This is a genomic window from Asinibacterium sp. OR53, assembly GCF_000515315.1.
Classification (GTDB): domain Bacteria; phylum Bacteroidota; class Bacteroidia; order Chitinophagales; family Chitinophagaceae; genus Sediminibacterium.
On the sequence record NZ_KI911562.1, the window covers coordinates 1,268,032 to 1,498,717 of the forward strand.

Sequence of the window (230,686 nt, forward strand, 5' to 3'; positions counted from 1 at the left end):
TCTCAGCATCGGTGGCAACCATACCATTCACTTGCTGCGCAGGAATTTCGATGTGAATGTACTGATGTTCAATAACCAGATCTATGGGTTAACCAAGGGGCAGTATTCACCTACTTCCGAGCAACAAAAGATTACCAAGAGTACGCCTTTCGGAAGCATCGATCATCCGTTCAATCCGGCTGCACTGGCTATGGGAGCCGATGCCAGCTTTGTGGGCCGCAGTATGGACCGTGATCCCAAGCACCTGCAATACATGCTCACACGTTCGCATCAGCACAAAGGCGCTTCTTTCCTGGAAATATACCAGAACTGTAACATCTTCAATGATGGCGCTTTTGAAGTATTCACTGAAAAATCATCAAAAGCCGATGAGGCGTTGTTCCTCGAACAGGGAAAACCACTGGTATTTGGTGCTACCCAAAACAAGGGTATCAAACTGGATGGTTTAAAACCTGTGGTGGTGGAATTAGGCAACGGTGTCAGCGCTGATGACCTGTGGATACACGATGAGCGTGATTTCTTCAAAGCACAGTTACTGGTTCGTTTGTTCGATGACCCCAATAAAGAAGGCGGCCATTATCCCCGGCCTTTCGGTGTGTTCTTTGAAACAGACCGTGCCTGCTATGAAGATGTGATGAGCATGCAGATAGAAGAGACCATCGCTACCAAAGGAAAAGGCGATCTGGATAAATTGTTGCGCGGCAAAGAGGTTTGGGAAATTGTATAATGCCGGTTGGGTATTAATAAACGCTGTCGCCAATATTATTGCGCATGGCTATCAGCGCTAGTCCTACTCTTGACGATACCTGCAATTTCTGGTACAACAGGTCGCGGAAATTATCGATGACACGTAACGGAACACCCATAACTTCTGCGATCTCGCGGTGTGTTTTTTCTGTACAATAGAGCGCTAGAAATTCTTTCTCTTTTTCATCCAGTTCATTTACCATTTTTTGCTCCTCGTCGTCGGCGCTATTGGTAGACTGGAAATTATGGATGATACTGTCACAGGTAATCCTGTTGAGGTATACGCCTTTATGCATCAGCCCGTCGAGCGCCGCTTTCAGTTCCTGTGGCCGGCAATCTTTCAACAGGAATCCCTTGGCGCCGTTCTTGAACATCCGTATGATGGAACGTTCATCGCTGAGCATGGTCAGCGCCAGTATTTTGATTTGCGGGTAATGGTTGGTGAGCCATAATGCCGTCTCGTACCCATTCATCTCGGGCATGGTGATATCCAGGATAACAATCTCAGGCAGGTTTTCAGGATCCAGTTGTTTGACGAATTGCTTTCCGTTATTAGCTTCAAAAAGAACGGTATAATCGGGAAAAGAATTAATCAATGAAACAAGTCCATTCCTCAGCAGTACATGGTCATCGACCAAGACGATCTTTGTCATAGCAGCGCATTATATATAGATAAACGATCATTTCCAGTTTGGTTTTGAAAAGACAAAACCCATGCCGGAATGATGCGACTACAAATTTGCGGGTTTACAACAGAATAAAATGAGGTGTTTATACGGAATTCGTATGTAGAAAACACTGTTTTTAAAACAGTGTTTTTCACGCGTGACTGTAGAAATCACCTATTGAGTTCCTTATTAGCGAGCTCGAATATTTTTTTCTTTTTCCAATCGTACCAGGGATGCGGAAATGTTTTCTTCATCATTGTGTCAATCGTACGCATTCCAAACAGGTTCCATACACCGCTTAGTTTTCCGGTGAAGGAAGACTGCATAGCACGAAGGCTCATGGCAAATCCGCTGTCGAGGTATTCCATGTGGTGCCAGTATCCGGCAGGCATGAAAAGCGTATCGCCATGTTCCAGTACAGCATCGTATCCCCTGGCCAGTCTGAGTGCAGGGAAGGTTTCGTAATCGGGTGTGCCGTTGCGCTGGTAATAATGGCTGAAATCGGCCAGGCTTAATACTTCAAAAGGTTTGCGGTAGAGTTTGTATTGTTCTTCTTTGGGAAACAACAACACACGCTTTCTACCCACAAACTGTGTATGCAGAATATGACTCAGGTCGATATCAAAATGCATGTGGGTAATGCTGGTAGCGCCGCCTACGAATAACATGGGATAACGTTTTACAAAACCCGTGATCAGTTCATCGGGCCAGGTAAAATCATTGGTGAGTTGTGGTGCGTGTTCGAAAATATTGAAAAGAAAAATGCGCCATCCGGCGGGACCTTTGCGGATCATATCAATGTATTCACCAAAGGTCTTGTAATCGTCGGCCTTGTTGATGGGGGTATATGCATCACTCTTGGTATTATTATAGAGGCCTACTTTTTTATCGCCCACCAGTTGCTTGAAATAATCCCAGTTCCATTTCTCATAAGCCGGCCAGCTTTTAGCCAGGTCTTTTATAATGAGGGGGCGATTGGCTTCGTAATAATTTTTTTTAAAATCTGTCGCACTGATCGAACTTACCACGTCAATAGCCTGTAACTGCATAATGGAAATTTTACATGCAAAAATAAGATGAATGCGCTATTTTTAGGGATGCTTTTGCATATCCATCCGGACAATCCACAACCCCGGCATTTGAAAACTGTTGCAGAATGTCTTTTATCGGGCGGCATCATCATTTATCCTACTGATACAATATATGGACTCGGATGCGATATTTTCCAGCACAAATCGGTGGAACGCATCGCGCGTATCAAACAAATAGAAACCCACAAAGCGCAATTGAGTTTTGTTTGTTATGATTTGAGCGACCTGAGCCAGTATACCAAGAGTACTTCCACGCCCCTGTACCGTTTATTGAAAAGTCATTTGCCCGGTCCTTATACTTTTATCCTGCCGGCCAGTAAGGAAGTCCCTAAAATTTTACAGAGCAAAAAGAGTACCATAGGGCTCAGGGTGCCCGATAACCGCATTGCCCGAGGCATTGTACAAGAACTGCGCCACCCTATATTATCTGCTTCTTTGCCAGGGGAAATGGTGGAAGAATACACGGATCCCGAACTGATCTATGAGAAATTCGGCAGCCAGGTAGACATCGTGATCAATGGCGGTATCGGCGGTATGATACCTTCTACGGTGATCGACTGCACGCACGATACTTATGAAGTGATCAGGGAAGGAGCAGGTGTGGTGGATTTTTGATGATGTTGAAACTGTGCCGGTGGTATTTACACAAACCATGTTTTTCAATGGCAGTCCTGTGATCGGCTGTTCCGTACCCTTTGTTGCAATCCCATTTGTATTGCGGAAATTCCAGGTGCAGCTCCTGCATAAAAGCATCGCGGTATGTTTTGGCGAGAATGCTTGCGGCGGCGATGCTGGCATAAATACCATCGCCTTTGACAATGCAACGATGCGGCGTTTGCCGGTAAGGGATGAAGCGGTTGCCATCGATGAGCAACAACTGTGGTGAAGTTGTTAACCGATCAATGGATAAATGCATGGCCTTGTAAGAAGCTTTGAGGATGTTGATGCGGTCGATCTCGTGATTGTCTACCTGCGCCACTGCCCAGGCGATGGCGGCAGATTCTATCACAGGTCTCAATGATTCACGTTGCGTTGCAGAAAGTTGTTTACTGTCGTTCAACAATGGATGATGAAAATCGACCGGCAGGATCACTGCCGCTGCAAATACCGGCCCTGCATAACAACCCCTGCCTGCTTCATCACAGCCCGCTTCTATCAGCTCCGTTTGAAAATGCGATTGTAACACGCGGTAAAATTCAACATTCCGATTCATATCTCCCAATACAGTTTCAGTACCTTTGTGCCATTCTGAAAAAGGAGTTATGGATACAACGGCACGTTCTTCGAAATTAGTAGCCACCTGGTTATTGGTGGGAGTGGGTATGACAGTGATACAGATTGCACTGGGAGGCATTACCCGTTTAACGGGAAGCGGGTTGTCTATTACCGAATGGGATGTGATCACAGGCGCGCTGCCTCCTTTGAATGAGCAGCAATGGATGGCGGAATTCGATAAATACAGGCAAACGCCGCAATCTCATTTGTTGAATTTCGATTTTACCCTCTCCGATTTTAAATTCATTTTTTTCTGGGAATGGTTTCATCGCTTATGGGCCAGGCTCATTGGTGTAGTGTTTGCCATGGGGTTTGGCTGGTTCCTGCTGAAAGGATATTTCAAAAAAGAAATGATCAGACCGCTCCTCATCTTGTTTTTACTGGGCGCTTTACAGGGAGCCGTAGGCTGGATCATGGTAGCCAGTGGTTTAACGGGCGATGCCGTATATGTGAAACCTACCCGGCTGGCCCTGCATTTCATATTTGCACTGGGACTACTCTGCTACACTTTCTGGTTTGCTCTGCAGCTATTGGTGAAAAAAGAACAGTTAACCTATAACACCGGTGCGAGAAAATGGAATTGGTTATTGCTTTGCCTGCTGGTAATACAATTATTATATGGTGCATTGATGGCCGGACATAAAGCGGCTACAGCGGCGCCCAGCTGGCCTACCATCAATGGACAGTGGATACCGGAGAAAATGTTTGCCAATGAACATTTCCTGCTCAACTTCATCGACAACAAAACGTTAATCCATTTTATACATCGGGGGCTGGCGTATTTGTTGCTGGTATTGATTGTTATCTGGACGTTGCGATTGTTTAAAACAAAAGGAACAGGGTTATTCGATCGCACCAAATGGATGCCGCTGGCTGTAGTAAGCTTGCAGGTATTGCTGGGCATTGCAGCAGTACTCACCAGCACCGGTATCGTACCGGGTAAATGGGGTATATTTGAATGGATGGCGCAATTGCACCAACTAATAGGCATGTTGTTGTTGCTGTCACTGGTGTGGATGCTGTATATTGTGCGAAGGGAAAGAGCGGTAGTGGAATAAAGCAGCAACTGCTATAAAAAAATGGTCTTGGTTGTATGAAAAAATACCTGGTTGGTTTCTGGTTCTCACTGCCTGTTCAGCTTTTACTCTTGCACCTCCGCAGGTACCAGGTATTCCTGTTGTTCTGGTATATTTTATTTGCCACGGTAGCCGGCGATTTCATGCATACATTCGGTGCAGATTCTCTTTTCCTGGCGCCTGAATATTTTGGCGAGGTGAGTCCGATCAGTACCGGCATTGTGGGTTTTTCACTTGGTGTGTTCATCATGAGCTGGAACATCACCACTTTCATCCTGCACAGCAAGCATTTGAAATTCCTTGCTACCACAGCGCAGCCATTTTTAAAATATTGTATCAACAATGCGGTGATACCGCTCGTTTTCCTGGTGTTTTATTTCATCAAAGCCGTGAGTTATGCACGCGAGCAGGAATTGTTTCCTTTATCGGAAGTATTGCTCATGGTAGGAGGATTTGGAGTGGGCATTATTTTGTCCATACTCATCGCATTCATTTATTTTTTCGGTGCCGATAAAACCATTTACAGGAGTATGGCCAATGTGATTACCACGGCTAATACCCGTTATGCAGAGATATCGAAGAACAATCCACTACCCAAAGAAAAGACCGACCTGAAAGTAGATTGGTTCCTGAGTGCCAGCCTGCACCTGCGCAAACCCAGGGATGTGCGGCACTACAGCCAGGACTTCCTCGATACCATTTTCAAACGGCACCATTTTGCGGCCGTTATTGCCATACTGGTTGCGTTCATTTTCCTGGTGGCATTGGGATATATTTCAGATACCCGCTTGTTCCAGTTACCGGCCGCTGCCAGTATCACCGTATTCTTTGCCATACTGATCGCGGGAGCAGGTGCTATCTCCTTGTTTTTACATAGCTGGAGTCTGTTGTTGCTGGTATCGATCTATGTGGGAATGAATTTTTTGTACCAGCACAATATCATCGATCCGCGCAACAAAGCGTACGGACTGAAATACGAGGGCAAAGAAGAAAGACCTGTTTACAGTCGCGAGTCGGTAATGAAGATGGCTACCCGTGAAAACATGGAGGCAGACAAAAAACAGTACCTCGAAATACTGAACCGGTGGAAAGCCAAACAGGGAAGCGATAAGCCCATCGTATACATCATAAACACCAGCGGAGGCGGTACGCGAAGCGCTACCTTCACCATGAATGCATTGCAAAGGCTCGACAGCATGATGGGTGGTGAATTGATGAAAAGGACATTGCTCATCACAGGTGCTTCGGGTGGTACACTGGGCGCTGCTTATTTCAGGGAACTGTACCTGGAGAAACTGAAAGGGAATTCGATCAACCTCCACGACGGGCAATACGTTGATAATATTTCAAAAGACCTGCTGAGTCCTTTGTTCTCTTCTTTTGTAACGCGCGATATCATGGGCCCCGTACAGAAATTCAACAAGTTCGGCTACCAGTATTCCAAAGACCGTGGTTATGCTTTTGAACAGAAGCTCAGTGAGAATACCCATGGGGTGCTTGATAAACGGTTGAAGGATTATGCAATACCGGAGCAAACGGCACAGATACCTTTCATGTTCTTCAATTCCGTTATTAACCGCGATGGAAGAAAAATGATCATCGGAACCCACCCGGCGAGATTCCTGATGCGTCCCATGACCGATGTTGCACGCATCACTCCTTTCGATGCCGATGCGGTAGACTTCCATACATTCTTTGCCAAACAGGATGCGATGAACCTGAGTATCTTATCGGCATTGCGCATGAATGCCACTTTCCCTTATGTATTGCCCAATGTATGGCTGCCTTCAGACCCGGTGATCGATGTGATGGATGCGGGGTTACGCGATAACTTCGGACAGGAAACGGCACTCCGTTTTATTGACGCATTCAAAGACTGGTTCCAGCAGAATACCAGCAAAGTGGTGTTATTGCAGTTGCGCGACAGGGGGCTGGGCGATTGGGAGCGGCCTTTCGAATCGAGTAACCTGATGGACTGGCTCACCAAGCCTTTTTTACTCTTGCAGAATAACTGGTACAAATTGCAGGACTATTATCAGCACGATCAACTGGAATATTTCTTTGAAGGGTATGGGTTGCAATTTCACCGGCTTTGTTTTCAATACGTACCCTCCCGCAACGATGCGCCGGCCAGCCTGAGCTTTCACCTTACCGCAGCAGAAAAAAGAGACATTGCACTGGCATTGGATAACCCGCTCAACAAACGCGAATTTATGAAGCTGGAACGTATCATGAAATAAGCATCAGGGCTGTATCAACTGAAAATAGTCTTTCAGCAATTTTATATTGAATTCTCCCGCGGTTTCCCTGGGTTCGCCATCGATATGCAGCGGCGCCAGTTTGAGGTTGCGGATGGTGAGTGCAGGCGTTTGAAAATACAGGATGTCTTTCTTACCCATGTCATCTACCAACTGTTGCAGTTTATTGTTGCCGCGTATTTGCCGGAGGATGGCAAAGGGCAGTTTGGCTTTGTTCATTTTCTGCGCGATCACTATGTCGAGCAAACCGTCGTGCAGACTGGCCTGCGGCGCAATGGTGAAATGATTGCCGAACTGGTTGCTGTTGGCGATGCTGATGAAAAAAGCTTCTGCGAAAAAAGAAAAATTATCGAGTACGATCTCGAACTGGTAAGGATGTGCTTTGAAATAATGCAGGATGCTTTGTTGTGCGTAGGTGAACAATCCGCGGGTGGCTTTAGTAGAAAAATCATAGGCGACCTGTGCATCGAAGCCAATGCCACTGAGCATGCAGGAGTATTCATTGTTCACCATGAATGCATCAACGGGGGCGGCTTTGCCTGCGAAAATGAGCGACAATGCCTGCTGTGGTTTAGATGGTATGCCTGCGGCCAGCGCCAACCCGTTACCTGAACCCACCGGTATGATGCCAAATTGAACAGAAACGTTACGCAGCGACCGGGTTACCTGGTTCACGGTACCGTCGCCACCAATGATCACGATATCGGTAATTTTTTCGGCCAGCACTTTATCGCGCAGCCAATCGTAATTACCGGTAGCATTGGTGTTGGTCATTTCATACGAAATGCCCTGTGCGCTTGTTTCCCGCTCTACCAATTTTTTGATGCCCTCTTTTTTGGCAGTTCCCGAAATAGGATTGACGAGATACACTATTTTTCTTTCCATCATCAAAAGTTAATGTTCATGCCCGGCTTAGTGTGTTGTATTCTGGTGCAATGCTAAACATTATTCAGTGTTAATGCCCTAAAATGGTGTTAATGATGTAGAGTGGTTACCGGTTTCAGCATCAGCACATCCTGCATGAAGTTGGTCGTGGCTGCTTCCACAGCCGGAATATCTTTGGAAACAATAATTGAGCCTAACACATGCGCGCCGGCGTTGGGAATGGCTTCCATTTTTTTCTGTGCCGGTAAAGTGCCCAGCTGTTCAAACATATCCTTCATGGCCGCCACTTTCACCACGGGATCCTGGTGCTGTTCGTCTTTATAATAATAGAGCATCAGCACCGGCTGCTTTACGCTGGAGAAAGCTTCGGTATTCATGGTAGTCTCCAGCAGTTCTTCCAGTTGTGTGAGGGCTTCGAGCCGGTATTGGGTATACCAGTATTGTTTGTAGGCACTGTCTTTACCGGTAATGACGTTGTAATCGGACTTTTTCACCAGCCGCGCTATCTGCAATCCCCAATGATCGTTGAGCAGCCAGGCATTGGGGTCGTTGATGGCAATATTGGGTGAAAGGAGGATGAGTCCGGCTATATCCGGATAAGCGGCTGCCAGCTGCAAGGCCAGGGTGCCGCCTGTGGAAGTGCCCATCAATATTACTTTGTCACCCAATTGTTTGCCAATGCTATAGGCCTGTTTGGCGGTTTCCCAGAGATCATCGGCTGTCATGTGCACCAGTGCGTCACTGGTATCGATACCATGGCCTGCGAGCCTGGAGAGATATAAGTTGCAACCAAATTGCCTGGCGATATCGCGGTGAACGGGATTGCCCTCTTCCTGGCTGGCGCTGAAACCATGCAGGTACACGATGGCATAAGGTGTTTTTTGTTTGAGGGAATCGTTGGCCCATACAATACGTGCTTCATTATCGGGTTTGATCTTGTGTGCGGCTTCTATATGGGTTACATATTGTTCCAATCCTGCTGCGATGGCCGGAACAGCCGGCAGATCTTTATTATAAACAGGCTTCGAAGGACGCGGACCTAACAAAAAGATAATAAATAGTATGGCGATTATCAGCAATATTCGCGAGAAGGAACGCATAAACAGGGGATTTACTTAAAACTAAGGAAGATAGCTGATATTTTGCCCTGCGCGCGTAAAATCGTACCTTTGCAGCTTCAAATTTTTACATGGAAATAAGAAACATTGCCATCATCGCACACGTAGACCATGGCAAAACAACATTGGTGGATCGGATCTTGCATGCCACCAAGGTATTCCGCGACAACCAGGAGACTGGTGAACTGATCATGGATAACAACGACCTCGAAAGAGAAAGGGGTATCACCATCTTCAGTAAGAACGCCGCGGTTACTTATAACGGTATCAAGATCAATGTGATAGATACCCCGGGCCACAGTGATTTCGGTGGAGAGGTAGAAAGGGTACTCAAAATGGCCGACGGTGTGATACTGCTGGTAGATGCTTTTGAAGGCCCTATGCCCCAGACCCGTTTCGTACTGCAGAAAGCCCTGCAGCTGAACCTGCACCCGATTGTAGTGATCAATAAAGTGGATAAGGCCAATTGCCGTCCCGATGAAGTGCACGACGCCGTGTTCGAATTGTTCTTCAACCTCGACGCTACTGAAGAGCAGCTCAACTTCCCCACATATTATGGAAGTGGGAAAAACGGCTGGTTCAACGACAGTTTAACACCTACAGATAATATCCTTCCGTTGATGGATGGTATTCTCAAATATGTACCTGCTCCCAAAGTATCGGAAGGTACTTTGCAGTTACAGATCACTTCACTCGATTATTCTTCTTTCTTAGGTCGTATTGCAGTGGGTAAAGTAACCCGCGGCAGCATCAAGGAAAACCAACTGATCGCACTGGTACAGGCCGATGGTTCTGTTAAGAAAAGCCGGGTGAAAGAATTGTATGTGTTTGAAGGAATGGGTAAACGTAAGGTGACGGAAGTGTTGTCGGGCGATCTTTGTGCGGTAGTGGGACTGGAAGATTTCAACATCGGTGATACCATTGCCGATGCAGAGAATCCTGAAGCGTTGCCCATTATCAGCGTGGATGAGCCTACCATGAGTATGACTTTCAGCATCAACAACTCGCCTTTCTTTGGTAAGGATGGTAAGTTCGTTACCTCGCGTCACCTGCGCGACCGTTTGATGAAAGAAACTGAAAAGAACCTGGCACTGCGTGTAGAAGATACGGATAGCGCCGATAGTTTCCTGGTGTACGGAAGGGGTATCCTTCACCTGGGTGTACTGGTAGAAACCATGCGCCGCGAAGGATATGAACTGACTGTGGGCAACCCGCAGGTGCTGGTGAAAACCATCGATGGCAAAAAGAACGAACCTTATGAGAACCTGGTGGTAGACGTGCCTGCTGAATTCAGCGGCAAAGTGATTGACCTGGTAACACAACGCAAAGGTGAAATGCAGGTGATGGAAAGTAAGGGAGAGATGCAGCACCTGGAATTCGAGATTCCTTCAAGGGGCTTGATCGGACTGCGTTCGCAAATGTTGACCAATACAGCAGGTGAAGCCGTGATGGCGCATCGCTTTATTGAATACAAACCCTGGAAAGGGCCCATCCCCGGGCGTAACAATGGTGTATTGATCTCTAAATTCCAGGGGACTACTACAGCTTATTCTATCGACAAACTCCAGGATCGTGGTAGTTTCTTCATCGATCCGGGAGAAGAAGTTTATGCTGGACAGATCATCGCTGAGCATATCAAACCCGGTGACCTGAATGTGAACGCTGTGGAAGCCAAGAAGCTCACCAACCACCGTGCAAGCGGTAGTGATGACAGTGTACGCATTACGCCAAAATTACAGTTTACGCTGGAAGAGTGCATGGAATACATACAGCAGGATGAGTGTATTGAGGTAACCCCCAAATCCATCCGTATGCGTAAAACCATATTGAACGAAGAAGACAGGAAGAAAGCATCGAGGAGTATGCAGTCAGAAGCAGTTGGATAAAGCCTTTCTTCAACAGATAAAAAAGAAAAAGCCATCAGCAATATGCGATGGCTTTTTTCTTGATTCTCTCACAAATATATTGTGGTATGCAGGGATTAGTTTTTGCGAACCACTACATCGGTGATCTCACGTGTGTTCACGTCGATGTTGAATACTTCACGGAAGCTTTCTTTAGCATCCTGGATCAGGAAAGTGAGGTGGTTCACGCTGAAAGCAGGCAGTTTAAATGACTTCACGAAGTTTTTGTCATTGTAAGTTGCGCTATAGAGGTTGTCTCCGTTTTCGTCCAGTACGGTGAGGTTGAATTTGCGACCAGCCTGGTTGTCATATTTAACAGTGAATGACAGGAGTTGGTCGTTGTCAACGCCGATGTATTTGATTTCAGGCTTAACGATGGTGTTAGCTACTGAATCTACATGTTTAGGACTGGCAGTTCCGTTGGTTGCATGCGCTGTAGTAGAGAAAAGTACAGCTACAGATAAAATACTACCCAGAACGATTGTTTTTGCAATGTTTGTTTGCGTTTTCATAAATTTTTCTTTTTTAAAGGTTTAAAATGAATTTCGCAGGCAAAAGATCTCCAGGCAAGCAATAAACATACTCGTTATTCGTGCACGTAAGGCAAAGACAGATGATTCGTAGGCTTAAGAGAAATCGAAGAGGTACAAGCGGGAAATTAGAACCATTTCGATCGAAGTATCAGCGTGTAGCTACACTGATTAATACTAGAATGGGACAAAGGTAACCCCTGATTTGAAAAAAAATGCAAAAAGAAGGTTAGGGAATTGTAAAAACTAGGCCGCAGGCTTGTTCAAGGTCTCCCAAAGCAGGTCTTTCAGCTCATTCAGTCCTGTATTGGTAACAGATGAAATAAAAAGACTGGGTATACCGGCAGGCAGTTCTTTTTTAATGGCGTCTTTCAGTTCATCATCGAGCATATCGCTTTTGCTTACGGCAATGACGAAATCTTTCTGCAGCATATCGGGATTATATTCTTCCAGTTCATTGCGTAAAATGTTGAACTCTTTCCGGTGATCGGTACTATCGGCCGGTATGAGGAACAATAGGATGGAGTTGCGTTCTATATGACGCAGGAAACGATGCCCAAGTCCTTTTCCTTCCGCAGCTCCTTCGATAATACCGGGAAGATCGGCTACGCAGAATGATTTGGAGTCGCGGTATTCCACCATGCCCAGTTGAGGAATGAGGGTGGTGAAGGCGTAATTAGCTATTTTGGGTTTGGCTGCTGTAATCACCGAGAGCAGGGTAGATTTGCCCGCATTGGGAAACCCTACCAGCCCCACATCGGCCAACACTTTGAGTTCCAGGTTTTTCCATCCCTCCACGCCCGGTTCGCCGGGCTGTGCATGATCGGGTGCCTGGTTGGTGGGTGTGGCGAAATTGCTGTTGCCCAGTCCGCCGCGGCCACCCTTCATCCATATAATTTCCTGTCCGTCTTCCAATATTTCGGCTTCTATTGCATCGGTTTCTTCATTTCTCGCTACCGTGCCAAGGGGTACTTCTATAATGATATCTTTTCCATCGCGACCGGTGCAATTGTTTTTGCTGCCGTTTTCGCCGTTCTCGGCCAGTACATTCTTAAAATAACGGAGGTGCAGTAAAGTCCATAACTGGGCATTGCCTTTGAGGATGATATGACCGCCGCGGCCGCCGTCGCCGCCATCCGGACCGCCCTTGGCAGTTAATTTATTGCGCATGAAATGTTTTGCTCCGGCGCCACCGTGGCCGCTGCGGGCAAAAATGCGGATATAGTCTATGAAATTGTTCTTGTCGGACACTGCTTAGCGGTTGAAACCATGCTGAATAATGGCGCGAAGGTACAATAATGTTATGGGTTCCGTGTCTGGTTCCAGGTTTTATAACCGGCGGTGGCCTGCTCTTCGCTTGTTTCGTTGGGCATACTCCTGAGTGGTTCCACTGGGTGCCAGTGCTGGCGCATAGTTTCAGGAAGCGATTGATAAAGCTGCGTGCCTTCCGTTTTCCATCGCATCATTTCATCGCTCACGGCTTTGATCCGTTTGGCGGGATTGCCTACGATGAGACTCCTGTTCTCAAACTGCTCATCGGCTTTGATAAAACTCAGTGCACCTACAATGCATTCATCACCCAATATTACATTGTCCATGAGCACGCTGTTCATACCGATTAGGCAGTTGCGGCCGATGGTGGCCCCGTGTATCACTGCACCATGACCAATATGCGCGTTTTCTTTCAGCAACACGGTAGTGCCGGGAAACATGTGAATAGTGCAGTTCTCCTGCACATTGCATCCATCTTCAATGATGATCTTTCCCCAATCGCCGCGGATGGCGGCGCCGGGACCAATGTAAACATCCCTGCCGATGATTACATGGCCGGTTACAGCAGCCTGCGGATGTAGGAAAGCTGATTCGTGTATAATAGGTATATGTTGTTGAAAAGCGTAGACCATCCATAAAATTACCCAAAATAAATCTTCAAAATATTAGTCTACTAATTTGGTAGATTAATATGAACACACTAATATTGCCTCATGAAATCGAACAGCATTACTATTTACCATGTCCGGTCCGGACGATGTTGTTGTACCAGCAACATTTGATTTTTATATCTACTATTTATTGCACAAATCGTTTTTGGTCATGTGGCCGAGTGGTAAGGCACAGGTCTGCAAAACCTTATACGGTGGTTCAAATCCACCCATGGCCTCGATAATGACAGGTTATCGTACAAGCAATCGAGAAGAGCGGGACTGCATTTTTATGCGGTCCCTTTTGTTGCATGCCTGCACTTGGAATGATCGGCCCGTTTCTGATGTCTGTGAAAAGAAATTTTCAATTTATGGAAGCATTGAACCGGGCTTTTATGAAAATCTCTTAATTTCAGCGTCATTAAGCCAATACGATTGCACGAAGAAGCCAAATTACTGTCATTACTTGCTGGAGGAAGCGAATATGCTTTTCAGGTATTGTATGACCGCTATCGTGCCCGTATTTACCAAACGGCTATTCGTTATCTTAAATCGCCACTGCTTGCGCAGGAAGTGGTACAGGATGTTTTCCTGAAGCTATGGTTTAAAAGGGCCACTATCAATGAAGAAAAGGGCATAGAAGCCTGGCTGTACACTATTGCCAAAAACAACATCATCAACAGGCTGAAAAAAATCGCCAGAGAATGGAAAGCACTGGATGGTTATAAATTGGTGTCTGCCGCTGTAACAGACAATACCGCTGATAAGATGCAGGATGCATTTTACAATGAACTGCTGCAACAAGCCATCCGCGAATTACCTGAACAACAACAAAAAGTCTTCCAACTGGCTCGTTTTGAGCAACTTACCTATATACAAATTGGAGAGCAGATGGGGCTTTCCCCTTTAACTGTAAAAACGCATATGTCGAGAGCACTTGCTCATATCAGGCGTTTCTTTGAAGAACACGGTGAAATTTTTTTTTCAATCCTTGTACTCCTGTCTTTTCGTTGAGTTGTATTATGTAGTAACCGGGGTGCCAAATCTCCGTTTGCTTGTCTATGAATAAAGCGGAACGCTTTCAATACCTTCTTCAACGGTATGTTGCCGGCGACATTACCAGTGCAGAGCATGAGGAGTTGTTTGAATATCTGTCTGCGCACGAGTTCGATGAGCAATTAGGAGAGAACATTCTTCAAGACCTGGCAAGCCAGCAGGAATACGGACAGACCGATCTTCCTCCCCATATTTCCCAGGAGATCATACACAACATTTTTGCTGCGGAAAAAAACACCCAAACCATATTACCTGTGACCAAAAAGGTGATGCCCCTTTGGAAATGGGTAGCCGCCGCTTCGGCTATTTTGATGGTCGTCTCCTCTTATTGGTTCTATACCCATAAGTATTCAATGCATGACAGGAATTTTGCTTCGATCATTCCCGGAACAGACCTCATTCAGAAAAATAATACGGATACACAACAAGTAATTCTGCTCAATGATGGGAGCAAGGTTTTCCTCAGACCGAAAAGTACCCTGCATTACCCGGTCAGCTTCAATACAACTACAAGAGAAGTCTATCTGCAAGGGGAGGCATTTTTTGAAGTAGCCAAAAATCCGAAAAAACCATTCCTGGTCTTCTATAATAATATTGTTACCCGTGTATTGGGTACCAGCTTTACTGTTAATACCAATACAGAAACGGGTAATGTTGAAGTGTCGGTGAGAACAGGTAGGGTGCAGGTATATGAGAATGACCGGTTATTACAATCAGCTTCATCCCCCAAAGGGGTTATAGTTACGCCTAATCAGCGTGCGGTGTATAAACATACGAACCGGGCTTTTGAAGTGACGTTGGTTGAAGCGCCGCAGCCAATAGCAGCGAACGAGCAAGAGCCGTTAAATAGCAACAACCTCCAGCCATGGGCTTTTATATATGAGCAGGAAAAGCTGAAAAACATTTTTAGTCAGTTGGAGAAAGCGTATGGTATTGAGATCGTGGTTGAAAATACCAACCTGTATAATTGTGTTTTTACGGGCGATATCTCTGTGTCCGATTTATTTACCAAGCTTAAGATCATTTGCCTTACTACCAACGCTTCCTTTGAGGTCAACGGAACAAAGATCCTGATCAAAGGAAAGGGATGTAATTAATTATCAAAACCCCCAAACAAACTGTATGAATAAGAAGAAAATGTACCTGCCCCCTTGATATATACGATGCGGCAACTATGCTGCAACAGCTAAAAAAGCAGAGCCGGTTGTGGTGGTGCACAACCAGCTCCTATAGCTTTTTCAAGCTCTCGTTTTCGTCCCAAAACATTGTTGAACAAAAACATAACAAATTTATGAAAAATAAGCAACGGATAGTTGCTTCTATGCTGATTGCCATGAGATTTACTGCCATACAGATAGTGATGTCTATTGTATTTGCCGGGACTCTTTTTGCCAGCGAAGCAAACAGCCAGACTGTTTTACAAAAATCGTTCAATATCACCGCTGAACACGTACAACTCAAAAAGCTGATTGTAGCTATTGAGCAACAGACCAAAGTGAAGTTCAGCTTCAGCGCCAATATGATCAATGCAGAAAAGGTCATTACGTATACAGCCAGGAATAAACGGATCGCAGATTTCCTGGATGAAGTGCTGAAACCCTCCAATATCGGGTACCAGGTGATCAACGATCGCATCATCCTCTTTCCCCTCATCAACAACCCGCCTAAAGAATCAACCAATAAAACAGAAGAAAAGGCGACTTCAAAAGAGGAACGAACCGTTTCAGGAACGGTGGCCAATGAAAAAGGCGAACCCTTGCCGGGCGTGACTGTTACGGAGAAAGGATATGCCAATACCGCCATCACCGATGAAAAAGGTGTTTTCTCCATAAAAGTATCGGGTAGAAATTCCATTCTTGTCTTCAGCAGTATTGGATATGAAAGCACGCAACAGCCTGTTGCCATGGCTTCTGCAGTTGACATTGTATTGAAAGCCACTACCCAATCACTGAACGATATAGTGGTGGTAGGATACGGCTCGCAAAAAAAGAAAGACCTTACCGGTGCGGTATCTTCTGTTAATACCAATGAGCTGAAATCATTACCGGTAGCCAATATCGGCGAAGCGCTCCAGGGAAGATCATCCGGTGTACAGGTTGTATCATCGGGTGCTCCGGGCAGCAATGTAACGTTTCGCATCAGGGGAACCGGTACCATCAATAACAGTGATCCTTTACTGGTGATCGATGGTGTGCCTACCGATATACCGTTGAATACGTTAAGTCCGGATGATATTGCCAGCATTGAAATATTGAAAGACGCTTCGGCATCGGCCATCTACGGCTCCCGCGGAGCCAATGGTGTGGTCATCATTACAACCAAGAGGGGCATATCTGGCAAAAGCTCGCTTGAATTTAAAATGTTTGCCGGTCAGCAAAAGGCCGACCATGTAGTGCAAATGCTCAATGCATCGCAATTTGCCAGCCTGCACAACGAAATGATGGCCAACAACGGGCAACCGCAGAATCCCGCTTATGCCAACCCGGGAAGTTTGGGTAAAGGAACCGACTGGTTAGGCGCTTTGTTTCAGACCGCTCCTATTCAGAGTTATTCACTGGCCTATTCAGGAGGCGGGCCTAAGTCTACTTACTATGTATCGGGCACCATGCTGGACCAGAAAGGCATTGTGTACAATACCGGCTATAAAAGATATACGGTACAGTTCAACAGCGAGTCTAAAGTGTTCGACTGGCTTAAGTTTGGAAATAACCTGACACTGAACCATGATGCCAAATACAACGGTAATTACGACATACGCAATACAATGGCGGCATTGCCCGTTCAGCCCATCTATAATGCAGATGGAACGTACAGCGGTCCTGTTGGACAAGCTTCCTGGTACGGCGATATCATTAACCCGATAGGTAAGGCCACCATTGTTGACAATACTACGAATGGTTATAATGTACTGGGTAATATTTATACTGAAGTAACACTGTTCAAAGACCTGAAGTTTAAATCTACCGGTGGCGTGCAGGCCGTGTTCTGGGATAACCGTACATGGTCGCCTAAATACAACTGGCAGCCGATTCCGCAACCAAACAGTTATCTTTTTCAGCAATCGAATAAAAGCTTAACCTGGTTATGGGATAACTACCTCACATACGATAAATACTTCGCCTCCAGGCATCATCTTACTTTATTGGCCGGTAGCAGTGCGCAGAATAACCGCTATGATTACATGAATGGTTCTGTACAAAATTTTGCAAGCGATAATACACAGCAATTGAATAATGGTACATCGCAACAAACCATCAGCGGTAACGCGAGTGAATGGGCTTTGCTTTCTTTCATCGGTCGTGCCAATTATACATACGATAATAAATACCTGGTTACAGCTACCCTTCGCAGGGATGGAAGCAGCCGCTTTGGTGAAAATCATCGGTGGGGTTGGTTCCCATCGGGGTCTTTGGCCTGGCGTATTTCAGAAGAAAAATTCATGAAGCCGCTGAAATGGGTCAATGATCTTAAAGTGCGTATTGGTTATGGTATCACGGGAAATCAGAATATTGGCAATTACTCATTTGCTTCCGTTCTGCAAACCATTCAATACAACTTTAATGGCCAGACTGTAAATGCAGTAGTGCCCCAGGCAATTCCCAACCCGGGTGTTCGTTGGGAAGAGGTACAACAAAGCAATATAGGTATAGATGCATTGTTGCTGGATGGAAGGATCAGCGTAACAGCCGATGCTTATATCAAGAATACCAACAACATGCTGGTACCGATGAGTGTTCCCATTTCAACGGGATATTCCGATATCATTGTACCCAGCATCAATGCCGGGAAGGTACAGAACAAAGGCATAGAGCTGAATATCACTACCCGCAACACGAAAGGTGCGATTGAATGGAACACCAGTTTCAATATCTCATATAACAGCAATAAAGTGGTTAGTCTTAACGACAGCACCCCTCTTTATACCGGGAGCATTGGCCTTAACCAGAATCTTTCCATCCAGAAAAATGGCCTGCCGGTGAATTCCTTTTATGGTTTTGTAACCAATGGAATTTTTCAAACCCAGAAAGAAGTGGGTGACTATGCCGTGCAGGTTCCGGGAAGCGATCCGTTCAACCGTACATCGCCTGGCGATATCAGGTTCCGCGATCTGAATAACGATGGTAAAATCGATGACAATGACCGTACCTATATCGGCAACCCCAACCCCCGTTTCATTTTTGCCATGAACAACAGTTTTACATGGAAGCATTTCGACCTGGGCATTTTTATGCAAGGTGTGCAGGGCAATGCTATTTTCAATGCCAACAGGATTTACCAGGAGGGCATGGCTGTGGCGCAGAATCAAACAATGGCTGTACTCAACCGCTGGACGGGTGCCGGCAGCAGCAATACGATGCCTCGTGCCATTTTCAATGATCCCAATAAAAACACAAGGGTGTCTGACCGTTTTGTGGAAGATGGAAGCTATATCAAAATAAAGAATGTAACGATTGGATATACTTTGCCCAAACGCCTCATACAAAAGGCAAAGATGCAAACAGCAAGGATTTATCTGTCGGCACAAAACCTGGTAACATTCACAAAATACAAAGGCTTTGATCCGGAAGTGCCTGTTAACGGGATAGACCTGAATGTGTATCCCGTAACGAGGACCCTTAGTGCAGGGATTAACCTGATCTTTTAATTGATTAAAATGATTACCATGCGAACCTTACAATATATAGCTGCTGTTATACTGGTTACCGGTATCAGCAGTTGCCAAAAATACCTGGACAAAGCTCCTCTGGACAGTATCAATACTGCCAACTTTTTCAAAACAGAATCGGATGCCGTTGCCGCGATCAATGGTGCTTATCAGCCATTACAATGGCCCAAACTGTATAACCTCCGGATATGGACCAGCGATATCTGGGCCGGTAACAGCATTGTGGGTGCAGGCGGCGGAACCGATGGAATAGAAACACAGGATATTTCCAATTTTGTAACCTCTACCGATAACGCAGCTGCACTGGACATCTGGCGCGGGCCTGCTCCCGGTATCTTACGATGCAACCTGGTGCTCAAAAACGTACCGGGGATGAATATCAACCAGAACCTTAAGAATCGTATCCTGGGTGAAGCCTATTTTCTCCGGTCGCATTATTACTTTATACTGGTACGGTTGTTTGGTGATGTACCGTTGATAACAGAACCTCAAACACCGGAAGATAACCTGCGTCCTTCGAGGGCACCCAAAGCACAGGTGTATGATCTCATCATCAAAGACCTGCAGCAGGCAATTAACCTGTTACCGGACCGGTCTGCTTATAATGGTGCAGATATCGGACGAGCCAGTAAAGGCGCTGCTATGGGAATGCTGGCCAAAGTAAACCTCACCCTGGGAAAATATACCGAAGCAGTGAACCTGTGCAGGCAAGTGACCGGGCTTGGGTATGCACTCAACACCAACTATTCCGATAATTTCAACCCGGCTACCAAGAATTCAAGTGAGAGTATTTTTGAAGTGCAATACTTTGGTAAAACCAGTTACAGTTTCTGGAGTAATGAAAACCAGGCCAGCTGGGTGAGTACCTTCACCGGGCCGCGTAACGCCGATTTCGTTGCCGGGGGGTACGGTTGGGATCAACCCACCACCGAATTCGTGAACCAATATGAAGCCAACGATAACCGTAAGGATAAAACATTGCTGTATGTTGGCGGCCCCTCTTTTGACAACAAACAATATCAGTCGTCTTATTCTGTAACAGGGTATAACCTGCGCAAATTCCTGGTTCCAAAATCGGTGTCACCCGATTATGATACCAATCCAGCCAATTGGCCGGTATTGCGTTACAGTGATGTTCTGCTGATGGAAGCGGAAGCATCCTGTGAACTCAATAATCTTTCCGATGCGCTGGTGCCCTTGAACAAAGTGAGACAGCGGGCCGGATTGCCGGCTTTGAGTGGATTGAACCAGGCTGACCTGAGAGAAAGAATCCGAAAGGAAAGAAGGATGGAGCTGGCATTTGAAGGACAGCGCTGGTTTGATCTCATTCGTTACGACAATGGGCAATATGCGGCTTCATTCCTGAAAAGCATTGGTAAAACCAATTTTGCTCCCAAACATTTATTGTTACCGATTCCGCAAAAAGAGATCGACGCCAATCCTAATCTCACACAGAATGCGGGATACTGATAACCAACCTTAAAAGTAAAATCATGAAATACGCTCAATATATAATGACCGTTTTGGTCATGGTAATGGTCATGTGCGGTTGCAAGAAAGAAAACTATGCCGAATTGAATAAAGGTAATATTGCATTGACCTTATCGGCTTCAACCAATACAGTTGTATTGCAGGAAAAGAACAGGGATAATGATGCGTTGATATTGAACTGGACATCGGGCAGCAACAAAGGCACCAATGCATCTATCCGGTACACGCTTCAGCTGGCGAAACAAGGCACGAATTTTGCAAACCCCATCAGCTTGGATATGGGCCTGGCCGTTTATTCCAACAAATTCTCGGTTAGTACATTGAATGATTCACTCAGGAACCATTTCAATGCTACACCCGGCACGGTATTTATGCTGGAAACGAGAATAATAGCGCAGACACAGGCAGCCGGTATCAGTGCAGATACATCTCCTGTTGCTGTGATCAGTGTTACCACTTATCAACCGGTTACCAAAACATTGTACCTGATAGGCGATGCGGCGCCCAATGGCTGGGATAATACGAAAGCCGTTGCTTTAACAGCTATTGCAACGGAGCCGGGAGGATTTACATGGACGGGACAGCTGAACATAGGTGATTTCAAATTCCTGACTACACTTGGTCAGTGGATACCCACTTATAATAAAAGTGCTGCAGCAGCAGATTCACTGTTCTATAGAACCGATTTTGGGCAGGCCGATGATAAATTCCATATTTCTGCTAACGGTATCTATACACTTAAGCTCAACCTGTTGAGTATGAAAATTGCGATCAGTCAGCCTGTACAACCCACGGCCCCACCTTATAGCCGCTTATGGATCGTTGGAGATGCAACACCCAATGGCTGGAACATCAGTGCACCCAATGAAATGCGTGTTGACAGTGGTAATATGTTTGTGTTCAATTACAATGAACTGTTGAATGCGGGAGAATTCAAGATACCTACTGCAACAGGAAACTGGGGTACCGATTATTATATGCCTTTGGCAAACCATCCGGCTTTATCGGCAACAGATGTGCAACTGGTACGAGGTGGTAGTCCGGATAACAAATGGCAGATCACAACAGCTGGGCCTTATAAGATCAAACTGGACCTGCTGAACATGAAGATCAACATCCAACCATTTACGCCGTATAAACAATTGTGGCTGGTAGGTGATGCCACGCCGGTTGGCTGGAATATCAACAGCCCGGCGCCCATGACTGCCGACCCCACAAATCCCTACCTCTTTACCTGGCAGGGCGCTATGACGGCAGGAGAGTTTAAAATACCTACTACAACGGGAAACTGGGGCTGCGATTATTTTATGCCCATGGTGAATCACCAACCGATCAGCAGTACACTTGCCAAATTCATTCCTTCAGGTAACCCGGATAATAAATGGCAGATCACTGTTCCCGGAAACTACAAGATCACATTGGACCAGTTGCATGAAACGATCCTGATACAGAAGCTATAGCAATGATGATCGTTAGTATTTAATTCGAATAAACAAAAAACAATGAATCGATTATTCATTCTCCCTATCATATTTGTGATACTCACTTCCTGTAAGAAGGATGATGAAGTGTATGCCAACCCTGTTACGCCGGGAATGACCACTTATGCACTTACAAGCGATAAAGCGGGTTACCATCCAGGAGATAAAGTGATGCTTGCCATCAATACGGTTCCGGCCGGCAGCTTTGTGCGTTACCGGCATTTGAACACTGTGCTCTCAGAAGAGCCGCTGACCGGCACTTCCTGGAGTTGGCAGGCGCCACCTGCAGATTTTTCGGGATACCTGGTAGAAGTGTTTGACAAGGAGAACGGAGTGGATAAAACCATTGCCAGCATTGCTGTTGATGTGAGTAGTGACTGGACAAGGTTTCCCCGGTATGGATTTCTTTCATCATACGGTAAGCTGAGCGACGATAGTATGTTGTCTGTTATGGGTAACCTCAACAGGCACCATATCAATGGCATCCAGTTTTATGATTGGCATTACGAGCATCATTTACCGCTGGCGGGTACGGTATCCAATCCTGCCGACCAATGGAAAGACATTGCTAACAGGGATACGTATAAAAGCACTGTTCAAAAGTATATTTCACTGGCGCATGGTTATAGCATGAAAGCGATGTTCTACAATCTTTGTTATGGTGCATTGAGCGATGCCTCGGCGGCAGGCGTATCGGATCAGTGGTACCTGTATGCCGATGCTGCTCATGCTTCGAAGACCGTTCTCAATTTGCCTGCGCCCATGTTTAAAAGCAATATATGGTTGCTGGATCCGTCTAACAGCAGTTGGCAAAATTACCTTGCGGCGAAGAACAATGATGTGTATTCCGTGTATGACTTCGACGGGTTCCATGTAGACCAGTTGGGCGATTGGGGTAAAAATTATACATACAACGGAACTGTTGCAGATCTTGCAACAGGCTACGGTTCGTTTTTAACTGCCATGAAATCGGCGGTGCCCACTAAAAGATTGGTGATGAATGCTGTTAATCAATTCGGACAACAGCAAGGTATTGCACCATCGCCTGTCGACTTCCTCTATACGGAAGTATGGAATCCCAATGAAAACTATGCCGATCTCGCACGGATCATCCAGGACAACGATAGCTGGGCGAATAATGCGAAAAGAACGGTGCTGACGGCATACATGGATTATAAGCTGGCAGATAAAGGAGGTTATTTTAATACGCCGGGCGTGTTGCTTACCAATGCAGTCATCTTTTCGTTTGGAGGATCTCATCTTGAATTGGGAGAACACATGCTTTGTAAAGAATATTTCCCGAATAATAATTTGAAGATGAGCGCCGAATTGAGCAATGCCATGACAGCGTATTATGATTTCCTGGTAGCGTATGAAAACCTGCTTCGCGATGGCGGTAGTTTCAATGCGATCCCTGTAACATGCACCAATGCTAAAATGAACATTAGTGCATGGCCGCTGCAAACCGGTAAAGTGGCTGTTCAGGGAAAGAAGATAGGAGCTGCGCAGGTATTGCATTTCATCAATTTTGCCAATGCTGCGCATTTCAGCTGGCGCGATACGGATGGTAATCAAACAACCCCCGTAAGTATTACCGCCGCAGATATTGAAGTAAGCTATGATGGCCCGGTACATAAAGTATGGGTTGCCAGTCCGGATGATAACCATGGAGTTCCTCAGCAGCTTTCGTTTACACAGAATGGCAATACCATTAAGTTTACGTTAACACAGTTGAAATACTGGGATATGGTAGTAATTGAATAGGATATGCAAATAATAGTTTTCGTAGTGCTGCAGATTATTGATGTAGTGCTACGAAAACTATTTCAATACTAACCGGTCTTTGATGCTTGATCGCATGTCAGGGCTTGATCAGATCTTTCTCTGTTTTATAGCAAGTGCCTTTGAACAACGCTACTAATTCATTTCGCTGGTTGGCTACTTCTATCAGGTACAAGCCGGTGCGATTGGTTTGGTTGATCTTTTTGGCTTCTGCGGTTAATATATCGCCTTCGAGTCCGGGCTTGGGGAAAGAGATGGAAACATCTAGTGCTACGGTAACTTTGGCATCACTGTTACAGGCGAAGGCAAAGGCACTATCGGCCAATGCGAATGTAACGCCGCCATGCGCGATGCCGAATCCATTCATCATTTCTTTACGCAGTGTCATTTGTATTTTGCTGTAACCTTCTTTCACTGCTAAAACGGTAACACCCATCCACTGGCTGAAATAATCTTTCTGCATCATGTAGTCTACAGCCTGGCGGGCTAATACATCCTTTTCATTCATATCAATATCCTTTAAAAGCGGGAACTCTTTTTTCGAGGAAAGATTTCACTCCTTCTTTGAAATCGTTGGTAGCAGCAGCTTTTTGCTGGTATTCATCTTCGAGCTGCAGCTGCGCTTCGAGGTGGTTGGTGGCCGATAAATTGAGGGCATGTTTGATATAAGCCAAAGCCCTGGTGGGCAACTTGGCCAGTGTGGCTGCAATGTTTTTGCTTTCTTCTGCAAAACCTGCATCGTCCATCACCTTATACAACATGCCAATTCTTTCTGCTTCGTCTGCAGACAGTTTTTCTCCTAACATCATCAATGCACTCGCTTTCTGCCAGCCAACCAAACGAGGCAGGAGATAAGTGCCGCCGCTATCGGGTATCAATCCTATTTTAGAGAAAGCTTGTACAAAAGAAGCAGAGCGTGCGGCAACTACCACATCGCAGGCCAGTGCGATATTAGCGCCGGCGCCTGCCGCTACGCCATTCACCGCAGCTACCACTGGTTTGGGCATGTGGCGTATACGGGTGATGATGGGGTTGTAGTGTTCACTTAAGATCTTTTGCATGCCGGGACCTTCGGGGTCTGCCACTTCGGCGAGGTCCTGTCCCGCGCAGAATCCTTTGCCGGCTCCTGTGAGATACACACAACGCACTTCATGCAGCGATGCGGCTTCATCGAGACGGGCCTGTAAAAGCAACGCCATATCACGGTTGAAAGCGTTGAGTTTATCGGGCCTGTTCAACGTGATATAAGCGATACCGTTCTCAATATGAAAAAGAATGGGACACATAGCCGATGAATCTGTTATTAAAGATACGCATTCATTTTTGCGTTAATGACATTTGAAATAATCGAAAGGCTCCTGGCAGTCGTTGCACTGGTAAAGGGCTTTGCAGGCCGTAGAGCCAAAACGGGAAACCAACCGTGTATGATAAGAGCCGCAATGCGGACATTGCACAGCTTCTTCTTCCTGGAAAGCGTCGGGCGTGCATACCAGTTGTTTGTGATTGGGGGGCGCTATGCCATAGGCTTTCAGCTTTTGTTTGCCGCTTTCACTCATCCAATCGGTGGTCCAGGCAGGCGACAATACCTGCTTTACCTGTACCTGTGCAAACCCTTGCTGCAACAACGCTATCCGTATGTTCATGCCAATGACGTCCATGGCGGGGCAACCAGAATAGGTAGGCGTGATCACAACTTCCACTTCCTGTTCACTCTTTACATGCACTTCCCGCACAATGCCCAGGTCGAGTATGCTCAATACAGGCACTTCAGGGTCGAATATGTTTTCAAACAGTTTCCATATGGTAGCTTCATTTACCATGTTGCACCGGGATAGGTTCTTTGCAGGCTTTGCATTTCGGCCAGTATATAACCCAGGTGTTCGGTATGGATGCCTTCTTTGCCGCCTTTTTGCATCCAGCCTTGCTGAGGCAATGTCAATGTTGCTTCTTCCATGACTTCTGCAACTTTCTGTTGCCACTGCATTTGAACAAGGTTCAGGTCAACACCAAAGCCTGGTGTTTCGTATGCAGCAGGTACAAAAAGTTCTCCTGTATAAACCCATAAGTTGTCAACTGCATCTTCCATTTTTTGTTTGCTTTCTTCTGTGCCATCGCCCAGGCGGATCACCCATTCGCTGCTCCAGCGAAGATGGTAAGTAACTTCTTTCAGCGATTTTTCTGCAATAGCGGCTAGTTGTACATCGGTACTATTGATCAGTTGCTGGAACAAATAGTATTGATACGTGCTGAAAAAGAATTGACGTAACACGGTTTGTCCCCAATGGCCATTGGGCAATTCCACCAACAGGCAATTCTTGTATGCTCTTTCATCGCGCAGGTAAGCCAGCGTATCTTCTGTTGCATCACCCCCTTGTATCGATGCGGCATATTGGTACAAGTTGCGTGCCTGCCCAATCAGGTCGAGCGCAATATTGGTCAATGCAATATCCTGTTCCAGCACCGGTCCGTGACCACACCATTCGCTGTTGCGGTGTCCTAATATCAATGCACTATCGGCCAGGAATAAGCAATAATGGAGAAGAGGATCATGCATGATCTAAATATGTTTCAGTTCCTGTGGAAGATCGTAAAAAGTAGGATGCCGGTAAGCTTTATCATTCGCGGGATCGTACAAAGAGGCTGCTTCATCGGGATTGCTTGCATGGATGTATTTGCTTTCCACTACCCATATGCTCACGCCTTCCATCCTGCGGGTATACACATCCCTTGCATTCTCAATAGCCATCGCGGCATCGGCTGCGTGCAGACTACCCACATGTTTGTGATCGAGGCCCTGTTTGCTGCGGATGAATATTTCCCATAAAGGCCATTCATGCTTGTTGTGTTTTCCCGTGGAAACATCGGCAGGTCCCTGTTTCGATTCACCGTAATCGCCGTAATAATATTTCCGGATATATGCTTTCATGTAAATGATTAAGCTGCTTGTTGTTTCTTTTTCGATGCATGTGCGGCAGCGGCTTCACGCACCCAGGCGCCCTCTTCCCAGGCTTTCCTGCGGGCACTGAGCCTTTCTTTGTTGCAGGGGCCATTGCCCTGTATCACCTGCCAGAACTCATCCCAATTGATAGCACCAAAATCATAATGCCCTTTTGCTTCATTCCAGCGCAGATCGGGATCGGGCAAACTGAGGTTCAATGTCTTTACCTGTTCTGCGCAGATATCGATGAATTTCTGGCGCAGTTCGTCGTTGCTGAAACGTTTGATCTTCCATTTCATACTCAACTGTGAATTGGGACTCTCATCGTCTTTTGGACCAAACATCATGACACTGGGCCACCACCAGCGGTTGACGGCATCCTGTGCCATCGCGCGTTGCGCTTCGGTACCGCGGCTCAGCGTGAGCAGTATTTCAAAACCCTGTCGTTGGTGAAAACTTTCTTCTTTGCACACACGCACCATGGCGCGGGCATAAGGCCCGTAACTGCTTCTGCACAAAAGCACCTGGTTCATGATGGCTGCACCGTCTACCAGCCAGCCGATGGCGCCCATATCGGCCCAGGTGAGGGTAGGGTAATTGAAGATGGAAGAATATTTTGCTTTGCCGCTGTGCAGTTGCTCGTACATTTCATCGCGACTGATACCCAATGTTTCGGCAGCCGAATACAAATAAAGACCATGACCTGCTTCATCCTGTACTTTGGCCAATAAAATGGCTTTGCGGCGCAGGTTGGGTGCACGCGTGATCCAGTTGCCTTCGGGCAGCATGCCTACGATTTCACTGTGTGCATGCTGACTGATCTGCCGGATCAATGTTTGCCGGTATTTTTCCGGCATCCAGTCGCGCGGCTCGATCCTGATCTCTTTATCGATCTTATCCTGGAATATCTTTTCAAAATCCTGGTCCATCCTGAATCTGGTTAGGTAACAAAGGTAAGAAAAGAAAACGAGATGCTAACGAACGTTAGCATGATAAAAGGAAGTAAGACCATCCCCCTTTCCTTATCTTTCTGCAATGAAAAAATCATTTCTTTTTTTACTGACTTTTTTTTCCGGACTGTTGTTGACAGCACAAGTTCCTTTCCAGGGAGAGATTAATGCGTTTAAAAAAGCAGACAGTATCAAGGCGCCTTTGCCAGGCAGTATTTTATTTGTAGGTAGTTCCTCCTTCCGCAAATGGCAGGATGTGCAAGCGTATTTTCCCGGCTATCGTATTATCAACCGGGGCTTTGGAGGTTCTGCATTGCCCGACCTTATTCATTTTGCACCAGATGTTATCTATGCTTACAAGCCTTCACAAATTGTTATCTATTGTGGCGATAACGACCTGGCCGCATCGGATACGGTAACAGCGCAGATGGTATTAAAAAGGTTTAAGCAATTGTTTGGTATGATCAGGCATACATTGGGTGAAGTACCCGTAGCGTATGTATCTATCAAACCCAGTCCCAGCCGCTGGCACCTGGAGCCTGCGATCAGCGCAGCCAATCGTTTGATCGCGCAGTTCATGGCCAAACAACGCAAAGCAACATTTATTGATATTCATCGTCCCATGCTGCGCGAAGATGGAATTGTTAACGGCGCATTATTTACCAGCGACAGTTTGCACATGAATGAAAAGGGATACAAGTTATGGCAGGGCATCATCCGGCCTCATTTGAAAAAAGGATGATCACTTGGCATCGAAATCCACTACCAGCCTGGCCGATCTTGGGTGCGACTGGCAGGTAAGAATAAAGCCGCGCGCCAGTTCTTCCGGTTCCAGTCCGTAGTTAACATCCATGGCTACTTCTCCTTCCACCAGTTTGGCACGGCAGGTGCAACATACACCGCCTTTGCAGGAGTATGGGAGGTCGGCGCCTTGCTTCAAAGCGGCGTCCAGTATGGCTTCTTCGTCGTAGCCGAGATCGAAATCAAAACTTACGCCATCGAGCCTTACAGTGATCTTACTCTTTGCCTGGCTTTCTTTCGTGCTTGCTTCCCTGACGGCAACAGTTGTTGACTGACCCGGTGAAGAGAACAATTCAAAATGAATTTTCTTTTTGGCAACACCGGCTTTTTCCAGTTGTTCTTTCACGGTAAAGATCATGGCTTCCGGACCACAGATAAAAAATTCATCGGTGCTGTATACATCGATTATTTTATCAAAGAGCAGCTTGCATTTTGCTTCATCGATATGTCCTGCATTGATGGGCGCGTCTGTTTTTTCGCGGGAGAGTATATAAACGATCTGCAAACGATCAATGTATTTGTTTTTTAGTCCTTCCAGCTCTTCCCTGAAAATAATGGAATGCCTGTTTCGGTTGCCATATATCAATGTGAAGCTGCTGTTGGGCTCAGTGCGCAATACGGTTTTAATGGTGGAGAACAGGGGCGTAATACCGCTGCCTGCTGCAAAAGCAACGTATTGTTTATGATGCGTAGGATGCAGTTCGGTAAAGAAATTACCCATGGGAGGCATCAATTCCAGCACATCGCCCACTTTTAATTGTTCATTGGCGAAAGCGGAAAACAGGCCCTGGTCTATCTTCTTCACTGCAATGCGAAACTCATCACAGTCAAGCGGAGAGCTGCAAAGCGAATAAGAACGACGGAGTTCCTGTCCGTTCACGAATGCACGCAACGTGATATGCTGCCCTTGCTTGTATTGAAAAATAGGTTTTAAAGGATCGGGAATATCAAAACGGATGGAAACACAATCATTCGTTTCTTTCCTGATTTCCTTTACTGCTAACGGGTGAAAATGGGATGACATTTATTTATTCGTTAATCCACCTACCAGTATGGTGATCATGTTCTCTTCCAGCTCTTCTGCACTGATCCTTTGTTTGGAGCGGTGCCAGCTTTCAATGCCGCTCACTGCGTGCAACATGATGAGTACGGCGGTAGGTGCGTCTATTTTTTTGATCTCTTTATTGCGAATGCCTGCTTCGATGATGGAGGCAAATCGTTTGCGGTAGATACGGCGCTGGTTCTGGTAATTCGAGAGATAGGGATCGGCCAGGTGCTTCCACTCACGATCGCTTACATAAACTTCTTCGTAATGATGCACCATTTCATCGATGTGAAAGCGCATCAGCTTTTCAATTTTCTCTATGGCGGTGATCTTTTCTGCTTCCACTTCGTCTATGTGATGCATAAAACGGTTGGCGACACTAAAGCATAATTCGTGCAGTAATTCGGTTTTGGATTTGATGTGGTTGTACAGGCTGGCTGCTTCCACACCTACTGCTTCGGCAAGATCGCGCATGCTGGCAGCTTTGAAACCTTTCTCCCTGAAAAGAGCAGCAGCTTTGGTAACGATCACCTCTTTACGGGATACATTTTTTTCTGTTTTTATCCTGGCCATAACGCGAATATAACATACTAACGTGTGTTAGCGAAATAATCGCAGCTTAAAATCTTATTATGTTAGTTTTTTTATACTCCTTTGAAAGACCTAGTTTCGCTCCCCGGTAACCAACCTTATAATCTATTATGTCATTAGTTGTTGTCGGATCCATGGCTTTCGATGCCATTGAAACCCCTTTCGGGAAAAGTGATAAGATCATTGGCGGAGCGGGCACATATATCGCCTGGTGCGCTTCCAACTTCACCCCGGTTAAACAGGTATCTGTAGTAGGCGGCGATTTCCCGCAGTCGGAACTGGATGCGCTTACTGCCAGGGGCGTTACCCTGGAAGGGGTGCAGGTGAAAAAGGACGAAAAGACCTTTTTTTGGAGCGGCCGCTACCACATGGATATGAACACCCGCGACACACTGGATACTCAGTTGAACGTGCTGGCCAATTTTGAGCCGGTGGTGCCTGAAAGCTACCAGGACTGCGAGTTCCTGATGCTGGGCAACCTGCTTCCGTCGGTACAACGCAGTGTGATAGAGCAATTGAAGACCCGCCCGAAACTCATCGTTATGGATACCATGAATTTCTGGATGGAAGTAGCGATGGATGAATTGAAGAAGACCCTGGCCATGGTGGATGTATTGATGGTGAATGACAGTGAAGCCCGTCAGTTGAGCGGTGAATTTTCATTGGTGAAAGCTGCAGCGGTTATTGAAAAAATGGGTCCCCGCTTTGTGATCATCAAAAAGGGAGAACACGGCGCGCTGCTGTTCCATGAGAACAAAGTATTCTTTGCTCCCGCCCTGCCCCTGGAAGACGTGTTCGACCCCACCGGAGCCGGCGATACTTTTGCCGGAGGCTTTATCGGCCACCTGGCCAAAACCCGCGATATTTCTTTTGAGAACATGAAAACAGCCATCATCCTGGGTAGCGCTATGGCTTCATTCTGCGTAGAGAAATTCGGTACGCAACGCCTGCGCGAGATCGGCAAAAGCGATATCGATGCACGCCTGGAACAGTTTGTGCAACTGGTGAATTTTGACATTGATTTGGTTTAATAACAGATTTACCCCTATCTTCGCCGGGCAATGATGAACATGAAACATACAAAACGTATTAAGAAACCTCTCTGACGGGAAGGTGCCTGATCGTTTGTGTATGACAAAATATACTCAGAGGCCTTCCCAAACAGGAAGGCCTCTTTCTTTTTAATCAACCTCAAAAAAAGGGATACGTAACCCTTAAAAAAGCGTAGACAAAATGAAAGTAGCTGTTGTAGGTGCAACCGGACTGGTAGGCACCAAAATGTTGCAGGTGCTGGCCGAACGCAACTTCCCCGTAACAGAATTGGTTCCTGTAGCATCTGAAAGATCAGTAGGTAAGGAAGTAGAATTCAAAGGGAAAAAATACAAAGTGGTGAGCATGGCCGATGGTATCGCCGCCAAGCCCGCTGTAGCTATTTTCTCTGCCGGTGGAAGCACATCCCTGGAATGGGCGCCCAAATTTGCCGAAGCAGGTATCCGCGTGATCGATAACTCTTCTGCATGGCGTATGGACCCCACCAAAAAACTGGTGGTGCCTGAAGTAAATGCATCGGTGCTCACCGGCAACGATTACATCATTGCCAATCCCAACTGCTCTACCATACAAATGGTGGTGGCCTTGCAGCCGCTGCATGCCCGTTATAAAATTAAAAGGGTAGTGGTAAGTACTTACCAGAGTGTTACCGGTACCGGCAAAAAAGCGGTTGATCAGTTGTTCAATGAAAGAAAAGGTGTGAAAGGCGATATGGCTTATAAATACCAGATCGACCTCAATGTGATTCCGCAGATTGATGTGTTTCTCGACAACGGTTATACCAAAGAAGAAATGAAAATGGTGAACGAGACCAAGAAGATCATGCAGGACGATTCGATACGTGTAACGGCTACAACCGTACGTATTCCGGTTGTGGGCGGGCACAGCGAAAGCGTGAATGTGGAGTTTGAAAATGATTTTGACCTGAATGAAGTACAGCAATTGCTGAGCGCCGCACCGGGTGTGATCGTAGAGAACAACGATGCAGAACTCCTGTATCCCATGCCTTTGAATGCACACGAGCGCGATGAAGTGTTTGTAGGAAGACTGCGCAGGGATGAAACACAACCCAAAACCCTGAACATGTGGATCGTGAGCGATAACCTGCGCAAAGGCGCTGCTACCAATGCCGTGCAGATCGCAGAATATCTCCTGAGTAAATCGATCTTATCATAATTGCAAGAATGTGAGTGAGTACCGGGGCTTCAGGAATGGAGCCCCTTTTTAATGCTATGTTGTGTACCTTTAAATCAATAAACCGGACGATGAAATTATTGAGCGCACAACAATGCCAGCAATGGGATGCATATACCATGCAACACGAGCCCATCGCTTCTATTGACCTGATGGAAAGAGCCGGGCTCAAATGCACAGAATGGCTGATCGAACACAAATACAATGAAATGCCCTTGCTGATCTTTTGCGGCAAAGGCAATAATGGCGGCGATGGCCTGGTCATTGCAAGGCTGATGATAGAAGCAGGTGCAGCAGTAACGGTTTACATATTGGAATACGGATCCAAAGGCACCGATGATTTCCAGCGTAACCTCGAAAAGTTACACCGGCTCAGTAAAGACATCCACTTCATACAATCACCTGCCGTATTTCCTGTTATTGAACAGGACAACCTCGTCATAGATGCCTTGTTCGGCACGGGTTTGAACAGACCACTCCACGATCTTGCTGCTGCACTCGCAGAACACATCAACCAATCTAATGCAAAAGTGATAGCTATTGATGTGCCCAGCGGTATGCCGGTAGACAATTTCTTTGCTGATGCGCCAGTACTTCGCGCCCACCATACACTTACTTTTCAATCGATTAAATATGCTTTTCTTCTGCCTGAGTATGGCAGCTACACAGGAGATATAACGGTACTTGACATAGGACTCATGTCTTCGTTTTTATCTACCATTAATGCCACGGCTGAATTGATAGAACAACAAGATGCCGCCAGCATATTGAAACAGAGAGACCGTTTTTCTCATAAAGGAACTTATGGCCATGCTTTGTTGATGGCCGGGCATGAGGGACAGATGGGAGCGGCCATACTCGCTTCCAAAGCCTGCCTGCGATCAGGTGTTGGCAAACTCACCGTGCTTGTGCCTCAGGAACAACTGCCGGTGATCCAGACCGCAGTGCCAGAAGCGATGGCATTGCCGAGAGAAAGAGGATTACCCGTATTTAATGGGTTGGCGGCTGTTGGTATGGGGCCGGGAATGTCGTTTATGAAAGGCACTACTGAATGTATTGAGACCTTGCTGGAATTGTATAAAAGACCGATAGTATTTGACGCGGATGCATTCACTTATTTTGAGATGCAAAAAGAGGCACTTCCCCAAATACCTGTCGGGTCGTTGCTTACGCCGCATCCCAAAGAGTTCGACCAGCTTTTCGGTACAAGTGAAAATAGTTTTCAAAGACACCAGAAAGCGATTGCACTTTCTGCTGAATATCCTTTTATCATCATCCTGAAGGGGCATTATACTTTGATAGCTGCAAACGGTAAAGGATGGTTCAATACCACAGGGAATGCCGGTATGGCAAAGGGTGGATCGGGCGATGTGTTAACAGGCATATTGACTGCTTTGCTGGCGCAGGGTTATGAACCGCTGAAGGCGGCTAAGCTGGGTGTGTATCTGCACGGACTCGCCGGCGATCTTGCTTTAGAACAACAAACTATGGAAACACTCTTACCAACAGATCTGATTGAATCGATGGGGAGTGCATTCCGCAATCTTAAAGATTAGCACAACATCATCCCGAGCTTAATGTATGATTGCGGTGTTTAAGAATCGGATCAGCGGTTGCAGGGTTTCGAAAGAATGCACGATCTTTTTCACCAGGTCTTTGCTGGTGAGGTCCGCATCTGTTAACGGAACTGTGGCTATCCAGCTTGTTAGTTTGATATATTCAATAGCAGGATTGCTTTTATCATATCCTTTCGGCTCACGAACCAAAGAGAGTCCTTCCCCTTTTTCCAGGTCGCCATACAATGCCGCAAATTTTTTACTCCTGATAATACTCCTGAACTCCTTCCAGCTGTAATCGATTTCCTGGCGTATCTTTTTCAATTGATCAGCTTCTACCATGTACCGGCCACCGCCCGAAAAACTATTGCCTCCCGGTTCGATATGGAAATAATAACCGGCGAGCATGGATTTCTTACCGCCTTCAATGATGCTGGATGCAAAGTTGGTTTTATAAGGGTCTTTGTTCTTGCTGAAGCGGATGTCGCGGTTGATGCGAAACAGGCAGTCCTTACCTGCAAGACCTGCAATAGCCGGCTCCTTTTTGCCAAAGCCCTTGATCACCTGGTTGGTAAGCTCAGTGAAATCTGCTTTCGCAGCATCATAAGCTTTCCGGTTTTTATCGAACCATTCTTTGTTGTTATTCTTTTTCAGGTTCTTCAGGAATTGAAGGGTTGCAGGTTGTAACATGATTTAGCCGGTTTGAATAAGGTTCAGGAATTCATCTTCAGATATGATCTTAACGGTATTGATCTTTTTGGCTTTCTCCAGTTTGCTGCCGGCGTCTTCACCTACTACCAGGTAGTTCAGCTTGCTGCTTACGCCACTTACAATTTTGCCTCCGTTGGCTTCTACCATGGCTTCGGCATCGTTGCGTTTCAATTTAGACAAAGTGCCCGTGAACAAAAAAGTCTGTCCCTGCAAATTATCGTTGCCATTGTTTTCTTTCTTTTCATTCTTCAGTTGCAGTCCGTATTGTTCCAATGCCTGCAGCATGTGCAGGTTTTGTTCATTACGGAAGAACTGGTAGATGCTGCGTGCTACTTTAACGCCGATATCTTCTAATTGTTGAAGTTCTTCTTCGCTCTTGTCTTTCAGATCCAACAAATGTGTTACTGCATTGGCCAATGTTTTGGCTGTAGTTTCTCCTACAAAACGGATGCCCAGTCCGTATACCAACCTGTTGAGTGGTTGTTGCTTCGATGCATCAATAGCAGTGCGCAGGTTGTCGAGGCTTTTCTTTCCAAACCCTTCCAGCGTACCGATCTTTTCAAAGTCAAGCGTGTAGATACCTGGAATATCTTTGAGCAACCCCAGCTCATAGAACTTGCGCACATTGGCTTCACCAAAACTCTTGATGTCCATGGCATCCTTGCTAACAAAATGGATCATCTTTTCTACTACCTGTGCTTCGCATTCGATATTGATGCAGCGCCATACGGCTTCACCTTCTTCTTTGAATAATTCGCTTTTACAAACGGGGCAATGTTTGGGAAAATGAATGTTTTTTTCTTTTCCGTTGCGCAGTTCGGGCAATGATTTCACGATCTGGGGAATAACATCACCTGCCCTTTCAATCAATACCGTGTCACCAATTTTGAGGTCTTTTTCTTTGATGTAGTCTTCATTGTGTATAGAGATGCTCGATACGGTTACGCCTGCCAGGTATACGGGTTCCAGCTTGGCTACCGGGGTTACAGCGCCTGTTCTTCCTACCTGGAACTCCACTGCTTTCAATTGCGTAGTGGCCTGTCGCGCTTTGAATTTAAAAGCAATGGCCCATCGGGGGTGGTGAGAAGTCATGCCCAGTTGTTCCTGCAAATGAATGTCGTTTACTTTTACCACCATACCGTCGATCTCATAAGGGAGATCATCACGTTTGGCTTCAAAAGCAAGGCAATAATCGATGACGGCCTTTATGCCCTTTACCACTTTCTTTTCTTTTTCGGGCGACCGGAAACCCAGCTCCCACAACAATTGCAGTGATCCGCTGTGTGTGGACAGCATTTTATCGGATGCATCGTTTTCCTTGGTGTAATAACTGATATGATAGAGAAAGGCATCGAGTTTACGATCGGCTACATCTTTCGGGTCTTTCATGCGCAGGCTGCCCGAAGCGGCATTACGCGGATTGGCAAGCGGCGCCAATCCTTCTGCGGACAACATTTCATTATACTGCTCAAATGCTTTTTTGAACATGATGATCTCGCCACGGATCTCTATCTGTTGTATGCCATAATGTGAAAAAGGAGCAGATAAAGGAACTGAGCGGATCTGCCGGATATTGGTAGTGATCTCTTCTCCCTCCACGCCATCGCCCCGGGTGGTACCACGCACCAGTATATCATTTTCATAGATCAAAGAAATACTGGCGCCGTCGAACTTGGGTTCAATACAGTATTCTATAAGGTCGGTTCCTGCACCCTCCCGCACTTTCCTGTCAAAGTCTAAAAGATCATCAGCGTTGTAACTGTTATCGAGGCTCAGCATCGGAACCAGGTGTTGTACGGTATTGAATTGCTGGTTGAGACTGCTGCCTACCCGCCGGGTGGGAGAATCGGCACTGACCAGTTCCGGGTGTTTCGCCTCGAAGGCTTCCAACAGTTTGAACAGGGCATCGTATTCGAAATCGGCAACCAACGGATCGTTGAGTACATAATAACGGTATTCATGAAAACGCAATACCTCCTTAAGGTGATTAAGGTCTTTTATACCCAGCTGTATGCCGGTTTTCGCCAATCCTAATAAATAGGTTCCCTGCTGTTGCATTTCCCTGGTTTGCTCGGCACTGTACATAGGTAAAAATTCAGTGCTAAAGTTACAGGCTTCCACCCTCACATGAAAAACCACTGGTCATTTTGCATTTTTTTTCGTGAACTTTGCGTTTTCTATGTAAGACCACTGAGCTTCCGGAAGCCTTATACAAGGTGTTCCATACGAGTCAAACGACAGCCGCCCGAGGCGGTGCTTTAAAAAAAATATGGATGAAAAAGAAGATTGCTCCTATTGTACATGAACCACACCTGGTAAAAGATGCCGTTAAGCTGGTGAAGTCTTACCCCACAGTACCCCTTACGATCGACTGTGTGATATTCGGATTTGAAGAGAACGAATTGAAGGTACTGTTGATCAAGAGTGACCTGGAAGTATACAAGGATAAATATTCCCTGCTGGGCGATATTGTAAAGGACAACGAAGAACTCGACGATGCGGCCTACCGGGTATTGAAAGAGCGTACCGGCATGAACGATGTATTCCTTGACCAGGTAAAAGCTTTCGGGCATCCCCACCGCCATCCGGGCGGCAGGGTTATTACAGTGGCCTATTGTTCGCTACTCAATATCAATCACCACGAACTTAAGATACACGACAACGAACTGAATTGGCACAGCATTTCTGCGCTGGAAAGCATGGCGTTCGACCACAAGGAAATTGTAGATGCGTGCTACCAGTGGCTGCAAAAGAGGATACAGGAACACCCGCTCGGCTTCAACTTATTGCCCGAAAAATTTTCACTCCGCGAACTGCAAAATTTGTACGAAGCCATACTGGGCGTGCGTCTCGACCGGCGTAACTTCCGCAAAAAATTCGCTTCGATGGACCTGCTCATCGATATCGACGAAATGGAACAGGACGTTCCGCATCGCCCGGGAAAACTCTACAAATTCAATTTCGAAAAGTACGAGAAACGCAAGCGTACCTGGATAGGTATTGATTTCTAATCCCCGTCACTTAAATCGGTATTAAAAATTATTCCCGGCCAAAAAAAATATTTGGTTGTTTGGAAAAATTCCTACTTTGTGCACTCAATTAAATGTGTAAAATTTACACATTAATTAAAACCACGTTTGCCGGCACATATGAGATTCGTTTGCTTCATAGGACTACTGCTTATCATTGGACTACCCTCCAAAGCGCAACTATTACGAAGCAATCCTATTTTCATTACCGATACCAGTTCCTCCATCGACATCACCTGTGATGCTACCCGCGGCAAACAGGGTTTACTTAATTATACTCCTGTTTCAGACGTATATGTACACATTGGCTGCATCACTACAGCCAGCAGCAGTTCATCTGATTGGAAGTACAGCAAATTCACCTGGGGTACTACCACTCCCGCAGCACAGTGTGTATCACTGGGCAATAACCAGTGGAAGTATTCCATCACCGGCGGCCTCCGTTCTTTTTTTGGCATCACCAACAGCGGCGAAAAGATCCTCCGCATAGCCATCCTCTTCCGCAATGGTAGTGGCAGCCAGGTTTTGCGCAATGCCGATGGAAGTGATATGTACCTGCCCGTAACCGATACTTCTTTGCAAGTGAGGATCATGCAGCCTTTCTCTCAGCCTACTTACACGCGCCAGCCGGAACCGCTCACAAAGAATGTGGGAGATACACTGTCCATCACCGCCAATGCTAACCAGGCTGCTAGTCTGAAACTGTATTGGAATGGGTCTGTAATTGCCACTCAAAACAATGCGGTTACTATTGCTGCCAATACCCCTATCATTTCTTCCGGTATGCAAACGATTGTGTCGGAAGTAACCAACAGCAATACTACCAGCAGGGATACTTTCAGTTTTTATGTGGCAACACCTGTAACAGTAGCGGCTTTACCTGCGGGCGTGAAGGATGGCATCAACTATGAGCCTGGTGATACCTCTCTTACATTGGTTTTGTTTGCACCACTCAAGAACAGTGTCAGCGTAGTAGGTGATTTCAACAATTGGACACAGGGTGGTAATTACCAAATGAATCGCACACCCGATGGAAACCGTTTCTGGCTGCGCATCACAGGCCTCACACCGAAAGTAGAATATGCTTACCAATACATCATCGATGGTACGCTCAAAGTAGCGGATTATAATACGGAAAAAATACTCGACCCTGTCAACGATCCTGGCATTCCTGCTGCAACTTATCCATCGCTCAAATCGTATCCTACAGGAAAAACAACTGGTATCGTAAGTATTATGCAGACTGGTAAACCCCAGTATAACTGGCAAATACCTGCGTTTACCAAACCCAATAAACAGAACCTGGTCATTTATGAATTGCTGGTTCGTGACTTCATTGCTGCGCAGAACTGGCAAACATTGAAAGATACCCTCAGCTACATCAAAAGGCTGGGTGTGAATGCCATTGAGCTGATGCCTTTCTCTGAATTTGAAGGCAACAGCAGTTGGGGTTATAATCCTATTTTTTATTTCGCACCCGATAAAGCTTACGGCACCGAAACAGCATTGAAACAATTCATCGACGAATGCCACAAGCAGGGTATGGCCGTGATCATGGACCTGGTGATGAATCATTCCTTCGGTCAATCGCCCATGGTGCAGATGTACTGGGATGCACAGAACAATCGGCCGGCTGCCAACAGTCCCTGGTTCAATCCGGTGGCTACCCATCCTTATAGCGTAGGCTACGATTTCAATCACGCATCACAAGCTACCAAAGACTTTGTTGATCGTGTAACGGCGCATTGGATGTTGAACTATAAAATAGACGGCTTCCGGTGGGACCTGTCCAAAGGTTTTACACAAACAAACAACCCCAATGATGTAGCTGCATGGAGCGCTTATGATTCCAGCAGGATCGCTATCTGGAAAAGGATCTACGATCAGATGCAGGCTACTGTGCCTGGTAGTTATTGCATACTGGAACATTTTGCTGCCAACCAGGAAGAAATAGAATTGTCTAATTACGGTATGCTGCTTTGGGGTAATGCCAATTACAATTTCAACCAGGCCACCATGGGCTATGCTACCGACTGGAATTTTCAATGGGGCATTTACCAGAACCGTAGCTGGAGCAAGCCCAACCTGGTTACGTACATGGAAAGTCACGATGAGGAAAGGCTGATGTACAAGAACCTCAACTATGGCAATGCTGCAGGCGCTTACAGCGTAAAAGACCTGAATACTGCGTTGAAGCGGAATGAAATGGCTGCTGCATTCTGGGCCATGATACCGGGCCCCAAATTGTTGTGGCAGTTTGGAGAACTGGGTTATGATTTCAGCATCAACCAATGCCAGAATGCTACCATTGATAATAGTTGCCGCACAGCTCCCAAGCCTATTCACTGGGAGTATGCAACCAACAGCAATCGTCTTTCTTTATACAATGTGTACGCACAACTGATCAAACTGCGCTTGCTGCCTGCCTATACCACCACATTCACTACCGGCAACCTGAGCTACGATTTGTCGGGAGCGTTCAAATGGTTACAACTCAATTCAGATTCTTTGAAAGTAATGGTGTTGGGCAACTTTGATGTGAATGCTGCTACGGCTTCCATCAGTTTTCCTAGTGCGGGTACCTGGTATAATTATCTCACAGATGCTACGTACACTGCACCTGCTGCAGCGCAAAGCATTACCCTGCAACCCGGCGAATATTATGTGTTCACCAATAAGAATTTCAGGAATGTAGTAGTAACTACCATCAATGAGCCTGGTACGCCTGTCGCTAATAATCACCTGGCCATACTGCCCAACCCGGTAAACACCAATGGTATTATCGAATATGAAATACCTGCAAGTGGTAAGCTCATGCTCGATGTATGGGATCTGTCGGGTAAACGGATGGCGATACTGGAAGACGTGTATAAGACCAAAGGTTTTTACCGGGTGCCTTTCAATCGTAATGGTTTGCATACAGGTAGTCTGGCTGCCGGAACATACTTACTCCGGATGCTCATCAACGGAAAGCAACAAACAATCCCCTTTATAATGAACAATTAAACAATCCCTTCATTTGCCAAAACTGAAAAAACAAAGTATATGAATGTAAAACGTTTGCTTCTATTAATGATCTTACCTGCGTTGTTGTTGCAGTTGTCTGCACAGGCGCAGCAAAGAACTGTTACGGGAAAAGTGACAGATTCAAGGAACGGCACGGCTTTGCAAAGCGTGTCGGTGACGGTGAAAGGATCTTCCGTTGGTACGCAAACAGCCGCCGATGGTAGTTTCAGCTTAAAAGTCCCATCTGGTGCTACCACACTGATGATCTCCAGCATAGGATATGCCAACAGGGAGGTGAAAATAAGCGATGGCCTGGTGAATGTTGCGCTGGATCCCATCGATAAAGCATTGGGTGATGTGATCGTGATCGCTTATGGTACGCGCAAGAAAAGCGATCTCACCTCTTCTGTGACTGCGATCTCGGCCAAAGATTTCCAGAAAGGAAGCATCGCGTCTTCCGAGCAGTTGTTACAGGGTAAGGTAGCCGGTTTGGAAATCACTTCCGGCGGTGGCGCTGCGGGCGGTGGTAGCCGTATCCGTATTCGCGGAGGCGCTTCTCTCAACGCCAGCAACGACCCGTTGATCGTGATCGATGGTATTGCCGTGGATGGCAATGGTGTTGCGGGTTCTGCCAACCTGCTGAATACCATCAACCCCAATGATATCGAATCGATCAGCGTATTGAAAGACGCTTCGGCTACTGCGCTGTATGGTTCAAGGGCATCGAATGGGGTACTGATCATCACTACCAAGAAAGGTGCCAAAGGGAAAGTGCGTTATAATTTCAATACCCAGGTTTCTTCCGGGTCAGTGGCTAAAACAGTTGGTGTGCTGAGTGGTGATGAAGTGAGAAGCATCATCAATGCAGATGCTACGGCCAGTGGAGATAATACGTATAAAAAATTGTTGGGCACGGCAAATACCGACTGGCAGAAACAAATTTATAAGACTGCTATCGGCAACGATAACAATATCAGCGCCAGCGGCGGTATCGGAAATATGCCTTTCCGTCTTTCGCTCGGATACCTGAACCAGGATGGTATACTGAAAACAGATCATTTCGATCGTATGTCTTCTGCACTCAACCTCTCACCGAAATTCTTCGATAATCATTTATCGGTTGAAGTAGCAGTAAAAGCAAGCAGAACCACCAACCGATTTGCTGATCAGGGTGCCATTGGTTCAGCTGTTGCTTTCGATCCTACACAACCTGTATATGCGAACAATAAATATGGCGGCTATTACGAATGGCTGCAACCAGATGGCAAACCCATTGACCTGTCAACCCGTAACCCGTTGGCGCTGCTGAATCTGAGAGACAACCGCTCTACAGTGAACAGGCTGATCGGTAATGTACAGCTTGATTATAAACTGCATTTCTTCCCCGATCTGCATGTGTTGACCAACCTCGGAATCGATAACGCCAGTGGTAGCGGCAACGATAACACAGATTCTACTTCTGCTACCAATTACAAAACGGCAGGCCGTTATGTGCACTATGAACAAAAGAAAAAATACACACTGGCCGGTGTATCGTTATTGTATAATAAAGACATCAGGAGCATCGATAGTAAACTTGATGTGTTAGTGAGTCATGAATACCAGGATTTCGTTACAGAAGTGAGCAATTTTTCTTCTTATGGCCAGAATGGGGTGGTGATTCCCGGCAGCACACCCACATTTGCTACCGACAAACCTGAGTTCCGTATGGAATCTTATTTTGGACGATTCAACTATTCGCTTTCTGATAAATACTTCCTCTCTGCTTCAATCAGAAGAGATGCGAGCTCGAAATTCTCTACTACTAACAGGGTAGGTTATTTCCCTGCTGTATCAGTTGCCTGGAAAATAAATGAAGACTTTTTCAAAGGCAGCAGTGTTGTGAATGAATTGAAATTCCGTGCCAGCTTAGGTGTTACCGGTCAGCAAGACATTGGTAACTACTACGGATACCTGCCGAAATATTCCCAGAGCAGCAATACTGCACAATACCAATTCGGTAATACTTTCTATAGTTTCCTTCGTCCTTCTGCCTACGATCCGAACATCAAATGGGAAACCACTACCACTACCAACCTGGGTCTTGATTTCGTTTTCCTGCACAACAGGATCTCCGGATCAGTAGATGTGTACAGGAAAAAAACAAAAGACCTGTTGAGTGTGATCCCTGTAGCGCCTGGCTCCAACTTTGATATTGCCTTGCTTACCAACGTAGGTAATATTGAGAACAAGGGCGTGGAATTTGCAGTGAATACTGTTCCGGTAAAACAGAACGACCTGGAATGGGATTTAGGATTCAACTTCACTTACAACAAAACAGAGATCACCAACCTGTTGAAACAGCAGGACCCTAACTTCAAAGGCATTGATGTTGGTGGTATCAGCGGCGGTACCGGAAACAACATCGGAAAATTTGCAGTGGGTTATGCGCCTTTTGTATACAATGTGTACAAACAGATATACGACAGAACCACCGGTAAGCCCATTGAAAGCTTGTACGACGATTTGAACAGGGATGGCAGGATCGACGAATCTGACCGCTATTACTATAAAAAACCTTCAGCGGATGTATTGCTGGGCATCAACACCCAGGTGATATACAAGCGCATCAGCTTAGGGTTCGCTGCACACGGATCACTGGGTGGTTATCTCTATAACAACTTCAACTCCAATAACGGTGTTTTAAGAGCTATCAAGAATCCCATCAACTTCATTGGTAATGCTTCGCGCGACTACCTGTACACAGGATTCGTGAACAACCAATACCTGTCTGATTATTATATAGAGAATGCTTCTTTCCTGAGACTGGATAATATCAACTTCGGTTACAACGCCGGTAAAGTGTTCAACAAGCGTGCGCAGATGCGCATATCAGCGAGTGTTCAGAATGTGTTTGTAATTACCAAATACAAAGGACTGGATCCTGAAAACTCGAACAGCTCAGGCGTTGACAACAATATCTATCCACGCCCAAGGGTATTCTCATTGGGGTTAAACTTTGATTTCTGATTCTGAAAAATGATTAGTATGCAAAACAATATCATAAAGAATACGATTATAGCGGCTGTTGCAGTTTTATCTGTCACCGCCTGCTCTAAAAAACTGGACCTGTTTCCGCAGAACGACCTGACGCCCGAGAAGACTTATTCTAGTGCGGCTGGTTATAAAAGCGTACTGGCCAAAATATATGGTTCACTAGCTATTACAGGTAACAACGGTCCGTCAAATAATCCTGATATCGGAGGTGGCCTCGATGAAGGTTCACAGGTAGCATTCATCCGCGGTTTTTTCAATTGCGAAGAGTTGCCTACCGATGAAGCGGTGGTAGCATGGAACGACCAGACCATCCACGATTTTCACGACCTGAAATGGACCAGCGCTGATCCTTTTTTGAAAGGCATGTATGCAAGGCCTATTTACAATATCACGCTCATCAACGAATACCTGCGGGAATCGACAGACGATAAGCTGGCCTCCAGGGGTATCACAGGTAATGATGCAGCCGATGTCAAAAAATCAAGAGCAGAAGCCCGTTTCCTGAGAGCTTTCAATTATTGGGTGATGATGGACTTGTTTGGTAACTCTACTTTCATTACCGAAGCAGATGGTATTGGAAGTGGAGGTAGCTTGCCCAAACAAATTAAACGGACTGATCTGTTTGTTTATATCGAAAAGGAACTGAAAGCGATCGATGGAGACCTGGCCCCCGTTAAAACCATTGAATATGGAAGGGTGGACCAGGGGGCTGCATGGGCGTTGCTGGCACGCATGTACCTGAACGCAGGCGTATATACCGGAACGCCCCGGTACAGCGATGCGATCACCTATGCACAGAAAGTGATCAATGGGGGGTATACACTGAAATCAGGATACAGCAAACTGTTCATGGCCGATAATGATAAGCAAAAAGATGAATTCATCTTCGCTATCAATTGCGATGGATTACACACGCAGGCTTATGGTAATACTACCTTCTTTGTGCATGCGGCTGCTGGCGATGATTTTGCAGAATATGGTGTAGGAGGTGGATGGTATGGTTACCGCGCTACATCGTCGTTGGCCAACTTGTTTGCCGATAAGTCTGGTAATACAGATCAACGCGCACTCTTCACCACTTCCAAATTCGGTACATCCAATTCACAAATGGCGATCAGCGATGTGAGCAATTTCGCGAACGGAGTGCATGTGAAAAAATACGTGAACATTCGTTCAGATGGCGGTGCCGTATCTGATGTTACAAAAACATTCGCTGATGTTGACTTCCCTGTTTTCCGCCTGTCTGAAATGTACCTGATCTACGCCGAGTCGGTACTCCGTGGCGGTACAGGAGGAGATGCAGCTACTGCTTTAACTTATCTCAACAAAATAAGATTCAGGGCCTATGGCGATAGTTATGGTACCAACAATGTTGGACAACTGGCTGCAGGAGACCTGAACTTACAATTGATACTGGATGAGCGTGCAAGGGAACTGTATTGGGAAGGACATCGCAGAACAGACCTGATCCGGTACAACCTGCTGACCACGAATACATACCTGTGGCCATGGAAAGGAGGCGTGTCTTCCGGAACGGGTGTTGATTCGAAATACAACCTGTATCCGGTCCCGGCATCTAACAGGACTTCTAACAGTAACCTGGATCAGAACCCAGGGTATTAATTCTTAAACAGTCAACTTTTTGTCATGAAAAATATTTTTAAATACCTCTTCTTCTCATCCCTGCTCGCCATTACTGTTGCGTCGTGCAAAAAGGATGAAGCCAGGAATTATTTTGAAGGAGGCACGAATCCTGTGTTGACATCATCTGTGAGCAATACCATTGCACTGGACTATACCATGCGCGACCAGGAAGCGATCAAACTTTCGTGGACCAATCCCAATTATAAATTCACTTCAGGTATCGGATCGCAGGATGTTTCTTATTTGGTAGAGATCGATACCAGCGGCGCCAACTTCACCAATCCGGGTAAGCAAACGGTTGCTGTTAGCAAGAACCTCTCTTTGTCTATCGCACAGGGGCAGTTCAACGACTACCTCTTGAACCAGTTGCAATTGAAACCCGGCATGTCGCACAATCTTGAGATCAGGGTGAAATCTTATATGGCCAATAATGCTGCCATGCTGATTTCCAACGTGCTGAAATTCGCTGTAACACCGTACGCCATTCCTCCCAAAGTAACACCACCCTCCGGTGGCGTTTTGTACCTGGTAGGTGACGCCACGCCGGGCGGATGGAATAATCCTGTGCCCGTGCCCAGCCAGCAGTTTACACAGATAAGCCCTACTTTTTATGAGATCACAGTGGCACTCACCGGTGGCAAGCATTATCTGTTCCTGCCTAAGAATGGCGACTGGAGCCACAAGTATGCTGTGAAAGACAATACCATTGCCGGTTTGGGAGATAGTGGCGGTGATTTTGGGTATGACTTCAGTCAGGATATCCCTGCTCCCACTGCAAGCGGTACCTATAAAATACAGGCCGACTTCCAGCGTGGCAAATTCATCGTAACCAAACAATAAACGCAACGATTAAACAAAATGACTATGAAATATTTTGCAAAACTCAGTTTCCTCGCAGTGCTGTTGATTGGTTTCTTTACAGCCTGTGAGAAAAAGGTGGGCGATCTGCCGTATTACCAGCCGGGAACTGCGGTTACTTTAAGCAGTTCTTCCAGCACGGTTGCCGCTGCACCTGCCGATTCTTCAAAAGTGGCGCTTACGTTAACCTGGAGCAATCCCAAATATTCAGTAGACTCTTCAACGGTTAAATACATTGTTGAGATCGATTCCAGCGGAAGGAATTTCTCCAAATCAGTGAGCCGTATCATCAGCGGATCACTGACCACTTCCTTCACTGCAAAAGACCTGAATGCGATTTTGTTGGGATATGGTTTCTCTTTTGGTGTGGCCTATGATATGGATATCCGAATCACTTCTTCTTACGCCAACAACAACGAATTACTGCGATCCAATGTGATCAAAGTAAAAATGACGCCCTACAAAATACCGCCGAAAGTTACTCCCCCCGCTTCCGGCAGGTTATTCATTGTAGGTAGTGCTACTGCCGGTGGTTGGAACAACCCCGTTCCAGCCCCGACGCAGGAGTTCACTAAAATTGATTCGGTTACTTACGGAGGTATTTTCAACCTGACAGGTGGTAATGAATATTTGCTGTTGCCGGTGAATGGCGATTGGAGCCACAAATTTTCCGTGGCAGATAAGACAGTGGCAGGCCTGAATGCAGGCGGCAGCTTCGGTGCCGACCTGAATGATAATATCCCCGGACCGGCTACTTCCGGCATGTATAAGATTATTGTGGATTTCCAGGCAGGTAAATTCACCGTTACACCTTACACCGGTGTATTGCCCGCTAATCTATTTATTGTGGGTGATGCTACTCCGGGAGGATGGAACAACCCGGTGCCGGTGCCTGGTCAGCAGTTCGCGCAGGTGAACTCCACCCAATTCGAACTGACCCTGTCCCTGACAGGAGGAAAGCAATACCTGTTCCTGCCGGTGAACGGCGATTGGAGTCACAAGTTTGCAGTGCCGGATAATACCATACCTTCTTTGAAAATGGGGGGTAATTTTGCATACGATGCATCGTCGAACTTCCCCGGCCCGGATGCTTCGGGTACTTACAAATTTGTGGTAAGGTTTATAGACAATAGTTATACGGTTACCAAGCAATAGCAAGCAGTGTTTTTGGTTGAAAGAAGGGGGCATTTATGCCCCCTTTCTCATGAAAACAGGTGCTGACTTGTTATCAAACATTACATTCCTTACATTGCACCATTAACACCTACACGATGTTGTATTCCATGACAGGTTATGGCAGGGCTGAACAGACCCTGGTCGACAAAACTTTTCTTATCGAAGTCCGTTCACTGAACGGCAAACAGTTTGACCTCCGGTTGAATATCCCGGCGCTGTTAAAACCTTTTGAATTCGATATACGCAATTTGCTGAATGAAGGGTTGCAAAGAGGAAGTGTGGAATGTGTGATCACCATCAAACAAAACGGTGCGTCCAAACCTGTTACCATCAATACCGATCTGGCCAAAGCTTATTACCAGCCCGTATCGGAACTGGCCAATGAGCTGAAACTCCCGCACGGAGACATTCTCAGCACGATCCTGAAACTACCCGATGTCATCACCCCTTCTACTGAAACACTGAGCGATGAAGAGTGGAAAAGCTTTGAACGTTTAATGAAAGCTGCCATCGGCGATCTCAATGAGCACCGCAAAGACGAAGGCAAATCGCTTGAGGCCGACCTGCTCCTGCGGATTGCCAATATAGAAGCGCAACAACAAGCCATTCAGGCCCTGGAACCCAAGCGGAGAGCAAAGATCAAGGAAGGATTGGTTAAAGTGCTGGAAGACAATGTGGGGAAAGACAATTATGATCCCAACCGCATGGAACAGGAACTGATCTATTATATTGAAAAAATCGACATCAGCGAAGAACAGGTGCGACTGAAAAACCATTGCGATTATTTCCGTACGATACTGGAAGAAAAAGATATCAGTAAAGGGAAAAAGTTATCGTTCATATTGCAGGAACTCGGAAGAGAGATCAATACCACCGGTTCCAAAGCCTACGACTCACAGATGCAGCAATGTGTGATACTGATGAAAGATGAGCTGGAGAAGGCCAAGGAACAGGTATTGAATGTGTTGTAGCTTGCCCGTATCTTTGAAAAAAAATCTCCTTGAACAAACTCCCCATATTGCTGGTTGCCCTGGGCCTTTTGTTATTGCAGGCCTGCGATACACTGGATGTTTATGAAAAGATGGCTTTTTTCCCGCAACATGAATGGAAAAGCAGCCAGAAACCCGGGTTCAGCTTTCAAATAGAAGATACTACATCGACTTATAATATCTATGTAGTGATCAGGCATGAAGACGCTTACCGCTACAACAATATCTGGCTGAACGTAATCACACAAGCGCCGTTGGATACGGCCAGGACGCAGATGCTGAACCTCACCCTGGCCAATAATGCCAAGGGCTGGCTGGGAGCAGGTATGGGCGATGTGTTTGATCATCGCATCCTCATCACCCGCCATCCCGTGAAACTGAAAAAAGGGAATTATGTCTTCACCCTGCAACAGGCCATGCGCGAAGACCCCCTGCAATATGTACTGAATGCAGGCATACGTGTTGAAAAAACCAAGCCATGAGTTTTTTTAGATCAAAAAAACTGGCCATTGTAACAGTGGTATATTGGTTCCTGCTGCTGTATATGATAGCAGCCCTGTCGTGGTGGTTCATTGCATTGGAGAAACAAAACAAAGAGATCAGCACCATCAGGCTCCAGGAACTTAAAAAAGACGACCCTGCTTATTTTGCTAAAGCAGTACAGATCGGAGAAGCGAAGAATCGCAAAACATCACAATACATTGGAGAAGGCATGACCTTCCTGGCGTTGGTAGTATTGGGCGCCGTATTCGTATTCCGTACCGCACGTAAACAAATCCGCTTTGTACAGCAACAACAGAACTTCATGATGGCTGTTACCCATGAACTGAAAACACCCATCGCCGTTACACGTTTGAACCTGGAAACTTTACAACGAAGAAAGCTGGACGAAGGGAAGCAAGAACAACTCATCAGCAATAGCCTCCAGGAAACCAACAGGCTGAACGCCCTGTGCAATAATATGCTGCTGGCAGCCCAACTGGAATCGGGTGTTAATTTCACCACGCAACCCGAACTCAATTTCACAGACCTGTTAGAGGGCTGTATCGATGATTTTAAAAACCGGTTCCCCAGCCGCGAAATCAAAGAGGAGATAGAAGAAGGGGTTTACCTGAAAGGAGAAGACCTGCTGTTGCAGATGCTGGTCAATAACCTGGTAGAGAATGCAATGAAATATTCACTGCCTGCTTCTGCCATCACAGTGAAGCTGGCTGCATCGGATGACGAAGTACTGTTGGCCGTGACAGATGAAGGCAGCGGCATCCCCGATACAGAGCGGAAAAAGATATTCAATAAATTTTACCGCATAGGGAATGAGAATACCCGCTCTGCCAAGGGTACGGGGCTTGGATTGTACCTCTGCGCAAAAATTGCCGAACGGCACAATGGCTCCATATCTGTGACCCATAACCAGCCGCAAGGCAGTATTTTTACAGTATTATTCCAGACCTGATCCGTGACCGTTCAAAAGACCGAAACAAATGAAAGATCATAAAGCGAGCATATTGCTGGTGGAAGATGAAGAACATCTTCATGAAACACTCAAGCTGAACCTGGAGCTGGAAGGTTATGAAGTGAGCTCTGCTTTTAACGGCACGGAAGCCCTCAAAAAAGTAGGCAACGAATATTTTGATCTCATCATCATGGACATCATGCTGCCTGAGATCGATGGTATCAGCGTAACGGAAAGCATACGCATCAACCACAACGAAGTGCCCATATTGATCCTGAGTGCCAAGAATACGGGCAGCGACCGTGTACTGGGATTGAAAAAAGGGGCCGATGATTATCTTACCAAACCTTTTAACCTGGAAGAACTGTTCCTGCGGATTGAAAAGCTGATCGAGAAAAATAAAAAGTTGCAGGAAAAAGAAACAGTAGGGGATAACTATGAATTCGGCGGCAATCAAATCGATTTCAAAGCTCAGGATGCAGTTGCATGGAATGGAGAAAGGATTGAGCTGAGCAGGAAAGAAGCTATGTTGTTGAAGTTGCTGGTTGAGAACAAAGGAGAAGTAGTTACCCGCGAAAAAATATTACAGGTAGTATGGGGTTATAATGTATATCCCACCACCCGAACGATCGATAATTTCATCCTCAGCTTCCGGAAATACTTTGAACAGGATAGCCGGAACCCCCGCCATTTTCACTCGGTAAGGGGAGTGGGTTATAAGTATACCGACTAAACAATTTTTTCTCTCCTTTTACGTTATGTTTGTCACAAACCGAACCTGACAATGTCATTGCAAACGATCATAGATTTCCTGGAGCCTGTAAGTATTGCACAACTTTCCAATGATGAAGGGTTCAGAGATACCCAACTGGGTAGACATATAGCAGTATACGATGAAGTGTTCCCCGATATCGACAATGCAGATCTCGTACTCGTTGGCTGCGGAGAAATGAGGGGAGCCGGTATCCAGTTCACCCATACAGACGCACCCGATGCCATTCGTAATGAATATTATAAACTGTTTCACTGGCATACCGATGTGAATGTGGCAGATATAGGCAACGTAAAATGCGGGGCCAGTTTGCAGGACAGTTACGCCGCCCTGCGCATGGTAGTGAACGAGCTGATTGCCCTGAACAAAAAAGTAGTGATACTGGGCGGGTCGCACGACCTCACCATGGCACAATATGCTGCGTACGGGCCGCTGAACAGGATCATCGATACGGTATGTGTGGATGCGCGGATGGACCTTGATATGGAGAGCGTATTACCCGCCGATCATTTTCTGGTAGACTTGTTTACAGGCACACCTAATCATCTGCGGCATTACACGCATATTGGTTTTCAAAGCTATTTCCTGCATCCGCAGATGCTGGAAACGATTGATAAATTACGCTTCGATTGTTACCGCGTTGGAAAAGTGAAAGAACATATCGAAGAGATGGAACCTTCGATCCGCAACAGCGAGCTGTTCAGCTTCGATATCGCTGCTATACAACATTCGCATGCACCGGCCAACTACCTCAGTCCGAATGGATTCAATGGAGAAGAAGCCTGTACGCTCATGCAATATGCAGGTATGAGCCATATCTGTAACAGCATTGGCATCTATGGTTATGTAACCTCCCAGGACGTGCAGCAACTCACGGCGAAGCAGATATCACACATGCTTTGGTACCTGATGGATGGTATCAGCAAAGGCAAAAAAGAGGCCATGCTCACCGAAAGGACTGAGTTCAATGAATTCACTATGGCTTTTGCAGAAGTGGAAACGGTGTTCCTGCAAAGCAAACGCACAGGCCGCTGGTGGATGCAATTGCACGACGGACAGTATGTGGCTTGCAGTTACCGCGATTACCTTACTGCCGGTAACAATGATATTCCTGAAAGATGGCTTCGTGCTGCTGAAAGAAGTTGATAGGCGCGATTATTTTCCGAACATCCTGTCGAGATAATCTTCCTTGAATTCCAGGAAAGTGGGACTGCCTGTAGGCGTTGCATTCGGACTGCTGCAGGCAAACAGTTCTTCCACTAATGCGAGCATCTCTTGTTGTGATAGAGACTGACCGGCTTTGATGGCTTGTTGTCTGGCCATGCATCGCACCAGTTTCTCACGTTTACTGAATTTGATATCGCTGCTGAAATGTTTGAACTGTTCTATGAGCAGTTCAATGGCATGCTTTTCATTGCCGGGCACTATATCTGCCGGAATGCCCTGTATCACAAAACTATTGTTGCCAAAGGGTTCTACCTCGTAGCCGATGCTTTGCAGATCGGACAGGAGATCCTGCAACAGTGCGGCATCAGCTGCTGGTAATTCTAATGTAACGGGGAACAGGCTTTTTTGTGTGGGTATTTTGTTGCTGTGTGCTGCCGTGCTGTAACGGTCGTACAATATCCGTTCATGTGCCAGTTGCTGGTGCACCAGGATAAAACCGCTGAGGGTAGAAGCAATGATATACGTGTTGTGCAATTGCAACAAAGGCGTATCAGGTATTACCACCCATTTTTTAGGTTCTTCAATAACAGGTGCAGTAACAGGTTGGGCAGGTTGAATGAAAAATTCTTTCCACGCTTTCAGTTCACTTTTGTTTTCTTTTTCAATAAAATGCGCCTGGTTCTTCTGCGTGAAAGTCCTGTAGAGACTGGAAGAAACAGCCGCATCTTTTTGATCGGTCGTGAAGGGCTTGCTCACGGCATCGAGCTGTTGTATCTCCTGGTTCAGGGTAAAATCAAGTGAAGGAGCGATGCTGAACTGTGCCAGCGCGTGTTTAACAGCGGCCTGTACAAAAGCATAAATGATCTTTTCGTCTTCGAACTTGATCTCCTGCTTGGTAGGATGCACGTTGATATCTACCTGAGCAGGATCAAGCTCGATATAAATAACATAACCAGGAAAACTGTCTTTGGCGATCAATCCTTCAAAAGCCGTATTAACCGCATGGTTGAGGTAAGCGCTTTTGATGAAGCGGTTGTTGACAAAGAAGTACTGGTCGCCACGCGTCTTGCGTGCTGTTTCCGGTTTGCCCACAAAACCGTAAATGTTCATGTAATCGGTCTGCTCTGAAACACTTACCAGCTTTGCATTGTATTGATTGCCCAATACCTGTACGATGCGTTGTTTGAGGCTGCCCGGTTCCAGGTGGAATACTTCCTGGCCGTTGCTGGTGAGTGAAAAAAAGATATGGGGAAAAGCCATCGCTACGCGAATGAATTCGTCTATGATATGCCGCAGTTCCGCCGCATTGCTTTTCAGGAAATTTCTGCGGGCAGGCACATTGAAGAAAAGATTCTTCATGCTGATATTGGTTCCAGCCTGGGTAGAGCAGGGCTCCTGTTTGATCACCAGGCTGTTCTCTATTTCTACAAAAGTACCCAGCTCATCTTCCTGCCTGCGTGTCTTGATCTCTACCTGCGCAACGGCGGCAATGGATGCCAGCGCTTCGCCGCGGAAACCCATGGTTTTGATGCGGAACAGGTCGTCGATCTCGCGGATCTTGCTGGTGGCGTGGCGCTCGAAAGCCATGCGCGCATCGGCGGGACTCATGCCCTTCCCATTGTCTATTACCTGCACCAGCGCTTTACCGGCATCGGCCACCAGGAGGCGGATCTCAGTGGCGCCGGCGTCCACCGCATTTTCCAATAATTCCTTCACTGCACTGCCCGGACGCTGGATCACTTCTCCAGCCGCTATCTGGTTGGCAATATTATCGGGCAACAACTGTATGATATCAGCCACAAAACTCCTGTTTGATAAAGTTTGTAAAAATACTACTCTCCCTGCTTATCCGCAGCCCCATTCAACTAATTTTGCCATTCAAAATCCAAAGAAATGAATGTAAGCGCGGATATCAGGAAGCTGGAAAGGCATTTTGTTCCGGCCGATTTTAAAGTAACTACCTGGGAAACACTGGAACCCTTTTTTGTAGAATTGGTCAACCGTCCCCTTTCTACAAAGGAAGCGTTGGAGCATTGGTTGAAAGATATCAGTGAGCTGGAAGCAGTAGTAAGCGAAGACGCCTGCTGGCGCCAGATACGCATGACCTGCGATACGACCGACCCCGCGCTGGAAGAGGCATTTACTTATTTCTGTATGGAGATACAACCGAAACTGCAACCATACAGCGATAAGCTCAACAGGAAACTGATCGATTGTCCCTTTACCACAGCGCTGGACCAACAGAAATATTTTACTTACCTGAGGAGCGTAAAGAAAAGCATTGACCTTTTTCGAGAAGCCAATATACCCATACAGGCCGAACTGAGCGTGATGCAACAACAGTATGGTGCTATCGCAGGTAAAATGACGGTGGAAGTAAACGGACAGGAATATACACTGCAACAGGCTGCGAAATTTCTGGAAAGCCACGACCGCGAGCTGCGCGAAACAGTTTACAGAAAGATACAAGACCGGCGGCTGCAAGATAAAGACGCCATGCACGCGCTTTATTCCGGGCTGATAGCCAAACGCCACCAGGTAGCGCTGAATGCAGGTTTTGCAAACTATCGCGATTATAAGTTTGTTGAACTGGGCCGCTTTGATTATACCAAAGAAGATTGTTTTCAGTTCCATGAAGCTGTGAAACTGCACGTGTTGCCCTTAATTGAAAAGATCTACGAAAGGAAGAAGCAAAAGCTCGGACTCGATACGCTGCGTCCCTGGGATACGGAAGCAGAGCCCGATGGTGTAATGCCGTTGAAGCCCTTTGCAGATGGGAAAGACCTCTATGAAAAATCAGTGGCTTGCTTTGAAGCATTGAATCCTTTTTTTGCCAACTGTTTGAGAAAGATGAACGAGATGCACCATTTCGATCTTGAAAGCAGGAAGGGAAAAGCACCCGGCGGGTATAACTGTCCGCTGGCAGAGAGCGGCGCCCCTTTTATCTTTATGAATGCAGCCGGACAAATGAGCGATGTAACGACGATGGTGCACGAAGGTGGACATGCTGTACATTCTTTCCTGGCCCATCACCTGGAGCTGAGCGCATTCAAAGAATATCCCATGGAGATTGCAGAAGTGGCAAGCATGTCGATGGAGTTGTTCACCATGGACCACTGGCAGGCTTTCTTTGATAAAGAAGAAGACCTGGTTCGTGCAAAAGAACACCAGTTGGAAAGAACCATTACCATTTTCCCATGGATTGCCATCATTGATAAATTCCAGCATTGGGTGTACGAAAATCCAACACATACGGTAGAAGAAAGAACCGCCAAATGGATGGAAATACTGAAAGAGTTTTCTGCAAAAAGTATTGATTATACCGGGCTCGACCATTTCCGGCAGATCGGCTGGCAAAGACAATTGCATTTGTTTGAAGTACCTTTCTATTATATCGAATACGGAATTGCGCAGTTAGGAGCTATTGGTTTGTGGATGCAATACCAGCAAAACCCACAGCAGGCTTTGCAGCATTATATCCATGCACTGAGCCTGGGTGGAACCCGTACCCTGCCTGAATTATATGCTGCCGCAGGTTTGAAATTCGATCTTTCACCTGCACACATCAAAACATTGATGGAGTTCACGGCAAAGCAAATGGCTGAGCTGATCGGGGATTAAGGTTTAGGCGGCTGCTGGTTCGGGTTTTGCGGAGGTTTTTGTCCCTGCCCGCCACCGCTGCGGTTGGGTTGTCCGCCCTGAGGCCGCTGTTTTTGTTGTGGCCGCTGACCAGCTTGATTGCCTTGTTGAGGAGGACGGTTTTGGTTTTGCTGCCCGCCTTGCGCCTGAGGTCTTTGACCTTGACCTCCTTGTTGCCTGGGCCCTTTTTGCTGTCCGCCATTCCGGCCTTCCTGTTGCTGCCGTTGCTGATTCCTTTGTTGGTCGCGGCGGCGACGGTCGTTCTTTTCCAGGGTACGGAGGCTGATCTGTCCAACCAGTTCCACAAAAGCAGTCTCTGTTTCTTTCTGCTTATTACCCGATATTTCTACTGCCTGTAATTCCTCTGCCTTTTGACCTTGTTGATTCATTCGCTTGATCTCTTTCACGCGCTGGATGGTCAAAGGATAATGTTTGGTATTGTTGGGCAGGGCATACCACATGAGGTTTTTGAAGATATCTTTCTTCACCAGTTGGGCGGTACCCATAACAGTTTCAAGAGAATCAGCATAATCGGGAAAATGCTGTAATGCATCGAGATAAGTATCCAACTCGTAATTCAGGCAACATTTCAAACGGCCGCATTGTCCGCTTAATTTGGTTTGGTTGATGGAAAGGTTCTGGTAACGCGCTGCAGTGGTATTAACGCTTTTGAAATCGTTGAGCCAGGTGCTGCAACAGAGCTCGCGGCCGCAACTACCTATTCCACCTACTTTGGCGGCTTCCTGGCGGATGCCGATCTGGCGCATCTCTACTTTTACTTTAAAATCGCCGGCGTATATTTTGATTAATTCACGGAAATCAACGCGGTCGTCGGCGGTATAAAAGAAAGTACCTTTTTTGCCATCGGCCTGTATTTCCACTTCACTCAGCTTCATTTGCAGGTTCAACTGTTTGGCTATGGCGCGGCTGCGGGCCAGAATTTCTTTTTCGCGGCCCTTACTTATTTTAAAAGTCTCTATATCTCTTTCAGAAGCGCGGCGAAGTATTTTTTTCATTTCGGGGTTCTGTTCATCCACCCCTTTCTTTTTCAACTGCAGGCGTACCAACTCCCCGGTAAGGCTCACTTCTCCTACATCAAATCCGCCTACTCCTTCTACCGACACATAATCGCCCTTCTCGAAAAACTGTAAAGTGGTATTGCGGAAAAACTCTTTCCGGCTGCCCTGTTTAAAGCTTATTTCGATCACCTTGCAATTGCTTTCGGGATCGCTGAAAGGGAGGTTCATCAGCCAATCATGTACATTCATCCGGTTACAGCCGCCTGTGCTGCAACCCCCATTGCTTTTACATCCCCCCGGCTTACCACCGCCAGTAGCGGTTCCACAAGATCCACATCCCATTCGATATAGGTTAATAGGTTAACGACTTGTTTAGGAGAGGATGGCTTGTGTGGGGACTACAGTACTGCGCGTGGCTGCTGTTCTGTCACTTATGGTACATTCGGATTTCCGTTGTACAGCGATCAGGACGATATGTCATTTTTGCAACCTTGCATAGCATCAATGCTTTCAAATTATAGTGATAAGCGTTGTACATTCTGTTACCCCCTACAGTTTCACTCTCTCCGGATCCGCTTAGGGCGAATCCTCAATTATTCAAAATTAGGGTTTTGTTCTGAATGATGTGGTATAGTTTGATGGTAAGGGCCTGGAACAGCATTTTAGCATTGGCATTCCGCTCAATATAATAAGCGGCCCTGTCGAGCTCCTCAATAATGGCTTGCTGCTGGCTTACCGAAGCGATCTTATTGAGGCGGAGGGCAAAGTCCCGCTCATTATCGCCCATCATCAGTTGCCCGGCACCCAGTACCTTGATGCGGACGCTCAGTTCCAGCAGGTGGTTAAAATAACGCAGAAACTGTTTCTGTTTCTCCCTTCCCAGCTTACTCACTTCTTCTGTAAACTTCACCTGGGCAAGGGGACCGCCTTTCAGGGTGGCATTCAGCCAGTCGCGCAGCAGGCTCTGCCAGTCCTCATCGGAATGCTGCAACAACTGGAGGGCCTCGCGGTAATTGCCTTCACAAATGCCGGCGATCTGGCGGGCCGTTTCAACATTGGCCTGGGCCCTTTCTACCAGGGCTTGTTCCACCTCGTTGTTTTCGAGCGAGGGGATCTTCACCAACTGACAGCGACTGAGGATCGTGGGCAATATCTGCTCATCGTTCTCGGCTACCAGTATGAATAAAGTATTGGGAGGTGGTTCTTCTATCAGCTTCAGCAGTTTATTGCCTTCCTTACCCAGGTATTCAGGCATCCACAGTACCAGCACTTTGTATTCACTTTCGAAACTTTTCAGGCTCAGCTTGCGAATAATGTCGTTGCATTCATCGGCCGTGATATTACCTTGCTTGTTCTCAGCGCCGATGAACTGGAGCCAGTCATACACGTTGCCATAAGGGAATTGTGTGATGAATTCGCGCCATTCACTGATATAATCGGTGCTGACGGGTTTATCGCCGCTTTTCCTGGGGATCACCGGGTATGAGAAATGAAGATCGGGGTGGATCAGTTGCTCTGCCCGCTGAAATGCAGATGCTCCAACAACCTGTTCCGGAGTTAAAAAAGAGGGTTTCGATTCCAGTGCGGTAAATCCGCCGAACAGATCGGCCACTTCGGGAGATGCCACGGGCTGACTCACCACATATTGTGCAAATGCCAATGCAAGGGGTAGTGTTCCACTGCCTTCACGCCCTAGAAAAAGCAGTGCATGACTGAGCCTGTTCTGCTCTACCATTTCTACCAGGTGCTGCTTCGTGGCAGACTGGCCTATAACGTCTTTGAATTGCATGAAGGAGCAAAAGTAATACTGAAAGACCTATTTCAGGTACTTCAGTATTTCCTCATCGTCGGGCTTTACTTTGCTGGGGAAATAAGCGATCATTTTTCCGTCTTCATCCAACAAAAATTTGTTGAAGTTCCAGGCGATGGTTGCATCCAGCACGCCATTCTGGTCTTTGCTGGTAAGCCATTTGTAAATGGGTGCCGTATCATCTCCTTTCACACTAACCTTACTGGCCAGGGGAAAAGTTACACCGAATCTTGCTTTACAGAACTGTTGTATCTCTTCATTGCTGCCCGGCTCCTGTGAGCCGAAATTATTGGCCGGGAAGCCAACGATCACCAGTTTGTCTTTGTATGTTTCATATACTTTCTCCAGCGCCTCATATTGAGGAGTGAAACCACATTTGGAAGCTGTATTTACCACCAGTATTTTCTTGCCTTTGAATTTGGCAAAATCAATCACACCTCCTTCAATGGATTTTACTTTGAACTGGTGTATGCTCGGACCGCTTGGCAGGGTGAATGCACTCAACAAAGCGGCAATGGCAAATGTCATGAGGTATTTCATGGGTAACTATTTAAGTACTAAAGTTAGCATGATTACAGGAAATACAGATGCCCAATTTGATAAATGGGCGATTATCAGATAGTATACGCCACAGCTCCAATGCTAACGTGCACATTGCCAGCTTTTAGCAGTGCGGCTCCACAGGCTTCCAGTGTAGCGCCGGTAGTGATCACATCATCAATGAGTAATATGTGTTTGTTTTGAAGGGATGACAGATCGTTGATGGCAAATACATTTTCCATATTCTGCCAGCGGCTAAGCCTCGTCTGATGCGTTTGGGTATCAGTGAATTTTGTTCTACTGAGGGCATGCGCCAACAAAGGTTTGTTCCATACAGTAGCAATTCCTTCACAGATGAGTTGTGCCTGGTTATATCCCCTGTGGTATTCTTTTTTTCTGTTAAGGGGAACAGGTATCAGCAGGTCTATCGTTTCAAACCTGCCGCTGGCTTCCAGCATTCTTCCCATCATCCTGCCAAAAAAATAACCCAGCTCGCGTTGTTGTTTGTATTTGAGTTGCACCAGCAGGTGTTGCAGGAGTGAATGTTTGGTGAAATAATAGGCGGCCCCGGCCTGTATTACCGGCAGACGGCCATAAAAGATCTTTTCAACAGGATTGCCTTGCAGGGGGAAGAAATTTGTTCCCGGTAATTGCAACAGGCATTTACTGCACAACAGGTTGTTGTGCTCAAGGATATCGGTACCGCATCCTTCGCAATTATGCGGGAAAAAAAGATGACCGAAGTCCGCCGCAATGGATTTCAGTAAAGCGATCATGCATCCAAAATAAGCGGCATGCAGTGATGTGCGAACAGGTATTTGCCGAGAATTTAAAACAGCTGGCGATATACTTCATCTACCCTGCCTAACGGAGTGATCTCGATCCTGAATGATTTCGGGTTGAAACTTTTTCTGTTGTACTGCGAAACGATGATCTTTTCAAAGCCGAGTTTCTCTGCTTCTGCTATGCGTTGCTCGATCCTGTTTACGGCCCTGATCTCACCATTCAACCCTACTTCTCCCGCAAAACAGATATGCTGCGGAAGGGGTATGTCTTCATAAGAAGAAAGCAGTGCGCAGATCACGGCCAGGTCAAGTGAAGGGTCTTCTACCTTGATGCCGCCGGCGATGTTTACAAAAACATCTTTCATACCAAACTGGAAGCCGCCTCTTTTTTCCAGCACGGCGAGTAATAACTGCAACCTGCGTAAATCAAAACCTGTTACTGTTCTTTGTGGTGTGCCATATACGCTTTGTGTTACAAGTGCCTGCACCTCTACCAGCAAAGGCCGCATACCTTCGATCGTTGCAGCAATGGCGCTGCCGCTCAACTGCTCTTCACGCTGGGCAATGAGTATTTCAGAAGGATTGGATACCGTGCGCATGCCTTCACCCGTCATTTCATAAATGCCCAGTTCAGCTGTACTGCCGAAACGGTTCTTCAACGTACGGAGGATGCGGTACACATAATGGCGGTCGCCTTCGAACTGCAACACGGTATCTACCATGTGTTCCAGTATTTTCGGACCGGCAATGGCACCGTCCTTGGTAATATGACCGATAAGGAAAACAGGTGTGCCTGTTTCTTTGGCAAAGCGATGGAATTCAGCTGCACATTCGCGGATCTGCGATACGCTGCCCGCCGATGAGTCGATGAGATTGGATTGAAGGGTTTGTATCGAATCAACGATGACAAGTTGCGGTTTCAGTTTTTTGATTTCCTGGAAAATGGTCTGTGTAGCGGTTTCAGTGAGTAAATAAAAATTAGGATTGACAATCTTCAGTCGATCGGCACGCATCTTCACCTGCTGTTCGCTTTCTTCTCCGCTGATATATAATACTACGAGTTCATTGGCTAATAATCCGTTTTGTAAAAACAAGGTACTCTTACCAATACCAGGTTCACCTGCTACCAATACCAGGCTGCCGGGAACAATACCTCCACCCAGCACACGATTCAGTTCAGGATCTTTGGTAACGATTCTTTTTTCTTCACCGGCGCTTACCGCTTCCAATGCAATAACCCTGGAACCTTTTTTTTCTGGATGATAACCATCCCATTTCACTTCCTGTTGCCCGCCCTTTTGCAATACTTCTTCAGTAAACGTATTCCATTGTGCACAGCCCGGACATTTGCCCAACCATTTTGCACTTTCATAACCGCAATTGCTGCAGAAAAAAGCCGTTTTAATTTTACTCATAAGAGGCTAAAGGTAAACAGCTAGAATAAAATGACATGAATCGTTGATACATTTCATGCTTTGATATGCGATGATTGAACTGCTACCATAATCATTAAAAATGATCAAAACAGGCAATCGAAATAAATGGAAGGAAAAAACGTTGCAGACCTGCTTAAGGATATGTAAAAGGGTCAGCATTACTGCCGACCCTGTTTACTTACTAACCCATTAAATTCTGCCACTAAATTACAAAAACAGGCCACATTGCAAAATTATTTTTTGCCCTTGTGCATAAATTAAATGCCCCCCGAAAGGGTGTCCCGGGATTAATTTTTTGTTAGGTATTTTTTACACTTTGGTGGGCCAAAACGCCTATGGGGAAAGGGTTCCAGGATGAAATATGCATTTGATAAAATTTAATGTATATAGAAGTGCCAGGTAACGCTTAAGGCTTTATATGCAATAAAATTATTTATAATATTATTATGAATGATGATTTTTCAGTCATTGAATTCATGGTAAAAAATACGTCCCCATGCTGGAATCGGCAGCGCTAAAAGCAAGTGATGGATGCCGCTGGCCGGCATCCATCACAAATGTTAAAAAAATATTAAAAATTAATTAAAAAAATATGGGCTTTAGAACTTGATCTCCTCATCCCTTTCATCAAAGAACCTGAATTCGATGAGTTGATAGCTGGTATTGGCCTGCGCTTTCAGCTTCACCTTGAATTTCCGTTTCCATTTCTTCAGAATAGAATTGAAGAAGCCTTTGGTCAGGTGCGAATAAACGATCGGATTCACCACCAGGGTAAGGTTGTTATGCGCGTGTGTAACCAGGTAGTGCAAACGCTTTTCGATCTCATCTTCCAGCAAAAGGGTGGAAGTGATCTTGCCGGTTCCGTGGCAAACCGGACAAACCTCGGCCGTATTGATGTTCACTTCCGGGCGCATGCGCTGACGGGTGATCTGCAGCAGTCCGAATTTGGAAATGGGTAATACCGAATGTTTGGCCCTGTCGGTCTTCATGAATGATTCTACCGCTTCCTGTACTTTCTTCTTGTTATCGGGCAGTTTCATATCAATGAAATCCACCACGATGATGCCACCGATATCGCGCAGCCTCAACTGTCTTGCAATCTCTTCAGCAGCTTCGAGGTTAGTGCCCAGGGCATTGTCTTCCTGGTTATTGCTCACACTCTTGTAGCCGCTGTTTACGTCTATCACGTGCAGCGCTTCCGTATGCTCGATGATGAGGTAAGCGCCGCTGGGCAGGTTGACTGTTTTACCAAAAGAAGATTTTACCTGTTTGGTTACACCATACTGGTCAAAGATGGGGAGCCCGTTGTTGTATAAGGAAACGATATCTGTTTTGTCGGGCGCAATGCGTTGTATATAACTCTGGGTAACGCCGAAAAGATTTTTATCGTTGACAACGATCTTATTGAAATCAGCGCTCAACAAGTCACGCAGTATACTGGTAGTCTTGTTTTCTTCGCTCATGATCCTTACGGGGGCGGCGGCTCCTTTCAGGTTCTTCTGAATGGTTTTCCAGGTTTCTGTAAGCGCCAGCATATCCTGGTGTAATTCGGCGGTGCTCTTGCCTTCGGCAGCAGTGCGCACGATCACACCGAAATTCTTTGGCCGGATGGCTTCCACGATCTTGTGCAGTCTTTTTCTTTCTTCAGCCGAATGGATCTTTTTAGATACGGCTACGATCTCATTGAAAGGCGTCACAACCACAAAGCGGCCGGGCAATGATATCTCACAGCTCAGACGAGGGCCTTTAGCAGCAATGGGTTCTTTCAGTATCTGCACAAGCACATTGGGCTTGCCATTCAACACTTCGTTGATCTTTCCCGTTTTAACGATCTCTGCTTCCGGTTGGAATTTGGAAAAATCGAACCCATTCTCCTCTTTGTTGTTCATAGCCAGTTGGGTGAACTTGATAATGGAACGGGCATAAGGACTCAGATCGGTATAATGCAGGAATGCATCTTTTTCGAAGCCAACATCCACGAAGGCGGCATTGAGACCCGGGATTAGTTTTTTCACCTTCCCCAGGTACAGGTCGCCCACGGCAAAATTAGCGTCGGCTTTTTCGTTGTGCAGCTCCACCAGTTTTTTATCTTCCAGGAATGCGATTTCCACGCCTGCAGGAGCAGCATTAATGATTAATTCTTTGTTCACAGAACAGCAACTTTTAAATACAAAATCACTCGCCGGTATGATCATACAGCAAATAAACCACACTTGAATCTGTGAAATCTGCCACCGGAAAAGGGAAGGATAAGGAAAAGTTGCACAGTGAAGAAAGGAAGTGGCTTATGTCAGATTAGTGTTAAACGCGACCCCGGCTTTGCCTGGATCGCGTTTATATCATGGTCAGAAAGAAGAAACGAATTATTTGTTCTTCTTCTTATGACGGTTTTTTCTAAGGCGCTTTTTACGTTTGTGGGTCGCAATTTTATGACGCTTTCTCTTCTTACCACAAGGCATACTCAAAGTAATTTTATACAGTTAAACAATTAAATTTCTATTTCTTCAGTTCAAGAATTCTCTTATCAATTTCAGCCTTTGCTTCCGGTATCCGGATCAGCTTTTTGGCCACCTCATACCACTGGATGGCATTTGCTTTTTCACCATGCAGGTCGTAACATTCGGCCAGGTGAAAAATCGCTTCCAGGTTATTGGGCTGGTGTTCCACTACGATCTTGAACCTTTCAATGGCTTTATCGTACTGGCCGCTTTTCTTGCCTCCCAGACCCAATATCATTTGCCCGTACAGGTTGTCGGGATGTTTCGCAACGATCTCACGCACCGGTAAAATACCTTGCATGGGGTTGTCGGAAATATTGCCGAACATATAACAGGCACCCAGTCCAATCCGGCTGGAATCATTGGCCGGATTGATGGCGAGGGCTTTCTCTAAAAGAACTTTTGCATTCGTCGCCAGCCAGTTTTGCATGGCCGGGTTCGTTTCTGCCATCAGGTTATCTAAAAACAGATGGGCGGCAAAGGTGAGGCTTTTTTCAGAATTTTCCAACTTCGCTGCTTCGCCGGTATAATAAGCATAGGGTTCGAATACCCGGGCCGAGTCGCTCCAGAACCTGGCCAGTTGGTGGTAAACATGTATTTGCTGATCTTTTATATCGCCTCTAACTACGGCGTTTTCAAGCCGGGTAAGGCGTTCGGCCTGTGCAGGACTGATGTGTTCCTTGGCTTTCGCCAATAAAGTTTCGAACCGGATAGATGGAGCGGAAGCAGCATTAGCTGCAACTGCTGTGGCGGGCTGTTTATGCGGGGGTACGGTTATACCAAAACTAAATAATAGAATGAATGCTAATAATGCACTACTGATCAGTAACCATTGCTGCTTTTTCACTTATCGATAAATTTCTGCAAAGTTACTCCGGCTTGTGCTTGCTTTTTACTTCATTCACAAATTCTTTCGCAGGCTTGAAAGCCGGTACATAATGCTCAGGAATTTCAACCGCTGTATTCTTTTTGATGTTGCGTCCGATCTTAGCCGCACGCTTTTTGGTAATGAAACTGCCAAAACCACGGATATAAATATTCTGCCCGTTGGAAAGGCTTTCTTTCACCTCTTTGAACATGGTTTCAAGGGTTACCAATACATCTACTTTCGGAATACCGGTTTTTTCCGATATCTGGTTGATAAGGTCTGACTTACGCATTGCGGAGGGGGTTTTTTGCTATTTAACTTAAAATAAGTCAAAAAATCTGGTATTTGCAAGTAAGATGGCGTAAAAATTATAGACGTTATTGATTGATAGATAAACGGTTCACCCCGGTGAAGTGGAACAGTTTTTACTTGTTCTGCCGTTTTATCGCATATTTGCCTCCAGGCATGAAGCAAAAATTTTCAAATATGCTCATGAAATGGCACCGGCTGCATAACAGCCGGCAGATGCCATGGAAGGGCGAAAAGGATCCTTACAAGATATGGCTCAGTGAGATCATATTACAACAAACCCGGGTAGAACAAGGGCTGGCTTATTATAACCGTTTCATCCAGCACTATCCCACCATACAACAACTGGCTGCGGCGCCCGACCAGGAAGTGCTTAAACTTTGGGAAGGACTCGGTTATTACAGCCGTTGTCGCAATCTCCTGCTCACTGCCCGCCGGATCTTGAAAGAATACAAAGGCTTATTTCCGCGTGACTATGAAACCCTGCTGAGCTTGAAGGGCGTTGGTCCGTATACCGCTGCAGCCATTGCTTCTTTCGCTTATAATCAGCCTTATGCCGTGGTAGATGGCAATGTGTTCCGCGTGCTGTCGCGCTTTTTCGGACTCGACACCGCCATCGATAGCCTGCCGGGAAAAAAACTGTTCACCGGTTTGGCGGATGAAGTGCTCGATAGACAATATCCGGCGCTGTTCAACCAGGCCATCATGGATTTTGGCGCTACCGTATGCAAGCCTATGGCACCTGCATGCATCGATTGTCCTGCGCGGAAAGACTGTGCGGCTTTTCTTAGTGGTAACGTGAACCGCTTGCCAGTCAAGGAAAAGACATTACAACGCAAGCACAGATGGTTCTATTATTTCATATTCGAACACAGGGGCAACTGGTTGGTGAACCAACGAAATCAACGCGATATCTGGCAAGGTCTTTTTGAATTTTACCTGTTGGAAACAGAAGCTGCCTGCGAATGGAGCGATAAAAAAGTGATGGAATGGCTGCATGACCAGTATGGCATCGTAGATGCATCATTGGTAAATATTTCATCTGTTCAAACACAGCAGCTAACACACCAGCAGATCAGGGGGCAATTCATACAGCTGAAACTTTCCAATCGGCCCGATTTCCTGAAGTCATACCAGTGGCAGCCAAAAAACCGGTTGAAAGAACTTCCTTTTCCCCGTTTCATCACACAATACCTGGAAGAACATACCTCAATACGCTCTTAAATTTTTTCACGCCTGTTCTTTTCTTGCGCAAAAAATGTTATTTTTAAGAGTAATATAACCTGCGACGAACTAAAAATCCATCGTATGAGAGGTGTTAACAGAGTGATGTTGATTGGAAACCTGGGCAAAGATCCTGATGTACAATACCTGGAAGGTAATATCGCGGTAGCCAAATTTCCCTTAGCAACAACGGAAACTTATAAAGACCGGGCGGGCAAACTGATCTCGCAAACGGAGTGGCATACTGTGGTATTATGGCGCGGACTGGCTGAGTTGGCGCAGAAATACCTTCACAAAGGAAGCCTTATTTATGTAGAAGGGCGTTTGCGTACACGCAGTTGGGAAGACAAAGAGGGGAATAAAAAATTTGCCACGGAAGTGGTGGGTGATAACCTGATCATGTTAGACAAACGAGGCGATGCGCATGGAGGGCATGGAGATCCGATTGAAGGATATAATGCCGACGATATCCCGCCGCCTTCGGCAGACCCTGGCGAGACCCTGCCTTTTTGATATACAACATAAATGATATTTTTGCCCGTAACATGACCCCATTCTTAAATTAATTACACCTGCTTTGGATCATCACTCGGTTTTGAACTTTTCATTCCAGCCCTATTTGTTGTCTGCCATACAGGCGCAGGGAACAACGGTATTGGTAATGATATTATTCGTGTTGCTGTTCCTTTCTTTTGTGTTGTCGGGATCGGAAGTAGCTTTCTTTTCCCTTACTTACAAAGACATCAACCTGCTCAAATCCAAGCAGCAGCCGCCTTACCAGCGCATCGTTGATCTGTTGGAGCAACCCAAAACATTATTGGCGTCCATGCTCATTGCCAACAGTTTCATCAATATCGCCATTATCATTATTTCCAACCTGCTCATCGATGACATGTTCAACTTTGAGAAATTCGATGCAGTGTGGGTGGAATTCCTGATTAAAGTAGTGGCGGTTTCGTTCATTCTGCTTTTATTTGGAGAAGTGATGCCAAAGGTGCTGGCTACGCAAAACAATATCCGTTTTGCCAAAGACTCCGCTACTATCGTGCAGGGCGTATCGTATGCATTCGCGGGTCTGAGTAAAGGCCTGGTAAAATATTCAGATATCATTGAAAGGAAACTGGCAAAGCATTCCAACGGCGCTTACAGCCTGCAGGAACTGGATCATGCCATCGATCTCACGACAGACAATACCGCTTCGGAAAATGAAAAGAACATACTCAAGGGCATCGTGCAATTCGGCAACATAACGGTGAAGCAGGTGATGCGTACACGGATGGATGTGCATGGTGTTGATCACGATATATCATTTGGGGAATTGATTGCCACCGTGCGCGACCTGCACTACAGCCGGATACCTGTTTACAAAGAAGACCTCGACGATGTAGCGGGTATGATCCACACCAAAGACCTGATAGCCCACCTGGATGAACCGGATAATTACAATTGGCATACCCTGCTCAGACCACCGTATTTTGTGCATGAGCAAAAACTGATTGAAGACCTGTTGCAGGAATTCCAGGCAAAGCGCATCCATTTTGCAGTAGTAGTTGATGAGTTCGGCGGCACCAGCGGCATCATTACCCTGGAAGACATACTGGAAGAAGTGATTGGAGAGATCAAGGATGAGTTCGATGAAGAAGACAGCGGCTATAAAAAGATCGACGACAATAATTATATTTTCGAAGGACGTACCATGATCAACGATGTATGCAAGATCATGGAACTGCAGACCGATACTTTCGACCAGGTGAAAGGGGAGAGCGATTCGCTGGCGGGACTGGTACTGGAACTGGCCGGAGAAATTCCGCAGCCTAACCAGGTGGTGAGTAGCGGCGATTTTATTTTCACGGTACTGGAAGTAGCGAAGAACAGGTTGCAGAAAATTAAAGTATCCATTAACCCGCGCGAGGAAGTATATTGAGATGAAAGTAGTTCAATCTGTGTTGCTGTCTGTAGTAATGATCTGTTTTGTAATGGCTTGTAACAGCACATTCACCCCAAAACCCGCCGGCTATTTCCGGATCGATTTCCCCCAAAGAGCTTACCAATTGTTCGACCAGCCCGGTTACCCGTATTCATTTGAATATCCTGTGTATGCACAGGTAGTGAAGGATACCACTTTCTTTGGTAAGCCCAATGACGAGAACCCCTGGTGGATCAATGTGGATTTTCCGCAATTCCACGGCCGGATATACATCAGCTACAAAGAGATTGGAAAAAACAAATTCGATACCCTGATCAAGCATGCGTATGTGCTGACCGAAAAACATGCATCCAAAGCCTATTCTATAGACGATTCGGTGCTGGTTACTCCCAATGGGGTACATGGCGTGTTTTTTACGGTAGGCGGGAATGTGGCTACTGCCAACCAGTTTTTCCTTACCGACTCTACCCGGCATTTCCTGCGTGGAGCACTTTATTTCGATGCCGCGCCCAATGCCGACTCGCTGGGTATTGTGAACCGTTTCCTGGTAGACGATATGAAGCACCTCATCAATACCTTCCGGTGGAAGTCTGGCAGAGCTGCAGGCAATTAGTTATCTTTACAGTATGTTAGCAATCGATAATAAATTGATCAGCGATGAAGTGCTGGAGGAGCAGTTTGTGTGCGACCTCAACAAGTGCAAAGGTGGTTGTTGTGAAGATGGAGATGCCGGCGCTCCGATGGAAAAATGGGAATTAGAAAAGCTAAAGGAATATTATGAAGCGATCAAGCCCTATATGACAGAGGAAGGGATCAGGGAAGTAGAAAGACAGGGAAAATATCTTTTCGATAAAGAATTTGGTTGGGTTACGCCTACTGTCAACAGTGGCATCTGCGCTTATGGCTACCGCGATCAACAGGGTATCATCAAGTGCGCTATTGAACAGGCATATAATGATGGTAAACTGGATTGGAAAAAGCCGCTGAGCTGTCACCTCTTCCCCATCAAAATACAAAAGAGCAAACGCGATCCCGATGTGGAATATTTGAATTACCAACCGCGTGAAGATTTATGTCAGGCCGCTTGTGCACTGGGTAAGAAATTGAAAGTGCCTGTGTATGTTTTTTTGAAAGATTCGCTGATCAGAAAATACGGGGAAGAATTTTATGAAGCGCTTTGCGCTTTGGCCGAGCACCTGCATAAATAACCCAACGCTTACGTAATAAACTAGAACGGATGAAAGAAAACGCCGAATCATTCCTTGCCAAAAGCTCCGTTAAGGCGGCCGACCTGGATCACAGGCGCAAGATCAATTTCAACATCAGCCGGTATAATGCGGTGGTGCCACAGGGAAAGAAGCAATTCGACAATGTAATGCTGGCAAGGGAAAGGGCGAAGAATGCAAAGTGGGAAGCAATAGAACACCTCGATCAATACCTCGAAGAATTTGAAAAGAAAATAACGGCCCGGGGCGCTAAAATTATCTGGGCCGAAAATGCAGAGCAGGCATTGGATGCTGTTGGTACCATCTGCAAAGAAAAGAACTGCAAGACGTTGGTGAAGAGCAAGAGTATGGTAACGGAGGAAATACACCTGAACCGTTTCCTGGAATCGAAGGGCATTGAAAGCGTGGAAACCGACCTGGGCGAATACATTCAGCAGTTGGATGGAGAACCTCCTTATCATATTGTAACACCGGCCATGCACAAAAGCAAGGAAGACGTGGCCAGGGTATTTGCAGATAAGCTGGGAACGGCACCGGGATTGAGTCCGGAAGAACTAACGATCATCGCACGTAATAAACTCCGTGAAAAATATGTGCAGGCAGAGATAGGTGTAACCGGTGCAAATTTCATTGTTGCCGATGTTGGCGGAATAGCGGTAACAGAGAATGAAGGTAATGCAAGGCTCAGTTGTGCTTGGCCCAAAACACATATTGTGATTGTAGGCATTGAAAAAGTGATTCCTTCTTTAGAAGATATTGCCTTGTTCTGGCCCTTGCTGGCTACTTATGGAACAGGGCAACAGGTAACGGTTTACAACAGCCTTGTTATGGGCCCAAGGCAGGCTAATGAAACAGACGGACCCGAAGAAATGTTCGTAATACTGCTCGACAACGGCCGTACCAACCTGCTGGCCAATCCCAAAACAAGAGAAGCTTTGTATTGCATACGTTGCGGCGCCTGTTTGAATGCTTGTCCGGTTTATAAGAATATCGGCGGCCATGCGTATGAAACTACTTACAGCGGCCCCATAGGAAAAGTGATTACGCCTTATTTGAAGGGCATGGATGAATACAAGCACCTGAGCTATGCTTCTTCTCTTTGCGGCAATTGCACCGAAGTGTGCCCGGTGCGCATCAACCTGCATGAACTGTTATTGGAGACCCGGCACGAAGCAGTATTGCAGGGCACGAGTTCCATTGCTGAACGGCTGGCCTGGAAGGCATGGAAAGCCGCGAGCCTCAGCAGGAATATGATGAATATGGGCAATGGCAGGATCAAGAACTGGGTGGTGAACAAAGTATTCAAAGGATGGACAGCCCATCGCAGTGAACTTGATTTCAGCCAGAAAACATTCAATCAAATGTGGCAGGAAAAAAATGCCAAGGCTTAGTGCCTGAAATGCCGCATGCCTGTCATTACCATGGACAATTTGTGTTCCACGCAATAAGCAATACTGTCTTTGTCTCTCACAGAACCACCGGGTTGAATGAATGCTTCTATACCTGCAGCGTGCGCGATCTGTACGCAATCATTGAAAGGGAAAAATGCATCAGAAGCCAGTACTGCGCCTTTCAAATCGAAGTTGAATTGTTTCGCTTTTTCAAGCGCATGACGCAGGGCATCGATACGGCTGGTTTGTCCGCAACCTTTACCTACTAACTGTTTATCTTTCACCAATGCAATGGCATTGCTCTTCAGGTGCTTGCACACCAGGTTGGCAAAAGACAGGTTCTCTTTTTCTGAAGCCGTTGTTTCGCGGCCGCCCACTTCTTCCCATTTGCTGTAATTGCCTATATCGGCACCCTGCTCCAGTGTGCCGTTCAGCAATGATTTGGCAGGTGTTTTGAGTGCAGGACGCTGTGCATTCAGTACCAACAGGATCCTGTTCTTCTTACTTTTCAGTATCTCCAGTGCATCGGCATCGAATGCTGGTGCGATCAATACTTCAAAGAATATTTCATTGATGGCTTCAGCGGTTGCTTTGTCGATGGTGCCGTTGCAAACCAATACACCGCCGAAAGCGCTTTCAGGATCTCCTGCCAATGCAGCGTCCCAGCTGGCTTTCACTGTAGGCCTCGCTGCAATACCGCATACATTGGTATGCTTGATGATGGCAAAAGTGGTTTCAGAAAATTCCTGGATAAGTTGTACGGCTGCATCTACATCTACCAGGTTATTATAAGAAAGTTCTTTTCCGTTTAGTTGCGTAAACAATTGTTCCAGGTTACCACGGAAAACGGCCTGCTGGTGGGGGTTCTCGCCGTAACGCAGGGATTGTGTGTGACCCGGGTTGAAATAATTGCTGATGGCAATATCGTAGTGCATCACCACTTCAAATGCTTTGGCGGCAAAAGCCCTGCGCTGCTCGAGGGTGGTAGCTCCTTTTTGTTCAACAAGCAGTTTTTCCAATGCAGTATAGTCTTCTTTGGCTGCGATCACTACCAGGTCTCTGAAATTTTTGGCAGCCGCGCGGATCATGGAAGGTCCGCCTATATCGATCTTTTCAATGATGGCTTTTTCTTCCGAAGTATTCCGCAGGGTTTCTTCGAAAGGATAGAGGTCTACAATCACCAGGTCGATCTCAGGAATCTTGTACTCTTTCATTTCCTGCAGATCCTGTGCTTCACTTCTTCTGCCAAGGATACCGCCAAAAACCGCGGGGTGAAGGGTTTTCACCCTGCCACCCAGTATTGAGGGGTAAGTTGTGAGGCTCTCTACCGCCACGCAGGGAATACCCAGGTCTTCCAGGAATTTTTGGGTGCCACCGGTAGAATAAATGGTGATACCTAATTCATGAAGATTTTTAGCAATGGGTTCCAGTCCGTCTTTGTAAAAAACTGAGATCAGTGCAGATTGAATGTTCTTTTGCATGGTGGTAGGGTCTTAAAAGGAGGTGCAAAGGTAATGTCTGCTGTTCAGAGTACAAGGCTTAACAGGCGAAAGAGTGGTAATAAAACCACGCAAACCACTGCCCAGAGCAGGGCCTGTGGCTTTTTATGCATCAGCCACCAGGCCAGTGCGGCGATACATCCATATAAAACAATCGTTTGCCCGAGACCGGGGTTCAGGTTGTGTATGACAGCAAAAGGAATGTTGTCGGTACGGGTGATCAATGTGTTCAATTGGAAGATGAGCCAGCAAATAATTTTACCAGTGCAGGAAGCCGGCACGGGTAAAGGGGCAACTAACAATAATAACAGGCATCCGTAGAGGATCAATCCGGATAAAGGCACCGCAAAGAAATTGGAGAACAGGAAAAGAGAAGGAAACTGGTGAAAATGATAGAGCAGCAGCGGAAAAGTCAGTATCTGTGCTGCCAGTGTAATCGCATGCAGTTTCCACAACTGGTCGAGTAGTTTGTTTTCGAAATGAATGCTTTTATACAATGGCTGCAAGAATAACAAAATGCCCAGCACGGCGCCATAGGAAAGCTGAAAGCCGATATCCCACAAAAAGAATGGATTGTATATGAGCAGGCAGAATGCGGAAGCTGCGAGTGAATTCAGGGAATGCCCTTTTTTGCCCATCAGATCGCCTAGAAGAATGAAGGAAAAAGTAACGGCCGAACGAAGGATAGAAGCACCTGCACCGGCGAGCAGACTGAACCCCCACAGGGTACAGAAAACCAGCAGGGGCGCTATCCTGCCAATAGCCGGAACAGCACGTAAAGGTTTCAACAGGAATGCCAGCAGACCGTAGATCATACCCAGGTGCATGCCACTGATGGCAATGATATGTACCACACCGGTATTGCTGTAAGACTGCATCAGCTCTTTATCCAGGTCATTCCGGTAGCCGATCAGTAAGGCTTCCGCTACACCCGCTTCTGTGTGACCGTTGATATAAGTGCGAAATGTATGAATGACAAAATCCCTTACCCTGAACAGCATGCTGGTAATGGGTTCCGCTAATGTGTCGTTGAGTAATTCGTAATTATGCGAAGAGAGGAATGCCTGGTAATGAATGCCCAGGCTTGCACAATATTTGCGATAATCGAAACCTGTTCGTGCATCATTGGTAATTGGCTGCAAGGGTTTGTACAGCAACAGTTGTGATCCGTAAACGAGCCCATGGTGCAGGTCTTCCTTTTTAAAATACAGCAATACATCGCCCTGTACTTTTTTCCAACGGTTGACTTTTTCAGCGCCTGGTTGTTGTATATGTGTGATGGTGGCAAGCGCTTTTAACGATCGGCGTTTTTCAACGAGGGGCTCTTGTAATACGGCTATTAGCGTATCGCCCGGATGATAGTGGTTACCCAGCCAGTCTGGCCGGTTTTGCCATTCATGCAAGTATAAACTGGTCATACCCGCACTCAGTATCAGTAAGTGAACAGCGATACCTGCTGCTTTTCTGAAACGGAATTTTTTTATAATAGGCAAGAACTGGTAAAAGAGGAAAAGACATGCCCCTGTTGCAGCCAGCAAACCAGCTACCATCCATGTTGGATGAAAAATATCCTGTATGAGGATACCTGTGATGAAGGCTATCAACAGGCGGATAAAAGGGTACTGTTTCCACGCAGCTATTCCATATCGCTTCATAAAGCGAACATACTACGGGATACTTCGGACAGAACGGAGTATGGATGTGCTTATTTACTCAGGTTCATACTTCTTTCCTTGTACAAGGTGCGAAAGTATGGATCTCTGAGGTCTTTGATGAAACGGATGGCTTCTCCGGTACTTTTCATTTCAGGTCCCAGCTCTTTGTTTACACCGGGGAATTTTTCAAAACTGAACACAGGCTCTTTAATGGCATAACCATCAAGCCTCTTGTCCATCTGGAATTCGGTGAGTTTGGCTGCGCCCAGCATCACTTTGGTAGCGATGTTCAGGTAAGGGATCTGGTAAGCTTTGGCAATGAAAGGCGTGGTGCGGGAGGCCCTGGGGTTGGCTTCGATCACAAATACTTTGCCGTCTTTGATGGCAAATTGGATGTTGATGAGGCCTTTGATGCTGAGCGCCCGTGCAATTTTTTCACTGTAATATTCCATGGTAGCTACTACCATCGGAGTGAGGTTAAACGCAGGAAGAACGGCATTGCTGTCGCCGCTGTGGATACCTGCGGGCTCAATATGTTCCATCACCCCCATGATGTGGAAGTTTTCACCATCGAAAATGGCGTCTACTTCAGCTTCCTGGCAACGGTCGAGGAAATGGTCGATCAGGATCTTATTGCCTGGTAAATGTTTCACGAGGCTGATCACAGCCTGTTCCACTTCATCATCATTGATCACGATGCGCATTCTTTGTCCGCCCAGTACATAACTCGGACGAACCAGCACCGGGTATCCAACTTTATTGGCCACTTCAATGGCTTCTTCAGCAGTGTAGGCGGTACCATATTGAGGGTAAGGAATATCGAGTTCTTTCAACAGATCACTGAAACGTCCACGGTCTTCGGCAATATCCATACTGTCGAAAGAAGTGCCGATGATCCTGATGCCTTTCTCGTGCAGGCGTTTGGCCAGCTTGAGGGCAGTTTGACCACCCAGCTGTACGATCACGCCTTCGGGCTGCTCCAGCTCAATGATTTCCCACAAATGTTCCCAGAATACGGGCTCGAAGTACAGTTTGTCGGCCATATCGAAATCGGTAGATACCGTTTCGGGGTTACAATTGACCATAATGGCTTCGTAACCGCACTCTTTGATGGCCAGTAAACCATGCACACAACAGTAGTCGAACTCAATGCCCTGCCCGATCCTGTTGGGGCCGCTGCCTAAAACAATGATCTTTTTCCTGGAGGAAGGGATTGATTCGTTGGAATTAAGTCTAGGATTCATTTTTGCGAAAGATTGCGCAAAATTAGGGAAATGAGGGGAGATTACCATCTCTTACAGCGCTCTCGCCATTCCTGCTTGAGTTTTTCCCTTTCTTCGGGACTCATATTGTGCCATTTCTCGCGCAGTTCGGATTTCCAGCCGCCATTGCCGCCGCATCCCGGACCGCCCCAGCGGCCCTTGATGCCCCCGAAGAGGATTTTTGATAATACCAGGAGCCCGATCGCCTGCCAGAAATCGATGACCGGAACGGCTACGATGCCCACCAGTACATGATTCCACAATTCCATGACCACATATCCCAGGAGGCTGGCTATAAAGAGAGCAATTACGATACATCCCAGGATTTTCTTTATCCAGAATTTTTTGTTCATTTCAATTCGTTTACTAATGATATAATAATTCGTTTTTAAGTGTAAGCAGTCTTTCCCTCAGATGCAGGACCGCATAGCGCTTCCGGCTGATGAGGGTGTTGATAGTTTCCCCTGTCTGCTCTGCGATCTCTTTGAATGGTACTCCTTCGATTTCGTTCAGTATGAATACATCGCGTTGGGAAGCGGGTAGTTCATTCAGTGCTGCGTAGAGCGTTTCCCAAAAAAGCGAGCGGAGATAATCCGTTTCGGGAGAATTGCGTTCGTCGAAAAAAAGGTTGGTCCAGTCGAACTCCGTTTCGTCTGAGCCACCTGTATACAAGTCTTCGAGTAACTCGGGCTTTTTCTTCCGGTTGCGGTCGGTGATCTTGTTCCGGGTAACAGTAAAGAGCCAGGCCGTAAGTTGTTCGATGGGTTTGGTATTACCCAATAACTGGTAAAAAACATCCTGCAGGATATCTTCCGCATCGGCTTCATTGCCCACACGTTTGCGTATGAAAGCCATCAATCGCTTACTATACGTGTTGATGACCTCGGTAATATTGTTCTTGCGGGGTCCGCTCATGTCTGCTACTATCGTCAGCGCCTTATCCATTTAGAGAGGTAGACGGGGAGGAGGTGCTGATATTTTAAAAGTAGGAAGAAATGTTGATCGTAGACCTGCAATGAAACTATTTAGAAAAGTGTTTGTGGTGGAAGAAAACTAGGCTTCAGGAGGTTAAGGCCACAAGCGGCATTCAGACGGTCTACCAGGTAAACGGTGAGTTCGGGAGAAAAAGCTTCATCATGCATGTGCATGAAAAAATACAATTCTTCCAGGCCCTGGTCGATCCAATATTGTATGCGGGCAATCCATTCGTCGATACGTGTATAGTCGGTCGGGTGCAGGCTGTTGCCTACATAACGAATAAAAGCTTTTGGGATGGTCAGTTGCATGTGCGCGCAATCTCTTCGTCCGCTCGTGTCTGTGATCACAGCGCCCAGTTTCCGTTCCGTTAGAAAACCGAATAGTTCTTTTCGGATGGCAGCATCACCGAACCAGGAGGGATGGCGCACTTCCAGGAAAAACTGCAGGTCTGCAGGAAGGGATTGGAGAAAATCGAATAATTCTTTTTTCCTGCCTGGAGAGAAAGCGTCGCTGACCTGCACAAAAATGGGACCCAGGTGTTCTCCGAAAGCCATGAGCCCTTTCAGGAATTCGGTGGTGATGAGTTCTTTTCCCTGCAGGTTGCCATAGTGAGTAACGCCCTGGTACATTTTCGGACAAAACAGAAAATCTCTTCCTGCTGCTTTGGCAGCCCATTTGCCAATGGTTGCTTCGTCGTATACTTTATAATGTGTGGCGTTGAGTTCAATACAGTTGTAATGATTTACATAGTGCTCAAGAAAATCCTTCTCTTTTGTTTTTTGGGGATAGATCTTGCCAATCCATTCTTTTCTTCCCCATTTGGCGCAGCCTAAGTACAATTTAGGACTAGCAGCTCTTTGTCCGCCCAGTACATGCAGGTTCTCTTCTGGTTCTGGCGGCAATGCAAAATGAATCGACTCGAGTTCTGCTACCGGCACGCGTCCAAATTCCATAATGCTGTTTTAAGTGATGATTCAAAGATCATCCTTTCTTGATAAAGTTGTTAGTTGTTTGAAATGACTTCAATATATCTGTCATCTAACTTCGCATAACTCTTCCCACCTCGTAGTATACCTCGGACTGCGTAGCTCCTGCCGCATTTTCCAGTTACGGGTAGTACCGGAAGAAGCGAATTTGAGGATGTCGTCGCGCATGGCAAAGTTTACGTTATCCATGGTACTCATGAGCAGGCGGCGGTTGTTGAGGGGCTCCGGCTTGAACAGGTTGCCCTGCACCGATTCGTCGGGCACGATGCCACTGAGCATCACACCTGCTTTTTTATAGGTTCTCCCTTCTTCATAAAGTTGTTCTGCCAGTTCTACTGCCGGTTTGATGAGTTCCTGTGTGAGGGAAGTGGCGAGCGGAAGGGTAACATGACTGCTGATGGTAGGTCCGTGTCTGAAATAAGTATTGTGCGATTGTTCTTTGGGAACAATGAATACGCTTACCACTTTTGCGGCGCCGTGTTGTCGCCTCAGTTTTTCTGCCGCGCGTGAGGTATAGGCGGCGATGGCTTCTTTGATGTCTTTCACATCATGCACCGGAGAGCCGAACATGCGTGTAGTGGCGATCATTTTTTTAACAAGCCGGTCTCCTTCCATTTCAATACAGGATTCTCCCCGCAATTCTTTCAGTAACCGGGTGCCTGTTACGCCGCCCATATATTTACGTCCCCAGGAAGGATCTTTGATGCTCAGCTCGTATGCATTGTTAATGCCTTGCTGCCGTAGTTTATGGGCATAGCGGAATCCTACGCCCCAGATGTCTTCGATATCCGTTTTCACCAGGGCTTGTTGTATGGTGCGGGGACTATCCAGCACCAGCACGCAATCGGTGATGTCTTTGTGTTTTTTGGCCAGCCGGTTGGCTATTTTGCTCAGCACTTTAGTAGGTGCTACACCAATGGATACGGCGATGCCCGTCCATTGTTCTACCACAGTCCGTATCCGGATGGCCATTTCCCGTATCTGATCTTTAGGGATATGGTCCAGGTCGAGAAAGGCTTCGTCCACCGAATATACTTCCACGCGGCCGGGAGGTAAGAGCAGACGGAGTGTTTCCATGACCCGCCAGCTCAGATCACCATACAGGTGATAGTTCGATGAAAAAGCAGTGACATTATGCTGCCGGATCAGCGGCTTTGCCTGGAAATAAGGACCGGCCATGGCAATGCCCAATGCTTTGGCCTCATCGCTGCGCGAGACGATGCATCCGTCGTTATTGCTCAATACCACTACGGGTTTGCCTCGCAGTTCGGGTTTAAACAGCCGCTCGCAGGAGCAATAGAAATTGTTGCAGTCAACGATCGCTTTCATAACTGGTGTATGCTGTAGACCACTACGCCCCATACGGCATAGTTAGAAAATTCGTCGATCAGTATATCGCCGTAGCGTTTGTTCTCAGCCACCAGTGCAATACCCTTGATATGGGTGTGCACGCGCCTGACCAACAATTCGCCGTTCACGATGGCTACGATCACTTTGCCGGTGGTGGCTTTGAGGCTGCGGTCCACGATGAGGGTATCGCCGCTGTAGATGCCGGCGCCGATCATGGCATCGCTGTTCATGCGAAAGAAAAAAGTAGCGGGTTTGTTGTGAATGAGTTGTTCGTTGAGGTCGATGCCTCTTTCCATATAATCATCGGCTGCTGCGCCAAAGCCGGTGGCGTTGGCAGTGGGGATCTCCCACTGGCTGAATTGTTTGGAGCCTTTATAGGCGGCTCCGTACCACTGTTCCCCTTGCATAGAAATTAATTTTGTTTAACTAAATTATTTAGTAAATTTATGCTAAAATAATTGACAAACTAAAAAATAATACCGGAAAATATGGAATGGAATTATCAACTCGTCACCCGCCTGGGAGCGGGTTCACTGACCCTGGCTCATTTTTGGGCCCGGGAAGACATGGAAGAAACGTTGATCCGCTGGATGCACCGCATCATCAGTGCGCAGAAAAGTTTCAGGGTTACCCTGCAGTCTCCCGCAGAAGAATCGGTTGTACGGATCTCTGACCGGCAGCCTTTGCAGCAACTGGCCAGGGAATTGAAAATAGTAGATGACTATGTGCGGAGCTATGGTTGTCCGGATATGAAACTGATCACCAACCCCAGTTTACCCGCCGGCACTTGCGATGCCTTGCCTGCTTCGTTCGAAATAACGGAACTGGTATTGGTGCGGAGAAAACATGCATTCGATACGAGTCGCCAGGTGAATGTATTCGGCCTGCGACCGGCCTGACCCAAAAACACGAATATGCAAAATAGCATCCACCCCCTGGCAGATTGCCCGGTAAGTGATTACCTGCTGGTGCTGGAGCCACATGAGGCATTGCGGGCAACCATCATGGCGCTGAAACAATCTTTTGCCGAACGGTATGAATGTCCATCCGCCATGCACAGTAAACCGCATATCACATTGTTGCGTTTCATGCAATTCAATATGCTGGAATCGCGTATCGTACAAAGACTGGATACCCTCATCACGGCGAATCCGTCTTTTGTAGTAGAGCTGGAAAATTTTGGCAGTTTTCCCACGCACACCATTTATATAGAAGTGAAGACTAAAACACAGATTACGGAACTGGTGCGGTCGTTGCGCCCGGTGCAGCGCTTGTTGAAATTCGATGCGGAACATAAACCACATTTCATTACCGAGCCACACCTGACAGTTGCGCGCAAGCTGCTTCCCTGGCAATACGAGAAAGGATGGCTGGCGTTCAGTAACAGCCATTTCAACGGGCGGTTCATGGCCCAACACGTATTGTTGTTAAGAAAAGAGACAGGTACTAAAAAATATGAACTCGTAAAACGATTCGAGTTGCTGAACACAAAAAGAGTAGAACCAAAACAGGCAAACCTGTTTTTTTAAAGGAGGGGATTTTGTATATGGAAGAAGAACAAGAACAACCAATATCGCCTGACCAATATTTAAAAGGCAGGGGCGCGCAGTTCAACCCGCGTAACCGTTTCCTAAAAAATGAAAGGGTGAGGGAACATATAGAAGCCATTGATGACTGGACGGAGCACAATATCGCAACAGTATACCTGGAAGACCAGGCCAAGGGCATTGTGAATAAAGTGGAGAGTCCCGATGTAGGAATGTTCTACAGCATGAATCCTTACCAGGGCTGTGAGCATGGTTGTATTTACTGTTATGCGCGCAATGCACACGAATATTGGGGATACAGTGCGGGACTGGATTTTGAACGGAAGATCATCGTTAAAAAAAATGCGCCGCAATTGCTGCGTAAATTCCTCATGAACAAGAACTGGCAATGTGTGCCCATCAGTTTGAGTGGTAATACCGATTGTTACCAACCGGCAGAAAAAAAATATAAGATCACCCGGCAATTGCTGGAAGTATGCAACGAGTTCAACCAGCCGGTAGGCATGATCACCAAGAATGCCGGCATATTGCGTGATAAGGACCTGTTGCAGGAGATGGCACGCAAAAGACTGGTGAGTGTATTGGTGAGCATCACCTCCTTCAATGAAGATTTACGCCGTGCCATGGAACCGCGTACAACAACTGCGAAGCAAAGGCTTCGGGTAATAAAAGAATTGAGTGATACCGGGGTACGGGCAGGGGTAATGCTGGGGCCTATGATACCTGGTTTGAATGAGCATGAAATGCAACGCATCATGGAGGCTGCCAGTCAGAACGGAGCAAAATTCAGTGCTTATACTTTCATACGACTTAACGGCGCTATCAAACTCATTTTTCATGACTGGTTGTATAAAAACTTTCCCGACCGTGCCGATAAAGTATGGCACCTGATAGAGAACGGCCACGGTGGGCAAGTGAACGACAGCCGTTATGGCGTGCGCATGCGCGGGGAGGGGCCCATATCTGATCTTGTACGACAGCAGTTCATTAAATACAACAAATTGTATAAACTCAATGCAGAGCGTTGGGAACTGGATTGTTCGCAGTTCAGAAGACCCGGTGAGCAAGGGAAATTATTTGCTGATTTCTGATTTGATCGTTTCTGATTTATCTTACTTTCATTGATGAGAATAATGAAATTAATCAGAAATGATCAAATCAGAAATCAGTAATTCTTATTAGCGCTTCCTCTTCCATATTGAAACGCACCCTTTCCCTTCGAACCACCATTGCTATTGTAATAGGCGGAGTGATTGGGTCGGGTATATTCATGAAACCGGCGTTGATGGCTGCCCAGTTGCAATCGCCATTGTTATTGTTGAGTGTGTGGATGGTAGCGGGTATTGTTACTTTGTTCGGGGCTTTGTCCAATGCAGAAGTAGCAGCGATGTTCCCGGAAACAGGTGGCCAGTTCGTATTCTTTCAAAAAATGTATGGTCCCCGCTTTGCATTCCTGTATGGGTGGGCAGCTTTCGCTGTATTCAATACGGCCGGCAATGCTTCTATTGCTTATGTGTTTTCGCAATATGCCAATTATTTTATTCACTTACCCAGGTTGTCGCTTGCAACGGAGCAGGCTTATCACTTGCATATTCCCGGAGTAGGAACCTTTTTTCCTTTGGAGCAGATAGGAGTAAAACTGCTTACCGTGTTCATCATTGTTGTATTAACCCTGATCAATTATTTCAGTGTAGGATATGGCAGTATGGTGCAGCGGTTTTTAACTGCTTTGAAAGCAGTAGCCATCGTGTTACTTATCGGCGGTATCCTGTTTTCGGGTAAAGGATCCTGGGAGCACCTGGTAACTACTACGCCGCAAAACCTGCAGGGATGGAATTTTATTGGTATGTATATGGCTGCGGTTGCAGGGGCTTTCTGGGCTTATGACGGATGGAACAATATCACGTTCGTGGCAGGTGAGATCAAAGAACCACAACGGAACATTCCCCGCAGTCTTTTCGCCGGATTGCTTTTCTGCATTGTTGTATATGTATTGCTGAACCTGGCTTTTGTATATGTATTGCCCATTCAACAATTGGCAAAATCCTCTTTTGTGGCCTCGGATGCAGCATCTGCTGTGTGGGGTATGAAAGGCGGTTCCCTGATCGCTCTGTTGGTGATGTTATTTGTACTGGGTACTACCAATGCCAATGTACTGGCTACCGCCCGGGTTACTTTTGCTACAGGCGCATCGGCTGAAAGAACCCGATGGGCAGGGAAAGTACAGCCACGCTATCAAACGCCGGGCAATGCCTTGCTCTTGAACGCCGCATGGACCATCCTGCTCATTTTCAGTGGCTCGTTCGACATGCTTACCGATATGCTCATTTTTGTGAGTTGGTTCTTTTATGGTATAAGCGCCCTGGGTGTTTTCATCCTTCGTTACAAGATGAAAAATGTTCCGCGTGCCTATAAAGTATGGGGCTACCCGGTTGTTCCCTTTGTTTTTGTCGCATTCACCTGCCTGTTCCTCATCAGCACTTTGTATACCGATATTACCAATTATCGAAATGGACACACCCCGGTGATCAATTCTTTGCTGGGTATATTGATCACGCTCGCGGGCATACCACTTTATTATTGCAGCAGGAAACAAGTTTCGCCTGTTGCTGATACTTGATAAGAAAGGGTTTGAACCATCAAATCAGGCATTTCCGCTATTTTCGCCCAAAGTATACAGATTATGGAGGCAGTTATTACGGCCATTGAGGAGCTTTTCGAAATCTTGCAACGCAGGAAAGCAGATCGCATTGAAAAATTGCCGCAAAGCGGGAGCGACAGGATTTATTTTAGGATATATGCAGGCCTGGATAGTTTTATTGCTACCTATAACCTCAATAAAAAGGAAACGCAGACATTCATTTATTTCAGCAAGCATTTCAAAGATGCAGGCCTCCCAGTTCCCCGTATCCTGGTCGTTAATGAAGACGACACCCTTTATATCCAGGAAGACCTTGGCCGTGATTCATTGTTGAATAAACTGGAACAGAACGGTCATGGTGATTATGCATTCGGATTATTCCAGAAAAGTTTGTCGGCCCTCGCTAAAATGCAAATACTGGGCGACAAGGGACTGGATTACGACTGGAGCCTTACGGCCAAGGAATTTGGCAAACAAGCTATCTTAAGTGACCTGTTGTATTTCAAATATTATTTTCTCGACACCCTGCAATTGCCTTACGATAAACAGGCCATGTTGGATGACTTCGAAGCATTGAGTACTTATCTTACGCATACAGAGTACAAGTATTTTATGTTCCGCGATTTCCAGAGCCGCAACATCATTGTAAAGAACGATGAAGTGAATTTCATCGATTACCAGGGCGGAATGAAAGGAGCGCTGCAATACGATGTAGCTTCTTTGTTATGGCAGGCCAAAGCAGAGCTGAGCGAAAGATGGAAAGACGATTTACTGGACTACTATATGGACCAGATTGATCAATTGCTGGAGCAGCCGGTAGACCGTGTTACTTTCGTGAGCCAGTACAACGGATATGTATTGATCCGCTTATTGCAGGTGATGGGTGCTTATGGATTCAGGGGGCTGTTCGAACGAAAGGCACATTTCCTGGCCAGTATTCCACTGGCACTTCGCAACCTGAAATTTTTCATAGAGAACAAACGCATTGGCATCGTAATGCCTGAGTTTACACGGGTATTGAAACTGGTGGTAACCGATGAAATGACAGCGCGTTTTGAACCGCCACAGGCCAACGAGCAAACGCCGTTGATTATTCATATTAACAGTTTCAGTTACCGTACAGGTATACCTAGCGATGAATCAGAAAACGGAGGCGGTTTTGTATTCGATATGCGGGGAATCCTGAATCCCGGCCGCTTCGATGAATATAAAAAGCTAAGCGGGAAAGACAAATCTGTACAGGATTTCCTGGAGCAACGCACCAAGATGAATGAGTTCCTGAACAGCGTGTGGGACCTGGTGGATATCACAGTAGAAGCCTATTTAAAGCGGGATTTCAGCAACCTGATGATCAATTTTGGTTGCACAGGCGGGCAACACCGCAGTGTGTATGCTGCCGAACAAACAGCCCGGCACCTGAAGAACAAATACAAAGTAAAAGTCGTGCTCACACATACCAATCAATTGAACTGGGTACAATAAATTACGCGCGTACTATGAAAGCCATGCTATTCGCCGCAGGTCTTGGTACCCGGCTCAAACCCTGGACCGATCATCATCCCAAAGCATTGGCGTTGGTAAATGGCAAGAGCCTGCTGCAACGCAATATTGAATACCTGCAACAATTCGGGATCCATGATGTGATTGTTAATGTGCATCATTTTGCAGATCAGATTATTGATGCCATCACTCAAAACAAAGGATGGGGTAGTAGCGTCACTATTTCCGATGAAACAGATGCTGTGTTGGAAACGGGTGGTGGATTGAAGAAAGCCGCCTGGTATTTTGAAGCGGAAAAAGATTTTGTAGTCATGAATGTAGACATTCTCACCGATATGCGATTGGATGATATGATACGCCGGCACGAAGCGGAACAACCTCTTGCTACACTGGCAGTATCTGACAGGACAACTTCACGCTATTTTTTATTTGATGCTGCAGGCAGGCTCAGAGGATGGCGCAATGTGAACAGTGGTGAAGAGAAACCGGCTGGATTGCAGTCTGTAAAAGACTATGCACTGTTGCAGCAGAAAGCATTCAGTGGTATTCACATTATCAATACCGGCCTTTTCCCGGTAATGAAACAGGAAGGAAAATTCTCCATGGTAGACGTATACCTTTCATTGATGGATCATTACCCCATTCAATGTTTCGACCACAGCGGTGCGCATTTTATTGACGTAGGGAAACCTGAAAGTATTGCGAAAGCTGAAACATGGTGCAAATAAACCTGCACAAACAATTGTTTATACTTTGATGTAAATCTTCCGCTTATCCAGCATATAAACGATCAGCCAATAAAACGCGATCGTTACCAACGCATATACCAGCGAACCTACCCGCAGGTCTGAAGCAATGTCTTTGCAGATATGGTTGTAAAACCAGGGGAAGGGAGAAGTATATACTTTTTTACCGGCTTCATCCAGGTGATCTACCCAACGGAACATAGCCAATACCCTTGGCAGGAATCCACTCAATACAAATATGAACAAGGGATTTTTACCAAACACATCAAAGAACCGGCTCCAGGCGCCTTTGACAGCTTTGAATTCAACGAGGTAAATGAGTATGCCGATGGTTAACATGGCCAGTCCGGTTGTATAGAGTACATAACTGCTGGTCCATATTTTTTTGTTGATGGGGAATACCATATCCCAACAGAAGCCGGCAAAGATCAACACCACCCCGGCAACAAAAAGATTGCTGAGCATTTCATAGCTCTTACCTTTTTGCTGGATGTATTGTCCTACCATAAATCCCAGGATCACCTGCACAACAGGCGCCATGAGGCTGCCCAATCCTTCCGGATCAAAAGCAAGCCCTTCTCCTCTGTACATGTGTGCTTCGCCCAGGATGTTTTTATCGAACTGTGTACCAAAATAGCCCTGTAGGCTGTAAGGGTCGCCGGGAGCGCCCAACCAGTTGCAGATGAACCAATACAATAAGAGCAATATGCCACCTATTACAAATGCGCCTTTTGTTTTTCCGTAGAATACAATAATGGAAGCAAAGAAATAACAAAGCGCTATCCTTTGCAATACACCCAGTATGCGTACGGCATCCCAACTCTTAAAAACGATATGATCTCCATCCCACTTCACAAAGGGACTCCAGTTCAGGAACAGACCGATCAGGAATATGAGCAGGGTCCTTTTGATCACTTTCTTCCAGAAAACACCCGCACCAGCCTGTTCAAAACGGGGCATCACGAATGCCATGGCATTACCTACTGCAAAGAGGAAAAACGGAAATACCAGGTCGGTAGGCGTACAACCATGCCAGGTGGCGTGCTCAAGCGGGCTATAAATATGTGCCCAGCTACCGGGGTTGTTGACCAGTATCATGAGTGCCACGGTGGCTCCCCGGAATACATCGAGCGAGTAATAACGTTGATTCATGGCAGGCGGGTTGATTACCGGATGAAGATAGTAAAGGAAAATGAAAATATAGCGCCCTGATGCGGCGCCAAGCAGGGTATTTGCTTATTTTGCGCCCGTTAAGAAAGCAGTACAGATGAGCAAAAATATTATGATCACCGGTGGAGCCGGTTTCATCGGTTCACATGTGGTCAGGCTATTCGTGAACCAATACCCCCAATACCAGGTCATTAACCTAGATACCCTTACTTATGCGGGTAATTTAGAGAACCTGAAAGACATTGAAAATAAAGCGAATTACCGGTTTGTTAAAGCCAATATACTCGACAGTGAAGCGCTTGAAAAAATTTTCGATGAATATAGTATAACCGACGTGATCCATCTGGCAGCAGAATCGCATGTGGACCGCTCCATTGTTTCCCCGCTGGATTTTGTCTATACCAATATCATCGGCACAGTGAACCTGCTTAATACAGCCCGCAAAAAATGGGCGGCGGATTATTCCAAACACCGCTTCTATCATATTTCTACTGATGAAGTATACGGCAGCTTGGGTGAAACCGGTTTCTTCACAGAAGAAACAGCGTATGATCCCCGCTCGCCCTATTCGGCCAGCAAAGCTTCTTCCGATCATTTTGTGCGGGCTTATCATGAGACTTATCACCTGCAAACCGTCGTTTCCAATTGCTCCAATAATTATGGGCCTTATCATTTCCCTGAGAAGCTGATACCCTTGTTCATCAACAATATCATCAACGGAAAACCTTTGCCTGTTTATGGTGATGGTCAGTATACGCGCGACTGGCTTTATGTGAAAGACCATGCAACAGCCATCGATGCAGTGTTTCATAAAGGTATAACCGGTGAGACCTATAATATCGGCGGATTCAATGAATGGAAGAACATCGACCTGGTGAAACTCTTGTGTAAACTGATGGATGAAAGACTGGGCCGCAGTGCCGGCACTAGTGAGCAACTCATCACATATGTCAAAGACCGTCCCGGTCACGACCGGCGTTATGCCATCGATGCCGGCAAGATTAACAAAGCGCTAGGCTGGAAGCCATCGGTAACATTTGAACAGGGGCTGGCCGAAACGATCGACTGGTACCTGGCCAATACAGAATGGCTGAACCATATTACCAGCGGCAATTATCAACATTATTACGAATCAATGTATAGCAACCGCTGATATGAGAGTGGAACCTACAAAACTGGAAGGCTGCTTCATCATACATGATACTGTGTTTGGTGATCAGCGGGGTTATTTCTTTGAAAGCTTCAACAAAAAAACATTCCTGCAACAAACGGGGATCGATGTGAATTTTGTGCAGGATAACCAGTCACGCTCACAGAAAGGAGTGCTGCGCGGATTGCATTTCCAGTATGGCGAATTTGCCCAGAGTAAACTGGTGCGGGTGCTGGAAGGAAGGGTGCTGGATATAGCGGTAGACCTGCGTAAAAAATCGTCTACCTACGGTGAGCACATCGCTGTTGAACTGTCTGGCGAGAGCCGTACCCAGTTCTATGTGCCCCGTGGTTTTGCACACGGCTTTGTAGTGTTGAGTGAAAACGCCACCTTCTTTTATAAATGCGATAATTATTATAACAAGGCTGCCGAGGGGGGAATTATTTACAATGACCCCGAACTGGGTATCGACTGGGGGCTGCCGCAGGAGCAGTTGTTGCTTTCTGAAAAAGATACGGTACTACCCACTTTGAAAAGCATTGCAAACGAACTTAACTTTTAAACCATGAAGGGTATTATTCTCGCAGGAGGATCCGGTACACGTTTGTACCCTATCACCAAAGGCATCAGCAAACAACTGATGCCGATCTATGACAAGCCGATGATCTATTATCCTTTATCGGTCTTGATGCTGGCGGGTATCCGGGATATCCTCATCATCACTACACCGGAAGACAGTACCCAGTTCCAGCGGCTGCTGGAAGACGGCTCGGAGTTGGGTTGCAGGTTTTCTTACGCTACCCAGGCGGTGCCCAACGGACTGGCGCAGGCTTTTGTGATCGGGGAGCAGTTCATCGGGAATGATAAAGTAGCGCTGATACTGGGTGATAATATTTTTTATGGTGCCGGGTTCAGTCAGCTCGTGCAGTCTTTCAACGATGTAGACGGCGCTGCTGTTTTTGCTTATGAAGTGAACGATCCCGAACGATATGGCGTGGTGGAATTCGACGAAAAACAAAATGCTATTTCGATAGAAGAAAAACCCAAGGCACCTAAATCGAATTACGCGGTGCCAGGCCTGTATTTTTACGATAATGAAGTGGTATCCATTGCCAAAAGCATTGAACCTTCGGCGAGGGGTGAATACGAGATCACTACGGTGAACAATGAATACCTGCAACAGGGAAAGCTGAAAGTGGGTATTATGAGCCGGGGAACGGCCTGGCTCGATACGGGCACTTTTGAATCTTTAAGCGATGCCTGTGAATTTGTACGGGTGATAGAAAAAAGGCAGAGCCAGAAAATAGGCTGTATAGAAGAAGTGGCTTACCGTATGGGATATATCAACCGGGAACAACTGACGAAACTGGCTGATAAATATGCCAAAAGCGGTTATGGAGAGTATTTGCGCAGGCTGAGGGGAAGTTGATAGGTGTTAGTTGTTGGAATGTTAATGTTAGGTATCTGTCAACTAACAACTACCAGCTAATAACTATTTCGTAAATTTAGGGCAGGAATCAAACGCATCTGTTATGTCAACCGTAGAATTTAACGAGATGTTGTTGAGTAATGCTGAGTTCCTGAAGCCTTTCACCGCTACCTTGACTCATGACCAGGATGACGCCCGTGATCTTTACCAGGAAACTTTATGCAAAGCGTTAACCAACCAGGATAAATACCATGAGGGTACCAATATCAAAGCGTGGTTGTACACCATTATGCGCAACATCTTCATCAATCATTATCGGCGCAGGGCTAAACAGCGTACGATATTCGATCATACTCCCAATGAATTTTTACTCAACCAGGGCGCGCATGCTGTTTACAATGAAGCCCTTTCTACTATCAGCCTGAAAGAAATGCAGGCGGCGATATACAAACTCCCTGCATTGTTCCGCAATCCTTTTCTTTTATATTTTGAAGGATATCGCTACAATGAAATCGCAAAAGCACTCCATGAGCCGCTGGGTACCATTAAAAGCCGCATTCACTTTGCGCGTAAGTTGCTGAAGAAACAGATCAAGAGGAGTTGATGGATGTCAGGTTTTTCTTCTCGGAACTAACAATTCACAACTGATAACTCTCCTTGGGTTTCTGTAATTTTAATGAATGGAACAAGTAATATTGGTCGATGAAAAGGATATTGAGTTGGGTGTGATGGAAAAAATAGAAGCACATAAAAAGGCGTTGTTACACAGGGCATTCAGTGTTTTCATTTTTAACAGTCGTGGCGAATTGTTGTTGCAGCAGCGATCTATCAACAAATACCACAGTGGCGGACTCTGGACGAATACTTGTTGCAGCCACCCGCGTCCGGGTGAAGATACTTTGCAGGCAGCCACGCGGCGATTGAAAGAAGAAATGGGCTTTGATGTTCCACTGGAAAAAGCATTTACTTTTATTTATAAAACAGAATTCGTGAACGGACTCAGCGAACATGAATTTGATCATGTATTCGTGGGTTATTACGATGGCCCGATAAGCCCGAACCCCCAGGAGGTAGAAAGCTATATTTCCCAATCTTTTCCGCAGGTAGCGCAGTTACTGAAAGAAGATCCGGCCCGATTTACCACGTGGTTCCATATCGCATTTCCACAGATACGCAATTGGTGGGATCACAGGAATGAAATCTGAGGTTTTAAGGGCTTTCCCCTATTTTTGCGCCGTTTCCGGGTATCATTTCTCATAGGCCTCGTAGTACAATGGATAGTATAAGAGTTTCCGAAGCTCCAGATCCAGGTTCGATTCCTGGCGTGGCCACAGATATACTTCAATATATATTGATAATCAACGCGTTAATTCATTCGGATATGGCATTAGTTCCACTGGATGGCAAAATACAGGCAGGGCGTTGTTCCTATATTGGTGAGGTTGTGTAATACCATTGAGTTCAGTAATACTACATCACCAGGGTTGGCTTTCTGGTGTTCGTTTCCAATCTGCATTTCTGCGTTTCCTTCCAGCATAAGAATGATCTCTTCATTGGCATGTGTATGTGGCTCATGACTTTTAAACCCTTTGTTCAGTTGGGTAACATGAATATCAAAGCGATTGAGCATCGTTGTTGACCTATCGAATAATTGACGTACCCCACCCTTATCATGGGGTTTGAAGACCATATCGTTCCAGTTCATCACAAATGAGGTTCCGGCTTTTCTGCCTCTTTCTGCATCAGGAGCAGCGATCGAATGGTATGTCATTTCATAGAGTTCTGCATTGGTATTATTACTGTTGAGGATTGTTAGTGCATCACCCGGTAATAATACAATCACCGAACCCTTGTCGATGGTATATTCTATCCCTGACAGCTGCACGGAAACGGGTCCCTTTTTGATGATGAAGAACCGTTCAGGGCCATTATTGTCTGACGGATAATTCAATTTCTTCCCTTTGTAAAGAATGATACCCTTCATACTATGGAGAGATAACTTACCGCCATTACCATTGAAGATGAGCTTCTCCATTCCTGAAGCCTTTTTTATCACGGCATTGCATTTATCCCAGGTATAAACTTTCGATTCGAGTATAGGTAGTTGCGCCATACAAGCGGCACTTATCAGTAATGACAGAATAAAGCCAGCAATCTTCATACAGAAAGTGTGTAATAATCTTTTTTGAAAAAATCAAGGTAATTTACCAATAATTCATGTTGGCGCAATTTCCATATCTAGCTTTGGCCAGATTTTTAATGCTGCGATACTGCTTTCAAACCTACAATTGACCCGATCAGCGTAATGAGAAAAAATATGCGCCAGAAGTTGGCAGGTTCTTTAAAGAAAAGAACACCTACCAATACGGTTCCTACTGCACCGATGCCTGTCCATACTGCATAAGCAGTGCCAAGTGGCAAACTCTGCGTGGCTTTCATGAGCAGGTACATGCTGATGGTGAGGCAGACCAGGAAACCTGCATACCAAAGGGTAGCGGTGGTGCCACTGCTGCTCCTGGCTTTACCCAGGCAGGACGCGAAACCCACTTCGAATAATCCGGCAATGATTAAAATGATCCAGTTCATATTGAGACGATTCGCGCAAAGGTAGCCAATAAAAAGCCCGCCGTGGCTTTAGCGAAGGCGGGCTTTTTATTGGGCGATCATTCGATCAGGCTGCTTTTTTCATGGCCGTGCCTTTTGTATGCTCTGCACAGAGCTTGCGGGTCATTTGTGTGGTAGCCATGCCGCAGGCAGGACATTTACCTGCTTTGGCTCCGGTACCTTTCATGCAATGGGTACAATAATAAGTACCCAATTGCACTTTGTCTGTCTTACAGCTGGCACACTGACCGCCATCCTTGGTAATGGCATAACACTTCGGACAGGCCCATGCAGCGGGATTCTGTACGTGCTTTGCTTTCTCTGCAGTGGCAGGAGCAGCAGATGCAGTGGTTGCAGTGGTTGCAGGTTTCTGCTGTGCGAAACCAACAAGTACAAATGCTAAACAAATACTTAACAAAAACGCTTTCATATTAGTGGGTTTTCCTGTTAAATTACTCCTTTCAAAGCATTTATCAAAAGGATCATCATTGTTTTAACAATAAGGCAATCAATAAGAATGTACCATCGCCAGGGATTCTCTCGCCATTTGCTGGTTGTATTCAAAAGTGAGTTTCTTATGATTCACAAGATCAACAATCGTGCCTATCAGGCATAAGCCTCCTGTGAACAGATACAATAAACCCATACCGTTTTGTTTTACCATGAAACGTTGTATACCGCCTACACATACGAAGCCTAATATGCAACCTATCAGGATATCGTCGGTTTTACGGCGTTTGCCATTGTATACAGCGATAAAACTTTGCAGTTGTTCATCGCTCAATTCACGGGTGATGCTTTGCAGGTGAACCAATTCTTCGCCTTCAAGGGCGGGGATCATGGTAATAAGACTGGGTTTCATTTGTTTGGTTTGTAGGATAGAGCAATTGTTTAATACGGATAAATATAATAATTACTGCGGGTATTCCCATTGGGTGACTGGAAAAGGAATCGCGCAGGTTCAGGTGCAGGGCATGATGGATCGCATGGCCGATGCCGCAACCCGGACAATACTTGAAACCGATCCATTTGAAAGGGCAAAGCGAAATACCGGTACCACCTTCCGGCAAAAAAAACAACAGCAGCAATGCCATCACCCAAAACAACAACTCTGTTCGTGCCCGGCACCACTGAAAGGCCCTGGTATAATAAGTTGATATGGTAATGGTAAAACGGTTCATTTCCCAAATGCAGCAATATTGCTGCTGAATATTTTTACTGCAATGGCCAGCAGGATCACGCCAAAGAATTTACGGATAGCCAGTAAACCGGCGGGACCCAGGATACGTTCGATGAATTTCAAAGAATGTAAAACAAGGTACACTACCAGGAGATTGATGAGGATGCCTGATAAAATATAAACAGTTTCGAAGTTCGCTTTAAGCGACATGATGGTAGTAAGCGTGCCGCTACCGGCAATGATAGGGAAAGCAATGGGAACCACACTTCCGGCATTGGTATCTTTATCGCCTTTGAAGATCTCATGTCCGAGTACCATTTCCAACCCCAATAAAAAAATCACTACCGAACCACCCACCGCAAAAGAACGTACATCCAGTCCCAATGTTTTCAAAAATGGTTCTCCCACAAACAGAAACCCGATCATCAGTAATCCTGAAACAAGCGTTGCCTGTGTTGTTTTGATGCCGCCCATTTTCTCTTTCAGGGCAATGAGCAACGGGATCGACCCCACAATATCAATCACGGCAAACAAGGTGAAAGTAACAGTAAGGAGTTGATCGAAGCTGAGAGACATCGGGTGCGGTTTGACTAAAGATAAAAAAGATATTTTATTGATCGTCACCCTGAGCGAACGAAGTGAGTCGAAGGGGCTGCTTCACATTCAGACAGATCCCTCGGCTTCGCTCGGGATGACGTTGCAAAGACGCTCGGGATGACGATCAATTTTTACTTGGTCTGTGCCATTCTTTTCCTTCCAGGGAATGGTTATACAGTACTTCATGCGCAAAGCCCGACCCATTTTTATGGAGCCTGACCACACAACCATAATGCAGTGTAAAAGCGTCGAATGATTCTTTCAATGGTGTATTGGTAATATGCGAGAGGATGCTGCGAAGCACGCCGCCATGGGCTACGATCACAGCAGGACCCGGAAGCTGTTGTATTTGTTCAAAACAATCGACCACACGTTTGTGCATCCTGGTATAACTTTCACCATTGGGTACTGCTACATGCACAAAATCTTTCATCCAGGGATCGATCTCTTCTTTAGGAATATCATCCCAGGGCTGCATTTCCCAGGTGCCGCAATCCAATTCTTTCAAATGATCGTGAAAATGAATAGGATGCTGTGGGAAAAGGGCTTCCGCCAATTTCCTGCAACGTTGCAGCGGGCTGCTGAAGACAGTGCTCACTGACTGTGGTAAATGGGCTTTGGTGCGCAACATTTCTTCCGGGAAACTGTCGGTTACATCGAGATCTGTTTGCCCGTAACAGATGCCTTTGGCAATGGCAGGAGTCGTATGCCGGATGAGGTATATATCCATAATCGTGCAAATTAACGGATAATGAAAAATACCGATAAATAAAACACCAGTTCCGTTAATTGTTGTGTGGCGCCGAGGCAATCGCCGGTATAGCCGCCGATCCATTTATGGAAATACCGCCCGGCCCACCAGCATGCAATGCCCATGGGTAATAATACCAGCCAGAGCGCAGGCTTTAGCAGCAACATAGGCAATAAAGCGCCCGATACCGCTATCAATAATTCAAGCGTTGTGAGCTTGCGGCTCGCAATTGGTTTGCTTTTGCTGGTATCGGTATCCTGTACATACGAATAAGATTGCATAATGCCAATGGCCATGAGCCTACTGGTACTGTGTGCCGCTATTATCAGTAATGCTAAATGCAAGGGATCGCAAAGCACGATAAGAGAAGAAAGCAACAAAAACTTAAAACCAAGCACACCCAGTAATCCTACTACGCCGTAAGTACCCAGGCGGCTATCTTTCATGATCAATAATATCTTTTCTTTAGTCCATCCTCCTCCAAAAGCATCGCAGCAATCGGCAAAACCGTCTTCATGAAAAGCGCCGGTAGCCAAAATAGTCGCCAGCATCGAAAAAGCAATGGAAAGAGAACCGGGTAAATATTTATTCAACAGAAAAAATACCCCGCCGCCTATAACACCCACAACGAGTCCTACCCAGGTAAAATACCTGGCAGCTTTCTGTAGCATCCCGCTGCTATGGTCAATATTATGCGGAACAGGTATGCGCGTAAGGAACATCACGGCAGTAAGAAAAACATGCCATTGATGTTTCAATCCGGATTTGTTTTGCGTTTGCTCCATATTGGTTAGTCTCTACTCTTTTTTTCTACTCCTGCGCTTTCAAAGCTGGCCATTTCACAAAGAAAATTAACGGCGCTTTGCACCAGTGGAATAGCCAGGGCCGCGCCCGTTCCTTCGCCCAGCCGCATGCCCAACTGCAATAGGGGCCTGGCTTCCAGGTGTTGCAACATTTTCTCATGTCCCTGCTCACCACTGTGATGTGCAAAAATGCAATGATCCAATACAACAGGGTCCAGTTCTTTTGCAATGAGAAGAGCAGCAGTTGCAATGAATCCATCTACCAATATCACCATTTTTTCTTCGGCAGCCTGCAAATACGCGCCGACCATCATGGCAATTTCAAAACCACCCACTTTCGATAAGAGGTCAATGGCATCTTTGTCATAAGCTTTCAGGTGATGCTTTTGTGCAACTGTTTCCAGCGTACGGATCTTTGTTTGCAATTGTTCATCCGATGCGCCGGTTCCACGCCCCGTGCAGGCTTCAATAGATAAACCTGTCAACGCATTCATGATCAGCGAGGCTGAGGAAGTATTGCCAATACCCATTTCACCGAAGCCAATACAATTGCATCCTTTGGTGGCCAGCTGGTGTACAATTTCTTTTCCTTTTGCAATGGCTGCATTTGCCTGCTCGCGGCTCATGGCTGGCGCTTCGAGATAATTGTGCGTGCCTTGCGCAATCTTCGCATGAATGAAATGAGGATGATCGGGCAATTGGGTAAAATCGTGGTTCACGCCGGCATCCACTACTATCAACTCAATGTGATGTTGCCTGGTAAAAACATTGATAGCGGCGCCTCCGTGCAAAAAGTTCAACACCATCTGTGCCGTTACAGCCTGTGGATAAGGGTTGACGAGTCCGGTTGCGGCGATGCCATGATCACCTGCAAAGACAACAATATGCGGATGACGGATGACAGGGCGAAGCGTTCCCTGGATCATGCCTGTTTGTAATGCGATCGTTTCAAGCACACCCAGTGCGCCCAATGGTTTGGTTTTATTGTTGATGGCCTGTTGCAGTTGTTCTTGTAACATGATGAATGAAATTAAACGGGTAAAAGATCATAGAACCAGAATCCCATAGATGCAGGCCGTTTGGCTTTGCCAGTAAAACAATTATCATCCTGGTCCTTTGGCGCCTGGTATTCCCTGAATACTTTTTCGCCCAGTGTAAATGGAATGGGTTGTTTGAATATGGGACCATCGAAAACGAATGTGTGAAACTCGCCATTCTCGCCACAAGGATCTACATTGGAAGGAAGATCTTTCAGGAAGTCTTTGTCAATAACACGGCCCACAAAGCTTTGATCCAGCAGTTCCGATTTAACACAAACGGTTATGGTTTTAAAGCCGAGGTCAATGAATTCATGTATCAGCTCAGTAGTATCTCTTTTCCATATCGGGAAATACGCACTTATATGTTGCTCTGCAAGCCGTTCTTCGCGATATTTACGCAGATCTTCCAGGAAAATATCGCCGAAAACAGAATGGGTAAATCCTTCTTTATACAATGAAGCAGTTAATGCAGCCATAGCCTGGTTATATTCTGTCATCGTAGGCTGGTCTGACATCCGTAACTGCTGTAGCGGTATACCCAAGGCGCCGGCTTGTTGCTCTAGCAGTTCTGCCCTCACTCCGTGCATGGAAATACGGTTATAAGTGCTGTTTACGCTGGTTATCAGCCTTTCTATGCTATAGGCAGGTTGCTGCAATGCGTAGTGAAGCGCCAACGCACTGTCTTTTCCTCCACTCCAATTAAAATAAGATCGATAAGGTAGCATATTAAGGTTGCTTGAATGTTTCGTGATGGATGAATTCAGTTTGATCTTTCCTGCGTTCCCACCCTAATAGTTCCAATTCGGGTAATTCGTCGAACTTGCTCACATAGCCAATACATAAATACGCTACCAGTTGCAGGTGTGATGGAACATGCAGTACTTCTTTTATCTTTTCCGGTTCCAGTATGCTTACCCATCCCATTCCAACATTCAGTGACCGGGCCATTAACCACATATTCTGGATGCCGCAAACAACGCTATACAAGCCTGCCTCTGGCATCATTGTCTGTCCTAATACCGGTTGCTCAGGTGGCGTATAGAAGACAGCTATGTTAATAGGTGCTTCTACGATCCCTTCCAGCTTCAAACGCTGGTACTGACTTGCTTTGTCGCTATCAAAACGAACACGCTCATGATCATTCGACTCAATGAAAATATTCTTAACGGCCTGTTTAGTAGTTTCTTTTTCGATAACTATCAATTGCCATGGCTGGGAATATCCTACAGATGGTGCATGTTCAAATGCAAACAATAGCTGATCCATTACAGTAGTTGAAACAGGAGTTGACAAGAAGCGGTTTCCCCTTACATCCCTGCGGTGGAGGATGATGTTTCTCAGTATTTCGGTATCTGTGATATTAAACTGCATACGATCTATACCTTAATAGTAAGAGGAATGCCGCTTACCAGTAATACTACCCGGGCAGCTTTGGCCGCAGCATATTGATTGGCCCAACCCTGCAGGTCTGTGAATTTCCGGCCTATTTCAGTTTCGGCATGAACACCCATGCCAATTTCATTGCTCACGATAATGAAAGTGCCATTCATTTTGTCCAGCGCATCAATTTCTTTTTTGAAAGCAATGAGTGATTGGTCGATGTCATTTTTAAAATCGATGAAGAAATTGGTCAGCCAAAGTGTTACGCAATCGATCACCGATACACATTCACCGATGGGCAAAGCACTCACTTCTTTTTGCGCTTCATAGCTGGTCCACTCCGGGCCCCTGTCGCCCTGGTGTCTTTTGATGCGGTCGCTGAAATCACCTCCCCAATCTTTTGCTGTTGCCACGTATACCGGGTTATTACTCATAGAAAGCGCCAGTTCCTGTGCATAGCGACTTTTACCGCTTCGGGCGCCGCCGGTTACAAAAATGATCATGATGCCATTATTTTCTCTCCGTATAAGGAAAGGTATTTGTGTGTTAAATGAGCGGGTATTTTGAACAATGCAGGATGGAACAATGCAGCCAGTAATTCAATACCATCTGTGAGCGTGCTGGCACTGGGCTGCGTAAAAAGGTCAAAATCGACCAGGAAAACCTGCCGGTGCTGAACTGCCTGCAAAGAAGCCCATTCCGGTTTTTGGGTAAGCAGGTGCAACTCTTCTTTGGCACGTGTTACTTCAAAGCCACAGGGTGCAATCACCAGCACCTCCGGATCGTATTTCACGATCCTTTCCCATTGTGTAACGATGGAATCGCCCGAAGGGTTGCTCAGCATATCGATGCCGCCTGCCTGCGCTACCTGGTAAGGTATCCAGTGTCCGCAATTGTAAATGGGGTCGATCCATTCAAAAAGCATAACGCGTTTCAAAGGCATGCGATGGGCCCGCAAAGTATCGAGTATGCCATCGGTCCTTTTTTTAAGTGATGCGAGGTATTCGTAAGCCGCTTCTTCTTTCCCCAAAGCTGTTGCAATGACAACGGCGGTGTGATATACATCATCGAGGTTTTGCGGCGTAAGGGGAACAAGTAACGGCTGGTGATCCAGCTTTGCAACAGCTGCATGAGTGCAGGTGGTATCTATTTGGCATACATCGCACACATCCTGCGTGAAGATCAGATTAGGCTTCAGCTCCTGCAAGAGCGGCTCATCTACATAGTAGAGGCTTTTGCCCTGTGCTTTGGATGCAGAAAAGATACGGTCGATCTCCAGGCTTGAATAATGATGGCCTTCGAGTAAGCAGCGCACTACCTTGGGCTTCTCTGCAAGGGCAGGAGGAAAGCACTCAAACGTAACGCCATGCAGCAACTCCTGCAATCCCATATCATAGATCATGCGGGTAGCTGCCGGAAGAAAGGATAATGCAACCATAACTCTTTTTGATCAGGATAAAAAACAAAAGCCTTCCGAACGGAAGGCTTTTGCAACAACTTATTGCATGGATAATAATGCCGGATATCTTTTTTGCAGGTATTCAAAACCTCCAAAGAGTACAGCGCCATAGATCAGGTTCCCGATGAGCATATTTTTCATGAAAGGAATGGCCAGTATATGACATTTCACCAATCCGTTCCAGTCGCGTGTATAGGGAAGGCCTGTAGTGATATCGGTACCACCGCTGAGCCATACACCACAATCGGTAACGATCCAGTGCATCAATGCAGCGCCTACGGCTCCGGCAATCACCGTTTTAAAACTTACATTTTTGATCAGCGATCCGATCAGCACCATCAACGCAAAAGCACCATAAGTCCAGTACCACCCGTTGTACAACAAACCATTACTCAATCCGGTTCCTCCATATACAAACTTCATCATGATCACATCACTCAAAAACAACGCCAGCAGCGGAAAGAAATACCCCTTCCATTTGGTATGAAAGTAAGCGCCCCCAAAAAGAGCCATGGCTCCAATAGGCGTGAAGTTGTTGAGAGCAGCTTGTGTTCCTGCTGAGGTAGCAGAAAAAACGCGTAAGCCAGCCGTCAGGGCAATGAACACTAAAAGCAAAGAAACGCGCGGATTGATTTTGTTGAGCGACATATCGGTTGATTTGATGTTAGTTATTATAGTTTAACACTGAAACCGGCCATCATATTGAATCGTTTGCTGTTGTAACCAACAACATCGAAATACTGCTGATCGGTGATGTTATGGAAGTCCAAAAATACTTTAATTTTTCCGGACAAAGCATATCCCGCATAGCAATCGATGGTATAATAATGTGGTTGTTCAGCCGGACCCGCATCATAAGGCCCTTTTAACCGGGCGCCTACATATTTGAATGAAGGAATAACTGTGAGTGCGGCAAAAGGCTGCAGGCTGAGGCTGCTATTGAACACGAACTTGGGACGGCGGTACAGGTTGTCTGTTTTTGTACCGTTTTCAACACCCTGCCCGTCGATAAAGCTGAGGTTATTGCTCCAGCTACCAAAAGAAGCCAATAAAGTATTGCTTTCTACTTCAAAGCCATAATCGTGCTGCTCATTGCGATTGATATACTGACCGGCATAGGTTACCGGGTTGGTATAAAAGATGATGAGGTTATGTATATCTCTTTTGAATGCCGCAAAGCGCAAGCGCTGTCTTTTGTTATTGCTTTGTGTTTGCACACCTATTTCATAAGTAGTGCTGCTTTCCGGTTTCAGTCCTTTGTTGCCATATTCACTGTATAACTGGTAGAGAGAAGGCACTTTGTAAGCAGAAGAAATGTTTACAAACAATTTGGTGTTCTCATCAATATTATAAGACGGGTTAATAGTATAAGTAGCGTTGTTGCCATAGATGGAATGATGGTTGATGCGACCACCCGCTTCAAAATTGAAGCCACTAAGATCTGTGAGCAATAATGAACTATATGCCGAAAACTGGCTGGTATACGTGCTGTCTTTACCCAATGCCGAGGAAGACTGGTAAGCGGGAACACCCGTGCTGATGTACAGGGATGATTGGGTTGTATTCTGACGTGTATACTGGATGCCGCCCACCCATTGCAGATGTGTATTGAATTTTTTGTTGCCGTTGGTCTCCAGCACGTAAGAGTTGCCAATATAATTACCGGAATAATACTTGGTATAAGCGGCAGTGTAAGTACTGTCGTTCACGAACAACCTTTTGGCCTGCTGGTAACTGCCCATCAGGTTCCAGCTGAATCCGTTGTTATCGTGGTATTGCAACGAGAATCCACTCAACTGGTGGTTATTTTTAGCGGTATAATCCTTTTCATCGGTGAAGGCGCCGCCGGGCAAATCGGTTCTATAAACGCCGAAATTGCCAAAAGCCCTTGCCGATAAGCGGTTGCTGAACTGGTAATTGAGTTCGGCAAGCAGATTGGTCTGCTCAAATCCATCTTTCTTGAAACCCTGTGTGCCTGTGCTGTCATAGGCAGCAGCCATCCCATCGCTTTTAACGTAGCTGTACTGTACATTGTAACCGAGCTTATCCAGCCGTCCGCTCAAACCTGTTCCTGCGCGGAATGTGTTGTAAGTGCCATAGGCAGCGGAAGCATTGACATTGGCTTTTTTACCGGTCCCTTTTTTCATGAAGATCTGTATCACACCGGCTACGGCATCGCTGCCCCAGAGGGTGCTTTGCCCGCCTTTGAGGATCTCGATCCTTTCCACCTGGTCCAGCGCAATATTATTCAGATCAAAAGAGTTGCTGCTCAGCGAAGGATCGTATACCGGCGTGCCATCTATTACGATCAACATACTGCCTACACCGGCACCCCTGAAATACAGGTCCTGGTTAGTTCCCAGCGTATTGTTCGATCCGTTGATGAAAAAGCTTGCCTGGGTATTGAGTAATTCGGCAAGTGTTCTGCCCTGGTTATTGGCAATCATTTTTTGGTCTATGACCGTTACGATCTTGCCGGTCTGAGATTGTTTGAGACTAACCCTGTTGGCGGTAACCACCACTTCATCGAGTTGTCCCGTTCGGATAGAATCCTGCTGTGAAAATGCTGTTTGTCCTGCCAGCAGGGAAGCAGTAAGCATGCATGAGAGCGTTAATGTTTTGCTCATTGTTTGTTTGTTTTAATTTGAACAATGAGCTTTCAGGAAAATTGAAAAAAGAAGAAATATAAATTGCTGCTGCAGACAGCATTTACATTCCATGCCTTTCACCCGAAAGCCTTGAATGAAACCCATTGCTGGCAGGTCTTCTGGCTTGCGCTCCGCTGATGGCCTTCCCATTCTTACGAACAGTGGCAGAAGTATCAGCAGTTGAATAGCGCTTACAGCTACGGGGATAGCGCCGGATTTGCACCGGACTTCCCTTTTAACCCCGACCCTTCGGGGACCAACTACGGTGCAAATGTAATCAGGATATATTCAATTTCCTATAGCAAAAGACTAACCAATTAAATATATTTAAATTTGATTAATGCTATACTTGGTATTGTATTAGCCAACATCGGTTTTAATAATGTCTATGAGAAGGGAAATTATTTTAGCAACTGTGATGATTACTGCAATAACTGCGGTTTCTGCTTTTATTGCCAAAGGCCAGGCTAATGCAAGTGATTCAATCAATGATTTATATATCCATCAGTTTGATTTGACTGTAACAGGAAAAACGGCTTCACATGTCAATACTATATTGTTGGGAGTCAAAGATTTTTTACGAAAGTTTGGAACACCGGTAAAGGTGTCCGTAGAATATTCAGAAATGGATGAGGACAGCATGACGCACTATACATATAAAGGCATGGAAGCCTGGTATATGAAAGATGAATTGCAAGCCATGAGTATTACTTCGCCTGGTTACTGTTTTCAATTAATGAATGGTGGTTCGATAAAAGTGGGAAATAACATTGGCTCTGTTGCCAAGATGTTTCCTCGCTCATGGGCAAATAAACAATTTGCAGGCCAGGTATTCGTGTCTCTCATAGGCAAAACTGGACCGGTTGATATGAATTTTCTTTTTGAATATGATGTTAAGACGAATCTGATAACGGGAATATTTGTGCAACAGTAAATCGCTGAGTGCATCGATTTTCAGACCAAGAACGATTTATTGCTTACATTTAAAGCTAACTGAACTAAAACTGGCGCCATGCAGGGAAAACAGCAATTGAATCTTTTCAGCTTTACCATGATTGTGGTAGGACTCGTTATCGGGATGGGAATTTTCAGAACGGCTGCTACCAGCGCCAAAGATGCCATTGAGCCGTCGGTTTATTTTACAGCCTGGATATTGGGTGGATTTTTTGCACTCTGCGGAGCACTTACTTATGCTGAAATCGGGAGTCGCTATCCTATTACCGGCGGATATTATAAAGTGTTTTCTTATGCTTATCACCCCAGCATCGCTTTTGCCATCAACTGCATCATCCTTATCAGTAATGCTGCCAGCCTGAGTGGTGTAGCATTAATAGGCAGCGGCTACATTGCCAAGCTGTTCCCGCAGGTAGCCTGGACCGATGTAGACAAAGCCCTGATTAGCTGCGGGGCTATCATCATTTTTTACCTGATCAACCTGGCAGGACTAAAGATGAGTTCCCGTACGCAAAATGTACTCATGCTCATTAAAATAAGCATGATCGTAGTGCTGATCCTTGCTTTGTTTTTTCCACACCAGCCGCAGGCGGTAACCACGAATGTTGCTCCTGCTTCTTCTATGAGTTGGATACAAAGCCTGGGTGTGAGCCTGATTGCTGTTTCATTTACTTATGGAGGTTATCAGCAGACCATCAATTTTGGCAGTGAAGTAAGCCGGCCGGCCAGGAATATTCCAAGGGGTATTTTCATTGGCATTGCCATCATCATTGCATTATACCTGTTGGTGAACCTGAGTTATTATCATATCATCGGCTTCAACAACATGAAAGGCGAAAGAGAAATTGCTTATGTGGTGATGGAAAAAACGTTCGGCAACAAAGGCGCTGATATATTTTCTTTCCTGCTTTTCTTTGGGGTACTGGCTTATGTAAATGCGTTGTTGCTTAGTAATCCCAGGGTGATGTATGCAATGAGCACGGAAGGCACATTGCCCAAACTCTTTGCCAGAACAAATGACAAGAACGGTGTGTTTACCGCATCGCTGACAGCATTTTCGGCCACCTGTATTGTGATCCTGTTCTTTGCGCAAACCTTTGAGAAAATACTGAACTTCTCCATTTTTCTCGATTGCTTTGGCATGGTGGCGTCGAGCGCTACCATATTTGTGTTGCGCAAACGCACGCGTGAACTGGATGGTACAGGCATTTACAAGATGAAATTATACCCGTTGATGCCACTCATTTTCATGTCGGCTTACTTATTTGTGGGCATCAGTATCGCTTTGCAAACGCCAGACATCGCATTGGTAGGTGCACTGGTACTCGCAGCTTTTATGCTGATCTATTTCATTACACACAGATTTAAACGGAAAGACAATGATAGATCTGTCGTATATACTGAATGAACTGGGCGAAGACCGCGACGAATACTTCCGCGCGATAGCGCCACCGATCGTGCAGACCAGCAATTTTGCATTCCGCAAAGTGGCCGATATGCGCCGTGCATTTGAAGATGAATACAGTACCTGGTTGTACAGCCGCGGACTGAATCCTACAGTAGAAATATTGCGCAAGAAACTGGCAGCGCTTGATGGCGCTGAAGATTGTTTGGTATTCAACAGCGGGGCCGCAGCGATCTTCGCCGCAGTATTGTCACAGGTAAAAAGCGGTGATCATATTGTTAGTGTAAAGAAACCCTATTCATGGGCTCAACGGATGTTCGATGTGATCCTGCCCCGCTTCCAGGTAACAGTTACTTATGTAGATGGTACCGATACAGCACATTTCGAAGCAGCCATACAATCCAATACCACCCTCATTTACCTCGAATCGCCCAACAGTTGGTTGTTCGAATTGCAGGACCTGGCGGCCGTTGCAGCGCTCGCAAAAAAGCACAACATTGTTACCATCTGTGATAACAGTTATTGTTCGCCATTGTACCAAAAGCCGATTGCGTTGGGTATTGACCTGGTGTTGCAGTCCGCCACTAAATACATCGGAGGGCATAGCGATGTGGTAGCCGGTGTGCTCAGCGGCAGCAAAGAAAAGATGGAAAAAATATTCAACAGTGAATACATGACGGTGGGGTCGGGTATACAACCTTTCAACGCCTGGCTGTTGATCCGGGGACTACGTACTTTGCCGGCGAGGTTGGAGCGCATCAGCCGGACTACACAGCAGGTAGTGGATTTCCTAAAAAAACATCCGCGGGTAGAAAAAGTATTGTTCCCGCTCGACCCTGATTTTCCGCAGTACGAGCTGGCAAAAAAACAAATGAAGGGCGCCTGTGGCCTCTTTACTTTTTTCATCAAAACCGATAAACGGGAAACCATCGAGGTTTTTTGTGAATCGCTGCAACACATTCTTATGGCTGTGAGCTGGGGTGGTTATGAATCGCTGATCATACCCAAATGCGCAGGCATGCAGCCGGCCGATTTTAATGCAGCAGACCCTGAGCACAGGAGCCTGCGGTTGTATGTAGGATTGGAAGAAGACGATTACCTTTTGGCCGATCTGGAAGCGGCTTTTAAAGCCATTTCGCACCTTTCATAACATTTTTTACTGCGGTTTGCAGGCCTCTTTTCCGCTTGTCTAAAAATTATGGGTGTGGATGGGAAACTGTTATTTTTGTTAGATATGAAAAAACTGATCATCCTTCTTTGTGGTGTAACATTCTTGCAGGCAAATGCGCAGAATGGTTCTGATCACTGGAACCTGCGTCAGTGTGTGGATTATGCAATGGCCAATAATATTTCTGTTAAGCAGGCCGATATCCAGGCAAGGATCAGTGCATTACAACTGAAACAATCAAAATTAAACCTTTATCCCGGCGTATCAGGTAATACTTCTACAGGTGTTCGTTTTGGACGTTCGATCGACCCCACCACCAATGGTTTTGCCACTACACAGTTCCTGTACCAGAACTTTGGTGTGAACGGAGGTATACAATTATACAACAACGGAAGGCTGCGGAACACCATGCAGGCTTCGGCATTCAGCGCCCAGGCTGCATTGACCGATGTTGCCAAAGCCGCCAATGACGTAGCATTGAATGTATGCACTTATTATTTGCAGGTGCTGGCAGCCAAAGAGCAGATCAATATCAGCGAGGTGCAGATCAGCCAGACCAATGCTCAATTCGAAATGACCAGGAAGAAAGTAGATGCAGGGATGTTGCCGGAGTTGAACCTCGCAGAAATTGAAGCACAGTTGTCAACAGACAGCAGCAATTATATAGCAGCCAAAACTTCCTATGAACAAAACCTCATCAGCCTGCGTGGATTACTAGGCCTTGACCCCGATGTGATCTTTGGTGTTGAAACCCCGCCGGTAGATAAAATCCCATTAGAATCCTTTGCCGATATGCAGCCACAGGCAGTATTCCAATTGGCACTTGCGAACCAGCCCTTGCAGAAAGGAAATGCGCTGAGAATAAAAGCCGCACAGAAAAACATCTCAGCAGCCAGAGGCGGTTTTTATCCCACCATCAACCTGGGCTTCAACCTGTCTACCAACTTTTCAAACTCTTTCAAATATATCAACGGCGCTACTTTCCTGGGATATACACCCATTACAGGAGCAGAGCCTATTGTAACAGTAAATAATGTAAACTATTACCTGCAAAACCCGATATATAAATTTTCACAAGGCACCCGCAGCTTTGGAGATATATGGCAGGGATGGGGCAAACAGCTCGACAACAACTTTGGACAAAACGTTGGCATGAGTATTTCGATACCCATCTTCAGCAATGGACAAAACCGCATTGCTTACCAGCAATCCAAACTGAACCTCCAGAATGCAGAACTGCAAAGAAGCCAGAGCGACCTGAAACTGAAACAGGATATTTATACAGCGTACACCAACGCTACGGCTGCTTTGCAAAAATTCAATGCGGGGCAGAAAACAGTTACCAGCGCGCAAAAAGCCTATGATTTTGCGCTGAAACGTTATGAAGTGGGTTTGCTGAGCTCGATTGATCTGCTGACCAACCAGAACAACCTGCTGAAAGCCAAATTGCAGCAACTGAGCAACCAGTACGATTATGTGTTCAAAATGAAATTGCTGGAATTTTATAAAGGCGTAGGCTTGAAATTATAATATCAAAACAACCGAAACACCTGAGCATATGAACAAGAAACTGATCTGGACCATCATCATATTGGTAGCCGTCATTGCTGCCTTCGTGGGCATGAAGAAAGCCGGTATCATTGGCAAAGATGAAGGGATCAAAGTATCGTCTGAAAAAGTAAGTACACGCACCATTATTGAAACGGTGAATGCCAGTGGCAAAGTGTATCCCGAAGTGGAAGTGAAAGTGAGTCCGGATATCAGTGGTGAGATCGTAGAACTCAATGTGAACGAAGGCGATAGCGTGAAGAAAGGACAGGTACTTGCCAGGATATATGCCGATATCTATTCTACCCAGCGCGACCAGGTAGCGGCAGGAGTAGAACAGGCCAGGGCGCAATTGTCGAACTCATCGGCAGGTATTGAGGGATTGAAAGCCACACTGGATAATGCAAAAGCCACTTACGACAGGCAGAAAAAATTGTATGCCGATAAAGTGATTTCCCGTTCAGAGTTCGATCAGGCCGATCAGGCGTACCGCTCTGCGGAAGCCAACTACAACGCAGCGAAGGAAGGATTGAGAGGCGGACAGGCATCGATACGCAGTGCCGAAGCGCAGTTGGCCAGGGCAAATAAAGACCTCTCACGTACCACACTCACAGCACCAATGGATGGAGTGATCAGTCTGCTCGCGGTGAAAAAAGGAGAACGCGTAGTAGGTACAGCGCAGATGGCCGGTACAGAAATGATGCGTGTTGCCGATATGCGCAGCATTGAAGTGCGGGTAGATGTAGGAGAAAACGATATCCCCAAAGTAAAGCTGGGCGATACCGCGCTTGTAGAAGTAGATGCTTATACCAACCGCAAATTCAGGGGCATTGTTTATAAGATCGCCAACCCGAATGTGGCAACCACTACCACTACGAGTACAGATGTTACCAATTACAAAGTACATATCCGTTTGTTGCCCGATAGCTATGCAGATATAGTAAAAGCAGGTAAGGCATTCCCTTTCCGTCCGGGTATGAGCGCCAGCGCCGATATACAAACCAAAACCAATGTGGGGGTGCTGGCAGTGCCGCTGAATGCTGTTACCACCAGGGATAAGAGCAGCGATAAGGCTCCGGGAGAAAAGAAAGACGATAAGCCAGCCAATGATGCATCTGCCGTTAAATCTGTTAACGCCGATGATAATATCCAGGAAGTGGTATTTGTATTGCAGAAAGACAATACGGTGAAAAAAATACCGGTGAAGTCTTCCATACAGGACCTGAATTATATTCAGATCACCAGCGGACTCCAGGGTGGCGAAGAAGTGATCACGGGCCCATACAGTACAGTAAGTAAAACACTGAAAGACGGAACCCTGGTAAAAGTGGTTCCTAAAGACAAGTTGTTTGAAGAGAAGAAGAACTAGGTACGAAAAACGTATTTTTGCCGATCAACAGCTGGCATCAATATGCGATTTGGTATCATCGGTAGCGGAAGCTGGGCAACGGCGATCGCTAAAATTCTTACTGACAACGGGAATACCGTCAACTGGTGGGTACGTAACAACGATACCATCGCTTATATAGAGAAACGAAGGCATAACCCGCATTATCTCAGTAGCACTTACTTCAATCATGCGCAGCTGCAACTCAGCAGCGATATACAGGCTGTAGTAACCGCTTCAGATGTACTGGTGATCGCGGTTCCGTCAGCTTATGTTGAAAGCAGTCTCGAAACGCTTAGTGCACAACAACTGAGCAATAAAAAAATCGTTTCAGCAGTGAAAGGCATACTGCCTTCGGGCAACCGGCTGCTCAATGATTATCTCTCGGAGACTTTTGCATTCCCATTAGAAAACTATTTTACTTTACTGGGCCCCTGTCATGCAGAAGAAATAGCCGCAGAAAAATTATCTTACCTGACTTTTTCGGGCCAGCAGCCAGAAGCTACGGCAGCCATTGCTGCATATTTCAAAACCGATTACCTGAATACGGTGGTGAACACCGATGTGATGGGTGTTCAGTATGCGGCCGTATTGAAAAATATTTATGCATTGGGAGCAGGTATTGCGCACGGCTTGGAGTACGGCGATAATTTTTTAAGTGTGTACATTGCCAATAGCGCGAATGAAATGGAAGTCTTCCTGCACCAGTCGAACGATAAAGGACCATTCGCCGAGCAATCGCATAATTACAACGCTTCTGTTTACCTGGGCGATCTGCTGGTTACCTGCTATTCATTGCACAGCCGCAACCGCACGTTTGGAAACATGATTGGTAAAGGCTATTCTGTAAAAGCGGCACAACTCGAACTCAATATGGTAGCGGAAGGATACAATGCAAGCAAATGCATCTTTACCATGAACCATTCTATTCATGCAGCCATCCCTATTGCTACAATCATTTATGAAATACTATGGGAACAGGTTCCGGCGGCGCAAGGGTTTAAAAAAATAGAAAGCCTGTTACGCTGAGAAAAGATCGGCTGCAATGCCATCGGCCAGGAATTTACCGGCTGTTGTGAGTTGTAACCGGTTACCGGTTTGCACAATATTGCCGGATGCCAAGTGTTTTTCGGCAGCATGGAGCAATGCATTCTTTTTATCATCACCCCAATCAGCATATACTTTATTCAAATCAATGCCTTCCATGGTGCGCAGACTGGTCATGACGTATTCATTCAATTGTTGAACCGGTGTCAATATTTCCTGTTCATAGGGAACGGCCCCTTGGTTAATACTCGCAATATAGAGACTATTATTGGCCACATTCCATTGCCGGCTGCTTCCATTAAATGAATGCGCTGAAGGTCCCAGTCCCAGGTACGAAACTCCCTGCCAGTAACTGCTGTTGTGTCTGCTGCGGAATCCAAGCCTGGCGAAATTGGATATTTCATAATGCTCAAAACTGGCTTCTTCCATTTTGCGGGTGAGGATATTGAAATGCCGGGCCTGCGTTTCAGGATCGATGTCTGCCGTTTTTTTTGTCCTGATCATTTTATCCAGTGCTGTGCGGGGTTCTACAGTAAGCGCATAACAGGAAAGATGCGGCACCTGCAAAGCAAGGGCTTTGTTGATGTCCTGTTCCCAGCGCTCATCACTCAGGCCCGGAATACCATAAATAAGATCAATCGTGATGTTGCGGAAACCGGCGGCTTGTGCCAGTTCAATCGCTTCGACTGACTGTGCCGACTCGTGCACCCGGTTCATCCAGTGCAGGCTGCTGTCTGAAAAAGACTGTACTCCCATACTAAGCCGGTTGATGCCCGCTTCTTTCCATGCGCGCAGCCTGGCGGCAGTTACATCGTCGGGATTGGCTTCGAGGGTGATTTCGGCATGGGGATTTATATCGAATAATTGCGATAACAACTGTATAATGGAATGAATGGCAGTTTCCGGTAACAGGGAAGGGGTGCCGCCGCCAAAATAAATAGTATCTACTTTTTCGCTGAGATATGAACGGCGCAACCTGGCTTCTGCTTCAATGGCGTTGACCATTTCCGGTAATAATTGCAATGAAGTGGAAAAATGAAAATTGCAATAATGACAGGCTTTTCTGCAAAATGGAATATGAATATAAATACCTGCCATGGTTGCCTGATTGCGATGGGCAAAAATACTGTTTCAGACTTATGCACCCGTTTCAATATTTTTGTTGCAAATCCATTTTTTGAAGCAGACGTTATTGATAGTTCTCCTGGTGTTGACCCTTGGTTGTTTTGCACAGACCGATTCCGGTTTGCCGAAAACCCGGCCAGAGAGTACTTTACAAAAGAGTAACGATACACAAAGCCTGACCCCTAAAGAAACGGTGCTTCCGGTGCGATCAGTCGTAAATGATAGTTCGTCTTCCCGTTTGCCCAAACCCACTGTAGCAGTGAATCAGGCAAGTGCGCCGGCAGATAGCCTCCGGCAGGATTCTATCCGCAAAGCAAAAGCGGCTGCTGAATTTGCATTGCCCGTTATCGATACTTCTACCTATGCCCGTTTCATGCATCATCCCTATCTGCCGGAAAACAAGCCGGCAGCGTATATGCTGATCGATTACCGCAAGCGGGAATCGAAAGACCAATTGTTTTATGTGATGGCAGGACTCGTATTTTTCTTTGCTTTCCTGAAAGTGGTGTATCCCCGCTATTTTAAGAACCTATTCAATTCTTTTTTCCAGACTTCGGTGCGGCTGAAACAAACCAAGGAACAGTTGCTGCAAGACAACCTGGCCTCACTGCTCACCAACCTGCTGTTTGTGATAAGTGTGAGCTTATATGCGGCCCTGGTGATCCGGTACGAGCAGTGGGCACTGGTATCTTTCTGGCAATTGGTCATTTATGGAGCTATGGTATTGATGGTTGTTTACCTTGGAAAATACCTGTTCCTGCTGTTCTCGGGATGGGTATTTAACAGCCGTGAGTCGGCCGCGGGTTATGTTTTTATTGTGTTTTTGGTGAATAAAACCATCGGCATCGTGCTGATCCCCTTTGCCCTGCTCGTGGCTTTTGCCGCCAAACCCCTGTCGGACGTGGCCCTGACGGTTTCGGGGGGTGTGATCGTATTGCTTTTTTTGTACAGATACATAGTTTCGTTTACCGCTATCCGGAATAACCTGAAAGTGAATGCATTACACTTTTTTCTCTACCTTTGTGCTGTTGAGGTGCTTCCGTTGTTATTAATCTATAAGGTATTGATCAATTATATTGACGGAAGGTTTTAATTTTGCAAAATATTAGACTACGGAGCATGGCAAAAAGCGGCGCTAAAAATGCAGGTCCGGTTAAATCAGCGAAACGGATTCTTGTCTCACAACCCAGACCTGAAAGTGATAAATCGCCCTATTTCGACCTGGAAAAAAAATACCAGGTTGAGTTGGTTTTTCAGCCCTTCATCAGGTTGGAAGGGATACCTGCACGCGACTTTCGCAAACAAAAGATCGACATCTCACAGTTTACGGCAGTAGTGTTTACCAGCCGGAACGCCATCGATCATTTTTTTCGTACCTGCGAAGAGATGAAGGTGGTGATTGGCCAGGACACCAAGTATTTCTGTATTACAGAAGCGGTGGCGCTGTACCTGCAGAAATTCATCCTTTACCGGAAGAGAAAGGTTTTTTACGGGGCCGACGGCACCAATAAGAGCATGTTCGATGTAGTGAATAAGCACAAAGAGAACGAACAGTTCCTGTATGTGTGCAGTGAGAACCAGCAGGATAATGAGATCGTGAACTGGTTGAAGGCAAACAAATGTGCTTATCAGCTGGCTTTTATGTACAGGACCATCAGCAATGACATCAAGGAAGTAGTGAAAGGCTGCGAATTCGATGTCATTTGTTTTTTTACACCCAGTGGCGTCAAAAGTTTATTTGATAATTTTCCCGAGTTTAAGCAAAATGGCACGGTCATTGGAGCGTTTGGTAATAACACCTCCAAAGCCGTGGAAGACGCGGGCCTCACACTGGGAATCAAAGCGCCGATGCCCCAGCGTCCGAGTATGGTAGCAGCGTTGGACTATTTTTTGGGTATAGGTGTTGAAGCTAAAAAGTAATCATCCTTAAAAACCCCTTTGTATGAAAAGAGTATTATCTATTTTATTATTCGGTTCATTGCTCGCTGCTTGTGGTAGTGGCAATAACAATGCTGCAAAGCTGGAAGACGAAGTTGCCAAAGCGAAATTGCGAATGATGGATTCATTGAAGACAGTTGACTCGCTCAAAAGCATTGCTGCAAAAGAGCAAAAAACAGCCGACTCCCTGAAAGCTGTTGCCGCTGCTGCTTCTAAACACCACAGCGGGTCTTCAAATGTAAGTCCCCGTTATGCTGATGCAGAAGGAACCGGAGCTGCTGCACCTGCTGCCTCACCTAAGAAAAAAGGTATGAGCAGCACAGCCAAAGGCGCCATCATCGGTGCAGGTGTAGGTGCCGTGACCGGAGCCATCGTTGATAAAAAACATGGCGAAGGCGCCATAGTAGGAGCTGTGCTTGGTGCAGGAGCCGGCGCAGGAACCGGTGCGATCATCGATCATAATAAAAAGAAAAAAGAAGCTGCCGCAAAACAGCAATAAAAATTAGATAGCTGAATAGCTCAATGGCTCGATGGCTCAATGTAAAATGAGCGATCGGGCCATTTTACTTGATATTAAATGCGTAACATTGAGCCATCGAGCCATTTGCACATTTATCATGAATCATCTTATACACGAAACCAGTCCTTACCTGTTACAACATGCGCATAATCCGGTGGAATGGTATCCCTGGGGCGAAACTGCTTTAGCAAGGGCAAAGCAGGAAAATAAACCCATACTCGTAAGTATCGGCTATGCCGCCTGTCACTGGTGTCACGTGATGGAAAGAGAAAGTTTTGAAGATGCGGCTGTAGCGGCTTTCATGAACGCGCATTTTATCAATATCAAGATAGACCGTGAAGAACGGCCCGACCTGGACCATATTTACATGGATGCGGTACAGGCCATGACCGGCAGCGGAGGCTGGCCGTTGAATGTATTCCTTACGCCGGATAAAAAACCTTTTTACGGTGGTACGTATTTTCCCCCGGTAAGGGCCCACAACAGGGCGAGCTGGTCTGAAGTACTGGAAGGGGTTCGGCAGGCTTTTTCGGCAAAAAAAGAAGCGATAGAAGAGCAGGCCCAGAAGCTTACAGAACACTTGCTGCAATCCAATGCATTTGGCATGGACCGGACGCTATCTGCTACAGACGCTTTATATGACGCTGCGAATGAAGAAGAGATCGTGCGCAATATGCTCGGCAATGCCGATAAAATATGGGGCGGATTCGGGCAGGCGCCTAAATTTCCGCAAAGCCAGTCGATCTGCTTTTTGCTGCGGCATTTTCATTTCACCAAAAACGAAGCGGCTTTACAACAGGCTTTGCTGAGCCTCGATAAAATGCTCGACGGTGGTATCTACGACCAATTGGGTGGCGGGTTTGCGCGATACAGTACCGACAATGAATGGCTAGTGCCTCATTTTGAAAAAATGCTGTACGACAATGCCCTGCTGGTTAGTGTAATGGCGGAAGCCTATCAGTTAACCGGGATAGAAAAATACGCAAGAGGGATCAGGGAAACGCTGGCATTTATCGAAAGGGAAATGACCTCGCCTGAACAGGGTTTTTACAGTGCATTGGATGCCGACAGTGAGGGGGAGGAAGGCCGGTTTTATACCTGGGACCTGGCCGAAATAGAGGCAGTATTGGGTGGAAATACCCCCTTTTTCTGTGAAATTTATGGTGTTACGGCCGCCGGAAACTGGGAAAATAAAAATATTTTTTGGATAAAAGAGCCGCTGGAAAAAACAGCACTACAGAAGGGCATGGAAATCAACGACATGCTCAGGTTACTCGAATCCGACAGGCAAAAACTACTTTCTGAACGGGAAAAGCGGGTAAGACCCCAACTTGATGATAAGATATTACTAGGTTGGAATGCCCTGATGAACACAGCATACAGCAAAGCCTATGCAGCTCTGGGTAATCCGGCGTACCTGGAGCGGGCGGAGACCCATATGCGGTTCCTGGAAAGCCATCTTTGCGATGACCAGGGCAACTGGTACCATACTTATAATGGGGGCAAGGCCAGGATACCCGCTTTCCTCGACGATTACGCCTATCTTATAGAAGCTTACCTGCATTTACAGGAGATGACAGGCACCGGAGGGTACCTGTTAAAGGCCCGGTCGCTGATGCAACACGCCATAGCGGCTTTCTCAGAAGAGGGAAGCGGCTTCTTTTTCTATACGCCACAAGACCAGGAAGATGTGATCCTGCGCAAAAAAGAGGTCTACGATGGAGCCACCCCCAGCGGAAACGCCGTAATGGCCCATAATCTTTGGTATTTATCGAAGGTTTTTGAAGAGGAAACATGGGAAAGACGGGTAGAGGAAATGTTGCAGCCGCTCTCCCGTGCCATCCGGCAATACCCCAATTCTTTCGCGGTATGGGCCCTTTGTCTCCAGGAATTGATCCGGGGAACCAATGAAATTATTATTATGGGGCAGCGTTCAAAGCAATTTATCGCTCCAGTGATGAGAAAATATATCCCCAATAAAATTATCCAGACCGGGGAAACCGAAGAGCGTGTTTTCCCGTTGTTGAAAGGAAAGCTGTTGGAAGGACAGGATACAGTGAAATTCTACCTATGCAAAAACCGGGCATGTAGTGATCCCTTTACAGATGTAGTAGATTTTTTAGCAAAAATGTAACAAAGAATACGGTAATTTGCTTGTCGCCAGTGTCGACTCTGGGGACACTATTGTAAAATCCTAATTGATACAACATTGACAATTTAGTTTTACCCATTTAAAATTTATGGAGAATTAAAAGGGCTGTTGGCGTAACTGTCAACGCAAAACATATATTTGTCACTGTCCTAAATCAGTTTATTATCTTATGAAAGGTTATTTGACTACAATTACCATGGCCATGCTGTCCTTAAGCCTGAGCTCCTGCTTTTTCAAGAAGAGCGGGAAGGCCAAGGGGTTGCCTGATGACGGGCAGTTGCACGGAGTTGCACCTTCAGCAAAACAAAACATGCGTCCCCCGCTTGGAATGGTCTATATTCCGCCGGGAGCATTTCACATGGGCCCCAGCGATGAAGACATCAGCTTCAGCTACACCAATCGTAACCGTACAGTTTCCATGCCAGGTTTTTGGATGGACGCTACGGAACTCACCAACAACCAGTACAGACAGTTTGTAAACTGGGTGCGTGACTCCCTGGCTTTCAAGATCCTGTTCGGATCGGGTATCAACAAAGAAGATACGACGGGGGTTGACTGGAAAAAAGTGGCCACCATCAAATATGACAGGTCAACGATCGAAAAACTGAATGAACTAAACCTGGCGCCCGATAATCGTTTGTATGGACGTCCGGGCATCGATCCTGCCAAGCTGATCTACCACATGGAATATTTCGACCTGCCCGAAGCAGCCAAGCGTGAGAACGCAGGTATAGCCCGGAAAAATTTCATTGTAACAAAAGAACAGCCTGTATATCCCGATACCCTTGTATGGATGCGGGATTTCTCTTACTCGTATAATGAGCCCATGACCAAGAGCTATTATTCTCACCCGTCTTATGGTGGTTATCCTGTGGTGGGTGTTACCTGGAAACAGGCAATGGCTTTCTGTCATTGGAGAACACATTACCAGAATACGTACCTGGAAAAACACAACATGGCGGTTGACGGTGATTTCCGCCTGCCGAGTGAAGCGGAATGGGAATATGCAGCAAGGGGCGGCCGTACAGAATCTATGTTCCCCTGGGGTAACTATTACCTGCGCAATAAAAAAGGATGCCTACTCGCCAACTTCAAACCCGGCCGTGGTAACTACGCAGAAGACGGCGGCTTCTATACTGTTCCTGCCAAAGCATACTGGCCCAACGATTATGGCTTGTATAACATGTCGGGCAATGTGTCTGAATGGACCGGCTCCTACTACTACGAAGGCGCTTATAATTTCATGGCCGATATGAGTCCGGATATACGTCTCGACGCCAAAGATTCCGACCTGCCCAATATGAAACGTAAAGTGGTACGCGGAGGAAGCTGGAAAGACATCGCCTATTATTTACAGGTAGGTACCCGGAACTATGAGTACCAGGATACTGCCAAATCCTATATCGGTTTCCGCTGTGTGATTGACCTGGCACCCAAGTGGAGAAACAAATAACTAAGCTTATCCAAATCCAATAACAAATCCAAACCCCAAAAACAGAAACCTATGGCCTCTGGAATTTCCCCCTCTACGAACCGAATTGTAAACGTAATTGTATGTCTTGGCGCTGCCGTTGTAATCTTTGGCGCGATGGCTAAGATCCTGCACCTTTCATGGGCCGACTGGGCGCTGAAAATCGGTCTTACTACAGAAGCCATGATTTTCATCGTGTATGCGATCTTACCTCCACCCGATGTTACACATGGTTCTTCCGAGCCTGCTATGTCAGGTAATCCTGCCCTCGGTGTGATGGAAAAAATGCTCCAGGAAGCCGATATTACACCTGCCAACCTTTCCAAGCTGAGCGCCGGTTTCCAGAAACTGGGTACTACAGTACATAACATGGGAGAGATCAGCGATGTGGTAAAATCTACCGGTGATTTTTCAGCCAAAACAAAAGAAGCAGCCCATGCGCTGGGATCGGTGAAAGATGCAGTGGGGCATGTAACCAACTCACTGGCCGGTTTCAATGCTGCTACTGAGCACACCAAACAATTTCACGACCAGGTTCAGGTGTTGACCAAAAACCTGTCGTCTCTGAATACTATTTATGAATTGGAATTACAGGAGAGTAACAATCACCTCAAGGCGATGAACCAGTTCTACGGCAAGCTTACACAGGCTTCTGCAGCCATGTCGGGCAGCGCAGAAGATGCACTGAAAGCCAAAGAACAGATCACAGTACTGGCCAACAACCTGGGCAAACTGAACCATGTGTATGGTAATATGCTCACCGCCATGCAGGGAAGGGCTTAGTGCCGCTTGTTATGATGATCCAACACTATTGTAAAACCAATTTGTAAAAACTAACAAGCATGTCACTACCCAAGGAACCGCGGCAGAAGATGATCAATTTCATGTACCTCGTGCTTACGGCAATGCTGGCACTGAATGTATCATCTGAAATCCTCAACGCGTTCAAGACAGTTGACCACAGTTTGAAGACTGCCACAGAAATTGTAGAACGAAAGAATACAGACGTATTCAAATCGTTCAAAAGGAAATTCGATGACCCTAAAACCCATGAAAAAGCTGCGATATGGATGCCCAAAGCAGAAAAAGCAAAGGTCCTCGCAGATGAAGTTTACAACTATATTGAAGGACTGAAACTGGATCTGAAAAAAGAATCAGGGCTGAAAACAGAGAATGGCCAGGAATCTTTTAAAGAAGACGATCTCGATGCACCTACCCGTTTGTTGGTTTCCATGCCACCCAACGGAAAAGGGAGAGGAAATGAGCTGTTTGCCAAATTGAAGCAATTCAGGGATCAGTTGCTCGCTATCGACCCCGACATTAAAAAAGATGTAGGGCCTAACCTGCCACTCGATCTGAGCATCCCTCCAACAAAAAATGAAGGCGGTAAGGATGACTGGGCATTCACCTATTTCCACATGACCCCTTCTATAGCGGCGTTGACGATCATGAGCAAATTTCAGAACGATGTGAAGAACAGTGAAGCGCAGGTGGTTGAGTACTGCCACAAAGAAGTAGGTGAAGTGGAGATCGTATATGATGAATTCAAAGCTTTCGCCGGAACGAATTCGCAGTACCTGATGCCGGGTGAAGAACTGGTGATCACAGCCGGTATGGGTGCTTTCAGTAAAGCAGCCAAGCCTACCATCACCATTGATGGTGCCAATGTACCCCTGAATGCAGATGGAGCGGCTGAATACAAAGCTACCGTAAGCTCTCCTGGCGCAAACACTAAAAAAGTAAGGATCACTTATTATAAGCCCGACGGTACACCGGCAGTGGTGGAAAAAGAAGTGAAATATACAGTGGGTGTGCCTGCTGGTATGGTGATATCGACCGACAGGACAAGGGTATTCTATAAAGGCATAGAGAACCCCCTGAGTGTTACGGGTAGTGGTGGGGATGAAAAATTACAGGTAAACGTGGAAGGCACGAATGTGACATTTAGTAAAGCCGGCCCTGGCCAATACATTGTAAAACCTAACCAACTGGGTTCGGTGAATGTGATCGCTTCGGATGGAAAGAAAACACAAAAGGTAACAATACCTGTGAAAAGGATCCCCGACCCGATCGCCATTGTAGGCGGCAGTGCGGGTGGTACCATGACCGCCAACGTGTTCAGGGTACAGACAGGCGTGATTGCCGACTTACGCGATTTCGTTTTTGAAGGCATTAAGTTCCAGGTGCAGTCTTACATGGTGATCTGCACCGGTAAAGGTTTTGATGAACCAGAATTCGCACAGGTTACAGGCCCCGCTTTCAGTGGTGGCGCCAGTGCCCTGATCAAGCGGTGCCAGGCGGGAACAACGGTAACAATAGGAGAGATCAAATTGATTGAACCGGGTGGCGGAACACGTAAACTGGATCAGAATATTACATTCATTTTGCAATAACAGTGAGTTATGAAAAGAATCACTTCCCTTATGGTTTTGGCTGCGGTACTGATAGGCAGCAGTGCTATGGGACAGTTCAACTTTGGCCAGAAAAAGCCTGCGAACAATCCTCCAAGTACCAACCAGCAGACAACACAGCAGCCCTCTACGGTTACCAACAAAGTAACCGGACTGAGTAATGCCAATGCTACTGCTGTTGATACTTCGCTGAAGCCTAAGAAAACAGTGGATACTACTACGGTAGGAGGTTTTGAAGAAACAACCCCCAGGAACCTGAGGAATAACACTGCCGTGGAAAGGACCATTACGAGGGAGAAAAAGCCACTGGCGTATGAGCACTTGCGTGAAGACGACTGGCTGTACAGCGAGATGATCTGGCGTGAGATCGATGCCAGGGAAAAAATGAACCAGAACTTCATGTATCCCGGCAAAGATGAAATGGGCGACCAGCGCTTTTTTGCGATCCTGCTGAAAGCCATTCGTGAAGACAGCGTAGTTGCTTTTTCTGCCGAAGGAGGTGATGACCGTTTTACCAAGCCATTGCAATACAGTGATGTTTCTAAATTGCTGAAAGGCACGCTGGATACACAGCTGGTACAGAACGCCAACAATCCCAATGTGTACGATACCACAGTGATCTATGATACCAAGTATGCACCGAACCCCGATTCTATTTACACTTTCAGGCTGAAGGAACAATGGATATTCGATAAGGAAGCAAGCCGCCTGTTCTGCCGGATCATTGGAATTGCCCCGGTGGCCAAGATCATGGTGAACAACAAACCCACCAGCAAAACGCTGTTCTGGATACATTATCCCGATCTGCGTCAGACCCTGACCAAATACCTGGTGTACAATCCTAAAAATTTCGCCAGCCGTATGACATGGGAAGACCTTTTCGAAAGCCGTTTCTTTTCCAGCTATGTGATCAAAACCAGTAACAACAACCCCACCGATAAGTTCCTAAGTGGCCTGATCAAAGACCCGCTATTCCGTTTGTTGGAGGGTGATAAGATCAAAGACAGACTGTTCAATTATGAGCAGGACCTGTGGTCGTATTAATTTTATTTGGTATAATAAGCAAAAAAGGGGGGCTTTTAAGTCCCCTTTTTTCGTGAAAATTATGTTTACATTATAATTATTAGGGCCAGTTGATTGTATTAATTAAATGCTTTCCTTATCTTTACTTCGGTTTTTCATAGGATATTGGATTTTAAAAGCGGGGCTGGATTTTTATCCTGGCCCCTTTTTTATTAATGAACTGTTAATTTTCTGCGTTAAAATACGCTGTCACCAATGCCGCCTTTTTCTTGCCGATCAATGCGGTCAGTGAATCCACACCGGCCTCCCTTACCTTCTTCACCGATTTGTATTCTTTCAGCAATTGCAAGGCAGTCTGCTTACCAATACCGGGTATTTGCTCCAGCTCATTTTTGAATGTTCCTTTTGACCGCTGGTTCCGGTGAAAACTGATGCCGTAATTATGCACTTCATCCCTGACACGCCTTACCAGTTTCAGGCTGTCGCTGTTCCAGGGAAGTTTGATAGAATGGCTATCGCCAGGGAAAAAGATCTCTTCTTCGTTTTTAGCCAGCCCAACAACCGTCATCCGCCCTACCAGTCCCAGTTCGGTAATGCTTTCCATGGCTGCGCCCAGTTGTCCCTTTCCTCCATCAATGATCACCAGTTGGGGGATGGGCGCCTCTTCTGCCAGTAGTCTCCTGTACCTTCTGTACACCACTTCTTTCATGGTGGCAAAATCGTTGATCCCTTCAACGGTTTTCACATTGAAATGCCGGTAGTCTTTTTTACTGGGCATCCCGTCTTTGAAACACACCATGGCCGAAACCGGGTAGCTGCCGTGAAAGTTGGAATTATCGAAACATTCAATATGTAAAGGGGGCTCCTGTAACTGCAGAAAATCCTGCAATTCGTACAACACTTTTGCTTTTTCCTCGTCGCTCTTATCTTCCAGGTGCAGTATCTTTTTCCTGCGCAGTTCTTCGCGGAAATAATCCACGTTTTTCACAGACAGCTCCAACAGCTTTTTTTTATCGCCCGCTTTGGGTATGGTAAGTGTGAGGTTTTCTTCCTCCACTTCAATAGCAAAGGGAACTACCAGTTCTTTGGCCATACTGTTGAAAGTGCTTCGGAGCCTGGCCACCGCAAACGACAATACCTCGGCGTCTGTTTCCTCGAGCTTTGTTTCCAGCGGAACCGTATGGGTTTGCACAATAGCGCCGTTCTGCACCATGAGGTAATTCACATAGGCCAGGTTGTCTTCCTTCACAATAGAGAAAACATCCATATCGGCAAAATGACTGCCTACCACCACAGATTTTGCCTGGTAGTTCTCGAGGTGATCTATTTTTTTTCTTACCAACTCTGCTTTTTCGAATTGAAGTCCGGCCGCCAGCGCTTGCATCTCGGCTTTGAACTGTCCAACTACCGAGCCCAGGTTCCCTTTGAGGATATTGCGTACCTGTTGCAAGCCTTCTGCATAATCAGCGGCTGACTGTAAACCTTCACAGGGCCCTTTGCAATTACCCAGGTGGTATTCAAGACATACTTTGAATTTGCCTTTCCGGATATGCTGCTCGGTGAGGTTGAGCTTGCAGGTGCGCAACGGAACATACTGGCGGATGAAATTGATGAGCTCCCTTACCCTGCCTACCGAAGTAAATGGTCCCAGGTATTCAGATCCATCGTTCACTTTTTTTCGTGTGAAAAAAACGCGTGAGAAAGGTTCTTTTTTGATAACGATGAAAGGGTAGGTCTTATCGTCCTTGAGCATGATATTATAGCGCGGCTGATATTCCTTAATGAGGGAGTTCTCCAGCAGGAATGCATCGTGCTCGGAATCTACAATGGTAAAAGCAATGCGATGGATGCGTTTAACAAGCTCATGTGTTTTATAACTGGTAAGGTTCTTAACAAAATAAGAAGAGACCCTTTTGCGCAGATCCTTGGCCTTGCCTACATACAACAAGGTATTACCCTCATCGTAGTATTGGTAAACGCCGGGCTGTTGCGGAATGGTGGAAGCCAGTTGCTGAAATTGATCTGCGGTCATGTTGGTGCATTTACGGCGTATCGTTATTCCAGTTAACGTAATTCAATTCGGTGGAACTGTAACGGCCTGCATGGATATAGCGGTTTACCTGGAAACTTTTGTAGGCTTTCCAGTTGCATTGTTCGGTAATGCTGGTATCGCCCCTGTTGTACTGGCTCCTGATAAAAACCCGTTTAACGTTATTGCTTTCTTCATCCAGCAATATATCTATTCCCCGGATGATGGCGTTGTCGTGAGCAGTTGTGTAACTGAGTGTATAACTTTTGGTACCCAGGTCGCGAAAAACAGATTCCCGGTAAAACCCTTTGATATTGGGTGCCGAGATATCCTTGCTGAGAAAAATGTCTACCCACTGTTTAAATACTTCCTGGTTCAGTGAAACGGAATCTTTTTTACCGTCTTTGATGGTGATGCGGTATATGGGTGCATGAACAGATTGTGCATAAGCCAACTGGTCTTTGAAAAAAACGGGTAATGCAAAGAAACCGGCGGTGTCTGCTGAAGCTGTTTGCGGCGCGGCAGGCGCGGCATGGTGACCGCAGGCAACAGATAATACCGCTATCAAAAAAACGAAAAGAGCAGGGACTGATTTTTTCATCCCACAAAATTATCCAATCAACTGCATAAAAAACCACCGCTGTTACAGCAGTGGTAGAAGAATCATGCATACGGGCTTTTATTTCGAAAGTTGTTTTGTGATACCGAGTCTCACCCCATAATCAAGCAGGTATTCCTTGATGGGGTAGAGGTTGGAATAAGTAGGCAGGTGCTGGTAACGGATCTGCGGCCCCAGTTGAATGGTAGCGCCTCTTGTTTTATACGTAAGGTTGATGCCTACGCCTGTGTTCACATTCCATTTGCGAAGCAGCGAACCTCCATCGGCATAATGCTTGAGGTCGGTAGACAACAGGTATACGCTTTTGTTGAGGGTAAAAGTCGGTTGCACAGAAGCTTCTGTATTCACACCAAAATGTTTGCCATCGAGTATTTCCCATTGTAAACCCAGGGGAACAGCTACCTGGTACAGTTTATTATCGAGTTGCGTTGCACTCAATCCGGAATTATTATGATAGGGTGAATACAGGTTGATATTTTCAATGCCACGGTAATTGATCAATGATATGGTGGCCACATCGCTGGTGGGTGACTGGAATGTTTCGATATAATACTGCCTGATGTTCATTTGCACCCCTGTTTTGAACTTGAGGTGGTTGCTCATATTGTACAGCACTGCAAAACCAAATTCAAGTCCGATTGCAGGCTTGTGACGCACTACCTGGTTAACATCGGAACTGTTGTTCTGGCTCAGGGGTGTGTTAACAGCTGTGCTGGCGGGTTGTATGATCTCTTTCAGTTTCTCATCGGTGAGTTTGCGATAACTGGTAGAAGGCGTTAGGTAGAACTGGATACCTACTTTGGAATTCCTTTTCTGGTTAATAACAACAGGCGGATTGTAAGCGTAAGCAGCAGCTTTGTGCGTATTCTCCGTAACCGGTGGCATTGTTGTTTCAGTGGTAGTGGCAGGGGCTGCTTTCTCGCTTGCAGCAAGACTATTGGCTGTATCCACGTCCTGCCTGTTATCTGTGGGTGCAGTAAATGAAGCAGTACCCGATGAGCGGGCTTTGTTGTTTTGGGCTGATGCAATCAAAGAAGCAGCTGGCTTCAGGTTGGTGGTTTTGGCAGTGATGGTTGCCATGGTCTTTTCTGTTGCAGCGGTGGCTACAGCATCATATCCTACCGTAGGAACAGTTTCGGGCTGCAGCAGTGTTGCCGTTTGCCTGCTGGCCAGTTCCTCGAGTGTAGCTGCAGTGACATGTCCGGATGCCATCTGTGTGAAATAATTTTCTTGTACAGATCCGGTGGTATGATCTGCCGATGCTGCCAGGTTGTTTTTCATTTGCCCGTCAACCAGCAATGTATGCGCGGCAAACCTTGCAGGATGGTTGATAAGTAAAGTGGAAAGGGTGAGTGCGGTAATGATGAAAAGGGCAAAAAAGCTGAGTGCCGGCCAGGAATGGTTTCCATGCAACTCCGTGCGGATATTCTTCCAGACATGGTCGGAAGGATATATCCGGTGCTGTTTTACTTCGTCGTGTAAAAACTGCTCAAGTTCGTCTCTGTAGTTTTGGTTTTCCATAACAAACACGGCATCAATCTATCGGTCAATCAACCACTGCTATTTTTTATATGCAGCCAGCCAATGAAAATCCTCTTTGGGTACCTCGATGATTTTTTTCTTTACCAGTATGGTCTCCAGCATCGATTTGGCGCGCGTATATTGACTACGGCTGGTGCTTTCTTCGATGTCCAGCATCATACCTATCTCCTTATGACTATATCCTTCCATAGCGTACAGGTTCAATACCGTCCGGTATCCGATGGGTAATAACCTGATACACTCAATGATCTGCCGGGCCTGCATGATGGATGGAATGGTCTCTTCCCGCACTTCTACCATAGTGGCATAATCCAGATCAACCCGCTCGTTGAATTTTTTATTCTTCTTCAGGAAGTTGATACAGGTATGCACAACGATCCTCCGGATCCATCCTTCAAATGCCCCCTTGTTCTGGAACGTATGTATTTGGGTAAACACTTTAATGAACCCCTCCTGCAACATATCCTCTGCGTCTTCACGGCTCTGCGCGAAGCGATAACAAACGCTCAGCATCTTAGGGCTGAACCGGTTGTACAGTTCGCGTTGGGCCGCAGAATCATTATGTAAACAGCCAGCAATGATTGCCTGTTCTGTCATGAGGGGTAAATGTGTACCCTAAATATAGACATTATTTCCCTTCTTATGCTGCATAGTACGGCCAAAATGTATCTGTTGATTAATTTTAAACGTTCTTACGAAAAACCGATCTCAGATCAGACCTAAACCCCTCGGCATGATGTCCAGAATGGATTTTCCAGCCCCGCCTCCTGCAACAGGACTGGCGCCTTATTCCGGTCCCTGGACCGAAAACGAAGTCATTCACCTGCTGAAACGGGCCATGTTTGGCGCCAGGCGGGCCGATATCAGCTATTTCCTGGGCAAGACCTGTTCCCAGGCGGTTGATGAATTGCTCAACCCTCAGGCCCCCCTGCCAGCTCCTCCGGTTAAAGAATATACTACACCGGCAACCGCCAACCCGGCCGACAGTAATATCGTTGCGGGCAGTACCTGGGTGGGTGATGCCAATACCGATGGTTCGGTGAACAGCCTGCGGGTAGCTTCTTTCAAGAAATGGTGGATGGGACAGATGGTGAACCAGGACAGGAGCATCCGGGAAAAGATGACCCTTTTCTGGCACAACCATTTTTCTACCGAAACAGGGGTGATCAGCTATGCGCAATATGTGTACAAGCACCACGCCATGCTGCGGGCCAATGCGCTGGGCAATTTCAGGAGCCTGGTAAAAGCGGTGACCATCGATCCGGGTATGCTGGTATTCCTGAATGGTCAACAGAATGTGGCAGCGGCGCCTGATGAAAACTATGGAAGGGAATTACAGGAACTGTTCTGCTGCGGAAAAGGCCCCGGATCGCAATACACAGAAGCCGATGTGAAAGCTGCAGCACGCGTACTTACCGGTTGGCGCAATAACGCAACGAACATCAGTTCTTATTTCGACATCAACCGGCACGATAAGAACAGCAAACAATTCTCCTCATTCTATAACAATACCGTAATACAGGGACGCACTACTGCAACAGCCGGTGATGAAGAGATCGATGCCATGATCTCTATGATACTGGCCGCCGATGAAGTGGCTATGTACATTTGCCGCCGTCTGTACCGATGGTTTGTTTATTACGATATAGACAGTACGGTAGAAGCGAATGTGATCACTCCGTTGGCCGCCATTTTCCGCAGCAACAATTATAATATTGTGCCGGTCCTCAGTACCTTGCTCAAAAGTGAACACTTCTTCGACGCACTCTCCAGAGGATGCCAGATCAAGAGCCCGGTGGATTTTGTAGTGGGATTTTGCAGGGAACTGGAATTGAGTTTCCCGCCTCTTACAGATTATGTGAGCAATTACGGACATTGGAATTATCTCCTGAGCTGGGTTGCCAGCCTGCAACAGAACATCGGCGATCCGCCCGATGTGAGCGGATGGAAAGCTTATTACCAGGTGCCGCAGTTTTATGAAACATGGATCAACAGCGATACGCTTCCCAAGCGCAATCAATTCAGCGATATCCTGATGAACAGCGGCTATACATTCAATGGTAAGAAAATACTGGTAGACGGTGTCGGGTTCATCAAAACATTGTCGCAGCCCGGCGATCCTAACAAACTCATCGATGACCTGACCAGGCTCTTGTTCAGGATCGATTTGTCGGCCGCTTCCAAAGCGCAGGTGAAACAGGATATTTTACTGAGCGGACAAATCAGCGATTATTACTGGACGGGTGCGTGGAACCTGTATATTTCTACGCCTGGTGACACAGCGAATACTACTACTGTTAAAAACAAAGTGCGCGATCTGTTGAAATACCTGATGGACCTTTCTGAATATCAGCTGGCATAAAACCATTCAAATGAAGAGAAGAGATTTTTTACGCAATTCCGGAGTACTGATCCCTTCACTGCTGGGGGGATTATCGGTAAAAGCATTCAGCGTTGAAGACCTGTTGATGCAGGGCATGTTCCTGCCTACCACCGAAACAGACCATGTGCTGGTAATTATTCAGCTCAGTGGGGGTAACGACGGACTGAACACGGTCATTCCCCTCGAGTATTATAGTAATTATACCAATGCCAGGAGCAATATTGCCATTCCGCAGCAATCGGTATTGTCTTTGAGTGGCACGCAAAAAGTAGGATTGCATCCGGCCATGACGGGACTGCAAAATATGTTCAACGACGGGCGGGTGAAACTAGTGCATTCAGTAGGCTATCCCCAACCCAGTTTTTCACATTTCAGGGCAACAGATATTTGGATGAGTGGCAGCGACAGCAATGTAACAGTCAACAGTGGCTGGGCAGGACGCTACCTGAATTATGAATATCCCAATTTTCCCAACGGTTATCCTAATGCCAGCATGCGCGACCCGCTGGCTATCCAGATTGGTTCTATCACATCGCTGACTTTACAGGGACCGGCAGTGAGCATGGGCATGAGCATCAGCAATACCAATAATTTCTACAACCTTATTAATGGTGTACAGGACCCAGCACCGGAAACGCCGGCGGGTAAAGAGTTGAAGTTCGTGCGCATGGTGGCGCAGCAAACACAGCAATATGCGGCCGTGATCAAAGATGCGGCATCGAAAGTAACACAGCAGGTTACCTATCCTACCAATAATTCGTTGGCCGACCAATTGAAAATTGTAGCCAGGCTTATCAGCGGCGGTTTGCAAACGCGCATTTATATGGTGAATTATGGCGGTTTCGATACGCATTCTGCACAGGTAGACAGTACCGATAATACCACCGGTAACCATGCCCGTTTGTTGAAGAATGTAAGCGATGCGATCAAGGCTTTTGAAGATGATCTCAAATTCATGAAAGTAGACGACAGGGTAACAGGCATGACTTTCTCTGAATTCGGCAGGCGCATTAAAAGCAATGGCAGCATAGGAACCGACCATGGATCTGCGGCGCCTATGTTTATTTTCGGAAAGAATGTAATTGGTGGTGTACTGGGCGATACACCCAATATTGCAGCCAGTGTGAGTGTGAACGACAATCTCCCTTTTCAATACGATTTCAGGAGCGTGTATGCTACCTTATTATCTAACTGGCTTTGTGTTGATGAAAAAGACCTGCAGCAGATCATGCTCAAGAATTTTCAAATGCTTCCGCTGGTGAGCACGGTATCCTGCAAAAAGCCGATAAACCTTTCGGGAGAAACACTTATCAGCAACTACCCCAATCCGTTCACCAGTTCCACCGTGATCACTTTCAAAACTTCCGGTGGGCATACCCTGGTACAGATCATGGATACCAGTGGTAAAGTGATTGCGAACCTTGTTGATAAAGATTATACGGCAGGTAATTACACAATAGTGTTCGACAGCGGTAATCTCCCAACGGGCGTTTATTATGCCCGCTTACAGAATATGGCCACCCAGCAGGTGCATACCATGCTGAAAGCGCGTTAATACCATGACCCTACGTTTCTGTTGGCAGTCCAGCGGCTTCTGCCAGTCGACAGAACTCATCCGTCTGACATCCGGTGACATCTGCCTTCAGGCGGATCTCGCCCGTCTCCAGTCAGACCGTGTCCGCCTCCAGGCGGATCACATCCGTCTTGAGTCAGATCACATCCGTCTGACGTTTGGTGGCATCTGCCTTCAGGCGGATCTCGCCCGTCTCCAGTCAGACCGCGTCCGCCTCCAGGCGGATCACATCCGTCTTGAGTCAGATCACATCCGCCTGACGTTTGGTGGCATCTGCCTTCAGGCGGATCTCGCCCGTCTCCAGTCAGACCGCGTCCGCCTCCAGGCGGATCACATCTGTCTTGAGTCAGATCACATCCGTCTGACGTTTGGTGGCTTCTTCCAGACTGCAGAACTCACTGTACGATTGATAAGTGGCTCTGTTTGGTCGACAGCTGACTCCGTTCGGTCAACAGATCATTTCTACCAGACGAAAGGCGGTTTCTGCCAGTCGACAAAACTTGCCGGTCAAGAAAAGGTTTGATAATTTTTTTACTAACTTTCTAATGGCTGACGTTTAGGGTTGCCATATTTTTTTTGCTACCAACATCTATAAAACAAAAACATGAAGAAGATAATCTTTTCTATTGCAATACTACTATCAGCTTCTGCAATTCTGAATGGACAACCAATTCAATACCCCATAACGAAAACGGTAGAGCAAACGGATAATTATTTCGGCACCCAAATCAATGATCCGTATCGTTGGTTAGAAAATGACACCAGTGAAGAAACAAAAGCATGGGTAAAAGAAGAAAATAGTGTTACACATGAATATCTTTCAAAGATTCCGTTCAAAGATAAGATTCGTAGCCGCCTGACAGAATTGTGGAACTATCCCAAATATGGGGCGCCTCATAAAATAGGAGAGTGGTTTGTTTTTAGTAAAAACGATGGCCTTCAAAATCAATCGGTCTTATATGTGCAAAAAGGATTAAACGGAGCACCCGAAGTTTTGCTTGATCCTAACAAATTATCTTCCGATGGAACTGTCGCGTTGCAAGCAACTGCATTTTCCAAAAAACAAAAATATTTCGCCTACGCTGTTGCTGCTTCGGGTAGTGATTGGCAAGAGATTTATGTAATGAATTTTGCAACAAAGCAGCTGCTGAAAGATAAAATTGAATATGTGAAGTTCACCGATATGAGCTGGTCAGGAGATGATGGATTTTATTACAATGGTTATGATAAACCGGCTGATGAAAAGACAAAATATTCAGCTAAAACAGAATATCAAAAAGTGTTTTATCATAAAATAGGCACATCGCAAAACGAGGATAGATTAATTTATCAGGACAAAGAACATCCTTTGCGTTATGTATGGGCAGGGCTCACAGAAGACCAACGGTTTTTGGTATTGAGCATTTCAGAAGGAACAGATGGGGCAGAAATTAAAGTAAAAGATTTGCATGATGAAAACGCAAGAGACTTTACAACTATTATTTCGGGCTTTAAAACCAATGCAGGCGTAATAGATAATGTTGGCAGCAGGATTCTGTTACATACAAACAATGAAGCGCCTAATTTCAAGGTAGTGTTGCTTGATCCCGCGCATCCTGAACCTTCTAATTGGAAAACCATTATTCCCGAGCAAAAAGAAACATTGGATGGTGTAAGAACCGGTGGCGGGAAATTGTTTGCCAACTATTTGAAAGATGCTAATACATTGATTAATCAATACAGTTACAGCGGTAAGCTGGAGAGAAAAATAGCATTACCCGGAGTAGGCACTGCTGCTGGATTTGGCTGCAAGAAAGAAGATAGTTTCTTCTTCTACACATTCACGTCTTTTACTTACCCTGTCACTATTTTTAAGTATGATATAGCAACAGGCAAATCTACTTTGTTCCGTAAATCGGAAGTGAAGTTCAATCCGGAGGATTATGAAACCAAGCAAGTTGCTTACCCAAGTAAAGATGGAACTAAAGTGCCGATGTTCATCACGTATAAAAAAGGATTGAAATTAAATGGCAACAACCCGACTTTGCTATATGCTTACGGCGGCTTCAATATTAATCTCACACCGGCATTTTCTGTATCTAATATGGTATTCCTGGAAAACGGAGGCGTGTATTGTCAGGCCAATCTTCGTGGCGGCGGTGAATATGGAGAAAGTTGGCACAAAGCCGGAATGTTGGATAAAAAACAGAATGTATTCGATGATTTAATTGCCGCTGCCGAATATTTGATTAAAGAAAAATACACAAACCCTGAAAGGTTGGCTATCCGGGGTGGAAGCAATGGTGGTTTGTTGACCGGTGCTTGTTTAACGCAAAGGCCGGATTTGTATAAAGTAGCCATTGTACAAGTAGGCGTATTGGATATGTTGCGTTATCATAAATTCACTGTGGGCTGGGGTTGGGCGGTAGAATATGGCAGTAGCGACAAAAAAGAGCAGTTTGATTATCTGGTGAAATATTCTCCATTGCATAATATTAAAAAAAGCACTTGTTACCCGGCAACGTTGATTACTACTGCCGATCATGACGATCGTGTGGTACCTGCGCATTCATTTAAATTTGCGGCAACTTTGCAACCAGCCCAAGGTTGCAATAATCCGGTATTGATTCGCATTGACAATAAAGCCGGACATGGCGGAGGTAAGCCTACTTCTAAACTGATAGATGAAGCAGCAGACATTTGGAGTTTTGTGTTTTATAATATGGGAGTAAAGTTATAATTGCCAAAGCCCGTCCATCCTGTACATGCCACTGACAACAAGAGCCGGAATTATACTGGAGAACAAATACAAAAAGAAGTATTGTAAATCAACCATATTTCCTATTTTTGCAACAATGTAACAAATAGCTATTGCACCCCTCATCGGTCATACATCGTTTACTGGCAGGATGGTTGCTGTTGTTTTTCGCTTTCAGCATCACCCCTAAAAAATTCCTGCACAACCTGGTTGCCAACCACCGGGACGCGACTGCAATAAATTTTTCCAGGGAAGACAAGAGCGCCAGCCAATTGAGTAAGGCCGGTTATCATTGTCCCTGTGAACAATTGGTGGTGCAAACACCTTTTGTTTATCAACCTGCAACCATTGATTATGCAGTTGTTCCTGTGTTCGTTGTTTACCAGGATCAACATTTTGTTTCTATTCATACCGTCACTCCATATGTATCTTTTCTTCGAGGCCCTCCTGCGTTGAACGCTTAAAGTAGTATAATATCCTCATTCTAAGATTTGGCCGGAAAGTTGCATTACTGCACAACCGGTTGTTTTTATCATTCTGTTTATAATCTCATCGCGTATGAAAAAGGCCATGAAATTTTTCAGCCTCTTGTTGTGTGTAAATATTTTTTCCTTCATCATTGCAACCGCAAAACCTGTTGTTTTTTTTGGTGATGAAACGCTGAAAGGGGTGGTAACCGATAACAAAACCCATCAACCATTGCGCGGGGCAGCGATATTGATCCCTGACCTGAAACTGGGTGTTGCGGCAGATTCGCTCGGGCATTATGAGTTTAAAAAACTGCCCGCAGGAACTTTTTTAGTAGAAGTAAAATTTGAAGGTTATAAAAGCATTGCCAAAAATGTGTTGATCAGGGGCGATGTAAACCAGGATTTTCAGTTGGAAGAAAGCGCTACCGAGATCAGTGAAGTGGTGGTTACCGGAACCTCCAAAGCTACACAGATCAAACGAAACCCGGTTCCCATTGTAACGGTGAGTCACGATTACCTGACTTCAAACCTCAGCACGAATGCCATTGATGCCATTGCCAAAGTGCCGGGTATCCGTGCTGTAACTACCGGCCCGAATGTATCCAAACCCTTCATCCGCGGACTGGGTTATAACCGCATCCTTACGTTGTACGATGGTATCAGGCAGGAAGGCCAGCAATGGGGTGATGAGCACGGTATCGAAGTAGACGCCTATGCTATAGACAAAGTGGAAGTGATCAAAGGACCGGCCAGCCTGAGTTATGGCTCCGATGCATTGGCAGGTGTGGTGAACCTCATACCCGTACCTTCAGCGCCAGAGGGAAAAATGATCGGTAATGTTACCATGGAATACCAGACCAATAACAAATACCTGGGTGGTTCGGCTATGCTGGGCGCTGCCAAAAATGGTTTTGAATGGTCGGGACGGATCTCTCACAAACAAGCTACCAATTACCAGAACAAATACGATGGAAGAGTATATGGTACCGGATTCAGTGAAACCGACGCGAATGCATCTCTTGGTTTGCATGGTAAATGGGGGTACTCTCACCTCAACCTGGTATTGTTCGATAATTTACAGGAGATACCCGATGGTAGTCGCGACAGTGCTACCAGGGCTTTTACCAAACAGATTACGGAAGCAGATACGCTTCGTCCCATTGTACCTGCATCTGAACTGAATAGTTATAGTATCAACACGATACACCAGCATGTGCAGCACTACCGTGCATTCCTCAATAATAATTTCATCATTGGCAACGACCGGCTCGACGTGAATCTGGGATTCCAGCGGAGTGTGCGCAGGGAATACAGTCACCCGGTATTATCTACTATCCCTGGGCTATTCCTTCAACTGAATTCATACACCTATGACGTCAAATACCATTTCGCAGAAAAAAACAACTGGAATGCCAGCATCGGTATCAATGGCATGTACCAGGAAAATCATGTTGAAAAAGGAACCGACTTCATCATTCCTTCTTACAAACAATTCGATTTTGGTCCCTTTGCTTTGTTGAAGAAGAGCATTGGCAAGCTGGATATTGCAGGAGGATTGCGTTATGATATCCGTTCATTCAACAACAATGCCCTTTACACCAAACCCGATCCGGTAACAGGTTTTGACAAAGTTTATTACGGACCAGTTACAGCAGCAGATACGGCTGTTTTCAATAAATACAGCCATACATTCAGCGGCTTCTCCGGAAGTATTGGCGCCACTTACAATTTCTCCGAACAATTCTCCGTGAAGTTCAACCTGGCAAGAGGTTTCAGGGCGCCCAATATTGCAGAGATATCCGCCAACGGCGTGCATCCCGGAACTAATATTTACCAAATTGGTAATGACCAGTTCCAGCCTGAGTTCAGTTTGCAGCAAGATCTGGGGTTTGTGTATTCATCCAAATACGCGGTGATACAACTGAACCTGTTCAACAACAGCATCAGCAATTATATTTATAACCAGAAATTGCTGGCTGCGAACGGACAGGATTCGGTGATAGTAACTGGTAACCAGACTTTCAAATACCAGTCGGGCAAGGCCGATCTGTATGGTGGTGAACTGAGTGTTGACCTGCATCCTGTAAAGGCATTGCATTTCGAAAACAGCCTTTCTATTGTGTATGCGCAAAACAAGAGTGCCGGATCAAAAGATGCGGACAGTACCCGCTATCTGCCCTTTATTCCACCAGTACATGGTGTTTCGGAACTACGCTTTGATTTTGATATCAAAAACGCCGGTATCAAACACGGTTTTGCGAAAGTGCAGGCAGAATATTATGCCGCACAAAACAGGGTCTTCACTGCTTACGGAACGGAGACAGCTACACCGGGATATGCGTTGTTGAATGCTGGTTTGGGAGGAAGCCTTGTGAACAGGAGAGGTAATCCCTGGGTGAGCATCTATATCCTGGGTAATAACCTGCTAAATACAGGCTACCAGGATCACCTGAGCAGGCTTAAATATTTTGAACCTTATCCGGGCAATTTCACCGGCCGCAATGGTATTTACAATATGGGACGGAATATTTCCTTCAAGCTGAGCTTTCCCATCAGCTATAGCTTAAAAAAATCCTAACTGCTAACATATGATCGAATGAAAGAAACGCTGCCACGGCAGCGTTTCTTTTTATGAATTCATTTTTATATTGGTAGTATGGATATCACCATCAATACACCTGCCTTGCTGTTCCCTGCGATCATATCAAGCGCCGTTTTGAAAAAGAATGAACAGGACTAATTGACCAGGGCCGGTTCCTTGCTCATGATCTTACGCTCACCGATCTGCTGTCTCCACATAGCATAATACAATCCCTTTTCTGCTAGAAGCTGTTCGTGACTTCCTGTTTCCACTACCTGGCCTTTTTCCAATACATAAATGCGGTGAGCATGCATGATGGTACTCAACCGGTGGGCGATCATCACTGTGATCTGTTCCTTTTCCAATGAAATGTTGCGGATCGTATTGGTGATCTCTTCTTCGGTAATGCTATCGAGCGCTGAAGTGGCTTCGTCGAAAATGAGTAAGTGCGGATGGCGCAGCAAAGCACGGGCAATGGAGAGTCTTTGTTTCTCACCACCACTCAGTTTTAGTCCGCCTTCCCCGATCATGGTATCAATTCCTTTCTCTGCCCTTTGCAACAGGCCATCGCAACTGGCTTTGTGCAAGGCTTCCACCAGGTCGGCATCACTGGCTTCGGGATGAACGAAGAGCAGGTTTTCGCGAATGGTGCCGGCAAACAATTGCGTGTCTTGTGTTACGAAACCGATCTGGTTACGCATCTCATCGAAGTTTATTTCCAAACCGTTCACGCCGTTGTATAAAATATGCCCTCCCTGCGGGCGGTACAATCCTACCAATAGTTTTACCAGCGTACTTTTTCCTGCGCCCGAAGGGCCAACAAATGCAATGGTCTCTCCCTTTTTAGCATCGAAAGAAATGCCATCAAGCGCCCTGTATTGTGCGGTCTGGTGTTTGAATACCACATCCCTGAACTCCAACTCTTCAACCACACCTACGTGACGTGGATGAGCCGGTTTTGGTTCCGCTTCTTTTTCCATCAGGTTATGGAAGTTGATGAGTGAGGCTTCGGCCTCGCGATAACTCATGATGATACTGCCAATTTCCTGCAACGGGCCGAAGATGAAGAAACTGTAGAACTGCAATGATATCAATTGCCCAACGGTGAGCACCTCTCTGAAGATCAGCCACATGAGGGTGAAAGTAATTACCTGTCGCAATAAATTCACCATAGTGCCCTGTATAAAACTGAGCGAACGGATACTCTTCACTTTTTTCAGTTCCAGTCCGAGTATCTTGTAGGTATTTGTATTGAGGCGATTCACTTCCTGGTTGGTAAGCCCCAGGCTTTTTACCAGTTCAATATTGCGCAGGCTTTCAGTAGTAGAACCCGCCAGCGAAGTAGTTTCCTTGACGATCTTTTTCTGGATGGTCTTAATTTTTTTGCTGAGCAGGTTGGTCACAAAAGCGATCAGCAGTGCGCCACCCAGGTAAATGGGTATGATGGACCAGTGGAGCCTGGTAGCGTAGATGGTCACGAATATCACACTTACGATGATGCTGAAAAGTACATTGATGACGTACCCGATGAACTTTTCGGTATCGGCTCTCACCTTGGTAAGGATAGAAAGCGTTTCACCGCTGCGCTGGTCTTCAAATTCCTGGTAAGGCAACCGCATGGAATGCTTGAGTCCGTCGGTAAAGATCCGCGCCCCGAATTTCTGTATGATCACATTCACCACATAATCCTGGAAGGCCTTGGCGATGCGGCTTACCATGGCAGTACCCACCAGCAGCAGGAGCATGAACATGATACCGTTGATATACTGACTTTCTGTGCGCGTAGTGCCGTTGGCTGCAATTTTAACATGCATGCCATACTGGTCTATCAGCTTACCGAAGATCATGGGGTCGAAAAGGGAGAAGGTCTGGTTGATGGCGGCCAGCAATAAAGCCAATGCTACCAGCCATTTATAAGGCTTGAGGTATTGTAAGAGTAATTTCATTCGTCGGGGTTTGATGGTGTGTTCTTACCCGTCAATTTCCGTACAAATCTCCAAAAAATGACAAAGTTGCTTCCCGGAAATGCCAGGTTTTTCCACGTCTGTTAACAATAAGATATTTTTATGTTGCTCTTTCTCCGCCAATTAATCGGTAACTTACAAAAACCTTCTTTATATGCGTTGGAGAAAATTCAATGGAGAAACCATTCAGCTACCGATCAAAAATGCGGTAGAAGAGGCCATCAAAAGAGAAACGGCTAATGGCACCCGGCTGAAAGTTTGTATTGGAACCGATAGCCAGGTAAAAGGAGATGACACCGAATTTGCCACTGTGATCGTTTTTCTTCGGGAGCACAATGGCGGCTTTATGTACATCCACAACGAAAAGACCAAGCAGAAATTCCACATCAAGGAAAGAATGCTGGTTGAAGTAGCCAAGAGTGTTGAAATCGCTTACGAACTGTGCAACCTTTTCATCAAGTACCAGGTGGATATGGAAGTGCATGCCGACATCAACACCAATCCGCATTTCAAAAGCAATGACGCCCTGCGTGAAGCCATGGGTTATATCCTGGGTATGGGCTTTGCTTTCAAGGCCAAACCGGAGGCTTTTGCCAGTAGCTGCTGTGCAGACAAAGTAGTCAATTAATAATGACTCAATGGCTCAATGCTCAATTGCTCAATGATTTTTGAAGCAATAGGCATTTGTCCCCCCCATTGAGCCATTGTGTATTTGGCCATCGAGCAATTATCGTTGATTGCATTCCTGAATGAATTGCAAAAGGTCATCTCTTCCCTGTTTTTTCTCTGAACTTGTTACAAAATGTCTGGGAAGGAACTGCCAGGTCTCCAGCAGGGCATCGAAGAAAGCCTGTACATTGGCTTTCACAACGCCAGGTTTTTCTTTATCCGATTTAGTGAATACAAGCGAAAAAGGCACCTGCCATTTATCGAGCTGACTAATGAACTCAAGGTCTATTTTCTGCGGCTTGTGCCTGCTGTCGATGAGCACGAAGACCATAGTGAGATTTTCGCGCTTACGCAGGTAGTTTTCAATCATTTGCTCCCATTTTCTACGGCTCGATTGCGAGACTTTCGCAAATCCATAACCGGGAAGGTCTACCAGGTACCATTTCTCTGAAGGTGATTTTTCAGCAGCTGCACTGGTTACATCAAAATGGTTGATGAGCTGGGTTTTGCCGGGTGAAGCGGATGTTTTGGCCAGTTTCTGGTTACCGGCCAGCATGTTGATGAGTGATGACTTGCCTACATTACTTCTGCCAATGAACGCATATTCGGGCCTGTCGGCCTTAGGGCATTTGTCAAAAGAAGGACTGGAAACAAGATAAACAGCTTTTCGGATCAACATGTTGTACAATTAAAAAGTTAGCAGGTAAAATTAAAAACTTTCTGCAATGAAGGCTTGATTACCTTTTTTTGCGGAAAGTACCTAATGTGCCAATCTACTAACAAGGTAAGTTGCAGTATGCCAACTGTCTTGTTAGAGAATGGGTTTCGTTTCTTTTTTTATAGCAACGAAAATGAAGAGCCGATGCATATCCATCTAAAAAGGGGAAATGCTATAGGAAAGATATGGCTGGAACCTGAGATTAGAATTGCTTATACAGATGGTTTTTCCTTAAAAGAAGAACGTCAGATCATGGAAATAATTTCAAACAAATTCGTAATTTTACAACAAAAGTGGAATGATTACTTCTCACAATAAATATGATGCTATTGAAAACCTCATTTATAATGAAGGTTTGAAGATTCAATCATTGGAATTTAGTCCAACGTACAGGAAAATGTTTATTCACCTGACGAATGATACCACTTTTGTTGTTAGAACTCATCAGTACCCAAATCTTAAAAAGGCCTCTGTTCAACAATTGAAAAATTTCAGCTTAATTGGGAATGGTGCCGGAATCCATTGGCCAGAAGTAGACGAAGATCTTAGTTTGAAAGGGTTTCTGAAGGAACTCAACATAAGTTGGTTACACAAAAGGAAGAATTAATTACCCATAAATCATAAATACAAAAGCCTTCTATTTAGAAGGCTTTTGTATTTATGGGCTGTCTATTTTTTGCGTTTAATAACAAGACTATCAGCCGGATATTTTGCTTTGATGCTGTCGCGGATACCAGCGCACCAATTGATGAGCGTTTGTTTTTCTGCATCGGTGAGTACGGCATCTTTATGCATAAGGGTGTATGACCCGATCGGCATCTCGCCTTCCTTCACCTCATCGATACATTCATCCAATTTCTTGTATTGTTTGCCAATACGGTAACTGTTGAATTCATCGAAGTTGAGGTGGCGTTTACCATCTTTAACATGATCGCCTAGCCACCAGGCAACAGGCTGCACTTCTCCATACCAGGGATAACGGGTAAGGTTGCTGTGACAATCATTACAGGCTTTGGCCAGTATTACCTGCACATCGTGAGGCACAGGATAAGTTTTATCAATGCTGTTGGCAGTATTACCCGATTGGTTTTTATCTGGCCTGAAAGCCTGGGATATCACCAATAAAACCAGCAATACCAGTCCGACCCTTTTCAATATTTTCATAAACAGTATCTATTTGGCATTTAAATTAACACATTTCCCGTCATCTCTTTCGGAATCGGTAATCCCATCACAGTTAAAATAGTAGGAGCCAGGTCACCAAGTTTTCCGTTTTTAATGGGGCCTTTCCATTCTTTGTCGATGATGAAGAAGGGAACCGGGTTCATGGTATGCGCTGTATTAGGACTGCCATCTTCATTGATCATGAAATCGGCATTGCCATGATCGGCTGTGAGGAAAATGGTATAGCCATGCGCCAATCCTGCTTCCACCACTCTTTTTACACAGGCATCTACCGTTTCCGCTGCTTTGATGGCTGCTGTGAATACGCCGGTATGTCCCACCATATCGGTATTGGCATAGTTGAGGCAAATAAAATCGGCCGATTCTTTTTCTATTTCAGGAACGAGTTTGTCGGTTATTTCAACAGCGCTCATCTCGGGCTGCAAATCATAGGTAGCTACTTTGGGGGAAGGAACCATGATGCGTGATTCGCCGGGGAAAACATCTTCCCGTCCGCCACTGAAAAAGAAAGTAACGTGCGGATATTTTTCTGTTTCCGCAATGCGAATCTGTTTTTTACCATTGGCCGCCAAAACTTCACCCAATGTATTATTGAGGTTGTCGTTTTCAAACACCACATGTACGTTCTGGAATTTGTGATCGTACAGGGTCATGGTGGTATAATGCAGGTTGAGTTTATGCATACCGAAATCGGCATGATCCTGTTGCGTGAGCACTTCTGTGATCTCACGGCAGCGATCGGTGCGGAAATTGAAGCAGAGCGCTACATCGCCATCCTTGATCAGCGCCAATGGTTGTTGCGCCTGGTCAACGATCACGGTGGGTTTGATGAACTCATCTGTTATTGCTGCGGTATAAGATTGTTCAATGGCGGCAACAGCACTGGTGGCAGTGGGACCTTCACCTTTTACCAGGCAGTCATAAGCCAGTTTCACCCTTTCCCATCGCTTATCCCTGTCCATCGCATAATAACGTCCGCTTACGGAAGCGATGGTACCTGCAGATTGCTTCAAATGTTCTTCCAATGAAGTGATGAAGCCCAGTCCGCTTTTAGGATCGGTATCCCTTCCATCGGTGAACGCATGGATGAACACCTGGCTAAGTCCCTCCGCCTTACATACATCGCAGATGGCTTTTAAATGGCTGGTATGGGAATGCACACCGCCATCGCTTACCAGTCCGAGTAAATGCAAAGGCTTGTTATTGCTCTTGGCATAACGGATAGCGTTCAACAACACTTCATTCTTTGCAAATTCACCGGTACGTATGGCAACATTGATGCGTTGCAACTCCTGGTACACGATGCGGCCGGCACCGAGATTGAGGTGACCCACTTCACTATTGCCCATTTGTCCGTCGGGCAAGCCCACATCTTCTCCACATGTTATCAATGTGGTATTAGGATACTTTTGATATAAAGAACTTACAAAAGGAACTTTTGCATGTTGAATGGCGTCGGCATAAGGAACTTTACCGAGTCCCCATCCGTCCATGATCACCAGGATTACTTTGTTGCTCATCTTGTTTAAAACTACGCTGTTTGGGTTTGATGAATTGATATTAACTTTAGCGTCGAACACGCTGCGTGCAAATTTGGCATGTTTTTGGCAATTTGAAAGGTAAGATAACACTGAATATCATGAAAAAGATGTTTTTATTAACGGTATGGGCATTGATGGTGTCACTGGCAGTTCCTGCCCAGTCACCCGGGGCTGATGCTGTGGTTCAGGCTTTTAAATCGGTCAATGCCGATAGAATAGCCGATCACTTTGATGATTTTATCGATATGAAGTTGCTGGACAAAGATGAAGTGAAAAACATGGGCAAAAACCAGGCTTCTATAGCGCTTAAGTCATTTTTTGCTGAAAACGGCGTGAAAGGTTTCGATAAGCAATCAGACCGCGAGTTGGGTAATACTATGTACCTCACCGGTAAATTACAAACAAGCAACAAGAATTACAACATTACCGTAATGCTGAAGCAGAAAGACAACCGCTACCAGATCATTACGATACGCATCAGTTAGCCGGACTTTCATAATTCTCATAAACTGACAGACAGGGCCCCGCTTCGGCGGGGTTCTTTATTTTAATCCTAGTTTTGCAGCCATGCAATCATTCGATCAACAATTGGAGCACCTTGTAAAAGAAGCTTTACAGGAAGATATAGGAGATGGAGACCATTCCACCCTGGCCGTGATTCCCGCTGGAAAAAAAGGGAAAGCGGTTTTAAAGATCAAACAGGACGGTATACTGGCAGGCGTGGCAGTGGCGGAAAAAATCTTCCGGCAGGTGGAAAAGGATGTGGTTTTTCATCCCTTTAAAAAAGACGGCGAGCCGATGAAAGTAGGAGAGAAAGCGTTTGAAGTGGAAGCCACCGTTCATACCATACTCCAATGCGAGCGGCTCGTATTGAACTGCATGCAGCGTATGAGCGGTATTGCCACCCTCACCCAGCGGTATGTGGCGCAATTGAAGGGCTATCATACCCGCCTGCTCGATACGCGTAAAACAACGCCTAATTTCCGGCTGCTGGAGAAAGAAGCGGTTCGCATTGGCGGAGGTACAAATCACCGGTTTGGGTTGTTTGATATGATCATGCTGAAGGATAACCATATTGATTATGCGGGCGGACTGGAACCTGCCATCAACCAGGCATGGGAGTATATTCAGCGCAAAAAGCCCGGATTGAAAATAGAAGTGGAAACCAGGAGTGTGGAAGATGTGAAGCAGGTTTGTGCCATTGGCGAAGGGAAAGTGTTCTGCATCATGCTCGATAATTTCTCACCCGAACAGATACGTGCGGCTTTACAGGTAATCGATGGCCGTTTTGAAACAGAAGCCAGTGGGGGTATCAATCTGAATACCCTGAAAACTTATGCAGAAACGGGCGTGGATTATATCAGTGTGGGAGGACTCATTCACCAGGCACAGAGCCTGGACCTGAGCCTCAAAGCCAGTTTTGAATGATTGAACGGAATAACCATGAGTAAAAAGAATAAACCGGATACCAGAGGGTTTGTGTACAGTACCAACCCCGATTTTCATTTCGAGCAGGAAGAAGAAGTATCGGAAACATTGCCGCCTGCGCAACAATTACTGAAGATCAAGCTCGATACCAAACAGCGCGCCGGTAAAGCGGTAACGTTGGTCACAGGTTTTATCGGCACGCAAACAGACCTGGAAGACCTGGGTAAGAAATTGAAGAATTTTTGCGGTACAGGAGGTAGCGCAAAAGACGCTGAGATCATTGTGCAGGGCGATCAACGGGAGAAAGTATTGCAGTGGTTGATGAAGAATGGTTTTGTAAAAGCGAAAAAGATATAAAGAACGTCACCCTGAGCGAGCGAAGCGAGCCGAATGGGCTGCTGCACGCTCGGGCAGATACCTCGGCTTCGCCCTTCGACTCACTTCGTTCGCTCAGGGTGACGACCTCGGGATGACGGTGGATTTTAATAATCAATCTCCAGTTTCAATTTATCTCTCAGCTCTTTTACCAGCGGGTATTGTTCCGCAATACGTTCGAATTTTTCTTTGCTGTTCATACGCATGTGGGCGGGCACTTCTTCTTTTTCTGAAGCATCTACCAATATGGAAAAACTAATGCTGCGGTTATTGAATGCCTGGTGCAGGTGATCGATGAGCATCATCCTTTCCTGTTCCACGAATTTTTGAGCTGTAAGAGCGGGCACTGATACGGTGAAGCGCATATCATTTTCAATGGTCAGTACAGCTATTTTGAATGTGCCTACAGAAGAATGTTTTTTTTGCCGTTCCAGTTCTGCCGTATATGCATCCCAGCACTCGCGCAGCTTGTCCATTTTCAGTACTTCTGCTTCTTTTACTTCTTCAATGGCATACTGATCACCATATTTTTCACGCAAAGCATCGAGCAGGTTTTTTTTGTTCCCTTGTGGCGGGGCAGGCTTGGGAACCGGCCTGGAATTGTTTGCCGGAGGAGCTGTTGCAGGCGTTATAGGCCTGGGAACAGTATTGGCCGGCGAGTTAGCCGGTGCAGGAGCAGCAGGTTTTTGTTCGATGTATAATTTAGATCCGGCAGGAGCTGTGTCGCCGTTTGTTTTCAACAACATAGGCGCTATCGGTTGAATGCGGAATGCAACCGGTCCGTCAATGCGCTTTTTTTTTACCACTGTGCCATTGTCTGCCGACAGTTCAATGGCCTGCTGCAGGAAATTCAGTTTGATGAGTGTGAGTTCAACGTGCAGGCGTTTATTACGCGCCATTTTGAAATTGATCTCCGCTTCATTCAATATGTTCAGGGTGCTTACAAGGTAAGAGATACCAACTTTGTTGGCAGTGGCCGTATATTTTTCCTGCAGGCCTTCCACTACTTCCAGCAAGGCGGCTGATTTAGGATCTTTACATACCAGCAGGTTGCGGATGAATTCAGCGAAACCGTTCAATACAAGATCGCCTTCAAAACCTTTGCGGTTGATCTCGTCGTACAGTAACATGGCACCCGCCATATTTTGTTGCTGCATACAATCGAGCATTTTGAAATAATAATCTTCATCCAGTATGTTGAGGTGTTCCAGTGTATTCTGGTAAGTAACCGTACCATTGGTGAAGCTCACGATCTTATCCAGTATGCTCAGTGAATCACGCATACAGCCTTCGCTTTTCTGTGCGATCACCTGGAGTGCGGCTTTTTCGGCCTGTATCTCTTCCTTGTCAACGATCTCCTGTAAATGCTCAACTGTATCGTTGTTGGTAATGCGCTTGAAATCGAATATCTGGCACCGGCTGAGTATGGTAGGCAATATCTTATGTTTCTCGGTAGTGGCTAATATGAAGATGGCATAAGAGGGCGGCTCTTCCAGTGTTTTCAGGAAAGCATTGAAAGCACTGGCACTGAGCATGTGCACCTCGTCCACGATGTATACTTTGTATTTACCCGCTTGCGGCGCAAACCGCACCTGTTCTACCAGTGAGCGTATATCGTCTACCGAGTTGTTGCTGGCGGCATCCAGTTCATGGATATTGAGTGAAGTACCTGCATCGAACGAAACACAGCTGGCGCAGGTATTGCAGGCTTCTCCATCGGCTGTGGGCTGGGTACAGTTGATCGTTTTGGCAAGGATACGGGCACAGGTGGTTTTGCCCACACCGCGCGGACCACAGAATAAAAAAGCATGTGCCAACTGGTTGTTCCGGATGGCATTTTTAAGCGTGGTAGTGATATGCGACTGACCCACCACAGTATTGAAATTCTGCGGCCTGTACTTCCTGGCTGAAACGATGAACTTATTATCCATATACAAGGTGCAAGATAATAAAAGGGAACGTCATCCCGAGCGCAGCCGAGGGATCTGCCCCAACCCGCCAGCGGGTCCTTCGGCTCACTTCGTTCGCTCAGGATGACGTGATTAAATTTTATATTCCATTTCGGGATGGCGTTCAAAATTTTTGGTATGATCGAATAAATAACGATAAGTTATCATCCTTCTGCTCGGAACGCCTCCCAGGCTTTTGTAAACATTGAGCATTTTCGGATTCCATTCGCCTGCCCAGCCCATCTCATATTCTTCGTACCAGCCTTTGTTCTGGATGAGCAGGGCCGATTCATAGATCATAAAGCTGTCAATGCCGAGCGACTGGTACTTGGGCACCACGCCAAAAGCGAGCCCGGTTAACCGCTTGTTGATGCCTCTTTTCTTCAGCCACAACAAATGCAGTTTTTGCAGGAGACCGAATTTGCCACTGAAATGTTTGAAGTACTGGTTCACATCGGGAATATTGATGAACATGGCAATGGGATCTTCTTTGTAGTAAGCAAACCAAACAACCCGTTCATCCATGATGGGCTTCATGGATTTGAATAGTTTGAGCACCTGTTCTTTGGTGATCTCCTTTCCTTCTCCATGCTGCGCCCATGCTGCATTGTACACGGTAGCGAAATCGCCTGCGTATTTTTCCAGTTCGTTGAGGTTAACATGCTTTGCCACATACCCCGGTTTGGCCTTGAATTTGGCATGGCGTTCCGGGAAACGAGGTGGCAAAGGATCATCCACTTTCATGGAATAATAAAACTGGTTGTAATAATTCTGAAAGCCATATCCTTCAAACAATTGCTCATAATAAGGCGGGTTGAAAGACATACCGTACATAGGTTCTTTATCGAATCCTTCTGCCATCAGCCCCCACCATTTATCTCTGTCGCCAAAATTGATAGGCCCGTCCATTGCTTCCATGCCTTTCGACTGCAGCCATGTTTTGGCTGCATCGAACAGTATATTGGCTGCCTGCTGGTCGTTGATGCAATCGAAATATCCGATGCCTCCTGTTGGAAAATCTGTTCCCTTGTTGATGTATTTAGTATTGGTAAAAGCGGCGATACGGCCAATAGGCTGATCCTGCTCATCCCTTAATATCCAACGATGCGCTTCTCCATATTTGAAATTTTTGTTTTTGGCTGGATCAAATACATCGTTTACCTCTTTATCAAGCGGCCTGATATAACAAGGGTTACCCTGGTTCATCAGGACATTCACCCTTAGGAAATCATTGACCGTTGTTTTATCTTTTACGGTTATCAGGCGCATGAACAAAAATTTATGCTGAACAATTGTGTTTAGCGAATGTACTGAAGTAGTGATTGTTGTTACAGGAAAAGTTTCTCTTCCATTTTTTTATCATGCCCGTATATGTCCTTGCGGAAATTCAATTGTCCGTTTTTGTCAACCCAGGCGGTGAAATACGTAATGAAAACAGGAACGCCTTTGCTGAGTGGTACCCATTTTTCTTTGGGTTGGTGCATTGCAGAATCAATCTTCACTTCAGTCCAGCTGGTATCGGAACGAAGCAGGTATTGTGCAAATTTTTTAGGCTCACCCAGCCTGATACAACCGTGGCTGAAACTCCGGCTGGATTGCGTGAACAACTCACGGTTAGGCGTATCGTGAAAATAAATGTTGTAATTGTTGGGGAAGAGGAATTTGACCAGCCCTAATGAATTAGGCCCGCCCGGTTTCTGGCGGATATTGGGAACAGGCCCAGTCTTACCGTAAATTTCCATGTGGTTCTTAGCGAGGTAATCGGGATTCTTTTGAATTGCGGGCAGTATCTCTTTTTTTACGATGCTTTCTGGTACGTTCCAATATGGACTGAATACAATATACTTCAGCTTACCAGTGAAAATAACGGTGCTGTTGGCCGATGTTCCTACGATCACATTCATATCGAATTGAAGATGGCCGCTGTCGAATACATGCATTTTGTATTCGGGTATGTTCACCAATATATAATTGGTGTCTTTTTCAGCGGGCATCCAGCGTACCCTTTCAATGTTGATGGATATCTGCCGTGCGCGCTGTTTAAGCGGCACATTCAGTTCTTCCAGCATTTTATTGCCAATGATGCCATCTACGCTGAGTCCCATTCTTCGTTGAAAAGATTTCACAGCGCGCAACAAGGTAGTATCGAAAAGCGGGGTGCTGTCGTTATGTGCAAGATCGCCAAACAGGGCAAGCCTCGTCTTGATCTTTAGAATGCTTTCGGAAGAATCTTTCCTGCGTAATGGCTTCGATAAGTAAGCAACAGAATCTGGTTCCGGCGTTTTGCTCAGTTGAGAATAAACTGCAAGAAAATGCTGCAGCTTCTCATATTGCGGGTTGAGCGGAGCGTATGCTTCTGCTTCGGCAGTCTTGTTGCGAATAGCAGAGTCGAGGAGCGCAGTGATGTTGATCTTTTTGCGAGGGATGAACCAACCCAGTTCCGCAGCGTCGATATCGCTGCCCTTGTACACTTTAGAAGCATAGCGGAAGAACTGACCGGTAAGGAGTAACTCGGTCTTCATTACCAGTGAATCGCTGTGTTGCGGATAGAATTTTTTGTTGACGAAACCATTGTACAATTGGGCAAGCCGCGCATTGTAAATTGAACTGTCATCGAACTGACTGATATAATTGTTTTGCAGGTTGATGAAATTATACGCTTGCTCAGTGAGTCCTGTTGAGTCGAACCAGGCGAACTCATAATTGCGGTGTTTGTAAAAATCATTGAACTGCTCGGTATAGGCAGCATAGTCGGGGTTAGTGGCAATGAAATGATTCAATTCTCCGTTCTCAAGGAACAATGTATTGAACGAAGTGACATGGGTAATGCTCGTATCCCTGTTGACGGGATTTTTTTTCTTTCGGATATTGTTGCATCCCCAATAAACAAGCGCAGTAAGGCACAGGGCCGGGATCACATAACACTTCATAGATTGAATATATGGATTCTTTACATATAAAAGTAGGCTATTTATTCACGAGCAGCGTAGCAGCTACCACACCTGCCGTTTCGGTGCGCAGCCTGGTTTCTCCAAGGGTAACCGGCAGGTAATGATGGTTCATCGCTGTCTTGATTTCATGGGGGGTGAAATCGCCTTCCGGACCAATGAGTATTTGCGCGTCGCTGAAAGGAGGGAGTTCTGTGATGCTGTTCCTCGCATCGTCTTCACAATGCGCTACCAGCCGGAGTCCGTATGCAGTAGATACCAGCACTTCTTTGAAAGGAGCGGGTTCGCGCAGTGTGGGCAGCCATACCTGCTGACTTTGCAGCATAGCCGATACCAGTATTTGTTTCATCCGGTCGATACGAAAGCGGGTATGTTCCGTTCGCTCGCAGAGCAGGGGGATGATCTCGCTTACGCCGATCTCGGTGGCTTTTTCCAGGAACCATTCAAAGCGCGCCGGGTTTTTTAGCAGTGAAACAGCGATACTTATTTTTTTAAGATGACGGGGCGATAAGAGTTCTTCCTCAATCAGCGCTACGGCTTTCTTTTTGTCTTCACTTAGTATACGTGCTTTGAACAGTGCTCCTTTGCCATTGGTAAGTTGCAATTGCTCACCTGTCTTCATGCGCAATACCTGTATGCAATGCTTGCTGGTTTCTTCGCTCAATTGGAAGTGCCCGTTAGACGATGCAAGTAACGGCTCATAAAAAAATGGAAGGGTCATGGTTTAAAATGGAGCTTCATTGTCGAATCCATCGTCAAAGTTACCACCATTCATCTTACTGCCTTTCTGAATGAAGAATTTGCTGCCTTCGTTTCCGCCGGCGCCTGGTGCGCCGCCCTGCGGAGCGATGGGTTTCCAACTGCCGCCACCGAATCCGCCACCATCGTCTCCCCATTCCTCGAATTTCTGTATCTCCAGCTTGGCGCGCAGCTTGATGGTTTCGAGTGAACCGTTCCGGTGCTTGGCTATGCGTACATGGGTTTCGCCCTGGGTGCTTTCGCCCTGTTCATTGCTGGATATCTCGTAGTATTCGGGCCTGTAAATGAACATCACCATATCGGCATCCTGTTCAATGGCGCCCGATTCGCGGAGGTCACTGAGCTGAGGCATCTTGCTTTCCTTCCTGGTTTCTACCGCACGGCTCAACTGGCTGAGGGCAATGATGGGAATATTCAGTTCTTTGGCCAGGGCCTTGAGATTCCGAGAAATGGTACTGATCTCCTGTTCACGGTTGCTGCCCCGGTCGCCGATGCCGCTCATCAACTGCAGGTAGTCGATGATGATGAGTCCCACCTGGTGCTTGTTCACCAGCCTCCGGGCTTTGGCCCTGAATTCAAACACGTTCAGCGCAGCCGTATCATCGATGAAGATGGGCGCTGTTTCGAGTTTTTTAACGCCCTTGGTATGCAATTGCTGGTATTCGTATTCTTCCAGTTTGCCCCGGCTAATTTTCTCCATCTTGATCTCACTCTCGGCACTCAATATCCTTTGCACCAGCTGGCCGGCGCCCATTTCCAATGAAAAGAAAGCCACCGGAGTAGGTTTGGTGGGATGCAAAGCGGCATTGCGGGCCAGGTTGAGGGCGAATGCGGTTTTACCCACGGCTGGACGGGCAGCCAGGATGATGAGGTCGGTATTCTGCCATCCGTAAGTAACGCGGTCGAGTGTACCGAAACCGCTGGGAACACCGGAAATATCGTCTGTTTTGGTACGGAGCTCGTCGATCCGGTTGATGGTTTTGGCCAGTACATTGCCAATATCTTCAAAGTTCTTCTTGAGGTAATTGTTGGTGATGTTGAACATCTTGGTCTCGCTGTCGTCGAGCAGGTCGAATACATCGGTACTATCTTCGTAAGCATCACCAATGATTTCCCCGCTGATGCGGATCAGTTCGCGCTGGATGAATTTCTGCAGTACAATGCGGGCGTGGGCATCGATATTGGCAGTAGATACAACGGCATTGGTCAGTTTGGTTACGTAATAAGGGCCGCCTACGATATCCAGCTTCTCCTGCATTTTCAGCTCTTCCACCACCGTAAGGATGTCAATGGGCATGCTCTTTTGCTGCAGGCTCTGCATGGCCCTGAAGATCAGTTGGTTTGCTTCTACATAAAAACACTCGGGTTTGATGATCTCGGTAACGGTATCAAAAGCGCTTTTTTCCAGCATGATGGCGCCTAATACGGCCTCTTCCAGCTCTTTTGCCTGGGGAGGTACCTTTCCGTATACCATGGTGCTCATGTCGATCGAAGTCTTTCTCCTCTTCCGGTCTTTATTCAAGCTTGTCAGGTCCATAAGTCGTCTTTTCCTCGATTTTTTAGTTAGTAAGTGATTGTCTCCCGGACTATTTACTTCGACCCTTCGCCCATGTTACGGAATTGTTACCAACGAAGTAAGGGGGAGCGAATATGGGGTAAGAAATCGGGTTCTGAAAATTTTTTTTGCTGTATATTCATCCACATCTTTTCACATTCCTGTGCACACCATTCAGGGAGCTGTTCACACAATTTACTAAGGTTATCCACTAAAATCAAAAGTTTTCCGACGCCAGGCCGAGGAAATGCACAGAGGGATGTGCGTAAAGATTTATACAAAAAACGGGCCTAATGATCCTGAAAAACCGTAATTGAGAAGACAGCCTATTTACCTATTTTTGACGCCCGAAAAGAGCGAGCAATATGACGATTAGTTACAACTGGCTGAGTGAATACCTGCCTATCTCTGAGGTGGGTATGGCAGAGATACTGGCACCTGAGAAATTAGCGAAGATCCTGACTTCCATCGGACTGGAAGTAGAAAGTATGGAGCGCCATGAGCGCGTCAAAGGCGGCCTCCAGGGGCTGGTTATTGGCGAAGTGCTCACCTGTGAACCCCATCCGAATGCCGATAAACTAAAAATTACCACCGTAAATACCGGTGAACCTGCCCCTCTACAGATTGTTTGTGGCGCTGCAAATGTGGCGGCAGGCCAGAAAGTGGTAGTGGCTACCGTGGGTACTACCATTTACCCAGCGACTGGAGAGCCGCTGGCCATGCGGGTAGCCAAGATCAGGGGAGTGGAAAGCTACGGTATGATCTGTGCCGAAGATGAGATCGGGCTGGGAACCAGTCACGATGGTATCCTGGTGCTGCCTGAGAACCTGGTACCGGGCACGCCCGCTGCTGATTATTTCAAGCCTTACAACGACTGGGTTTACGAAATAGGCCTCACCCCCAACCGCATGGATGCCATGAGCCATTTTGGTGTGGCGAAAGATGTTTGCGCCTATCTCAGCCATCATCACCGCGAAGTAAGACCGGTGAGCCCCTTCACAGATACCTGGAAAACAGATAACCAGTCACTCCCTATCAAGGTGGAGATTGAAAATACAGAGAGCTGCCGCCGTTATGCAGGTGTAAGTATTACCGGCGTTACCGTGAAAGAGTCACCGCAATGGTTAAAAGATAAACTGGTTTCCATTGGCCAGCGACCCATCAACAATATCGTGGACATTACAAATTTCATTCTTCATGAAACAGGCCAACCACTGCATGCTTTTGATGCGGCGGCGATCACCGGCAATACCGTGATCGTTAAAAACCTGCCCGAGGGTACTGCCTTCACTACACTGGATGAAAAAGAACGCAAGCTGGGCGCTGATGATTTGATGATTTGCAATGCCCGGGAAGGTATGTGTATCGCCGGTGTTTTTGGTGGTTTGAAAAGCGGCGTCAAAGAGAATACGCAGGCTATTTTCCTGGAAAGTGCCTGGTTCAATCCCGTTAGTATCCGCAAAACATCGGTGCGGCATGGTTTGCGGACCGATGCCGCTACCCGTTTTGAAAAAGGGGTAGATATCTCCAATACGGTGAATGTGCTGAAAAGAGCGGCTTTGATGATCAAAGAAATAGCAGGCGGACAAATATCGAGTGATATTGTAGATGTATATCCTCAGCCTTTGCCCAAAACAGAAGTGGCGCTGAAGAATCATTACCTGAAAAAACTGAGCGGCAAGAATTATCATCCCGACAAAGTAAAAAGAATACTCACCGCCCTGGGTTTCGAGATTGTGAAAGAAGGGTTGGATGAATTGCTGGTAGCTGTTCCTTACAGCAAGCCGGATATCAGCATACCCGCTGATATTGTGGAAGAGATTGTGCGGATAGACGGGCTGGACAATATCGCCATCCCTTCATCGATCACGATCAGTCCGGCTGTGGATGCCCTGGGTGCAAAAGAAGCCTGGAAAGACAAGATGGCCAATTACCTGGTGGGACAAGGCTTTGCGGAGATACTTACCAATTCCATTACCAGCAGCAAGTATTTCGATGAAGCTACCCTGGCTACCACGGTGAAAATGATAAACAACCTGAGCGCCGAACTGGATGTGCTGCGACCTTCCATGTTGGAAACAGGTTTGGAAACTATTGCGTATAATATCAACAGAAAAAATAACCACCTGCGTTTATTCGAGTTTGGCAAGACTTATGCGGTAGATGCAGCGGGCGTTTACCAGGAGCCGGAACATCTTTGTCTTTACCTGACCGGTAAGCAGGGGGAAGATGGTTGGAGGGCCAGGGCGTCACAGCTTGACCTGTATGCTGCGAAAGGAATGGTATCAGCGCTGACCTCACTTTGCGGGTTAACCGATCTGCGTTTTACAAGGCCTAATGAAGGGACATTGTTGCTGGAGTTTTACCACGGCAAACAATTGCTGGGTACGCTGGAAGAAGTAAGCAGGAAGAAGTTGCAGGCTTTTGATCTTCGCCAGGATGTGTATTTCATCGATATACAGTTAACCGCTTTATTGAAAGCAGCTGGTAAGCAAAAGATCGTGTATAAGGAGGTGAACAAGTTCCCTGCCATGCACCGTGATCTTGCCATGGTGGTAGACAGCGTTACTTCTTACGAAGCGATGGAAGCGGTAGTGCACAAGCTGAAGCTGCCGAGACTGAAAAACATGCAGCTCTTCGATGTGTTCGAGAGCGACAAACTGGGTGCCGGGAAAAAGTCGGTAGCCATCAGTTTTACTTTCATGGACGATGAAAAAACGCTGACCGATAAAGAAGTGGATGCGATGGTAGCAAAACTGGTACAAGGTTTGGAGAAAGAATTGGGCGCTGAAATCAGAAAATAAAACTACCTAACCCGATTATTTGGAAGTAACTTAGAGAGATGGTTGATCTTGAGTCACAGATTAAAAACGTACAGGAGAAGTTGCATCAGTTGTTGCGACAGCAGCAATTATTGCAGAAAGAGAACCATCGCCTGAGAAGAGAGATAGACAGGGCAACCCAATTGAGCCAGGAAAAAGAAGACCTCGCTATGTTGCTGCAACAGCAGATGGATGCTTTGAAACTGGGCGGTGGCTCATCATCATCACGCAGTGAGGAGGATAAAGCGACGTTGGAAAAAAGGATCGACGGCTACCTGAAAGAGATCGATAAATGTCTTGCTTTACTGAATGCTTAAACCATGCCAGAACTGATCCCCGTAAATATTGTCATTGCCGACCGCAGCTACCGGCTTCGTATCCAGTCGGAGGACGAAGAAGCTGTTCGTAAAACAGCGGCGCTCATCAACGATAAGATAGCCGAATTCCGCAGCAACCTCGCCGGGAAAGACATGCAGGACTATGTAGCCATGGTGCTGCTGTGGTTTGCTACCGAGCAAAACCAGTCGGGCATGGACCTGGTAAAATGGGGTGAAGCGGCAGCCGGACTATCATCCCTCGAAAAAATGCTGGATAAAGCCCTCTCTGAAAACCAGATTTAAGGCACATCTTACTTATCTTCGCCGTCTATCATTTACTTATTGCAGGAAAATGAGATGTGATAAACACAACAGGATTGTGAACCATTTTAAAAATCGCCAGAAACATGGACCAGACAGTTGTCTCGATAATTATTGGAGTTGTTGCTTTGATCGTAGGCCTTATAGCGGGTAAGCTGATTTTCGCCAAAAACACCCAGAAAAAAGTAGAAGAAGCCGAAATCCAGGCCAAAAACATCGTCAAAGAAGCCGAACTCAGGGCCGAGACCATCAAAAAAGAAAAACAGCTCGAAGCCAAAGAACGTTTTGTGCAACTCAAGGCAGAGCACGATAAAGAGGTATTGGAGCGTAACCGCAAGATAGGTGAGTCGGAAAACCGCGCCAAGCAGAAAGAGATCACGATTAACCAGAAAGAAGCGGCGCTGGACAAGCAGATGAAGGAGAATGAGGCCATCAAGGAAAACCTGAACCGTCAGATCGAGGTGGTGAACCTCAAGCGTACCGAACTGGAAAAACACCAGGAAGAACATATCCGCCGGCTGGAAAAAATAGCCGGACTGAGCGCCGAAGAAGCACGTGCACAGTTGGTGGAAAGCCTGAAACAGGAAGCGCATACCCGTGCCTTGGCTTTGCAGCAGGAGATCATTGAAGATGCCAAGCAGAAAGCCAATAAAGAAGCCCGTAAGATCGTGATACAATCGATCCAGCGTACGGCTGCCGAGCAGACCATTGAAAATACCGTTACCGTTTTCAACCTGGAAACCGATGAGATCAAGGGCCAGATCATTGGCCGTGAGGGTCGTAATATCCGCGCCATTGAAGCGGCAACGGGTGTTGACCTGATTGTGGACGATACTCCCGAAGCCATTGTGCTTTCTTCTTTCGATCCATTGAGAAGGGAGATTGCCCGTTTGAGCTTGCAAAGACTGGTAGCGGATGGCCGTATACACCCTGCCCGTATTGAGGAAGTAGTTGAAAAGACCCGCCGCCAGTTGGAAGAGCAGGTGATGGAAATAGGAGAGCGCACTGTTATTGAAATGGGTATTCATGGATTGCATAAGGAACTGGTGCGTATAGTAGGTAAAATGCGTTTCAGGTCTTCATACGGACAAAACCTGCTCATGCACAGCCGTGAGACCGCCAATTTGTGCGCCATCATGGCTTCGGAGCTGGGTATGAACCCCAAGCTGGCCAAGCGCGCAGGTCTTTTACACGATATAGGTAAAGTGCCCGATGAGGAGACTGAATTGAGCCATGCCCTGTTGGGGGCCAAGCTGGCTGAAAAATATGGAGAGAACCCCGCTGTGGTGAATGCGATCGGCGCCCACCACGATGAGATGGAGATGCAATATGTGATCTCGCCCATTGTACAGGCTTGTGATGCCATCAGCGGCGCCCGTCCCGGTGCCCGCCGCGAGATCATGCAGCAATACCTCCAGCGTATCAAAGACCTGGAGAACCTGGCCCTGGCTTATCCTGGCGTGGAAAAAGCCTATGCTATCCAGGCCGGCAGGGAGTTGCGGGTGATCGTGGAAGCAGAAAAAGTGTCTGATACCGACAGCGACAAGCTCAGCTTCGAAATAGCCCAAAAAATACAGACCGAAATGACCTATCCGGGGCAGATCAAGGTTACCGTTATCAGGGAGAAAAGGGCAGTGAACGTAGCGAGGTAAATTTATTTGGGATTCTACGCTACACCCCTTACCTTTGCCGTCCGTTAAAATTTAAAGTTATGAACGCAGCAGTTCAGTTTGTACACGACCAGTTGACAGCTAAAAAAGAGCACCCGAAGTTCAAAGCCGGTGATAATGTGACCGTTAAATATAAGATTATCGAAGGTGGTAAAGAGCGTATCCAGGATTTCCGTGGCGATGTGATCAAATTACAGGGCCAGGGAGCTACAGCTACTTTCACCGTTCGTAAGATCTCTGACGGCGTAGGTGTGGAGCGTTTGTTCCCCCTGTTGTCACCCAATATCGATTCTATCGTGTTGAACAAAACCGGTAAGGTTCGCCGCGCGAAACTGTTCTACCTCCGTGAGAGAAGTGGTAAGAGCGCTCGTATCAAAGAAAAACGTTTCTAGTATTTTTACCCAACTAAACTTCCGCTTTTTTGTTAAGTCTTAGAAAGGTTAATTAAATTTTATGGAGGTGGGCTATTGTTTTAGTCTTACCTTTGGTGTCCTCAAAAACATTTATTTTATGGGTAATCTCGGATTCCAAGAGATCTTATTGATCGCGGTTGTTGTGCTCGTTTTATTTGGCGGCAGAAAAATTCCTGAATTTATGCGTGGCCTTGGTAAAGGCATTCGTGAATTCAATGATGCTAAGAACAATGTGAAGAAAGAACTGGAAGAAGGTATGAAAGAAAAGGATCATCCTGAGACTCCTGCCAGCAACTAACCATCTTCATTATTTTCTCTCTAAAAAGTATTCTGGCCTTTGTTTCGTTTCAGCACAATCAAAGACTACCATAAGGCATTACAGAACGGCCAAACCACCTGTGTGGAGGCCGTTCGTTTTTATGTAGATGCTATCCATGCAACAGCCTCACTGAATGCATACCTGGAAGTGTACGAAGAAGAAGCCCTTGAAAGGGCCGCAGCACTTGATGCGCAGCGCACAGCAGGTGGAACTTTTGGCGCGCTTCATGGAGTAGTGGTAGGATTGAAAGATGTGTTGTGTTACAAAGGCCATGTTGTTTCAGCTGCATCACGCATACTGGATGGCTTTCATGCTATTTACCATGCTACTGCCGTAGAAAAATTATTGGATGCCGGCGCCATCATCATCGGCCGCCATAACTGCGATGAATTTGCGATGGGCAGCAGTAATGAAAACTCTGCTTTCGGTGTGGTAAAGAACGCGCTTGATACAACAAGAGTACCGGGCGGATCATCGGGTGGATCGGCTGTAGCAGTGCAGGCAGGTCTTTGTATGGTGAGCTTAGGTAGCGATACAGGAGGCTCTGTTCGACAACCGGCAGATTTCTGTGGGATCATCGGCCTCAAACCTACCTATGGAAGGATTTCCCGTTACGGACTGATCGCTTATGCTTCTTCGTTTGACCAGATAGGTATTTTTGCCGGCTCCATCGAAGATGCAGCTCTCACGCTGGAAGTGATTGCCGGCGCAGATGCATTCGACAGCACGGTTTCTGAACAGCCGGTTCCCGCGTATACGCAAGTGCTGGAAACAGCTTCAGACAAACCTCAATACAAACTGGCTTATTTCAGGGAAGCGCTGGAACATCCCGGGCTCGACCCCGAGATCAAAGCGGCAACGGAAGCTTATATAAAAAAGCTGTCCGATGCCGGACATACTGTTGAGGCGGTCGATTTTGAATTGCTGGAATATGTGGTGCCTGCTTATTATGTGCTTACCACTGCCGAAGCCTCCAGCAACCTGTCGAGGTACGATGGCGTAAAATATGGTTACCGTGCTCCCGGTCAGGATATGGACCTTACCGCTTTATATAAAGCTACTCGCAGCCAGGGTTTCGGTAAGGAAGTGCAACGCCGTATCATGTTGGGTAGTTTTGTGCTGAGTGCCGGGTATTTCGACGCCTATTTCACCAAAGCGCAACAAGTAAGGCGAATATTGAGCGACAGAACAAAAGCTATTTTTTCGCAATACGATGCACTGATTTCCCCTACGGTTCCTTCACCGGCCTTCAAATTTGGCGAAATGAGCCATGATCCGGTGGAAATGTTCCTGGCTGATATCTATACTGTATTTGCCAACCTGGTAGGTATTCCGGGTATATCCATCCCCCTTTTCAAACACTCCAATGGCATGCCCTTCGGCCTGCAGGTCATGGCTTCTCATTTCGATGAGGTATCTTTGCTGCGTATTTCAAAAGACATGATGTCTTTGCAGTAAAAGCCCAAAAATCGTATTCATGCGTTGGTCCGGGATCAATCTTCATAGTCCCATTGCTGTTTCCAGGCTCACCCTGGTGGGTTTTGCTTTTATGACGGGCGGGATGACCACCCTGTCGTTTACCCACGCTTACGCTGATAAACCTTTGAGTGATTCCACCATTGACGGCAAGTATGGCTTCAAGAGTCTTTTCAAAAATGATCATTTCGATGCTACCAAGCCCTATGCAGCCCAGTTGAATCCGCGGGCTGTTTCTTTTGTGGAAGAATATATCAGAAAACAAGGTAAAGAGCTGGAGCGGATGAAAAGCTGGGGCCGGCCGTATTTCGACCTGTACGATAATATCCTGGACCAGTATGGTTTGCCCAGGGAGATGAAATACCTGAGTGTGATCGAGAGTCACCTTAATTCCGGGCTGGTATCGTGGGCAGGCGCCGTAGGTCCCTGGCAACTGATGGATTACGAGGCCAGGCGTTTTGGCCTGCGGGTAGGTGGCAGGGGCGATGAGCGGATGGATTATTATAAGAGCACCCATGTGGCGGCTAAGCTCATGAAAGAGTTGTATGATGAGTTTGGCGACTGGCTGCTGGTGGTAGCAGCTTACAATGGTGGCAGCGGCAGGGTGAGGCAGGCGATAAGGAAAGCCGGCAGCCGTGATTTCTGGAACCTGCAATATTACCTGCCGGAAGAGACGCGAAACCACGTTAAAAAATTCATCGGTACCCATTATATATTCGAGGGCAGTGGCGGCCTCACTACCATGACAGCCAGCGAAACAGAAGTACAAAAAGCAGTCATGCTTCGTCCGCAGGAAGTAGTATTAAGCGCTGATGAACTCGCGGGAAGTACTGTGGTGGAGGTGAGCGGACGGTATCATTCTACGGTATTGATACAGCAACTCTCTCTCGATCCTATACAATTTCAAAAATGGAATCCCGGTTTCGATAAGGCCTTATCGGCGGGAAAGAAATACAGTTTACGTCTTCCCAAAGACAAATTGCCTGCATTCGAAGCGGCTAAATCGCAAATACTCATGGAGTCGCTACGGTTACTGTTACAGGGTAACTTGGGAGCAAAGTAGATGCAGAAATCTGCAAATAGTTTAGAAAATCTTTAAAAAGGCGTTTTTTATCGCCCTTTAATTGAATATTAATCAATAAAATTTCCTTTTCCTGAATGTGTTTTTTATTTTATCATATCTAAAACACACTACATGAGGAAAACAGCAACGAAAACCCTGTTCATGGCAATGCTATGTACATTGCCCATGACAATACTGGCCCAGTTCACGGCAACCGGTATTGTAACCGATGCATCCAATGCGCCACTTGTTGGCGTTTCTGTAAAAATCAAAAGTACCAGCAAGGGTACACTTACCGACCAAAACGGAAAATTCAGTCTTGTTGTTCCCGGAACCCGGGCCATACTGGAAATTTCCTATGTCGGTTACCTGACGGAGGTACAAACCGTTAGCGCTTCTTCAGGCATGCTTTCTATTGTATTAAAGGAAGGCACTGCCAGCCTGGAGGGCATTGTGGTGGTAGGTAGCCGGGCATTACCCCGTTCGGCCGCAACCACGCCGTTACCGGTTGATAATTTCGATGCCAGTGCTTTGAAAACTACCGGACAGGTCAGTTTCGATAAGAGCCTGATGTACCGGGTGCCGTCATTCAACTCCGTGAATACACCGGTGAATGATGCAACCACTTTGCTGGATCCTTATGAGATCAGGAACCTGGGACCCAGCCGCACACTGATCCTGATCAATGGTAAAAGAAAAAACCTGAGTTCACTGTTGTATGTTCAGTTTGCACCGGGACGTGGTGAGACCGGCGCAGACCTGTCGGCCATTCCCACTGATGCCATCAAAAGAGTGGAGATATTAAGAGATGGAGCTTCTGCGCAATATGGATCGGATGCCATTGCGGGAGTAATGAATATTATTTTGAAAGACAGGTATCAGTACAGTTCCCTGACCGTGAATTCGGGTATTACGCACAAAGGCGACGGAGCTACTTACGGCGTTTCATATAACAGCGGTTCCAATATTGCCGGTAAAGGTTTCCTGAATTATACGGTTGATTTCAGCCGCCAGGAAAATGCCGTTCGTTCCGGTATCATTGATGTACCTACTGAAGTAGCCACTTTCGGAGATCCCACATTGCCGCTGACAGATCCTGCCAATAAACCCATTGTAGATTACCTGAAAGTATATCCTACCGCTAACAATACCAATGGCACCGGTGAGATCAGCGCTGCCAAATTCCTTGTTAACCTGGGCGTACCACTGGGAGAAAACGGCGGAGAGTTCTATAGTAATGCCGCACTGGTAGTAAAAAGGGTCTTGAGTAATGCAAACTACAGAACACCATATTGGAAAAAAGATTACGGATTACTGCATACACCCAACCCGAACGGGGTTGATTATACCGGAAGCACCGATCCGGCATCGATCGCTTTGTACAAAGGATACATCGGCTACCAGCCTACATTTGAAGGTCAGCTCGTAGATTACAATGCTACCATAGGTGTGAAGGATGAAAAGAATGGTTGGAAACAGGATGTCAGCTTAACCATAGGCGGTAACCAACAATTGTACAGTGTTGACAATACGGTAAACCATACCCTGAAATCGAAAAGTCCTACTTCATTCAGACCTGGCGGTTTCCGGTTCTCGCATATTGTAGGTAACTACGATATTTCCAAATCCATTACCGATAATTTTAGTCTTGCATTCGGTTCCGAGATCCGGATGGAAACTTATAAGATCATTGCAGGAGATACGGCTTCTTATTCCGGACAGGGCGCCAACTCTTTCCCGGGTATACGTGCAGAAAATGCCACTACCAACAGCCGCTTCAACTTCGGCGCTTATGCAGACGCGAGCTGGGATATTACCAAAGACTTTTTGGTGGATGGCGCTATCCGTGCTGAACGTTACAGCGATTTCGGAGATGCATTTGTATGGAAATTATCTTCCCGTTACAAACTGGCCGATGACCGTTTCGTGATCAGGGGATCGGCTTCTACAGGATTCAGGGCGCCTACTTTGCATCAGATATATGACCAGTCTACACAAGCCTCTTTCGTAGCAGGTACCATCCAGCTATCCGGATTGTTCAATAACTATAGTCAGCAGGCGTTCCTGTTGGGTGTACCCAAACTCAAACCGGAAAAATCAAATAACTATACTATTGGTATTGGTATTACACCCAATAAGAATTTCAATATCACAGTGGATTATTATGATATTACCATCAAAGACAGGATCGTTTACAGTTCCGCCATCTCTTCCAATAATCCCAACAGCACGCTTGGACAGATATTGCAGCAGGCAGGTATTGTACAAATACAATTCTTCATCAATGGTATCGAAACCAAGACCCGCGGAATTGATTACGTAGCCAATTATCGCAACGTAGCGCTGGGTGCCGGCAAGTTGGGCTTTAACCTGGCGGGTAATGTAACACTCAGCAACGAGATCGTTGGTACGCCTAACGATCCGGCTGCCATCAAGGCCGATGGAGGTACTATTCTCAGTGCGCAGATCAAATCTTTGCTTACAGAGAGCCGGCCTAAATTCAAGACAGTGGTTGGTGTGGACTACCAGGTAAAAAAATGGAATTTCAATCTTAACAACACAGTATTCGGACCTACCAAATTCCAGGACCTGGATAATGGCGGTGATATTATGAATAATATCAAGCAGGTTTTCAAAACAAATGTTGTGACGGACCTGAATATCGGGTATGATATTACCAGCAAGGTATCGGCTTCTGTTACCGTTAACAACCTGTTCAATGTGTTGCCAAAATGGGAGTTGCAGTTAACCGGTAATGCATCTGATCCGAACTACGCGGCTGCTAAGAGCACTTTGAACAGTCCTGCCGACAAAAGCTTGCTGGAAGGATTCCTGGCTTTCAGTGGCCGTTATCGCATCCTGGGATACAACGGATCGCAGTTCAGCCAATTGGGAACCATTTTCAATGCGTCTGTAACCATTAAATTTTAAACCGGGATTCTCAATAACAATAAACATACAGGCACTTATGTCACCGGGACATAAGTGCCTTTTTAATGCGATAACTTCGTTCCATATTGCATACAGATGATAAAGATCAAAAGGGTAACAGAAGTAGCTGAACTGCAGGGAATATTGCAGTTGCAGCGAGAGAACCTGAAAAAGAATGTATCGGCCGGGGAAGCGGGCAGCGAAGGTTTTGTTACGGCTGAATATACGCTTGCATTTCTGGAAGCTATGCACCGGGCGAGCCCCTCGATAATCGCAAAAGACGGCGACCGGGTGGTGGGTTATGCCCTGGTGGCTGTAAAATTGGTAGGCAAAGATCATGATCTGCTGGCCGATCTCTTTCATACGATCGATCAAAAGATGTATAAAGATATTCCGTTGAAAGATGCCCGCTATGTAGTGGTAGGCCAGCTATGTGTAGCAAAAGGGTATCGTGGTATGGGGTTGGTGCAACAATTATACCAGCATTTCAGGGAAGTTTTGTCGGACGAATTTGATTACTGCCTCACCGATATCCCCAGGAAAATGCACGTTCGTTGAAAGCACATCTTAAAACGGGATTCCAGGTACTGGACACATTGAATTACGGCGGTATGGTTTGGGATATTGTGCTGTGGGACTGGAAGTTGCTCAGCGATTTTGCCCATTGAGCACTTGCTGTATGGCAGATGCTTTCAATAAGCACTCCTCGTATTCTTTTTCAGCATCGCTGTAGAAGGTGATGCCACCACCTACCTGGTAATTGAGGTAACGGGTTGCGGCATTGTAAAAAAGGCTCCTGATCACTACGTTGAAATCGTAATTGCCTTCGGGGTCTATATAGCCAACAGCGCCTGAATACAAGCCTCTCTTGGTTCGTTCAAACTGCTCGATCAGTTCCAACACTCTTCTTTTGGGTGCGCCTGTCATGCTGCCCATGGGAAAGCTGGCTTTCAATACATCGGCGAGGTTTATGCCTTCTCTGAGTTCGCCCTTGATGGTAGAGATCATCTGGTGTACCTGCGGAAAACTGTAGACACCGAAAAGCTCTTCCACTTCCACTGTTCCCTCTTTAGAAACCCGGCTCAGGTCGTTGCGCACCAGGTCTACCACCATCACGTTTTCGCTGCGGTCTTTTTCGCTTTGTTGTAACCGGGCAATCAATTGCTTATCTGTCTCTTCATTCAACAAATCTCTTTTTATCGTTCCCTTGATGGGCTGGGAGATAAGGGTATTTCCCTTTTTCTGCAAGTACCGTTCGGGGCTAGCACAGAGCAAGTATTGATCCTCAAGTTTGTAAAAGCAGGCAAAGGGTGTGGGCGACATGGCCGTGAGGCGGGCGTAGAGCGACAAAGGAGATACGGCTACCTGTTCTGCAAAGAATTCCTGGCAGAAATTGATCTCATAACAGTCGCCCCTGAGGATATGCCGCTGCAATTGTTTAACGATGGCCAAGTAGTCTTCCCTGCTGATCCTGGCGTTGGTTTGAATACTGGCATTATCTGATGCTTGCGGAACCGGGTCGCAAGATTGTATACTGTTGAATGTATCGGCCGGATGACCGTTGAGGCTTGAAATGGTTAGTTCTGTACCACTCAGTTGCAGAACCGTTTGCGGCCTGTAAAAAAACAGGGTTGGAAAGCCGATGAAATCGGGGTGATGAGATGGAAGACCTTCTATTTCGATCTTCAGATCGTACGAAATATGTCCAAAGAGCCAGTCATTCTGCTGCGCCAGGAAGCCGGCGAAAGCAGGTAATATATCTTCTGTTGGGTTAAAGATGGTCTCGGCGCCAACAGCTACAAGGCATTCAACGGAATGATGGCTGGAATGGTATTGGTGGTTATCCAGAAAAGAACAAATGTTGAACCGGTTGGCCCAGTTCAACATTTGCTTTTTAAATATTGCAGTATCGGGTACTGTGAATTTAGCTGTTGTTCTATTCACGTGCAGGATGATTAGAAATCATCGTCTTCATCGTCGTCGAATCCGCCACTCTTATCATTGAAAAGGTCGAATTCCTTGAAGTCATCATCTAGTTTGAAGTCATCATCATCCTCTCCGCCTTTCTTCTTCCCGCCGCCGCCACTTTTTTTGGTCTTGCTTTTAGGAATATCGAATTCATCGAAGTCAGGATCCCAATTATCGTCTTCCTCTGCTTTGTCCCAATCGTCTTCGGGCTCATCTCCATAATCATCGTCTTCGTCATCGTCTTCGTCCTTCGATTTTTTCGACGCGGCTTTGGACGCTTTCTTACCTGGTGCAGGTTTTACATCCATATCATCGTCGTCGTCAATATCGTCATCATCATCGTCCGTTTGCTTCTTGCTTTTGGAAGATGGTTTCTCATCCGCATTTTTTGCAGGAGCATTTTTGGGTGCCGCGGGTTTCTTGTCCTTGTCAGATTTTGCTGCCATAAACCAATCAGATTACTGCGTAAAATTTCAACGCAAATCGATATGAACCAAATATTTTTTTTCTTTCACAAATGCAGTGCCAACCGACCTTAAATGTGCACGATTTGTTCGCGTCCGGGGCCATTGGAAACATATTTAACCGGAGCGCCAATGTATTGATTGATAAAGTTAATATACGTATGCATGGTATCGGGCAATGCCGCACTTTCTTTTACCTTGGTAGTATCGGAATGCCAGCCCTTGAAGCTTTGTAACAGGGGCTCTGCGTGCACCCTTGGCAATTGATAAGGTACTTCTTTTGTTTCTATACCATTGATATTATAGGCAGTACATACTTTCAGTTCTTCGAATGAATCGAGCACATCGGCTTTGGTCATGATCACCTGTGTAACACCGTTAATCATGCAGGCATATTTGAGCGCTACGAGATCGATCCATCCGCAGCGGCGGGGACGTCCGGTGGTAGCGCCAAACTCATTACCGATTTTGCGCAACTCTTCACCGGTAGCATCGTGCAGTTCAGTGGGGAATGGTCCGCTGCCCACCCTGGTACAATAAGCTTTTGTTACGCCCAATACTTCGTTGATCTGTTTGGGTGATACGCCCAAACCGGTACAAACGCCGGCAGAAATCGTATTAGAAGAAGTAACAAAGGGGAATGTGCCGAAATCGATATCCAGCATGCTGCCCTGTGCGCCTTCTGCCAGTACTTTTTTGCCTTCAGCAATTTTATTGTTAACGAAATATTCGCAATTGATCACTTTAAGTGTCTTCAGGAATTCCAGCGCTTCGAAAAATTCTTCTTCCCAGGCAGAGATATCTTCCATGAAATGGAAATTATCGAGCAATTTCTGGTGCTTAAGCCGCAGCTTAATGTATTGGGTGGTAAAACTTTTATCAAGCAGGTCGCCCACGTGCAAAGCGTTCCTTCCTGTTTTATCCATATACGCAGGGCCGATGCCTTTCAACGTAGAACCGATCTTGGCTTCTCCTTTGGAAAGTTCGGATGCTTTATCGAGTGCGCGGTGAGTAGGCAGGATGATGTTGGTCCTGTCGGAAATAAAGAGATTCTTTTTTACATCGATGCCAAAAGCCGCTACGGCATCACATTCTCTTTTCAGGGTAACGGGATCAAGTACTACACCGTTCCCAATCACGTTGATGGTGTTCTGGTGAAAAATACCGGAAGGTATCTGGTGGAGCACCATTTTCTTACCATCTACATACAAAGTATGTCCGGCATTCGGACCACCCTGGAAACGGGCAATAATATCATAATGAGGGGCGAAATAATCAACGATCTTTCCTTTGCCCTCATCTCCCCATTGCAAACCTAAAATTACATCTACCATAATAAGCTTTTGAAATCGCGGCAAAAATAGGATGTAGCGCGGGCTTTTTTTAAAAAAACTGAAAAACTAAATGGTCTCCGTATCAAACCTATCAACTGTTTGTATTCCGGCCAGCGATTTTAACCGGCTCACCAGCTCTTCCAGCTCTTCTTTATCGTGCACAAACACTTTGATGGTGCCTTGGAACAGGCCTTCCTTCGACTCAATGGTCAAGGCAGCGATATTGATGCGCAGGTCGCCGCTGATTACATTGGTAATTTTATTAATGACACCCACATCATCGAGTCCCACGATCTTGAGACCGGTGAGGAACGATATCTCCTTGTTCTTGGCCCATTTGGTTTTTACTACGCGGTGCCCGTAATTGGCCAGGAGCTGGGCGGCATTGGGACAACTGGTGCGGTGTATGATGAGCCCTTTACCCGTGCTCACAAAACCAAATACGTCGTCGCCCGGGATGGGGTTACAGCATTTGGCCAATGAATACATGATCTTGTCGCTGCTTTCTCCGAAAATGATGAGTTCCGAGTCTTTGCGGTTGAAGGTTTTGTGGTGGGTATGGTCAACAGCAGGCTCGCCAACAATAAGGGGTTTGGGCTTAGGAATCTCCAGTTTATCGCCCAGCACCTGGAATTCTTTCAGTTCTTTGAGATCGATGGCCTTGGTAGCGATGCGGTAATGCAGGTCGAGCGAAGAAGGCGCTTTGTAAAACTGTACCAGTTCTTCTATGTTATACTGACTGTAAGCGGCGCCCATGGCCTCCAGTTTCCGTTGCAGGAGGTATTTGCCGTCTTCTGCCACCTTTCTTTTTTCTTCGCGCAGTGCGTCTTTGATCTTGCTCCTGGCTTTGGCGGTTACCACGAAACTGAGCCAGTCTTCCGAAGGTTTTTGCTTGCTGCTGGTGATGATCTCCACCTGGTCGCCGCTGCGCAACTTATGGCTGATGGGCACCAGCTTGTGGTGTACTTTGGCGCCGATACATTTGGTACCGATGGCCGAGTGGATGGCAAAAGCAAAATCCAGCGCTGTGCTGCCTGTGGGCAACATCTTCACTTCGCCCTTGGGCGTGTATACATAGATTTCCTCGGCGAGGAAAGAGGTCTTGAAATCCTGCAGGAAGTCCACACCATCGGCGGTATCGGGTGTATTCAGGACTTCACGGATCTGTCCGAACCATTTATCGAAACGGTCCTCATCGTTGCTTCCTTCCTTGTATTTATAATGCGCTGCCAGTCCTTTTTCCGCGATCTCGTTCATCCGCTTGGTGCGGATCTGTACTTCCACCCATTTTCCCTGCGGGCCCATCACCGTTGTGTGCAAGGCTTCATACCCATTGCTTTTCGGGTTGCTGAGCCAGTCGCGCAGTCTTTCCGGAGAAGGCATGTACTCATCGGTGATCATGGAATAGACTTTCCAGCAATCTTCTTTTTCTTTTTCGGGAGGAGAGTCGAGTATCACACGGATGGCGAATAAATCGTATACCTCTTCAAAAGAAACACTTTTCTTTTTGATCTTGTTCCAGATGGAATGGATGCTTTTAGGCCTTCCGTAAATCTCGAAATGGAAGCCAGAGGCTGTGAGTTTTTCTTTTAACGGGCGGATGAATTCGTTGATATAGCGGGTGCGTTCCCTTTTGGTTTCAGACAACCGCTTGGCAATCTCGCGGTAGGCTTCGGGTTCGAGGTATTTCATCGACAGGTCTTCCAACTCTGTCTTGATGTTGTAAAGCCCCATGCGATGGGCCAGCGGCGCATATACCCACACGGTTTCAGAAGCGATCTTCAGTTGTTTTTCGCGCTTCATGGAATCGAGCGTGCGCATATTGTGCAGGCGATCGGCCAGTTTGATGAGGATCACCCGCGGGTCATCGGTAAGGGTAAGCAGGATCTTCTTGAAGTTTTCGGCCTGCTGCGAAGTATTGGTGTCGATAACATTGGAAATCTTGGTCAGTCCATCTACGATCTTGGCAATCTCAGTCCCGAATTCGTGTTCCACATCTTCCAGGGTGATATCGGTATCTTCCACGGTATCGTGCAGCAGTGCGCAGATGGTGCTGCGTACGCCCAGGCCGATCTCTTCCACGCAGATCATAGCTACGGCGATGGGGTGCAGGATATAGGGCTCCCCGCTTTTGCGGCGCATGGTCTTGTGAGCATCGGCGGCCATTTCAAAAGCATGGCGCAACAGTTCCTTATCGCCTTTTTTCAGCTTGGGCCTGAGTGCGCGCAACAAGGCACGGTAATGCCTGACAATCTCATTTTTTTCCTGCTCGGGGCTGAGATTATAGGCGGGCAGCGGGGCATCGATCGTGATTACTTGTGTTGACTCCATATTCAGCTTACGAAATTACGGAATTCAAGAAGCATTTTGAATTACACGACCGGTAACAGCCTCCATACGAATCTTCGTACCTTTACATTCTATCATGAGTGAGACGCCCAAAAAGAAGGTTTTCGATTTTTCATTGCTGGGAAGGGTTTTCCGTTTTGTAAAGCCATACCGGTGGTTATTTTACCTGAGTATTGTACTGGCCATTCTGATGGCCATATTTGCTCCTGTACGTCCTTATCTCATACAACTGACAGTTGATACAGCAACGGGCAAAGCCGTGCTGGCGCCGCAATGGCTGAAAGCTTTGTTGTTCGGGACCGATCTGAGTGATGCCACCCGGTTCATCATTGCCGTTACGCTTTTCCAGGTAGTCTTTTTGTTCGTGGAAACGACCATACGGTTCGTATTTAGTTTTATTACGGCATGGATGGGACAAAGTGTGGTAAAGGATATGCGTATTACCGTGTACCGCAAGATACTGGGACTCAATTTGCGGCAATTCGACCGTACACCCATTGGCACACTGACCACGCGTACCATCAATGATATTGAAAGTATCAATGATATTTTTTCAGACGGATTGATCCCGATCATCGCTGATCTGCTCACCATCGTCATTACATTGGGTACTATGTTCTGGATGGATTGGCGCCTGACACTGATCTGCCTGGTGCCTTTTCCGGTGATGATCGTAGCCACGTATTATTTTAAGGAGAGCGTGAACAAAAGTTTCATCCGGGTAAGGAATGCAGTGGCCAGTCTCAATGCTTTTGTGCAGGAGCACATTACCGGTATGCAGGTGGTGCAGGCTTTTTCGGCAGAAGAGCGCGAGTTTACCAAGTTTAAAAAGATCAACAGCGAGCACCGCAACGCCAATATCAAAGCCATTTTCGCTTATTCTGTTTTCTTTCCCGTGGTGGAGGTAGTGCTGGCGCTGAGTATGGGCTTCCTGGTATGGTGGATCGCCGACCGTTCGCTGGATGCGGGATTGCTGATTGCCTTTATCCTTTACCTTAACCAGATATTCAGACCGCTGCGGGTGATCGCCGATAAATTCAATGTGTTGCAGATGGGTATGATTGCGGCGGAAAGGGTGTTGAAAGTGCTGGATAATACCGATGAGATCGTACCGGTTGCCGAAGGGGCTTACCAGCCAGCGCATATCCGGGGAGCGATACGTTTTGAAAAAGTGTGGTTTGCTTATATCGATGAACAATATGTATTGAAGGATATCGATTTTGAAGTGAAAGCAGGCCAGACGGTGGCATTGGTAGGGCATACCGGCAGCGGAAAGACTTCCATCATCAGCCTGCTGAACAGGCTTTACCACATACAAAAAGGGTCGATCAAAATAGATGGGGTGAATGTGGAAGATTATGAGCTCGACTGTTTGAGAAAGGGTATTGGTGTAGTGCTGCAGGACGTGTTCCTGTTTTCGGGTTCGGTCATGGATAATATCACTTTACGTAACCCGGATATTTCGAGGGGCCAGGTGATAGAGGCAGCTAAAATGATTGGGGTCCATGATTTCATCATGCAATTACCGGGCGGATATGATTACAATGTAATGGAAAGGGGCAGCACCCTGAGCCTGGGACAGCGCCAGTTGCTGTCGTTCATCAGGGCGCTTTTGTACAACCCCTCCATACTGATCCTGGACGAAGCCACTTCATCGGTTGACACAGAAAGCGAACAACTCATTGAGAGAGCGATAGATACGCTCATCTCGGGCCGAACTTCCATCGTTATTGCCCACCGGCTTTCCACCATCCGCAAGGCCGATAAAATCATTGTACTCGACAAGGGTGAGATCAGGGAAACCGGTAACCACGAAGAGCTTTTGTTGCTGGGTGGTTTTTATGCCAAATTGCATGAAATGCAGTTCGAAAAGCAAAAACAAAAAGTGGCAGTGGCCGGCTGATTTTACCCCCCATACCCCTATCTTTGCGCCAAATTTCGGAACAGGTATGAGCCTCAGAAGTGTACAATCTTTACTGGTAGCGACTTTCGGCCTTTTATTGATAACTTTTTCTAATGTAAGCCTTGCCCAGGATTCAGCCCATGCCGCGGCTGTTGAAGGGAAAGAAGCAGCCCATGCTGAAAAGGAAGGAAAATTTAATGTTACCGAAACAATTCTCGAGCACATCAAAGACAGTCACAGCTGGCATCTTTGGGGGCATACCTCCATACATCTTCCGGTAATTCTTTATTCTGATAAAGGATTGGAATCTTTTTCTTCCAGCAACCTGATGAATGAACATCACGAACAAGTGGTGTATAATGGTCATTATCCTTACAAAGTAGTGGACGGTAAGATCAGGGTGGTGAATGCAGATGGTTCAGTGAACAAAGAAGCTTCAGCCAGGGTTTGGGATTTCTCCATCACCAAAAATGTAACGGCCTTATTGGTAAGTGTAACCCTGTTAATGCTGATCTTCCTTTCTGTTGCTGCGGCATACAAAAAGAGAGGTGTTAAATCGGCGCCCAGGGGTTTGCAGTCTTTCATGGAACCTGTGATCCTGTTTGTGCGCGATGAAGTGGCCAAGCCCAATATCGGCCATCACTATATCAAATACATGCCGTTCCTGCTCAGTCTTTTTTTCCTGATATTGATCAATAATTTCCTGGGTCTGATCCCTTTCTTTCCCGGTGGAGCCAATTTGAGCGGTAATATCGCTTTTACAATGACGCTGGCAGTATGTGTGTTCGTTGTAGTAAATATCAAGGGAAATAAAAGTTACTGGGAACATATTTTCTGGATGCCGGGTATGCACTGGAGCATGAAATTGTTCCTGGCGCCTATTGAACTGATCGGTGTTTTCATCAAACCTATTTCGTTGATGGTGCGATTGTTCGCCAACCTAACGGCCGGTCACATCCTGGTGTTGAGTTTGGTTTGTTTGATCTTTATCTTTAAAACAGTATATGCTTCAGCGATAGCGGTGCCGTTTGCAGTGTTCATCAGTTTGATTGAGTTGCTGGTAGCATTTTTGCAGGCGTATATTTTTGCGATGCTCAGTGCGATGTATATAGGAATGGCGATAGAAGAGCATCACCATCATGGCGATCATGAGCCGCATTATCACGAATCGGAAGATTAATTTTTTTTCAATAACAATTAAAAACGTAACAAAATGGTAGTAGGAAGTGTTGCCGCAATCGGCGCTGGTTTAGCTGCTATCGGTGCCGGTATCGGTATCGGACAAATCGGTAAGGGCGCCGTTGAAGGTATTGCCCGTCAGCCGGAAGCTGCTAACGACATCCGTGCAAACATGATCGTTGCCGCTGCTTTCGTGGAAGCGGTTGCCCTGTTTGCGGTGGTGGTTGCCCTGTTGGGTAATGGTTAATCCATCAAACGCATTATACAGACCTGAAGCACAGGGCGGAGGGTCTGTATAATCTTCATCTTGAGAAAGTTTACAATCCAGATAAACAGTTACTTATGTTATTAGAAATAAACCCTTTGGTACTGCCTGATGTAGGGCTGGCATTTTGGAGCCTCATTGCGTTCCTCGTACTGCTATTCGTATTGGGAAAGTTCGCCTGGAAGCCGATCATGAAAGCGATCAGCGAAAGGGAGCAGGGCATTGAAGATGCTTTGGCCAAGGCCGATAAGGTGAAAGCTGAAATGGTGGCTTTGCAGAGCGAGAATGAAACCATGATCAACAAGGCCCGTGAAGAAAGAGCAAAGATGCTGAAAGAAGCCAAAGAAACTGCCGAGAAAATGGTTTCAGAAGCGAAGGACAAAGCCAAATCTGAGTACGACAGGATTGTTGCCGAAGCACAGCAGGCCATCACCCAGCAGAAAAATGCAGCGCTGACCGATGTGAAAAACCAGGTGGGAAGCCTGGTGGTGGAAGTGGCTGAAAAAGTGTTGCGTCGTGAGCTGGCTGATAAAACAGGCCAGGAGAAATACATCAAGGACTTAGCTGAAGGAGTAAAATTAAATTGATTCTTTAAAAGAGAATATGCCAAATCAAAGATTAGCGAGCAGGTATGCAAAGAGTCTGATTGACCTGGCGATAGATAAGGGTCAGTTGGAAGCGGTGTACGCCGATATGTTGTACCTGAAGGCAGTGTGCAAGAGCAGCCGGGAATTCCTGTTGCTGTTGCGCAGTCCTATTATCAAGGGCGACCAGAAGAACAGCATCATTACTGCTGTAACGAAAGGTAAAGTGAGTGAACTCACTGCTGCTTTCAATCATCTGCTGGTGAAGAAAGGAAGGGAAAGTGATCTGCCGGAGATCGTTGCTGCATTCATTGAACAATACCAGCAACTGAAAGGCATACACAGTGTTACGCTCACAACGGCAGCGCCTATCAGCGAAGAACTGAAACAGGCGATCTGCCAGAAAGTGCAATCTGAAAGGGCATTGGGCACAGTTGAGCTGGAGACCAAAACAGATGAGCGATTGATCGGCGGTTTTGTGTTGGAGTTTGATAACAACCTGGTGGATGCGAGTATCCTGCGCGATCTGAAAGATATCAAGAACCAATTCCTCCGGAACGATTATATTCATCAAATAAGATAATCAACAAGCATAACTTTTAAAAGTATATACCATGGTGGACATTAAACCCGACGAGATATCAGCGATACTGAAGCAGCAGCTGAGCAATTTCAATGCTTCGGCTGATCTCGAAGAAGTGGGAACCGTATTGCAGGTAGGCGACGGTATTGCCCGCGTATACGGCCTGAACGGTGTACGCAGCGGTGAGCTGGTACAATTCGATAATGGTGTAAAAGCCATCGCCCTGAACCTGGAAGAAGATAATGTGGGTGTGGTATTGATGGGTGAGAGCAGCGGGATACGTGAAGGAGATAAAGTAAAAAGGACTGGCCAGATCGCTTCTATCAAAGTAGGAGAAGGTGTAGTAGGCCGTGTGATCAATACACTGGGTGAACCCATCGATGGTAAAGGTCCCATTGCCGGTGAATTGTATGAAATGCCCCTGGAGCGTAAAGCCCCTGGTGTAATTTATCGCGAGCCGGTAAAAGAACCCCTGCAAACAGGTATCAAAGCGATCGACGCGATGATCCCCATCGGACGCGGACAGCGTGAGTTGGTGATCGGTGACCGCCAGACCGGTAAGACCGCTATCTGTATCGATACCATCATCAACCAGAAAGAATTTTACGATGCAGGCAAGCCTGTATATTGTATTTATGTAGCGATCGGACAAAAAGCATCTACCGTAGCCGGTGTGATGAAGACCCTGGCCGATAATGGTGCGATGGCGTACACTACGATCGTATCGGCATCTGCATCAGATCCTGCTCCGCAGCAGTTCTATGCACCATTCGCCGGTGCTGCGATCGGAGAATTTTTCCGTGATACCGGTCGCCCTGCACTGATCATTTATGATGACCTGTCCAAGCAGGCGGTGGCTTACCGTGAGGTATCATTGCTGCTGAGAAGGCCACCCGGACGTGAAGCATATCCTGGTGACGTATTCTACCTGCACAGCCGTTTGCTGGAGCGTGCAGCCAAAGTGATCAACAATGATTCTGTTGCCAAGAATATGAACGATTTGCCCGCTTCTATCAAGCACCTGGTGAAAGGTGGTGGTTCGCTCACAGCGCTGCCCATCATTGAAACACAGGCTGGCGACGTATCTGCATACATTCCTACCAACGTGATCTCTATTACCGACGGACAGATATTCCTGGAAGGTAACCTGTTCAACGCAGGTATCCGTCCGGCTATCAACGTAGGTATCTCAGTAAGCCGTGTGGGTGGTAACGCGCAGATCAAGTCGATGAAAAAAGTTGCCGGTACACTGAAGCTCGACCAGGCGCTGTACCGCGAGCTGGAAGCGTTCTCTAAATTCGGTGGCGACCTCGATGCTGCTACCAAATCAGTGATCGACAAAGGTGCCCGTAACGTGGAAGTGCTGAAACAGGCGCAGTATACACCATTCTCTGTAGAAAAACAGGTAGCCATCATTTACCTGGGTACACAAGGACTTTTACGCGATATTGCTGTAAAGAAGGTGAAAGAGTTTGAAAGCCATTTCCTGATGGAAATGGAAAACAAACTGCCTGATGTACTGGCTGAGTTCAAAAAAGGTAACCTGCCTGAAGAAGGATTGAACAAGATGACCGAGCTGGCCAAGAGCCTGGCGGTTCAGTATAAATAAGTAGTTCATAGATTGATTTTAATCACCCTTTCTCTTTGCCCTGGGTTTGAACCCAGGGCAAAGAGAAAGGGTGATTTTTTTATTACCGCTCATCCAAATATTTTTGTTTATAAAATAAACTACTTTATGTTCGTGTTCCAAAACTGGGTGATAATGAAAAAATGGATCATGATATTGGTTGGCCTGGGGTTGTCGGGTATTGCCGGCGCACAGGTGCGGATCACAGGTAAAGTAAAAGATGTGAAAGGCCATATACTGCCTGGAGCCAGTATTGTAGTGAAAGGTTCATACGATGGCGGCGTTGCCGATTCGGCAGGCCATTTTTCATTTAAAACATTTGAAAAAGGCGAGCAGGTGCTGGTGGCGTCCTTGCTTGGTTATAAATCAGCGGAAGAAAAAATAACGATCGGAACTACTCCCATTGAAATTTCTTTTGCTTTGAAAGAAGAGATCAGCGAATTGAAAGCAGTAACCGTTACCGCAGGAAGTTTTGAAGCAGGTGACAGGAAGAAGGCAGCTACGGTATTGTCGTCTTTGGATGTATATACCACCGGAGGCGCCAATGCCGATATCACCGCGGTGGTCAAGACGCTTCCGGGTGCTCAGCAGGTAGGCGAGCAGGAAGGATTGTTTGTGCGTGGAGGCGCAGGCTATGAAGCCAAACAATTTATAGATGGTACCCTGGTGAACAATCCTTTCCAGGCCAGCGTGCCTGATATCGCTTCCCGCGGAAGGTTTGCCCCGAATTTATTCAAAGGAACCATTTTTAGTACCGGTGGTTATTCTGCATTGTACGGCCAGGCGCTTTCTTCTGCGTTGATCATGGAGAGCATAGACATTCCCGACCGTTCGGAGGCCACAGCTTCTATCTCTACTGTTTTCCTGGGTGCTGGCATGCAAAAAGTAGCGAAGGATAAACAGTCTTCCTTCGGTATGAATTATGGGTATACCAACCTGATACCTTATTTCGCGGTGGTGAAACAGAAGCCCGATTACTTCAGGATACCACAACTCCATTCGGCCGATGCTAATTTTCGCATCAAGACCAAAACAGGCGGCATGATTAAATATTATACCACTTTCGGTGCCATCGACGCGGGCCTGCGCCGACCCAACATCAACGATCCTTCTTTGAAGAATGCATTTGGATTACAGAATACGAACTGGTACAATAACCTCAGCTGGCGCGAGAACCTGGGCAATGGCTGGAAAATGAACCTGGGCTTTAGTTTCAGCACCGACCACAGCAATATTTCACAGCAGATACAAAACCAGCAGAATGTACCGGTAACAACAGGTACTCCCTGGATAGATACCAGCAATTTCAACCTTATTACCAGGGGCGATCTTACACAGTTGAAAGCAGTATGGGATAAGCGCATCAGCGGTATCAGCGTGATCCGTTTTGGCGGGGAGTACATGTATTTCTATAACAAGAACCTGTACAACGGTTATCGTTCGGTGCTGCCAGATCATTTGAAGTCACTGTTTGCAGAAGCGGATCTTTATATCACCAATGAACTGGCTGCTAAAGTGGGTGGCCGGTTTGAACATTCATCCGTAATTGATAAAGCTGATTTTGCCCCCAGGGTATCGCTGGCGTATAAAACCGGTAAGAACGCACAAATGAGTATTGCATACGGCGTTTTCTATCAGAAACCGGAGAATACATACCTCTATATTACACGCAACTTCAATTACACAAAAGCCACACATTATATCATCAATTATATCAAAACCACTGCGCTGCAAACATTTCGTGTAGAAGCTTATTATAAAAAATACGACGACCTGTTGAAGACCTTTCCGGCCTATGATAACAGCGGTGCCGGGGATGCAAAAGGAGTTGAATTGTTTTGGCGCGATAAGAAAACATTCAAGGGGCTGGATTACTGGTTGAGTTATTCATATCTCGATACGAAAAGGAATTACCTCAATTTTCCCCGGGAATTGCAACCCAGTTTTGCTGCGAATCATACCGCTTCGGTAGTGGTCAAGCGTTTTGTAAGCAGCATTAATACGGGATTCAATGTTACCTATTCATTTGCTACCGGCAGACCTTATTATAACCTGATGCAAAACGGCAATCAATATGTTATTGCCGACCAGGGCAAGACCGTCAACTATAATAGCCTGGGATTCAGTATGAATTACCTGACTTCGATGGGTAAAGCCTTTGGGGTGTTTGTAGTATCGGTAACCAATGTGCTCGACAACAAACAGGTATTCGGTTACAACTATTCTTATGATGGTAGCCGGAAAGAAGCCATAACACTTCCCGCACCTCAATTCTTTTTCGTAGGATTGTTCCTGAGCTGGGGTGTGGACAGGAGGCAGGATGCGATCAATAATAACTTGTAAAATTCAAAAGGAAAATAATATTTAACAATAAACAATGTAAGCATGAAAAAGATTCTCGTTATCGTATTACTTTTTTGCGCAGGCCAGTTGACTGCGCAAAGTAAGTATGAAGCTGGTATGCAGAAAGGACTAGAACAACTGACCTCGACTAAAACAGTAGAAGACATGAGCGCTGCTTCGGCTTTCTTCGAAAGGATTGCCGATGCAGAGAAAGACAAATGGCTGCCTTATTATTATGCGGCTTATGCCAACTATATTACAGGTTGGATGAATCCTAAAGCCGATAAAGACAAGGTAGCGGAAAAATCCAGGGACCTGATTGCCAAAGCCGAGTCCATAGAAAAGAATTCGGAAATCTATTGCCTGCACCAGATGGTGGCGATACAGCAAATGACGGTAGACCCTATGACCCGCTGGCAGACCTATGGTGCCGAAGCGCGTAAAGCATTGGATGATGCAAAGCAAGCTGATCCCAACAATCCGCGCGTGTATTACCTGGAAGGACAAACACTTTTCAAAACACCGGAAGCTTATGGTGGGGGAAAAGCTGCTGCCAGGAAATATGCAGAGAAATCAGTAGAGTTGTTCAAAACATTTCAACCTGCATCACCTCTGCATCCTGTATGGGGGAAGGCCGAAGCTGAAAAATTGCTCGCCGATTGCCAGTAGTTGTTAGTGTATAACGGACACCACCGGCAGTTTGGTGTGCAGTTTTTTCTTAAGTTTAAACCTCCCATAACCGGTGAGGTTTAAACTTGTTTGATGAAACCGAAACAATCTGTCTGATGAAAGAACAAAAAACATTGAGCGAAAAAGAAAGCCTGGAACTGATCACCAGTATGATCGAAAAAGTCAAAAGCAGTTACCACGAAACAGGTATTGTGGCATTGTTGTGGGGTTCTGTGGTAGCCATTGTTTCGTTGGTCAACTACCTGGAGATCGAATTTTCATTCGAATTGGGTTTTGATATCTGGCTGCTGGTATTGTTTGCATTGATCCCGCATGTGATCATTTCCATGAAGGAAAGGCGGTTGAAAAAAGTGAGGAAACACGAAGACGATGCACTGGATGCAGTATGGCTGGCTTATGGCATTTCTATATTCGGACTGGTTGCTTATGAGAACATTGTTCCTTCTGTAGCTGGGTCGTCTATTCCCAGTATATATTCTTTATTCCTGCTACTGTATGCATTGCCAACACTGGTAACGGGCCTGGTAAAAAAGTTCAGACCCATGCTCATCGGCGCCATCCTGACCTATGGGCTGTTCATTGCATCTTGTTTTACCGTTACCAAGTACGATATGCTTTTCGGCGCTGTGGCAGCGCTGACTTGTTGGTTCATTCCCGGACTGATCCTGCGAAAAAGATATCTTGAACAAAGAAGAGCCCATGTTTAAGGACCTGGATCCCATATTACATTCTCAACTGAGGCTTGCTGTGATGAGCCTGCTCATTGGCATCAAGGAAGCGGAGTTTACTTTTATCCGTGAAAAAACCAATGCCACCGCAGGTAACCTCAGTGTGCAGGTGCAAAAATTAAAAGATGCGGGCTATATAGAAGTGATCAAGCAATTCAAGAATAATTATCCCCAAACCATTTGTAAGATCACCCCTGCAGGCGTAGCAGCCTTTGAAGCGTATGTTAAAGCGTTGAAGGGTTATTTAAAAGCAGGAAAATGAACGATGATATTTATTAGCCTTCTGCTTCTTCCGAAAGTTTTTCGTCTACTGCATTGGCCATCATCTTGGCGCTCATCTTACGCATAGGGTTCTGGCGCATTTCGGCATAGCCTGCTTTTCTGCGGATGATGTCGATGCATTCGAAAGTGGCGGCAAGAAAAGAACTGGCATCGGCTTTTCCTTTGCCTGCAATGTCAAAAGCCGTTCCGTGGTCGGGACTGGTGCGTACCGCGTTGAGTCCGGCTGTGTAATTCACCCCCTCGCCAATGGCCAGCGATTTGAATGGGATCAATCCCTGATCGTGGTACATGGCCAGTACGCCATCGAATTTTTCGTGCTGACCGCGCGCGAAAAACGCATCGGCGCTATAGGGACCAAAAACCATCATGCTGTGCCTGGCATCTTTGATGGCCGGTTTGATGATGGTTTCTTCTTCATTACCGATCAATCCTTCATCGCCTGCATGCGGGTTGAGTCCGAGTACAGCGATCCTGGGTTTATCGATACCAAAATCTTTTTGCAGGCTGCTGTTCATGATGCGCAGCTTGCCGGTAATGTTCTCGCGTGTAATGTGCGGAGCTACATTGGCAATGGTCACATGCTCGGTTACGAGACCTACTTTAATATTCTCTGCTACCATGAACATGAGCACATCATTCACTTCGAACAGCGCTTTGAGATAAGGTGTATGACCACTGTATTGAAATTCGGCCGATTGTATGTTTTTCTTGTGTATGGGCGCTGTTACCAGTCCCTGTATCTGCCCGTTTTTGAGTGCCTGCGCGGCGTCTTTGAGTGAGATCAACGCATATTTTCCGCCTGTTTCATTGAGTTGCCCCGGCGTGATCACCACATCTTCCTCCCATGAATTATACACGTTCACCTGTTTGGTGTTGAGCCTGTCGAGCTCCTTGCCATTGGAATAATTGAAGTTGATATCGGACAGGCTCTTGCGATAGAAGTTCACGCTTTTATTGCTGGCAAAAACAACCGGTATGCAAAAATCGAGCAGGCGGTGATCGGCCAGGGTTTTAATGATCAACTCCAGGCCAATACCATTCAGATCGCCACAAGAAAATCCGATAACGGGTTTTTGCAATTCGGAACTCATTCAGGATAGATTTAGGCTGTAAAAATAAGGATTATTGGCCATGGCTCATTTTTGGGCAATGATGTACTTTTGCTGCAATGCAATACACGCTGAAAAAGTCACTGGGCCAGCATTTCCTGAAAGATGAACGGGTCTGTGAAAAGATAGTGAAAGCTTTACGGGAAGACGATTTCAGTCACCTGCTGGAAGTTGGTCCCGGTGGCGGCGCCCTCACCAAATACCTGCTGCAACTGCCGGCTATCGAATTCAAGGCAGTGGAGCTGGATGCCGAAAAAGTAGCGTATCTCGAACACAGCTATCCTTCCATCAAAGGAAAAATATTGCATGAAAGCATCCTGGATGTGGCCTTGCCTTTCCCTGTTCCTTTCACCGTTGTAGGCAACTTCCCTTATAATATTTCATCGCAGATATTGTTCAGGATACTGGAATGGAAAGAACAGGTACCCGTCATGATTGGCATGTTCCAAAAAGAAGTGGCGCAACGCGTGACCTCAAAACCCAATAGCAAAGACTATGGCATATTGAGTGTGTTGATACAAGCTTATTACGATGTGGAATATTTATTCGATGTACCACCCGGCAGTTTTAACCCGCCTCCGAAAGTAATGAGTGGCGTGATCCGTTTGAAACGCAGGAGCACGCATTACGATATGAAAAGCGAGCGCTCTTTTTTCACGCTGGTAAAATCTGCTTTCAACCAGCGCAGAAAAATGCTGCGGAATCCATTGAAAAGCCTGTTCGATAAAGAACTGCTCCAGGAAGAGATCTTCAGCAAACGTGCAGAACAATTGAGTGTGGAAGATTTTGCCAAATTGACCTTTAAAATGAAATGAGAGCCCGTTAGCGTATGAAACTTAAAGTCATTATTACAGCACCCGTACATGAATACCTCCTGCAACGCCTGGAGCAAGCCGGTTATGAAACCCTGTACCGGCCGAGCATCAGTTACGAAGAATTGAAATTGGTTATTGCAGAAATAACCGGACTCATAGTAACCACCCGTTTAAAGATCGATGCAGCCATGTTGGATGCTGCTGCACAATTGAAATGGATTGGCCGTTTGGGAAGTGGTATGGAGCTGATAGATGTGGACTATGCAAAGAGCAAGGGCATTCGTTGCGAGAGTAGTCCGGAAGGCAACCGCAACGCCGTAGCTGAACAGGCGCTGGGTATGTTGCTGAACCTCATGAATCATATCAGCAGCAGTAACCGCGAGATTGCAGAAGGCAAATGGCTGCGTGCCGAGAACCGTGCCGATGAACTGAGCGGGAAAACGTTAGGTATCATTGGTTTTGGTAATACGGGGGCCGCATTTGCCAAACTGCTCTCTTCTTTTGATGTAACGGTATTGGCCCACGACAAGTACAAGTCTGATTTTGCAAAGGGTTATATACACGAAGCAGGACTCGAACAGGTATTGCGTTATGCCGATGTGGTGAGCCTGCATGTACCCCTTACCGACGAAACTTTTCACCTGGCCAACGACGCATTCTTCGACGCCATGGAAAGGAAGCCTTATTTCCTCAATACCAGCAGGGGTAAAGTAACCAGTATCAAGTCACTCATTGGAGCTTTACAAAGCGGCAAAGTGAGGGCAGCGGCACTGGATGTATTGGAAAATGAGAAACTGGGCACCTATACTCCCGACGAAAAGGCCGATCTGCAGTGGCTGCTGGAGCAACCCAATGTCGTCATCACCCCGCATATTGCCGGCTACAGCCATGAGGCTTATTATAAGATGGCAAAAGTGGTTTTGGATAAGCTGGATATCTGAGAATAGCAGGATGAATGATATCATTTAAATATTCTCAAAATACTTGTAATCAATTAATTAAAGCCTTTTTTTGACTGTAAGGTCATCGCCCGTTAAAGACTTCTTAAATCCATCCCTAATAGGAAATTAGAAAAAAAGTAGTTATTTTTGCCGTTCTGCAACGCTGCAATCAAATGCGGCGTTGTATTTTTTTTACCCTTTTTAAACCGAAGAGTATGAATGAAGCTAACATGTATGTGACAAAGGAGACATTCGACAAGATGCGGGAAGACCTGCAAAAGATGAAGTCTGTTGACCGTCCGGCTGCTTCCAGGGCTATTGCGGAGGCACGCGAAAAAGGCGATTTGAAGGAAAATGCTGAATACGATGCGGCCAAAGAGGCGCAAGGCATGCTTGAGGCCAAAATCAAGCAGTTGGAAGGCGCTATTGCCAATGCTAAAATTGTAGATACCAGTGATATAGATACCAGTAAAGTAACCATTCTCACTAAAGTAACCATTACCAATATTGCTACCAAGAAAACGGTAACGTACCAGATCGTAGGCGAAAAAGAGGCCGATCTGAAAGCAGGAAAGATCTCTGCCGGATCTCCTATCGGTAAAGGCCTGCTGGGTAAGCAAAAAGGCGAAGTAGCCGAAGTGCAGGCGCCCACCGGTGTCATGAAATACAAAATCGAGAACATCACTGTATAAGCAGCCGATGCAACATTTATTTGTGAAACCCCGCCGGTTCAACCGGCGGGGTTTCTTTTTGCGTTATCGTTTAAATTGCTGAATTTTCGTTTTTCAAATCCTTATCATCATGACCATCTTCTCTAAAATCATAGCGGGACAAATCCCTTCATACAAAATTGCCGAGAACAACAGGTTCTATGCGTTCCTGGATATTTTTCCCCTGGTAAAAGGGCATGTACTGGTGATACCCAAAACAGAAGTTGACAACCTTTTTGATCTTGGCGATGACTATCTTTCAGAGATACTTGTTTTTGCCCGGCCCATTGCCAAAGCCATTGAGCAGGCATTCCCATGTAACCGTTGTGGTATCAGTGTGGTAGGATTGGAAGTACCGCATGCGCATGTGCACCTGATTCCCATTAACAGTGCTGATGACCTGAATTTCACCAGGGGTAAACTTCAACCCACACCGGAAGAGTTGAAAGAGGCGCAGCAAAAGATCATCGCTTTACTCGCGTAGGATTTTTTTCAATGAAATCGTCCCATCCTTTTAAGCCTTTGGTGGCTTTGCCCAAAACAGAAGATGTTTGGTAATGATGACAAAGCGCCACTGCCAATGCATCGGTAGCATCAAAGTACTGGGGCTTTTCTTCAATGTTCAGTATGCGTTGTAACATTTTCCATACCTGATCTTTATCGGCATTGCCATTACCGGTGATAGATTGTTTTACTTTCTTGGGTGAATATTCGGTTACTTCCAGTCCGGCCTGTATGGCTGCCGCGATCGCCACTCCCTGGGCCCTGCCCAGTTTCAGCATACTCTGTACATTCTTACCAAAAAATGGCGCTTCAATGGCAAAGGAAGCAGGCCGGTATAATTTGATGAGCTCGCATACTTTGGCATGGATCATTTCCAGCCGTACGTAAATGTCTTTTTGTGAAGCGAGTTTCAGTACATCCATGAGTAATACCTGTGGCTGTCCTTTTTCCAGGCGTACCAATGCAAAGCCCATCACTTGTGTGCCGGGATCGATACCTAATATGATGTCTGATTTTTTGATGACTGATTTATAGAATGGTAAAACTGCTTCAAAACTAAAGAACCCGAAGCAAAGAATGTTGTTGATTTGAACATTCTATCTTTGATGCATCAATCCGGCTTATTCTGAATAGGAAACTCAAAATATTCATCAATTACTTTGTTGGCCCCACACTGTTCGTATGGCTTTCCTATTCCATCTACCGGCAGATAAAGCTGCAATCCAGCCTGCACGAGTCCTGGCAACTGATTAAAGCTTCATTTACGGGTGCACAAAGCTGGAAGCTATGGACGGCTTTGCTGCTCATGCCTGTCAATTGGGGAATAGAAGCCAGGAAATGGCAGTTCCTGGTAAAAAGCATACAACCTGTTGCTTTTTCAAAGGCATACAAAGCTATTTTTGTGGGACAGGCCATTGCGTTCAACGCACCGAATCGAATTGGCGAATCTGCCGGCAGGGCTGTTTACCTGGAAGAGGGCAACCGGTTAAGAGGTGTTGCATTATCGGTCATAGGAAGCATGAGCCAGATCATGATTACCCTGGTCATGGGTTTTGTAGCATTGGTATACCTGAGACTGCACCTGATTGGTAAAGGTTATTTGTTGGAAGGCATTCCAGCGGCCTGGGTGGATGGATTTATCGTTGCCATGGCACTGATTCTCGCCCTGTTCATACCCGTGTATTTTCGTCTTTCCTGGCTGGTTAAACGGTTGGAAAAGATTCCATTCATAGCCAGGCACCGTTTTTTTGTTCAGAAGCTGGAAGACCTGGATGTAAAGCAGCTTGTACAGCTATTGGGATTATCGGCGGCACGGTACTTGGTATTTGTGGTACAGTATATGCTATTATTGGCTGTGTTCGAAGTGCATATAGCATGGACCGATGCGGCTGCATTGGTGGGAGTGTTGTTCCTGGTATTAGCGGTTGTGCCAACTATTGCGCTGGCCGAACTGGGCTTCAGGGGTAAGTTGAGTATTGAGTTGTTTGGATTGTTAAGTCCGAATGCCCTGGGCATCATTGCCACTGCTACGGGTATCTGGATCATTAACCTGATCGTTCCTGCGATAATCGGAACTTTGTTTATATTGGGAATAAGATTTTTTAGAAATAAATAATAGCTGAGCGTGAAAAAAATGATAGGACTCGCTGTGCTGGCATTGGGTTTACAACCTGTGAAAGCAGGCGATGATTTTTGCGGCATTCGTAACCAGGCCTTCCAGGCGGGAGAAAGCATTACATTCAATGTGTTTTATTCGGTAATAGGTCTTTACATCAATGCGGGCAGCGCCAGTTTTTCTGTTTCTTTAGAACACCTCAATAACAAAGCTGCTTATCATGTTATAGGAAATGGCTCTTCAAATTCCAGTTACGACTGGATATTCAAAGTGCGCGACCGGTATGAAACTTACATTGATACCACCAACCTGCAACCGTTGAAGTTCATCCGGAATATCGATGAAGGGGGCTATAAAAAATCAGAGAACATTATTTTCAACCAGGCAGCCAACACAGCTACTACCCCCAATGGTGTATTCAAAGTACCCAATTGCATTCAGGATGTGCTGAGCTCCATTTACTATGCACGGAATATCGATTTCAACCGGTACAAGCCGGATGATAAAATTCCCTTTGCCATGTTTCTCGATAACGAAGTATACAACCTGTATCTCCGGTACATGGGCAAGGAAGTGGTTAAAACAAAGTATGGCAAGTTCAGGGCCATCAAATTCAAGCCCCTCCTGGTAAAAGGAACCTTATTCCAGGGAGGAGAAAAAATGACGGTATGGGTAAGCGATGACCCCAATCATATTCCACTGCGCATTGAAAGTCCTATCGTAGTAGGCAGCATCAAAGTAGATATGATGCAATACCGTAACCTGCGATACCCGCTCAGCTCAATGATTAGTTTTAAGTAAATCTTTTCCGATGGCAATTGGTTTAAGCGGCCCTGGCTGCTTCGCTGATGCGTTGAGAAGGAGTTCTTCCCAGCAAGCGGGAGCGCCTGTAAATGATTTTACAAATAACAGTGATCAGCAATGCACCAATGGCAATACCGGCGAACAATCCGAGGATAAGCGAATCGAAAAGCCGTTGGCCAAGATAGGCACCATACACAACCGATACACCGGACAAAATACCCGATACGGCAGCAATGATGGTGTTCCCCGTTCTGTTGGAAATTTCAATACGGGCATTGCAATGCCCGCAATTGGTGGCTGAGAAATTGTAAAGCTGGACGAATCGTTTGAAAGATATCCGTTCTCCGCAATTCGGACATCCTGCAACGTGGTTTCTGGACATTGGAGTTCAGTTTTAGGAGTGACTGAATAAAATGGATGGGTAAGATAACCATTATCAATCGCCGCATATTGTAGTGAAATACCGAATTTATATGGAGTTTTTCACTGAGGCGTCCGTAAAAACTGCAAGAATGCACTACACTACTGTAGTAGTTCCTATAAATCGTCCAGCTTGAAAAGCTGTTCTTGGCGAATGCCTCTTTCAGTGTTTTGCAGTGAACAGCATTCATAGAGCGGGTCGTGCTCAAAATAAAGCGTGTAGTGATTTTCCACTGCTTCCTGTAGGAAAGCCTTTTTCTCCTGTAGGGAAGTGAGCGGAAACATATCGTAAGCCATCACATAAGGAATAGGAATATGTGCCACGGAAGGGAGCAGATCGGCCATATATACCAGTGTACGGCCTTTATATTGTATCTGCGGAAGCATCATTTTATCGGTATGCCCGTTTACAAAGCGAACACTCACCTGGTCTGTAAAGGAACTGGAAGCCAGCTTCCCGTCTTTGGTAAAAGGTTCGCCGGGAACAGGGATGAATTGCAGGCGGCCGCTTTCTTTTATAGGAAGAATATTCTCTTTGAGGAAAGAAGCTTTCTCCCGGTCGTTCGGTTGGGTGGCCCATTGCCAATGTTGTTCGTTGCTCCAGTAAACGGCATTTCGGAATGCGGGCACAAGTTGGCCGCCCTGTCTTTCAATACTGCCCCCACAATGATCGAAATGCAGGTGAGTAAGCAATACATCGGTGATATCATCACGGGTAAAACCATGGGCTGAGAGTGAGTTGTCGAGCGTATCGTTGCCATGGAGATAATAGTGCCCGAAAAATTTAGCGTCTTGCTTATTACCCATGCCGGTGTCTACCAGTATCAACCTGTTCCCTTCTTCTATCAACAAACAGCGCAGCGCCCAGGAACACATATTATTTTCATCGGCCGGATTGAGTTTGTTCCACATGCTTTTAGGAACAACGCCAAACATGGCGCCTCCATCTAATTTAAAATGGCCGGTGTTGATCGTATATAATTTCATCAGGCTATTTGTTTGGCGAGCTTGCGCTGCGTTGATGCAGCAAAGATCAGCAATGCCAATCCAATTACAAAGAATACTACCAATGCCAGCACTGAATTACGCTGCGATTTGGTGGCTTCATTGATGTAACCAAAACTGAATGTGCCAATCACAATGGCTATCTTTTCCGTTACATCGTAAAAGCTGAAGAAAGAAGTGGTGTCTCTGGTTTCGGGCATCAGTTTGGCATAAGTGCTGCGGCTGAGAGATTGAATGCCACCCATCACAAAACCTACGAGGGTAGCCAATGCATAAAACTCGCAAATACCATTGCGTGGCAGGAGGTACCCGATGATGCACATGAATATCCATAAAACTACGGTGATCATCAGGGCATTGAAATTGCCTAATTTTTCAGATAATCGCGCAATCAGGTAAGCACCCGGGATGGCTACAACCTGTATGATCAATATAGAGATGATGAGATTGGTAGTAGGAATGTTCAATTCGCTTTTACCATACAAAGTAGCAGCGAGCATGACTGTTTGAACCCCCATGTTATAGAAGAAGAATGCTCCAAGGTATCTTTTTAATACGGGTAAATGCGTTAACTGTTTCCAGACCTTACGGAGTTCTTTATAACCATTAGTCAAAAGAGAGCCACCGGCCGACAAAAGACCTGCGGGCTGACTCTTGGGCAAACGGTTAAGTGAGAACTGGCCAAATCCCCACCACCAGATACCTACCAATAAAAAAGATATCTGTGAGGCCTTGCCTGTAGTGATGCCAAACTTATCGGGCACCAATACGAAAATAAAACAGATCACCTGTAAAATCACGCTGCCAATATAGCCCAGCGCATATCCTTTGGCGCTGACCCTGTCGCGATCTTCGGGTGCGGCAATTTCAGGTAAAAAGGAATTGTAAAAAACCAGACTGCTCCAGAACCCGATACAGGCAATGATCATGCAGGCCAGTCCATAAGCCAGGTTATGGCTGTCGAAAAAATAGAGCGCACTGCAGGCAATACTACCCATGGTGCAGAAGAAAAACAGGAATGTCTTTTTATTGCCCTTGTAGTCTGCAATGGAAGAAAGCAAGGGCGACATAATAGCTACCACCAGGAATGCGAATGCCAGCGCATAATTGTATAAAGAAGTATTGACAAACTCTCTTCCAAACAAATGAACCGTATCATTACTGGTAGCATCATTGCCATCGCCGGTAACGGCTTCATAATAGGCGGGGAAAATAGTAGAAGTGATGACCAGGCTGTATACGCTGTTGGCCCAGTCGTACATGGCCCAACCGGTAATGACTTTTTTGGAAGCAGTTTTCATTAGGCTGTTTTTGGGTACTTAAAGATAGGGATTGTGCAGATGGCCGCCCCGTCCCGTTATTGCAAGTATCCACTCAGCACCAATACCAATAACACAGATCCTACAATAATGCGGTACCAGCCGAACAAACGGAATCCGTGCTTTTGCAGGAACCCGATAAAAAATTTGATGGCTAACAATGCCACAAAGAAAGCAATCAGGTTCCCGAGACCCAGGGCCAGCAGGTTCTCTTTGTTTTTCAATAATTCGGGTTGCTGTTTGAATGCTTTCAATAATTTATAACCGGTAGCGGCGGCCATAGTAGGCACGGCCAGGAAAAAAGAGAATTCAGCGGCCACGCTGCGGGTCAGCTTCTGTTGCATACCGCCAATGATGCTGGCAGCGCTTCTGCTGGTACCGGGGATCATGGCCAGGCATTGCCAGATACCAATGGTGAATGCTTTGGCAATGCTGATCTTTTCTTCTGTTTCAACTGCCGCAGGCGTTTTGAATAATTTGTCGATGAACAGCAATACGAAACCGCCCAGTAACATGGTAATAGAAACGGTGAGCGGACTTTCCAACAGCTTATCTATCTTATCTGAAAAAAGATAACCTAACAATAATGCCGGTATTACGGCGATGATGAGTTTGAAATAAAAATTCCAGCGGTTGAGCGGGAAAAACTTCTTCCGGTAAAATACCAGCACTGAAAGAATGGCGCCAAGCTGAATGGCTATCTCGAACAGTTTGGTGAAATCGTCTTTTTGAATTCCCAGGAATGAACTGGCAATGATCATGTGCCCGGTAGAAGAAATGGGCAGGAATTCGGTCAGGCCTTCAATGATGGCAATGATAACCGTCTGAAAAATAGACATGCTTAGGGTTGTTGAATATTAATGTGCCGCTTTGGGCTTTTTGAATATGGCATATATTTCAACCAGCAGACCCAGTACAATTACAATAGGCGCAACGGTAATGCGTGTGGTGCTGTATACCAGGTTGGTATCAAATACATTCGGGTCGGGACTTTTACCTCCGCTCATCAGGAAAAAGCCGAGCGCAACAATTACGCCGCCGATGAGCATCCATCTAAGGTTTTCTTTGCCGAAAAGAGGAGCGGGTTGGGTATGTTTTTGTTCGGTCATGGTACTTTTTTTAAGGTGCTGTGATGATAAAGATATTAATAAAGATCATCCAATTTCATTTTCAGGTATTTGATCACACTGCGATGGGTGCTGTATACCGAAATGGCTACCCCTAAAAAGATCAGTCCGCCAAAAAGGATCAGGGTATGTTTTACATCCCGGATGGCTTTCAGTTGGGGGAACTGGCTTTCAGCCCATCCGATGAGGGCAAACAAGACAGCGATGGCGATACCCGAACTGATGAGTCCGTTCAGCAGGGCCCGCAGGTTCAGTGGTTTGGCGATAAAGCCCCTCGTAGCCCCCACCATTTGCATGGTCTTGATGAGGAAACGGTTGCTGAACATGGCCAGGCGGATGGTATTGTCGATACTCACGATCACGATCACACACAGGGCGATGGCCACTACCAGGAAGATGAGTCCGATTTTAGAAGCCCGTTCATTCAGGTTATTTACCAGACTTTGCGGGTATTGCAGCTCGGTGAGCTGGTTGCCGTAGGCCGCCATCAATTCTGAAGATATTTTAGCAAGGCTGTCTTTATTCACGTATTCGGCCTTGGCATAAAAATCAATGCTTTCGGGCAGCGGGTTTACATCCAGTATCTTGGCCCAGTCTTCATTGTTCTCTTTGTTCCATATCTGTTTGGCAGCTTCCTTATCCACATACGTCACATTGCGGGCATAGGGCCTTGAAGCAATAAAATGCTGTATCTGGCCAATGGTATCTTTATTCAGGGTACGCAAGTAAGCGCTCAACCGGATGTCTTCCTTCAGGGCGGTGCCTACGGAATGGATGTTCAGGAAGAACCAGCCCATGATGCCCATGATCAATAAAACCAATGCAACGCCCACTACACTGTATATGTAATTGGGCTTACTACGCCTGAGAGATGATTTGCCGTCTGCCATGCTCTGAAATTTAGGATCTTCTACCCATGCCGGGCAACAGATGCAAATGTAGGGTTTTGAAGCCTAAACGCTTACATTTGCAGCCACTCTAACGATCATTTGGTAGTTGAAAATAATTGATCCGGGCGTTTATTAGGTTAAAGATTTGTTAGGATTGAGGCGGAAGCCTACATGCTAAATTCAAAAGTCAAAAAGTTTATTGAATACAGGACAGTAATATGGAATACAATTTTAGTGCGATAGAGAAAAAATGGCAGGCACAATGGAAGCGGGATCATGCTTACCGGGTGAGTAACGAGAGCAGCAAGCCCAAGTTTTATGTGCTGGATATGTTCCCTTATCCGAGTGGTTCAGGTTTGCACGTAGGGCACCCCCTGGGGTATATCGCTTCAGATATTTACAGCAGGTTCAAGCGGTTGAAAGGATTCAATGTGTTGCACCCGATGGGATATGACGCGTTCGGCCTGCCTGCCGAACAATATGCGATTGAACATGGTGTACATCCGGCAGTGAGCACTGCGGAGAATATCAGTGCATTCAGGGAACAACTGGACAATATCGGGTTCTGTTTCGATTGGGACAGGGAGGTGCGTACTTCCGATCCATCGTACTATAAATGGACCCAATGGATATTTCTCCAGTTGTTCAACAGTTATTATAACCGCCTTACACAAAAGGCAGAACCCATAGCACAACTGGTGGCTTTGTTTGAGAAAGAAGGGAATATCAAACATGTATGTCCCGGTGATTATGCCATTCGTTTTTCTGCTACGGAATGGAATAACTATACCCACAAGCAACAACAGGATATCCTCATGAATTACCGCCTTGCTTTTTGCGGTTATGGTGAAGTGAACTGGTGCGAAGTATTGGGAACCGTGTTGGCAAATGATGAAGTGATCAATGGGGTGAGTGAAAGAGGCGGACACCCGGTGGTAAAAAAGAAATTGAGACAATGGTACCTGCGCATTACTGAATATGCCGACCGGTTGCTAGATGGTTTGCAGACCATTGATTTCAGCGAGGCCATGAAAGAAATGCAAACGAACTGGATCGGTAAATCATCCGGTGCGGAGATCAGCTTCCAGGTGGAGGCCACTGATGGTCGTAATGGGTTGCACCTGCATGTGTACACCACAAGACCCGATACCATTTTTGGTGTCGATTTTATGGTAGTGGCTCCCGAGCATGAATTGATCGAACGGATCACCAGTGAGGAACAAAAAGAAACAGTAGAAGCCTATATTGCTTATGTAAAGAGCAGGAGCGAGCGCGAGCGCCAGGCGGAGAAAAAAATAACAGGCGCTTTTACCGGTGCGTATGCCCTGAATCCTTTCGACGGCCGGAAGATACCGGTATGGATATCGGAATACGTGCTGGCCGGATATGGTACGGGCGCCATCATGGCTGTTCCCTGCGGCGATGAACGGGATTATAAATTTGCGAAACACTTCAACATACCCATTACCAATATCATTGGCGATGCGTACAATGGTGAAGAAGCCAATGCTACCAAAGATGCGAAACTAGAGAACAGTGGCTTCCTCAACGGCATGGTGATGCGCGATGCCATGGATGTAGTGATAGACAAGCTGGAAGACATGGGTATTGGTAAACGCAAAGTGAATTATAAAATGCGCGATGCCGCTTTCAGCAGGCAACGCTATTGGGGTGAGCCCTTCCCTATACAATGGAAAAATGGTGTAGCAGTTGCATTAAGTGAAACGGAACTTCCGCTGGAACTGCCTGCAGTAGACCATTACAGCCCGGGACCTGAAGGCGAAGGTCCGCTTGCGAATATACCCGAATGGGTAGCGCGCGAGTTGGAGACCAATACCATGCCCGGCTATGCAGGGTCTTCTTGGTATTTCCTGCGTTATATGGACCCACACAACCAAAATGCGTTTTGTGATCGCAAAGCCAGCGATTATTGGAACCAGGTAGATCTTTATATCGGTGGAACAGAACATGCAGTGGGGCATTTATTGTATAGTCGCTTATGGACAAAAGTGTTGTGTGACCTTGGACATATTGGTTTCGACGAGCCATTCAGGAAATTGTTGAACCAGGGAATGATACAGGGCTCCAGCCGGTTTGTGTATCGCATCCGCGGAACACATCAATATGTTTCCGCCGGATTGATTGATCGGTATGAAGTAGACAAACTGCATGTAGATGTGAATATTGTAGACGGTGTTGAACTGGATACAAAAGCTTTCAAGCAGTGGAAGCCAGATTTTGCAGATGCGGAGTTCATTCTGGAAGATGGAAAATACATCTGTGGAGTAGAAGTGGAGAAGATGAGCAAATCGAAATTCAACACGGTGAACCCCAATACACTCGTAGAGAAATTCGGCGCCGATACTTTCCGCATGTATGAAATGTTCCTCGGGCCAGTAGAACAAAGCAAACCCTGGGATACCAAAGGAATAGAAGGCGTACATCGCTTCATCAAAAAACTCTGGCGTCTTTTCTTCGATGAACAGAAAGGCAAACAGTGGAATGAAGAAAAAGCAACGGCCGCTGAATTGAAAGTATTGCATCGCACCATCAAAAAAATCGAAGACGATACAGAGCGGTTCAGTTTCAATACAGCCGTGAGTACGTTTATGATCTGTGTGAATGAACTGAGCGATCTTAAATGTCACAAAAGGGAAGTGCTGGAATCCTTACTCATTATGTTAACACCATATGCGCCACATATTGCAGAAGAGCTTTGGCACCAGTTAGGTAATACCAGTTCTGTACTCGATGCGGCATATCCAAAGTACAACGCTTCCTTCACCGCAGAATCTGAAAAGGAATATCCTGTCAGCATCAATGGCCGTGTGCGTACCAATATTTCCATTTCACTCGATGCAACCGAAGAGCAGGTGAAAGAGATCGTATTGGGTAATGAGATGGTACAGAAATGGATAGAAGATAAACCGCTCAAGAAATTGATCTTCGTTAAAGGGAAGATGATCAACGTAGTCATTTAAACAAAATCAACCAAGATGAGAACTCCCGGATTGTTGTTGTGTGCACTGGCTTTTACAACTGCGGCACACAGCCAGAAACAGCCCAAAGCGTTTGACCGTAACGACCTGATAGCAGGTAAAGCGCCCAGGAATTTTTTGAATGAACTGCCTGTTGTGGTAAAATGGACAGACGATACGCATGTGATACTGAAACAACGTATGGCTGCTGATACAATTGCAAGAAATTACTTGCTGGATGTTGTCAAGGGCAGTTACACTTCAACGGCAGATGTACCCGCAATAACGCCTGAATCTTCTTCTTTTGGAAAGTTTGTTTTTATAAAGAACAATGATGTTGTGTATCGTCGGAATGGTGTGGATCAACAACTCACACATGATGCCACAGAAGAAAAGAACCCAACCTTTTCACCCGACAGCAACTATGTTGCCTATACACGAAGCAATAATCTGTACACCTATAACCTGCTTACCAACAAAGAAACACAGCTTACTACCGATGGTAACAGCACCACGCTGAATGGTTACGCGAGCTGGGTATATTACGAAGAAATATTCGGCAGGCCTACGCGTTACCGTGCATTCTGGTGGAGCCCCGACAGCCGCAAACTGGCGTATATGCGCTTCGATGAAAGCATGGTGCCCATGTTCCCCATCTATGTGAGTGAAGGACAACACGGATACCTGGAAGAAACGCGTTATCCCAAAGCAGGAGATAAAAACCCGGAAGTAAAATTAGGGATCGTTTCTCCTGAAGGAGGTACCGCCGTATGGGCCGATTTCAATGCAAAAGATGACCAGTATTTCGGCTGGCCTATATGGTGTCCGGGCACTAATCAATTATGGCTTCCCTGGATGAACCGCGACCAAACCAATCTGAAGATCTATGAAGTGAATATGGCCAACGGGCAAAAAAATGAAGTGTACAACGAAATGCAATCTACCTGGATAGATTTGGAAGACAGGGTAGGTGGCCGCATCAATTTCCTACCGGATGGAAAAGGGTATATCGCACAAAGCGATAAGAGCGGTTGGAACCAGCTTTATATGTATGCTATGGATGGAACGCTGAAATACCCGATCACCAGTGGTAAATTCACAGTGCTAGGCATCCGATACATTGACCCGCACAACCAGGTGATTTATTTCACTGCACGTGGACGTGAAAACACTGCACGGATAGATTTTTATAGCATCAAATTCAATGGATCGGAGTTGAAGCGACTGACTTTCGGCGATTACAACCATGCATCCATCAGCTTATCTCCCGCAGGTAATTATTTTATTACTACTTATAGCAATGCCACTACACCAACCAGGATGACACTGGCAGACCATAATGGAAAGATTGTCAGGGAACTGGGTGATATGCGCGGAACTGAAATGGATAGTTACAAAGTTGCTAAAACAGAGATCATACGCATCAAAAGTGAAGACGGTAAATACGATTTGCCTGCGTATGTAACCTGGCCTGAAAATATGGATCCTAATAAAAAATATCCTATGCTCATTAGTATCTATGGTGGTCCAAATGCGGGTACTGTATGGGATAGCTGGACCTGGAGCGCCAATCGCCAATGGTATGCCAGTGAAGGGTTGATACAGGTTTCATTTGATCACAGGGCAAGCGGACAATTTGGAAAAGAAGGGGTGAACTATATGTACCACAACCTGGGTTACTGGGAGATGGCCGATTATAAGACGATGGTAAAATGGTTCATTGCGAACGGACAAGCCGATCCTTCTAAAATATGCATCACCGGGTTCAGCTATGGTGGTTATATGAGTTGCTATGCGCTTACTTATGGTGCAGATGTTTTTACCCATGGCATGGCCGGTGGCAGTGTGGTTGACTGGCATTTGTATGACAGTCATTATACAGAAAGATACATGGGCACTCCGCAGAACAACCCCAAAGGTTATCAAACCAGCAGTGTATTATCTTATGCAGGCCAGTATAAAGGGATGCTGCAAATTGTTCACGGCACCAGCGATGACAATGTGCACATGCAAAACAGCCTGCAGTTGGTGAGTGCATTGGAAGACAAAGGCAAAAATTTTGAATTCATGTTGTATCCTGGCGGGAGGCATGGATGGGGCAATCTGCCGGCTAAGAATATTCATTTCAGCAACCTCAAGACCAGGTTCATTTATAAATATTTATTAGAGAAACCCATCCCTCAAGGATTATTGAAATAAACTCTTTTTTTCTTTGCCCCGGGCTTAAGCCCGGGGCAAAGTTTATCAGGAATTATAAGCTTGAGCAAATGTTTGAGCAAAATCAGACAGCTTGGTTTTGCCTAGAGCCGGTCTGTTTTTGAAATACTCTTCTGTCATAGCACCTGTATGCAATGCATGATTCATCTCTGCATAATTGCGGGCGATCTCTTCAGGCAAACCGGCTTGTACCATGCCATTGAACGCTTGTTCATCAGTGAAAGTTACCCAAGCGAGGTCGGATTTACCGATGGCTTTACCCAGTGTGGCTGCGATCTGATCGGTTGATACTTCATCGCTGGCGATATAACGAATGGTCTGTTCGGCTGTGTAAGGTGTTGTTAATGCTTCCGCAGCTACTGCTGCAATATCAGTTGGATCTACTATCGGAAATTTACCTTCACCTGCGCTGAAATTAGCGCCAATGATACCCATGCCTTTGATCATGCCGATATTGGCAAAGAGGTTGGGATAAAAATAAGCAGGGCGTAAGATGGTAAGGTCCACATCTTTCAAAACACTCAATGCTTTTTCTGCAAGGTGTAAACCACTCACGGGACCTACGCCATCTGCGAGATGGGCACCTACGCTGCTGAGGAGTACTGCTTTCTTTATGCCCGCGGTTTTGATGGCTGTTGCATAATGTTCTCCTATTTTACCGATATAGGCTTTCCATTGAGTCACCTCATAAATGGGAGGAATCATCAGGTAAACGGCATTTGCGCCTGTAAAAGTCCGGGTAAGAAAATGGGTGTCTTCTATGGAGCCTATGGCTGCTGTGGCGCCGGCATCTGTTAATACTTTCAGGTTGGCTTCGTTACGCCCGATGGCAGTTACGGTATGTCCTGATTTTAACAAAGACAATGCCAGTGGTTTCGAAATATTTCCGGCTCCGCCGGTGATCACATACTTCATGGTTCAATTTTTAATGTGTAAATATTTATTATTGTATATACAAATAATGACTTAAAAAAAATCAATCGGTCAGTTTATCAGCAATTTTAGTCAGTGTTTTCACAAACCGGATGCTCTCTTCTTTGCCAATGATGCTGGTATACTTCGTATGAAATTCATGCACACAATTCCTCAGTTCCGGTTGCAGGTCTTTTGCTTTGGGAGTAGGGTACACATTGGTGAGTTTTCCCTCCGTAGTGCGTATGACCAGTTTTTTTTCTTCGAGCTTTTCAATCAGGCGTGTGATGGTGCTGGGCGTGAGTTGCAACTGTTCTGCCAGGTTACCGGGCTGCATACCGGGCTCTTCCAGTACAGCCATGAGCAAATACGCATGGCTGGGAGAAAGGTCTACCTGCTTCCAGCATTCGTTGGCCATTTTCTCTACTTTTCGTGCGAGGGCACTGGAAGTAAAGTAGAGGCATTCTGCATATTGACTGTCCGAAGTTTTCATTGACAGGACAAAGATAGACCTTTTATTTGTATGTACAAATAAATTTTAGTTTTCTTCCAGATAGCCGGTATTTTGTAGTTTTGGGGTATGTCCAACAACATCCTGAACAGTGAATCATCTGGTTTGACCTCGGCCGATAAAGAATTTGAGAACAGCATCCGGCCGCGGGAGATCGATGATTTTTCGGGGCAGCCCCAATTGATCGAGAACCTGGTCATTTTCATCAAAGCGGCCAAGCTCAGGGGCGAAGCGTTGGATCATATTTTATTCCACGGCCCTCCCGGATTGGGCAAGACCACCCTCAGCCGCATTGTAGCCAATGAACTGGGAGTGAACATCAAAGAAACTTCCGGTCCGGTCATTGAAAAGCCTGGTGACTTAGCTGGTCTGCTCACTAACCTGCAACCCAACGATGTATTGTTCATTGACGAGATACACCGGCTGAGTACGGTAGTGGAAGAATACCTCTATGCGGCGATGGAAGATTTTCGTATCGATATTATGATCGATTCAGGTCCCAATGCGAGAAGTGTGCAGATCAACCTGAACCCATTCACATTGGTGGGCGCCACTACCCGCAGTGGTTTGCTCACAGCGCCGTTGTTGTCGCGCTTCGGCATCAAATCTAGACTGGAATATTACCAGGCCGATATACTGAGAAAGATCATCGAAAGAAGCGCTTCTATATTGCAGGCTTCCATCAGCAGCGATGCGGCCGGTGAGATAGCAAGGCGCAGCCGCGGTACGCCCAGGATCGCGAACGGACTCCTGCGGAGGGTGCGCGATTTTGCGCAGGTATTGAACGATGGTGTTATCGATATCGGTATTACGCAACATGCATTGAAAGCATTGAATGTAGATGAGCATGGGCTCGATGAAATGGACAACCGTATCCTGGCTGTTATCATTGATAAATTCAAAGGAGGGCCTGTAGGCATTACTACTATTGCTACGGCGGTGGGCGAGGAAGCAGGCACCATTGAAGAAGTATATGAGCCTTTCCTCATACAGGAAGGGTTCCTGCAACGAACGCCACGCGGGCGTGAAGTAACGGCCAAGGCTTATGAGCACCTGGGCCGGAAACCCCATACAGGTCATCATCCCAACTTATTCAGTTAAACAAAATGCCGCAGAAATCTTCCGCGGCATTTGTCTTCTTACTATCAATATCACTTATGGGGCCACAAGTCTGAATCCGTTTCCATGGATGTTCACGATCTCAATATTGCCGTCTTCTTTCAGGTATTTCCTCAGTTTGGCAATATATACATCCATGCTGCGGCCATTGAAATAGGTATCACTGCCCCAGATCTTTTTCAATGCTTTTTCGCGGGGCAATAAGTCGTTCTTATGCTCGGCCAGCATTTTGAGCAGTTCATTTTCTTTGGGTGAAAGGGTTTGGGTTGCGCCATCGTGTTTCAGCTCACGAAGCTTGGGATTGAAATGGTATTTACCCAGGTCGAATTCTATGTTTTCACTCACCCTGCTTTCTTCTTCGTTGCGTTTCAGGATGGCTTTGATCTTCAGCAACAGCACTTCACTGTCGAATGGCTTGGTAATATAATCGTCGGCGCCCAGTTTATATCCTTGTATGATGTCTTCTTTCATGGTCTTGGCGCTGAGAAAGAACAGGGGGATATCGGGATCCACATCACGGATCTCTTCGGCAAGGGTAAAGCCGTCCATATTCGGCATCATGACGTCCAATAAACAGATATCGAATTTCTCGCGCTGGAATGCGGCCAGGCCCAGGCGGCCGTCTCTTTCAAGCGTTACATCGTAATCGTTCAGTTCCAGGTAATTCTTCAGCACCATTCCGAGGTTCGCATCGTCTTCACACAGGAGTATCTTGTATTTTTTTTTGTCGTCCATAACACGTTATTTATGCCAAATAAAGATAATTCATGGCGAGTTCATATCCTAGCGGCCGCAATCTTTTGTTAAAAAGACCAGCGGGCCTGATAAACGGGTGAAATAGCATTCTGGTCAAGTGTCCGTGCTGTGTAAGGGATAATATTTGCACTTCGTTTATTCTGGGATGCGGTCACAATTTGTTACCGCACATTTTCCGGACTGACAAAATCATGTATTTATACCTAATTTGATCTGCTGCCAATGGCAAAATCGATTCATTACTGGCGCAAATATGCAATGTATGGCATACTGGACACTTCAATACAAGTGATGGAAGTGTTCGACACAAGTGCTTAAAATATCCAATACAATAGATAGAAATTCCCAATACAGTTGATTGAGATCTTTAGTATAATGCCTGAACTTTACAGAGCGGCATAGCATACTCAAGATGATCGTCTAATTAGACTAAATTAGGCGACTATTTTGCTCACAGTAAAGCTTATCCTGGGAAGGCTTCAAACAATTTTTTATACTTTGTACCTGTAATGTCTTGGCAATTTTAAAAATAAAGTACCTGGATAGCCAGATAAAATTACTTTATGCGACACATAAAAAGTAAATCTGAGAATTTAATTTGCGTGTTACTATCAATAGCGCCTATTCTTTTTTTGGCGATCGTCTATTTCAAAATTACCGCTTTCCCTAATGTCGGCTCCCCTTTATTTTTACCCACGCTTAGTTAGAGTTTTCTAAGATAAGGTTTTTTCGTTCTTCCATCATTTGCGCATACCTGATCGGTGAGAGATAACCTAACGATTTGTGTGGTCGTTCAGTGTTATAGTCGATCCTCCACTCTTCGGTCTGTTCTCTCACTTCTGACAAACGATAAAACAGGTAAGCATTCAATACTTCTCTTCTGATGCTTCCATTCTTCCTTTCTATGTATGCATTTTGTGTGGGTTTCCCCGGTTGAATAAATTGTATCGTAATCTGTCTTTGCTCATCATTGCACCACTCTTCCAGTTTGTGGCTGATAAACTCTGGGCCATTGTCGCAACGGATATTGGCAGGCTTGCCTCGCTGAACAATCAGTCTTTCCAGTACCCTGATCACCCTGAGTGCCGGAAGTGAGGTGTCAACCTCTATCGCCAGCGATTCACGGTTAAAATCATCCATCACATTGAACAATCGGAACCTTCTGCCATCTACGAGCGTGTCGGTCATAAAATCAATGCTCCATACCTGGTTAGGTGCTGTTGGAACGTTTAAGGGTTGCTTTATCCGCTCTGGGAGCCGTTTCTTGCCTCTGCGACGGATATTCAGCTTCATATCTGTGTATACCCGATAGATCCGTTTATGATTCCATTCATGCCCTTTATTCCAAAGACGATAGCAACACTGCCAAAATCCAATGGCAACATGTTTGGTTGTTAAAACCGTCAGTGCATCCTGAACTTCACTGTCATCCTTAGGTTTTGGTTGATACCGGTAGGTGTTGCGGGATATACCTGCCAGTTCGCACGCCTTACGGTTACTTAACTGCTCTTCTTCCATCAGATGATGAACAGTTTCCCGTTTCGCTTCAGGCGTTAAAACTTTTTTGCGATCAGGTTCTTCATTGCCCGGTTCTCCAGGCTTAACTCCGCCACGATCTTCTTGTACTCACTGATCTCAGCTTCCATCTGCTTCATTTTTACAACATCACTCACTTCCATGCCTCCATACTTAGCCTTCCAATTGTAAAACGTTGCTTCGCTGATACCCATCTCTCGGGCAATCTCTTTAACAGCAATTCCTGATTCCTGTTTCTTCATTGCAGATACAATCTGCGCTTCGGTAAATCTTCCTTTTTTCATGTGTTTCAAAGTTTAAAGTTAACAAGCTTTTGGTCGTTAACTCTAACCTCACATGGGTAACATTCAGGGGAAGCTTACACTAACATTAAAATTGCCAGTCAGAGCGGTATTATCGTTTCCAGGAGAGACTTTGTGTATGTAACTATTTTTATAAGCACTTTGGCGTATTATGCTGGCTATATTCTTACCCAGAAATTAAATGCGTTGGACAGACTTGGATCCGGACTGAGGATTATTATCAACGCTGCATTTAGTTTTCTGGTTATTTTACTTATATACTTTAATATGGTTTGATTTATTGAGGCCAAAGATCATTTATGTGTTTTTTGAAAAAATCTGCACTTCTAACGATCAAACAGTTTTTTATAGCTTTTCTCATCCATGTACTCCAGAATATCCCCGGGCTGGCATTCCAATACCCGGCAGATTTCTTCCAGTGTGGAGAACCGGATGGCTTTGGCTTTGCCGCTTTTGAGAATGCTCATATTGGCGATAGTAATGCCTACTTCTTCACTTAATTCAGTAAGGCTCATTTTGCGGCGCGCCAGCATTACATCAAGGTTAACAACGATGGGCATATCAGATGGTTAAGTTTTGGTCTTCCTGTAATTTCTTGCCCTGGTTAAATGCCTGGGCCACTACCAGTATGACCAGGCCTGCAACCAGCCATCCCAATTCCTGCTTAAATATATTCCGGTACATGAAGTGTAATTCTTTTGGGATTACGTCTGAAAAAATTACATGAAACACAAATGGAGCAATGATACAAATAACGGATATAATGATCAGGGTAAATGCAATCACCCGAATGCTCTTGATATTCCTTTGGCTAAATACTTCACCTAATGCAATATTCTGAATGACTGCAATGGGCAATGCGATGAAAACATATAGGAATAAAACGGCTATTACAAAACCGATAATCAACAAGGAAACCTGAAGAATATTGGATAGCTGTTTAGAGAGTGGTATCTGAATAATTTTCGCTTGATTGACACTTTTCTCTGATGGCTTGTCATCGGCACTGATATCAATTTTCAACGGCTTTGCAACCCAATGCCCTTTTGTATAATCGACGGTGCCATCTGCATTGATAACAAAGTTATCCCATACCGGTGAAGACAAATAGGTTTTACCACTGTCATGATAAACGTAACTTTGAGTATCCAGGGAATAATTTTTTAACGATAAATAAGAATCCCCTGGTGAATTCCATTTGTTTCTCAGCCCAAATGACCCCAAATCCAAAGTTTGAAACGTGCTGTTAACTGCTTCCTGCTTCTCTTTTGATTGGAGGAGTTGCTGTTTAATTTGCTGGTACCGATAATGCGGAAGAGAATCATTGATATGACTGATTTGCCGGTCAATGGATGACAGCGGTTTTTCTCCCACCAGCTGCGCACCCCATCGATTCCGAGGTATTCCGTCGGCAAAATGAAAAAATTGAAGTCCCCAATAAGCCAGCATCAATACAGAGAGGAGCGCGGCAATATTGAACCGTTTCATTTTCTCCATAAAAATTATTTTAATACTAAATAATAAAAAATTACTGAAAAACAATAATAAATTATCAATTAAGTATTAAACGTATGCAAGGCAAGGCCTTCTTCATCTATAGTAGTAATCCGTTCACTTTGAAGGAATTAGAGAACTGCCAACCGGTCATCGTAATCGGTGTATGAATACAATGAGTTGGGCTATCCCGGATCGATAAAGTCAGAACCCGCCTGTATGAATATGAGTTGAGTAATCAAGCTCCTTAGAAATAGCCAACAGCTTTTAAAATATTAATAGCTTCCACCTATCATAGTATAGATTTAATCGATTGAATTTATGTATCAGGAATCATAAATTTGTTTTGATATAAGCGATACAGCGTATTGCTGAACAATCACTCACTTACAAAAATTGTAAAGTATGGAAAACATATCAGGCGATATCAGCAAATGCCCGTTTCATAATGGCACTTTAAAAAAACAAAGTACGGGTGGCGGCGGAACAAAGAACAGCGACTGGTGGCCCAACCAGTTAAAATTAAACATCCTTCGCCAGCACGCTGCATTATCCAATCCCATGGATAAGGATTTCAATTATGCCGAAGCGTTCAAAAGCCTCGACCTGGAAGCAGTGAAGAAAGACCTGCATGCTTTGATGACCGATTCGCAGGATTGGTGGCCCGCTGATTTCGGTCATTATGGTCCATTCTTCATTCGCATGGCCTGGCATAGCGCGGGCACTTACAGAACCGGTGATGGACGCGGTGGTGCGGGTGCAGGTCAGCAACGTTTTGCCCCGCTTAATTCATGGCCCGATAACGGTAACCTGGATAAAGCACGCCGTCTGCTGCTTCCTGTCAAATTAAAATACGGAAGCAAAATTTCCTGGGCCGATCTGATGATCCTCGCAGGAAATATTGCCCTGGAATCAATGGGATTTAAAACTTTTGGCTTCGCTGGCGGTCGTGAAGACGTATGGCAACCTGAAGAAGATGTGTATTGGGGAAATGAAAAGAAATGGCTGGAACTAAGCGGCGGGCCTAACAGCCGTTACAGTGGAGAACGTGAGTTGGAAAACCCACTGGCTGCCGTACAAATGGGACTGATCTATGTGAACCCGGAAGGACCCGATGGCAACCCTGATCCGGTTGCGGCAGCAAAAGACATCCGGGAAACATTTGCGCGCATGGCAATGAATGATGAAGAGACCGTTGCATTGATCGCAGGCGGACATTCATTCGGAAAAACACATGGTGCAGGCGACGCAGCGCTTGTAGGCGCTGCACCGGAAGCGGCCAGCATAGAAGAACAGGGCCTGGGATGGGCAAGCAAATTCAGTACTGGAAAAGGTGCAGATGCCATTACTAGCGGTTTGGAATTAATATGGACCACTACACCAACAAAATGGAGCAATAATTTCTTCTGGAATTTATTTGGCTATGAATGGGAATTGGAAAAAAGCCCTGCAGGCGCGCATCAATGGGTAGCGAAAGGTGCGGGGGCAACAATTCCGGATGCATTTGATGCGAATAAAAAGCATTTGCCAAAAATGCTTACAACAGATCTGTCGCTGCGGATGGACCCTGTATACGAGAAAATAGCAAGGCGGTTTATGGAAAACCCCGATCAGTTTGCCGATGCGTTTGCAAGGGCCTGGTTTAAATTAACACACAGGGATATGGGACCCCGTGCAAGGTATTTAGGTCCTGATGTTCCCCAGGAAGAATTGATCTGGCAGGATCCCATTCCAGCCGTAAATCATAAACTGATAGATGAAAGCGATGTTGAAGCAATAAAGGGTACCATTTTGCATTCAGGCTTATCTGTTTCTCAACTGGTCTCAACAGCCTGGGCTTCTGCATCAACCTTTCGTGGCTCCGACAAGCGTGGCGGTGCCAATGGTGCGCGTATCCGTTTTGCGCCACAGCTATCCTGGGCTGTCAATAATCCTGCGCAATTATCAAAGGTGCTGGACAAATTAACAACGATCCAAAAGGATTTCAATGCTGCACAAAAAGACGGGAAGAAGATTTCCATCGCGGATATGATTGTATTAGCCGGCTGCACAGGTGTAGAGAAAGCCGCGAAGGATGCAGGTCATACTATAAAAGTTCCTTTCACACCGGGGCGTATGGATGCTTTGCAGGAGCAAACAGATGTGGAGTCTTTTGCAGTATTAGAACCAATGGCAGATGGCTTCCGTAATTACCTGAAAACAAAGTTTTCTGTATCAACAGAAGCGTTGTTGGTTGATAAAGCGCAACTGCTCACATTGACCGCTCCTGAAATGACTGTACTTGTTGGTGGTTTACGCGTATTGAATACGAATGCCGATGGTTCTGCGCATGGCGTATTTACCAGCCGTAAAGAAGTATTGAGCAATGATTTCTTTGTAAACCTGCTCGATATGAACACTGTCTGGAATGCTAAAGATGAACACCAGGAATTGTTTGAAGGCAAGGACAGAAAAACCGGTGCATTGAAATGGACAGCTACTCGTGCCGACCTGGTCTTTGGTTCGCAATCAGAATTAAGGGCTTTAGCCGAAGTATATGCAAGCGCTGATGCAGGAGAGAAATTTGTGAAAGATTTTGTGGCAGCGTGGACCAAAGTGATGAATCTTGACCGGTTTGATCTTAAAGTATAGTTCCATATCACAAACTGTTTAGTCCAAAAATTGAATCACACAGAAGGCATGATTTGCCCCTCTTCGTCTATAACAATGACCCTTTCGCCCTGAAGGAATTCGAGAACAGTCCATATTTTTTCCCTGTTCCATTGGCGCAAAGACTTTAATAAAAGAGGAGTAGTTGTTATGCCGTTTTGTAACTGTTCCCGGATGGCTGTCTCTATCTGTTTGAATTCTGCGGACGTAACTGGTTTCTTTTTACGCTCAAGACAGTTGTCACAGATACCACAGTCGCCAACAGCCTCATCTCCAAAATAACGGGCGATGAACTGGCTTCGGCATGCTTCAGACAATGCTGTGTACTGCAACATTTGCTTCACGCGATCGGCGTATTGCTGTTTGCGGAGCAAGTAGGTGTCTTGGTCTATGTATAGGTATTGCGCGGGTGCGCGGTTGAGCAGGTAATGGATCTGCGGCGTTTCTTTTTGCGGCAGGTATTCGATAATGCCGTAAGCTTTCAACTGCAATAATTGACGATGCACTTCATCGATGCTCAAACGGCATAAGCGGGCAATCTGTTTTTCGAAAACAGATACGCGGTTGTCGATGATGCCTTCATAAGTACGCAACAAAACTTTAATAAGCGGATCCAGTTCGGGATGCGCATTTTCAAATGCTTCAAGCAATTCCCTGGAAGCAATGAACGCCACCTGGGTGGGCAGAAAAATGGTTTCTTCAAAGCTGAGATGTCCCTCCAGTTCCAGCACTTTCAACGTATTCATCACCAATAATGGATCGAGGTTGAAATTGCGCGTGAAAGTAGAGAAATCAAAATCATAATAATTGCCTTCTCCCAACCCAACCGGTATCTGTAAATAATCTGCCAGCGACTGGTAAATTTCTTTGATCACTGTTATAGGCGGGAAACGCTTATCTGGCATGGATTCCAGCTGTTCCTTATCTTCCTGCTGGTACAAGAGCACTGCATAAGATTTTACACCATCTCTTCCGGCCCTTCCTGCTTCCTGGTAATAATTTTCCAGGCACTCCGGTATGGTGTAATGGATCACGGAGCGTACATCGGGTTTATCGATGCCCATACCAAAAGCATTGGTGCACACCATTACCCTCAACCGGCCCTCGATCCAAAGTTGCTGTCTGTTTTCTCTTTCTTCCTGCGGTAGTCCGGCGTGGTAATGATCGGCGCTGATACCCTGTAATTGTAAGAGGTATGCAAGTTCTTTGGTAAGCCTGCGGCTGTTCACATACACAATGCTGCTGCCGGGTACTTTTTGCAGCACGTCCATGAGTTTATTGAACTTGCTATCAGACTGGAAACAACTGTATGATAAATTGGGCCGTTCAAAAGACTGTCTGAAAATTTTTGGCTGTCGGAATTTTAATTTGTCGATGATATCATCTTGTACCAACGGCGTTGCGGAAGCAGTGAGTGCGATCACTGGTACGCCAGGTAATTCATCCAACAAGTTTGCGATGCGTAAATAAGGTGGTCTAAAATCATAACCCCACTGGGAAATACAATGGGCTTCATCCACTACAACCAGCCCTATGTCAAGTGCCGATAAGTATTCTTTGAAAAGGGTTGATTCCAATCTTTCAGGCGATAAATAAAGAAATTTATAATCGCCATGTGCTGCATGCCGCAAAACCCGCCTGACAGCTGCCTGATCCAATCCACTGTGTATAGCCACTGCTGGAATATCTCTTTGCAGCAGGTTGTCTACCTGGTCGCGCATCAACGCAATGAGCGGACTGATCACAACACAGAGCCCATCCATGAGCAAGCCCGGTACCTGGAAGCAAATAGACTTGCCGCCACCAGTAGGCAGCAATGCCAGGGTAGGATTGCCATCCAGCACGGAATGTATGATCTCCTCCTGCATCGGACGGAAACCATCATACCGCCAGTAATGTTGCAGAACAGAAAGCGGCGTTTGCATGATCACGCAACCTTTTTAAAATTGAGTCTTACAGAATTGATGGCCAGTACTACATCGCTGAGTCCCATGACCAATGCACCAAAAGTAGGATTTAAAAAGCCCAATGCTGCAACTGGTATGGCTACTATGTTGTAAGCAAAAGCCCAGAACAGGTTTTCTTTGATGGTAATATAAGTATGCCTGCCCAATCCCAATGCCAGCGGCAGGTTTTTCAGTCCGTGGTTCATCAATACCACTTGTGCACTTTGCATAGCTACATGCGAAGCATCGCTCAAAGAGATACCTACGGTAGCTTTGGCCAGTGCCGGCGCATCGTTGATGCCATCACCCACCATGGCAGTAGGCGCTTTTGCATTAAAAGCGGCAATCTGATCGAGCTTCTGTTGGGGTGTTTGTTCTGCGATGACCTGATCGATTCCGAGTTGTGCGGCAACCTGCTCACACTTTTCTTTCCTGTCACCACTGAGTAATATGGTAGTCATGCCCCTGGCTTTCAGGGCCGCAATTACCGATGCGGCTTCGGGTCTGATCTTATCGCTCACATCTATCCATCCCAGTAGTTCATTATTGCGAAGCAGGTAGATATTGTGCTTGTCGTCGCCCGTATGTGCAGCAGCGGCTTTGTATGATCCGGCCAGGTACTGGTTGCCTTCTTTATCCGTTGCCTGCATGCCCAGTCCTTTTATCTCTTCTATTTTACTCCAACGTATATCGTCTTTTATTTTCCATTCTTTGGTGATGGCACGCGCAATGGGGTGATTGGAATATTTCTCCAATGAAAAAACGATGCGTTTAAAATCATCGGCATTACCTGTTGCATGAAAGCCGGCTATTGTAAACTGACCGGTAGTAAGCGTTCCGGTTTTATCAAATACCACCTGGCGGATGCTTTTGAATATCTCGAGACTACGCGCATTTTTAAACAGTACACCATTGCGCGCCGCACGTCCCAACCCCACTGCAATGGCTGCAGGTGTGGCCAGTCCCATTGCACAGGGACAGGCAATAACCAATACAGCAATGCTTCTCAGCAAACTGCTGCTGAAAGGTTGATGTCCGAAGAAATAGTTACCTGAAAATGCCAGCAAAGCAATACTTAATACCGTAGGAACGAAAATGGCACTGATCTTATCGGCCAATTGTTGAACAGGTGGCTTTTCAGTTTGTGCTTCTCGAACGAGTTTTAAAATATTGGCCAGTACGGTATCTTCCCCTACTGCAGTGATATAAGCTTTAAGCGTGCCCGATTCTATAACACTGCCACCGATCAGCAGGTCATTCATTTTTTTCTCAACCGGAATGCTTTCACCGGTAACAATGGCTTCATTGACATTGGCTTCTCCCCATAATATTTTGGAATCCATTGGAACAGGCTCGCCGCTTTTGATGAGTACGAGATCGCCCACTTTAAGACTGCTGCTTTCTACCGGAAAAATATGCTCCTGGTGTTGTTCATCGTAAGCGATCATATTGGCCATCACTTTCTGGCTCACCGCTAATTTTTTCAACGCCGCCTGTGTGGTCTCAACAGATTTATCTTCCAGCCAGTTGCCCCAAAATACCAGGGTAATGATCGCTGCTGCGGTTTCGTAAAAAAGATATTGTTCTGCTTGTCCGGTCAGCGTACCATAAAGGCTGTACACAAATGCTGCGATCGAACCCAGTGCAATGAGCACATTCATATTGGGTATCCCTTTCAACAAACTTTTAATAGCACTGCGCCCAAAAAAATCCATGCCAATCACGAACACCGGTATGGTAAGCGCCAATTGTACATAAGGATTCATCAGGAAATGAATGTGAACACCCGGGATCATGTGCAACATCAGCGGCGCAGTGAAAATGATACACCAGGTAAAACGTTGCAAATGATTCCTGAATAATTTCTTGCTGCCTTTGCTCTTTGCACCCTCGCCATTCAATACATGGTATCCCAATCCTTCAATGCCTTTCTCCAATTCCTGTTTAGAGGCGCCATTATTGATCTCGAAACTTACATCGCCCCCTACAAAATTTACTTTCACCTGCTGCATGCCTTTCCCCTGCAAGAATTTATCTACCGTGAGGGCGCAATTGGTACAACTCATACCTTCTACTTTCCAGTTCACTTTTTCCATAACGGTCTTAATTAAAATTACCCTGCAAATTTACCACAACTGAATGGGGCTGTTGTTTCGATAAAGAAACTATTTCTACATCTATGTTGCATAGATGGGGCCCGGGTCTATCTTTGCATCATGGATGCTATTTTTAGCCTGGAACAGATCAGGCAGGCGGCAAAGCTCGCATGGAAAGAAGGTAAACAAAAAAGGGTATGGGCATTCCATGCTGCTATGGGATCGGGGAAGACCACTTTCATTCATGCTTTATGTGAAGAGTTGGGTGTGAAAGATTCGATAGGCAGTCCCACTTTTGCTATTGTAAATGAATACCGGAGTCCGTTAGCGGGGACCATCTACCACATGGACTGGTACCGGTTAAAAGATGAAGAAGAAGCCATACAGGCTGGTATAGAAGACCAATTGTATAGCAAAGCAGTATGCCTGGTGGAATGGCCTGATAAGGCGGCCGGATTATTACCCGATGATACCCTGCATATTGTACTGGAAGTGCTGGACGAAGGCACCCGCCGGATATACAGCCTCCAGGAAAGCCCTGAAACTCTCCATTAAAAAAGTTAACTTTACCTATACTCACTTAAACCCAGCCCGCATTGTCTTTTTATGGCAACTTCAAAACCCGCAATCAGTCCGTCTATTACTTATGAACCCCTGGAAGAAGTGCTCGATGTAAAACCGCAGGGCGCCAAACTCAATATCGGCATCCCCAAAGAGATCGCTTTCCAGGAAAACCGGATTGCATTAACGCCCGATGCGGTAGGGGTATTGGTGGCGAATGGTAACCAGGTGGCCGTGGAACACAAAGCAGGCGAGGGAAGTAACTATTCCGATAAGGATTATTCAGAGATGGGCGCCCGTATTGTGTACGACCGGGCCGATATTTTCAAATGCCCCATCCTGGTGAAAAGCGCACCGCCGGTGGAAGAAGACATGCCACTGTTACAGATGAACCAGACCGTTATCTCCCCCATACATTTATCTGCCCTCAAAAAAGAGCATATAGAAAAGATGATGGAGAAAAGAGTGACTGCGCTCAGCTTTGAAAATTTCAAAGACGACAGCGGTACTTATCCCATCGTGCGCAGTATGAGTGAGATCGCCGGTAGTGCGGTGATGCTGATTGCAGGACAGTACCTGAGCAGTTTCAATAACGGCAAGGGCGTGTTGCTGGGAGGTATCAGCGGTATACCACCCACCAAAGTAGTGATCATCGGCGCAGGTATCGTTGGTGAATTTGCTACACGCAATGCATTGGCATTGGGTGCTTCGGTGAAAGTGTTCGATAGCGATGTGTACCGGTTGAAACAATTGCAGAACAACCTGGGGCAACGCATCTGGACTTCCGTACTGGAACCGCGTATTTTATCGAAGCAATTAAAAACCTGCGAAGTGGCTGTGGGCGCTCTCAGCAATGAATATGGCCGTGCTCCTGTAGTAGTAACAGAAGCCATGGTAGCAGCGATGCGCAAAGGCAGCATCATCATTGATGTGGCCATTGATCGCGGCGGTTGTTTTGAGACCAGCGAGCTAACCAGTTATGAATCCCCCACTTTCATCAAACACGATGTGATCCATTATTGTGTACCCAATATCCCCAGCGGATTTGCGCGTACCGCCAGTCAGGCCATCAGCAACGTGCTGATGCCATTGATACTGGAAGTGAGCGATGAAGGCGGATTGGAAGAAATGGTTTGGCACAATTTTAATCTCCGCGAAGGGATCTATATGTTCAAAGGAGCCCTCACTGATTTTTACATCAGCCAGAAATTCGACCTGAAATACACCGACCTAAACCTGCTTATTGCAAGCCGAAGATAATACTCATTAAGCCGTCATCCCGAGCGTAGCCGAGGGATCTGCCTGAATGTTCGAGCAGGTCCTTCGACTCGCTTTGCTCGCTCAGGATGACATTCTTCGCTCGCTCAGGATGACGATTAGAACAGGCGCAAATCTTAATTTTTCAGCTTAATATGTATATCGGAATGATCCCTGATCTCTTCATTGGCCGCTTTGATGAGGGTATCACCGGCGTTAAGCTTTCCGAATAATTCAACATTGCCATTTACCTCGTTGCCCTTTTGTACCGGCACCCATTCTGCTTTGTTGTTGTTTACCCTGATCACAAAAGTGCCGGTACTGGCATTGAGTACAGCAGATTTAGGCGCCGTGAGGCTGCTGTCTTTGTTATTCAGCGGAAGGTTAACATCTGCGATCATACCGGGTAATAATTTTTTATCCGCATTCAATACATCCATTTCGATCCTTTGCGAACGGAGCCTGGTATCGAGTGCGCCTGCGAGTCGGTTCACTGTCGCACTGAACACCTGGCCGGGGAATGCTTTCACAGAGAATTTCACGCCGCTGTTATCGTGCAGGTAACTGCTGTATGCTTCGGGAACAGCAATCACAAGACGTAGTTTTTTCTGTTCCTGTAAGGTAAACATCGGCAGTTCTGATCCTTTACCCGAAGGGCCTACATAAGCGCCGGGGTTCACATTGCGCGCTGTAATGATGCCATTGAAAGGCGCCCTTATTTCGAGATAGTCTTTGTTGGCAGTTACTTCATGATAAGCTGCTTTGGCAGCCTGCAATTGCGCGTAATCAGATTTTTGGCGGGCCAATGCCAGATCGAGGTCGTTAGGAGAAATGGTTCCCGGGGTTTTGCTTGTTTCCAACAGCCTTTCATAATTCGCTTTGCTGGCGAGGTAGATGGCTTCGAAAGATTTGAGCTTTGATTCGGCCCCCGATAATTGAGAACCGATCTCGGGCGCTTCCATAGTGGCCAGTAACTGACCCTGGGTTACCTGCGTTCCTACATCGGCATGTATCTTTTTTACAAAGCTGCTCACTTTAGCATAGATATCTACCTGCTGAAAAGCAACCAGCTCACCGGGCATCTGAAGCGATGCGGTTAACTGCTGTTTTTGTACCAGCACAACTTCTGCGGCCGGAAGTGCCACCGCATGTGTTTCTTTTTCTTTCTTTGCCTCACCTGAGTTACAACCGGCTACGATCAGGAATGAAAGACCCGCTGCCAGTGATGGATATAGTTTGTTGAATGTTTTACGCATGTTTTGTACGGTTATCGAAAAGTGAACGGATATAGTGTTTGCTTTCTTTGTCTTCCGGATCCAGTGAAACAGACTGTGTGCCCGATTTTTCCTGCGCCCATGCAAATATCACGGGCAATATGAACAACGCAGCGAATGTAGAAGCGATCAATCCGCCGATCACGGCTCTTCCCAGCGGCGCCGATTGGTCGCCTGCTTCACCTAAACCGCTGGCCATGGGTATCATGCCCACCACCATGGCCAATGCTGTCATCAATATAGGGCGCAATCGCAGCGCTGCCGCTTCTTTGGCCGATAAGAACGCGTTGCCATTGTGTTTGCGCAACTGTTCGGCATTGGTGATCAGCAGTACGGAGTTGGAAATAGAAACGCCTACCGACATGATGATGCCCATATACGACTGCAGGTTCAGTGTTGAACCCGTTAACATCAATAGCGACAAGGAGCCCAGCAATACAGCCGGCACAGTGGCCAATACCACCAGTGATACTTTGAAAGACTGGAAGTTGGCAGCCAGCATGAGGAAGATTACCACAATAGCTACGATGAGTCCCGATTGCAGGCTGTCCAGCGTTTCGGTGAGCGTAGTACTCAAACCAATGGGCTCTATGCTCAACCCACGTGGCAATTCACCAAGAGAAGCGATCGCTTTTTTTACATCGTTCGATGCAGCGCCGAGGTCTGTTTTGTGAACATTGGCTGTTACAGACAAGGCAGGCATAGCGCCCAGGTTGTCGTTCTCGCCGTAGGCAGTACCAGTGGCTAACGTAGCCACATCGCCTAATACAGGCCGGACAGCATTCTTTTGCAATGCGATTTCCTTGAGATCATTGGTGCTGGCCATTTTACTTTCCGGAACCTCCACCTGCACACTGTAACTGTATCCCGCCTTTTCGTCCATCCAGATATTTTTGTCGGTGAAGCGGGATGAAGAAGTGGAGGTGATGAGCGATCTTGATACATCATTCATGTCAAGACCCAATTGCGCAGCTTTTACACGGTCAACGTTTACATTAATAGTAGGATACTTAGTAGATTGGCCCAACTGCACATCGCGCAGGTAACTGATCTCTTTCAGGCGATCGATGATCTTTGCAGAATAGAGTTCATTGATCTTTTTATTTCTGCCCGATACCCTTACTTCGATAGGAGTAGGAGAGCCCTGGCTCAATATCTTTTCAGTTAACTCAATCGGTTCAAAAGATGGCTTTACATCCGGTACTTCCTGTTTCATCCGCTCGCGGATCTTGTCTTTCAATTCATCGAGATTGGTTTTGTAACCTTCTTTAAGACTTACTTGTATTACGGCTTCTTGCGGACCAGGCATGAATAGATAAATAGGGCTGGTAGAAAACTGTGAAGGATGCTGACCAACAAAAGCAGAAGTCACATTGATGTTTTCAGCGCCTACAATAGACTTGATGATATTGAGCACCTTGATGGTCTTTTCTTCTGTACGTTCTGCCCTGGTTCCTTCGGGTGCACGTAAACGCACCTGGAACTGGCCACTGTTTACTTTGGGTAATACATCCCTGCCTATAGAAGAGAGCATCCACCAGGCAAGGCCGGAAATAACGAGCACATAAACAATGGTGATGGGTTTGCGGTAAGGCATCAACCTTTCGCTGAAACGGATGAAACGATTCCTGAATTTTTCAAAACGTGTCAATGATTTTTTATCACCGCTCTCGCATTGTTCGATGAGTACTTTTTTCTGATCCCAGGTATCTTTCTCCGATTCTTTTGTGAGTGCCGATGTTTTGAACTGGGCTTCATCTTCAGAAAGTCTGCCTTTTTTCTTTTTGCCGGCTTTGTGACTTTTCATGATCCAGTTGGCCATGATGGGCACGAATGTCTGCGCCAGGAAATAAGATACGATCATGGAAAAACCAATGGCCAGCGCCAATGGCAGAAACAAGGAACCGGGAATACCGCTCATGGTAAATGCCGGCGCGAATACTGCAAGAATGCAGAAAAGGATTAACAGCTTAGGGAATGCGATTTCTTTACAGGCATCCCAGATGGCCAGCGCCTTGGGTTTACCCATATCGAAGTGTTGGTGGATGTTCTCGATGGTTACCGTACTCTCATCCACCAATATACCAATGGCCAATGCCAGTCCGCTCAACGTCATGATATTGATGGTTTGCCCGAAAAGATTCAGGAACAAAACACCGGATATGATAGATGTAGGAATGGTGAGGATCACGATCAATGCTCCCCTGCTATCGCCCAGGAACAACAATACCATCAAACCGGTAAGGATAGCTCCGATGGCGCCTTCACTCAACAGGCTTTTCACGGAATTGATCACATAGGTAGACTGATCGAATTCGTACGACAATGTAACATCTTCCGGTAATTGCGATTGTAATCTGGGGAGCGCTTGTTTCAGTTTCTGAACCACTTCCCAGGTAGATGCATCTCCGCTTTTTGCAATACTGAGGTAAACAGAGCGTTTGCCGTTTACCAAAGCATATCCCACTGTTACGTCGGCGCCGTCTTCTACTGTAGCTACATCACGCAGGTAAAGATTCTGTACGCCGCCTTTGAATAAAGGAATGTTCTCAAAATCTTTTACTGTTTTAATCAACGTATTAGTGGGTGAAATATAGTTGGTATCGCCTATACGGATATTGCCAGAAGGGGTTGTCTGGTTGTTCACCTTCAATGCTTCTACCACCTGATCGGGTGTCAGGTTATGCGAGCGTAGCAGCGTAGGATCAACTTTAACAACGATGGTTCTTACATTACCGCCAAAAGGAGGTGAAGAAAGCAGGCCGGGTATGGCAGTGAATGAGGCGCGCACATAAACGTTGGCCATGTCCATCAGCTCGTTGTTGGTACGCACATTACTGCGCAGTACCAGTTGTCCAACAGGTAAAGTGGAAGCATCGAAACGGATGATGAAAGGCGGCTGCGACCCCTGCGGGAAGATGGCTTGTATACGGTTGGCGCTGGCGCTCAATTCCGCAGAAGCCTGCGCCATATTGGTGCCCGGATAAAAAGTGATCTTGATGAGGGTAAGTCCCTGGATGTTTTTGGTCTCAACAGTTTTGATACCATTGACATAAGAAAGAATGTTGACATATTGCTTGCCAAAAAGCGCTTCCATCTGGTCGGGCGTATAACCGCCAAAAGGGTGGGCCAGGTACATAACAGGTAAATCGAGCTTGGGAAATATATCGATCTTGATGCTGTTCACGGCTTTGATACCAAAGAAAAACAATCCTGCAACCAGCACCATGATGCTGATCGGTTTACGCAGTGCAAAACGGATCATGTTCATACTAACTATTATTTTACCTGTTTCAGGAATAAATCAAAATCACCCGAGGCTGCTGCCTTCAACAGCAAGGCCTGCCATACATTGATAAAAGCCACACCGATATCTGTTTCTGCTTTATTTACTGCATACAATGCTTGCTGGAGGTCTACAATATTGGCCAGCCCGTTTTTATATAAAACGCTTTTCTGTAAATAAGCATCTGATGCCGCTTTGTATTGTCTGGGCACTTCCTTGCAAGCCTGGAGGGCATTTTCAATGCGTTGATCGGAAAGAATCAGTTGATCTTTCAATTGGGTATTCACCAGGTCGTATTCAGACTCGTAAGCCTGGGTAATGAAATGCTGCGCTGCTGCCTGGTGTTTGATCTTGGATGGACTCATCAGGTTCCAGGAAACAGACAGACCCGCAACATAATTGCTGCGCGAAGGGTTGATGCCGCTAAAATAACTTTTCGAATACCTGTCGGGATAATCCGGTGTATAATTATAATCAAAACCAGATCCCCTGCTTTGGAAGATGCCAAACAGGTTCACACCGGGCAATATGGTTTTTCGGATGGCTGTTTCTGATAAACTGCTTTGCGTAATACGACTGGCAAAAAACTGCGCCTGTGGATTTTGACGAACGTCGAAATCGGTATGGTAAGCAGCAGGCATGTTTTTTAGAAAAGCGCTGTCCAGTACAAAGGGCGCGGGACTGGTATTGAGTAACTGTGCCAGTTGATTACGCAGTTGCTGTTCGTTACCTGTAGCATCGATCAAAGCGAGTGTAGCCCTCGATACTTCTGCATTGGCAATAGAAGAATCCACACCGGGATTAAGGCCAGATAAGGTCCTGGCCATCACTACTTTCCTGATGGCATTGGCCCTGTCGAGATTGGATTGTGCGTTCAGGATAAACCTTTGTGCAATGAGCAGGTTGAGATAAGCAGAACTGATCTTTACACTTTGAATGAACTGTTCCTGCAAGAGATCGGCCGAATCTCTTTTGACCTGTGCATTGGCAGCATCGATCCTCGACTGCTTTCTGCCGAAGCTGAACGCTTCCCAGTTGGTATTGATCACATAGAGCGCCCCGAAAGCGGCCGCCCAACTCTGTTTGCCGTAAGATGGCCCTGCTGAAGCAACGCCTGTTACAGCGGGTGCCATCGGGCCAAACTGTCCATTGATGGTACCATAGCTTTGTTGCAATCCGGCGATGACATTGGGCAGATAATCGTTCTTAACGTTTTGCACCAGGGCGCTGGAAGCCTGCAGGTAATGTTGTTTGGCCTGGATGGACTGGTAATTGCCCAGTCCGGTTTTGATGGCATCTGAAAGCCATAAAACAGGCTGCTGTGCAACGACTGCATTGATACAGCATACAAAAGCGATAATAAAATAACAGGCAGCATTACCGCTGCGATGAGTAGAATGATTCATGCAAAAGAATTGTGACTTCAATTTTCGAAGGCGCGCAGATCGTTTGGGTTTAGTATGGATGGTTTCTCTAATTATTTTATGCTATTGAACCGGCTGTCCGGTAATCTTCGCGGCACATTGCCAGGATTTTCTCGGGTCCTTATCAATAATATTTTGCAGGAGGTCGGCATGCGCTTCATGTACATTCAGGAATGCACTGGTGTCGCTGAAGACTTCCTGGAAAGACTTTTCGATTTGAGCGGCAATGGTTTTGTAGAGGTCTGCCAGTATATCGTTTTTGGCAGCTTCTGCAATGCTGATATGGAATTGGATATCGGCCGCGATACAGGCGGCAATCTCATTGTTGACAGCAGCTTCGTATCTTTTTTTGAGGAACCGGGTCATCTGGGTAATGTCTTTCTGCGTCCGGTTGAGCGCTGCTTTTTCGGCGATTTTCAATTCCAGCAGTTGCCTTACTTCCTGTAAGTCGGGACCTTTTGCATTTTGCAGGCGTTCATACCAGGGAATACAGGTTCCATGCTGTAATTCAACGAAAGTGCCGAGTCCCTGCCTTACACGCAGCAGCCTGGAATTAACGAGTAACCGGATGGCTTCGCGTATGGTGGAACGGCCAACGCCAAAAAGCTCCATCAGCTCCGGCTCGGTAGGCAGCTGGTCGCCAGCCTTGTATTTTCCCGAGGCGATCTGCTGTTGCAGCTTGGAGGCCACTTCATCGCTGAGACAATATTTTTTAACGGGGGTCTGCACTAATCATCATATCATCTGATGATTAAAGGTATGGTATATTTTATAACCGGGACAAATCCTCTCCCTGCAAAAAGATAAATGGTGCTGTGTTAGTTTTTTGGAGGGAGGTATTGTTGGCGTACGATGGCCATCAATTGACCGAGGTTTGCAATATTGGCTGCATCGTTGTCGGATATATGGATATGCCAGTTTTGTTCAACGGCATTCAGCAAATAAGCTTTCTCCCAATCGGTCATGTCGAGGTCTTTCTGAAGATCGGTTTTGTCGGAAATTGAAACCGGGTAGATATTGAGTTTCCTTTTGAGTAAATGCTGGATACTATACACTAGGCTTTTCATGATCTTCCAATTTTGAGTGATTAATAAATACTAGAAGACCAAAAACATTGCCAAGTGTTTATTAACGAGGTGTTAAATTAGCCACCCAGGCCGCTGAACATGCCAAAGAGGATGATGCACAAAACGATCAGTGTGATGATCACATAGAGTTTGTCTTTTTCAATGGCGAAGGCCAGCACAGAGAATGCAATCCTTAAAATGGGTGTTGCAATCAACAGTACAACTGCGAGTTGTATGATGGAAGCACCATCGAATGCAGCCACTCCATGCAGGATGCCGGATAAATACCTGAACTGCGCCGCAGCACCGTGAAATGTTTTATAATCGGGTATTTCGTGTACCTGTTGTAAATACAATATGCCTCCCAATAGCGCTACTGTTGCTGAAAGGAACACGCCTGCGCGCAGCCATTTGCCTATCATGCGCTCCATATCGCGTTGCTGCCAGTATTGAGAAGAAAACCAATTCATAGTTTATGTGTAATGCCGTTATAGATCATTTCAAAAGCCATCAATCCAATAACGATGCTGAATAATATGCGCAGCCATTTAACCTGTGCATTCATCAATATCTTTGATCCTGCCATGGCACCCAGTAAAACACCGATGATGGCCGGTAAAGCGAGTCCCGGTTGTATATATCCTCTTTGCAGGTAAACAACTGCGCCCGCCGCCGTGGTAACGCCCACCATGAAATTACTGGTGGTGGTAGACACTTTAAAAGGTACGCGCATCATGATGTCCATGGCCACGACCTTAACCGCGCCGGAGCCAATGCCCAGGATACCGGAAAGAATACCCGCAAGTGTCATGATCAAATATCCCCCGAATACATTCCGGACGCCATAACTTACCATTCCTTGTTTTGAAGGATAAGTTCCGCCCATTTTTAGTTTGGCTGCAAAAGGAGAATTGACGGCGATATGTTCTTCCTGCTTGCGCAGGGTCATCACAGCAGAGAACAGGAGCACCAATCCGAAAAGCATGGCAACAAAATGCGTGGGAATCAGTATAGCCACCGCCGCACCAATGATCGCTCCTGATGTAGTGGCAATTTCCAGGAACATACCAATGCGTATGTTGGTAATACCCTCTTTGATATAAGCTGCCGCCGCCCCGGAGGAAGTAGCAATGGAAGCAATCAACGATGTGCCGATGGCGTAACGGATATCGTACCCGAATCCCAATGTTATCAATGGTATCAATACTACGCCGCCTCCTAGTCCGGTTAGCGCCCCCAACATGCCAGCACAAAAAGCGCCTAAGAGTAAAATGAGGGTAAACAATGCCAAACTCATGGGTACGAAGGAATTATTTAAATTCTTCGATTTTCAGGTTGCGCCATCTCACTTTAATACCGCCACCATCGTGGATTTGCAGGGCAATAAACCCTTCGCCCTTGCCTATCTTTTCATCCTTGATATGGATCATCTCATGCCCGTTAAGCCAGGTGGTAACCTCGTCGCCAATGGCAGTAACCTTCATGGTATTCCACTCACCCATCTTCAGCCACTGTTCGTCTTCCGGCTTGGGTTTGATGAGCCAGCCACGTCCATAAGACTCATAAATGCCGCCGGTGTGCAGGTTGGGAGGCACCACTTCGGCCTGCCAGCCGCTGATCTTGGTGCCTTCAATAGAAGAACGGAAGAATACGCCGCTGTTGCCATTGGCTTCCTGTTTGAATTCTACTGTTAAAGTAAAGTTCTTATACGCTTTGTTGGTAGACAAGTATCCGTATTGTTTATCCGGTCCGCTTTCGCAGATCAGTTCGCCATGATCTACATACCATTTCTCTGTTCCGTGAATGGTCCAGTTGTTGATGTCTTTTCCATTGAAGATGGGAACAGCCTGTGCCTGTGCATGATGAAATGAAAGGATGGCAAACAATACCAGTATGCTTATTTTTTTCATAGTTGGTTTTGCTATTTAACTGTACTTGGTTACGCCGGGAATGGCAACGGGATAAAATCCATCTGCATTGGGCAATACAGGCGGAGTGGCGGCGAAATCATATACTTTGGGATGCAGATCCAATCCTGAATTCAGCGCCTTATCCCATTCAATGACCTGTCCGCTGTACGTGGCCATTCTTCCCAGGATAGATGTCATGGTACTCTTGGCACCTCTTTCCGCATCGGCAAATTGGTATTCTCCTTTTGCGATAGCGGCAAAGAGTTCATCGTGCTCGGTCTGGTAAGGGTTGTTTTCTGTTTTCCTGTCGAACTGGTAAATGGTATTGCCTTTTGCATCGGTGATCCTGCCGGCGCCACAACGGATACGGCCCTTGGTGCCCACTAATAATTCATCCACGCGGCTCATGGTGCCGGGAATATGACGGCACTGGCTGTTCAATAAAGAGCCATCGGCGTATTCGAATTCAACATAGTGATGATCGAAAATTTCTCCATTGTCTTTTCCCTTGCGTACCTGGCGGCCACCCATACCCTGGGCTTTCACCGGGTAACCTTCTTTGAACCAGTTGATCACATCGAGGTTATGGATATGCTGCTCGGTAATATGGTCGCCGCAAAGCCATACGAAATAATACCAGTTACGCATCTGATATTCCATTTCTGTCTGCTCAGGTTTGCGGGGCCTCACCCATACGCCATCATTGTTCCACCAGGCTTGCGCAGAAACGATATCGCCTATTTCATCTTTACGCTTGAACAGTTCGCGGTAAGAGTTCTGGTAACGCCTTTGCAGGCCCACCACCACATTCAGTTTCTTTTGTTTTGCAATGGCAGCGGTGGCCAGTACTTTTTGCACACCTGCGGGATCGGTAGCCACCGGCTTTTCCATGAACACGTGTTTGTTCTGTTTGATGGCTTCATCAAAATGAATGGGACGGAAACCGGGAGGAGTGGCGAGTATCACCACATCGGCCAATGGGATGGCTTTGAGGTAAGCATCGAAGCCGGTGAATTTTCTTTCTTCCGGCACGGTGATGCGGTCTTTGATGGCTTTGTTGCCGGATGATTCGGCAGTTTTGATGAGGTTGTTCAAACACCTGTCGAGGTTATCCCGGAAAGCATCGGCCATGGCCACCAGTTGCACATTTTGTTTGCTCATGAGGGCCTGCATGGCGGCACCGGTACCGCGGCCTCCGCAACCGATCAATACTATTTTAATAGCATCGTCGGAGCCAGAGAAAAAATTGGCATTGGAAAGCAATGGAGCAGCCATCATGGCGCCGGCCAGTGTGGCTGTTTGTTTAACAAATTTTCTTCGTGAGTTCAGGTAAGCATCGTTGTTCATATGGTAATTTTTAAAGGATGATGGTTATTGTGAAAGATAAGTTTTAAAAAAGGCTTCTGCTTGTTCAGGTGTTGGTTGCTGTAATGGCCGTACAATACGGAAACCCACTGCGGCTGCATCGGTGAGCCACCATTTACTTTTGGGTATCTGCGGATCGCGGCGGTTCCAGGACGGATCTGATTTGAAACGCGTAGCGCTGCGCAATGCATCCGCTTCGGTGTCATAACCCCCGCCTTTCAAAGATTTCGGATACACCGATTCGTTCGGCTTTTCAAGGGGATCTTTTTCCTGGTTGTTGATATGTTGATAGTAATCCCCTTCGTAATGATCGAGGGTCCATTCCATCACATTGCCCAGCATATCATAAATGCCCCAGGCATTGGGCAGTTTTTGTCCCACTTTATGAAATTTATCATCACTGTTCTCTTTGAACCAGGCATAATCTTTCATCTTGCCTGCATCATTGCCATAATAATAAGCGGTATTGCTGCCGGCGCGGCAAGCATATTCCCATTCGGCTTCGGAAGGCAACCGATAGAAGATGCCGGTTTTCTGGTACAACCACTTGCAATACATGAGTGCGCAGTATTGCGACATACTGTTGGCGGGAAAGCCACCTTCCTTGCCCATGCCCAGGCTGAAATCGATGTACTGCGGACTAGGCCTGGTAACGGCGTCCACATCTGAATTCTGACTGGTGGTTTCGTCTTTGAGGAACACATCGAACTCATCACGGGTTACTTCGTACACGCCGATCCAGAAAGCAGAAACACCTACTTTATGCTGCGGACCTTCATCGCTATGCCGGTGCATTTCGGTAGCCGGACTACCCAGTGAAAATTCACCCTGGGGTACCGGCACCATTTTAAACTTGAGTAAAGAACCCGGAACAGGTTGTTCATAAGGTTTGAATGCAACGATATTGTTTTGTGTGCTGGCGGGCAAATAAGAAAGTATGCCCAATACCAGGAATTTTGTTTGCTTGGTTCTGTCTTTTCCTGAATTCATGATGATATGGTTCGCAAAATCGTTTTTTAAGGCCGTTCAAGATAGTCAATTATTTCACGAACAATTGTTAGCTATGGTGCCAAAAATCAGGGAAACGGCCGGCAATATGGGTAATGATTTTTCCTTCTTTCAATTCAGTGATGAGAAAAGAAGCGTCCAGGCTCGTTGCCAGCGCTCTTGCTTCAGGTACCGGCAATATGCTACAAGCGGTGGCCAGCCAGTCGGCCTGAGACGCATCGGTTGCCACCACGGTCACATTCTTTTGTTCGGTAATGGCATAGCCGGTGCGGGGATCGATGATATGTGAATATTTTTTTCCGTTGTGAACGATGTATTGATAAGCATCGCCCGAAGTGGTTACGGCTGCATGACAGAGCGATAATTTTTTCGGCATCAGCAATGCTGTATGCTCCGGAATGGTAATACCCACGATCCATCCATTTTTACCGGGTGGCGCATCACTCATAACCATATCGCCGCCCGCATCTACCAATGCCTGCCGGATACCTGATTGGGTCAACAATTGCAGCACTTCCCTGGCAATATATCCTTTGGCAATACCTCCGAAATCGAGTTCCATGCCTTTGAGGGTGAGGTTGATAGCCTGTTTGGTTGTATCAATCTGCATTTTATCGAATCCGGTAAGCAACCATTTCTCCCGGATAAGTGAGTCGTTGGGAAGCTTTTTATCTTTCCTTGCCTGCCGCCAGCATTTGGTGAGTGGTCCGGCCGTGATATCGTAGGTCTTCTTGCTTTGCTCCCATGCTTTGGAAGCTTTGAGCAGCAAATCCATCATAGGCGGGGAAACCGGCTGCCAGCCATTGCCGGCATGCGCGCAGAGTTTACTCAACTCACTATTGTCGTCGTAATCACTGAAGATCATGTTGTACTTGTCTACCAGTTCAAAGCAGGAAACTGCCAGCTCATGGGCCCTTTGTTCATCGTCTGCAAAAAAAACAATCCGGAAAGGAGAACCCATTTTAGGTTGTGTATAAGAAAACTTTTGAAACATATAGCTTTGAGAAAAGCAAACGGAAGTTTTGTAATTATAAAGTTTCCGGTAAATTTAGCAACAAATATCCATCCCATGCTTCGCAGAAAATTTATGCAACAGGGTTTGCTGGCAAGCGGCGCTTTGCTCACTACCAGTGAAATGTTTGCCTCCGAGAAAAAAAACAATACCAACCAGCCGTTGGAAGAAAAACCTTTCCATTGCAATTATGGTATCCACGACGGCATGTTCCGTAACCATGCCGGTAACGATTTCATCGACCAGATCAAATTCGCGTACAACCTGGGTTTCCGGGCCATTGAAGACAATGGTATGATGAACCGCAGTCCCGAGATGCAGCAAAAGATCGGCGACACACTGGAAAAGTTGGGCATGACCATGGGTGTATTCGTGAATGTGTTCGACAACTGGCCCTTACAAACTTCCATGTGCAGCGGAAAAAAAGAATGGCGTGATAAGTTCATTGAATACTGCAAAACTTCAATAGATGTGGCTAAACGCTGCCGTGCCAAATGGATCACCGTGGTACCGGGTAATTACGATCGCAGCCTGCCGGAAGGCATTCAAACGGCCAATGTAATTGAAACATTACGCAGGGGGGCAGAAGTACTGGAACCGCATGGACTGGTAATGGTACTGGAACCTCTGAGCGATACGCCTGATCTTTTTTTACGGCATACAGACCAGACCTATGCGATTTGCAAGGCTGTTAACAGCCCGGCCTGTAAGATACTGTTCGATATGTACCACATGCAACGGAATGAAGGGAATATCATCAGCAATATCAATAAAGTTTGGGATGAGATCGGTTATTTCCAGATTGGGGATAACCCTGGCCGGAAAGAGCCCGGCACAGGAGAAATGAATTACCACAATATCTTCAAGCATATCTATAACAAGGGATACAAAGGGGTGCTGGGCATGGAACATGGAAATGCGTTGCCGGGAAAAGAAGGGGAACTGGCGCTTGTGAAAGCATACCGGGCAGCAGATGATTTCCTGTAGCCGTTTCTTCAGTTTTTGCTCAGTATCGGGTATTTACTTTGTTCAAACGAACCGGTTTTGAAAATACTGATCATAGAAGACGAGCCCTCTCTGAACAAGAGCATGGTGGATTACCTTACACAGCAGCAATACCTCTGTGAGTCGGTAACAAAATATGCCGATGCGCTTGAGAAAATAGAACGGTATAACTATGATTGCATTGTGCTGGATATTATGTTACCCGGAGGCAATGGCCTGCAGTTGCTGGAACAGCTGAAAGCCAACCAGAATACAGACGGGGTCATTATTATCTCTGCCAGGAATGAATTAGACGATAAGATCACGGGCATACAACTGGGTGCCGATGATTACCTCACCAAGCCCTTTCATTTACCGGAATTGAGTGTGCGCATCGCCGCCATCATCAGGCGGAAAAACCTGCAGGGCAATAACCAGCTGCAGTTTCAAGAGATCTGCATAGATATAAAAGGGAAAACAGTTACTGTTAACAATGACCCATTGGTACTTACGAGAAAAGAATATGAACTGCTGCTCTATTTTGTGATCAATAAAAACCGGATACTTTCAAAAAACGCTATCGCTGAACATTTGTGGGGCGATGATATGGACATAGCCGATAACCACGATTTCATCTACACACATATCAAAAACCTGCGCAGGAAAATGATACAGGCAGGTGCAGGCGATTATATACAGAGCGTTTACGGAATGGGCTATAAATTTTCGGTGTAATGAAATTGTTTACAAAGTATAACCGCATCGCCATCACCACTTCTGTGATCATTTTCATGGCAGGCAGCTTTGCATTCTATTTAACGTTGCGCTATGTGATGATCAGGCAACTCGATGAAGTGCTCAGGACCGAAAGAGCGGAAATTCTTCAATACCTGAACGAGCACCATGAACTGCCGGAAATGCTTAACACAAAAGACCAGTGGTCGGTCGTGCGCCGGACAACACAGCCATTGGAACGAATGGTATTTGCAACGGAAAAAGGAATCAATCCGCACGAGCATGAAAAAGAGTGGATGCGGAAAATACAGTTCACACTACAGGTGCACGATGAACTCTATGAGATAGCCATTTATAAATCACAGGAGGGTACCGATGATATGATCAAGCTGATCATACTGATTGCCATTGTGATGATCGCCCTCATACTATTAGCCGGTAATCTTATCAATCGAACCCTTCTTAAAAAATTATGGAAACCTTTTTATCATACGATCGATACCATCAAAGAATACCAGCTTACGCAGGACAAAGCCTTGCGTCTTCCCGGAACGGGTGTTGAAGAATTTACATTGCTGAATGCCAGCGTGAGCAATATGACGGAAAGAGCGCAGCATGAATACCAGGTGTTGAAAGAATTTACAGGCAATGCCGCTCACGAAATGCAAACGCCATTGGCTGTTATTGCTACGCATGCAGATGCCCTGATGCAGGATGAACAGTTGTTGCACCGGCATGCTGCATCCATTGCCAGTATCGAGCAATCAGTGGGTAAGCTGGCGAAGCTGAACCAGTCATTGCTGCTGCTGGCAAAGATTGAACATGGCCGTTTTGAACTGAACCAGGAAGTGCGATGGGATGAATTGTTGCAACAAAAGCTGAATGAATGGCAGGAACTGATCACAGGACAGCACCTGAAAGTGTCACTGAGTATTGTTCCGGTTGCTACGGTGTTTCACGAACACCTGGCAGATATTGTGATCAGCAACCTGTTGAACAACAGCATACGTTACAATATAGCCGGCGGGCATATTGCCATTACATTGAACCAGGAAAGCTTTTCCATTGCCAACACTTCTTCATTATCTTCACTGGATACCTCGAAATTGTTCAACCGTTTTTTCCGTCAATCCGGAACAGGCCCGGATGGCAATGGGTTGGGCCTTTCGATCATTAAACAGGTGTGTGGGCTTGCGCATTACCGGATCAAGTATCGTTATACCGATCAACAACATGTATTTACCATTTTTTTCAGCAACTCAGACAAGCCTTCAGATTTTTGACAGAATTGGCTGTGAGATTTGCAGTAAAATAGGATAAATTTTAAATAAATTAGGCAATGCGGGTGAAGATCATACAAGGCCTTTTGGTAGTCATGCTGATAGCTGGTTATCGTAATCTTTCTGCTCAGTCGAAAGACCTGGATTATTATATTGGGTCGGGCATCCAAAAGAGCCCGTTGTTGAATGATCTCAGGAACCAGTCGCGCAGCACGGCTATCGACAGTATGCGCATCAATGCCGGATACAAGCCACAGGTAATGGGTGTCAGCAACAATTTATATGCCCCTTCTATTGGTGAATGGGGATATGATAATGCCATTACCAATGGCGGCACATTCAGCCAGCTGATTACAGTCAATAAACGATTGGTAGGTAAAGAGAATCTGCAAAACCAGTACGAAGCCGTTCGATTGGCGAAAGAATCGCTTGCTATATCCGGAAAAGTGACCGAACAGGACATCAGAAAAGCCATTACCAGCCAATATATTGTTGCTTACGGTATTTACCTGCAATACAGTTTTAATAAAGAAGTACTGGAGTTATTGGGTAGTGAAGAAGTCATCCTGAAAAAATTGACAGAGCGGAATATTTACAGGCAGACCGATTACCTCAGTTTCCTGGTGACCATGCAGCAACAGCAACTACAGCTCAACCAACTCAGGGTGCAGTTCGAGAATGAGTTTGCATCATTGAATTACCTGAGTGGTTTACAGGATACCGTGTTTGCCGCTATACCTGCTCCGAACATCAGCCTGGCGCCTCCGCCGGAAATTGAACAAACAGTATTTTACCAGCAATTCAGGCTCGATAGTTTGAAATTGAAGAACAGCGATGCGCAGATCGATTTCTCGTATAAACCTAAATTGAGCCTGTATGCCGATGCGGGGCATTCCAGCACTTTTGCTGTAGATCCGTATAAGAATTTCGGAACCAGTTTTGGGGTCAATCTTTCCGTTCCCATCTACGACGGCAGGCAGAAAAAAATGCAGCACGATAAGATAGCTATTGCCCAGCAAACCAGGCAGCAATACCAGGAATTTTATAAAACACAATTCGATCAACAGATCCTGCAATTGCTGCAACAGCTGCGATCAGCACAGGAACTGATAGATCAAACTTCCACCCAGATCAGGTATACCCAGGCGCTGATAGAAGCCAACAGGAAATTACTGGAAACCGGCGATGTGCGAATGCCGGATTATATCATTGCCATTGGCAATTACCTCGCAGCCAGGAACAGCAGTGCCCAGAATATGATCTATAAACTTCAATTGATTAACCAGATCAATTACTGGAACAGAAAAACCTAATCAAGATGCGTCATAGAATTGTTCATTTGATGTTGATCGTTGCCTTAACGGCAGGCTGCCATACCCAGCAGGATACACAGGATAAGAAAGAAGGGCCGGCTGAAGCCCGTTTGGCTACAGAAGGTACGCCGGTTACCGTTACAGGCGTTACGGTTGGCGCCATGGAGGAAACAGTGGAAGTGAATGCCGTATCGGCTTTTCAACTCAAAACCTTTATCAAAGCAAATACCAATGGTTATTTACAAACAGTGAATGCACGCCTGGGCAGTTATGTTGAAAAAGGGCAGGAGCTTTTTGTACTCAAAACAAAAGAATCACAAACCCTGGGCAACACGATTAAGATACTCGACAGTACGCTGCATTTTACCGGTAACATGCACATCAAATCGCCCGGCAGCGGTTATATCACACAACTCAATTACCAGGCAGGAGATTATGTGCAGGACAATGAACAACTGGCAGTGATTACCGATACCAGGAGTTTTGTTTTTCTGCTAGACCTTCCTTATGAATTAAAACCATACCTGGCCGCGAACAAGAGCCTCAAGTTGCGGTTGCCCGATGGCACCGTGCTGGATGGTTATGTTGCTAACGCCATGCCTACTGTAGATGCAGTTTCGCAAACGCAGAGTTATGTGATCAAAGTGAACACCAATAAATCCATTCCTGAAAACCTGATAGCCAAAGTAAGCCTGGTGAAATCGGCGAAAGGAAATATTACCTCGCTTCCCAAAGCTGCCGTGCTCACCGATGAGGTACAAAGTCATTTTTGGATCATGAAAATGACCGACAGTGTTACGGCAGTAAAAGTGCCTGTGCAGAAAGGAATGGAGAATGCAGACCGGGTGGAAATCATTGCTCCGCGCTTATCACCAGCCGATAAAGTGTTGCTCACTGGTAATTACGGGTTACCCGATACCGCAAAAGTCTCCATCGTTAAATAACAGTTTGTATGCGCAGTTTTTTCATCAGCTATAAGAATCCGCTCAGTGTGATCATGGTGATCATCCTGCTGGGAGGAATGTTTGTTTACAGTAAAATGCAGACTGCGCTTTTTCCTGAAATTACTTTCCCCAAGATCAAAATCATCGCAGATGCCGGCCAGCAACCGGTAAAGAAAATGATGATCACGGTTACCCGGCAATTGGAAAATGCGGTGAAACAGGTGCCCGATCTGCAAAGCATCAGGAGTACTACCAGCAGGGGCAGTTGTGAGATATCGGCTTTTATGGACTGGAAGGCCAATATCGATATCAGCCAGCAACGCATCGAATCAAAGATCAACGAGATACGCAATAACCTGCCACCGGATATACAGATATCCGTTGAGCGGATGAATCCTTCTATCCTGCCTGTTATCGGCTATTCACTGGAAAGTAAAACGCGGTCGCCGATAGACATGAAGCTGCTGGCCATGTACACCATCAAACCTTTTTTATCACAGGTGGAAGGTGTATCGGAGATCAGGGTTATTGGCGGTAAGATGAAAGAATACTGGCTGGTGCTGAATGTACAAAAGATGAGCACATTGGGTATTACACCCGATATGGTCACCACATCATTGAACCAAACGAATTTTATTAAGTCGAACGGTTATTTGTCGGATTACCGGTTGCTTTACCTCACTGTTACCGATGCTTCTGTAAGTTCGAAAGAGCAATTGTCGAACCTGGTGATCAGTAACAACGGCAAACGGATCGTGTTGCTGAAAGATATTGCGAATGTGCAGATACAGGAAGCCAAAGAATACATCAAGATCAACGCCAATGGTCGCGACGGCATCTTATTGGCAGTGATCAAACAACCGAATGCCAACCTGGTAGACCTATCTGATAAAATGGATGCCAAGCTCAAAGAGTTGCAAAAAATCCTTCCCCGAGATGTATCGATACAACCTTATTATATACAGGCCGATTTTGTAAAAGACTCTATTAAAAGTGTAACAGATAGTTTGTGGATAGGGCTGGCGCTGGCCATATTCGTGGCAATCATTTTCCTGCGATCACTGAAAGCCAGTACGGTGATTCTCTTCACCATACCCGTTACCTTGTTGCTTACCCTGATCGTATTGTATGCAACGGGTCAAACCCTGAACATCATGACACTTGGCGCCATAGCAGCAGCCATCGGTTTGATCATTGACGATGCCATTGTGGTAATGGAACAGATACACCGTACGCATGAAGAACATCCGGAGGAACCCAGCGGCCCGCTGGTGCAAAAAGCTATTCGCTACCTGTTACCTGCGATGGTGGGTTCATCGCTCAGCACGATTGTTATATTTCTTCCGTTTGTATTGATGAGCGGCGTAGCAGGCGCATATTTTAAAGTGATGACAGACACAATGATCATCACATTGATCTGCTCTTTCTTTGTTACCTGGCTCATACTCCCGGTGATCTACCTGCTGTTTACACGAAATCCTTTTGAGGTGAGCGCCAGCCAACGAAAGATCAAACCACATTCGGTGAAGAACCAGCGATGGGTGGGCTTTTTTATTACCAGGCCTTACCTGAGTCTTGTGATCGTGGTTATGCTGGCAGCATCTGTCCTTTATATTTTTCCCAGGTTGGAAACGGGTTTCCTGCCGGAGATGGATGAAGGCAGTATTGTGCTGGATTACAGTTCTCCGCCCGGTACTTCGTTGGAAGAAACAGACAGGCTATTGCATGAGGTAGAAAAAATATTAGTAAAAGTACCGGAAGTAGCAGCGTATTCCAGGCGAACCGGTACGCAGATGGGATTCTTTATCACCGAACCCAATCGCGGCGATTACCTGATACAGTTGAAGAAAAATCGTGACCGCTCAACCGAAGACGTGATCAGCGATATCAGGAAAAAAATAGAAGCCACACAACCTGCACTGCGTGTTGATTTCGGACAGGTGATCGGTGATATGCTGGGCGACCTGATGACCTCCGTGCAACCCGTTGAAGTGAAAATATTCGGTAACGACCAGCTCAAATTGCAGCAGTTGTCCAAACAGGTAGCAGGTATAGTAGGACAAGTGAGCGGCACAGCAGATGTATTTGATGGCATTGTGATTGCAGGCCCTTCTATCGATGTTACACCTAACGCAACCCAACTGGCGCAGTATGGGATTACGCCGGCCGGTTTGCAATACCAGTTGCAAACTTCACTGGAAGGAAACACGGTGGGCACTGTGTACGACAAAGAGCAGTTCACCAATATCCGTTTGTTATACCCCGGAAGCAGGCAGTTAAGTGTAGATGATATGCATAAAATACCGGTATTCCTGCCGAATGGAAAGCTAAAACCCATTCATTCACTCGCATCTGTTGCCCTGAACACAGGCGAAGCAGAGATACAAAGGCAGGATCTTCAGTCGATGGGTGTGGTAACAGCCCGGCTGGAAGGGCGTGACCTGGGAAGTGTGATCAAAGACATCCAACAAGCAGTGGGAAGCCAGTTATCATTACCGCAAGGATACGCTATCGTATACGGCGGATCTTATGCAGAACAACAGCAATCGTTCAAAGAATTGCTGGTGATATTGATCACAGCGAGCCTGCTGGTATTCGGCGTGATCCTGTTCCTGTTCAAGGATTTCTGGATATCACTCATCATTCTGCTGATTGCTGTATTGGGCATATCGGGTAGTTACATGGGACTGTATTTCACACATACAGCGCTGAACGTAGGCAGCTATACAGGGTTGGTGATGATCGTAGGTATCATAGGTGAAAATGCCATCTTTACTTTTTTGCAGTTCAGGGAATCGTATAAGCATACACACAATGTGAATGAATCACTGATCTATTCCATCTCTACCAGGCTGCGGCCTAAACTCATGACGGCGTTGGGAGCCATTATTGCATTAATGCCTATTGCACTGGGCATTGGCACCGGTGCGCAATTGCACCAGCCATTGGCCATTGCAGTGATCGGCGGCTTTATTGCGGCATTGCCACTGTTGCTGATTGTATTACCCAGTCTCATCAGGCTACGGTATTATAAGACGCCACAAAAAATCTGAGCCGGCCCGGAACAAAAAGGATGAAACTGATTAACTTACTATTCAAATCGAATAATATGTGGTGGGTCTATGCATTATTATCCGCCTTGTTTGCGGCATTGACGGCCATTTTTGCCAAGATAGGCGTCAGTAATATGAATTCCAACCTGGCCACGGCCATCCGTACGGTGGTCATATTGCTGGTGGCCTGGGGCATTGTACTGGCACGCAATGAAACCAAGGGGATCACTACTTTGTCGAAGCAAAATCTTTTGTTCCTGGTGATATCAGGTATCACTACCGGCTTGTCGTGGGTATTCTATTTCAAAGCGTTGCAAATGGGAAAAGTTTCACAGGTGGCGCCGGTAGATAAACTGAGTATCGCGCTCACCATCATCTTATCCGCCGTTTTTCTAAAAGAAGTAATGACTGTACGGGTACTGGCCGGCGCCCTGCTCATCATTGCCGGCACACTGGTACTGATCAAATAAGCGGCTTCAGAATTGCTTCAGAAAGGTGTATTTATTTTATGCTTCAACTAAATCAATACAACCATGAAACAATCACTGGCAAAAGCAATGGTTATCGGAATGATAACCCTGGCCACTTTTCAGCAAGCGGCCAATGCCCAGGCTGGCAAAAACCTTCATATCCTTTCCACCTACCATATTGCCAGTAATGGCGGATGGGATTACATTGCCATTCAACCCAATTCGAACAGGGTTTTTGTTTCACATGGTACACAGGTGAATGTGCTCGACAAACAAACGGGTGATTCACTGGGCTATATTCCCAACACAGAGGGCGTGCATGGTATTGCATTTGTACCTGCTTTGAACAAAGGCTATACCAGCAACGGAAGAGCGGGTAACGCCACTGTCTTCAACCTGAAAACCCTCGCTGTTACAGGCACGATAAAAACAGGTGAAAATCCCGATGCTATATTTTACGATACACATAGCAAAAAAATAGTGATCTGCAATGGGAGAAGCAAGGACCTTACATTCATCGATCCAGCAACCGATAAAGTGGTGGCTACTGTTCCCGTAGGAGGAAAACCGGAAACTGCAGTGAGTAATGAGGCAGGAAAAATATATGTGAATGTGGAAGATAAAAATGAGATCGTAGTGGTGAATGCGAACACTTACAAAGCAGAAGCACACTGGTCTTTATTGCCCGGCGAAGCGCCAACCGGTTTGGCAATCGACACAAAAACCAAAAGATTGTTCGCAGCTTGCGGCGATAATAAATTATTGGTTGTGATGAATGCAGAGAATGGAGCGATCGTTGCCCAATTGCCTATTGGCGATGGTTGTGATGGCGACTGCTTCGACCCTCAGTTACATAATATCTATACATCGAATGGCGAAGGAACCATTACGGTAATACATGAAGGTTCAAAAGATCAATTCACTGTAACAGCGAACATACCTACTAAAAAAAGCGCCCGTACCATTGCACTGGATGAAGCTACACATAAGCTCTACCTACCCGCTGCAGATTTCGAAGCGCAGGCTCCGGGAGCAACAGGAAGGCCTAAGATGAAACCAGGCAGCTTCCAGGTGCTGGTAGTAGGAAACTAACTTAAACTAAGACGGAAAGCTGATCTTCCCCATGCTCACATGGGGAATTCCGTTTTGCAGGGAACCCATCTGCGTTTGCCCGCCGCAGACCGTTTCGTTGGCCAGTACAGCAAACAATACCGCTTCTTTTGCATCGGGATGGATGTGAAGTTCACTCGTATTCCTGAAAATAATACCAGGCAATTGATCCTGCATGTGCTGCATGAGCAAAGGGTTGTGCATGCCACCGCCGCTTACATACACAACATACGCTTTTTTACGCATACAGCGACGCAGGGCATCCACGATCATATCCGCAGAAAAACGATTGAGTGTTGCCATGGTATCTGCATGCGAAAGATGATCAATACCGGCGCGGCTCATCGCACTGTTGAGATAGAGCAGGTTGAATAATTCGGGACCGATGGTTTTAGGAAATTCCAGGGCAAAGAATGTATGTTGCTTTAACTCATGCAAAAGACCCTGGTGAATATTACCCTGCCTGGCGATGTTCGCATTTTCATCGAAATGATGACCGGGAAAATGTTGTTGTATGTATGCGTCCATCATTGTATTACCTGCTCCTGTATCGCTGCAGAATACTTCTGCGGCATTGCGGTTCGAGGGCAGGTAAGTAAAATTGGCAATACCGCCGATATTCAGCATGATGCGGTCTTCAGTATCACTGCTAAATATCAGGTAATCGCCGAAAACCGCCAGTGGAGCGCCTTCTCCGCCGGCAGCAATATGCTTCTGCCTGAAATCACTGATGGTAATAATGCCGGTGCCCACTGCTAAATGATCTCCATCGCCGATCTGTAAAGTGGCATTGCCAAACTGGTCTTGCGGGTGCAGCAATTTAGGCGCATGGTAGATGGTCTGTCCATGGCTCGCCAGCAGGTCTACCTGCGCTGCGTTTATTTGCCATTCCTGTAAACACCGGTTTACCAGCCGTGCATGTTCCTGCGCCACCCATGCATTGAGCACGCATACTTTTTCCAGGTCAACCGAACGCTTCGAAAAAACCGATCTGATCTCTTCCCTGAACCCGTTTTCGTAAGGAATGGTCTGGAATGCCTGCAACGCAATATTGGTATGGAGACCGCTACCCGAAAAGCGGCATAATGCC

At 46.2% G+C, this 230,686-nt stretch carries 207 protein-coding genes, 2 tRNA genes and 1 riboswitch (2 of these 210 running past the window's edge); of the genes, 112 read left to right on the forward strand and 97 right to left on the reverse strand.

Features of this window, described 5'->3' with window-relative positions:
* Positions 1 to 727, forward strand: the 3' portion of a protein-coding gene (locus SEDOR53_RS0105715; RefSeq protein ID WP_026768856.1) for a 2-oxoacid:ferredoxin oxidoreductase subunit beta. It extends 308 nt beyond the left edge of the window; the window shows 727 of its 1,035 coding nt (coding positions 309-1,035); the start codon falls outside the window, past its left edge; the stop codon is at positions 725 to 727.
* Between the two features lie 13 nt (positions 728 to 740).
* On the opposite strand, the gene SEDOR53_RS0105720 is transcribed toward SEDOR53_RS0105715, so the two are convergent.
* Positions 741 to 1,400: a response regulator transcription factor gene (locus SEDOR53_RS0105720; RefSeq protein ID WP_026768857.1), complete on the reverse strand. Its 660-nt coding sequence runs from the start codon at positions 1,398 to 1,400 to the stop codon at positions 741 to 743.
* Positions 1,401 to 1,585: 185 nt separating this feature from the next.
* Positions 1,586 to 2,464, reverse strand: coding sequence for a cupin-like domain-containing protein (locus tag SEDOR53_RS0105725; RefSeq protein WP_051416512.1), 879 nt, complete (start codon positions 2,462 to 2,464; stop codon positions 1,586 to 1,588).
* A 90-nt stretch (positions 2,465 to 2,554) separates the two neighbouring features.
* On the opposite strand from SEDOR53_RS0105725, the gene SEDOR53_RS0105730 reads away from it, so the two are divergent.
* Positions 2,555 to 3,121 carry an L-threonylcarbamoyladenylate synthase gene (locus tag SEDOR53_RS0105730; protein WP_232214724.1) on the forward strand — a complete coding sequence of 189 codons (567 nt, stop codon included), beginning with the start codon at positions 2,555 to 2,557 and terminating at the stop codon, positions 3,119 to 3,121.
* On the opposite strand, the gene SEDOR53_RS0105735 is transcribed toward SEDOR53_RS0105730, so the two are convergent.
* Positions 3,090 to 3,719: a ribonuclease HII gene (locus SEDOR53_RS0105735; RefSeq protein WP_232214725.1), complete on the reverse strand. Its 630-nt coding sequence runs from the start codon at positions 3,717 to 3,719 to the stop codon at positions 3,090 to 3,092. The two genes, SEDOR53_RS0105730 and SEDOR53_RS0105735, sit on opposite strands and share 32 nt — an antisense overlap.
* A 49-nt stretch (positions 3,720 to 3,768) precedes the next feature.
* On the opposite strand from SEDOR53_RS0105735, the gene SEDOR53_RS0105740 reads away from it, so the two are divergent.
* Together SEDOR53_RS0105740 and SEDOR53_RS0105745 are read left to right on the forward strand one after the other, a co-directional pair.
* Complete coding sequence (locus tag SEDOR53_RS0105740; RefSeq protein WP_026768861.1) at positions 3,769 to 4,839, forward strand: COX15/CtaA family protein; 1,071 nt, start codon at positions 3,769 to 3,771, stop codon at positions 4,837 to 4,839.
* Positions 4,840 to 4,874: 35 nt separating this feature from the next.
* A complete protein-coding gene (locus tag SEDOR53_RS0105745; protein ID WP_026768862.1) occupies positions 4,875 to 7,097 on the forward strand; it encodes a patatin-like phospholipase family protein in 2,223 nt (740 codons plus the stop codon).
* A gap of 3 nt (positions 7,098 to 7,100) precedes the next feature.
* Here the strand turns inward: SEDOR53_RS0105745 and SEDOR53_RS0105750 are convergent, their stop codons facing one another.
* Together SEDOR53_RS0105750 and SEDOR53_RS0105755 are read right to left on the reverse strand one after the other, a co-directional pair.
* Entirely contained in the window at positions 7,101 to 8,000 is a 900-nt protein-coding gene (locus tag SEDOR53_RS0105750) for a diacylglycerol kinase family protein (RefSeq protein ID WP_026768863.1), read from the reverse strand.
* A gap of 89 nt (positions 8,001 to 8,089) precedes the next feature.
* Entirely contained in the window at positions 8,090 to 9,100 is a 1,011-nt protein-coding gene (locus SEDOR53_RS0105755; protein ID WP_026768864.1) for a carboxylesterase, read from the reverse strand.
* Positions 9,101 to 9,189: 89 nt separating this feature from the next.
* Here SEDOR53_RS0105755 and typA point away from each other — a divergent pair, with 89 nt between their 5' ends.
* Positions 9,190 to 11,004: a translational GTPase TypA gene (gene typA / locus SEDOR53_RS0105760; protein ID WP_026768865.1), complete on the forward strand. Its 1,815-nt coding sequence runs from the start codon at positions 9,190 to 9,192 to the stop codon at positions 11,002 to 11,004.
* Between the two features lie 95 nt (positions 11,005 to 11,099).
* Here the strand turns inward: typA and SEDOR53_RS0105765 are convergent, their stop codons facing one another.
* The 3 genes from SEDOR53_RS0105765 to SEDOR53_RS0105775 form a co-directional block, all read right to left on the reverse strand.
* Positions 11,100 to 11,534: a hypothetical protein gene (locus SEDOR53_RS0105765; RefSeq protein ID WP_026768866.1), complete on the reverse strand. Its 435-nt coding sequence runs from the start codon at positions 11,532 to 11,534 to the stop codon at positions 11,100 to 11,102.
* Positions 11,535 to 11,798: 264 nt separating this feature from the next.
* Positions 11,799 to 12,803: a GTPase ObgE gene (gene obgE / locus SEDOR53_RS0105770; RefSeq protein ID WP_026768867.1), complete on the reverse strand. Its 1,005-nt coding sequence runs from the start codon at positions 12,801 to 12,803 to the stop codon at positions 11,799 to 11,801.
* Positions 12,804 to 12,853: 50 nt separating this feature from the next.
* Positions 12,854 to 13,456, reverse strand: coding sequence for a transferase hexapeptide repeat family protein (locus SEDOR53_RS0105775; RefSeq protein WP_026768868.1), 603 nt, complete (start codon positions 13,454 to 13,456; stop codon positions 12,854 to 12,856).
* 186 nt (positions 13,457 to 13,642) lie between these two features.
* Between SEDOR53_RS0105775 and SEDOR53_RS0105780 the strand changes: the two genes are divergently transcribed.
* The 7 genes from SEDOR53_RS0105780 to SEDOR53_RS0105815 all read left to right on the forward strand — a co-directional run bounded on the left by SEDOR53_RS0105780 (position 13,643) and on the right by SEDOR53_RS0105815 (position 23,932).
* Positions 13,643 to 13,713: transfer RNA gene (locus tag SEDOR53_RS0105780), tRNA-Cys, on the forward strand.
* 196 nt (positions 13,714 to 13,909) lie between these two features.
* On the forward strand, positions 13,910 to 14,488 hold the full coding sequence (locus tag SEDOR53_RS0105790) for an RNA polymerase sigma factor (protein ID WP_026768869.1): 579 nt from the start codon (positions 13,910 to 13,912) through the stop codon (positions 14,486 to 14,488).
* 47 nt (positions 14,489 to 14,535) lie between these two features.
* Entirely contained in the window at positions 14,536 to 15,627 is a 1,092-nt protein-coding gene (locus SEDOR53_RS0105795) for a FecR family protein (RefSeq protein ID WP_026768870.1), read from the forward strand.
* 194 nt (positions 15,628 to 15,821) lie between these two features.
* Positions 15,822 to 19,175: a TonB-dependent receptor gene (locus SEDOR53_RS0105800; RefSeq protein ID WP_198018816.1), complete on the forward strand. Its 3,354-nt coding sequence runs from the start codon at positions 15,822 to 15,824 to the stop codon at positions 19,173 to 19,175.
* Positions 19,176 to 19,193: 18 nt separating this feature from the next.
* Positions 19,194 to 20,666: a RagB/SusD family nutrient uptake outer membrane protein gene (locus SEDOR53_RS0105805; RefSeq protein ID WP_026768872.1), complete on the forward strand. Its 1,473-nt coding sequence runs from the start codon at positions 19,194 to 19,196 to the stop codon at positions 20,664 to 20,666.
* Positions 20,667 to 20,689: 23 nt separating this feature from the next.
* A complete protein-coding gene (locus SEDOR53_RS0105810) occupies positions 20,690 to 22,147 on the forward strand; it encodes a SusF/SusE family outer membrane protein (RefSeq protein WP_026768873.1) in 1,458 nt (485 codons plus the stop codon).
* Between the two features lie 42 nt (positions 22,148 to 22,189).
* Entirely contained in the window at positions 22,190 to 23,932 is a 1,743-nt protein-coding gene (locus SEDOR53_RS0105815; protein WP_051416514.1) for a glycoside hydrolase family 66 protein, read from the forward strand.
* A 97-nt stretch (positions 23,933 to 24,029) separates the two neighbouring features.
* On the opposite strand, the gene paaI is transcribed toward SEDOR53_RS0105815, so the two are convergent.
* Genes paaI through paaA form a run of 6 tightly spaced genes read right to left on the reverse strand, consistent with a single transcriptional unit; the run spans position 24,030 to position 27,817 of the window.
* Entirely contained in the window at positions 24,030 to 24,458 is a 429-nt protein-coding gene (paaI, locus tag SEDOR53_RS0105820; RefSeq protein WP_026768875.1) for a hydroxyphenylacetyl-CoA thioesterase PaaI, read from the reverse strand.
* 1 nt (position 24,459) lies between these two features.
* Positions 24,460 to 25,236 carry an enoyl-CoA hydratase-related protein gene (locus SEDOR53_RS0105825; RefSeq protein ID WP_026768876.1) on the reverse strand — a complete coding sequence of 259 codons (777 nt, stop codon included), beginning with the start codon at positions 25,234 to 25,236 and terminating at the stop codon, positions 24,460 to 24,462.
* Between the two features lie 42 nt (positions 25,237 to 25,278).
* Positions 25,279 to 25,770, reverse strand: a complete 492-nt coding sequence (gene paaD, locus SEDOR53_RS0105830) for a 1,2-phenylacetyl-CoA epoxidase subunit PaaD (protein ID WP_026768877.1) — start codon at positions 25,768 to 25,770, stop codon at positions 25,279 to 25,281.
* Positions 25,764 to 26,504, reverse strand: coding sequence for a 1,2-phenylacetyl-CoA epoxidase subunit PaaC (gene paaC, locus SEDOR53_RS0105835; RefSeq protein ID WP_026768878.1), 741 nt, complete (start codon positions 26,502 to 26,504; stop codon positions 25,764 to 25,766). Before paaC ends, paaD begins: the two co-directional genes overlap by 7 nt.
* 3 nt (positions 26,505 to 26,507) lie before the next feature.
* Positions 26,508 to 26,876 (reverse strand): 1,2-phenylacetyl-CoA epoxidase subunit PaaB, encoded by a 369-nt coding sequence (gene paaB / locus SEDOR53_RS0105840; RefSeq protein ID WP_084220368.1) that lies wholly within the window; start codon positions 26,874 to 26,876, stop codon positions 26,508 to 26,510.
* Positions 26,877 to 26,884: 8 nt separating this feature from the next.
* Entirely contained in the window at positions 26,885 to 27,817 is a 933-nt protein-coding gene (gene paaA, locus SEDOR53_RS17240; protein ID WP_037360653.1) for a 1,2-phenylacetyl-CoA epoxidase subunit PaaA, read from the reverse strand.
* Between the two features lie 106 nt (positions 27,818 to 27,923).
* On the opposite strand from paaA, the gene SEDOR53_RS0105850 reads away from it, so the two are divergent.
* Positions 27,924 to 28,580, forward strand: coding sequence for a GDSL-type esterase/lipase family protein (locus tag SEDOR53_RS0105850; RefSeq protein WP_026768880.1), 657 nt, complete (start codon positions 27,924 to 27,926; stop codon positions 28,578 to 28,580).
* Here SEDOR53_RS0105850 and paaE read toward each other — a convergent pair whose 3' ends face one another.
* Together paaE and SEDOR53_RS0105860 are read right to left on the reverse strand one after the other, a co-directional pair.
* A complete protein-coding gene (gene paaE, locus SEDOR53_RS0105855; protein WP_026768881.1) occupies positions 28,581 to 29,663 on the reverse strand; it encodes a 1,2-phenylacetyl-CoA epoxidase subunit PaaE in 1,083 nt (360 codons plus the stop codon).
* The gene (locus SEDOR53_RS0105860; RefSeq protein WP_026768882.1) at positions 29,664 to 30,257 is read right to left on the reverse strand and encodes a TetR/AcrR family transcriptional regulator; all 594 of its coding nucleotides are present in this window, start codon (positions 30,255 to 30,257) and stop codon (positions 29,664 to 29,666) included.
* A 128-nt stretch (positions 30,258 to 30,385) separates the two neighbouring features.
* On the opposite strand from SEDOR53_RS0105860, the gene SEDOR53_RS0105865 reads away from it, so the two are divergent.
* From SEDOR53_RS0105865 to SEDOR53_RS0105875, 3 genes are all read left to right on the forward strand, one after another.
* Positions 30,386 to 31,306 carry a PfkB family carbohydrate kinase gene (locus SEDOR53_RS0105865; RefSeq protein WP_026768883.1) on the forward strand — a complete coding sequence of 307 codons (921 nt, stop codon included), beginning with the start codon at positions 30,386 to 30,388 and terminating at the stop codon, positions 31,304 to 31,306.
* Between the two features lie 202 nt (positions 31,307 to 31,508).
* Entirely contained in the window at positions 31,509 to 32,501 is a 993-nt protein-coding gene (locus tag SEDOR53_RS0105870) for an aspartate-semialdehyde dehydrogenase (protein WP_026768884.1), read from the forward strand.
* A gap of 89 nt (positions 32,502 to 32,590) precedes the next feature.
* Positions 32,591 to 34,075 (forward strand): bifunctional ADP-dependent NAD(P)H-hydrate dehydratase/NAD(P)H-hydrate epimerase, encoded by a 1,485-nt coding sequence (locus SEDOR53_RS0105875; RefSeq protein WP_026768885.1) that lies wholly within the window; start codon positions 32,591 to 32,593, stop codon positions 34,073 to 34,075.
* A gap of 18 nt (positions 34,076 to 34,093) precedes the next feature.
* Here SEDOR53_RS0105875 and SEDOR53_RS0105880 read toward each other — a convergent pair whose 3' ends face one another.
* Together SEDOR53_RS0105880 and ligA are read right to left on the reverse strand one after the other, a co-directional pair.
* Positions 34,094 to 34,765, reverse strand: coding sequence for a DUF2461 domain-containing protein (locus SEDOR53_RS0105880; protein ID WP_026768886.1), 672 nt, complete (start codon positions 34,763 to 34,765; stop codon positions 34,094 to 34,096).
* A 3-nt stretch (positions 34,766 to 34,768) separates the two neighbouring features.
* Positions 34,769 to 36,871 (reverse strand): NAD-dependent DNA ligase LigA, encoded by a 2,103-nt coding sequence (gene ligA, locus SEDOR53_RS0105885; protein ID WP_026768887.1) that lies wholly within the window; start codon positions 36,869 to 36,871, stop codon positions 34,769 to 34,771.
* Positions 36,872 to 37,059: 188 nt separating this feature from the next.
* Here ligA and SEDOR53_RS0105890 point away from each other — a divergent pair, with 188 nt between their 5' ends.
* The 11 genes from SEDOR53_RS0105890 to SEDOR53_RS0105940 all read left to right on the forward strand — a co-directional run bounded on the left by SEDOR53_RS0105890 (position 37,060) and on the right by SEDOR53_RS0105940 (position 51,895).
* Positions 37,060 to 37,797 (forward strand): NUDIX domain-containing protein, encoded by a 738-nt coding sequence (locus SEDOR53_RS0105890; protein WP_051416515.1) that lies wholly within the window; start codon positions 37,060 to 37,062, stop codon positions 37,795 to 37,797.
* A 138-nt stretch (positions 37,798 to 37,935) separates the two neighbouring features.
* Positions 37,936 to 40,821 (forward strand): alpha-amylase family glycosyl hydrolase, encoded by a 2,886-nt coding sequence (locus SEDOR53_RS0105895; protein ID WP_026768889.1) that lies wholly within the window; start codon positions 37,936 to 37,938, stop codon positions 40,819 to 40,821.
* 39 nt (positions 40,822 to 40,860) lie between these two features.
* The gene (locus SEDOR53_RS0105900; RefSeq protein WP_026768890.1) at positions 40,861 to 43,830 is read left to right on the forward strand and encodes a SusC/RagA family TonB-linked outer membrane protein; all 2,970 of its coding nucleotides are present in this window, start codon (positions 40,861 to 40,863) and stop codon (positions 43,828 to 43,830) included.
* An 18-nt stretch (positions 43,831 to 43,848) separates the two neighbouring features.
* Positions 43,849 to 45,480 (forward strand): RagB/SusD family nutrient uptake outer membrane protein, encoded by a 1,632-nt coding sequence (locus SEDOR53_RS0105905; RefSeq protein ID WP_026768891.1) that lies wholly within the window; start codon positions 43,849 to 43,851, stop codon positions 45,478 to 45,480.
* 24 nt (positions 45,481 to 45,504) lie between these two features.
* The gene (locus tag SEDOR53_RS0105910) at positions 45,505 to 46,341 is read left to right on the forward strand and encodes a SusE domain-containing protein (protein WP_026768892.1); all 837 of its coding nucleotides are present in this window, start codon (positions 45,505 to 45,507) and stop codon (positions 46,339 to 46,341) included.
* Between the two features lie 24 nt (positions 46,342 to 46,365).
* The gene (locus SEDOR53_RS0105915; protein WP_037360658.1) at positions 46,366 to 47,514 is read left to right on the forward strand and encodes a SusE domain-containing protein; all 1,149 of its coding nucleotides are present in this window, start codon (positions 46,366 to 46,368) and stop codon (positions 47,512 to 47,514) included.
* Positions 47,515 to 47,630: 116 nt separating this feature from the next.
* Complete coding sequence (locus tag SEDOR53_RS0105920; protein WP_026768894.1) at positions 47,631 to 48,506, forward strand: YicC/YloC family endoribonuclease; 876 nt, start codon at positions 47,631 to 47,633, stop codon at positions 48,504 to 48,506.
* Positions 48,507 to 48,535: 29 nt separating this feature from the next.
* Positions 48,536 to 49,006 carry a gliding motility lipoprotein GldH gene (locus SEDOR53_RS17245; RefSeq protein WP_051416516.1) on the forward strand — a complete coding sequence of 157 codons (471 nt, stop codon included), beginning with the start codon at positions 48,536 to 48,538 and terminating at the stop codon, positions 49,004 to 49,006.
* Positions 49,003 to 49,977: a sensor histidine kinase KdpD gene (locus SEDOR53_RS0105930; RefSeq protein WP_037360661.1), complete on the forward strand. Its 975-nt coding sequence runs from the start codon at positions 49,003 to 49,005 to the stop codon at positions 49,975 to 49,977. The genes SEDOR53_RS17245 and SEDOR53_RS0105930 overlap by 4 nt, the downstream gene beginning before the upstream one ends.
* 28 nt (positions 49,978 to 50,005) lie before the next feature.
* Positions 50,006 to 50,710: a response regulator transcription factor gene (locus tag SEDOR53_RS0105935; RefSeq protein ID WP_026768896.1), complete on the forward strand. Its 705-nt coding sequence runs from the start codon at positions 50,006 to 50,008 to the stop codon at positions 50,708 to 50,710.
* A gap of 51 nt (positions 50,711 to 50,761) precedes the next feature.
* A complete protein-coding gene (locus SEDOR53_RS0105940; RefSeq protein WP_026768897.1) occupies positions 50,762 to 51,895 on the forward strand; it encodes an arginase family protein in 1,134 nt (377 codons plus the stop codon).
* A 9-nt stretch (positions 51,896 to 51,904) separates the two neighbouring features.
* On the opposite strand, the gene mutL is transcribed toward SEDOR53_RS0105940, so the two are convergent.
* Positions 51,905 to 53,716 carry a DNA mismatch repair endonuclease MutL gene (gene mutL, locus SEDOR53_RS0105945; protein WP_026768898.1) on the reverse strand — a complete coding sequence of 604 codons (1,812 nt, stop codon included), beginning with the start codon at positions 53,714 to 53,716 and terminating at the stop codon, positions 51,905 to 51,907.
* A gap of 93 nt (positions 53,717 to 53,809) precedes the next feature.
* Between mutL and SEDOR53_RS0105950 the strand changes: the two genes are divergently transcribed.
* The gene (locus tag SEDOR53_RS0105950) at positions 53,810 to 55,537 is read left to right on the forward strand and encodes a M3 family oligoendopeptidase (protein WP_026768899.1); all 1,728 of its coding nucleotides are present in this window, start codon (positions 53,810 to 53,812) and stop codon (positions 55,535 to 55,537) included.
* On the opposite strand, the gene SEDOR53_RS0105955 is transcribed toward SEDOR53_RS0105950, so the two are convergent.
* The 8 genes from SEDOR53_RS0105955 to SEDOR53_RS0105990 form a co-directional block, all read right to left on the reverse strand.
* Positions 55,534 to 56,916 carry a regulatory iron-sulfur-containing complex subunit RicT gene (locus SEDOR53_RS0105955; RefSeq protein WP_026768900.1) on the reverse strand — a complete coding sequence of 461 codons (1,383 nt, stop codon included), beginning with the start codon at positions 56,914 to 56,916 and terminating at the stop codon, positions 55,534 to 55,536. The two genes, SEDOR53_RS0105950 and SEDOR53_RS0105955, sit on opposite strands and share 4 nt — an antisense overlap.
* A 247-nt stretch (positions 56,917 to 57,163) precedes the next feature.
* On the reverse strand, positions 57,164 to 58,363 hold the full coding sequence (locus SEDOR53_RS0105960; RefSeq protein WP_026768901.1) for a DNA polymerase III subunit delta': 1,200 nt from the start codon (positions 58,361 to 58,363) through the stop codon (positions 57,164 to 57,166).
* A 27-nt stretch (positions 58,364 to 58,390) separates the two neighbouring features.
* Entirely contained in the window at positions 58,391 to 58,924 is a 534-nt protein-coding gene (locus tag SEDOR53_RS0105965) for a glutathione peroxidase (RefSeq protein WP_026768902.1), read from the reverse strand.
* A gap of 74 nt (positions 58,925 to 58,998) precedes the next feature.
* Positions 58,999 to 59,700: a ComF family protein gene (locus SEDOR53_RS0105970; protein WP_037360669.1), complete on the reverse strand. Its 702-nt coding sequence runs from the start codon at positions 59,698 to 59,700 to the stop codon at positions 58,999 to 59,001.
* 53 nt (positions 59,701 to 59,753) lie between these two features.
* Positions 59,754 to 61,124 carry a DNA repair protein RadA gene (radA, locus tag SEDOR53_RS0105975; RefSeq protein ID WP_026768904.1) on the reverse strand — a complete coding sequence of 457 codons (1,371 nt, stop codon included), beginning with the start codon at positions 61,122 to 61,124 and terminating at the stop codon, positions 59,754 to 59,756.
* A gap of 620 nt (positions 61,125 to 61,744) precedes the next feature.
* Positions 61,745 to 63,295, reverse strand: a complete 1,551-nt coding sequence (locus SEDOR53_RS0105980; protein ID WP_026768905.1) for an Rne/Rng family ribonuclease — start codon at positions 63,293 to 63,295, stop codon at positions 61,745 to 61,747.
* 346 nt (positions 63,296 to 63,641) lie between these two features.
* Positions 63,642 to 64,490 carry a tetratricopeptide repeat protein gene (locus SEDOR53_RS0105985; RefSeq protein WP_157576717.1) on the reverse strand — a complete coding sequence of 283 codons (849 nt, stop codon included), beginning with the start codon at positions 64,488 to 64,490 and terminating at the stop codon, positions 63,642 to 63,644.
* 22 nt (positions 64,491 to 64,512) lie between these two features.
* Entirely contained in the window at positions 64,513 to 64,803 is a 291-nt protein-coding gene (locus SEDOR53_RS0105990; protein ID WP_026768907.1) for an HU family DNA-binding protein, read from the reverse strand.
* A gap of 194 nt (positions 64,804 to 64,997) precedes the next feature.
* Between SEDOR53_RS0105990 and mutY the strand changes: the two genes are divergently transcribed.
* The 6 genes from mutY (at position 64,998) to SEDOR53_RS0106020 (ending at position 70,588) form a co-directional block, all read left to right on the forward strand.
* The gene (gene mutY, locus SEDOR53_RS0105995; RefSeq protein WP_232214726.1) at positions 64,998 to 66,044 is read left to right on the forward strand and encodes an A/G-specific adenine glycosylase; all 1,047 of its coding nucleotides are present in this window, start codon (positions 64,998 to 65,000) and stop codon (positions 66,042 to 66,044) included.
* A gap of 84 nt (positions 66,045 to 66,128) precedes the next feature.
* Positions 66,129 to 66,557, forward strand: a complete 429-nt coding sequence (locus SEDOR53_RS0106000) for a single-stranded DNA-binding protein (protein WP_026768909.1) — start codon at positions 66,129 to 66,131, stop codon at positions 66,555 to 66,557.
* A gap of 82 nt (positions 66,558 to 66,639) precedes the next feature.
* Positions 66,640 to 67,968, forward strand: a complete 1,329-nt coding sequence (gene gldE, locus SEDOR53_RS0106005) for a gliding motility-associated protein GldE (RefSeq protein WP_026768910.1) — start codon at positions 66,640 to 66,642, stop codon at positions 67,966 to 67,968.
* 1 nt (position 67,969) lies between these two features.
* Positions 67,970 to 68,584, forward strand: coding sequence for a hypothetical protein (locus SEDOR53_RS0106010; protein WP_037360671.1), 615 nt, complete (start codon positions 67,970 to 67,972; stop codon positions 68,582 to 68,584).
* A gap of 13 nt (positions 68,585 to 68,597) precedes the next feature.
* Positions 68,598 to 69,179 carry a DUF3109 family protein gene (locus SEDOR53_RS0106015; RefSeq protein WP_026768912.1) on the forward strand — a complete coding sequence of 194 codons (582 nt, stop codon included), beginning with the start codon at positions 68,598 to 68,600 and terminating at the stop codon, positions 69,177 to 69,179.
* Positions 69,180 to 69,208: 29 nt separating this feature from the next.
* Complete coding sequence (locus tag SEDOR53_RS0106020; protein WP_026768913.1) at positions 69,209 to 70,588, forward strand: LutB/LldF family L-lactate oxidation iron-sulfur protein; 1,380 nt, start codon at positions 69,209 to 69,211, stop codon at positions 70,586 to 70,588.
* Here SEDOR53_RS0106020 and purH read toward each other — a convergent pair.
* From purH to SEDOR53_RS0106060, 8 genes are all read right to left on the reverse strand, one after another.
* Positions 70,585 to 72,069, reverse strand: coding sequence for a bifunctional phosphoribosylaminoimidazolecarboxamide formyltransferase/IMP cyclohydrolase (purH, locus tag SEDOR53_RS0106025; protein ID WP_026768914.1), 1,485 nt, complete (start codon positions 72,067 to 72,069; stop codon positions 70,585 to 70,587). The genes SEDOR53_RS0106020 and purH overlap by 4 nt on opposite strands.
* A 44-nt stretch (positions 72,070 to 72,113) precedes the next feature.
* Positions 72,114 to 73,742, reverse strand: coding sequence for a ComEC/Rec2 family competence protein (locus SEDOR53_RS17250; protein ID WP_051416518.1), 1,629 nt, complete (start codon positions 73,740 to 73,742; stop codon positions 72,114 to 72,116).
* A gap of 50 nt (positions 73,743 to 73,792) precedes the next feature.
* Complete coding sequence (locus tag SEDOR53_RS17255) at positions 73,793 to 74,986, reverse strand: ATP-grasp domain-containing protein (RefSeq protein WP_232214727.1); 1,194 nt, start codon at positions 74,984 to 74,986, stop codon at positions 73,793 to 73,795.
* Positions 74,987 to 75,027: 41 nt separating this feature from the next.
* Positions 75,028 to 75,357 (reverse strand): hypothetical protein, encoded by a 330-nt coding sequence (locus SEDOR53_RS0106040; protein WP_026768915.1) that lies wholly within the window; start codon positions 75,355 to 75,357, stop codon positions 75,028 to 75,030.
* 13 nt (positions 75,358 to 75,370) lie between these two features.
* Entirely contained in the window at positions 75,371 to 75,949 is a 579-nt protein-coding gene (locus SEDOR53_RS0106045; RefSeq protein ID WP_026768916.1) for an RNA polymerase sigma factor, read from the reverse strand.
* Positions 75,950 to 76,029: 80 nt separating this feature from the next.
* Positions 76,030 to 76,935: a DUF72 domain-containing protein gene (locus tag SEDOR53_RS0106050; RefSeq protein ID WP_026768917.1), complete on the reverse strand. Its 906-nt coding sequence runs from the start codon at positions 76,933 to 76,935 to the stop codon at positions 76,030 to 76,032.
* Positions 76,936 to 77,016: 81 nt separating this feature from the next.
* Positions 77,017 to 78,297, reverse strand: a complete 1,281-nt coding sequence (locus SEDOR53_RS0106055) for a Y-family DNA polymerase (RefSeq protein ID WP_026768918.1) — start codon at positions 78,295 to 78,297, stop codon at positions 77,017 to 77,019.
* The gene (locus SEDOR53_RS0106060; protein ID WP_026768919.1) at positions 78,294 to 78,725 is read right to left on the reverse strand and encodes a LexA family transcriptional regulator; all 432 of its coding nucleotides are present in this window, start codon (positions 78,723 to 78,725) and stop codon (positions 78,294 to 78,296) included. The genes SEDOR53_RS0106055 and SEDOR53_RS0106060 overlap by 4 nt, the downstream gene beginning before the upstream one ends.
* Before the next feature lie 81 nt (positions 78,726 to 78,806).
* Between SEDOR53_RS0106060 and SEDOR53_RS0106065 the strand changes: the two genes are divergently transcribed.
* From SEDOR53_RS0106065 to SEDOR53_RS0106090, 6 genes are all read left to right on the forward strand, one after another.
* Positions 78,807 to 79,217 (forward strand): hypothetical protein, encoded by a 411-nt coding sequence (locus SEDOR53_RS0106065; protein WP_026768920.1) that lies wholly within the window; start codon positions 78,807 to 78,809, stop codon positions 79,215 to 79,217.
* Positions 79,218 to 79,232: 15 nt separating this feature from the next.
* Complete coding sequence (locus SEDOR53_RS0106070; protein ID WP_037360673.1) at positions 79,233 to 79,847, forward strand: 2'-5' RNA ligase family protein; 615 nt, start codon at positions 79,233 to 79,235, stop codon at positions 79,845 to 79,847.
* A 17-nt stretch (positions 79,848 to 79,864) separates the two neighbouring features.
* Positions 79,865 to 80,956 (forward strand): PA0069 family radical SAM protein, encoded by a 1,092-nt coding sequence (locus SEDOR53_RS0106075; RefSeq protein WP_037360675.1) that lies wholly within the window; start codon positions 79,865 to 79,867, stop codon positions 80,954 to 80,956.
* A 107-nt stretch (positions 80,957 to 81,063) separates the two neighbouring features.
* A complete protein-coding gene (locus SEDOR53_RS0106080) occupies positions 81,064 to 82,485 on the forward strand; it encodes an APC family permease (protein WP_198018817.1) in 1,422 nt (473 codons plus the stop codon).
* Positions 82,486 to 82,548: 63 nt separating this feature from the next.
* Positions 82,549 to 83,988: an RNase adapter RapZ gene (locus SEDOR53_RS0106085; RefSeq protein ID WP_026768924.1), complete on the forward strand. Its 1,440-nt coding sequence runs from the start codon at positions 82,549 to 82,551 to the stop codon at positions 83,986 to 83,988.
* A 14-nt stretch (positions 83,989 to 84,002) separates the two neighbouring features.
* A complete protein-coding gene (locus SEDOR53_RS0106090; protein WP_026768925.1) occupies positions 84,003 to 84,734 on the forward strand; it encodes a sugar phosphate nucleotidyltransferase in 732 nt (243 codons plus the stop codon).
* Between the two features lie 18 nt (positions 84,735 to 84,752).
* Here the strand turns inward: SEDOR53_RS0106090 and SEDOR53_RS0106095 are convergent, their stop codons facing one another.
* Positions 84,753 to 85,904: an acyltransferase family protein gene (locus tag SEDOR53_RS0106095; protein WP_026768926.1), complete on the reverse strand. Its 1,152-nt coding sequence runs from the start codon at positions 85,902 to 85,904 to the stop codon at positions 84,753 to 84,755.
* Between the two features lie 115 nt (positions 85,905 to 86,019).
* Between SEDOR53_RS0106095 and rfbB the strand changes: the two genes are divergently transcribed.
* From rfbB to SEDOR53_RS0106125, 6 genes are all read left to right on the forward strand, one after another.
* A complete protein-coding gene (gene rfbB, locus SEDOR53_RS0106100; RefSeq protein WP_026768927.1) occupies positions 86,020 to 87,075 on the forward strand; it encodes a dTDP-glucose 4,6-dehydratase in 1,056 nt (351 codons plus the stop codon).
* 1 nt (position 87,076) lies between these two features.
* On the forward strand, positions 87,077 to 87,634 hold the full coding sequence (gene rfbC / locus SEDOR53_RS0106105) for a dTDP-4-dehydrorhamnose 3,5-epimerase (protein WP_026768928.1): 558 nt from the start codon (positions 87,077 to 87,079) through the stop codon (positions 87,632 to 87,634).
* A 3-nt stretch (positions 87,635 to 87,637) separates the two neighbouring features.
* Positions 87,638 to 88,501: a glucose-1-phosphate thymidylyltransferase RfbA gene (gene rfbA, locus SEDOR53_RS0106110; protein ID WP_026768929.1), complete on the forward strand. Its 864-nt coding sequence runs from the start codon at positions 87,638 to 87,640 to the stop codon at positions 88,499 to 88,501.
* 103 nt (positions 88,502 to 88,604) lie between these two features.
* Positions 88,605 to 89,105 carry an RNA polymerase sigma factor gene (locus tag SEDOR53_RS0106115; protein WP_026768930.1) on the forward strand — a complete coding sequence of 167 codons (501 nt, stop codon included), beginning with the start codon at positions 88,605 to 88,607 and terminating at the stop codon, positions 89,103 to 89,105.
* Between the two features lie 76 nt (positions 89,106 to 89,181).
* Complete coding sequence (gene idi / locus SEDOR53_RS0106120; protein ID WP_026768931.1) at positions 89,182 to 89,706, forward strand: isopentenyl-diphosphate Delta-isomerase; 525 nt, start codon at positions 89,182 to 89,184, stop codon at positions 89,704 to 89,706.
* A gap of 54 nt (positions 89,707 to 89,760) precedes the next feature.
* Positions 89,761 to 89,832: transfer RNA gene (locus SEDOR53_RS0106125), tRNA-Arg, on the forward strand.
* Positions 89,833 to 89,888: 56 nt separating this feature from the next.
* On the opposite strand, the gene SEDOR53_RS0106130 is transcribed toward SEDOR53_RS0106125, so the two are convergent.
* The 15 genes from SEDOR53_RS0106130 to SEDOR53_RS0106200 form a co-directional block, all read right to left on the reverse strand.
* Entirely contained in the window at positions 89,889 to 90,614 is a 726-nt protein-coding gene (locus SEDOR53_RS0106130; protein ID WP_198018819.1) for a cupin domain-containing protein, read from the reverse strand.
* 143 nt (positions 90,615 to 90,757) lie between these two features.
* The gene (locus SEDOR53_RS0106135) at positions 90,758 to 91,087 is read right to left on the reverse strand and encodes a multidrug efflux SMR transporter (protein WP_026768933.1); all 330 of its coding nucleotides are present in this window, start codon (positions 91,085 to 91,087) and stop codon (positions 90,758 to 90,760) included.
* An 85-nt stretch (positions 91,088 to 91,172) separates the two neighbouring features.
* Positions 91,173 to 91,535: a hypothetical protein gene (locus SEDOR53_RS0106140; protein ID WP_026768934.1), complete on the reverse strand. Its 363-nt coding sequence runs from the start codon at positions 91,533 to 91,535 to the stop codon at positions 91,173 to 91,175.
* Between the two features lie 78 nt (positions 91,536 to 91,613).
* Positions 91,614 to 91,967, reverse strand: a complete 354-nt coding sequence (locus tag SEDOR53_RS0106145; protein WP_026768935.1) for a TM2 domain-containing protein — start codon at positions 91,965 to 91,967, stop codon at positions 91,614 to 91,616.
* Positions 91,930 to 92,286, reverse strand: coding sequence for a DUF2752 domain-containing protein (locus tag SEDOR53_RS0106150; RefSeq protein ID WP_198018821.1), 357 nt, complete (start codon positions 92,284 to 92,286; stop codon positions 91,930 to 91,932). Before SEDOR53_RS0106150 ends, SEDOR53_RS0106145 begins: the two co-directional genes overlap by 38 nt.
* Entirely contained in the window at positions 92,283 to 92,861 is a 579-nt protein-coding gene (locus tag SEDOR53_RS0106155) for a MarC family protein (RefSeq protein WP_026768937.1), read from the reverse strand. Before SEDOR53_RS0106155 ends, SEDOR53_RS0106150 begins: the two co-directional genes overlap by 4 nt.
* A gap of 145 nt (positions 92,862 to 93,006) precedes the next feature.
* Entirely contained in the window at positions 93,007 to 93,612 is a 606-nt protein-coding gene (gene cobC, locus SEDOR53_RS17260; RefSeq protein ID WP_070415557.1) for an alpha-ribazole phosphatase, read from the reverse strand.
* Between the two features lie 11 nt (positions 93,613 to 93,623).
* Positions 93,624 to 94,418 (reverse strand): adenosylcobinamide-GDP ribazoletransferase, encoded by a 795-nt coding sequence (locus SEDOR53_RS0106165; RefSeq protein ID WP_232214728.1) that lies wholly within the window; start codon positions 94,416 to 94,418, stop codon positions 93,624 to 93,626.
* Positions 94,419 to 94,423: 5 nt separating this feature from the next.
* The gene (cobT, locus tag SEDOR53_RS0106170; protein ID WP_037360679.1) at positions 94,424 to 95,455 is read right to left on the reverse strand and encodes a nicotinate-nucleotide--dimethylbenzimidazole phosphoribosyltransferase; all 1,032 of its coding nucleotides are present in this window, start codon (positions 95,453 to 95,455) and stop codon (positions 94,424 to 94,426) included.
* A gap of 11 nt (positions 95,456 to 95,466) precedes the next feature.
* The gene (locus tag SEDOR53_RS0106175; protein WP_026768940.1) at positions 95,467 to 96,201 is read right to left on the reverse strand and encodes a diphthine--ammonia ligase; all 735 of its coding nucleotides are present in this window, start codon (positions 96,199 to 96,201) and stop codon (positions 95,467 to 95,469) included.
* Between the two features lies 1 nt (position 96,202).
* Positions 96,203 to 96,847 carry a 5,6-dimethylbenzimidazole synthase gene (bluB, locus tag SEDOR53_RS0106180; RefSeq protein ID WP_026768941.1) on the reverse strand — a complete coding sequence of 215 codons (645 nt, stop codon included), beginning with the start codon at positions 96,845 to 96,847 and terminating at the stop codon, positions 96,203 to 96,205.
* Between the two features lie 5 nt (positions 96,848 to 96,852).
* The gene (locus SEDOR53_RS0106185; protein ID WP_026768942.1) at positions 96,853 to 97,359 is read right to left on the reverse strand and encodes a bifunctional adenosylcobinamide kinase/adenosylcobinamide-phosphate guanylyltransferase; all 507 of its coding nucleotides are present in this window, start codon (positions 97,357 to 97,359) and stop codon (positions 96,853 to 96,855) included.
* Entirely contained in the window at positions 97,356 to 98,294 is a 939-nt protein-coding gene (locus tag SEDOR53_RS0106190; RefSeq protein WP_026768943.1) for an ABC transporter substrate-binding protein, read from the reverse strand. The genes SEDOR53_RS0106185 and SEDOR53_RS0106190 overlap by 4 nt, the downstream gene beginning before the upstream one ends.
* 60 nt (positions 98,295 to 98,354) lie before the next feature.
* Complete coding sequence (locus SEDOR53_RS0106195) at positions 98,355 to 98,963, reverse strand: DUF6580 family putative transport protein (RefSeq protein ID WP_026768944.1); 609 nt, start codon at positions 98,961 to 98,963, stop codon at positions 98,355 to 98,357.
* Between the two features lie 23 nt (positions 98,964 to 98,986).
* Positions 98,987 to 100,942 carry a TonB-dependent siderophore receptor gene (locus SEDOR53_RS0106200; RefSeq protein ID WP_026768945.1) on the reverse strand — a complete coding sequence of 652 codons (1,956 nt, stop codon included), beginning with the start codon at positions 100,940 to 100,942 and terminating at the stop codon, positions 98,987 to 98,989.
* Between the two features lie 112 nt (positions 100,943 to 101,054).
* A riboswitch (cobalamin riboswitch) is annotated at positions 101,055 to 101,239 on the reverse strand.
* 112 nt (positions 101,240 to 101,351) lie between these two features.
* On the opposite strand from SEDOR53_RS0106200, the gene SEDOR53_RS0106205 reads away from it, so the two are divergent.
* The 6 genes from SEDOR53_RS0106205 to SEDOR53_RS0106230 all read left to right on the forward strand — a co-directional run bounded on the left by SEDOR53_RS0106205 (position 101,352) and on the right by SEDOR53_RS0106230 (position 108,454).
* Entirely contained in the window at positions 101,352 to 101,897 is a 546-nt protein-coding gene (locus SEDOR53_RS0106205; protein WP_026768946.1) for a hypothetical protein, read from the forward strand.
* 78 nt (positions 101,898 to 101,975) lie between these two features.
* Positions 101,976 to 103,325: an APC family permease gene (locus SEDOR53_RS0106210; RefSeq protein WP_026768947.1), complete on the forward strand. Its 1,350-nt coding sequence runs from the start codon at positions 101,976 to 101,978 to the stop codon at positions 103,323 to 103,325.
* Positions 103,297 to 104,472 carry a PLP-dependent aspartate aminotransferase family protein gene (locus tag SEDOR53_RS0106215; RefSeq protein ID WP_198018823.1) on the forward strand — a complete coding sequence of 392 codons (1,176 nt, stop codon included), beginning with the start codon at positions 103,297 to 103,299 and terminating at the stop codon, positions 104,470 to 104,472. Before SEDOR53_RS0106210 ends, SEDOR53_RS0106215 begins: the two co-directional genes overlap by 29 nt.
* Before the next feature lie 84 nt (positions 104,473 to 104,556).
* Positions 104,557 to 106,020, forward strand: a complete 1,464-nt coding sequence (locus tag SEDOR53_RS17265; protein WP_084220479.1) for a TolC family protein — start codon at positions 104,557 to 104,559, stop codon at positions 106,018 to 106,020.
* Positions 106,021 to 106,048: 28 nt separating this feature from the next.
* Positions 106,049 to 107,407, forward strand: coding sequence for an efflux RND transporter periplasmic adaptor subunit (locus SEDOR53_RS0106225; RefSeq protein WP_026768949.1), 1,359 nt, complete (start codon positions 106,049 to 106,051; stop codon positions 107,405 to 107,407).
* Between the two features lie 42 nt (positions 107,408 to 107,449).
* Positions 107,450 to 108,454: an NAD(P)H-dependent glycerol-3-phosphate dehydrogenase gene (locus SEDOR53_RS0106230; RefSeq protein WP_037360684.1), complete on the forward strand. Its 1,005-nt coding sequence runs from the start codon at positions 107,450 to 107,452 to the stop codon at positions 108,452 to 108,454.
* On the opposite strand, the gene hemW is transcribed toward SEDOR53_RS0106230, so the two are convergent.
* Entirely contained in the window at positions 108,446 to 109,570 is a 1,125-nt protein-coding gene (gene hemW / locus SEDOR53_RS0106235; RefSeq protein ID WP_026768951.1) for a radical SAM family heme chaperone HemW, read from the reverse strand. The genes SEDOR53_RS0106230 and hemW overlap by 9 nt on opposite strands.
* 79 nt (positions 109,571 to 109,649) lie before the next feature.
* Between hemW and SEDOR53_RS0106240 the strand changes: the two genes are divergently transcribed.
* The 8 genes from SEDOR53_RS0106240 to gldN all read left to right on the forward strand — a co-directional run bounded on the left by SEDOR53_RS0106240 (position 109,650) and on the right by gldN (position 119,133).
* Positions 109,650 to 110,690: a DUF4271 domain-containing protein gene (locus tag SEDOR53_RS0106240; RefSeq protein ID WP_157576719.1), complete on the forward strand. Its 1,041-nt coding sequence runs from the start codon at positions 109,650 to 109,652 to the stop codon at positions 110,688 to 110,690.
* Between the two features lie 26 nt (positions 110,691 to 110,716).
* Entirely contained in the window at positions 110,717 to 111,517 is an 801-nt protein-coding gene (locus tag SEDOR53_RS0106245) for a uroporphyrinogen-III synthase (protein ID WP_051416520.1), read from the forward strand.
* Positions 111,518 to 111,539: 22 nt separating this feature from the next.
* A complete protein-coding gene (locus SEDOR53_RS18765; RefSeq protein WP_026768954.1) occupies positions 111,540 to 112,034 on the forward strand; it encodes a YMGG-like glycine zipper-containing protein in 495 nt (164 codons plus the stop codon).
* A gap of 118 nt (positions 112,035 to 112,152) precedes the next feature.
* Complete coding sequence (locus SEDOR53_RS0106255) at positions 112,153 to 114,189, forward strand: thioredoxin domain-containing protein (RefSeq protein ID WP_037360690.1); 2,037 nt, start codon at positions 112,153 to 112,155, stop codon at positions 114,187 to 114,189.
* Positions 114,190 to 114,376: 187 nt separating this feature from the next.
* A complete protein-coding gene (locus tag SEDOR53_RS0106260; protein ID WP_026768956.1) occupies positions 114,377 to 115,660 on the forward strand; it encodes an SUMF1/EgtB/PvdO family nonheme iron enzyme in 1,284 nt (427 codons plus the stop codon).
* 51 nt (positions 115,661 to 115,711) lie between these two features.
* Positions 115,712 to 116,461, forward strand: coding sequence for a gliding motility protein GldL (gene gldL, locus SEDOR53_RS0106265; RefSeq protein ID WP_026768957.1), 750 nt, complete (start codon positions 115,712 to 115,714; stop codon positions 116,459 to 116,461).
* 59 nt (positions 116,462 to 116,520) lie between these two features.
* The gene (gene gldM / locus SEDOR53_RS0106270) at positions 116,521 to 118,071 is read left to right on the forward strand and encodes a gliding motility protein GldM (RefSeq protein WP_026768958.1); all 1,551 of its coding nucleotides are present in this window, start codon (positions 116,521 to 116,523) and stop codon (positions 118,069 to 118,071) included.
* Between the two features lie 9 nt (positions 118,072 to 118,080).
* Positions 118,081 to 119,133 carry a gliding motility protein GldN gene (gene gldN / locus SEDOR53_RS17270; RefSeq protein ID WP_051416521.1) on the forward strand — a complete coding sequence of 351 codons (1,053 nt, stop codon included), beginning with the start codon at positions 118,081 to 118,083 and terminating at the stop codon, positions 119,131 to 119,133.
* 202 nt (positions 119,134 to 119,335) lie between these two features.
* On the opposite strand, the gene uvrC is transcribed toward gldN, so the two are convergent.
* The 4 genes from uvrC to SEDOR53_RS0106295 all read right to left on the reverse strand — a co-directional run bounded on the left by uvrC (position 119,336) and on the right by SEDOR53_RS0106295 (position 123,899).
* Complete coding sequence (gene uvrC / locus SEDOR53_RS0106280) at positions 119,336 to 121,144, reverse strand: excinuclease ABC subunit UvrC (RefSeq protein ID WP_026768959.1); 1,809 nt, start codon at positions 121,142 to 121,144, stop codon at positions 119,336 to 119,338.
* Positions 121,145 to 121,154: 10 nt separating this feature from the next.
* Positions 121,155 to 121,742 carry a hypothetical protein gene (locus SEDOR53_RS0106285; RefSeq protein ID WP_026768960.1) on the reverse strand — a complete coding sequence of 196 codons (588 nt, stop codon included), beginning with the start codon at positions 121,740 to 121,742 and terminating at the stop codon, positions 121,155 to 121,157.
* A 78-nt stretch (positions 121,743 to 121,820) separates the two neighbouring features.
* Positions 121,821 to 123,281: an outer membrane beta-barrel protein gene (locus SEDOR53_RS0106290; RefSeq protein ID WP_026768961.1), complete on the reverse strand. Its 1,461-nt coding sequence runs from the start codon at positions 123,279 to 123,281 to the stop codon at positions 121,821 to 121,823.
* Between the two features lie 39 nt (positions 123,282 to 123,320).
* Complete coding sequence (locus SEDOR53_RS0106295; protein WP_026768962.1) at positions 123,321 to 123,899, reverse strand: RNA polymerase sigma factor; 579 nt, start codon at positions 123,897 to 123,899, stop codon at positions 123,321 to 123,323.
* Between the two features lie 136 nt (positions 123,900 to 124,035).
* Here SEDOR53_RS0106295 and SEDOR53_RS0106300 point away from each other — a divergent pair, with 136 nt between their 5' ends.
* The 6 genes from SEDOR53_RS0106300 (at position 124,036) to SEDOR53_RS0106325 (ending at position 133,043) form a co-directional block, all read left to right on the forward strand.
* Entirely contained in the window at positions 124,036 to 125,664 is a 1,629-nt protein-coding gene (locus SEDOR53_RS0106300; RefSeq protein WP_084220378.1) for a DUF1800 family protein, read from the forward strand.
* Positions 125,665 to 125,674: 10 nt separating this feature from the next.
* The gene (locus tag SEDOR53_RS0106305) at positions 125,675 to 127,240 is read left to right on the forward strand and encodes a DUF1501 domain-containing protein (RefSeq protein ID WP_026768964.1); all 1,566 of its coding nucleotides are present in this window, start codon (positions 125,675 to 125,677) and stop codon (positions 127,238 to 127,240) included.
* A gap of 4 nt (positions 127,241 to 127,244) precedes the next feature.
* Entirely contained in the window at positions 127,245 to 127,781 is a 537-nt protein-coding gene (locus SEDOR53_RS0106310) for a hypothetical protein (RefSeq protein ID WP_026768965.1), read from the forward strand.
* A gap of 81 nt (positions 127,782 to 127,862) precedes the next feature.
* The gene (locus SEDOR53_RS0106315) at positions 127,863 to 129,977 is read left to right on the forward strand and encodes a prolyl oligopeptidase family protein (protein ID WP_026768966.1); all 2,115 of its coding nucleotides are present in this window, start codon (positions 127,863 to 127,865) and stop codon (positions 129,975 to 129,977) included.
* A gap of 131 nt (positions 129,978 to 130,108) precedes the next feature.
* Positions 130,109 to 130,459 (forward strand): hypothetical protein, encoded by a 351-nt coding sequence (locus SEDOR53_RS0106320; RefSeq protein ID WP_026768967.1) that lies wholly within the window; start codon positions 130,109 to 130,111, stop codon positions 130,457 to 130,459.
* Between the two features lie 94 nt (positions 130,460 to 130,553).
* Complete coding sequence (locus SEDOR53_RS0106325; protein WP_026768968.1) at positions 130,554 to 133,043, forward strand: TonB-dependent receptor; 2,490 nt, start codon at positions 130,554 to 130,556, stop codon at positions 133,041 to 133,043.
* A gap of 158 nt (positions 133,044 to 133,201) precedes the next feature.
* On the opposite strand, the gene SEDOR53_RS0106335 is transcribed toward SEDOR53_RS0106325, so the two are convergent.
* A complete protein-coding gene (locus SEDOR53_RS0106335; RefSeq protein ID WP_026768969.1) occupies positions 133,202 to 134,992 on the reverse strand; it encodes an ABC transporter ATP-binding protein in 1,791 nt (596 codons plus the stop codon).
* 172 nt (positions 134,993 to 135,164) lie between these two features.
* Here SEDOR53_RS0106335 and SEDOR53_RS0106340 point away from each other — a divergent pair, with 172 nt between their 5' ends.
* Complete coding sequence (locus tag SEDOR53_RS0106340; protein WP_026768970.1) at positions 135,165 to 135,638, forward strand: ribonuclease H-like YkuK family protein; 474 nt, start codon at positions 135,165 to 135,167, stop codon at positions 135,636 to 135,638.
* 99 nt (positions 135,639 to 135,737) lie between these two features.
* Here SEDOR53_RS0106340 and yihA read toward each other — a convergent pair whose 3' ends face one another.
* Positions 135,738 to 136,358, reverse strand: a complete 621-nt coding sequence (yihA, locus tag SEDOR53_RS0106350; RefSeq protein ID WP_026768971.1) for a ribosome biogenesis GTP-binding protein YihA/YsxC — start codon at positions 136,356 to 136,358, stop codon at positions 135,738 to 135,740.
* A gap of 117 nt (positions 136,359 to 136,475) precedes the next feature.
* On the opposite strand from yihA, the gene SEDOR53_RS0106355 reads away from it, so the two are divergent.
* Both SEDOR53_RS0106355 and SEDOR53_RS19455 read left to right on the forward strand, forming a co-directional pair.
* Entirely contained in the window at positions 136,476 to 136,715 is a 240-nt protein-coding gene (locus tag SEDOR53_RS0106355) for a DUF4160 domain-containing protein (RefSeq protein WP_026768972.1), read from the forward strand.
* Positions 136,696 to 137,004: a DUF2442 domain-containing protein gene (locus SEDOR53_RS19455; RefSeq protein ID WP_051347902.1), complete on the forward strand. Its 309-nt coding sequence runs from the start codon at positions 136,696 to 136,698 to the stop codon at positions 137,002 to 137,004. The genes SEDOR53_RS0106355 and SEDOR53_RS19455 overlap by 20 nt, the downstream gene beginning before the upstream one ends.
* A 62-nt stretch (positions 137,005 to 137,066) precedes the next feature.
* Here the strand turns inward: SEDOR53_RS19455 and SEDOR53_RS0106365 are convergent, their stop codons facing one another.
* The gene (locus SEDOR53_RS0106365; RefSeq protein ID WP_084220389.1) at positions 137,067 to 137,561 is read right to left on the reverse strand and encodes a heme-binding domain-containing protein; all 495 of its coding nucleotides are present in this window, start codon (positions 137,559 to 137,561) and stop codon (positions 137,067 to 137,069) included.
* Between the two features lie 20 nt (positions 137,562 to 137,581).
* Positions 137,582 to 139,102 carry a 2,3-bisphosphoglycerate-independent phosphoglycerate mutase gene (gpmI, locus tag SEDOR53_RS0106370; RefSeq protein ID WP_026768974.1) on the reverse strand — a complete coding sequence of 507 codons (1,521 nt, stop codon included), beginning with the start codon at positions 139,100 to 139,102 and terminating at the stop codon, positions 137,582 to 137,584.
* A gap of 119 nt (positions 139,103 to 139,221) precedes the next feature.
* Between gpmI and SEDOR53_RS0106375 the strand changes: the two genes are divergently transcribed.
* The 3 genes from SEDOR53_RS0106375 (at position 139,222) to SEDOR53_RS0106385 (ending at position 140,908) form a co-directional block, all read left to right on the forward strand.
* Positions 139,222 to 139,608, forward strand: coding sequence for a DUF4783 domain-containing protein (locus SEDOR53_RS0106375; protein WP_139173875.1), 387 nt, complete (start codon positions 139,222 to 139,224; stop codon positions 139,606 to 139,608).
* Positions 139,609 to 139,690: 82 nt separating this feature from the next.
* Positions 139,691 to 140,551: a carboxylating nicotinate-nucleotide diphosphorylase gene (gene nadC / locus SEDOR53_RS0106380; RefSeq protein WP_026768976.1), complete on the forward strand. Its 861-nt coding sequence runs from the start codon at positions 139,691 to 139,693 to the stop codon at positions 140,549 to 140,551.
* 15 nt (positions 140,552 to 140,566) lie between these two features.
* The gene (locus tag SEDOR53_RS0106385; RefSeq protein ID WP_026768977.1) at positions 140,567 to 140,908 is read left to right on the forward strand and encodes a translation initiation factor; all 342 of its coding nucleotides are present in this window, start codon (positions 140,567 to 140,569) and stop codon (positions 140,906 to 140,908) included.
* A 125-nt stretch (positions 140,909 to 141,033) separates the two neighbouring features.
* On the opposite strand, the gene SEDOR53_RS0106390 is transcribed toward SEDOR53_RS0106385, so the two are convergent.
* The 5 genes from SEDOR53_RS0106390 to dnaB form a co-directional block, all read right to left on the reverse strand.
* Complete coding sequence (locus SEDOR53_RS0106390; protein ID WP_026768978.1) at positions 141,034 to 142,857, reverse strand: DNA polymerase III subunit gamma/tau; 1,824 nt, start codon at positions 142,855 to 142,857, stop codon at positions 141,034 to 141,036.
* Between the two features lie 111 nt (positions 142,858 to 142,968).
* Positions 142,969 to 144,144, reverse strand: a complete 1,176-nt coding sequence (locus SEDOR53_RS0106395; protein WP_026768979.1) for a hypothetical protein — start codon at positions 144,142 to 144,144, stop codon at positions 142,969 to 142,971.
* Positions 144,145 to 144,203: 59 nt separating this feature from the next.
* Complete coding sequence (locus SEDOR53_RS0106400; RefSeq protein ID WP_026768980.1) at positions 144,204 to 145,805, reverse strand: murein L,D-transpeptidase; 1,602 nt, start codon at positions 145,803 to 145,805, stop codon at positions 144,204 to 144,206.
* A 37-nt stretch (positions 145,806 to 145,842) separates the two neighbouring features.
* The gene (locus SEDOR53_RS0106405) at positions 145,843 to 146,544 is read right to left on the reverse strand and encodes a 16S rRNA (uracil(1498)-N(3))-methyltransferase (RefSeq protein ID WP_026768981.1); all 702 of its coding nucleotides are present in this window, start codon (positions 146,542 to 146,544) and stop codon (positions 145,843 to 145,845) included.
* 3 nt (positions 146,545 to 146,547) lie between these two features.
* On the reverse strand, positions 146,548 to 148,119 hold the full coding sequence (gene dnaB / locus SEDOR53_RS0106410) for a replicative DNA helicase (RefSeq protein ID WP_026768982.1): 1,572 nt from the start codon (positions 148,117 to 148,119) through the stop codon (positions 146,548 to 146,550).
* A gap of 383 nt (positions 148,120 to 148,502) precedes the next feature.
* Between dnaB and pheT the strand changes: the two genes are divergently transcribed.
* From pheT to SEDOR53_RS17285, 10 genes are all read left to right on the forward strand, one after another.
* Positions 148,503 to 150,941, forward strand: coding sequence for a phenylalanine--tRNA ligase subunit beta (pheT, locus tag SEDOR53_RS0106415; RefSeq protein ID WP_026768983.1), 2,439 nt, complete (start codon positions 148,503 to 148,505; stop codon positions 150,939 to 150,941).
* Between the two features lie 38 nt (positions 150,942 to 150,979).
* A complete protein-coding gene (locus tag SEDOR53_RS0106420; RefSeq protein ID WP_026768984.1) occupies positions 150,980 to 151,276 on the forward strand; it encodes a hypothetical protein in 297 nt (98 codons plus the stop codon).
* Positions 151,277 to 151,279: 3 nt separating this feature from the next.
* Positions 151,280 to 151,579 carry a cell division protein ZapA gene (locus SEDOR53_RS17280; RefSeq protein WP_026773998.1) on the forward strand — a complete coding sequence of 100 codons (300 nt, stop codon included), beginning with the start codon at positions 151,280 to 151,282 and terminating at the stop codon, positions 151,577 to 151,579.
* 104 nt (positions 151,580 to 151,683) lie between these two features.
* Entirely contained in the window at positions 151,684 to 153,249 is a 1,566-nt protein-coding gene (gene rny, locus SEDOR53_RS0106430) for a ribonuclease Y (protein ID WP_026768985.1), read from the forward strand.
* Between the two features lie 59 nt (positions 153,250 to 153,308).
* Positions 153,309 to 153,659, forward strand: a complete 351-nt coding sequence (gene rplS, locus SEDOR53_RS0106435; RefSeq protein WP_026768986.1) for a 50S ribosomal protein L19 — start codon at positions 153,309 to 153,311, stop codon at positions 153,657 to 153,659.
* A 118-nt stretch (positions 153,660 to 153,777) separates the two neighbouring features.
* Positions 153,778 to 153,978: a twin-arginine translocase TatA/TatE family subunit gene (locus tag SEDOR53_RS0106440; RefSeq protein WP_037327232.1), complete on the forward strand. Its 201-nt coding sequence runs from the start codon at positions 153,778 to 153,780 to the stop codon at positions 153,976 to 153,978.
* 39 nt (positions 153,979 to 154,017) lie between these two features.
* Positions 154,018 to 155,457 (forward strand): Asp-tRNA(Asn)/Glu-tRNA(Gln) amidotransferase subunit GatA, encoded by a 1,440-nt coding sequence (gene gatA, locus SEDOR53_RS0106445; RefSeq protein WP_026768988.1) that lies wholly within the window; start codon positions 154,018 to 154,020, stop codon positions 155,455 to 155,457.
* 19 nt (positions 155,458 to 155,476) lie between these two features.
* Positions 155,477 to 156,538 carry a lytic transglycosylase domain-containing protein gene (locus SEDOR53_RS0106450; protein WP_051416523.1) on the forward strand — a complete coding sequence of 354 codons (1,062 nt, stop codon included), beginning with the start codon at positions 155,477 to 155,479 and terminating at the stop codon, positions 156,536 to 156,538.
* 162 nt (positions 156,539 to 156,700) lie between these two features.
* Positions 156,701 to 159,469, forward strand: a complete 2,769-nt coding sequence (locus tag SEDOR53_RS0106455; protein ID WP_198018824.1) for a TonB-dependent receptor — start codon at positions 156,701 to 156,703, stop codon at positions 159,467 to 159,469.
* Between the two features lie 96 nt (positions 159,470 to 159,565).
* A complete protein-coding gene (locus SEDOR53_RS17285; protein ID WP_051416524.1) occupies positions 159,566 to 160,027 on the forward strand; it encodes a GNAT family N-acetyltransferase in 462 nt (153 codons plus the stop codon).
* 90 nt (positions 160,028 to 160,117) lie between these two features.
* On the opposite strand, the gene SEDOR53_RS0106465 is transcribed toward SEDOR53_RS17285, so the two are convergent.
* From SEDOR53_RS0106465 to SEDOR53_RS0106480, 4 genes are all read right to left on the reverse strand, one after another.
* A complete protein-coding gene (locus tag SEDOR53_RS0106465) occupies positions 160,118 to 161,413 on the reverse strand; it encodes an anthranilate synthase component I family protein (protein ID WP_232214730.1) in 1,296 nt (431 codons plus the stop codon).
* A gap of 11 nt (positions 161,414 to 161,424) precedes the next feature.
* Positions 161,425 to 161,883: a hypothetical protein gene (locus tag SEDOR53_RS0106470; protein WP_026768992.1), complete on the reverse strand. Its 459-nt coding sequence runs from the start codon at positions 161,881 to 161,883 to the stop codon at positions 161,425 to 161,427.
* A gap of 89 nt (positions 161,884 to 161,972) precedes the next feature.
* A complete protein-coding gene (locus tag SEDOR53_RS0106475; protein WP_026768993.1) occupies positions 161,973 to 163,235 on the reverse strand; it encodes an adenylosuccinate synthase in 1,263 nt (420 codons plus the stop codon).
* A gap of 66 nt (positions 163,236 to 163,301) precedes the next feature.
* Positions 163,302 to 165,566: a bifunctional (p)ppGpp synthetase/guanosine-3',5'-bis(diphosphate) 3'-pyrophosphohydrolase gene (locus SEDOR53_RS0106480; protein ID WP_026768994.1), complete on the reverse strand. Its 2,265-nt coding sequence runs from the start codon at positions 165,564 to 165,566 to the stop codon at positions 163,302 to 163,304.
* A 94-nt stretch (positions 165,567 to 165,660) separates the two neighbouring features.
* Between SEDOR53_RS0106480 and SEDOR53_RS0106485 the strand changes: the two genes are divergently transcribed.
* The 10 genes from SEDOR53_RS0106485 (at position 165,661) to SEDOR53_RS0106530 (ending at position 175,748) form a co-directional block, all read left to right on the forward strand.
* The gene (locus SEDOR53_RS0106485; RefSeq protein ID WP_026768995.1) at positions 165,661 to 167,487 is read left to right on the forward strand and encodes an ABC transporter ATP-binding protein; all 1,827 of its coding nucleotides are present in this window, start codon (positions 165,661 to 165,663) and stop codon (positions 167,485 to 167,487) included.
* Positions 167,488 to 167,533: 46 nt separating this feature from the next.
* Positions 167,534 to 168,667, forward strand: coding sequence for a F0F1 ATP synthase subunit A (atpB, locus tag SEDOR53_RS17290; protein ID WP_051416740.1), 1,134 nt, complete (start codon positions 167,534 to 167,536; stop codon positions 168,665 to 168,667).
* Between the two features lie 33 nt (positions 168,668 to 168,700).
* Positions 168,701 to 168,913, forward strand: a complete 213-nt coding sequence (atpE, locus tag SEDOR53_RS0106495; RefSeq protein WP_026768996.1) for an ATP synthase F0 subunit C — start codon at positions 168,701 to 168,703, stop codon at positions 168,911 to 168,913.
* Between the two features lie 95 nt (positions 168,914 to 169,008).
* Entirely contained in the window at positions 169,009 to 169,518 is a 510-nt protein-coding gene (gene atpF, locus SEDOR53_RS0106500) for a F0F1 ATP synthase subunit B (protein WP_037360698.1), read from the forward strand.
* Positions 169,519 to 169,534: 16 nt separating this feature from the next.
* Entirely contained in the window at positions 169,535 to 170,098 is a 564-nt protein-coding gene (gene atpH, locus SEDOR53_RS0106505) for an ATP synthase F1 subunit delta (RefSeq protein WP_026768998.1), read from the forward strand.
* A gap of 31 nt (positions 170,099 to 170,129) precedes the next feature.
* Positions 170,130 to 171,707, forward strand: a complete 1,578-nt coding sequence (gene atpA, locus SEDOR53_RS0106510; RefSeq protein ID WP_026768999.1) for a F0F1 ATP synthase subunit alpha — start codon at positions 170,130 to 170,132, stop codon at positions 171,705 to 171,707.
* A 153-nt stretch (positions 171,708 to 171,860) separates the two neighbouring features.
* The gene (locus tag SEDOR53_RS0106515; protein WP_037361749.1) at positions 171,861 to 174,068 is read left to right on the forward strand and encodes a TonB-dependent receptor; all 2,208 of its coding nucleotides are present in this window, start codon (positions 171,861 to 171,863) and stop codon (positions 174,066 to 174,068) included.
* Between the two features lie 42 nt (positions 174,069 to 174,110).
* Positions 174,111 to 174,737: a hypothetical protein gene (locus SEDOR53_RS0106520; RefSeq protein ID WP_026769001.1), complete on the forward strand. Its 627-nt coding sequence runs from the start codon at positions 174,111 to 174,113 to the stop codon at positions 174,735 to 174,737.
* A 116-nt stretch (positions 174,738 to 174,853) separates the two neighbouring features.
* The gene (locus tag SEDOR53_RS0106525; protein ID WP_026769002.1) at positions 174,854 to 175,465 is read left to right on the forward strand and encodes a hypothetical protein; all 612 of its coding nucleotides are present in this window, start codon (positions 174,854 to 174,856) and stop codon (positions 175,463 to 175,465) included.
* Positions 175,458 to 175,748, forward strand: a complete 291-nt coding sequence (locus tag SEDOR53_RS0106530; protein ID WP_026769003.1) for a transcriptional regulator — start codon at positions 175,458 to 175,460, stop codon at positions 175,746 to 175,748. Before SEDOR53_RS0106525 ends, SEDOR53_RS0106530 begins: the two co-directional genes overlap by 8 nt.
* A gap of 13 nt (positions 175,749 to 175,761) precedes the next feature.
* Here SEDOR53_RS0106530 and pdxA read toward each other — a convergent pair whose 3' ends face one another.
* Complete coding sequence (gene pdxA, locus SEDOR53_RS0106535) at positions 175,762 to 176,859, reverse strand: 4-hydroxythreonine-4-phosphate dehydrogenase PdxA (protein ID WP_026769004.1); 1,098 nt, start codon at positions 176,857 to 176,859, stop codon at positions 175,762 to 175,764.
* 77 nt (positions 176,860 to 176,936) lie between these two features.
* On the opposite strand from pdxA, the gene rsmA reads away from it, so the two are divergent.
* The 4 genes from rsmA to SEDOR53_RS0106555 all read left to right on the forward strand — a co-directional run bounded on the left by rsmA (position 176,937) and on the right by SEDOR53_RS0106555 (position 179,827).
* Complete coding sequence (rsmA, locus tag SEDOR53_RS0106540; RefSeq protein WP_026769005.1) at positions 176,937 to 177,692, forward strand: 16S rRNA (adenine(1518)-N(6)/adenine(1519)-N(6))-dimethyltransferase RsmA; 756 nt, start codon at positions 176,937 to 176,939, stop codon at positions 177,690 to 177,692.
* Between the two features lie 14 nt (positions 177,693 to 177,706).
* Positions 177,707 to 178,633, forward strand: coding sequence for an NAD(P)-dependent oxidoreductase (locus SEDOR53_RS0106545; RefSeq protein WP_026769006.1), 927 nt, complete (start codon positions 177,707 to 177,709; stop codon positions 178,631 to 178,633).
* 215 nt (positions 178,634 to 178,848) lie between these two features.
* The gene (gene greA, locus SEDOR53_RS0106550) at positions 178,849 to 179,325 is read left to right on the forward strand and encodes a transcription elongation factor GreA (protein ID WP_026769007.1); all 477 of its coding nucleotides are present in this window, start codon (positions 178,849 to 178,851) and stop codon (positions 179,323 to 179,325) included.
* Between the two features lie 109 nt (positions 179,326 to 179,434).
* Positions 179,435 to 179,827, forward strand: a complete 393-nt coding sequence (locus SEDOR53_RS0106555) for an HIT family protein (protein WP_037360702.1) — start codon at positions 179,435 to 179,437, stop codon at positions 179,825 to 179,827.
* Here SEDOR53_RS0106555 and ruvC read toward each other — a convergent pair.
* Positions 179,808 to 180,425 (reverse strand): crossover junction endodeoxyribonuclease RuvC, encoded by a 618-nt coding sequence (gene ruvC / locus SEDOR53_RS0106560; protein ID WP_255346350.1) that lies wholly within the window; start codon positions 180,423 to 180,425, stop codon positions 179,808 to 179,810. The two genes, SEDOR53_RS0106555 and ruvC, sit on opposite strands and share 20 nt — an antisense overlap.
* 170 nt (positions 180,426 to 180,595) lie before the next feature.
* Here ruvC and SEDOR53_RS0106570 point away from each other — a divergent pair, with 170 nt between their 5' ends.
* Entirely contained in the window at positions 180,596 to 181,462 is an 867-nt protein-coding gene (locus SEDOR53_RS0106570) for a lysylphosphatidylglycerol synthase domain-containing protein (protein ID WP_232214807.1), read from the forward strand.
* 18 nt (positions 181,463 to 181,480) lie between these two features.
* A complete protein-coding gene (locus SEDOR53_RS0106575; protein WP_051347896.1) occupies positions 181,481 to 182,263 on the forward strand; it encodes a DUF3108 domain-containing protein in 783 nt (260 codons plus the stop codon).
* Positions 182,264 to 182,285: 22 nt separating this feature from the next.
* On the opposite strand, the gene SEDOR53_RS19040 is transcribed toward SEDOR53_RS0106575, so the two are convergent.
* The 6 genes from SEDOR53_RS19040 to SEDOR53_RS0106605 all read right to left on the reverse strand — a co-directional run bounded on the left by SEDOR53_RS19040 (position 182,286) and on the right by SEDOR53_RS0106605 (position 187,027).
* On the reverse strand, positions 182,286 to 182,648 hold the full coding sequence (locus tag SEDOR53_RS19040; RefSeq protein WP_026773974.1) for a hypothetical protein: 363 nt from the start codon (positions 182,646 to 182,648) through the stop codon (positions 182,286 to 182,288).
* 155 nt (positions 182,649 to 182,803) lie between these two features.
* A complete protein-coding gene (locus SEDOR53_RS0106585) occupies positions 182,804 to 183,673 on the reverse strand; it encodes an MBL fold metallo-hydrolase (RefSeq protein WP_026769013.1) in 870 nt (289 codons plus the stop codon).
* Positions 183,673 to 184,992, reverse strand: a complete 1,320-nt coding sequence (locus SEDOR53_RS0106590; protein WP_026769014.1) for an MFS transporter — start codon at positions 184,990 to 184,992, stop codon at positions 183,673 to 183,675. The genes SEDOR53_RS0106585 and SEDOR53_RS0106590 overlap by 1 nt, the downstream gene beginning before the upstream one ends.
* A 56-nt stretch (positions 184,993 to 185,048) precedes the next feature.
* Positions 185,049 to 185,849, reverse strand: coding sequence for an undecaprenyl-diphosphate phosphatase (locus SEDOR53_RS0106595; protein ID WP_026769015.1), 801 nt, complete (start codon positions 185,847 to 185,849; stop codon positions 185,049 to 185,051).
* Between the two features lie 18 nt (positions 185,850 to 185,867).
* Positions 185,868 to 186,119, reverse strand: coding sequence for a DUF3098 domain-containing protein (locus SEDOR53_RS0106600; RefSeq protein ID WP_026769016.1), 252 nt, complete (start codon positions 186,117 to 186,119; stop codon positions 185,868 to 185,870).
* Between the two features lie 35 nt (positions 186,120 to 186,154).
* A complete protein-coding gene (locus tag SEDOR53_RS0106605; RefSeq protein WP_026769017.1) occupies positions 186,155 to 187,027 on the reverse strand; it encodes an ABC transporter permease in 873 nt (290 codons plus the stop codon).
* 218 nt (positions 187,028 to 187,245) lie between these two features.
* Here SEDOR53_RS0106605 and leuS point away from each other — a divergent pair, with 218 nt between their 5' ends.
* Together leuS and SEDOR53_RS0106615 are read left to right on the forward strand one after the other, a co-directional pair.
* Positions 187,246 to 190,008: a leucine--tRNA ligase gene (gene leuS, locus SEDOR53_RS0106610; protein ID WP_026769018.1), complete on the forward strand. Its 2,763-nt coding sequence runs from the start codon at positions 187,246 to 187,248 to the stop codon at positions 190,006 to 190,008.
* A gap of 15 nt (positions 190,009 to 190,023) precedes the next feature.
* Complete coding sequence (locus SEDOR53_RS0106615) at positions 190,024 to 192,204, forward strand: DPP IV N-terminal domain-containing protein (RefSeq protein ID WP_026769019.1); 2,181 nt, start codon at positions 190,024 to 190,026, stop codon at positions 192,202 to 192,204.
* Between the two features lie 45 nt (positions 192,205 to 192,249).
* On the opposite strand, the gene SEDOR53_RS0106620 is transcribed toward SEDOR53_RS0106615, so the two are convergent.
* Both SEDOR53_RS0106620 and SEDOR53_RS0106625 read right to left on the reverse strand, forming a co-directional pair.
* Positions 192,250 to 193,137 (reverse strand): NmrA family NAD(P)-binding protein, encoded by an 888-nt coding sequence (locus tag SEDOR53_RS0106620; protein ID WP_026769020.1) that lies wholly within the window; start codon positions 193,135 to 193,137, stop codon positions 192,250 to 192,252.
* 61 nt (positions 193,138 to 193,198) lie between these two features.
* Positions 193,199 to 193,627, reverse strand: coding sequence for a MarR family winged helix-turn-helix transcriptional regulator (locus SEDOR53_RS0106625; protein ID WP_026769021.1), 429 nt, complete (start codon positions 193,625 to 193,627; stop codon positions 193,199 to 193,201).
* 87 nt (positions 193,628 to 193,714) lie between these two features.
* On the opposite strand from SEDOR53_RS0106625, the gene ruvB reads away from it, so the two are divergent.
* Positions 193,715 to 194,746 (forward strand): Holliday junction branch migration DNA helicase RuvB, encoded by a 1,032-nt coding sequence (ruvB, locus tag SEDOR53_RS0106630; RefSeq protein ID WP_051416526.1) that lies wholly within the window; start codon positions 193,715 to 193,717, stop codon positions 194,744 to 194,746.
* A gap of 54 nt (positions 194,747 to 194,800) precedes the next feature.
* On the opposite strand, the gene SEDOR53_RS0106635 is transcribed toward ruvB, so the two are convergent.
* The 4 genes from SEDOR53_RS0106635 to SEDOR53_RS0106655 all read right to left on the reverse strand — a co-directional run bounded on the left by SEDOR53_RS0106635 (position 194,801) and on the right by SEDOR53_RS0106655 (position 198,807).
* Positions 194,801 to 195,499 (reverse strand): response regulator transcription factor, encoded by a 699-nt coding sequence (locus tag SEDOR53_RS0106635; protein WP_026769023.1) that lies wholly within the window; start codon positions 195,497 to 195,499, stop codon positions 194,801 to 194,803.
* Positions 195,500 to 196,219: 720 nt separating this feature from the next.
* A protein-coding gene (locus tag SEDOR53_RS0106640) for an IS3 family transposase (protein WP_369751278.1) occupies positions 196,220 to 197,340 on the reverse strand; the annotation gives its coding sequence in 2 pieces (ribosomal slippage) (positions 196,220 to 197,079 and positions 197,079 to 197,340; 1,122 coding nt in all).
* Positions 197,341 to 197,684: 344 nt separating this feature from the next.
* On the reverse strand, positions 197,685 to 197,918 hold the full coding sequence (locus SEDOR53_RS0106650) for a helix-turn-helix transcriptional regulator (protein ID WP_026769024.1): 234 nt from the start codon (positions 197,916 to 197,918) through the stop codon (positions 197,685 to 197,687).
* A gap of 1 nt (position 197,919) precedes the next feature.
* Complete coding sequence (locus SEDOR53_RS0106655) at positions 197,920 to 198,807, reverse strand: DUF2975 domain-containing protein (RefSeq protein ID WP_198018827.1); 888 nt, start codon at positions 198,805 to 198,807, stop codon at positions 197,920 to 197,922.
* A gap of 450 nt (positions 198,808 to 199,257) precedes the next feature.
* Between SEDOR53_RS0106655 and katG the strand changes: the two genes are divergently transcribed.
* Complete coding sequence (gene katG, locus SEDOR53_RS0106660) at positions 199,258 to 201,483, forward strand: catalase/peroxidase HPI (RefSeq protein WP_026769026.1); 2,226 nt, start codon at positions 199,258 to 199,260, stop codon at positions 201,481 to 201,483.
* Between the two features lie 35 nt (positions 201,484 to 201,518).
* Here the strand turns inward: katG and SEDOR53_RS0106665 are convergent, their stop codons facing one another.
* A complete protein-coding gene (locus SEDOR53_RS0106665) occupies positions 201,519 to 203,426 on the reverse strand; it encodes an ATP-dependent DNA helicase RecQ (protein ID WP_026769027.1) in 1,908 nt (635 codons plus the stop codon).
* A gap of 2 nt (positions 203,427 to 203,428) precedes the next feature.
* Positions 203,429 to 205,543: a cation-translocating P-type ATPase gene (locus SEDOR53_RS0106670; RefSeq protein WP_026769028.1), complete on the reverse strand. Its 2,115-nt coding sequence runs from the start codon at positions 205,541 to 205,543 to the stop codon at positions 203,429 to 203,431.
* 120 nt (positions 205,544 to 205,663) lie between these two features.
* On the opposite strand from SEDOR53_RS0106670, the gene tsaE reads away from it, so the two are divergent.
* Positions 205,664 to 206,098 carry a tRNA (adenosine(37)-N6)-threonylcarbamoyltransferase complex ATPase subunit type 1 TsaE gene (tsaE, locus tag SEDOR53_RS0106675; protein WP_026769029.1) on the forward strand — a complete coding sequence of 145 codons (435 nt, stop codon included), beginning with the start codon at positions 205,664 to 205,666 and terminating at the stop codon, positions 206,096 to 206,098.
* A 51-nt stretch (positions 206,099 to 206,149) separates the two neighbouring features.
* Positions 206,150 to 207,364 (forward strand): alanine dehydrogenase, encoded by a 1,215-nt coding sequence (locus SEDOR53_RS0106680; RefSeq protein ID WP_026769030.1) that lies wholly within the window; start codon positions 206,150 to 206,152, stop codon positions 207,362 to 207,364.
* A gap of 134 nt (positions 207,365 to 207,498) precedes the next feature.
* Here the strand turns inward: SEDOR53_RS0106680 and SEDOR53_RS0106685 are convergent, their stop codons facing one another.
* From SEDOR53_RS0106685 to SEDOR53_RS17295, 11 genes are all read right to left on the reverse strand, one after another.
* Positions 207,499 to 208,617: an efflux RND transporter periplasmic adaptor subunit gene (locus SEDOR53_RS0106685; protein WP_026769031.1), complete on the reverse strand. Its 1,119-nt coding sequence runs from the start codon at positions 208,615 to 208,617 to the stop codon at positions 207,499 to 207,501.
* Positions 208,610 to 211,906 carry an efflux RND transporter permease subunit gene (locus tag SEDOR53_RS0106690; RefSeq protein WP_026769032.1) on the reverse strand — a complete coding sequence of 1,099 codons (3,297 nt, stop codon included), beginning with the start codon at positions 211,904 to 211,906 and terminating at the stop codon, positions 208,610 to 208,612. The genes SEDOR53_RS0106685 and SEDOR53_RS0106690 overlap by 8 nt, the downstream gene beginning before the upstream one ends.
* Positions 211,907 to 211,914: 8 nt before the next feature.
* Positions 211,915 to 213,327: a TolC family protein gene (locus SEDOR53_RS0106695; RefSeq protein WP_051416527.1), complete on the reverse strand. Its 1,413-nt coding sequence runs from the start codon at positions 213,325 to 213,327 to the stop codon at positions 211,915 to 211,917.
* An 81-nt stretch (positions 213,328 to 213,408) separates the two neighbouring features.
* Positions 213,409 to 214,074, reverse strand: coding sequence for a FadR/GntR family transcriptional regulator (locus SEDOR53_RS0106700; protein WP_026769034.1), 666 nt, complete (start codon positions 214,072 to 214,074; stop codon positions 213,409 to 213,411).
* A gap of 89 nt (positions 214,075 to 214,163) precedes the next feature.
* Entirely contained in the window at positions 214,164 to 214,412 is a 249-nt protein-coding gene (locus tag SEDOR53_RS0106705; protein WP_026769035.1) for a hypothetical protein, read from the reverse strand.
* A gap of 77 nt (positions 214,413 to 214,489) precedes the next feature.
* Positions 214,490 to 214,882, reverse strand: coding sequence for a DUF1634 domain-containing protein (locus tag SEDOR53_RS0106710; protein WP_026769036.1), 393 nt, complete (start codon positions 214,880 to 214,882; stop codon positions 214,490 to 214,492).
* The gene (locus SEDOR53_RS0106715; RefSeq protein WP_026769037.1) at positions 214,879 to 215,709 is read right to left on the reverse strand and encodes a sulfite exporter TauE/SafE family protein; all 831 of its coding nucleotides are present in this window, start codon (positions 215,707 to 215,709) and stop codon (positions 214,879 to 214,881) included. The genes SEDOR53_RS0106710 and SEDOR53_RS0106715 overlap by 4 nt, the downstream gene beginning before the upstream one ends.
* Positions 215,710 to 215,722: 13 nt before the next feature.
* Positions 215,723 to 216,322 (reverse strand): DUF1080 domain-containing protein, encoded by a 600-nt coding sequence (locus SEDOR53_RS0106720; protein WP_026769038.1) that lies wholly within the window; start codon positions 216,320 to 216,322, stop codon positions 215,723 to 215,725.
* Between the two features lie 15 nt (positions 216,323 to 216,337).
* A complete protein-coding gene (locus SEDOR53_RS0106725; RefSeq protein WP_026769039.1) occupies positions 216,338 to 217,669 on the reverse strand; it encodes a Gfo/Idh/MocA family protein in 1,332 nt (443 codons plus the stop codon).
* A 24-nt stretch (positions 217,670 to 217,693) separates the two neighbouring features.
* Positions 217,694 to 218,677, reverse strand: a complete 984-nt coding sequence (locus SEDOR53_RS0106730; protein ID WP_026769040.1) for a formylglycine-generating enzyme family protein — start codon at positions 218,675 to 218,677, stop codon at positions 217,694 to 217,696.
* 67 nt (positions 218,678 to 218,744) lie between these two features.
* Entirely contained in the window at positions 218,745 to 219,689 is a 945-nt protein-coding gene (locus tag SEDOR53_RS17295; RefSeq protein ID WP_051416528.1) for an FAD:protein FMN transferase, read from the reverse strand.
* 75 nt (positions 219,690 to 219,764) lie between these two features.
* Here SEDOR53_RS17295 and SEDOR53_RS0106740 point away from each other — a divergent pair, with 75 nt between their 5' ends.
* The 8 genes from SEDOR53_RS0106740 (at position 219,765) to SEDOR53_RS0106775 (ending at position 229,578) form a co-directional block, all read left to right on the forward strand.
* Positions 219,765 to 220,694 (forward strand): hydroxypyruvate isomerase family protein, encoded by a 930-nt coding sequence (locus tag SEDOR53_RS0106740; RefSeq protein WP_026769041.1) that lies wholly within the window; start codon positions 219,765 to 219,767, stop codon positions 220,692 to 220,694.
* A gap of 57 nt (positions 220,695 to 220,751) precedes the next feature.
* Positions 220,752 to 221,426, forward strand: a complete 675-nt coding sequence (locus tag SEDOR53_RS0106745) for a response regulator transcription factor (RefSeq protein ID WP_026769042.1) — start codon at positions 220,752 to 220,754, stop codon at positions 221,424 to 221,426.
* On the forward strand, positions 221,426 to 222,709 hold the full coding sequence (locus SEDOR53_RS0106750) for a sensor histidine kinase KdpD (protein ID WP_026769043.1): 1,284 nt from the start codon (positions 221,426 to 221,428) through the stop codon (positions 222,707 to 222,709). Before SEDOR53_RS0106745 ends, SEDOR53_RS0106750 begins: the two co-directional genes overlap by 1 nt.
* Before the next feature lie 56 nt (positions 222,710 to 222,765).
* Positions 222,766 to 224,019, forward strand: coding sequence for a TolC family protein (locus SEDOR53_RS0106755; RefSeq protein ID WP_026769044.1), 1,254 nt, complete (start codon positions 222,766 to 222,768; stop codon positions 224,017 to 224,019).
* A 5-nt stretch (positions 224,020 to 224,024) separates the two neighbouring features.
* Entirely contained in the window at positions 224,025 to 224,963 is a 939-nt protein-coding gene (locus tag SEDOR53_RS0106760) for an efflux RND transporter periplasmic adaptor subunit (protein WP_037360716.1), read from the forward strand.
* An 8-nt stretch (positions 224,964 to 224,971) separates the two neighbouring features.
* Positions 224,972 to 228,016, forward strand: coding sequence for an efflux RND transporter permease subunit (locus SEDOR53_RS0106765; RefSeq protein WP_026769046.1), 3,045 nt, complete (start codon positions 224,972 to 224,974; stop codon positions 228,014 to 228,016).
* Between the two features lie 56 nt (positions 228,017 to 228,072).
* Entirely contained in the window at positions 228,073 to 228,486 is a 414-nt protein-coding gene (locus tag SEDOR53_RS0106770; protein WP_026769047.1) for an EamA family transporter, read from the forward strand.
* A 63-nt stretch (positions 228,487 to 228,549) separates the two neighbouring features.
* Positions 228,550 to 229,578, forward strand: coding sequence for a YncE family protein (locus tag SEDOR53_RS0106775; protein WP_026769048.1), 1,029 nt, complete (start codon positions 228,550 to 228,552; stop codon positions 229,576 to 229,578).
* Between the two features lie 6 nt (positions 229,579 to 229,584).
* On the opposite strand, the gene SEDOR53_RS0106780 is transcribed toward SEDOR53_RS0106775, so the two are convergent.
* Positions 229,585 to 230,686, reverse strand: the 3' portion of a protein-coding gene (locus SEDOR53_RS0106780; protein ID WP_026769049.1) for an anhydro-N-acetylmuramic acid kinase. 98 nt of this gene lie beyond the right edge of the window; the window shows 1,102 of its 1,200 coding nt (coding positions 99-1,200); its start codon lies beyond the right edge, outside the window; its stop codon occupies positions 229,585 to 229,587.

Bases quoted from the DNA above. Each gene is read 5' to 3' on its own strand.
- SEDOR53_RS0105720 (WP_026768857.1), bottom strand. From the start codon at position 1,400: ATGACAAAGATCGTCTTGGTCGATGACCATGTACTGCTGAGGAATGGA.
- SEDOR53_RS0105725 (WP_051416512.1), bottom strand. From the start codon at position 2,464: ATGCAGTTACAGGCTATTGACGTGGTAAGTTCGATCAGTGCGACAGAT.
- SEDOR53_RS0105735 (WP_232214725.1), bottom strand. From the start codon at position 3,719: ATGAATCGGAATGTTGAATTTTACCGCGTGTTACAATCGCATTTTCAA.
- SEDOR53_RS0105740 (WP_026768861.1), top strand. From the start codon at position 3,769: ATGGATACAACGGCACGTTCTTCGAAATTAGTAGCCACCTGGTTATTG.
- SEDOR53_RS0105745 (WP_026768862.1), top strand. From the start codon at position 4,875: ATGAAAAAATACCTGGTTGGTTTCTGGTTCTCACTGCCTGTTCAGCTT.
- SEDOR53_RS0105750 (WP_026768863.1), bottom strand. From the start codon at position 8,000: ATGGAAAGAAAAATAGTGTATCTCGTCAATCCTATTTCGGGAACTGCC.
- SEDOR53_RS0105755 (WP_026768864.1), bottom strand. From the start codon at position 9,100: ATGCGTTCCTTCTCGCGAATATTGCTGATAATCGCCATACTATTTATT.
- typA (WP_026768865.1), top strand. From the start codon at position 9,190: ATGGAAATAAGAAACATTGCCATCATCGCACACGTAGACCATGGCAAA.
- SEDOR53_RS0105765 (WP_026768866.1), bottom strand. From the start codon at position 11,534: ATGAAAACGCAAACAAACATTGCAAAAACAATCGTTCTGGGTAGTATT.
- SEDOR53_RS0105775 (WP_026768868.1), bottom strand. From the start codon at position 13,456: ATGGTCTACGCTTTTCAACAACATATACCTATTATACACGAATCAGCT.
- SEDOR53_RS0105795 (WP_026768870.1), top strand. From the start codon at position 14,536: ATGAATAAAGCGGAACGCTTTCAATACCTTCTTCAACGGTATGTTGCC.
- SEDOR53_RS0105800 (WP_198018816.1), top strand. From the start codon at position 15,822: ATGAAAAATAAGCAACGGATAGTTGCTTCTATGCTGATTGCCATGAGA.
- SEDOR53_RS0105805 (WP_026768872.1), top strand. From the start codon at position 19,194: ATGCGAACCTTACAATATATAGCTGCTGTTATACTGGTTACCGGTATC.
- SEDOR53_RS0105810 (WP_026768873.1), top strand. From the start codon at position 20,690: ATGAAATACGCTCAATATATAATGACCGTTTTGGTCATGGTAATGGTC.
- SEDOR53_RS0105815 (WP_051416514.1), top strand. From the start codon at position 22,190: ATGAATCGATTATTCATTCTCCCTATCATATTTGTGATACTCACTTCC.
- paaI (WP_026768875.1), bottom strand. From the start codon at position 24,458: ATGAATGAAAAGGATGTATTAGCCCGCCAGGCTGTAGACTACATGATG.
- SEDOR53_RS0105825 (WP_026768876.1), bottom strand. From the start codon at position 25,236: ATGTGTCCCATTCTTTTTCATATTGAGAACGGTATCGCTTATATCACG.
- paaD (WP_026768877.1), bottom strand. From the start codon at position 25,770: ATGGTAAATGAAGCTACCATATGGAAACTGTTTGAAAACATATTCGAC.
- paaC (WP_026768878.1), bottom strand. From the start codon at position 26,504: ATGCATGATCCTCTTCTCCATTATTGCTTATTCCTGGCCGATAGTGCA.
- paaB (WP_084220368.1), bottom strand. From the start codon at position 26,876: ATGAAAGCATATATCCGGAAATATTATTACGGCGATTACGGTGAATCG.
- paaA (WP_037360653.1), bottom strand. From the start codon at position 27,817: ATGGACCAGGATTTTGAAAAGATATTCCAGGATAAGATCGATAAAGAG.
- SEDOR53_RS0105850 (WP_026768880.1), top strand. From the start codon at position 27,924: ATGAAAAAATCATTTCTTTTTTTACTGACTTTTTTTTCCGGACTGTTG.
- paaE (WP_026768881.1), bottom strand. From the start codon at position 29,663: ATGTCATCCCATTTTCACCCGTTAGCAGTAAAGGAAATCAGGAAAGAA.
- SEDOR53_RS0105860 (WP_026768882.1), bottom strand. From the start codon at position 30,257: ATGGCCAGGATAAAAACAGAAAAAAATGTATCCCGTAAAGAGGTGATC.
- SEDOR53_RS0105865 (WP_026768883.1), top strand. From the start codon at position 30,386: ATGTCATTAGTTGTTGTCGGATCCATGGCTTTCGATGCCATTGAAACC.
- SEDOR53_RS0105870 (WP_026768884.1), top strand. From the start codon at position 31,509: ATGAAAGTAGCTGTTGTAGGTGCAACCGGACTGGTAGGCACCAAAATG.
- SEDOR53_RS0105875 (WP_026768885.1), top strand. From the start codon at position 32,591: ATGAAATTATTGAGCGCACAACAATGCCAGCAATGGGATGCATATACC.
- SEDOR53_RS0105880 (WP_026768886.1), bottom strand. From the start codon at position 34,765: ATGTTACAACCTGCAACCCTTCAATTCCTGAAGAACCTGAAAAAGAAT.
- ligA (WP_026768887.1), bottom strand. From the start codon at position 36,871: ATGTACAGTGCCGAGCAAACCAGGGAAATGCAACAGCAGGGAACCTAT.
- SEDOR53_RS0105890 (WP_051416515.1), top strand. From the start codon at position 37,060: ATGAAAAAGAAGATTGCTCCTATTGTACATGAACCACACCTGGTAAAA.
- SEDOR53_RS0105895 (WP_026768889.1), top strand. From the start codon at position 37,936: ATGAGATTCGTTTGCTTCATAGGACTACTGCTTATCATTGGACTACCC.
- SEDOR53_RS0105900 (WP_026768890.1), top strand. From the start codon at position 40,861: ATGAATGTAAAACGTTTGCTTCTATTAATGATCTTACCTGCGTTGTTG.
- SEDOR53_RS0105905 (WP_026768891.1), top strand. From the start codon at position 43,849: ATGCAAAACAATATCATAAAGAATACGATTATAGCGGCTGTTGCAGTT.
- SEDOR53_RS0105910 (WP_026768892.1), top strand. From the start codon at position 45,505: ATGAAAAATATTTTTAAATACCTCTTCTTCTCATCCCTGCTCGCCATT.
- SEDOR53_RS0105915 (WP_037360658.1), top strand. From the start codon at position 46,366: ATGAAATATTTTGCAAAACTCAGTTTCCTCGCAGTGCTGTTGATTGGT.
- SEDOR53_RS0105920 (WP_026768894.1), top strand. From the start codon at position 47,631: ATGTTGTATTCCATGACAGGTTATGGCAGGGCTGAACAGACCCTGGTC.
- SEDOR53_RS0105930 (WP_037360661.1), top strand. From the start codon at position 49,003: ATGAGTTTTTTTAGATCAAAAAAACTGGCCATTGTAACAGTGGTATAT.
- SEDOR53_RS0105935 (WP_026768896.1), top strand. From the start codon at position 50,006: ATGAAAGATCATAAAGCGAGCATATTGCTGGTGGAAGATGAAGAACAT.
- SEDOR53_RS0105940 (WP_026768897.1), top strand. From the start codon at position 50,762: ATGTCATTGCAAACGATCATAGATTTCCTGGAGCCTGTAAGTATTGCA.
- SEDOR53_RS0105950 (WP_026768899.1), top strand. From the start codon at position 53,810: ATGAATGTAAGCGCGGATATCAGGAAGCTGGAAAGGCATTTTGTTCCG.
- SEDOR53_RS0105955 (WP_026768900.1), bottom strand. From the start codon at position 56,916: ATGGGATGTGGATCTTGTGGAACCGCTACTGGCGGTGGTAAGCCGGGG.
- SEDOR53_RS0105960 (WP_026768901.1), bottom strand. From the start codon at position 58,363: ATGCAATTCAAAGACGTTATAGGCCAGTCTGCCACGAAGCAGCACCTG.
- SEDOR53_RS0105965 (WP_026768902.1), bottom strand. From the start codon at position 58,924: ATGAAATACCTCATGACATTTGCCATTGCCGCTTTGTTGAGTGCATTC.
- SEDOR53_RS0105970 (WP_037360669.1), bottom strand. From the start codon at position 59,700: ATGATCGCTTTACTGAAATCCATTGCGGCGGACTTCGGTCATCTTTTT.
- radA (WP_026768904.1), bottom strand. From the start codon at position 61,124: ATGAGTAAAATTAAAACGGCTTTTTTCTGCAGCAATTGCGGTTATGAA.
- SEDOR53_RS0105990 (WP_026768907.1), bottom strand. From the start codon at position 64,803: ATGCGTAAGTCAGACCTTATCAACCAGATATCGGAAAAAACCGGTATT.
- mutY (WP_232214726.1), top strand. From the start codon at position 64,998: ATGCTCATGAAATGGCACCGGCTGCATAACAGCCGGCAGATGCCATGG.
- SEDOR53_RS0106000 (WP_026768909.1), top strand. From the start codon at position 66,129: ATGAGAGGTGTTAACAGAGTGATGTTGATTGGAAACCTGGGCAAAGAT.
- SEDOR53_RS0106010 (WP_037360671.1), top strand. From the start codon at position 67,970: ATGAAAGTAGTTCAATCTGTGTTGCTGTCTGTAGTAATGATCTGTTTT.
- SEDOR53_RS0106015 (WP_026768912.1), top strand. From the start codon at position 68,598: ATGTTAGCAATCGATAATAAATTGATCAGCGATGAAGTGCTGGAGGAG.
- SEDOR53_RS0106020 (WP_026768913.1), top strand. From the start codon at position 69,209: ATGAAAGAAAACGCCGAATCATTCCTTGCCAAAAGCTCCGTTAAGGCG.
- purH (WP_026768914.1), bottom strand. From the start codon at position 72,069: ATGCAAAAGAACATTCAATCTGCACTGATCTCAGTTTTTTACAAAGAC.
- SEDOR53_RS17250 (WP_051416518.1), bottom strand. From the start codon at position 73,742: ATGAAGCGATATGGAATAGCTGCGTGGAAACAGTACCCTTTTATCCGC.
- SEDOR53_RS17255 (WP_232214727.1), bottom strand. From the start codon at position 74,986: ATGAATCCTAGACTTAATTCCAACGAATCAATCCCTTCCTCCAGGAAA.
- SEDOR53_RS0106040 (WP_026768915.1), bottom strand. From the start codon at position 75,357: ATGAACAAAAAATTCTGGATAAAGAAAATCCTGGGATGTATCGTAATT.
- SEDOR53_RS0106045 (WP_026768916.1), bottom strand. From the start codon at position 75,949: ATGGATAAGGCGCTGACGATAGTAGCAGACATGAGCGGACCCCGCAAG.
- SEDOR53_RS0106050 (WP_026768917.1), bottom strand. From the start codon at position 76,935: ATGGAATTTGGACGCGTGCCGGTAGCAGAACTCGAGTCGATTCATTTT.
- SEDOR53_RS0106055 (WP_026768918.1), bottom strand. From the start codon at position 78,297: ATGAAAGCGATCGTTGACTGCAACAATTTCTATTGCTCCTGCGAGCGG.
- SEDOR53_RS0106060 (WP_026768919.1), bottom strand. From the start codon at position 78,725: ATGCAAGGGGAACAGTGGTACGGAGCCGCCTATAAAGGCTCCAAACAA.
- SEDOR53_RS0106065 (WP_026768920.1), top strand. From the start codon at position 78,807: ATGGAATGGAATTATCAACTCGTCACCCGCCTGGGAGCGGGTTCACTG.
- SEDOR53_RS0106070 (WP_037360673.1), top strand. From the start codon at position 79,233: ATGCAAAATAGCATCCACCCCCTGGCAGATTGCCCGGTAAGTGATTAC.
- SEDOR53_RS0106075 (WP_037360675.1), top strand. From the start codon at position 79,865: ATGGAAGAAGAACAAGAACAACCAATATCGCCTGACCAATATTTAAAA.
- SEDOR53_RS0106085 (WP_026768924.1), top strand. From the start codon at position 82,549: ATGGAGGCAGTTATTACGGCCATTGAGGAGCTTTTCGAAATCTTGCAA.
- SEDOR53_RS0106090 (WP_026768925.1), top strand. From the start codon at position 84,003: ATGAAAGCCATGCTATTCGCCGCAGGTCTTGGTACCCGGCTCAAACCC.
- SEDOR53_RS0106095 (WP_026768926.1), bottom strand. From the start codon at position 85,904: ATGAATCAACGTTATTACTCGCTCGATGTATTCCGGGGAGCCACCGTG.
- rfbB (WP_026768927.1), top strand. From the start codon at position 86,020: ATGAGCAAAAATATTATGATCACCGGTGGAGCCGGTTTCATCGGTTCA.
- rfbC (WP_026768928.1), top strand. From the start codon at position 87,077: ATGAGAGTGGAACCTACAAAACTGGAAGGCTGCTTCATCATACATGAT.
- rfbA (WP_026768929.1), top strand. From the start codon at position 87,638: ATGAAGGGTATTATTCTCGCAGGAGGATCCGGTACACGTTTGTACCCT.
- SEDOR53_RS0106115 (WP_026768930.1), top strand. From the start codon at position 88,605: ATGTCAACCGTAGAATTTAACGAGATGTTGTTGAGTAATGCTGAGTTC.
- idi (WP_026768931.1), top strand. From the start codon at position 89,182: ATGGAACAAGTAATATTGGTCGATGAAAAGGATATTGAGTTGGGTGTG.
- SEDOR53_RS0106130 (WP_198018819.1), bottom strand. From the start codon at position 90,614: ATGGCGCAACTACCTATACTCGAATCGAAAGTTTATACCTGGGATAAA.
- SEDOR53_RS0106135 (WP_026768933.1), bottom strand. From the start codon at position 91,087: ATGAACTGGATCATTTTAATCATTGCCGGATTATTCGAAGTGGGTTTC.
- SEDOR53_RS0106140 (WP_026768934.1), bottom strand. From the start codon at position 91,535: ATGAAAGCGTTTTTGTTAAGTATTTGTTTAGCATTTGTACTTGTTGGT.
- SEDOR53_RS0106145 (WP_026768935.1), bottom strand. From the start codon at position 91,967: ATGAAACCCAGTCTTATTACCATGATCCCCGCCCTTGAAGGCGAAGAA.
- SEDOR53_RS0106150 (WP_198018821.1), bottom strand. From the start codon at position 92,286: ATGAACCGTTTTACCATTACCATATCAACTTATTATACCAGGGCCTTT.
- SEDOR53_RS0106155 (WP_026768937.1), bottom strand. From the start codon at position 92,861: ATGTCTCTCAGCTTCGATCAACTCCTTACTGTTACTTTCACCTTGTTT.
- cobC (WP_070415557.1), bottom strand. From the start codon at position 93,612: ATGGATATATACCTCATCCGGCATACGACTCCTGCCATTGCCAAAGGC.
- SEDOR53_RS0106165 (WP_232214728.1), bottom strand. From the start codon at position 94,418: ATGGAGCAAACGCAAAACAAATCCGGATTGAAACATCAATGGCATGTT.
- cobT (WP_037360679.1), bottom strand. From the start codon at position 95,455: ATGTTACAAGAACAACTGCAACAGGCCATCAACAATAAAACCAAACCA.
- SEDOR53_RS0106175 (WP_026768940.1), bottom strand. From the start codon at position 96,201: ATGCTACCTTATCGATCTTATTTTAATTGGAGTGGAGGAAAAGACAGT.
- bluB (WP_026768941.1), bottom strand. From the start codon at position 96,847: ATGCAGTTTAATATCACAGATACCGAAATACTGAGAAACATCATCCTC.
- SEDOR53_RS0106185 (WP_026768942.1), bottom strand. From the start codon at position 97,359: ATGATCATTTTTGTAACCGGCGGCGCCCGAAGCGGTAAAAGTCGCTAT.
- SEDOR53_RS0106190 (WP_026768943.1), bottom strand. From the start codon at position 98,294: ATGGTTGCATTATCCTTTCTTCCGGCAGCTACCCGCATGATCTATGAT.
- SEDOR53_RS0106195 (WP_026768944.1), bottom strand. From the start codon at position 98,963: ATGTCGCTCAACAAAATCAATCCGCGCGTTTCTTTGCTTTTAGTGTTC.
- SEDOR53_RS0106200 (WP_026768945.1), bottom strand. From the start codon at position 100,942: ATGAGCAAAACATTAACGCTCTCATGCATGCTTACTGCTTCCCTGCTG.
- SEDOR53_RS0106205 (WP_026768946.1), top strand. From the start codon at position 101,352: ATGAGAAGGGAAATTATTTTAGCAACTGTGATGATTACTGCAATAACT.
- SEDOR53_RS0106210 (WP_026768947.1), top strand. From the start codon at position 101,976: ATGCAGGGAAAACAGCAATTGAATCTTTTCAGCTTTACCATGATTGTG.
- SEDOR53_RS0106215 (WP_198018823.1), top strand. From the start codon at position 103,297: ATGATAGATCTGTCGTATATACTGAATGAACTGGGCGAAGACCGCGAC.
- SEDOR53_RS17265 (WP_084220479.1), top strand. From the start codon at position 104,557: ATGAAAAAACTGATCATCCTTCTTTGTGGTGTAACATTCTTGCAGGCA.
- SEDOR53_RS0106225 (WP_026768949.1), top strand. From the start codon at position 106,049: ATGAACAAGAAACTGATCTGGACCATCATCATATTGGTAGCCGTCATT.
- SEDOR53_RS0106230 (WP_037360684.1), top strand. From the start codon at position 107,450: ATGCGATTTGGTATCATCGGTAGCGGAAGCTGGGCAACGGCGATCGCT.
- hemW (WP_026768951.1), bottom strand. From the start codon at position 109,570: ATGGCAGGTATTTATATTCATATTCCATTTTGCAGAAAAGCCTGTCAT.
- SEDOR53_RS0106245 (WP_051416520.1), top strand. From the start codon at position 110,717: ATGGCAAAAAGCGGCGCTAAAAATGCAGGTCCGGTTAAATCAGCGAAA.
- SEDOR53_RS18765 (WP_026768954.1), top strand. From the start codon at position 111,540: ATGAAAAGAGTATTATCTATTTTATTATTCGGTTCATTGCTCGCTGCT.
- SEDOR53_RS0106255 (WP_037360690.1), top strand. From the start codon at position 112,153: ATGAATCATCTTATACACGAAACCAGTCCTTACCTGTTACAACATGCG.
- SEDOR53_RS0106260 (WP_026768956.1), top strand. From the start codon at position 114,377: ATGAAAGGTTATTTGACTACAATTACCATGGCCATGCTGTCCTTAAGC.
- gldL (WP_026768957.1), top strand. From the start codon at position 115,712: ATGGCCTCTGGAATTTCCCCCTCTACGAACCGAATTGTAAACGTAATT.
- gldM (WP_026768958.1), top strand. From the start codon at position 116,521: ATGTCACTACCCAAGGAACCGCGGCAGAAGATGATCAATTTCATGTAC.
- gldN (WP_051416521.1), top strand. From the start codon at position 118,081: ATGAAAAGAATCACTTCCCTTATGGTTTTGGCTGCGGTACTGATAGGC.
- uvrC (WP_026768959.1), bottom strand. From the start codon at position 121,144: ATGACCGCAGATCAATTTCAGCAACTGGCTTCCACCATTCCGCAACAG.
- SEDOR53_RS0106285 (WP_026768960.1), bottom strand. From the start codon at position 121,742: ATGAAAAAATCAGTCCCTGCTCTTTTCGTTTTTTTGATAGCGGTATTA.
- SEDOR53_RS0106290 (WP_026768961.1), bottom strand. From the start codon at position 123,281: ATGGAAAACCAAAACTACAGAGACGAACTTGAGCAGTTTTTACACGAC.
- SEDOR53_RS0106295 (WP_026768962.1), bottom strand. From the start codon at position 123,899: ATGACAGAACAGGCAATCATTGCTGGCTGTTTACATAATGATTCTGCG.
- SEDOR53_RS0106300 (WP_084220378.1), top strand. From the start codon at position 124,036: ATGATGTCCAGAATGGATTTTCCAGCCCCGCCTCCTGCAACAGGACTG.
- SEDOR53_RS0106305 (WP_026768964.1), top strand. From the start codon at position 125,675: ATGAAGAGAAGAGATTTTTTACGCAATTCCGGAGTACTGATCCCTTCA.
- SEDOR53_RS0106310 (WP_026768965.1), top strand. From the start codon at position 127,245: ATGACCCTACGTTTCTGTTGGCAGTCCAGCGGCTTCTGCCAGTCGACA.
- SEDOR53_RS0106315 (WP_026768966.1), top strand. From the start codon at position 127,863: ATGAAGAAGATAATCTTTTCTATTGCAATACTACTATCAGCTTCTGCA.
- SEDOR53_RS0106325 (WP_026768968.1), top strand. From the start codon at position 130,554: ATGAAAAAGGCCATGAAATTTTTCAGCCTCTTGTTGTGTGTAAATATT.
- SEDOR53_RS0106335 (WP_026768969.1), bottom strand. From the start codon at position 134,992: ATGAAATTACTCTTACAATACCTCAAGCCTTATAAATGGCTGGTAGCA.
- SEDOR53_RS0106340 (WP_026768970.1), top strand. From the start codon at position 135,165: ATGCGTTGGAGAAAATTCAATGGAGAAACCATTCAGCTACCGATCAAA.
- yihA (WP_026768971.1), bottom strand. From the start codon at position 136,358: ATGTTGATCCGAAAAGCTGTTTATCTTGTTTCCAGTCCTTCTTTTGAC.
- SEDOR53_RS0106355 (WP_026768972.1), top strand. From the start codon at position 136,476: ATGCCAACTGTCTTGTTAGAGAATGGGTTTCGTTTCTTTTTTTATAGC.
- SEDOR53_RS19455 (WP_051347902.1), top strand. From the start codon at position 136,696: ATGATTACTTCTCACAATAAATATGATGCTATTGAAAACCTCATTTAT.
- SEDOR53_RS0106365 (WP_084220389.1), bottom strand. From the start codon at position 137,561: ATGAAAATATTGAAAAGGGTCGGACTGGTATTGCTGGTTTTATTGGTG.
- gpmI (WP_026768974.1), bottom strand. From the start codon at position 139,102: ATGAGCAACAAAGTAATCCTGGTGATCATGGACGGATGGGGACTCGGT.
- SEDOR53_RS0106375 (WP_139173875.1), top strand. From the start codon at position 139,222: ATGAAAAAGATGTTTTTATTAACGGTATGGGCATTGATGGTGTCACTG.
- nadC (WP_026768976.1), top strand. From the start codon at position 139,691: ATGCAATCATTCGATCAACAATTGGAGCACCTTGTAAAAGAAGCTTTA.
- SEDOR53_RS0106385 (WP_026768977.1), top strand. From the start codon at position 140,567: ATGAGTAAAAAGAATAAACCGGATACCAGAGGGTTTGTGTACAGTACC.
- SEDOR53_RS0106390 (WP_026768978.1), bottom strand. From the start codon at position 142,857: ATGGATAATAAGTTCATCGTTTCAGCCAGGAAGTACAGGCCGCAGAAT.
- SEDOR53_RS0106395 (WP_026768979.1), bottom strand. From the start codon at position 144,144: ATGCGCCTGATAACCGTAAAAGATAAAACAACGGTCAATGATTTCCTA.
- SEDOR53_RS0106400 (WP_026768980.1), bottom strand. From the start codon at position 145,805: ATGAAGTGTTATGTGATCCCGGCCCTGTGCCTTACTGCGCTTGTTTAT.
- SEDOR53_RS0106405 (WP_026768981.1), bottom strand. From the start codon at position 146,544: ATGACCCTTCCATTTTTTTATGAGCCGTTACTTGCATCGTCTAACGGG.
- dnaB (WP_026768982.1), bottom strand. From the start codon at position 148,119: ATGGACCTGACAAGCTTGAATAAAGACCGGAAGAGGAGAAAGACTTCG.
- pheT (WP_026768983.1), top strand. From the start codon at position 148,503: ATGACGATTAGTTACAACTGGCTGAGTGAATACCTGCCTATCTCTGAG.
- SEDOR53_RS0106420 (WP_026768984.1), top strand. From the start codon at position 150,980: ATGGTTGATCTTGAGTCACAGATTAAAAACGTACAGGAGAAGTTGCAT.
- SEDOR53_RS17280 (WP_026773998.1), top strand. From the start codon at position 151,280: ATGCCAGAACTGATCCCCGTAAATATTGTCATTGCCGACCGCAGCTAC.
- rny (WP_026768985.1), top strand. From the start codon at position 151,684: ATGGACCAGACAGTTGTCTCGATAATTATTGGAGTTGTTGCTTTGATC.
- rplS (WP_026768986.1), top strand. From the start codon at position 153,309: ATGAACGCAGCAGTTCAGTTTGTACACGACCAGTTGACAGCTAAAAAA.
- SEDOR53_RS0106440 (WP_037327232.1), top strand. From the start codon at position 153,778: ATGGGTAATCTCGGATTCCAAGAGATCTTATTGATCGCGGTTGTTGTG.
- SEDOR53_RS0106450 (WP_051416523.1), top strand. From the start codon at position 155,477: ATGCGTTGGTCCGGGATCAATCTTCATAGTCCCATTGCTGTTTCCAGG.
- SEDOR53_RS0106455 (WP_198018824.1), top strand. From the start codon at position 156,701: ATGGCAATGCTATGTACATTGCCCATGACAATACTGGCCCAGTTCACG.
- SEDOR53_RS17285 (WP_051416524.1), top strand. From the start codon at position 159,566: ATGATAAAGATCAAAAGGGTAACAGAAGTAGCTGAACTGCAGGGAATA.
- SEDOR53_RS0106470 (WP_026768992.1), bottom strand. From the start codon at position 161,883: ATGGCAGCAAAATCTGACAAGGACAAGAAACCCGCGGCACCCAAAAAT.
- SEDOR53_RS0106475 (WP_026768993.1), bottom strand. From the start codon at position 163,235: ATGGTAGATGTAATTTTAGGTTTGCAATGGGGAGATGAGGGCAAAGGA.
- SEDOR53_RS0106480 (WP_026768994.1), bottom strand. From the start codon at position 165,566: ATGGAGTCAACACAAGTAATCACGATCGATGCCCCGCTGCCCGCCTAT.
- SEDOR53_RS0106485 (WP_026768995.1), top strand. From the start codon at position 165,661: ATGAGTGAGACGCCCAAAAAGAAGGTTTTCGATTTTTCATTGCTGGGA.
- atpB (WP_051416740.1), top strand. From the start codon at position 167,534: ATGAGCCTCAGAAGTGTACAATCTTTACTGGTAGCGACTTTCGGCCTT.
- atpE (WP_026768996.1), top strand. From the start codon at position 168,701: ATGGTAGTAGGAAGTGTTGCCGCAATCGGCGCTGGTTTAGCTGCTATC.
- atpF (WP_037360698.1), top strand. From the start codon at position 169,009: ATGTTATTAGAAATAAACCCTTTGGTACTGCCTGATGTAGGGCTGGCA.
- atpH (WP_026768998.1), top strand. From the start codon at position 169,535: ATGCCAAATCAAAGATTAGCGAGCAGGTATGCAAAGAGTCTGATTGAC.
- atpA (WP_026768999.1), top strand. From the start codon at position 170,130: ATGGTGGACATTAAACCCGACGAGATATCAGCGATACTGAAGCAGCAG.
- SEDOR53_RS0106515 (WP_037361749.1), top strand. From the start codon at position 171,861: ATGAAAAAATGGATCATGATATTGGTTGGCCTGGGGTTGTCGGGTATT.
- SEDOR53_RS0106520 (WP_026769001.1), top strand. From the start codon at position 174,111: ATGAAAAAGATTCTCGTTATCGTATTACTTTTTTGCGCAGGCCAGTTG.
- SEDOR53_RS0106525 (WP_026769002.1), top strand. From the start codon at position 174,854: ATGAAAGAACAAAAAACATTGAGCGAAAAAGAAAGCCTGGAACTGATC.
- SEDOR53_RS0106530 (WP_026769003.1), top strand. From the start codon at position 175,458: ATGTTTAAGGACCTGGATCCCATATTACATTCTCAACTGAGGCTTGCT.
- pdxA (WP_026769004.1), bottom strand. From the start codon at position 176,859: ATGAGTTCCGAATTGCAAAAACCCGTTATCGGATTTTCTTGTGGCGAT.
- rsmA (WP_026769005.1), top strand. From the start codon at position 176,937: ATGCAATACACGCTGAAAAAGTCACTGGGCCAGCATTTCCTGAAAGAT.
- SEDOR53_RS0106545 (WP_026769006.1), top strand. From the start codon at position 177,707: ATGAAACTTAAAGTCATTATTACAGCACCCGTACATGAATACCTCCTG.
- greA (WP_026769007.1), top strand. From the start codon at position 178,849: ATGAATGAAGCTAACATGTATGTGACAAAGGAGACATTCGACAAGATG.
- SEDOR53_RS0106555 (WP_037360702.1), top strand. From the start codon at position 179,435: ATGACCATCTTCTCTAAAATCATAGCGGGACAAATCCCTTCATACAAA.
- SEDOR53_RS0106575 (WP_051347896.1), top strand. From the start codon at position 181,481: ATGATAGGACTCGCTGTGCTGGCATTGGGTTTACAACCTGTGAAAGCA.
- SEDOR53_RS19040 (WP_026773974.1), bottom strand. From the start codon at position 182,648: ATGTCCAGAAACCACGTTGCAGGATGTCCGAATTGCGGAGAACGGATA.
- SEDOR53_RS0106585 (WP_026769013.1), bottom strand. From the start codon at position 183,673: ATGAAATTATATACGATCAACACCGGCCATTTTAAATTAGATGGAGGC.
- SEDOR53_RS0106590 (WP_026769014.1), bottom strand. From the start codon at position 184,992: ATGAAAACTGCTTCCAAAAAAGTCATTACCGGTTGGGCCATGTACGAC.
- SEDOR53_RS0106595 (WP_026769015.1), bottom strand. From the start codon at position 185,849: ATGTCTATTTTTCAGACGGTTATCATTGCCATCATTGAAGGCCTGACC.
- SEDOR53_RS0106600 (WP_026769016.1), bottom strand. From the start codon at position 186,119: ATGACCGAACAAAAACATACCCAACCCGCTCCTCTTTTCGGCAAAGAA.
- SEDOR53_RS0106605 (WP_026769017.1), bottom strand. From the start codon at position 187,027: ATGGCAGACGGCAAATCATCTCTCAGGCGTAGTAAGCCCAATTACATA.
- leuS (WP_026769018.1), top strand. From the start codon at position 187,246: ATGGAATACAATTTTAGTGCGATAGAGAAAAAATGGCAGGCACAATGG.
- SEDOR53_RS0106615 (WP_026769019.1), top strand. From the start codon at position 190,024: ATGAGAACTCCCGGATTGTTGTTGTGTGCACTGGCTTTTACAACTGCG.
- SEDOR53_RS0106620 (WP_026769020.1), bottom strand. From the start codon at position 193,137: ATGAAGTATGTGATCACCGGCGGAGCCGGAAATATTTCGAAACCACTG.
- SEDOR53_RS0106625 (WP_026769021.1), bottom strand. From the start codon at position 193,627: ATGAAAACTTCGGACAGTCAATATGCAGAATGCCTCTACTTTACTTCC.
- ruvB (WP_051416526.1), top strand. From the start codon at position 193,715: ATGTCCAACAACATCCTGAACAGTGAATCATCTGGTTTGACCTCGGCC.
- SEDOR53_RS0106635 (WP_026769023.1), bottom strand. From the start codon at position 195,499: ATGGACGACAAAAAAAAATACAAGATACTCCTGTGTGAAGACGATGCG.
- SEDOR53_RS0106650 (WP_026769024.1), bottom strand. From the start codon at position 197,918: ATGCCCATCGTTGTTAACCTTGATGTAATGCTGGCGCGCCGCAAAATG.
- SEDOR53_RS0106655 (WP_198018827.1), bottom strand. From the start codon at position 198,807: ATGCTGGCTTATTGGGGACTTCAATTTTTTCATTTTGCCGACGGAATA.
- katG (WP_026769026.1), top strand. From the start codon at position 199,258: ATGGAAAACATATCAGGCGATATCAGCAAATGCCCGTTTCATAATGGC.
- SEDOR53_RS0106665 (WP_026769027.1), bottom strand. From the start codon at position 203,426: ATGCAAACGCCGCTTTCTGTTCTGCAACATTACTGGCGGTATGATGGT.
- SEDOR53_RS0106670 (WP_026769028.1), bottom strand. From the start codon at position 205,543: ATGGAAAAAGTGAACTGGAAAGTAGAAGGTATGAGTTGTACCAATTGC.
- tsaE (WP_026769029.1), top strand. From the start codon at position 205,664: ATGGATGCTATTTTTAGCCTGGAACAGATCAGGCAGGCGGCAAAGCTC.
- SEDOR53_RS0106680 (WP_026769030.1), top strand. From the start codon at position 206,150: ATGGCAACTTCAAAACCCGCAATCAGTCCGTCTATTACTTATGAACCC.
- SEDOR53_RS0106685 (WP_026769031.1), bottom strand. From the start codon at position 208,617: ATGCGTAAAACATTCAACAAACTATATCCATCACTGGCAGCGGGTCTT.
- SEDOR53_RS0106690 (WP_026769032.1), bottom strand. From the start codon at position 211,906: ATGAACATGATCCGTTTTGCACTGCGTAAACCGATCAGCATCATGGTG.
- SEDOR53_RS0106695 (WP_051416527.1), bottom strand. From the start codon at position 213,327: ATGAATCATTCTACTCATCGCAGCGGTAATGCTGCCTGTTATTTTATT.
- SEDOR53_RS0106705 (WP_026769035.1), bottom strand. From the start codon at position 214,412: ATGAAAAGCCTAGTGTATAGTATCCAGCATTTACTCAAAAGGAAACTC.
- SEDOR53_RS0106710 (WP_026769036.1), bottom strand. From the start codon at position 214,882: ATGAATTGGTTTTCTTCTCAATACTGGCAGCAACGCGATATGGAGCGC.
- SEDOR53_RS0106715 (WP_026769037.1), bottom strand. From the start codon at position 215,709: ATGAGTTTGGCATTGTTTACCCTCATTTTACTCTTAGGCGCTTTTTGT.
- SEDOR53_RS0106720 (WP_026769038.1), bottom strand. From the start codon at position 216,322: ATGAAAAAAATAAGCATACTGGTATTGTTTGCCATCCTTTCATTTCAT.
- SEDOR53_RS0106725 (WP_026769039.1), bottom strand. From the start codon at position 217,669: ATGAACAACGATGCTTACCTGAACTCACGAAGAAAATTTGTTAAACAA.
- SEDOR53_RS0106730 (WP_026769040.1), bottom strand. From the start codon at position 218,677: ATGAATTCAGGAAAAGACAGAACCAAGCAAACAAAATTCCTGGTATTG.
- SEDOR53_RS17295 (WP_051416528.1), bottom strand. From the start codon at position 219,689: ATGTTTCAAAAGTTTTCTTATACACAACCTAAAATGGGTTCTCCTTTC.
- SEDOR53_RS0106740 (WP_026769041.1), top strand. From the start codon at position 219,765: ATGCTTCGCAGAAAATTTATGCAACAGGGTTTGCTGGCAAGCGGCGCT.
- SEDOR53_RS0106750 (WP_026769043.1), top strand. From the start codon at position 221,426: ATGAAATTGTTTACAAAGTATAACCGCATCGCCATCACCACTTCTGTG.
- SEDOR53_RS0106755 (WP_026769044.1), top strand. From the start codon at position 222,766: ATGCGGGTGAAGATCATACAAGGCCTTTTGGTAGTCATGCTGATAGCT.
- SEDOR53_RS0106760 (WP_037360716.1), top strand. From the start codon at position 224,025: ATGCGTCATAGAATTGTTCATTTGATGTTGATCGTTGCCTTAACGGCA.
- SEDOR53_RS0106765 (WP_026769046.1), top strand. From the start codon at position 224,972: ATGCGCAGTTTTTTCATCAGCTATAAGAATCCGCTCAGTGTGATCATG.
- SEDOR53_RS0106770 (WP_026769047.1), top strand. From the start codon at position 228,073: ATGTGGTGGGTCTATGCATTATTATCCGCCTTGTTTGCGGCATTGACG.
- SEDOR53_RS0106775 (WP_026769048.1), top strand. From the start codon at position 228,550: ATGAAACAATCACTGGCAAAAGCAATGGTTATCGGAATGATAACCCTG.